The following is a 230,686-nucleotide window of genomic DNA, read 5'->3' as shown; positions in this document are numbered from 1 at the left end:
CGGGCAGCAGCTCGCCGCTCTGCTCGGCGGCCTCGATCATGCGCAGGGCGATCCGGTCCTTGACCGAACCGCCGGGGTTGAAGTACTCGACCTTGGCCAGGACCGTCGCCTGGATGCCGGCCGTGACACTGCGCAGCCTCACCAGCGGGGTATTGCCTACGAGACTGATCATCGAATCGTGGAATTGCACCGTGTACTCCGGGGTCTCCGAGATGGTGCGGCAAGAGTATGCGTACGGGCACGAGATTGGGCGAAGCGATTGAACGACGGTCACTTGGGGGCAGTTAGCTCTGTGTACGGCGGTACGGCAGCACGGCGACGAGGAGGTGGACCGGACTGTGTCGAGGGCGAGGGTGGCACGGCGGATCGCGGCGGGCGCGGCCTACGGCGGTGGCAGCATCGGGCTGCTGGGCGCCGCGGCGGTAGGCGTCCTGCTGGCGGAGGTCCAGCTGGCGAAGCGGCAGGTGGGCGGTGGTGTCGCACCGGTCCCGCCGAGTGCGGACGGGCGGTACGGGGTGGCGTTCGCCGGCCCCGCGGAACCCTTGCGGTTCGGGCTGCTCGGTGACTCCACGGCGGCCGGGCAGGGGGTGCGCCGGGCCGGGCACACCCCGGGGGCGCTGCTCGCCTCGGGGCTCGCGGCGGTGTCGGAGCGGCCGGTGGATCTGCGCAATGTGGCGCAGCCGGGTGCCCGTTCGGACGATCTGGAGCGGCAGGTCTCGCTGCTCCTCGCGGACCCGGCCCGGGTGCCGGACGTCTGCGTGATCATGATCGGGGCGAACGACGTCACGCACCGGATGCCCGCCACCCAGTCGGTGCGCTGTCTGACGACGGCGGTGCGCAGGCTGCGGACGGCGGGGGCCGAGGTCGTCGTGGGCACCTGCCCCGACCTGGGCACGATCGAGCCGGTCTACCAGCCGCTGCGGTGGCTGGCGCGGCGGGTGAGCCGGCAGCTGGCGGCGGCGCAGACGATCGGTTCGGTCGAGCAGGGCGGGCGGACGGTGTCGCTGGGCGATCTGCTGGGCCCGGAGTTCGAGGCGAACCCGCGGGAGCTGTTCGGCCCGGACAACTACCACCCGTCGGCGGAGGGCTACGCGACGGCGGCGATGGCGCTGCTGCCGACGCTCTGCGCGGTGCTCGGGCTGTGGCCGGAGACCGATCATCTGGACGGGGCCCGGCGCGAGGACATGCTGCCGGTGGCCAAGGCGGCGTCCCAGGCGGCCAGGGAGGCCGGTACGGAGGTCACCGGGGCCCGGGCGCCCTGGGCACTCCTCAAGCACCGCAGGCGGCGGCGTCTGCCCTCGGCCACGGAGCCGCATCCCCATCCGCACCCGGAGATGCACGGGGAACCGGGCGGCTCCACCCGGGTGGAGCGCCGGCCGGGCACGGACACGGGCACCTCGCCCCGGCACGCCTGACCGGAGCGGCGGCCGCGTCAGGCCGCCGGGGACTCCGGGGCCCGGCGGCGCCGGCGTGAGGCGACCTCGGCCGGGTCGACCTCGGGGTGCGACCAGCGGGCGGCCAGCTCCGTGCTGGTCGCCCGGCCGCTCGCCACGTGTGCGTGGGCCAGGGCGGCGGCCCGGTCCGCGTCCCGGGCCGCGATGGCCTCGTACAGCACCTCGTGCTCGGCGCACTGCTCGTCCGCGTCGCGCTGCGCGGTCAGCCGGAACAGCCAGTGCGTACGGGCCTCCAGCGGGCCCATGATGCCGCTGAGCAGCGGGTTAGCGGCCAGTTCCACGATGTCGACGTGGAAGCCCGCGTTCGCCTCGGCGATGGCCCGCCAGTCCCCGGACCTGGTCGCCGACCTCGCCTGCTCCAGCCGCTCCGCCAGCCGGGCCAGCCCGGTCCCGTCGTGGCGCTCGGCGGTGAGCCGGGCCGCGAGGGACTCCAGCGACTCGCGTACGTCGAAGAGGTCCCGTACGTCGGCGGGCGTGAACGGCGCCACCAGCGCGCCCCGGTGCGGGACCAGCACGACCAGTCCCTCCGCGGCGAGCAGCCGCAGCCCTTCGCGCAGGGGGATGCGGGAGACCTTCAGCTCGGCGGCGAGGTCCCGTTCCACGAGGCGCCGGCCCGGCGGGAGGTCGACCTCGACGATCCGCCGCCGCAGGGTCTCGTACACCAGGTCCCGCAGCGAGCTGCGCTCCGTCACCGCGGTTCCTCCTCCTGCCGTCCGTCAACCACAGGTTACGCGGGCGGGGCGAGGGCGCCGCCATTGCTAACCGACGCCTAACACGGCCGCAACACGGCGGGCCGACACTGAGCCGCGTAACGGTATACCAGTAACCGGCCCGTGGGCCGCACGTCCTCCTGGAGGCACCCGTGGTGCACCTGCGCAACTCCGTCACGGCCTCGGCACTGGCCGCGGGCCTGCTCCTGCTCACCGCCTGCGGTTCGGACGGGGGCTCATCGGCCGAGGGCTCCGGCGACGCCGTCAGGGTCGGCGTCCTGTTCGCCGGATCGGTCTCCGACCAGGGATTCATGCAGTCCGCGCACCTCGGGTACCTGCGCGCCGGGAAGGCGCACCGGGGCAAGGCGCGGCTCACCATGGTCGAGCAGATCCCGGCCGCCGACTACGAGGCGGCCCTCGTCCGCTTCGCCGGCTCCTCCGACCTGGTGATCTCGCTCGGCGGCCAGACCGACGCCTCCGTCCGCAAGGTCGCCCCGCGCTTCCCGGAGGTGAAGTTCGTCGAGATCGGCGGGCCGGCCGACGGGAAGCCGCTGGCCAACCTCGGCCTGTACGACCCCCAGCAGGCCGAGGCCGCCTTCCTCTCCGGCGCGTCCGCCGCCCTGCTCAGCAAGAAGGGGACCGTCGGATTCGTCGGCGGCGCCGAACTTCCCGCGATCGTCAACGCGGCCGAGGAGTTCGCCAACGGGGCGAAGGCCGCGAAGCCGGGTGTGCGGGTGCTGCCCCCGCAGTACCCGGGCGACTTCAACGACGTCGCCAAGGCCAAGCAGTCCGCACTGGCCGACTTCGGCGCCGGGGCGGACGTGCTGGGCCAGGTCCTGAACCTCGGCCAGAAGGGCCTGGCCCAGGCCGCCTCGCAACGCGGCGGCCGGATCGTCGGCGGCCCGATCCCGGCGGAGTGCGGCAGCGCCCCGGCGTACGCGGGCTATGTGAAGACGGACATCGGCGCCGAGATCGAGTACGCCGTCGCGCACGCGCTCGACGGGACCTGGAAGGCCGAGAACGTGAAGTTCGGCCTCACCACCGACAAGCCCGCCAGCGACCTCCTGGTGTGCGGCGCGGACGCGGCCACCCGGCGCAAGCTCGACGAGCTGAAGCAGCGGATCGCCACCGGGAAGATCACCACCCTGTGAGCGCGCCCGCCGCTCTGGAGATCGCCGGACTGACCAAGTCGTTCGGTGACACCCGCGCCCTGGACGACGTCGCCCTGCGGGTCGAGGCGGGCACCGTCCACTGCGTCCTCGGCGAGAACGGCGCGGGCAAGTCCACGCTCTGCCACCTCGTCGGCGGCGGCCTCACCCCCGACGCGGGGACGATGCGGCTGGACGGACAGGGGTACGCGCCCGCCCGTCCGGCCGACGCGCTGGCCGCCGGGATCGCCACCGTGCACCAGCACTTCTCCCTCGTACCGACCCTGACCGTGGCGGAGAACCTGCTGCTGCCGGCCGCCCGCTCGCTGCGGCTGCCGCGCCGCGAACTCGCCACCAGGCTCGACCGTCTGGAGGAGGCGTACGGACTCGGGGTCGACCCCGCCGCCCGGATCGCCGACCTCCCCGTCGGCATCCGCCAGCGCGTCGAGATCGTCAAGTGCCTGCTGCGCGATCCGCGGCTGCTCCTGCTGGACGAACCGACCGGCGTGCTGGCCCCGGCGGAGGTGGACGCCCTGCTCGACACCTGCCGCCGCATCGCGGCGGACGGCCGGGCCGTCGTCCTGATCACGCACAAGCTCGGCGAGGTGGCCCGGGCCGGTGACGCGGCGACCGTGCTGCGCGGCGGCCGCGTCGCGGGCAGCGCCCCGCTCTCCGAGCTGCCCGCCGAGAAGCTGGTCCCGCTGATGATCGGCCGCGCCCCGGCCGATCTGGCTCCGGAACTCGCGGCCACACTGGGCCTGGAGCCGGAGACGGGTACGCATACGGGCCGGGCACCGGGTGCGGGCGCGGAAGACGCCGTACGGGCCGGGGTCCCCGCCCTGCGCCTGCGCGGGGTCTCGGTCCGGCGCGGCGACGGGTCGTACGCGCTGGAGGACGTCGGACTCGACCTGGCACCCGGCGAGATCCTCGGCATCGCCGGGGTCGAGGGCAACGGCCAGAGCGAACTGATGGCCGTGCTCGGCGGGGCCCTGACCGTCGAGGACGGGCGCGTCGAGGCCGGCGGAACGGACCTGACCCGTGCCTCGCCGCGCACCCGTACCGCCGCCGGCCTGGGGATCGTCCCCGAGGACCGGCACCACGAGGGCTGCGTGCCCGAACTGTCGGTCGCGGAGAACCTGTTCCTCGGACGGCTCGGCGCGTTCCGCCGCTTCGGGGTGCTCCTGGACCGGGCCGCGATGCACCGGGCGGCCGATCGGGTGCTGGCCGAGTACGACGTCCGGGCCGCCGGTCCCGGCGCGCCGATGTCCAGTCTCTCCGGCGGCAACCAGCAGAAGGTCGTCCTCGCCCGGGAGCTGGCCCTCGACCCGCTCGTCTGCCTGGCCGCCGCCCAGCCGACCCGGGGTCTGGACGTCGGAGCGGTAGACGCCGTACTCGGCAGGCTGCGGGAGGCCGCGGCCCGTGGGGCGGGCGTCCTGGTGGTCTCCAGCGAGCTCGACGAACTCCTCGCCCTCTGCGACCGGATCGCGGTCGCCTACCGGGGCCGGCTCCACGGCCCCGTCACCACCGCGGACCCCGGCGCCCGCGCCACCGTCTCCCGTCTGATGCTCGGCGCCGGCACCCCAGAACTGGAAGCGGCCTCATGATCGCGCCCCTCACCCCCTCCTGGCGGCACCCCGCCGTCATCGCCTCGCTGGCCGCCCTCGCGGCCGCCGGCGCCGGACTCCTCCTCGTCATCGGTGCCGGTGCCACCCCGGCCGCTGCGGGCGGCGCCCTGATCGAGGGCATGTTCAGCACCCCTTACGCGATCGGCTCCTCCCTCAACACCGCCGCCGTCCTCGCCCTGATCGCCACCGGGTTCACCGTCGCCCACCGCGCCGGCCTGGTGAACGTCGGCGGCGAGGGCCAGCTCTGCGCCGGCGGGGTCGCGGGCGCGGCGGCCGGCCTCGCACTGCCCGCGGGGACGCCCCCGGTGCTCGGGGTCACGGCCGTGCTGGCCGCGGGCTGCGCGGCGGGCGCCCTGTGGGCCTGGGCGGCCGGCCTGCTGCTGGTGCGGCGCGGCACCAGCGAGGTCATCACCACGCTGCTCCTGAACTTCGTCGGCATCGGGCTCGTCTCGCTCGCCGTGCACGAGGAGGCCCTGCTGCGGCAGCCCGCCACCTCCACCGAGACGCTCCCGCAGTCGGCGCCGCTGCCCGAAGCCGGCCGGCTGCCGCTGCTCGGACCGGCGGACTCGCCCGCCACCGCGATCGTGGCCGTCGCCCTGCTGGCCGCCGTGGTGACCGCGCTCGTCCTGCACCACTCCCCGACCGGACTCCGGCTGCGCGCCGTCGGGCACTCGCGCCCGGCCTCGCTGCGGCTGGGCGCCCCGGTCGACCGGCTGCGGGCCGGCTCACTGGCCGTCGCGGGCGGCTTCGCCGGGCTGGCGGGCGCCGCGCTCATGGCGACCGCGCCCTTCGTGCTGGCCGAACACTTCTCGTCCGGCTACGGCTTCTCCGGGCTGGTGGTCGGCCTGCTGGCCCGGGGCTCGCTCACCGCCGTCGTGGGCGTCTCGCTGCTCTTCGGCTTCCTGACGAACGGCGGCATCAACCTCCAGCTGGCCTCCCAGGTGCCCGCCTCCTCCGTGCAGATCGTGCAGAGCCTGCTGGTGCTGTTCATCGCCGCCTCGATGCTGTGGAAGGAGAAGCGCCCATGAGCACCGAGCAGGTCCTCACCGAACTCGCCTCGGGCGGGGTGCGGCTCGCCGTGCCGCTGCTGCTCGCCTCGTCCGGGGAGCTGGTCAGCGAACGGGCCGGCGTCCTGAACCTGAGCGTCGAGGGCATGATGCTCACCGGCGCCTTCGCGGGCGCGGCCGGCTCGTACACCACGGGCAGCGCGGCCGCCGGGGTGCTGTGCGCGCTGATCGCCGGCCTCCTCTTCGCCGCCGTCCAGGCGCTGCTGAGCGTGACCCTGCGCGCCGACCAGATCGTCACCGGCATCACGGCCAACGCGCTGGCCCTCGGCGCGACCACCTACGGGGCGCGGCTGCTGTTCCCGGAGGGCACCGGGGACTCGGTGGCGGGCTTCGACCCCGTCGCCGTGCCGCTCCTCCACGAGCTGCCGGTCCTCGGTCCTGCCCTGTTCGAGCAGACCGCCCTCGGCTATCTGGCGTTCGCGGTGGCCGGGGCCCTGGCCCTGCTGCTGAGCCGCCGCACCGGCCCGGGGCTGATGGCCGACGCGATCGGCGAGGACGCCACCGCCGCCGACCGCAGCGGCCTGCCGGTGGCGGCGGTCCGGTACGCGGCGGTGCTCCTGACCGGAGTGACCGCCGGGCTCGCCGGGGCGCAGCTCTCGCTGGCCGAGGTGCACGCGTTCAGCGACAACATGACCGGCGGGATCGGCTACCTCGCCGTCATCGCGGTGATCGCGGGCCGCTGGCGGGGCGGTCCGACGATCGTGGCGTGCCTCTTCTTCGGCCTCGCGCAGGCGCTCCAGTTCGTCGCTCCCACGCTGGGTCTGCACCTGCCGTCGCCACTGCTGGTGACGCTGCCGTACGTCATCGCGCTGCTCGCGGTGAGCGGTCTGGTGGGACGCAGCCGGGCCCCGTCGGGCCTGACCGTCCCGTTCGTCCGCGGCGCCCGCTGACCGCCCCCTCCGACCGCTCGCAGAACGGATTCCGTATGACTCTGGTCCTGACCCGCTCCGACATCCTCGCGATGCTCGACCACGAGGAGACCGTGGCGGCGGTGGAGGAGGCGCACACCGATCTCGCCCGGGGGACGGCGGTGCTGCCGGTGCCCCCGGTGATGCGGCTGCCCGGCGGGGAGGGCGGGGCGTTCCTCGCGATGGCCGCCGCCTCCGCCCGGGCGGAGCTGGCGACGGTGAAGCTGCTGGCCGATCTGCCGGCGAACCGGGAACGCGCCCTGCCCGTGCAGCGCTCGGCGATCCTTGCGGTGTCGACGGCGGACGGCGGGTGCGCGGCGCTGCTGGACGGCGGGGCGGTGACCCGTTTCCGTACGGCGGCGGCCTCGGCGGTGGCGACCCGGGCGCTGATGCGGCCGGATGCCCGGGTGCTCGGCCTGATCGGCACCGGCCCGCTCGCGCCGGCCCACGCCCGCGCGCTGCGGACGGTGTGGTCGTACGAGCGGGTGGTCCTCTGGGGACGTACCCGCGACCGGGCGCTGGAGCTGGCCCGGCGGCTCACCGACGAGCTGGGGGTGGCCGTCGAGGTGGCGGCGGGGCCGCGCGAGGTGACCGTGGCCGCCGATGTGCTGTGCACGCTCACTCCGTCCCGGGAGCCGCTGGTGCGGGGGGCGTGGTTCCGGCCGGGTCTGCACGTGAACGCGGTGGGGGCGCCGCCCCGGCCGGACCACCGGGAGATCGACACCGAGGGGATGCGGCGCTCGGTGGTGGTCGTGGACGCGTACGACACGGCGGTGGCCAAGTCAGGCGAGGTGGTGATCGCGCTGGCGGAGGGAGCGCTGCGCGAGCAGGACGTCCGTCGTGAGCTGGGGGACGTGCTGACGGGGGCGTGCGCCGGACGCACCTCCCCCGAGGACATCACCCTGTTCGACTCGGTGGGCATCGGCCTCCAGGACCTGGCCGCCGCACGGCTGCTCATCGACCGTGCGGGGGAACGGGGGCTCGGCACCCGGATCGATCTGACGGCCTGAGCGTCCGCCCCGAGGCCCGGGCGGTCCGACCGCCCGGTCGCGGCCTCCGGGCCGCCCGGCGGACAACGAACTGAGCGGTTGCTTAGAAAAGAGGCCCGCATCACACGCCCCGTCGGGTGACCTCGGCCGTACGTCCGGGTAACTTCCAGAGCAGTCCTGCCCGACAGCCTTCCAGCCCTCATGGAGCCGCGTGATGCCCGAAGCCGTGATCGTCTCTGCTGCCCGTTCGCCCATCGGCCGGGCCTTCAAGGGTTCGCTGAAGGACCTGCGCGCGGACGACCTGACCGCCACGATCATCCAGACCGCCCTCGCCAAGGTGCCCGAGCTGGACCCCCGGGACATCGACGACCTGATGCTCGGCTGCGGCCTCCCCGGCGGCGAGCAGGGCAACAACCTGGGCCGCATCATCGCCGTGCAGATGGGGATGGACCACCTTCCCGGCTGTACGGTCACCCGCTACTGCTCGTCCTCCCTGCAGACCAGCCGCATGGCGCTGCACGCCATCAAGGCCGGCGAGGGCGACGTCTTCATCTCGGCCGGTGTCGAGATGGTGTCCCGCTTCGCCAAGGGCAACTCCGACAGCCTGCCCGACACCCGCAACCCGCTGTTCGCCGACGCCGAGGCGCGCACCGCGGCCCGTGCCGCGGAGTCGGGCGCGAGCTGGCACGACCCGCGCGAGGACGGCCTGGTCCCGGACGCGTACATCGCGATGGGGCAGACGGCGGAGAACCTGGCCCGGATCAAGGGCGTCACCCGTCAGGACATGGACGAGTTCGGCGTCCGCTCGCAGAACCTCGCCGAGGAAGCCCTGAAGAACGGCTTCTGGGAGCGCGAGATCACCCCGGTGACGACCCCGGACGGCACCGTGGTCTCCAAGGACGACGGCCCCCGCGCGGGCGTCTCCCTGGAGGGCGTGCAGGGTCTGAAGCCGGTCTTCCGCCCCGACGGTCTGGTCACCGCGGCCAACTGCTGCCCGCTCAACGACGGCGCCGCGGCGCTCGTGATCATGTCCGACACCAAGGCGCGCGAGCTGGGCCTGACCCCGCTGGCCCGGATCGTCTCCACCGGCGTCTCCGGCCTCTCCCCCGAGATCATGGGCTACGGACCGGTCGAGGCGAGCAAGCAGGCGCTGAAGCGGGCCGGGCTGACGGTCGACGACATCGACCTGGCCGAGATCAACGAGGCGTTCGCCGCCCAGGTGATCCCGTCCTACCGCGACCTGGGCCTGCCGCTGGACAAGGTCAACGTCAACGGCGGCGCCATCGCCGTCGGCCACCCCTTCGGCATGACCGGCGCGCGGATCACCGGCACGCTGATCAACAGCCTGCAGTTCCACGACAAGCAGTTCGGCCTGGAGACCATGTGCGTGGGCGGCGGCCAGGGCATGGCGATGGTCATCGAGCGGCTGAGCTGAACCGAGCCGAACTGAACTGAGAACCGAACTGAACTGAACCGAGCCGGTCCGGGTCCGATCGACCGGAGCGAAGGGCCGGGGCGGCACATCGCCCCGGCCCTTCGCAACTCCCCGGATTTCCGTCACCCTCCGGATGCGCCGGATCACCCGCCTGCGGCGTCCGCCGGGCCCACACCGCGTTCCGGGCTCTCCGGCCGGACGAAGTGGCCGGTTCCGAGCCCCGACCGTGACCGAATCTCCCCCAGGATGTGACCTATCTCCCCTGGAAGAGACATACCCGCAGGTCACACCCGCATCAGGGTTAAACCCCAGGCACAAAGACCTGTCCAATTCGTGACGTAATGCACTGACACAGGGTGCCGGTACAGGACAAGCTGATGTAGGAAGTCGGGGGATCGATTGAAACCGGGAGTATGTCAGTGAGCGCCATGCCTCTTGCCCTGTTGCTGACCACCGCCGCTGCCACGGCCGTGGGCGCTGCTGCTCTGCACGCCGCTCACGGGCTGCGTCACCAGGTAGCCGCCCTGCGAAGGGAGCTGGCCGACGGCCGCGCCCGTACCGCTGCCGTACCGGCCCAGAGCCGCAACGACGCCACCCCTGCCGCCGAAATACGCGCGGCGGTCGCCGAGGCGCTGGCCGAGGAGCGGGAGCGCGAGCTCGCCGAGGCCCGCGCCTTCTGGGCGACTCAGGAGGCGCGCGACGCCGCCGACGCCCCGTCCCTGCTGGGCGGGCTGGCCGGGCTCGGCGAGGACGCCCCCTTCTTCGTGCCGCGCCAGAGCGACTTCGTCGGTCTGGAGTCGATGGACCTGGACGCCACCGAGGCGTTCGAGGAACTGTCGGAGCTGGCCGAGCTGACGGAACTGGCCGACATGGCCGAGCTGCCGGAGACCGCCGAGTTCGCCGAGGACTCCCCCGAGCTCGCCGCGGCCCGCCGCCGGCACCCCTCGCACCCCGACTTCGTGCCGGTGCAGACGCCCGTCGTCACCGACCACGAGCGCACGGTGAACCGCCTGGAGGAGCTGGCCGACAGCCGGACCGAGCTCTCCGACGTGCGCCCCGGCCCGCTCGGCACGCTCGACGTGTACGTCTTCGCCGACGGCACCACGCTCTGTATGACCCCCGGCCACCGCGAGACGGCCGAGCGTCTGGCCACCTCGCTGCGGGACGGCGAGCACCCGGTGCTGCTGGGCGGCTCCGGTGTCTCCGGCGCGTACGCGCTGACGTTCTCGTGCGGCAGGGAGAACGTCTACATACTGGCCGACCGGGTCATCGCGAGCTTCTAGCCCGCGGACCGGTCTCCGGCCCCACCCCCGGTACAGCGGCTCTCGCCGGCCGCTGCCCCAGGACCGCGCGCACGGTGATCCGGCGCGCACCGGCTGCGCGTACCGCCTAGGCGAACGCCCGTACCGCCGCTTCCTCGACGAACTGCACGGCCTCGTCCAGCTCCACGGACGGGGCCATTTCCAGTGCCACGGCCAGATCGCGCCCCGCGACGGCGAGTTGGTCCCCGATCGCGAAGATCCCGGCGTCCGGCATGGTCCGCGGTTCCCGGCCCGGCGCCTCGGCCCGCTGGGCCCGCACCGCCAATTCCCTGGCTGCGGCCAGCCCTTCGGCCGCCGCTCCCCGCTGCAGCCTGCTCTGCGGGGCGGCGCGCAGCCGGTCGGCGAATCGGTCCACGGCGGTGATCAAAGGCGTCGTATCGAGCACTCCGCGACCCTACGCGCCCCTCCCGAGTGGTTGCCAACGAGCCGTTGCTCGGGCACGGTGTCGGGAAGGACCAGCAACGCGCACAACGCGTCGGAGGCGCCGATGTCCCAAGTCTTGTCCGAAGAGACCCACCGCAATCTGCTCTCCAGAATTCCGCACTGCACCGGTCGTGAGATCTCCGACTGGCTCCGCACCGTCGAGGACGGACCCGCTCTCCGCTTCGAGGAGAAGGTCAGCTGGCTGCGGAGTGAACACGACCTCGCCTATGGCCACGCGAAGGCACTCGTCCACGAGTGCGACCTGAGAAGAGCCGCTCGCAAGCTCCTCTAGGGCGTGTTTCGAAAGTCCCGCCCGGCCAGGGCCCCGTCCGCCCGGCCCCGTCCCCGCGTCAACGGAAACGGCCCGCAGGCTCCGTCCGGAGCCTGCGGGCCGTTCACCTGACCGACGGCGGTGACTAGTCGTCGCCGCTGAGGATGGAGAGCAGGCGCAGCATCTCCAGGTAGATCCACACCAGGGTAATGGTGAGGCCGAAGGCCGCCAGCCAGGACTCCTCGCGCGGAGCGCCGTACGCGATGCCGTCCTCGACCTGCTTGAAGTCCAGGGCCAGGAAGCACGCGCCGAGAACGATGCCGATGACACCGAAGAGGATGCCGAGGCCGCCGCTGCGGAAGCCCAGGCCGTCGCCGCCGCCGAACGCCGCGAACAGCAGGTTGACCACCATCAGGAGCATGAAGCCCATGGCGGCGGCCATCACGAAGCCGTAGAAGCGGCGGGTGACGCGGATCCAGCGCATCTTGTACGCGAGCAGCACACCGGCGAAGACACACATGGTGCCCATCACCGCCTGCATCACGACGCCCGGTCCGATGTAGGTGCTGACCGCGCTCGAGATGACCCCGAGGAACACGCCCTCGAAGGCCGCGTACGAGATGATCAGCGCCGGGACGGGCTTGCGCTTGAAGGACTGGACGAGCGACAGCACGAAGGCGATGATCGCGGCGCCGATGGCGATGCCGTACGACTTGCCCAGGTTGGCCTCGTCGACCGGCAGCAGGGCCCAGGCGAGCGCGGCACCGAGCACGACCGTGCCCAGTGTCAGCGCCGTGCGGGTGACGACGTCGTCGATCGTCATCGCCCCGGTGCGCGCCGGCGCCTGCGGGGCGCCGTACTGGGTGTCCTGCTGGGCGTAGGGGTTGGTGGCGTACGGGTTCGGGGCGGTGCCCTGCGCGTACGGGTTGGCACCCGCTGCGGGGGCCCCGGCCTGCGGTGACGCGTTGAAGCCCGCGTAACCGTTGTCGCGGCTGAAGCCCCGTCGCGAGAAGACCGGGTTGCTGCTCCTCATCTCACTCCTCCATGGCCACCCAGCGTGGCCTTGGAACAAGAGTAATGGGTAGGCAAAACAATCTGCCTAGTGCCAGGGGAGGATCTTTCCTCACACTCCGTCCGCCCCGCCCCCGGCTCTCCGCAGCCTCCCGCCCCCTTCAGCCCGCCGCCGCCTCCCGCGCCGCCCGCTCCACCCGGGCCCGGTGGTCCGCCCACCGTGCGGCGTCTCCGGGGGCCATGTTGCGCCCCTTCTCCCGCTGCCCCGTGGCCCCGTCGATCAGCTCCCGCACCACGTCGGCGTGCCCGGCGTGGCGCTGGGTCTCGGCGACCATGTGGACGAGGGCCCGGTGGAGGGTGATCTCCCTGCCCTCTCCGCCGGGGAGCCGGCCCGTCGTGTCGAGGTCCAGCGCCTCGATCGTCTCGTCGGAGTGGGCCCACACCCGGCGGTACTGCGCGACGATCCCGTCCCGGGTCTCGTCGGCCGTCGCCCACAGGTCCGCGTCCGGCTCGGCGTCACCGGCGATCCAGAGCTCCGGCGCGTCGACCGGGCGCCCGAAGACGCCGCCGAAGTAGAACCCCTCGGCTCCGGTGACGTGCTTGACCAGCCCCAGCAGGTTGGTGCCGGTAGGAGTCAGGGGGCGCCGGATGTCGTACTCCGACAGCCCCTCCAGCTTCCACAGGAACACGTCGCGGGCATCCTGCAGGTACAGCCGCAGGTCCTGCTTGTGTTCCGCCCCGTGCGCTGTCCCGTGCACTGCCCTGTGCTCTGTCCCAGCATCTGTTCCGGTCATGGCACCAACGTGCCGGTCGCGCGCTCCGCGATCAACGGCTTATCCACCCGCGGTCGGCCCCCATCAGACCGGAGAGGTACACCAAGTACCGCTGTGGAGCGATGTGTTGGGACCGGCCGGCGGCCTAGCGTCGACTGCGTGAACACCAGACGCCACAGAGCCGCATCGGCCATCCTGCTCGCCCTCGCCCTGTCCGCCCCGCTGCTGGGCGCCGCACCCGCCGCCTCCGCCCACCAGGGCACGCGGGCTTCCTCCCCGGCTCCGCACACGAGCGGGCCGGCGCTGCCGGTCCCCACCGGTCCGTACGCGGTGGGCCGCCACACCCTGCACCTGGTCGACAGGCACCGCACCGACCCGTGGGTGCCTGCGGCGGGGAACCGGGAGCTGATGGTGTCGGTGTTCTACCCGGCGCGCGGGACGAGCGGTTCCCCGGCCGCGTACATGACCGCCGCCGAGGCGGAGCTCCTGCTGGAGGCCAGAGGGGTCGGTGGTGCGGTGCCCGCCGCGACGGTCGCGGGGACGCGTACACATGCCCGGGACGGCGCGCACCCGGCGGCGGGGCGGTTCCCCCTGGTGCTGCTCTCGCCGGGGTTCTCGATGCCGCGCTCCACCCTCACGTCGCTGGCCGTCGAACTCGCCGGTCGCGGCTATGTCGTCGCCGCCGTGGACCACGCGTACGAGTCCGTCGGGACGGTGTTCCCCGGAGGGCGCATGCTGCCCTGCGTGGCCTGCGAGCAGGCCGGCACGAAAGAGGAGCTGGCAGGTGTCGTACGCGGCCGGGCGAAGGACCTGTCCTTCGTGATCGACGAGCTGACGAAGGGCCGGCGGGCGGGGGCGCTGTCGCGCGCGATCGACCCGGGCCGGATCGGAATCGCCGGGCATTCGATCGGGGGCGCGAGCGCCGCGGCGACCATGGCCGCCGATCGCCGGGTACGGGCCGGGGCCGACCTGGACGGTGACTTCTTCGTGGACCCCGCCGCCACGGGGCTCGGCCGGCGCCCGTTCATGATGCTCGGCGCCGAGTCGACGCACGGCCCCGGCAGCGCGGACAGCGACTGGCCCGCGGCATGGCGGCATCTGGACGGCTGGAAGCGCTGGCTGACGGTGACCGGCGCCGAGCACTTCTCGTTCACCGATCTGCCGTGGCTCGCCGCCCGGCTGGGCCTGGAGGATCCCGCCGCACCGCTCTCCGGGGAGCGCAGCTGGTTCCTCACCCGCGACTACGTGGCCGCCTTCTTCGACCTCCACCTGCGGGGCCTGCCTCAGCCGGTACTCGACGGGCCGGCGGCCGCGTATCCAGAGGTCGTGTTCCGGCAGCCGTGAGGCGCTACTCCACCACCGCCGACGCCGCCGTCTCCGAAGCCTCGGCCAGGCGCTCGAACGTCGCGTTCAGCACCTTCCGGCGCTCATCCTTGTATGCCTCGTCCGGCTCCAGGCCGTCGATCGTCCGCTCCCACACCGCCAGGAACGTCTCCTGCCAGGACCGGATCACCCCGGCCGGCGGGAGGGTGACGCCCACCCAGCCCTGCCGGTCCAGGAGGAGCAGCAGTTCCAGGTTGCAGGGGACGGTCACGCCCCAGTACTCGTCCGGTTCCAGCTCGACCGGGTCCCCGGCCATCGCCTCCGTCACCTCGGCGACCAGCCGGGCGGCCAGGTCCCCGAGGTGGTCCGCCGCCGTGTCGCTGTCGAAGTTGCCCGCGCCCCACGTGCCCACTGTTCCGCCTCCGCGCTGTGCGTCGTCGTCGCTTCTCCGCGTCATCACAGCAGGAGGCACTGACAACCGGGCCGGTCCGCCCGGGAATCCGGGCGTCAGCGGAACAGGTTCTCCGGGAAGTCCGTGAGGAACATCAGCAGCACCAGTCCCATCAGCAGCAGGGAGACCGCCCCCTCGGTCAGGGCGGCCCGCGGGCTGCCCGCCAGGGTGGCCGTCCGGTGCGGGTCCGCGGGGTCGTAGCGCACCGTGACCCGCGCGCCCTCGACGAAGCGCTTGTTGCCGCCGTTGCGGAACTCGACCCATTCCCCGCTCTGCGCGGTGAACGCGAAGACGTACCAGGACCGCCGGTCGCCCGAGGAGCCCGTGGCCGTGTCGCGCTCGTGCACCCGGACGCAGCGCGCCGGAGCGGAGACGCCGGAGCGTGTGCCGCGCAGCTGCTGGGCGGTCCGGCCCAGGGATCTGAGCGCCACCAGCCCGACCACACCGGTGATGACGAGCGACGTGTCCATGGAGAACCTTCTAACCGTTGCGCAGCCTGTCGACGAGGAAGCCCACCGCACAGCCAACCACCAGGACCACCAGCTGCACCAGGAACGTGAGCACGGTGAGGTCGCTGCCCTGGGAGAAGAAGATCAGCAGCTGCAGGGCGACGGCCGGGGTGAACGCGGCGATGCAGTGCCGGACCAGGGACTCCCGCGACGCGCCCTGGTGCACGGCCGCCGACGCCCAGGTGGCGAGGGCGATACAGGCGGCCGACGGCAGGTGCAGCAGCAGGATCGTGCGGACCGGTGAGGCCATGGTGGACACGTCGTCGCCGGTGATCACGTCCCAGACGAGTATCGCCAGGGCCAGCTCCGTCATCAGCATCACGACGATGCCCGCCGCCCACGGCAGCATGAAGTTCATCAGCCGCGGCCGGTCCTGGCCGGGCGCGGGGGCGGGGGCGTACCCGCGGGGTGCGTCATATCGGGACATGGGGCTGCCTCTTCGTCGTCGCCCGGCGTACGGGAGCTACTTCACCTGGATGCTGTCGACGATCTTCGTCCGGTCCGCCTCGGTGAGCTTGCCCTCCTGGGCGTCGATGCGGACGGAGTAGATCTTTCCCTCGGAGTCGACGCCCGTGATGACCACGCCGTCGACCGTCGCACCCTTCGGGGGCGACTGCGGCACACCCGTACCGGTGTAGGTGAAGTCGATGCGCCTGGCATCCTCCGCACCCTTGATGTCCGCCTTCTTCGTGCCCTTGACCTCGGTGGTCGCCATCAGGAGCGCCCGGCCGACCGAGGCGGCGTCGTCGCCCGTCGAGGCGTCGGCGAAGCCGCTCTGGATCGACACCTTCACGGTCGGCCGGCCGCCCTCGCTGCGCAGGGCCGAGGCGTCGTTGAGCTTGCCGCGCTCCGCCGCGCTCTGCTCCGTGAGATCGGACGGGTAGGCCAGCGACACCGTGGGCCCGGTGAGCTTCTTCCAGCCGCTGGGCGTGGCGGACTCGGCCTTGTCCGCGCCCTTCTCACCACCGCACGCGGCGAGCATCAGACCGGCGGTGAGAACAGCGGTCGTGACGGCGACAGTCCGCACCGTCCGCCGGACGGAAAGCTTGGTCATGATCACGTCTCCTTGTACCTGTGGATCACTTGGCACAGTAGCTGTACGGGAAGAACGAACGCTGGCCGCCGGAGGGAGCCCCCAGGAACTCGGCCTTCGTCAGGCTCTTCTGCGACTCCGAGCTGGTGTAGGCGCCGTTGATGCCGGCGACCTCCAGGTTGATGTCGAGACCGATCTCCTCGGACGAGGACGAGCCGTCGTACTCCTGCTTGCTGACCTGGCCGTGGTTGAACGCGTAGTGGCCGAACGGGTCGCCGGCGCCGGGGTCCTCGGTCGGTACCGGCGTCCCGGTGAAGAGGTAGTTGAAGGCACTGTTCATGCCCTGGCCGGAGAACATCTGGGCCTTGATGGCATCGGACTCGGCCTTGGACATGTTCTTGTCGTCCAGCGGGACGGTCGTGGTGATGACCTGGGTGGTCGTCCCGCCGCCCTTCTCGTTGCCGTTCACATCGCCCTTGAGACCGGCGCTGGCCTCCGCCTTGCCCTCCAGGGTCCGCGTCATCGTGATGCTCTTCACCTTGCCGGTCTTGCTGTCGACCGTGACGGTGATGGCGCCCGCCGCCGAGCCGGAGGCCTCCGCACCGGCCTTGGCCGGTCCCGCCTCACCCTTCGCGTACGCCCCGCCGGTGGCCTTGGCCTGGTAGGTGTACGCGTCGGTGTTGTTGATGTGGTTCTGCGTGAGCGTGACTTCCTGGGCCTCGGAGATCTTGAGGCCGGCCTCGACGGTGGCGCCGGGCTTGGGGGCCGGGGTGGTCGTGCCGTCCGCGTTGGTGGTGTCCGGGGCGTTCATCCCCGCGCCGAACTGGAAACCGGCCTGGGCGGCGACTTCGAGGCTGACCTTCTGGGTGGTGATGTGCTTGTTGCCGAGCCGGTCCTCGATGTTCTGCTTGAGGCGGCTCTCCTTGGCCTTGGGCCCCTTGCCGAACCAGCTGGCCACCTCGGTGGAACCGCCCACGATCGGGCTCAGGTTGGAGAGCTTGTTCAGCCGGCTGAGCTTCTTGTACTCCTGGAGGTCCTTGCGGAACTGGTCCGCCTCCTCCTGGCTGTCGAAGACCCAGGTGTCGCCCGTGGTGACGGTGAGACCGGCGGCGATCTCCACCTTGTCCTTGCCCACGTCACCGATCTTGATACGGCCCTTGGGCTTCTCCGTGCCCTTGACCGAGCCGGCGTCCGTGAAGGTCAGCGAGACCTGCTCGTCGTTGTCATCGATCTTGCCGTCCTTGTTGACGTCCGTCTTGGCCTTGGACGTCGTCTCCTCGAAACCGAACTCGCCACCGAACTCGATCCCGAGCGTCTCGAACGAGACCCCGAACTTCCCGCCCTGCGTCCCGGACTTCGTCACCGTGGCGCAGGTCAGCGGCTCGAACTCGGCGTTGGGGTCGCCGCCCGCATCGTTCCCGGCGCCGCCGGTGCAGCCCCCGCCGCCCATGACGGACGAGATCGCGCACGAGAACCTCTCGCTGACCTTGCCGCCGAGACCGGTCACCAGCAGGGCACCCACGATGGCCACCGCGACCATGACCATGCCGACGTACTCCAGGGCAGTCCCGCCCCTGTCACCCCATCCACTGCGCGAGGATATGGGCCCCCGATACCTCGTCCGCGGCATGATTGTCGTCCTCCCCGATGGCCTTAGGGGTCGGAGGTTACGAGAGGTGCGCACGTTCCGGCACGGGCCCGTGGGCCCAAATGCAGGGCCTCATTCCGGACGTACGGGCGAACGGCGGTGGGCCCAGTGGGTCCGGGCGGGGCCTGCGGAGATTTCGCGGAGCCGGGCCGCGCGCCGGCGGCCGCTCACTACACTCCCCCGATGAACAACATACGGTGCACCCAGTGCGGTGCGGTGGGGCTGGAACCCGGCTTCGTCGAGGACTCCGGGCAGGGGTCCCGGGGTTACGCACGGTGGATCGCCGGCGCGCTCGAACGCGGCCTGTTCGGCGGCGCGCGAAGGATGGGCCGCCCGCACTGGCAGATCGACGCCTACCGCTGCCCCACCTGCTCGCATCTGGAACTCTTCGCCACCGAGCGCGTCAACTGACGGCGCACCGACGGGGGCCGGTCCTACGGTGCCCGGTGCGGGGCACGGCGTACCGCGAGGACCGCCAGGTCATCCTGTTGCACCCCGGCGGTGAAGTCCCTCACGTCGTCGACCAGTGAACCGATCAGCCGGCCGGCGGTGATGTCGACGCGGCCACCGAGGCGCTCCTCGAGCGGATAGAAGGCGCCGTCGCGCGAACGGGCCTCGGTCAGGCCGTCGGTGCACAGCAGCAGCGTCGCCCCGGCGGGGAAGGCGAACCATGACACCGTGCGTGGTTCGTCGACCAGATTCGCCAGGCCCAGCGGTACGTGCTCCTCCCCCGCGCCGACGGCGGTGGCGACGCCGTCGTGCAGCAGGTAGGGCGGGATGTGGCCGCAGCCGACGACCTGGGTGTCGGTCCCCGCGTCCACCACCAGGACGAGCGCGGTGACGAACCGTTCGGGCTCACCGCGCTGTCCGGCGTAGTCGTTGTGCCGGACGACCGCAGCCTCCAGCGCGTCGACGAGGGCGGTCACCGTCGGCTCACGGTGGGCTGCTTCCCTGAACGCCCCCACCACGTCGATGGCCATCCCGATGGCGGCCAGCCCCTTCCCCTGGACATCACCGATCAGGACCCGGGTGCCCCACGGAGTGGCGACCACGTCGTAGATGTCGCCCCCGACGAGCTTGTCCTCCTGCAGGGGCTCGTACACACCGTCCACCAGGACATCGTCGGTGAGCAGCGGCAACGGCCGCAGGATCTGCCTCTGCATCGCCGCGGCGGTGGACCGCAGCCGCACCAGGGCGCCCTCGCGCGCGATGCGCATCCGGGCACCGTAGACGGCCAGGGTGCCGAAGCCGACGGCGAACAGCGCCAGGATCACCCGGTCGAGGATCCGCTCCCCGGACTGGAGGACGACCGGCGCGATGACGACGAGGCTCACCCAGGCGGAGACCATCGCCGTCTGGCGCGGGCTGCACAGGGCGGCGGCGAACGCCGGCAGGAACACCAGCAGCCCGAGAAGGAGCACCGCGGTCCCGGTCAGCAGACCGAGGACGACCACCGCGGCCGTCGTCACCAAGGTGGCCAGGACTACGTCGCGGGTGGCGGGCGTGCGGATGGCCGTGATGTCGTCGTGGTCCGTCGAACCGTGTGCCGAGGACATCGCCGCACGCAGCGGACGGAACATGCGGGCACCTCCGTCGGCGATGTGGTCGCGCCTGCGCGTGCCGCCCGTGGTGGCGGACCGGGGGCATCGATCATCCACTCCCGTCGGGGGTCCGCAGGGAGGCTGGCCGCCACCCCGCCGAAGTGCGCCCGTACGAGTACGGCACCCGGGTCGTTCCTGCGTCCGCACACGGAAGACCGGGCAGTGCGGTTACCGCACGTCGTAGGCGCGGGTGATGGTCTGCGTGACTGGGTTGTGGCGGGAGTCGGTGAGGCCGCGTGGGAGACCCGTCGGCGAGGAGGCGGCCCAGCGAGAACGGCCGGCCGGAAACGACAGGCGAACCGCCACGGACATGCACTGCAGGGCCGGCCGCCCCCGGCGGATCCGGACGCCTACAGACGGGGCTGTTGCTGCTGATTGCTGCGCGCCGCCATGGCCAGCGCGACGATCCAGCCCACCACGGTCCAGCCCAGGAAGAGATTGATCACGAACACGGATCCCTTGTTCGGCACGCCTCGCGAAAAGGCGACAAAGGCCGGCACGAAATAGGCCAACAGCAGAACTATCAGCCCTAACACTCCGAGCAGAGCACCACCACTCACGAGATCCCCCCAAGCCCCTGGCTGTGAAGGCCCATTCTCCCTGCGGATGAATGGATGTCCACAGGGCGTCGGCCGGGACCGCCGCGCCGCCCGGCCGACGCCCGGCCTGCCGGGCCGCACCACTACCGTCCGTGACGTCGCATCCGTGGCCCTTCGCCCGGCCCCTCCGTCACCGCCGGCCGTCGGCCCCGTTCACCGCGTTCCCGAAGGCCTCGGCAGAGGGCTCGTCCTCGAATGGGGTACCCGGGCGAACCGGTCGATTCGGCCGGTCGGGCCGGTGAGCGCGATGGTGCCCGGAACCGGACTCGAACCGGTACGCCCCCGAGGGGCAGCGAGGTTTAAGCTCGCCGTGTCTGCATTCCACCATCCGGGCTTCGCGCGGCTCCGCGTTGGCACATGACCCTATCCGGGGGCACCCGCCGAGCAGACGGACAGTGGCTCGATGTTGTCTTATTTTATTGATCGCTTGAGGGTCCGTCAGCACACGCAGAAGGCATAGTCACATGCCTGGGCGGGGTGTCGGGCACGGCGGCCGGGTATCCGAATTGACGGAAAGTCGCCGCACCCGCACAGCCGATCCGCCAGGCGCGCGCCACTGATCGCCAGGGGCGCGCCACCCCCGCCGCAACTACCGCGTCGCGACGCCGTCGTTGACGCACCGCAGCACCGGCCGGGAGCCCAGCGCGTCCGGGTCCGGGAGCACCGCCCCTGTGATCATGAACACGGCGCTCTCGCCGGGCAGCAGCGTGACGAGCATCTCGTCCGCCACGGCCGCCGGGTCCAGCCGGTCGGGGAAGAGCGCGAGGTCCCGCAGCAGCGTGCGGGCGGTCACCTCGACGCGGTATCCGGGCGCCTCGCCCTCGCTCTCCGTCACCGTGACGTCGTAGCGGGCCGGCGGCAGCGCGAGACGGGTGTCCTCCTCGTAGAACTCCACCGCCCTGCTGTCGCCGAGGCGTGCGACCAGGACCTCACGGGTGGGGTCGGCCGGTTCGGCCACCGAGCGCGGGAGCGGGACCCGGGTGACCGAGCGCGCGGCCGTGCTCACCGCCACCTCCTCCTCGGCCAGCACCGCCCCGTCCAGGCCGTACCGGGTCAGCCGCAACGTGCCGGCCCAGGGTGCGGGGGCGTCGTTGACGAGGTGCGCGGACCCGTCGCGCACGGCGATCAGATGGTCGGCGTACACGGCCCGCAGGGCGTACCAGAGGGGCTTGCGGCGGCCGTCGCCGTCGACGGCCGCCCAGGAGACGACCGGCCAGCAGTCGTTGAGCTGCCACACGATCGTGCCCATGCAGTACGGGGTGTGGGAGCGGAAGTGGCGGATACCGAAGGCGACGGCCCGGGCCTGGTTGAGCTGGGTGAGCCAGTGCCAGTCGTCGAAGTCCGCGCCCGGCAGCGGCAGGTGGTCGCCCAGGCCGCGGAGCAGTTTCGCGTTGCCGTCCTCGGCCTTCTGGTGGTGGGCCAGGAGCGGGGCGCCGGGGGTGAGCGGGCCGCTGACGGCGCGGCGCAGGGTGGCGTACGCGGGCGGGCCCTGGAAGCCGAACTCGGCGACGAAGCGCGGCACCCGGTCCGCGTAGGCGCGGTAGTCGGCCCGGTTCCACACGTCCCAGATGTGGATGGTGCCGTGGGCCGGGTCCTGCGGGTGGATGTCCTCGGTGCCGGAGTAGGGCGAGCCGGGCCAGTAGGGGCGGGTGGGGTCCGTCTCCGCGACGACGGCGGGGAGCAGCTCGTGGTAGTAGCCGTGGCCCCAGGTGCGGTCGCCCAGCTCCTTCTGCCAGCCCCAGTCGGCGTGGCCCTCCAGGTTCTCGTTGTTGCCGCACCACAGGACGAGGGAGGGGTGCGGGGCGAGGCGGGTGACGTTCTCCCGGGCCTCGGCCGCGACCTCGTCCCACAGCGGCTGCTCCTCCGGGTAGGCGGCACAGGCGAAGGGGAAGTCCTGCCAGACCAGCAGTCCCTTCTCGTCGCACAGTTCGTAGAAGTCGTCGCTCTCGTAGAGGCCGCCGCCCCAGACCCTGATCAGGTTCACTCCGGCCGCGACCGCCTGGTCCAGGCGGTCGGAGATCCGCTGCCGGGTGAGGCGGGCGGGGAAGCAGTCCTCGGGGATCCAGTTCACGCCCCGTACGAAGACGGGTTCGCCGTTCACCGAGATGCGGAACGCCTCGCGTTCCAGGGTGACGGCGCGGAATCCGGTCCTGAGCCTGCGGACGTCGTCGCCCACCCGGACCGTCACGTCGTACAGCGGCTGTTCGCCGTGGCTGTGCGGCCACCAGGGCTCGGCGTCGGGGACGGAGAGGGTGACCGAGACGCGGTGCTCGTCCTGCGTGGCGATGAAGACGGTGCCCGCCCCGACCACCCCGACCTCGCCCGACAGCGCCTTCAGACCGTCGTGTTCGACCTCCAGCTCGGCGGTCAGGCGCGGTACGCCGTCCGCGTCCAGGTCCGGGAGCAGTCTCACGGACGCGATCCGCGGACCGCTCCACGTCTCCAGGGCCACCGGCCGCCAGATGCCGGACGTGACGAGCGTCGGCCCCCAGTCCCAGCCGAAGTTGCACGCCATCTTGCGGATGAAGGCGTACGGCTCCGCATAGGCGCCGGGCCGGTCGCCGAGCCGCTCGCGCAGCTCCTCGGCGTAGGTGTACGGGGCGGTGAAGCGTACGGCGAGGGTGTTGGTGCCCTCGACGAGGAGCGGGCGGACGGGGAAGCGGTGGCTGCGGTGCTGGTTGGCGGTCCGGCCCACCTCGGTGCCGTTGAGCAGGACGGTGGCGACGGTGTCGAGGCCGTCGAAGCACAGGGCGGCGTGGTCGTGCCCGTCCGGCGTCCAGTCGAACGTGGTGCGGTACGTCCAGTCGGTGCGGCCGATCCAGGTCAGCCGGTTCTCGTTGTCGTCCAGGTACGGGTCGTCGATCAGGCCCGCCGCGAGGAGGTCGGTGTGGACGCAGCCGGGCACGGTGGCGGGGACGCCCCCTGGGGGGAGCCCCACGGGCACGGCACCGTCCGCGGTGAGCGTCCAGCCTTCGTGCAGGGGCAGGTGGCGAAGGGTCACGCGGGGGTCCTTCCGCAGTCGGGGAGCTGTGCGCAGGCGACGAAGTGGTCCGGTTCGGTCTCGTACAGGTCGGTGTCCGTGGGACCCGCCTCGTGGAAGGCGCAGTCACGCAGGGGCTCGGGCGGGTCCCACGGGGTGTTGAGCCGGGGCACCGCGGCCAGCAGGGTGCGGGTGTAGGGGTGCAGCGGGTTGCCGAACACCTTCTGGGTGTCGCCCCGTTCGACGACTCTGCCGCGGCGCAGCACCACGGTCTTCTCGGCGAGGTAGGTGCCGAGCGCCAGGTCGTGGGTGATGTAGAGGACGCCGAGGCCGCGTTCCTTGAGGCCGGCCAGGAGGTTGAGGACGTCGATGCGGGTGGAGGCGTCGAGCATGCTGGTGATCTCGTCGGCGACCAGGAAGCTCAGGTCGAGCAGGAGGGCGCGGGCGATGAGGAGGCGTTGCAGCTGGCCGCCGCTGAGCTGGTGCGGGTAGCGGCCGAGCACCTGGCCGGGGTCAAGGCGCACGTCCCGTACCGCCTTCTCGACGCGGTCGGCCCACTCCCTGCCGGGCACGCCCGGGTGGTAGGCGCGGCGGATCAGGTCGAAGACGCGGTCGGCCCGGAAGACCGGGTTGTAGCAGGAGAAGGGGTCCTGGAAGACGCCCTGGACGCGGCGGTAGAAGTCCTTTCCGGGGCGGACCGGCCGGCCGTCCAGGGTGAGGCTGCCGGCGCTGACCCCGGTGAGGCCGAGGATCATCCGGCCGATGGTGGACTTCCCGCTGCCGCTCTCGCCGATGAGGGAGACGACCTCGCCGGGTGCGGCGGTGAAGGACACCCGGTCGACGGCGGTGACGGATCCGCCGCCGAAGGCTCCGGCGCGGTAGGTCTTGGTGACGTGGTCGAGGGTCAGCATCAGGCCTTCCAGCATGCGACGGAGTGACGGGGGGCGATCTCCACGACCGGGGGCTCATCGGCGCACCGCTCGTCCGCGATCGGGCAGCGGTCGCGGAAGCGGCAGCCGGCCGGCGGGTCCAGGAGCGAGGGTGGGGCGCCCGCGATGCCCTTGAGCGGCTTGTCGGCGTACCGCGCGCCGACCTCGGGGAGCGAGCCGAGCAGGAGCTTGGTGTACGGGTGGCGGGGCGCGGTCGTCAGGACCTTCGTGGGCGCTTTCTCGGCGAGCCTGCCCGCGTACATCACCATGATCGAGTCGGCGATGTGCGAGGTGAGGCCGAGGTCGTGCGTCACGAAGATCATGCTGGTGACCAGGCCCTTGTCGCGCAGCCCGGTGAGCGCGCCGACGACGGCCCGCTGGGTGGAGACGTCGAGGGCGGAGGTGACCTCGTCGGCGATGAGGACGGACGGGTCGAGGAGGGTGGAGATCACCATGACGGTGCGCTGCTTCATGCCGCCGGACAGCTCGATCGGGTAGCGGTTCAGGACGTCGTGGTCCAGGCCCACCAGGTCGAGCCTGCGGTGCAGTTCGGCGGTGTCCACGCCGACGCCGCGCGAGGCGAGCAGTTCGCGGATCATGCGTCCGATGCGCCGGGTGGGGTTGAGGGCGCTCATGGAGTACTGCGGGACGAGCGAGATCCGGTGGAAGCGGAAGGCGTTCATCGCCCGGTCGTCGGCCACGGGTACGTCGTCGCCGTCGAGGGTGACGGTGCCGCCCGCGTGCCGCATCCGGCCGTCGAGGCGGATCAGCGACTTGCCGAGCGTCGTCTTGCCGCAGCCGGACTCGCCGGCCAGGCCCAGGATCTCCCCGTCGGCCAGGTCGAAGGAGACGCCGTCCAGGGCCCGGACCTCGCCGCGCAGGGTGCGGTAGTGGACCCGTAGGTCGGTCACGGTCAGGGTCATGTGCGCGGGCCTCCGGGAAGAGCGGTCGGGGTCATGTGCTCAGGCCTCCCGGAGTTTCGGGTTGAAGACCTCGTCGAGGCCGACGTTGGCGACGTACAGCGCGCCGACGATCGCGGTGATCCCGGCGCCCGGCGGGACGAACCACCACCACATGCCGAGTTGGAGCGCGCTCCACTGCTGGGCGCTCTGCAGCATCATCCCGAGCGAGACGCCCTCGGTGGGGCCGAGCCCGATGAAGTCGAGCGAGGAGGCGATCAGGACGGAGCCGCCGAAGAGCAGGATGAACATCATGAAGAGGTACGAGCTCATGTTGGGCGCGATCTCGCGGAAGACGATCCGCCAGGTGCCGCTGCCGCTGAGCCGGGCCAGGTCCACGAACTCCCGGGTGCGCAGCGAGAAGGTCTGGGCCCGGATGGCGCGCGCCGCCCAGGGCCAGGAGGTGAGCCCGATGAACAGGCCCTGCACGGGTACCGAGCGGACGCCGAGGTAGGCGTTGATGATCAGCAGGACGGCCAGGGCGGGCAGCACCAGGACCACGTTGGTGAGCATGTTGAGGATCTCGTCGACGACACCGCCGCGGTAGCCGGCCAGGAATCCGACGAGCATGGCGATGACGGCGGCGATGGCCCCGCCGACGACGCCGACCAGGAAGGTGGCGCGCAGCCCGTGCACGAACTGGGCGTACACGTCCTGCCCGAAGGTGGTGGTGCCCATCCAGTAGGTGCCGTCGGGCGCCGCGGCCTGCGGGCCCACGTATTCGTTCGGGTCGGCGTTGTCGAGCAGCGGCGGTCCCGCGATGCCGACGAGCAGGAGCAGCACGACGACGGTGAACCCGATGATGAGCTTCGGGTTGCGCACGGCGTAGTGGAGGGTCTCCCGGCCGGGGCGGGCGGCGGCGGCCGGTGCCGTCGTGTCGGTGGGGGCGGTGGCCGGTTCGGGCACGGTGCTCATGACTGGCCTCCTGCCATGCCGGTACGGGTCCGGGGGTCGACGACGACGTACACGATGTCGATGAGGAAGTTGGCGATGAGTACGCCGATGACGATGAACAGGAACGCGCCCTGGAGCAGGAAGAAGTCCTGGTTCTGGATCGCGGCCAGGATCAGCGAGCCGAGCCCGGGGTAGGCGAAGACGATCTCGGTGACGAGGGCTCCGGCCACCAGGACGCCGAGTTGCAGGGCGAGTCCGGTGATCTGGGGCAGGACGGCGTTGCGGAAGGCGTAGCGGCGGATGAGCCGCTGCGGTGCGCCGAGGGCCGACAGGTAGGAGGAGTAGTCGGACTCCAGCTCGTAGATGATCATGTTGCGCATGCCGATGGCCCAGCCTCCGAGTGCGACCAGGAACAGCGAGAGGAACGGCAGCACCCAGTGCTGGAGCAGGTCCACGGCGAAGTCCACGGACCAGTTCGGCTGGATGTCGAGGCTGTAGCCGCCGGAGATCGGGAACCAGCCCGCCTTGGAGCCGAGCGCCCAGGCGAGGATGACGGCGATCCACATGTACGGCATCGCGGTGAGCAGGTAGCCGGCGGGCAGCACGGTGTTGTCGAGCACCTTGCGGCGGGCGGCCAGCGCCCCGGCCCAGTTGCCGACGAACCAGCTGAGCAGGACCGCCGGGATCATCAGCCCCAGGGTGTAGGGGAGCGCGTCGAGCAGGACGTCGGCGACGGGCTTCGGGAACACCCAGATGGACAGCCCGAAGTCGCCCTGGAGCAGGGCGCCCCAGAAGTGCAGGTACTGCTGCCAGACGGGTTCGTCGAAGCCGAAGAGGTTGTTGTAGTAGGCGCGCATCGCGTCGACGGCCTCGGGCTGCGAGACGCGGGCCCGGGCCACCATCGCGGCGACCGGGTCGCCGGGCATGAAGCGCGGGATCATCCAGTTCACGGTGACGGCGACGACGAAGGTCAGTGCGTAGATCAGAAGTTTGCGGGCGAAGTAGCGGCGCAAGGGAGCTCCCCGGAGAGAGCCCCGCCGTGCGGGCAGCGGTCAGGGCGCCACGCACGGCGGGGCGGTCATGGAAGGAGAGGGGCCGGCGCGGGGCCGGTCCTTCTCAGAACGGCCGTGTCACTTGGCGGGCTTGAGCTGGGTGAGGGCCTCGAAGCCGCCCATCTCCAGCCAGTTGCGCCACAGCGCGGGGGCGTACTTGGGCGCGCCCGCGGCGTCCGACGGCCAGTTCGTCCAGCTCCCGGTGGTGGACTGGGCCCACAGGCCGTTGTACCAGAGGGGGATGACGGGCATCTCCTTGAGCTGGATCTCCTGGATCCTCGAAATGACCTTCTTCATGCCCTCGGTGTCGTCCGTCCTGACCCCGCCGAGCTCCTGGACGAGTTTCCAGGCCTCCTTGTTCTCGTAGCGGCCGAAGTTGACCGTGTTCTGCTGCTTCTGGACCGGCAGCTGGAACATGTACTCGTAGTACGTCCACGGGGTGTTGGACAGCTGGCGTTCGTTGTTGACGACGAGGTCGAAGTTGCCCTTGCTGCGCTGCTCGTTGAGGGCGTTCGCGTCGGGGAACTCGGTGGTGATGCCGATGCCCGCGGCCTTGGCGGACGAGGCGATGACCTTGGCGGCCTCCATCCAGTCGGTCCAGCCGGTGGGCACGGCCAGCTTCAGGCTGATCTTCGAGCCGTCCTTGTTCTCCACCAGTCCGTCGCCGTCGGTGTCCTTGTACCCGGCGTCGGCGAGGGTCTGCTTGGCCTTCGCGGTGTCGAAGGCGAAGCCCTCACGGGCCACCAGGTCCTGATCGACGAACTGGTTCCACTGCGGGAGCAGACCGGTCGGGTCGGCGGGCTTGACCAGCTCCCCGTACACCCCCTTGACGATCTTCCCGACGTCGACGGAGTCGGCGAGCGCCCTGCGGAACGCCGCGTCGTTCATCGGCTTCCTCGTGGTGTTGGGCACCAGCCAGGCGGTGTTGGCGGAGAGCATGTAGGGCGGCTTGTCGTAGTACGAGACGACCTTCTTGCTCTTGATCAGCGAGGAGGCGCCGGGCAGGAAGTTGTTGCTGAGATCCAGCTGGCCCTGGCCCAGCTGGCCGATGACGACCTCGTTGCTGGGGTTGGACACGTCGACGATGTAGCGCGGTGCGGGCTTCATGGAGAGCGCCTTGACGCCCCACCAGTCGTCGCGGCGCTGCCAGACGACCCGGTCCTGGGTGTGGCTCTTGAGCGTGTACGCGCCGGAGCCGACCGGCTTGTCGTTGACGCCGTCGAGGATCTCCTTCTCGGAGCGCTTGCTCCAGATGTGCTCGGGGACGACCGGCTGCCCGTAGAGGGTGTAGTCCCACTCCTGGTAGCGGGCCTGCTCGAAGGTGAAGCGGACGGTGGTGGCGTCCACCGCCTTCGCGTCCGAGAGCCAGCTCCACAGGGTGTGGAAGGACGAGGCCTCGATCTTGCCGAGCCCGTAGGAGTACGCGACGTCCTTGGCGGTCAGCGGCTTGCCGTCGGACCAGGTGATGCCCGGACGGAGCTTCAGCTCGTACGTCTTGTCGCCGGTCCAGCTGCCCGACTCCGCCAGCCAGGGCGTCAGCTTGCCCTCGTTGGGGTCGAAGTGGAACAGCGTCTCGTAGACCAGCCCCTTGGTGCCGGTGGCGTGGTCCCAGTTGTGCAGCGGGTTGTAGTTCGCCGGCGGTCCCCACTGCGTGCCGGTGGTGTAGAGCGTCTCGTTGCGCGGGAGCGCGCCGCCGCCCTTCCCGCCCGGACCGCCTGCCGAGGAGCCGCCCCCCGTGCACGCGGTGGCGGCGAGTGCGATCACGGCGAGCGTGGCCGCGATCCGTCGTCCCCGGAATCCCGTGCCCATCGTCCCTCCTTCTCCCCGCCGTCCCTGCCGAGCGGAGTTACTGAACCGGGTAAGTGCCGTGAAGTTAAGGCCGCCGGGAAACCGTGTCAAGGGTGCGGGAGCGCTCCCATTCCGTTACTTTCCAACGGAGTTGAGCGATCATGCTTCTTCGGGAGGGGCCGCGTACGAGGGACGTGTCGGCTAGGATTCCCGTGCAACAGGAACCGGTTAAGCGAGGTCACATGCCCAGACACCGCCCCACGATCGCGGACATCGCACGCCGCGCCGGGGTCTCCAAGGTCGCGGTGTCCTACGCGCTGAACGACCGGCCGGGCGTCTCCCCCGCGACCCGCGCCGCCATCAAGGCCATCGCCGAGGAGATCGGCTGGCGGCCCAACAGCGCGGCCCGCGCCCTGACCCGCGCCCGGGCCGACGCGGTCGGCCTCGCCCTGTGCCGGCCCGCCCGGCTGCTCGGCATGGAGCCGTTCTTCATGGAGCTGATCAGCGGCATCGAGAGCGAACTCTCGCCCCGCGGCTGCGCCCTGCTCCTCCAGGTCGTCACCGATCCGGCGCAGGAGCTGGAGGTCTACCGCCGCTGGTGGGGCGAGGGCCGGGTGGACGGCGTGTTCCTCGCCGATCTGCGCGTCCCCGACCCGCGGATCGAGGGCGTCGCCGAACTGGGCCTGCCCGCCGTGGTGATCGGCCACCCCTCGGCGGCCGGCCCGCTGCCCGCCGTGTGGTCCGACGACCACGCGGCGATCCGCGACACCCTCACGTATCTGGCCGCGCTGGGCCACCGGTCGGTCGCCCGGGTCGCGGGCCTGCCCGGCCTCAACCACACCGAGCTGCGCGACCGGGCCCAGCGCGAGATCTGCGCCGGACTCGGCCTCGGCGAACCGGTCATCGTCCACACCGACTACTCCGGCGAGGACGGGGCGCACGCAACCCGGCGGCTGATCAGCTCCCCCGAGCGGCCCACCGCCGTCATCTACGACAACGACATCATGGCCGTCGCCGGACTCTCGGTCGCCCAGGAGATGGGACTCGACGTGCCGGGCGACCTCTCCCTGATCGCCTGGGACGACTCCCAGCTCTCCCGGGTGGTCCGGCCGCCGCTGACCGCGCTGAGCCGCGACATCCCGGCGTACGGGAGCCACGCCGCCCGCACCCTGCTGTCCCTGATCACCGACGGTACGGCGACGGGCTTCGAGGACGCGGCGGCCCGGCTGGTCCCGCGCGGGTCCACGGCCCCGCCGCGGTAGCGGACCGGGGCCTTCGGGTCCACCCCGCTCAGGGTCCATGTCATACCGCAGGAGGACGCCGGGGCCCCCGCGGTGCGACTCAAGAGGGCCCCGGGAACGGGCACCGGGAGTGACGACCGGCGGCGGAACGGCGGAGACGATGGAGCAGTGCCCATCCCCCGGCCGCCGCCCCGGCGGGGCCGGCGGGGAACGGGCCCCCGTCCCGCACCAACCCGACCCTGGAGTCTCCCGTGACCACCATGTCCACCGCTCACCGCGCCACCGCGGTGGCCGCCCGCGCCACGGAACTCTCCAAGGTCTACGGGGAGGGCGAGACCAAGGTGACCGCCCTGGACCGGGTCACCGTCGACTTCCCGCAGGGCGAGTTCACCGCGATCATGGGCCCGTCGGGATCCGGCAAGTCCACGCTGATGCACTGCGTGGCCGGCCTCGACAGTTTCAGCGCCGGCTCGGTGCGCATCGGCGAGACGGAGCTGGGGTCCCTCAAGGACAAGCAGCTCACCCAGCTGCGCCGGGACAAGATCGGCTTCATCTTCCAGGCGTTCAACCTGCTGCCGACCCTGTCGGCACTGGAGAACATCACGCTGCCGATGGACATCGCGGGCCGCAAGCCCGACCAGGACTGGCTGCGCAAGGTCATCGACATGGTGGGCCTCGCCGACCGGCTGAAGCACCGCCCCACCGAGCTCTCCGGCGGCCAGCAGCAGCGCGTCGCCGTCGCCCGCGCCCTGGCCTCGCAGCCCGAGATCATCTTCGGTGACGAGCCGACCGGAAACCTGGACTCCCGCTCCGGCGCCGAGGTCCTCGGCTTCCTCCGCAACTCGGTGCGCGAGCTGGGCCAGACCGTGGTGATGGTGACCCACGACCCGGCCGCCGCCTCCTACGCGGACCGGGTGATCTTCCTCGCGGACGGGGCGATCGTGGACCAGATGATGCACCCCACCGCGGACGGGGTGCTGGACCGGATGAAGGCGTTCGACGCGAAGGGCCGCACCAGCTGAGCCCCGGCTCCTCCCGCGCCCCCCTTCCGGACCCCCTCCCCCAGGACTGACAGACATGTTCCGTACCGCCCTGCGCAATGTGCTCTCGCACAAGGCCAGGCTGCTGATGACCGTCCTCGCCGTGATGCTCGGCGTGGCCTTCGTCTCCGGCACCCTGGTCTTCACCGACACCCTCGGCAACGCCTTCCGCAACCAGTCGGCGAAGAACTACGACGACGTCGCCGTCGCCGTCACCACGCACGCCGACCAGCGCGACCCGAAGTCGCACGGCATCGACGCCGCCACCCTGAAGAAGATCCGGGCTCTGGACGGCGTCGGCACCGCCACCGGCCGGGTCGACGGCTTCGCCGGGGTCGCCGACCCCGACGGCAAGCTGATCGGCAACGGCTGGTCCAACACCGGCGCCAACTTCGCCCCCGGCAAGGACGGCAAGGACCCCCAGTACGCCTTCACCGACGGCACCGGGCCCACCGCGGCCGGCACCGTCGCCCTGGACGAGGACACCGCGAAGAAGGGTGAGTACGAGGTCGGCGACACGGTACGGGTCGCCACCAACGGGCCGGTGAAGGAGTACACCCTGTCCGGGGTCTTCACCACCGAGGACGGTGCGGTCAACGCGGGCGGCAGCCTGGTCCTCTTCAACACCCCCGTCGCCCAGCAGCTCTTCCTGCGCCCCGGCGAGTTCAAGGACGCCTCCGTCACCGCCGCGTCCGGCGCCTCCGACCAGCAGCTGCTGACCGCGGTGAAGCCGCTGCTCCCCGAGGACGCCGAGGCCAGGACCGGCAAGGCACTCGCCGACGAGCAGGCCGAGCAGATCGAGTCCGGACTCGGCAGCCTCAACAAGCTGCTGCTCGCCTTCGCCGGCATCGCCCTGTTCGTCGGCATCTTCCTGATCGCCAACACCTTCACCATGCTGGTCGCCCAGCGCACCAAGGAACTGGCGCTGCTGCGCGCCGTCGGCGCCTCGCGCCGCCAGGTCAAGCGCTCGGTCCTGCTCGAAGCGGCCGTCGTCGGCCTGATCGCGTCCGTCATCGGCTTCGCCCTGGGCCTCGGCCTCGCGACCGGGCTGCGTTCCGCGATGAGCCTGATCGGCGGGAAGATCCCGGCCGGACCGCTCGTGGTCGCACCGCTCACCGTCGTCGCCGCCTTCGGCGTCGGCGTCCTGATCACCGTCCTCGCCGCCTGGCTGCCCGCCCGCCGGGCCGCGAAGATCCCGCCGGTCGCGGCGATGAACAGCCTCTACGCGGTGGCCACGGTCAAGTCCCTGGTGCTGCGCAACTCCGTCGGCGCCGTCATCACCCTGCTCGGCGGGGCCGCCATCGTGTCCGGCGCGGCGCAGGCCGGTTCGGACGGCCAGCTCCTCATCGCGGGCGGCGCCTTCCTGGCGCTGATCGGCGTCATCGTCCTCATCCCGCTGCTGTCCCGCCCGGCGATCGCCCTGGTGCGCCCGATGCTGCGCAGGATGTTCGGGGTCTCCGGCAAGCTGGCCGCGCAGAACGCGGTCCGCAACCCCCGGCGCACCGGCGCGACCGCCTCCGCACTGGCGATCGGCCTCACCCTGGTCACCGGCATCTCGGTGCTCGGCGTCACTCTCGGCCAGGCGGTCGACAAGATGACGACGGACAACATCAAGGCCGACTACATGGTCTCGATGGCCAGCGGGGACGCGCTCGACGAGTCGGCGCTCACCGCCCTGGAGAAGGCCGACGGCGTGACCGCCGTCTCGCCCCAGCAGGCCGTCTGGCTGGACATCGGCAACACCTCGCTCTCGGCCTCCGGTGTCACCCCCGGCGCTGTGCAGAAGGTCCTGACCGTCGACACCGTCGCGGGTTCGATGGACGCCCTGGAGAAGGGCGAGATCGCCGTCTCGGACAAGACCGCGAAGTCGCACGGCTGGAAGACCGGGGACAGCGTCCCGGTCACGTACGACGACGACAAGAAGGGCAGCCTGAAGGTCGGCGCGCTCTACAAGGACAACGAGTTCCTGTCGCCCGTCCTGATCCCCCGCGACGTCGTGGCCCCGCACGAGGGCCGTGCGGACATCCGCGAGATCTGGGTGAAGACGGACGGTGGTGCGAGCAAGGCCAACGAGCAGGCGCTGGTGGACGCGCTGGGCGACAACCCCGGCATGAGCGTCATGGACCGCCAGGACATCCGTGACATGTTCGGCGGCTCCATCAACCTCGCGATGAACATCATGTACGGCCTGCTGGCGATGGCCCTGATCATCGCGGTGCTCGGGGTCGTCAACACCCTGGCCATGTCGGTCTTCGAGCGGCAGCAGGAGATCGGCATGCTGCGGGCGATCGGCCTGGACCGCCGCAAGGTCAAGCGGATGATCCGGCTGGAGGCCGTCGTCATCTCGCTGTTCGGCGCGGTCGTCGGCATCGGGCTCGGACTGTTCCTCGGCTGGGCGATCGGACAGACGGTGGCGTCCCAGATCCCGCAGTACGTCCTGGTCGTGCCGTGGGGCCGGATCGCGGTCTTCCTGCTGCTGGCCGGACTGGTGGGCGTACTGGCCGCGCTGTGGCCGGCCCGCAGCGCCGCGAAGCTGAACATGCTGACGGCGATCAAGACGGAGTAGTACGCCGCCACGACGGCCGAGGGCCGGTACCCGCGTCAGCGGGTACCGGCCCTCCGTCATGTCCGGGTACCGGGCTCAGCCGGTCGCGGACGCCTTCCAGTCCCGGGCGCGCAGCGGCATGCCCGCGCCCCCGCCGTCCGCCGGGCGCACCACCAGGATCTGGTTCACACCGATCTTGTTGTGCTCGAAGGAGAGTGCGGAGGCGGCCATGTAGAGCCGCCAGACTCTCGCCCGGCCGGGAGAGGTCATCCGGACCGCGCTGTCCCAGTCCCGTTCCAGGTTGGCGACCCAGGTGCGCAGGGTCAGGGCGTAGTGCTCGCGGAGCGACTCGACGTCGCGGGCCTCGAAACCGGCTTCCTCCAGAGTGGCGACGGTGCGGCCCACCGGGGCGAGTTCGCCGTCCGGGAAGACGTAGGCGTCGATGAACTCGTCCACGTGGTAAGCGGACTCGTCCCTCTCCGGGCGGCGGGCGATCTGGTGGTTGAGGAGCCGCCCGCCGGGCCTGAGGAGTGCGTAGAGGTCGTCGGCGTACTCGCGGTAGCGGACGGAGCCGACGTGCTCGGCCATGCCGATCGAGGAGATGGCGTCGTACGGGCCGTCCCTGACGTCCCGGTAGTCCTGGACCCGGATCTCGATCCGGTCGGTGAGCCCTTCCTCCGCGATGCGCTTCCTGGCGAAGGCGGCCTGCTCCACGGAGAGGGTCACTCCGGTGACCCGGGCGCCGTACTCGCGGGCGGCGTGGATGGCCATGGAGCCCCAGCCGCAGCCGACGTCCAGGAGGCGGTCACCCTCCTTCAGGGCGAGCTTGCGGCAGACCAGGTCGAGCTTGTCGCGCTGGGCGTCCTCAAGGGTCCCGCCGTCCTCCCAGTAGGCGCAGGAGTAGACCATGGACGGGCCGAGGACCAGTGCGTAGAAGTCATTGCCCACGTCGTAGTGGTGGCTGATGGCCTCCTTGTCGCGGCGCTTGGTGTGCAGGGTGCCGGTGCGGCGCCGTACCTCCTCGGGCGGCGGCGGGGGCGGCGGCCAGGGGCCGGCCAGTTGCACCAGCCCCTTGGCGGCGGCCCGCAGCTTCGGGTCGCGGACGGGGTGGACGCTGTCCTTGGCGTCGGCCCCGCGGTCCCAGATCAGCCCGGCCATCAGGTCCAGGGCCGCGTACAGATCGCCTTCGATGTCGAGCTCGCCGGCCACCCAGGCGCGGGCCAGGCCCAGTTCGCCCGGCTTCCACAGCAGGCGGCGCAGGGCACGGCGGTTCCTGATGACGAGGACGGGGGCACCGGGCGGTCCGGATTCGCTGCCGTCCCAGGCCCGGATGCGGACCGGTAGGGGTTCTCCCAGCAACTCCTGGGCGAGAGCGGTCAGCCGCGACGCGGCGTCTGCCATGGCGCACACCTCCGTGATGGTGTTTCCCGACGTGCCCGGACATGCCCACACATGTCTCGGACCACGCCCCGGCACCCTTGGCGCCAAGGCGAGGTACACCCCCCACAACAGTTTCCGGCGGCCGGGCCATCCCGCTACCGCGCAATGGAACGGCAAAATACTTGTACGGCACATGCATCCGCCGCGGGTCCGGCCCGCGCCCCTTCCCGCCGACCACCGTGCCGACCTGCGCCGATACGCCGAAGGGGCCGTCCGCACCACGGATGGCGGACGGCCCCTTCGGGCGTTGTGCGACGTACCTGAAACGAATCCGGGAGCTAGGAGGCCTTGGCCTTCTCGCCCACGGGCTTGGCGGCGGCGGGGGCCGGGGCGGGCTTGGCGGCCTCGTAGAACTCCTCGCGGGGAGTCTCCATGGCGCCGAGCGAGACGACCTCGCGCTTGAGGAACATCGCCAGGGTCCAGTCGGCGAAGATCCGGATCTTGCGGTTCCAGGTCGGCATCGCCATGCCGTGGTAGCCACGGTGCATGTACCAGGCGAGACGGCCCTTGAGCTTGATCTTCACCTTGCCCATGACGATCATCGCGACGCCCTTGTGCAGGCCGAGACCGGCGACCGCACCCTTGTTGGCGTGGCTGTAGTCGCCCTGCGGGAAGCCGCGCATCCCGGAGATGACGTTGTCACCGAGGACCTTGGCCTGACGCAGCGCGTGCTGGGCGTTCGGCGGGCACCAGGCGTTCGGGTTGCCGGCCTTGCGGCCGACCATGTCCGGAACCTGGGCGTTGTCGCCCGCGGCCCAGATGTAGTCGGTGCCCTGCACCTGGAGCTTCTCGGTGGTGTCGACGTGACCACGCGGACCGAGCGGCAGGCCGAAGCGGGCCAGCGCCGGGTTCGGCTTCACACCGGCCGTCCACACGATGGTGTTGGAGTCGACCTCCAGACCGTTCTTCAGCACCACGTGACCGTCGACGCAGGAGTCCATGGAGGTCGAGAGGAAGACCTCGACACCGCGGGACTCCAGGTGCTCCCGGCCCCAGGTGCCCAGCTTCGGGCCGACCTCGGGAAGGATCTTGTCGGCGGCGTCGACGAGGATGAAGCGCATGTCCTCGCGCTTCACGTTCGTGTAGTACTTCGCCGCGTCGCGGGCCATGTCCTCGACCTCGCCGATGGTCTCCGCGCCGGCGAAGCCGCCGCCCACGAAGACGAACGTCAGCGCCCTGCGGCGGACGTCCTCGTCGGTCGTGGAGTCGGCCTTGTCCAGCTGCTCCAGGACGTGGTTGCGCAGACCGATGGCCTCCTCGATGCCCTTCATGCCGATGCCCTGCTCGGCAAGGCCGGGGATCGGGAAGGTACGGGAGACGGCGCCCATCGCGATGACCAGGTAGTCGAAGGGCAGCTCGTAGGCCTCGCCGACGAGCGGCGCAACCGTGGCGACCTTGCGGTCCTGGTCGATGGTCGTGACTCGGCCGGTGAGGACCTCAGCCTTGGGCAGCACGCGTCGCAGCGGGACGACGACATGCCGAGGCGAGATGCTGCCGGCAGCAGCTTCGGGGAGGAAGGGCTGGTACGTCATGTACGACCGGGGGTCGACGACCGTGACGGTCGCCTCTCCATAGCGCATCTTCTTCAGGATGCGCCGAGCTGCGTACAGGCCTACGTACCCACCGCCTACTACGAGGATCCTGGGACGCTCCGTGGTGCTCATGCCATCGAGTATCCACCCCCCTCGGGGGGCACGCTCGTGAGCCCCTTCACAAGGTATGGCCCACCCTCTGCTACACTTCGCCGCCCACGTGACCCAGGTCATGACCCAGCAGGGGAACCACGACACCCCGGCGAACGTTGTTCACCGCTTGTGAGCTGGCCCTTGAGCCGCCGGGCACGGTGGACCACCACGCGGATTCACATACCCGCAACGCGCCCGGAACCCTCCCGCATCCGGGGCGCGGGACCCCGCACACCCTCCCGCAGGCCCGTTCGGAGCAGAAGTCCGCCCCCAGGGACCGAATTCCTTGTGAAGAAGTTCACGAACTTCGTCGCGCCGCGTCCCCGAAGGCACCCCCCGGGTGGCCCCGGGCCTCTCAAAAGTGCAGGCCGGAGTGCGTATGAGCAAGGCCCCCCGACGCCCCCGAAGGGCCCCTAACGGGCCGCGTAGAAGGCGATGCCGTCCAGAATGTCGTGCTCACTGACCACGACCTCACGGGCCCCGGCCCGCTCCATCAGGGCCAGCAGGATCAGCGCCCCGGAGGTGATCACGTCGACCCGCCCCGGGTGCATCGCGCCGATCGCCGCACGCTCGGCGTGGGTCGAGGCGAGGAGCCGCCCGGTGATCTCCCGGACCTGCTCCAGCGAGATCCGGGAGTGGTGGATCGCCCCGGAGTCGTACGCGTCGAGACCCAGCGCGATGGCGGCCACCGTGGTGACCGTCCCGGCGAGGCCGACGAGCGTGCCCGCCGAACCGAGCGGAACGGTCTCCTCGGCCAGGTCCAGAGCGGCCTCGACGTCCGCCCGGATCGCGTCGGCCTGCGCGGCCGTGGGCGGGTCGACGACCGCACCGTCCCGCACGAGGTGCCGCTCCGTCATCCGGACGCAGCCGATGTCCACGGACCGCGCGGCCCGCACCCGGTCGTCGCCGACGACGAACTCGGTGGAGCCGCCGCCGATGTCCACGACGAGATACGGCTTCGCGAGGTCGTCGCGCCCGGCGAGCTCCTTGGTGGCCCCGTCGAACGAGAACGCGGCCTCCTGGTCACCACTGATCACCTCGGGCTCGACGCCCAGGATGTCCAGCACCCCGCGGACGAAGTCGTCCCTGTTCTCGGCGTCCCGGGAGGCGGAGGTGGCGACGAAACGGATCCGCTCCGCACCGTGCTCCTTGATCACCTCCGCGTACCGCCGGCACGCGGCGAAGGTCCGCTCCAGCGCCTCGGGGGCGAGCCGGCCGGTCCGGTCGACGCCCTGGCCCAGCCGGACGATCTCCATCCGCCGGTCCAGCTCGACGAGCTCCCCCGTACCGGGGTCGGCGTCCGCGACCAGCAGACGGATCGAGTTGGTACCGCAGTCGATGGCAGCTACACGCGTCATGAGAACTCCAGAATCCAGCGAGCGGGGCCCGAGAGCGGAGCCAGGCCCCTCCGGCGATTGAGGAACGGAGGGGCCAGGGGCAGCGCCACCATCCAAGCCCCTCCGGCGATTGAGGAGCGGGGGTCCGGGGGCAGCGCCCCCGGGTACGGACCGTCAGCCCTCGTCCGGCGCGCCGCACGGCGAGACGCACGGCCCCTTGCGCCACCACTCCGGCAGCATCGCGATCGCCTCGTCCCCGAGCGGGTTCACCCCCGGCCCGGCGGCCAGCGAGTGCCCCACGAGCACGTGCAGGCACTTCACCCGGTCCGGCATGCCACCCGCGCTCGGGAAGCCCTCCAGCACCTCGATCGCGTCACGCCGCGCGATGTAGTCCTCGTGCGCGACCCGGTAGGCCGCAGCCAGCTCGGGGTCCGTACCGAGGCGCTCGGTCATCTCCTTCATGACCCCGTTCGCCTCCAGCGTGCCGATCGCGGACGCCGCACGCGGACACGTCAGGTAGAACGTCGTCGGGAACGGCGTGCCGTCCTCCAGCCGGGGCTGCGTCTCGACCACGTCCGGATTGCCGCACGGGCAGCGGTGCGCGATCGCGCGCAGGCCGCGCGGCGGGCGCCCCAGCTGCTGCTGGAACGCGGCGATGTCCGCGTCCGTGGGCGCGGTGGACTCGGTCTGGGGAGGGGGCGTTTCCATGCCTGCCTAGGGTCTGATCGGACTGCTCGAACTGCGGTTCTGCAGATGTACGGAAGGGGACGCGGCTCAGCCGCGGTCGGCGCTGTCGACGCCGTCCCAGAGGTTGGAGTGCCAGGGCCGGTCGGTCTCCTCCGGCTTCCCGTTGCGCTCCTTGACCGAGTCGGGGTCGACCACGGTGTAGCCGGTCTCCCCGGGAAGAAGGTAGTGCAGGTGCTCGCGGGCCAGCCGCTTGACGTAGGCATCGTCCTGGAGCCGCGCCTTCTCGTCGCGCAGCTCCTCGGTTCGGGCCTCGGCCTCCTGCGCCAGCCGCTCCTGGTCGGCGATCTCGTCGCGCTGCGACACGTACTGACGCATCGGGTACGCGAGCGCGACGACCAGTGAGCACACCACCAGGGCCAGGAAGGCCGCCCGGCCGGTGAGCCGGGAGCGGCGTGCCTGGCGGCGGTTCTGGGACCGGTAGACGCGGGCCGCGGTCTGCTCGCCGAGCAGCCGCAGCCGGGTCGCGGTGGAGAACCGGTCCCGGTCCTTCGCGGCCATGTCTCCGCCTCCCCATTACGCACGTCCGTCCCCGCACACGGTACGGGACCGAGTGCGGGGACGGACGGAGGCCGGGGCACTTGACCCCGCCGGGCTTTACCGGGCCTGCTGTGCGGTCAGCCCTTGAAGCGCGGGAACGCCGAGCGGCCGGCGTACACCGCGGCGTCGTCGAGGATCTCCTCGATGCGCAGCAGCTGGTTGTACTTGGCGACACGGTCCGAGCGGGCCGGGGCGCCGGTCTTGATCTGGCCGCAGTTCACGGCGACCGCGAGGTCGGCGATGGTGACGTCCTCGGTCTCGCCGGAGCGGTGCGACATCATGCACTTGAAGCCGTTGCGCTGGGCCAGCTCGACGGCGTCCAGGGTCTCGGTCAGCGAACCGATCTGGTTGACCTTGACGAGCAGGGCGTTGGCGGAGCCCTCCTCGATGCCGCGGGCCAGGCGCTCCGGGTTGGTGACGAAGAGGTCGTCGCCGACGATCTGCACCTTGGCGCCGAGCTTGTCGGTGATGACCTTCCAGCCGGCCCAGTCGTCCTCGTACAGCGGGTCCTCGATGGAGACCAGCGGGTACGCGGAGACGAGCTCCTCGTAGTACTCGGTCATCTCGGCGGCCGAGCGGGACTTGCCCTCGAACTCGTACTTGCCGTCCTTGTAGAACTCCGAGGCGGCGACGTCGAGCGCGAGCGCGATGTCCTTGCCCGGGGCGTAACCGGCCTCCTTGATGGCCTCGACGATGAGGTCGAGGGCCGCGCGGTTCGACTCCAGGTTCGGCGCGAAGCCGCCCTCGTCGCCGAGGCCGGTGGACAGGCCCTTGGTCTTCAGGACCTTCTTCAGCGTGTGGTAGACCTCGGCGCCCCAGCGCAGGGCCTCGGAGAAGGACTCCGCGCCGATCGGCGCGATCATGAACTCCTGGATGTCCACGTTGGAGTCGGCGTGCGACCCACCGTTGAGGATGTTCATCATCGGGACGGGCAGCAGGTGCGCGTTCGGGCCACCGAGGTAGCGGAACAGCGGCAGGTCCGAGGCCTCGGAGGCGGCGTGGGCGACAGCGAGCGAGACGCCGAGGATGGCGTTGGCGCCGAGCGAGCCCTTGTTCTCGGTGGCGTCCAGGTCGAACATCGCCTGGTCGATCAGCCGCTGCTCGGTCGCGTCGTAGCCGACGAGCTCCGGGCCGATCTGCTCGATCACGGCGAGGACGGCCTTCTCGACGCCCTTGCCCTGGTAGCGGTTGGGGTCTCCGTCGCGAAGCTCAATGGCCTCGAACGCACCGGTGGAGGCGCCGGACGGGACGGCAGCACGGCCCGTGCTGCCGTCGTCGAGGCCAACCTCGACCTCGACCGTGGGGTTTCCGCGGGAGTCGAGGATTTCCCGGGCTACGACGACGTCGATGGACGGCACGAGGCATCTCCTTCTGGGATATGACGCTGGTTGTGCAGGGTCACTTTGGCCTTGCGACAAGAGCCTAACCGGCCCGGCCGCCTCAGTCGGCCGACCGCCCGTCCCCTGGGACGAAAAAGGACCCAAGGGCAGGCATAGCAGGGCAAAGCTCCAGAAATTTACTGGCAAGTAACTACAACAGTTGAACGATCAGCGCCGAAACCGGCCGACCCCGGCCCGGCACGCACGGGGGGAAGGTGCGCGCCGGGCCGGGGCGGCCGGAGTGTTCAGCGAGGAGAGATCGCGACTACTTCGTCAGGTGGAGCTGCTGGCCCGGGTAGATCAGGTCGGCGTCCTTGACGATGTCCTTGTTCAGCTCGAAGAGGTGCTTCCAGCCACCCTCGACCTTGTGGTCGGCGGCGATCTCGCTCAGGGAGTCGCCGGTGACGACCTTGTACTCGCCGTCACCCTTCTTGACCTTCTTGCCGGTCGGGGTGGTGACCGTCTTCGACTCGGCCTTGGGGGCGGTCGAACGGTCCGAGCGGTTGGTGGCGGGGGCCTCGGTGCGCTCGGCCTTCTTCGGCTCGGCCTGCTTCGGGGCGGCCTGCTTCGGCGCGGCCTCGGTCTTCGGCGCGGTCTCCGTCTTGGCGGCGGAGGAGCCGGTGTCGACGCCCGGGTCGACACCGTCGTTGCTCAGGTTGCCGGCACCGGCGCAGGACCAGGCGCCCGGGCCCTGCATGTCGAGGAGCTTCTCGGCGACAGCGATCTGCTGCGACTTGGTCGCCAGGTCGGCGCGGGCCGCGTACTGCGTACCGCCGGCGGCCGCCCAGCTGGACTGCGAGAACTGCAGGCCGCCGTAGTAGCCGTTGCCGGTGTTGATGGACCAGTTGCCACCGGACTCGCACTGGGCGACGGCGTCCCACGTGGACACGGAGGCGGCGGAGGCGCCGGTGGCACCCATCAGGGGCACGGCGATGGCGGCACCGGTGACACCGGCGAGCGTGGCGATACGGACGGCCTTGGACGGGCGACGGTGCTTGTTGCCCTTGCTGTTGAGCAGCATCGAGACTTCTCCTCACCGACGCCTACGAGGTGAGCTGTCGGGTTCGGGCCAAGTGAGTTGCCCGGTCGTGCGTCCTAGCGCACGACTTAACCCCTAGCCGTTCCCGATGCGTCGCGTTCGACGACCGGGCCCGGCGCCTACCTGGGTCCCCCGCTCCTGCCTACGGCGCTTTACGCGTCTGTTCCCTTCGACCGACGGCAGGATTCGGCGTGACGGTCGACGGGGCCCGCGGTGCGAGCGGTTCCGACCGTAAACACACGCAACCCCCACATTCAAAGATGGACATACCGGATAAACAGCCCTTACTTGCATCCGAAGAACGGCTGTTTCCGCAGGTGGGAACGGATGCGGGCGGACCTCCCGGACAAGACACGCCAGTTCACGCAAAGAGACCCATGTCTCACTTAGTCGAAAGTGGGACATAGGCCTCTTAACTTCCCCAGTTTTCAGGGTGTTTTCAGCTGATCATCAGACTGCGCTCATTCGGCCTTCACGCCGAGATCGAGGCTCTGGCCAGGCAGGATGAGGTCCGGATCGGACCCCACCTCGGCCTTGTTGGCCTCGTACAGCGCGGCCCAGCCGCCGGACAGCTTCTGTGCATCAGCAATGGCCCACAGGTTGTCGCCGGCGCGGACGGTGTACGTCCCGTCGGCGGCCGGGGCGCCCGTGTCGCGTGCATCACCACTGCCGCGCGAGGCATGCCGCCCCGAGTCCCGGTCACTGCCGCCACCGGTCTGCCGCGTCTCCTCGGGGGCCGGAGCGCCGCGATGCTTGCCGCTCTTCTCCTTCGCCGGGTCCGAGGCGTCGTCCGAGGGCGTGGTGGACGGCGTGGCGGACGGGGACGCCGAGGCGTCCGCCTTCCCGCCGCCGTCCGTCGCGTCGTCGGTCGCGTCGTCCGCCGAGTCCGACGGGTTCATCGCATCACCCGCCGCGTCACCGGACGCGTCGTCCGACGCACCGGTCCCCGCGGACGGGTCCGTGTCCGCGGACGGATCGGTGCTGCCGGACGGCTCCGGGGAGGGCGTGGTGCCCGGGTCCACACCCGGCAGGCCGCTGTCCGCGACGAGACCGGAGATGACCGCACAGCTGGGCCACGCCTTCGGCCCCTGGTCCTCCAGGACCTTCTCCGCCACGGCGATCTGCTGCGAGCGGCTGGCGAGGTCGGCACGCTCGGCGTACGACTCGCCGCCGTACGACTTCCAGACCTCCTGCGAGAACTGCAGGCCGCCGTAGTAGCCGTTGCCGAGGTCGGCGCTCCACATGCCGCCGCTCTCGCACTCGGCCACCCGGTCCCAGGTCGAGGCGTCTGCGGCGTGCGCGCCCGCCGCGCCGAGCAGCGGGATGGCGATGGCGGAACCGGTCACGCCTGCGGCGACGATGATCGCGGGTGCCTGCCGAGGGCGACGGTGTCTGCCGTTCGCGGAGCCCATGGGAATGCCTTCCGTGTGACTGACAAGTGACTGGTGAGTCGAACGGTGAACCTAGCGGGACTCGAACGTGTGTCACAAGTCGATGCAGCAGAGATCACGTGAAAGTCACAGAGTTGACAGAGTGTCACCTTGCCCGCGCGCCGGGCCGGGGGTGAACTCCACCGGCAAGGTGCGCAGTCCACGCATGATGAGCCCGCCACGCCACCGCAAATCGGCAGGTTCCCCCGCAAGTCGCAGATCCGGAAGGCGCTTCAGAAGCGTGGCGAGCGCGGCCTGCCCCTCCAGCCGGGCGAGCGGCGCTCCCAGGCAGTAGTGGATTCCGTGACCGTAACCGAGGTGCTGATTGTCACGCCGCGCAAGGTCCAGCGTGTCCGGCCCGTCGAAGCGTCCGGGGTCCCGGTCGGCGGCGGCGAGCACGACGAGGACGGGGTCGCCCTCGACCGGCTAGGACTGAAGCCTCCGGAATGTTCATGGCGCCCCCCTGCCCTTGGGGGCTTCACTCCGTGCCGACAGCAGGCTGCCACGGAGCTCTCCTGTGACCGTGAGCTGGGGCAGAGTCGGACGCCGATACGCCTCAACGCCCCTGCGGTCCGCACCCAGAACCGCCATGACCTCGGGCCAGGCACCTCTCTTCCACCAGAAGAGCTGACGTTCCCGCATGGGGTCGATGGGCCCCCATGCCTGAGGCATGTCGACCCATGACAGCCCTTGCCGGAGCCGGTGGAGCATGCCGCAGAACTGCGCGCGGATGTCGTACTTCGATGTGAAGTGCTTCTTCGACTTTCCGGACAGGAGCCTGTGAAGCACCGTGAGGACGGCCTCCCACTCCTCGTCCGTCGGGTCGGGAGGCACGAGGGTGGCCGTTTCGTGGTGCCATTGGGTGATCTCGCACTTGACGCCCGGCTTCGCCGTGTTCTCCATCGTCCCGGGCGTGACACGGATGTTGAACATGTCGAAGACTTCCTTGCGCTCCGCCGGCGTCATGATGTCGAAGCGCTCGCGGGGGTTGTTCACGAGGTCGACAAGGTTGCGTGCCTGACGCTCGGACTTCGCGTACGTCTGCAACCACTCTTCAGCGATGCGCTTCTGCTTCCGGTACTCGTCCAGCTCCCGCTGCATCTCTTTCAGCCCCGCCTTGAGCACGAGGGGGTCGATGCCAGCCTTCATGTACGCGGGGACCTGCTGGTGGATGAGGTCCTCCTGCTTCGCGATTCTGTCGCCGAAGTCGGTAACACGCTTCTCGTACTTCCCCTTGTCCCCCGGGAAGCTGCTGACCCACTCGGCCGCCATCACCTGGAGTTGGGATTCTTCCTTGATGAGCTTGGCCATTTCGGCCCAGGCGACACCTTCGATCTCTGCCGCGTTGAAGCACGGCTCTCCGCAGTGCTCCCCCTTCTTCGCCATACCCTTGCAGCGGTCGGCGCGCGCCTTCTCGCGCCGACCGGCGCCGATGTAGACCGAACCGCACAGGCTGTCGATCCGTCCGCTCAAGGGGTAGATCTGGGCGTGGATGCGGCCGTTCTTGAAGCCAATCTTCTTGAGCGTCTCCATAAGACGTCCGGCACGTTCCTGGGGCAGGATGGGCGGCACGCCGATTCTGGCCTGGTCACCGTGGACGGGGGTGCCGTCTTCACGGCACTGGGTGGTGCTCCTGCCGGTGCCTCGGGTGGTCTTTCGGTAGGTGACGTAGCCACTGTGGATGGTTTCGCCGTGGAGGCGGCTGCGGAGGTTCGCAGGCCCCCACGGCACACCGCTTCGGGTGTAGAGCCTGCGCTGGTTGAGCTCGTCGCAGGCCTCGGAGATGTTCATACCGTGGTCGACGATGAGTTCGACAGCGACGAAGAGCACCTTGGATTCGTACTCATCGGTGACCAGCACACTGAACTTCTTCCGGCGGTCGCCCACCACGTAGGTGTCCTGCGCAATCTTGTAGCCGTAGGGGGCTGGGCCGCCGGGCCAGCCCCCGTAACTGATCTTCAGCTCGCGGCCCGCGAAGGTCCGCTCCTTGATGCGACGCCACTCCATCTCGGAGAAGCTGACGTGCTGCATGAACCGGGACCAGCCGGACTCCGTGCTGGTGTCGATGCTCTCGCTGACCGAAATGAAGTGGACGCCGAGGTCCGCCATGTCCCAAGCCCACTGGTACACAGCACGGGCCGTCCGGCCGATGCGGTCCACCTTGGGGACAAGGATGCGGTTGAAGCGTCGTTTACGCGCGTCGAGGACGAGCCGGTCCCTCTCCGGGCGGCTGTCCAGCGCACCGGACACCGCTTCGTCCACGTACGCGTCATAGACGTCGGCCTCCGGATGGCGGGCAAGCCACCCATCGGAGATGGCGTTCTGGTCTTCGAGACCGAATCCGTCGAGCTGGTCGCGGGTGGAAACGCGCGTGTACTTCGCCACCACGATCGTGGCAGATTCAGGCCGGCGCGGGCGTGCCACAATGGGCATGTTCAGTCCTCCGAGACTGTTCCGTCCCCGGGGTGTTGACGCACCGCCGGGAAGGTTCCGGCCTCATAGCGCTCTACCAAGCGTTCTGGGGCCGGTGCCGTTTTTCGGGCAGCCTACCCGTGCCTGATGCCTCAGCGGAGCAGAGTCACCAGGGCCACTGATGTTCGACAGCGAGCCCGCGGGGCACTTCGGAACGGACAGTGTGGAACACCGGCAGCGGCGGCTCACCCGCAGACAGACGCCCGATACCGTCGTCATGTGAACGACACCCCGCCGCCCGAACTCTTCACCTGGGAGTTCGCCACCGACCCGTACCCCGCCTACGCCTGGCTGAGGGAACAGAGCCCCGTACACCGGACGACATTGCCCAGCGGCGTCGAGGCATGGCTGGTTACCCGGTACGCGGAGGCACGACAGGCCCTCGCCGACAGCCGTCTTTCGAAGAACCCGGCGCACCACGCCGAGGACGCCCAGGGAAAGAGCAGGACCGGCATCCCTGGGGAGCGCAGCGCCAACCTCATGACGCACCTGCTGAACATCGACCCGCCCGACCACACACGGCTTCGCCGGCTGGTGTCCAAGGCGTTCACGCCCCGGACGATCGCCGCGTTCGGGCCCCGCGTGCAGGAGCTGGCGGATCGGCTCATCGACGATTTCGCGGAGAAGGGGGAGGCCGACCTCATCCATGAATTCGCCTTCCCGCTGCCCATCTACGCCATCTGTGATCTGCTCGGCGTACCCGAGGAGGACCAGAACGACTTCCGCGACTGGGCGGGCATGATGATCCGGCACGGCGGCGGTCCGCGCGGCGGGGTCGCACGGTCCGTGAAGAAGATCCGCGCCTACCTCGCCGAGCTGATTCACAGGAAGCGGGAGAACCCCGGCGACGACCTGATCTCCGGCCTGATCCGGGCGAGCGACCACGGCGAGCACCTCACCGAGAACGAGGCCGCCGCGATGTGCTTCGTGATCCTCTTCGCGGGTTTCGAGACGACCATCAACCTGATCGGCAACAGCGCCCACGCGTTCTTCCGCAACCCCCCGCAGCGTGCCGTGTTCCAGAGTGCCGTCCAGCGAGGCGACAACCGTCTCCTGGACACGGCCATCGAGGAGCTGCTGCGCTTCGACGGCCCGGTGGAACTGGCCACCTGGCGCTACGCCACGGAACCTCTCGAGATCGGGGGAAAGCTGATCCGCGAAGGCGATCCCGTACTCGTCGTACTCGCAGCGGCCGACCGTGATCCGGACCGATTCGCGGAGCCCGACACACTCGATCTGTCCCGCCGGGACAACCAGCATCTGGGGTACGGGCACGGCATCCACTACTGCCTGGGTGCCCCCCTGGCGCGCCTGGAGGGCCGCACCGCCCTGGAGACCCTGTTCCGCCGCCTGCCGGACCTTCAGCTCGCGGTGGACCCCTCCGACCTGCGGTGGCGGGGCGGACTCATCATGCGCGGTCTGCGCACACTCCCGGTCGAGTTCACACCGCGGTGAGGCCGACCGCTCGTGACGACGACAGCGTGAGCCGGACGGTTCCTCACCCGAGCCTGTCCGCCGCTACCCGACGCCCTCCGCCGCCCTGATGGCGTCCCGGTACGCCCGCCCCGCGGCCCTCAGTGCCGCTTCCGGGTCGATGCCGTCCTCCTGGGCGCGGACGGCGAGGGCGAGAAGGCGGTAGCCGATGTCGCCGTCGTCTCCCTGCGGGAGGGGGACGTCGAGTCCGGCGGTACGGACCCGGCTCGCGAGCTTCGCGGCGAGTGCCAGGCCGGGCTGGCCGAGCGGCACCCCGTCGGTGACGGACTCGCGCTGCTTCTCGATGGCCTTGGTGCGCAGCCAGTGCGCATGGACGTCCTCAGGCGTCTCGGCGGTCTCGTCGCCGAAGACGTGCGGGTGGCGGTGGATCAGCTTCTCGACGAGCGTGGCCGCGACGTCGTCGACGGAGAACGGCTCGGTCTCGTCCTCCTCGGCGATGCGCGCGTGGAAGACGACCTGGAGCAGTACGTCCCCGAGCTCCTCGCGGAGTTCCTCGCGGTTGCCGTCCTCGATCGCCTCGACGAGTTCGTACGCCTCCTCGATGGCGTACTTGGCGAGGCCCTCGTGGGTCTTCTGCGAGGTCCAGGGGCATTCGAGGCGGATCCGGTCCATGACCTGGACGAGGTCGAGGAGCCGGGCGCCGGGGAGGTCGTACGAACCGGGCAGCAGCTCAAGGTTCGGCATCCGGACCCGGCCCGAACCGGCCAGCCTGGCCAGTCCGTCGGTCAGCGGCTGGTTGCCCTCGCCGCCGGTGAGGATCACGACGGTCCGGCCGCCGGCGCAGGCGTCCACGAGGTCCTGCGCGTCGGGGACGCCGGGTGTGACGGTGATGCCGGCCTCGCGCAGATACGGCAGCTGCGGCTGGTCCTGCTCCCCGCAGTGCACCCGCTCGGCGGCGTGCAGGGTCTGCCAGGCGGGCCAGGACAGCAGTCCGGGCGCGACGCGGTGGCTGGCGGTGAGCAGGACGATGCGGCCGGGGTCTTCAGCGTTCACGATGCGAATCTACCGTTCCTATTCAGTGAGCAGGAGTGAGTCTTGGACCCATGCCTGGTCGCTGCGGACATCCCGAACGGTTTTGGGTGTCCTGGTCGCCCGCGTTCTCGCCGCGCCCGGCGGCACGGATCGTGTCCGTGGTCCGGGGATGCGGGGGCGGGGTCCCTCACGCTCTCGTGCACCGTGATCGGCCTGGGCGGTCCGATGCCCCACACGATCACTCCGGTCGTGTGGGGGCGGTGCCGTCCGTCGCCGGATCGGGTGTCCGAGGGCGCGTCGCCCGATCGCGATACCGGCGGCATCGTGACGGGACATCTTCCGCTGCGGGGTCGTCAACGGTTTCTGCCAGTGCTGACCACCCCACATCGAGGTATAGGCCGGATCGACCGCGACAACGGCCAATCCTTGCTCGGCGGCCATGGAGACGAGCCGGGCCTTGAGCTTTCCGGTCGGGATGCCGGAGATCAGCTGCCGGAACCGCTTCCTGCGGCCGTGCTTCTCCCGCGTCTTCTCCGCGCCGAAGTCGAGGTCCTCGATCGCGATCGCGGTGGCGCCGGTCTGTCGGGCCCAGTGCAGGAGTTGGGTGAGGGCGTGGCGGAGTTGCGCGTCGCGGTGGTGGGTGGTGCCGGTCAGGTCGTAGGTGAAGCGGTGAGGTTCGCCGACGGGGTTGCCGTGGGGGTCGAGGTGGTAGGCGGCGAAGTGGTCGGCGTTCGTGTCGACACCGATCACACCCCTGGCCAGGGCTGCTTCCAGCGGGAGGGTTGGCACATTCGGGCGCTGCCAGGACGCGGTCAGGTACCAGCGGTCCCGGGTGGTGTCGTAGTGGATGCGGTAGGCAACCGCACGGTTGTCTACGACGCGGTCGGCCCACTCCGCGCCCCGGTGCGCGAACGTCACGGTGGTGGACGTGAGGGCGTAGCGGCCGTGCTTGGTGTTGGCCAGATGCGCCAAGGGCGCGGGCAGTTTGATGGACACCAGGCCGGTCGGGGTGACGCGGATCGTCTCGTTCCCGTACCGCTTGCCCGACTCACCGTCCGCCGCCAGGAACCACCGCTCAGCCTCCCACCGCTGACGCCACTCACCCTCGGTCAACCCGGCCTCGGCGAGATGATGGCGGGTGTTGAACAGCCGTTTCCCGCCCCGCACGACCCGGACCCGCCCTGTCTGCCAGTCCGCCACCGCGGCAGCGTGCCGAGCCTCCAGAGCCTTAAGGCGGCGGGACTTGCGGAACCACTCGCTCCTGGACCGGTAGCCACCCGGGGCACGTTTCGTACCCTTCGCCCCGACCGGGAGCGACAACCGGTGCCTCAGCGTCTTGATCCCCGCATCGAGGCTCCGAATGTGTGCGGCCTGGCAGCGCCGGGCGAGCGCCCACTGATCATGCGTCGCTTTCGTGACAGCCCCGGCGATCCTGGACGACGACTCCTTCGTCAGCTCCCGCTTACGCCCCGCCCAGGACTCCGCACTGTGACCGGGGCCATCCGCACACCGTGCCTTCAGATCCCGGGAAGCCAGCATGCCCTGATGAGCACCGACCGCCCGCAGAACCTGTTCGTCCTGCGCGGTGAGGTGCTTGAGACGGTCCCGGACCGCCACCCCCGACGGGCCCGGGGCCACGAACACCGCTGCCAACTCCCGTACAGCGCGCACCGCCACACCCCCGCCCCGGAACCGCCGAGCAACCCGTCACCCATGCAACGAACTACCACCACTAAGGTCACCCATTCGGCCCTGAAACGTCCGTTCCCAGCCTCACCCGCCGAACCACCCGACTCACTCGCAGGCACTAAAACTCACTCATACACACTTCAAAGGCAACGGCTCACGACCCCGGCCGTCGGACAGTCCTCAGGCCCCGGCCTCCGCCGCCGCCTGGGCCGGCTTGGTGACCTGGGTGATCCAGGGGGCCTTGAACTCACCGAGCTGGATCTGCTGGTTGTTCCAGGTGCCGAAGCGCGGGTTGACGTCGACCTTCAGCGACTTGGACGCCTTGGTGAGCGCGTCGCCGAGGATCTTCGTGCCGGCCGGGGTCGTCGGGTCGGCGCCGAGTGCCTGGCCGAGCTTGGTCAGCTGGATCTGCTCGCGGAGGAAGGCGTCGATCTGGTCGGGGGCGATCCAGCGCTCCTGGAGGACGGCGGCGCGCAGTCCGGCCTCCCCCTTGTACTGGGCGACGGCCGACTGCCGCATCTGCTGGATCTCGGCGCGGGTGACGGTGACCCCCGCGTCCGCGGACGCCTTGTCCAGGACCCGGTCCAGGATCAGCCCGTGCAGCTTGGCGCGAACGAGCTGGCCGGACTGGTTGGTGATCTGGGCGGCCTGCTTGGAGGTGTCCTGCGCCTGGCGCACGTCCGCGACCTGGCCCTGCACGGTGGCCACCGTGATCCGGTCCCCGCCCACGACGGCCGCGGCGCCCGGGTGGGCCTGGCTGCCGCAGGCGGCGAGGAGCGGCGCTGCGGTGAGCAGGGCGGCGGAGACGGCGAGCGTGGTGCGACGGCGGCGGTGCAAAGGAGCCTCCCGAGGAGATTGTGCGGCGGTGCACAAGGCCTTGCGGTGATCGATGCTAGAGCATCCGGCACTTGGGAGGCGGGTAAAGGAGCGGGCCCGGACCCGCGACGCCGCCTCCCAAGTGCCGGATGCTCTAGGGACAGTGGAGCTGGTGCGGGCCACTGATTCGACCAACGATTCGGGTGGAGTTGGGGATGCGGTCGTCCGTCGGCGCGGCTCAGCCGACGCGTTCGGCTGTTTTCGGCGGGGTGTCCGGGCGCAGCATGATCGTGCGCGAGACGGCGAAGGTGATGGGGATGGCGGCCGCGGCGGCGACGAGCGGGGCGTACCTGCTGCTGAATCCGGCCAGGTCGACCAGGAGGTAGACGCCGCCGGTGGTGATGACGAAGTTGGCCGCGTTGGTGAGCGGGAAGAGGAGGAACTTCCGCCAGGTGGGCCGGGTGCGGTACGTGAAGTAGGAGTTGAGGAAGAACGATCCGGTCATGCTGAGGGCGAAGGCCAGTACGTGCGCGGCGATGTACGGCAGCCGGTGCAGCAGGACGAGGTAGCAGCCGTAGTACGTGCCGGTGTTCACGGCGCCCACGAGGGCGAACCGGGCCATCTGTGCCTTGACCGTCATCGGCGTACGAACTCCAGGGGTTCCGGCTCCTGGGCGGGCCGGTGGATCCGGGTGTTGGTGGCCTTCACCAGGAAGTGGGGGCGGCGCTTCACCTCGTAGTAGATACGGCCGACGTACTCCCCCACCACTCCGACCATCACCATCTGGACTCCGGCGAGGGCGGTGAGCACCACGAGGAGGGTGACGTATCCGGGGGTGTCGACGCCCTTCACCAGGGCGACGCCGACGATCCAGGCGGCGTAGACGAAGGCCACGGACATCAGGAGCATGCCGAGGTAGAGCGCGGCGCGCAGCGGTTTGTTGTTGAAGGAGAGGAGTCCGTCGAGGCCGTAGTTCAGCAGTTTGCCGAAGGTCCAGGCGGAGCGGCCCTGTTCCCGGACGGCGTTCTCGTAGCTGAACGTGGTGGTGGGGAAGCCGACCCAGGCGAAGAGGCCCTTGGAGAAGCGGTTGTACTCGGTGAGTTCGAGTACGGCGTCGGCGGCCCGGCGGGAGAGCAGGCGGAAGTCGCCGACTCCGTCGACGAGTTCCACGTCGACGAGGCGGTTGATGAGCCAGTAGTAGGCGCGGGCGGTGAGGGTGCGGGTGACGCGGTCGCCCTTGCGGGTGCGGCGGGCGATGACCTGGTCGTAGCCGCGGGCGTGTTCCTGGAGCATGCGGCCGACGAGCTCGGGCGGGTGCTGGAGGTCGGCGTCCATGATGACGACGGCGTCGCCCTCGGCGTGCTGGAGGCCGGCGAGCATGGCGGCTTCCTTGCCGAAGTTGCGGCTGAAGGAGACGTAGTGGGCGCGGGGGTCGGCGGCGGCCAGTTCCTGGAGGATCGGCAGGGTCCGGTCCGCGCTTCCGTCGTCCACGTACACGAGCTGGAAGGCATGGCCCAGGCGGGTCATCTCATCCGTCACGCGTTCATGGAAGCGTTCGAGGATGTCTTCCTCGTTGTAGCAGGGCACCACCAGCGAGATCAGCACGAAAGTACATCAGCCGGTCAATGTGTCGGGGGCGGATGGCGGGTGTGGCCTGGGGGCGACGATTGGGTGAACTGGCTCCGGGCGCCGCGGTCTCCGTGCGTGTGGCCACCCCATGGCGGTGCGGTCGTGCGGTGGTGTGCGGGCGATGGGGCGGGGTTGATCGCGGCCTGGCCTGCCGATTGGATGAGGCCCCATGACCCACGACAGACTCTCGCGCCCCAGCCGCCGTTCCCTGCTCGCGTGGAGCGGCGCCGGTGCGCTGACGGCGGCAGGCGTGTCCGCAGGCACCGGGACGGCTTCCGCCGCCGTCCACCCCACGCCGGGTTCGGCGCTTCTGGTGCCCTCGCCGCGGCTCGATCTGAACAGTGCTTCGGACAACTGGATACGTCAGAAGCCGACCCGTGACACGACGATCATCCAGTCCTTCGGCTACGACAACGCCAACGGTCACATCTACCTGGCCCAGGTGACGCAGAGCGGCCTGAAGCTCCCGGGCGAACCGGCCCCGGTGAGCAGTGCCGACCGCAACCGGCACGGCGACCTGACGATCACCAAGTGGGACATGTCCGGCAACACCCTGGGCTACATGTATCTGCGCGGCTTCGGGCACGGCATGAGCATCGGGGTCGAGCCGGTCGGCTCCAAGGCCTATCTGTGGACGGAGACCGACGGGCAGGAAGTGCAGGACCCGGTGCACCCGTCGGACCCGACGAAGGTGACCAGCCGCGGCCGGCGGCTGGCCCGTTTCCCGTTCGTCGACGCGCAGGTGCTCGACTACGGATCGGCCGGGCTCACCACGTATCAGCCGGTCCCGGGCACCTCGACGTACACCGCGTCCGTCGACCCGGTCTACGGCCGGCTCGCCATCCGCTTCCGGGACACTGACGGGGCGATGGTCTTCCAGGTCCACGACCTGGACCTGGCCCGCCTCGGCATCTGGAGCCAGCCGCTGGCGAACGTCCGGGAACCGGACATCACGGCGGTGCCCGGCTGGCCGCTCACCACCTACGGCCGGCCGTTCCTCCAGGGGTACGCGGTCGTGGGCCGGTATCTCTACCTGCTGCACGGCAACAGCTACGGCTCCACGCAGAACATCGGCGGCCAGGACCTGGTGGTCTCGCCGCCCGGTGTCGGCAACACGTTCATCACCTCGGTGAACCTCGCCACCGGCGCCCTCGACCCGGCTCCGCCGTCGCCCTTCAAGGAGACCGTCAACCCCGCTCACACGGCGGCCGCGTACTCGCTGGACTACCGGGAGCCGGAGGGCCTGGGCGTCCTCGTCCCGGACCCGGACCGGCCCGGCGACTTCCGCATCGGCATGGGCTTCGCCTCGGGCGTGGCGGGCGCGCGGGTGGCGACGGTCTACGGCAAGGCGGGGCTCGTTCAGCCGTCGTGAGCCGGTGGCGGCGGGACCGGGAGGACCGTCACCGCGGCGTTGTCCCGGTTCTCAGCCGCCCCTGACCTTCAGCCTGCGCTCCAGCTGGCCGCGCAGCTCGACGGGCAGGGGGTGGTGCGGGCCGTACATGCGCTCGGTGTCGTACAGCAGTGCGCGGAGCTGGCCGAGGGCTCCGGCGTGGTCGCCGAGTGCCATCAGCAGGTGGCTGATGCGGTGGCGGATCTCGTAGGAGCGTGCCGGATCGTTGTTCGTCGCGTACTGGTTCTCGTAGTACGGGAGGACGGCCCGGTACTCGGCGAGTGCGGCGGCGGGTTCGCCGAGCTGTTCCAGGCACTGTGCGGCGTCGTAGCGGTACTGGAGGGTCTGCGGGTCGGCCGGTCCGGTCTCCGCGGCACGGTCGTCGGCCAGCCGGCGCAGTTCGGGCAGGGCGCGGCGGTACTGGCCGTCGTCCATCAGCGTCGCGGCGTACTGCTTGCGCAGGATGCGGACGACCGGGGAGCCCTCGCCGTGCTGTTCGGCGGCGGCCGGGAGGATGCCGCCGAGCATGTCGACGGCCTGGGTGATCCGGCCCTCGCCCAGCAGCCTCTTCACCTCGTCGACGGCGGCCGCGACGTCCGGCCGGGCGGGCATCGGCGCGGGCTGGGCGGGGGGCGGGGTCGTGGCCCGGTCGGGCCACGGGGCGTGCGGGCGCAGGAAGGGGCGGGTCGGGTCGAGGGGGCCCGAGGGCAGGCCGGAGTTGCGGGTGGGCAGCAGCGGGGCGAGGTGTTCGTACACCTCCTGGGCGCTGGAGGGGCGGTGCTGCGGGTCCTTGGCGAGCAGCCGCAGGACGAGTGCTTCGAGGGGTTCGGGGATGTCGGGGCGGATCTGCCGGACGGGCACCGGTGGTTCGTAGAGGTGGCGGTGCAGGACGCCGAGGGCGGTGGAGCCGGCGAACGGCACGTCGCCGCTGAGGAGTTCGTGCAGGAGGACGCCGAGGGCGTACAGGTCGGTGTACGGGCCGACGGCGCCGCCCATGGCCTGTTCGGGGGCCATGTAGGCCGGGGAGCCGATCGGTGAGCCGGTGTGGGTGAGGCGGGTGGTGTCGGTGTCCAGGACGGAGGCGACACCGAGGTCGAGGACGACGACCGTGCCGTCCGGGCGCACCATCAGGTTGCGGGGCTTGAGGTCGCGGTGGACGATCGGCACGGCGTGCACGGCGCTCAGGACGGCGCAGAGCTGGGCGGCGACGGAGACGGACCACTGCCACGGGTACGGGTCGTGTTCGGCGAGGTGGTCGCCTAGGTCGGCGCCCTCGACGTACTGCATGACGAGGAACAGTTCGTCGCCGTCGCTGCCCGCGTCGTGGACGGTGACGAGGCCGGGGTGGTCGACCTGGGCGGTGACCCGGCACTCGCGGACGAAGCGGCGGCGCAGCTCGCCCGCGGCGTCACTGCCGATGGGGCCGGTGACCCGGTCGGGGCGCAGCAGCTTGACCGCGACGCGGCGGTCCAGGCGCTGGTCGTAGGCCGTCCAGACCTGGCCCATGCCGCCCTGGCCGAGGATCGTCGCCAGTTCGTACCGCCCGCCGACGAGGCGACCGCTCACCGGCCCTCCTCCTTGCGGAGGTAGTCGCTCAGTTCGTCGAGCTCGGCGCGGACCTGGTCGAGGCGCTGGGGCTGGGGTGCGGTGTGCGGCTGCCGGTCCGGGGGCGGTGTGGGGTTCGGCCCGGGGTACGGGTGCGGCGGGTAGGGCTGCGGCGCCGGGGCCGGGCCGGGCGTCTGGATCGGCACGGTGGGGGCGTATCCGTAACCGGGGACCGGCGGCACGGGTCCGCCGGGCATGCCGGGCCCGCCCATGGTGTGCTGCCGGGTCAGTTCCGCGTAGTGGCGGATGTCGGCGACCAGGTAGTGCGTGGGGGCCGCCACCATCGCCAGCAGCAGCAGCGGGATGAGGACGTAGTCGACGCCGTGGGCGTCGGTGTCACTGCCGTCCCTGCCGATGACCGGCAGCAGGACGCAGATGAGCACGAACCCGGCCCCGGTCAGCCACCAGTCGGACGTCCTGCGCCGCACGATCGCCAGACGCAGCAGCGGAGCCCACAGGAGCAGGCCGCAGGAGAACACCGAGAGCACGGTGAACAGCACGCGCATCGACACGATCCAGGCCCTCGTGGGGATCCTGCGCGGCGCCGTCGGCGGATAGCCCGGGGCGTTCATGGCTGCTCCTGGATACCTGGTCGGGGGGCGTCCGCGCGCACATGGGCGTACGCGCTGGACCGAGCGTAAAGGGCGACACCGACAAGGGCCCCCGGGTTGTACGGAACTGTTGTGGTTCCGCTCACTCCGGCGTGACCGTACCGTCCGTCAGCCCGTCGTACATCCCCTGGACGAGCCGGCCGCCGAGGCGTCCGGTGAGGCGCAGCGCGTCCTCGAACGCGGCCAGGGCGCGGAAGCGTTCGCCGTACCGCTGCTGCTCGGCCAGTGGCAGCCGGGGCAGTTGGAGGCGGCGGGCGTCGAGCCGGGTGGCGGTGGAGGCGTGGCTGCTGGCCTGGCGGTTGTTGGCGGTGCCGCGCAGGAACCCGGCGAGGAACCAGGGGTCGAGCGCGGCCGGATCGGGGCGCAGCAGCTGGAGGTTGCGGCCGAGCGCGGCTCCCGCGGTGGCGTCGTCGATGACACGGGCGACGGAGCCGCCGCCGAGCACGGGGACGACGACGTCGCCCGGTTCGACGAGCACCGGCTCCTCGTGCGGCCCGGCGGCGGGCAGGTTCCCCGACGGGGCGGCGGCGCCGAGGACGTCGTGCTCGGTGAGCACGGGGCCCGTGCCGGTGCCGGTGCCGCCGGTGCGGAGCAGGAGGGCGCCGGCCCTGGCGAGTTCGCCGACGGTGGTGAGCGGCCAGTGGGCGGGGGCGGAGACGTCCACGGGCGGCGGGATGAGGCCGCCTGCGAGCTCCAGGGTCTGCGTCAGCCGTTCCCGTACGCGGATCAGCTCGGCCGATCCGCCCGCGGCGGCCGGGGACGGCAGGTGGCGGGCGGGGGCCAGATCGACGTCGTCGTCGAGGAGTTCGATGACGGGCACGACGCGGCTGACGCCGGGCCGGGCGTCCGTGCCCGTACCCGCGCCTGCGCCCGTTCCGGTACCCGCGGCCGTGTCCTTGGACGTACGCGTATTCGTGCCCGTTCCGCCGTCCGCGCGGCCCTGATCGCTCTCGTCGCCGAACCGTTGCCAGGCGTCGAGCACCGCGGCGTGCAGGGCCGGCCAGTCGAGGCGGTCGCGGCCGCTCCGGTCGGAGGCGGGTTCGGCGGGCTCGGCGGTGTCGACCAGGAGCAGTTCGGGCGAGGGATGCGGTGCGGTGCCCGGCTTGCGCAGGACCCAGAGGTGGAGGGGGATGCCGTACGGGGGCGCGGCGCCCGCCGGGAGCGCGATGACGGCCCGCAGGGCGCCGCGGCGCAGCAGGTCGGCGCGGATACGGCGGCCTGAGCGGCGGGACGCGGCGGCGGGCGGCATCAGCAGGACGGCGGTGCCGCCCTCGCGCAGCCGGGCCAGCGCGTGCTGCACCCAGGCGAGTTCGGACTCGGTGCGGGCGGGGAAGCCGTACTCCCAGCGCGGGTCGTAGGCGAGCTCGTCGTGGCCCCAGTTGCGCTCGTTGAACGGCGGGTGGCAGAGCACCGCGTCGACGGTGAGGCCGGGGAAGGCGTCGGCGCGCAGGGTGTCGCCGGTCCGGGCCGCGAGGGTGCACTCGGCGGGGTCGGTGTGCAGGGCGAGGCGGAGGGCGGTGAGAGCGGCGAGGTCCGGGTCGCTCTCCTGCGCGTACAGCGCGGCGGGGCGGGTGACCGCGCCGAGCAGCGCTCCGGTGCCGGACGCCGGGTCGAGGACCGTGCGCGGGGAGCGGCCGGCGGTGCCCGCCAGTGCGGCCATCAGCCCGGCGAGGCCGGGCGGGGTGAGGGTGTACTGGCGGGGGTTGGCGTCGAACTGACGGCCGAGCAGGAACTCGAAGGTCTCCCGCACCCCGGCCTCGGCTGCGAGTTCGGCGGCGCCGCGCAGCAGGGGGACGGACGGCAGGAGTTCGGAGCGGTCGGGGCTGTGAACCGCGCGCCCGGTCCCGTCGGCCGGTCCGAACCGGGCGGTGAGCACCTCGTTCAGCGCGAGGGAGAGCACGCCCGCCATCCGCTCGTCGGACACCCCCGTGATCTCCCGCCAGGCGGAGGGCCGCTCCCGCACGAGGAGCAGCGCGCATCCGACGTGGAACAGTGCGGGGACGGCGCCTGCGGGGTGTCCGGCCAGCTGCTGCCAGACGCGCTCGCGGAGGGGGACCTCGGCGAGCTTCCCCTGGTCGCGCAGCCACTGCTCGACTTCGGGCAGGGCGAAGGACGGGCTTGTCTCGGTACCGCCGACGGGCTTGGGGAAGTCGGCGTGCCGGCGGCGCCAGTTGCTGACGGCGGCGCGCCCCACCCCGGCCAGCCGGGCGATCCCCGCGGCGGTCACCTCTGTCGCGTTCTCCGGCACTTGCTGTCTCCCTGGTGCTCGTACCGCTGCTGGCGCGTCCGTGTTCACTGCTGCGTCCGTGTTCACTGCTGTGCCGGCGAGCATACCGACCTGTTCACAGCACACGATTCACAGCGTGCACCACCCAATCAATCGTGAACAGTGTTGACTCGGTTCACAGGAGATGGTGTGATTGACCTGTCGCTGCAAGAGGCGACATGTGGAACCGCTCACCACTCCTCTCCGCACTTGCCGAAGGGCACAGCCATGTCCCAGTTCACGCAGCCGCCCCAGTCCCCTCAGCACCAGCCGCAGCACCCGTCGCAGCACCAGCCCCAGCAGCCGTACGCCCCCGCCCAGACGCCGGGACTGCGGCCCGCGCGCAACGGGCTCGGTGTCGCGGCCCTGATCCTGGGTCTCATCGGCGCGGTGTCCGGTCTGGTCCCGTTCCTCTTCTGGCTGGCGGGTGTCCTCGGCCTGATCGCGCTGATCCTGGGTCTGGTCGGCCGGGGGCGTGCCAAGCGGGGCGAGGCGACGAACAAGAGCATGGCCACGTTCGGCGCCGTGCTCGGCCTGATCGCGCTGATCCTCTCGGTGGTCGGCGCCGTGATCACGTTCAAGGCGGTCGACGACGCGGTGAGCGACCTCAACAAGGCGGTGTCGGACACGACGGCCTCCGCGAAGCCGAAGGCGGGCGGGGACGGAAGCACCGGCAAGAACGCCGGCAAGAACAACGAGAAGGCCACCGACAAGGCCCTGGAGGCCGGGGACTCGGCGGTCTACGACGACGACCTCACGATCACGGTCGGCGAAGCGAGTGCGTACACCCCCGACCCGTACGCCGCCGGGCACACCAAGGGCAACAAGGCCTACCGCGTCGCCGTCGTCATCGAGAACGCGGGCAAGGCCAAGTTCGACGCCGCGCTCGTCACCGTCGGCGCCCGGGCCGGCAAGGACGGTGTCGACGCCGAGCAGATCTTCGACGGCAAGGTCGGCGAGGGCTTCAGCGGCACGGTCCTGCCGGGCAGGAAGGTCACCGTCCTCTACGCCTTCGACGCCCCCGCGGGCGCCAAGGACCTGACCGTCGAGGTCGGCCCCGGCTTCACGTACGACGCGACACTGTGGGACCTGAAGCTCTGACCCGCGCGCAAGCGGCCGCGGAAGTGACCCGCCGACGCGAAGGGGACCCGCCTGGAGGCGGGTCCCCTTCGCGCGTCCGGTCCGCCGGTCAGCCGCCGCACAGCTCCAGCATGACCTTCTTGTCCGCGGTGGTGACCGGGAGTTCGTACTTCAGCGAGACCTGCGCGAACCGCAGCGCGTACGAGCAGCGCACCGGCTTGTACGGCGGCAGCCAGGACGCGGGACCCGAGTCGCGCTTGGCGTTGTTGGCCGGGCCGTCGACCGGGATGAGGTTGAGGGGGTCGTTCGCGATCTGCTGCCGCTTGGCCTCGTTCCAGCGGGCCGCGCCCATCTGCCAGTCGTACGACAGCGGCATGACGTGGTCGATCTGGACCTTGGTGGCCTGCTGCTTGCGCCACTCGATGGTCTCGCCGGTGTAGGGGTCCTTGAGCGTCATGGAGACGACCACGCAGTCCGACCCGGAGCGCAGTGCGACGTCCTTGCCGTCGCGGGCCAGCAGGTCGTTGCGGGTGTCGCAGCCGTTGTGCGAGAGCGGGACGCTGTCGACGGAGTCCTTCCACGCGTAGCCGAACTTGTCCCGTTCGTAGCCGGTCTTGGGGCCGCGGCCCTTGGTCGCCACCTTCTCGATGACCTTCCGGGCCGCCGCCCGGTCCGCATCGGACGTGAGGGGCGCCAGGCCCGGCTTCGTACCGTCGGCGTTGTCCAGCGGGCTGGCGCCGAAACCGGTGGCGGACTGGCCGCCGCCGTTCGAACTGCCGCCGGAGCGGTCCGTACCGGAGGTCACCTGTTCGGGGTCGCAGCCGGTCAGGGCCAGTACGGCCACCACGCCCAGCGCGGGCACGATCATTCGACAATCGCGGGGAGATATCACTCGAAGCCGTCCTGACGGGGAGAAAGCCGAACCAACCCGGGAATCCTACGGACGTGTTCCCCGTCAGGACGCGTTCATGGCCCGCCTTCACCCCGATGCGGCTCGAATCACACCTTCCCGATGCCCAGCGTCGTCTCCGACGGCAGCAGCCCGGAGCCGATCGCCGCCACCCACAACGGGCCGAGCAGTTCCACGAGCCGCTCCCGCTCCGCGTCGCCGAGCACCCGCCACGGGGCGGCCGCCGCCTCGTCGGTCCCGCGCTCGACCTCGGCGCGCAGCGCCCGGCCCGCGTCCGTCGCCGTACCGTCGTCCGCCAACAGCCCGCGCTTCAGCAGCCGTTCGCGGGCGTTCGACCATTCCTCGTCGCCCCATCCCCGGCTCGCGAACACCTCAGGGCGCGCCGCGCCGACGGCGGCGAACGAGACCAGCGCCTCGACCGGGTCGAGCTCCGCGCGGGCGAGCGCCGCGAGATGGCCGTCGCCCCGGTGTTCCCGCAGGACGGTCGCCGCCTGCCAGAGCGCGAGGTGCGGCGCGTCCGGCCAGGGCAGTGCGGCGTTGGCCGCGGCGAGCCGACGGCCCGTCGTGTCGGCCGCCTCCGCGACGCGCCGCAGGAGCGCGGCCGCCTCGGCCGTCCCCGGAGCGGCGACCGCCTCCCCCAGCACGGTCCGGTACGCCCGGTCGACCGCTCGCGTCCGGGCGGCCAGGACCGCCCCCGGCGAGGCGACGGCCCAGCCGGCGGGGACGTACGCACCCACCATCCGCGGGCTGAAGCTGTAGAACGTCTCCGCGACCCGGTCGGCCCCGGCCTCCCCGAGCGGCGCCGCCCGCCAGGCGAAGTAGCTCGGCCACCGCTCGCCGACCTCGTATCCGAGCGCCGCCGCCTCCTCGAAGGCCTCCGGCGCGTAGTAGAGAACAGCGTGCAGGGGCTCCAGCAGGTGCCACATCTGCCGTACGCGACCCAGCTCTTCGGACATGTCTCCGCCTTCCGCAGCGCCTCTATCTAGTCACTGACTAGATATCCCTCGGCCGCCAGAGTGCACCCCACCCCGCGAACTTGTCAATGACTAGATTCTGCGTAGGGTGCTGTTCATGAGCAGCGACCGCACCTACCACCACGGCGATCTGCGGCGGGCCGTCCTCTCCGCCGCGCTCGACGTCATCCGCACCGAGGGCCCCGCCGCGCTCAGCCTGCGCGATCTGGCCCGCCGGGCCGGCGTCTCCCACGCCGCGCCCGCCCACCACTTCAAGGACCGCACGGGTCTGCTCACCGCCATCGCCACCGAGGGCTACGGGCTCTTCGCCGACGCTCTCGCCGACGCGCCGGACCTGCGGGAGCGGGGCGTGCGGTACGTACGGTTCGCCACCGAGCACCCCGCCCACTTCCAGGTGATGTTCCAGCCGGACCTGTACCGCGCCGACGACCCGGAGCTGCTCGCAGCGAAGGACCGGGCGTCGGGGGAACTGCGCGCGGGAGTCGCCCGGCTCCCCGACGCCGGACGCGGCGACGACCCCCGGCTCGCGGGCGTGGCCGCCTGGTCCCTGGCCCACGGCTTCGCCGGTCTGCTGCTCAGCGGCAACCTCAACGAGGCGGTGGGGGGCCGGGATCCGGAGGAGGTGTTCCGGGCCCTCGCCGCGCTGATCTTCACAGCGACCGGGCCCAACTGACGCCCACCCGGCGGGAATAGCCGGGGCATCCGCGTGATTGGCCATGTCGTGCGCACGTGATCCACGGAACAGGCATCCAGGACAACGAGGGTGGGAACCATGAGAACCACGAACGCGACCCGGCGTGCGGGTGTCGCACTGTTATCGGCACTGACACTGGTGGCGCTGCCGGTCGTCGGCGCAGACGTCACCGGCACGCCCGCGCACGCCGCCTCGGCCGGGCACGGCACCGCGCCCGGGACCGGCCACGGGGGCTGGCAGGGCGGCTGGGCGGCCTCGCCGCAGGCACCGACCGAGATCTTCACGCCGAACTGGTCGCGACAGGGCTTCGCGGACCAGACGGTCCGCCAGGTGATCCGGGTCAGCACCGGCGGCACCCGGGCCCGTGTCGAACTGTCCAACCGCTACGGCACCGGCCCGCTGCGGATCACCGGAGCGACGGTGGCCCGCACGGACGCCGGGGCGTCGGTCGAGAAGGGTTCGGTGCGGCAGCTGTCCTTCGGCGGCAGCCGCTCGACGACCGTCCCGGCGGGCGCCGACGCGACCAGTGACGCGCTGGCGTACCGGACCGGGGCCCTGGAGTCGCTGACCGTCACGCTGTATCTCGCCGCGCCGACCGGTCCCGCCACCTTCCACATGATGTCGTCGGCCACGAGCTACCGGGCCCGGGGCGATCACCGGGCCGACCGCGGCGGCGCCGCGTTCACGGAGACCAGCGAGTCCTGGTACTACCTCACCGGCGTCGAGGTCGGCGGCGGCGCCCCGCGCCGGAACGGGGTGGTGGCCTTCGGCGACTCCATCACCGACGGCGTCGGATCCACCCCGGACACCGACAGCCGCTATCCCGACGAACTGGCGGAGCGCTTCGCGGCCACCGGGCATCCGCGCAGCGTCCTCAACCACGGGATCGGCGGCAACCAGGTCACCAACGACACGGACTGGGCCGGGGAGAAGGGCGTGACCCGGTTCGCGAAGGACGTGCTCGACGAGCCGGGCGTGGGCACGGTCATCGTGCTGGAAGGCATCAACGACATCGGGGCGAGCGGCGCGGGCGGCGTCGGCACCCCCACCCCGGAGGTGTCCGTCGCTCAACTGATCGCCGGGCACCGGTCGTTGATCCGTCAGGCCCACGCACGGGGCATCAAGGCGGTAGGTGCGACGCTGACACCCATCAAGGGCTCGTTCTACGACAGCGCCGTCAACGAGGCGAAGCGCGACGCGGTCAACGACTGGATCCGCACCTCCGGCGCGTACGACGCGGTGGTCGACCTGGACCGTGCGGTGGCCGACCCGGGCGACCCGGACAGCATCGCCCCGGCCTACGACTCGGGCGACCGTCTGCACCCGAACGACGCGGGCTACCGGGCGATGGCCCGGGCGCTGGATCTGCGCATTCTCTGATCCGCGCGGGTGCCCCGGACAGCGGCCCGCGGCCGCCCGTCCGGGGCACCCGTCCGCTCATCCGCGTACCGGCCGCTTGCCGTCGTCCGCATCCTCCGCGCCTCCCGCCCTGTCCGCGGTGCCGGCCGGGGCCAGGGAGCGGATGCGGGGCACCGGTGACGGCAGGAGCCACAGCACGGACAGCGCTCCGCCGACCGCGGCGATGAGCAGGGTCCCGCGCAGTCCGAGGAACGTGGCGAGCAGGCCTCCGACGACGGCGCCGGCGGGCCGCATCCCGTAGTTGACCGTGCTGTACGCGCCCGCGACGCGGCTGCGCATGCCGTCCGGGATGACCGACGCCTGGAGCGAGTTGAGGTTGACGTCGAACAGCATGACGCCGAAGCCGGAGAGGAACTCGGCCGCGGCCAGCGCCCCGGCGCGGAGCCAGAGCGGACCGCCCGCGGCGGCGGCGAGCGCGATCGGGGCGGGGAACAGCACGGCGCCCGCCACGATGCTCCGCCCGACACCGAGCCGCCGCGAGAGCGCGGGTGCGCACACCGCGCCGAGCAGGGCGCCGGTAGCACCGGCCCCCAGCGCGGCGCCGATCACCCCCGCGGACAGCCCGAGGCCCCGGCTGGCGAAGAGCACGATCAGCCCGCTGCCCGCGACGAAGGTGAAGAAGTTGACGGTGGCCGCGCAGCCGAGCGTGGCCCGCAGCACCGGGTGGCGTACGACGAAGACCAGGCCCTCCCGGGCACGTCGGGCCAGGGACGGCGCGGCCGGGTCGGCCGTGGCAGCCGTCGGTTCGTCGACCCCGACCCGGCCGATCAGGACCGCTGACACCAGGAAGGTCAGGGCGTCCACCACGACGGCCACCGGTGCGGTGAGGGCCTGGATCAGCGCGCCGCCGATCGCGGGGCCCGCCACCTGGGAGACCGAACGGCTGGCGCTGAGCTTGCTGTTCGCGTCCACGAAGGAGGCGCGCGGCACCAGGCGCACGAAGAACGGCGGATAGGCGGTGTTGAACAGCACTCCGGCGGCGCCCGTCAGGATCGCCACGGCGTACAGATGCGTGAGCGTCACCGTGCCCAGCGCGTAGGCCGCCGGCAGGCTCAGCAGCACGGCGGCGCGCACGAGGTCGGCGATGATCATCAGCCGACGCTTGCGGGGCCGCTGGTCGACCCAGGCTCCCAGCAGGATCGCGAGCAGGTTGGGCGTCCAGACCAGTGCGGTCAGCCAGGCGACTTGGTTGGCCGAGGCGTTCAGCGCGCCGACCGCGATCAGGGGCAGGGCCAGCTCGGTGATCCGGTCGCCGAACTGCGAGACCGAATGGCCCGCCCAGAAGCGGGAGAAGCGCCCGTCCCGCCACAGCGATGCGGCAGGGGGTATGTCGCCCTCCCGGCCGGTCACGAGGACCGCCCCGCCCGCTCCCGCTCCCCGCCCGGCTCCTCGTCCCGTCCGTCCCGCTGCCCCCCGTCGCCCTCCGGCAGGACGTAGCGCATCAGCCGGACGCCGCGGCTGCCGGCGGGGCGGTCGGCCGGGTCCCGGGTGACGTACGGCGCGAGGACGCGCTCGATCCCGTCCTCGATGGCCGCGAGTTCCTCGGCGGAGACCATGACGCGGGTGTGGGCCAGCCCGGCGGACCTGCGCCAGGCCGGGTCGAGCCCGGGTTCGACCTCGGCGGCCCAGTGGGCCGGGGCGTCCGCGTAGCGCAGGAACATCTGCCGCGAGAGCTCCCGCGCGGCCGTCCGGCCCTCCTCGTCCGCCGGGTCCCGCGGCTCCTCGAACCGGAAGCCGCGCGCCACCGCCTCCCACCGCCTGCGGCGGCGGTCCGGTCCGGGCTCGCTGTCCCGGACCAGGCCGAAGCCCGCCAGATGGCGCAGGTGCCAGCTGGTCACCGAGGGCGTCGCCCCCACGTCCGGGGCGAGCTCGGTCGCGGTCGCCGGCCCGTTCCGGCGCAGGTGGTCGAGGATCGCCAGCCGTACGGGATGCGCCAGGGCGCGCATCGCCTGCGGATCGGTGATCTCGATATCGCCCAGGCGATTACTGGAGTCCATGACGTGAGAGCATGCTCTCACAATTCGTGAGAGTCAACTCTCACGTTCCTGGACTCCGCGGCGGCCGTCCGCTCACGACCCGAGGATCGTCGTCAGGAACTCCCCCGTCCAGGACAGCAGTTCGCGTCCCACGACCGGCTTTCCGCCGATCCTGCCGCCGGTGGGCCGGGGCACCAGGATCTGGTGCAGAGCGGGCTTGATGATCGTCTTCGGGTACAGGCGCTTCAGACGCAGCTCCTGCGACTCGCGCAGCTCCACCGGCGCGAAGCGGATGTTCGACCCCTGGAGCACGATGTCGCCGACGCCGCAGGCGCGGGCCAGCATGCGCAGACCGGCCACCAGGAGGAGGTTCTCGACCGGCTCCGGAAGCTTGCCGTAGCGGTCGGTGAGCTCCTCGCGGACCGCCCTGATGTCCTCCTCCGACGAGGCCGAGGCGATGGAGCGGTAGGCCTGGAGGCGCAGCCGCTCGCCGGGGGCGTAGTCGTGCGGGACGTGCGCGTCGACCGGGAGCTCGATCTTGACCTCCAGCGGCGGCTCCTCCTCGACGCCGCCTTCGAGGGAGGCCCGGTAGTCCGCGACCGCCTCGCCGACCATGCGCACGTAGAGGTCGAAGCCGACGCCCGCGATGTGACCGGACTGCTCGCCGCCCAGGAGGTTGCCCGCGCCGCGGATCTCCAGGTCCTTCATGGCGACGTACATGCCGGCGCCCATCTCGGTGTGCTGGGCGATCGTGGCGAGGCGTTCGTGCGCGGTCTCGGTGAGCGGCTTCTCCGGCGGGTAGAGGAAGTAGGCGTAGCCGCGGTCGCGGCCGCGGCCGACGCGGCCGCGCAGCTGGTGGAGCTGGGAGAGGCCGAAGTTGTCGCCGCGCTCCACGATCAGGGTGTTGGCGTTGGAGATGTCGATGCCGGACTCGACGATCGTGGTGGAGACCAGCACGTCGAACTTCTTCTCCCAGAAGTCCACCACGACCTGTTCCAGGGCCTGTTCGGACATCTGGCCGTGGGCGGTCGCGATCCGGGCCTCCGGGACGATCTCGCGCAGGCGGGCGGCGGCGCGGTCGATCGACTCGACGCGGTTGTGGATGTAGAACGCCTGGCCCTCGCGGAGCAGTTCGCGGCGGATGGCCGCGCCGATCTGCTTCTCCTCGTACGGTCCGACGAAGGTGAGGACCGGGTGGCGCTCCTCGGGCGGGGTGGTGATGGTCGACATCTCGCGGATGCCGGTGACCGCCATTTCGAGCGTACGGGGGATGGGCGTCGCGGACATGGTGAGGACGTCCACGTTGGCGCGGAGCTTCTTCAGCTGCTCCTTGTGCTCGACGCCGAAGCGCTGTTCCTCGTCGACGATGACCAGGCCCAGGTCCTTGAACTTCGTCTCGGAGGAGAAGAGGCGGTGGGTGCCGATGACCAGGTCGACGGAGCCCTCGCGCAGGCCCTCGATCGTCGCCTTCGACTCGGACTCGGACTGGAAGCGGCTCAGCGCCCGTACGTTGACGGGGAACTGGGAGTAGCGCTCGGTGAACGTGCCGAAGTGCTGCTGGACGAGGAGCGTCGTGGGGACCAGGACGGCGACCTGCTTGCCGTCCTGGACCGCCTTGAAGGCCGCCCGGACCGCGATCTCCGTCTTGCCGTAGCCGACGTCGCCGCAGATCAGCCGGTCCATGGGGACGGACTTCTCCATGTCCTCCTTGACCTCGGCGATGGTGGTGAGCTGGTCGGGCGTCTCCGCGTACGGGAAGGCGTCCTCCAGTTCGCGCTGCCAGGGGGTGTCCGGGCCGAAGACGTGGCCGGGGGCCGCCATCCGGGCCGAGTAGAGCTTGATCAGGTCGGCGGCGATCTCCTTGACGGCCTTCTTGGCGCGCGCCTTCGTCTTCGTCCAGTCGGCGCCGCCGAGCCGGTGCAGGGTGGGGGCCTCGCCGCCGACGTACTTGGTGACCTGTTCCAGCTGGTCGGTCGGGATGTACAGCCGGTCGCCGGGCTGGCCGCGCTTGGCGGGGGCGTACTCGACGAGGAGGTACTCGCGGGTGGCGCCCTGCACCGTGCGCTGCACCATCTCGATGTAGCGGCCCACGCCGTGCTGCTCGTGGACGATGTAGTCGCCCGTCTCCAGCGTCAGCGGGTCGATGGTCTTCCTGCGGCGGGCCGGCATCCGGCCCAGGTCCTTGGTGGCGGTGCGCTGGCCGGTGAGGTCGGTCTCGGTGAGGACGGCGAGCTTCAGCTCCGCGTCGACGAAGCCGTGGTCGATGGCGCCGCAGGAGACGTGGACGAGGGACGGGGAGATCTCGCCGAGGTCCGCGTCGAGCCGGGCCGGGATGCCTTCACCGCTCAGCACCTCGACGGTGCGGGAGGCGAGCCCCTGGCCCTCGGTGACGTACACCGTGCGCCAGCCGTCGGACAGCCAGCCCTTGGTGTCGGCGAGCGCGCGGGCGGTGTCGCCGCGGTACGCCTCCGGGGCGTGCATCCGGAGCTTGAGGGTGTCGTCGTCGAGCTCCTCGTCCGCGGCGAACGGGGATACCGACCACCACATCATCTCCAGCTCGCGCGCGTGGTCGCGGACGTCCGCGATGCCGCGCAGCGAGGCCGCGCCGACGTCGATCGGGGCCTCGCCGCCGCCTGCGGTGGCCGCCCAGGACGCCTCCAGGAACTCCTGGCTGGTGGCGACCAGGTCGGCGGCCCGGGTACGGACCCGCTCGGGGTCGCAGACCACGGCCATGGACCCCTTGGGCAGGACGTCGATCAGCAGTTCCATGTCGTCGACGAGGACCGGGGCGAGGGACTCCATGCCCTCGACCGCGATGCCCTCGGCGATCTTGTTGAGGAGTTCGCCCAGCTCGGGGTGGGCCTCGGCGAGTGCGGCGGCCCGCTCGCGGACGTCGTCGGTCAGCAGCAGCTCGCGGCAGGGCGGCGCCCACAGCCCGTGCTCGGCGATCTCCAGCGACCGCTGGTCGGCGATCTTGAAGTAGCGGATCTCCTCGACGTCGTCGCCCCAGAACTCCACCCGCAGCGGGTGCTCCTCGGTCGGCGGGAAGACGTCCAGGATGCCGCCGCGGACGGCGAACTCGCCGCGCTTCTCGACCAGTTCGACCCGGGAGTACGCGGCTGCCGCGAGCGCCTCGACGGTCCTGCCGAGGTCCGCGCTCTGCCCGATCCGCAGCGCCACGGGCTCCAGGTCGCCGAGCCCCTTGACCTGCGGCTGAAGCACGGAACGGATCGGCGCGACGACGACGGAGACCGGCCCGGTCTCGGGGTCGTCCTGCCGCGGGTGCGCCAGGCGCCGCAGCACGGCCAGCCGGCGGCCCACGGTGTCGGAGCGGGGCGAGAGCCGCTCGTGCGGCAGCGTCTCCCAGGACGGGAACTCCGCGATCGTGTCCGGTGGCAGCAGGGTGCGCAGCGCGGCGGCCAGGTCCTCGGCCTCGCGCCCGGTCGCGGTGACGGCGAGCACGGTCCGGCCGGCGTCCCGGGCGAGCGCGGCCACGGCGAAGGGCCGGGCGGCGGGCGGACCCACCAGGTCGATGTGCATCCGGTGGCCGTCCCCGGCGGCCTTCACCGCTTCGGACAGCGCCGGGTCATGTACGACGACATCCAGCAGACCGTGCAGGCTCATGAAGGGCTTCCGTCCGGGTAAGGAGGGCGAGGGCTGACAGCCGGCTGCTGCCAGGGGCAACGCGAAGGGCCCGACACGTCAGACGGGCCGGGGGTGTCTCCAGCGTACGACTCCGAGGAGGCGGCCGCGCCCGCAACCGGGGCGCGCGCCGCGCCGCGGCGGGCGCACGAACGAAATCCGGCTCCGGGGCGTTTGGAGGAACGCCCCGGAGCCGGAACCGTCATTCTATGCGGACCGCCCGTCTCACCCGTCCGTGGCGATGGCGTTCAGGACGTTCATCCGTCCTGCCCGGAAGGCCGGGACCAGGGCCGCGAAGAGTCCGACGAAGGCCGAGGCGACGAACACCGTGATGATCGTCGGCCACGGGATCTCCAGGACGCCGAGACCCTCCAGGGCCAGCAGCTTCTGGGCCGAGGTGCCCCAGCCCATGCCCAGGCCGAGGCCGAGCAAAGCGCCGAACAGGGCGATGACCACGGACTCCAGCCGGATCATCCGGCGCAGCTGGCGGCGGGAGAGGCCGATGGCGCGCATCAGGCCGATCTCGCGGGTCCGCTCGACGACCGAGAGAGCCAGGGTGTTCACGACGCCGAGGACGGCGACGATGATCGCCAGCGCGAGCAGGCCGTAGACGATGTTCAGCAGCTGGCCGATCTGGTCCTTCAGCTCCTGCTTGAAGTCGGCCTGATTCTGCACCTTGTACTGCGGGTACGCGTCGAGCGAGCTCTTGAGGGCGGCGTAGGCCTCCTTCTCCTTGCCGTCCTGCGCCTTGGCGAACATGATCATGTTCTTGGGCATCTTGTCGGCGGGGACGTACCGCTCGGCGGTCGAGGTGTTCAGGTACATCGCGCCCTGGTCCACGCTCGTGTCGTCCGAGGTGATCGCGGCGACCTTCAGCTTCGCGGTCTCGCCCGCCTTGAACGCGACGGTGATCGTGTCACCGACCTTGATGCCGTGCGCGGTGGCGTAGTCGCCGCCGACCGACATGGCGTCCTTGCCGTAGGCCGCGGGCAGGTCGCCGGCGACCGTCTTGCGCCGCAGGTCCTGCGGGTAGGTCGGGTCGGCGGCGGTGACGTCCTCGTCCGTCGTCGAGCCGTCGGGGTTGGTGAGCTTCGCGCCGAGGACCTTGTAGTTCGTGACGTGCTCGATGCCGGGTGCCGTCGTCAGCGCCTTCGCGGCCTGCGGCACGATCAGCTGGCCGGTCGACGACTGGACGATGAAGTCCGCGCCCACCGACTTGTCGAGCTCGTCGGTGGCCGAGGCGACCATGGAGGAGCCGACCACCGACAGGCAGGCCACCAGGGCCAGGCCGATCATCAGGGCCGCGCCGGTCGCGCCGGTGCGGCGCGGGTTGCGCAGGGCGTTGCGCTCGGCGAGCCGGCCGACGGGGCCGAAGAACCTGAGGACGACGACGCTGAGCGCCCGGACGACGACGCCGGCGAGCAGCGGGCCGATCACGATGAATCCGACGAGGCTGAGGACCACGCCCAGGCCGAGGAAGAGCGAACCGTCGCTCGCCTCGTCCACCCGCGTCGTCGCCCACAGGGCCACCGCGCCGCCGCCGGTGAGGACCAGGCCGATGCCGGCCCGGATCCAGCCGGACTTGGTGTCCGCCGGGGTTCCGGCGTCGCGCAGGGCGGCCATCGGGGAGACCTTGCCGGCCCGGCGGGCCGGGATGTAGGCGGCCAGGACGGTGACGATGATGCCGAGCGCGAGGCCGATGGCGGGGGTGGTCCAGGCGATGGTGAGGTCGTCGGTGGACAGCTCCATGCCGATGGCGCCCATGATCTTCATCAGCCCGACGGCCAGGCCGACGCCGGCGGCGACGCCGAGGATCGATCCGACGATGCCGAGGAGTACCGCTTCGAGCAGCACCGACCGGTTGACCTGCTTGCGGCTGGAGCCGATGGCCCGCATCAGGCCGATCTCGCGGGTCCGCTGGGCGACCAGCATCGAGAAGGTGTTGACGATCAGGAAGATGCCGACGAGGAAGGCGATGCCGGCGAAGCCGAGCATGGCGTACTTCATCACGTCGAGGAAGGAGCCCATGGAGTCCTTGTTGGACGCCGCCGCCTCCTTCTGGGTCTGCACCTTGTACGCGGCCGGGCCGTCCAGGGCCGTGGTCACGTTCTGCTTCAACTGGGTGTCGCTGACGCCGGTTTCGGCGGTGACGGAGATCTGGGTGAAGACGCCGGGGCTGCCGAGCAGCTTCTGCTGGGCGGTGGCCGTGTCGAGGTAGACGATGGCCGCGCCCGGGTTGGTGACCTTGAAGGCGGCGATGCCGCTGATCCTCGCCCTGATGTCGCCGGTGACGGCGATGGTGCGCAGTTCGTCACCGATCTTCAGGTGGTGCTTGTCCGCGGTGTCGGCGTCGACCATCACCTCGGTCGGGCCGCGCGGGGCGTGGCCGGAGGTGATCTCCATGGAACGCAGGTCGTTCTGCGTCCAGTTGCCCGCGATCGTGGGGGCTCCGGTCTCGGAGCCCATGTTCTTGTTGTGGCTGTCGACGACCGTGACCGCCATGCTGGAGACGGCGCCCTCGGCCTTCTTCACCCCGGCGGCCTTCTCGACCCGGGCGACGACGGAGGCGGGCAGCGATTCGGGCTTGCCGTTCTCGGGGGTGTCGTCGGCCTTGGCCGTCTTCGGGCTGACGGTGACATCGGCCGACGTCGCGGCGAAGAGCTTGTCGAACGTGGTGTTCATCGTGTCGGTGAAGACGAGCGTGCCGCACACGAACGCCACCGACAGCAGGACGGCGACCGCGGAGAGCGCCATGCGTCCCTTGTGCGCGAAGAAGTTGCGCATCGAGGTCTTCCAGACGGTCATGACGTCCGCCCGCGCGCGTCGAAGTCCTTCATGCGGTCCAGCACCTGGTCGGCGGTCGGGTTGAGCATCTCGTCGACGATCCGCCCGTCCGCGAGGTACAGCACACGGTCGGCGTAGGACGCGGCGACCGGGTCGTGGGTGACCATGACGATGGTCTGGCCGAGCTCGTCGACGGACTTGCGCAGGAAGTTCAGCACCTCGGCGCCGGCCCGCGAGTCCAGGTTCCCGGTCGGCTCGTCACCGAAGATGATCTCCGGCTGGGCGGCGAGCGCCCGGGCGACGGCGACGCGCTGCTGCTGGCCGCCGGAGAGCTCGGTCGGCCGGTGCTTGAGGCGCTCGGCGAGACCGACGGTCTCCACGACCTGCCGCAGCCAGGCGGCGTCGGGCTTGCGGCCCGCGATGTCCATCGGCAGCGTGATGTTCTCCAGGGCGTTGAGCGTCGGCAGCAGGTTGAACGCCTGGAAGATGAAGCCGATGCGGTCGCGGCGCAGCTGGGTGAGCTTCTTGTCCTTGAGGCCGGTGATCTCGGTCTCGGCCAGGTGGATCTGACCGGAGGTCACGGTGTCCAGGCCGGCGAGGCAGTGCATCAGCGTCGACTTGCCGGAGCCGGACGGGCCCATGATCGCCGTGAACTGGCCGCGTGCGATGTCGACGTCGACGTGGTCGAGAGCGACGACGCGGGTCTCGCCGACCCCGTACGCCTTGACGACCTGCCGCGCCCGCGCAGCCACGGCCGTACGCCCTCCAGTGCCCCCGTGCCTGGGAATGGTTACAGCCGTTGTCACGGTTTTTCTCCTATGTCGGTCGGCGACGGGTAGTCGCCGTCTGCTGTGAAGTCTGGTCGGTGGAGGGGGTCCGGCGCGCTGGTGCCCAGCGCAGTCTTCGGGTGGGGTTTTCCCCACCCCTCCCCCTGTGGTCCGCCGCAATCGCGGTGCATGACAACGCTACGGAGCGGGCGGGGCCGGGCACGTCCTCCGCCGGGAGGAACGGCCCCTGGCCACAAGTAGGGAGCGCCCCCTAGGGGTCTGGTCCCCCGGGTGGAGGGTCTTCTCGGGGGCTGCGCCCAAGGGTCCACACCCGGGGGTGGAGGACCGGTTCCGGCACATCCGGCGTCCGCGGCGGCTGCCCACCGGGAGCCGCAGGTGAGACAGTGTCCGGCACATACATGCATAGGGAAGGAATCCTGGTGGGCGGCGCGGGCGGCGGCACGGAAGCGATATCGGGGGCCGGGGCGGGCCCCGCCCTCTCCCCCGCGGCGCCCCGCCGGCGCGGTCCCGTCGTCGCGGCGCTGATGCTGTGCATGGCCCTGTCGGCCATCGACGGCACCATCGTGTCCACCGCGGTCCCGCAGATCGTCGGCGATCTGGGCGGGCTCTCGGTCTTCTCCTGGCTCTTCTCCGGCTATCTGCTGGCCGTGACCGTGACCCTGCCGGTGTACGGGAAGCTTTCCGACACCTTCGGCCGCAAGCCGGTCCTGATCGCCGGCGTGATCTTCTTCCTGATCGGTTCGGTGCTGTGCGCCGCCGCGTGGAACATGGCGGCGCTGATCGCCTTCCGGGTCGTCCAGGGCATCGGCGGCGGCGCCCTCCAGGGCACGGTGCAGACCATCGCGGCGGACCTCTACCCGCTGAAGGAACGGCCCAGGATCCAGGCCAGGCTGTCCACCGTCTGGGCCACCTCGGCGGTCGCGGGGCCGGTGGTCGGCGGGCTGTTCGCGGTGTACGCGGACTGGCGCTGGATCTTCCTGGTCAACCTGCCGGTCGGGGCGCTCGCCCTCCTGCTCGTCGTCCGCCATCTCCACGAGCCGTCCCGCACCCGCCGCGCGGCCGGCGCACCCCGTCCCCGTATCGACTGGGCGGGCTCCCTCGCCGTCTTCGCGACCGGCGCCCTGCTGCTGACCGCGCTGGTGCAGGGCGGGGTGGCCTGGCCGTGGCTGTCGGCGCCCTCGCTCGGGCTGCTGGGCGCGACCGCCGTGCTGGCCGCGCTGACCGTGTTCATCGAACGGCGGGCCGCCGAACCGGTCATCCCCGGCTGGGTGTGGCGGCGCCGCACGATCGTCTCGGTCAATCTGGCCCTGGGGGCGATGGGGCTGCTGATGGTCGCGCCGACCGTCTTCCTGCCGACGTACGCGCAGTCGGTGCTGGGTCTCGGGCCGATCGCCGCCGGGTTCGTGCTCTCGGTGATGACGCTGAGCTGGCCGGTGTCGGCGGCGTTCTCCAACCGGGTCTACAACCGCATCGGCTTCCGCCGCACGGCGATCACCGGCATGAGCGGCGCCCTGCTGGTGCTGCTCGCCTTCCCGCTGCTGCCGTATCCGGGCGAGGCCTGGCAGCCCGCCCTGATCATGCTGCTGCTCGGCGCCGCGCTCGGGCTGTTCCAGCTGCCGCTGATCGTGGGCGTCCAGTCGACGGTCGGCTGGTCCGAGCGCGGTACGACGACGGCCTCCGTGCTCTTCTGCCGTCAGCTGGGCCAGAGCATCGGCGCCGCGCTGTTCGGCGCCGTCGCCAACGGGGTGCTGGCGTCCCGCCTCGCCGACGCCCCGGTGGCGGGGCTGCCGGCCGACGTGGACGCGGTCTCGCACGCGCTGGCGGACCCGGGCGCGCTGACGGACGCGGCGACGGACTACCTGCGGCGGGCCGTCGACGCCGCTGTCGACCAGGTCTACATCGGGGCCGCCGCGGCCGCCGCCGTCGCCCTCCTGGTCCTGGTCTTCGTGGCCCCGCGCCGCTTCCCGATCCTCACCGAGGAGCCCGAGAGCGCTCCCGTACCGCCACTCGACTAGACAACTGGCGCGTTACCCGCGGTAGTTCGGTACGCACTCTCCTCAACCGCCATACCCGCGAGTAACGTTCACGCTCCTACAGCGCACCCGCGCTTCTGCCTTGCAGCCCGTCCCCGGGCCCGAGCCATGCAAGGAGCGGCACCGCCATGTCGTACGACCCCCCGCACCCACCGACCCACTTCCACCGGCCTTCCTACGCACCCCCGCAGCAGCCCGACTACCTGCTGCCCTGGCAGAGTTCGGCGCCCGCGCCACCGCCCCGCAGGACCGCCCCGCCCACCACGCCCGTACCCGCTCCCGGGCACCACAGCGATCTGCGCCGGCTGCGCACCGCGTACCGCCTGCTGCGGCGCACCGCCGCCCTCACCGCCCTCGGCTACTTCACCCTCTTCCTGCTGCTGTCCGGCTTCGCCCCGGAGCTCATGGGCCGCACCATCGGCGGCGGCCTCACCACCGGGCTCGCGCTGGGCCTGTGCCAGCTCCCGGTGACCTTCCTCGCGATCGCCCTGTACGAGCGGATCGCGCGGCGGACCGTCGACCCGATCGCCGCGGAACTGCGCCGGACGGGAGCCCGCCGATGAACGGATTCGACGAGTCGGCCCAGACGATGTCCCTCGTCGCCTTCATCGCGGTGGCCACCGTGACGCTGCTGCTCTGCGTCATGACCGGGCCCGACCGCGACGACCTCGACGAGTTCTACACCGGCTACCGCTCGCTCTCACCGGGCCGTGGCGGCCTCGCCATCGCCGGTGACTACCTCTCCGCCGCCACCGTCCTCGGCACCACCGGAGTCATCGCCCTCACCGGCTACGACGGCCTCGTGCTCGCCCTGAGCACCGCGCTCTCGCTCGTCCTGCTGATGTTCCTGCTGGCCGAACCGCTGCGCAACGCGGGCCGGTTCACCATGGGCGACATGCTCACCCGCCGCGCCCCCGGCCGCGCGGTCCGGATCGCCGCCGGCGCGGTGACCCTCGCCGCACTCGTCCCGCTCATGGTCGTCCAGCTCGCCGGCAGCGGCGACCTGCTCGCGTTTATCCTGGGCTTCGACGGCTCGGGGTTCCGTACCGGATGCATCGTCACGCTCGGCATCGTGATGATCGGTTACGCCGCGATCGGCGGGATGAAGGGCACCGCCCTCATCCACATCGTCAAGACCGTGGTCCTCCTCGGCGCCTGCCTCACGGTCGCCGTGCTGGTCATGAACCGGTTCGACTGGGACACCGGCGCCCTGCTGGCCGCGGCCCGGCGCGGCAGCGGCGCCGGGAGCGCCTATCTGCGCTCCGGGCTCCAGTTCGGGGGCAACGGCGCCGACATGGTCAGCTCCGAACTCACCGTCGTACTCGGCGGCGCCTGCCTGCCCCACATAACCATGCGCATGTCCAGCGCGCGCAGCGCACCGGACGTCCGCCGCTCGATGTCCTGGGCCGTCTCGGTCGTCGTCACGCTGTGCCTGCTGCTCACCGTCATCGGGGTCGGCGCGGCCGCACTCGTCGGCCGTGAACTCATCACCGCCGCGGGCCCCCAGGGCAACAGCGCGATCCTCCAGGCCACCGGGGCGGTCGCCGGCGGCGGCGAGGCCGGGGCGCTCGTCGTCACGGCCATGACCACCGCGATCTTCCTGACCCTGCTCGCCTCCGTCGCCGGCATGATCCTGGCCTGCGCCAACTCCCTGGCCCACGACCTGTTCGCCCATGGACTGCACGGCATGCGCGACCCCGGCAAGGCTCCCGTCAGCGCCCGCACCGAGATCGGCACCGCTCAGGCCGGGGCCGTCGGGGTGGGGCTGCTCACCATCGCGCTCGCCGTACCGGCCCGGCACTGGAACCTCCAGGCCCTGGTCGCGCTCTCGTTCTGCATCGGCGCCTCGGCCCTGGCCCCGGCGCTCGTCTACAGCATGTTCTGGCGGCGCTTCACCCGTACCGGACTGCTCTGCACCCTCATCGGCGGCACCGTGTCGGTCCTGGTCCTGATCACCGGCACCGATCTGGTCTCCGGAACGCCCGCCGCCGTCTTCCCCGCCCACGACTTCAACTGGTTCCCGCTCACCACCACCGGCCTCGTCTCCATCCCGGCCGGCTTCCTGGCCGGGTGGCTGGGCACGGTGCTCGGCCGCCGCACCGCCGCCGAGGAACGCCGGATGTACGAGGCGCAGGAGCCGTGGATCCTGGCGGGCGCGCCCCCGGCGCGGCGCGGCTGAGCCCGGACGCGGAACTGCCCGGTTCCGGCCCCCGCAAGGGCCGGAACCGGGCAGTGCCCGTCCGTGGTCCTGCTCAGCCCTTGGCCGCGGCCACCTCCGGCGATGCGGCCGCGTCGGCCTTCTCGCCGCCGGCGGTGGACCCGCGCACGGCCGGGATGAACGCCGAGATCATCACGGCGATGAGGGCGACACCGCAGCCGAACATCAGGCCGGTACGGAACCCGGCCTCGGAGGTGAAGGTGAAGCCGCCCGACTCCGAGGTCATCTGGGCGAGGATCGCGCCGATGACGGCGGCGCCGATCGACGTGCCGAGCGCGCGCATGAGGGTGTTGAACCCGTTGGCGGCGGCCGTCTCGGACACCGGGACCGAGCTCATGATCAGGGCGGGCATCGCCCCGTAGGCGAGGCCGACACCGCTGCTGCTGACCATGAGGAACAGCATCAGCCCCCAGGCGGAGCCCATGAGGACGATGCCGAGGCCGTAGGCGGCGGCGATGACCAGCACACCGCAGATCAGCGTGAACTTCGGGCCGCGGGCGTCGGTGAGCTTCCCGCCGAACGGGGAGACGATCATCATCATGATGCCGCCGGGAGCCATCCACAGGCCCGCCTGGAGCATCGACTGGCCCAGGCCGTAGCCGGTGGCCTCGGGGAACTGCAGCAGCTGCGGCGCGATCAGCATGCCGGCGTACATGCCGAAGCCGACGAAGAGCGACGCGAGGTTGGTGATGAGCACACGGGGGCGGGCCGTGGTGCGCAGGTCGACCAGCGGGTCCCTGGTCCGCAGCTCCCAGAACCCCCAGGCGACGAGCACGACGACGGAGGCCGCGAACAGGCCGACGGTCGTCGTGGAGCCCCAGCCCCACTCGGCGCCCTTGGAGACGGCGAGGAGCAGGCAGACCAGGCCGGCGGCCAGACCGAGTGCGCCGGGCACGTCGAAGCGCTGCCCCTTGGCGGCGGCCGGTACGTCCGGGACGAGGAACCAGATCAGGGCGAAGATGACGGCGGCCAGCGCGGCGGAGCCCCAGAAGAGCACCCGCCAGTTCGCGTACTGGGCGACCGCCGACGCGATCGGCAGGCCGAGCGCGCCGCCGATACCGAGGGAGGCGCTGACGAGCGCGATGGAGGAGCTCAGCTTCTCCTTCGGCACCACGTCCCGCAGCAGGGCGATGCCGAGCGGCACCATCCCCATGCCCATGCCCTGGAGGCCCCGTCCGACGATCATCGGGACGACGGTGGACGAGAGGGCGCACACCACCGAACCCACCATCAGCGGCACCGCGCACACCAGCAGCATCCGGCGCTTGCCCAGCAGGTCACCCAGCCTCCCGGAGACCGGCACGCAGACGGCCGAGACCAGCAGGGTGGCGGTGATCACCCAGGCCGCGTTGGAGGACGTCGTGTCCAGAAGCTGCGGCAGCTCGGCGATGAGCGGCGTGACCAGCGTCTGCATGACCGCCGCCACGGTGCCGGCGAAGGCCAGCGTGGCGACCACACCGCCTGATCTGGCGGTCGGCTGGGGGGCATCCATGAGGAGGAACTCCTTGGGGTCGTGGTCCCGTCCACCGGGACAGCGACGTGCATCGTACATGTCGAATGTGTCATGCATACCATGTGTCCCGTGCACATTGCATGAGAGCATGAGCCGCCGTTTCAGAAACCGATGCGCGACCGACCCCGGCGCGGGAGCAGGAGGCCGCAGACATGGCCAGGCCCACGGAAGAAGTGGAGTACGAGCAGATGCTGCTCGGGCGCCACAGCCTCGCCGACCACCGGGGCGGACGCCACAAGTACGCACTCCTGGACCGCAGCGCCTACATCCTGCTGAGCCGCCTCCGCGTGCAGGGCCCCATGTCCAACGGCGAACTGAGCGACGCCTTCGGCCTCGACGCCTCCACCCTCAACCGCCAGACCGCCGCCGTGACCCGCGCCGGACTCGCCCAGCGCATCGCCGACCCCGACGGCGGCATGGCACGCAAGTTCCGCATCACCGAACAGGGCGCGGGGCTCCTCGACGCGGAACGCGAACGCGTCGTGCGGTCACTGGACCAGGTCATGCACGACTGGCCGGACGACGACATCGCCGCCTTCGCCGGCTACCTCAAACGCTTCAACAGCAGCATCGAGGAACTCTCCAAGCGCCCCTGGCCCCGCCCCTGACACCCGGCACGGACGCCGGCGGCAGGGCGCCGGACCGGTCCTAGTCCTCCGCCGGGGCCACCCGCCCGGTGAGCGCCGCGAGGGAATGGCGTACGTGCGCCATGTGCGCCTGCACGTCCTCGCGGCCCTCCTCGTGCTCCCGCAGGATCCGCTCCGTCTCCCGCACCACACGCTCCTCGCGCACCCGGGCCTCGGCGATCAGCTCCCCGCCCCGCGCCTCGGCGTCCTCCTGCCGGTGCCGCGCGGCCTCCTCCGCCTCCGCCAGCGCGCGCCGCGCGGCCGCCAGCCCGGCCTCCGCCCGCCCGGTCAGCTCCGCGTGCTCCGCCGACTGCGCCGCATCGGCGTCCGCCAGCTCCTGCCCGGCACCCTTCCAGCGCTCGCTGTGCTCCTGCTCCTGATGGGCCAGCACACTCGCGGTACGGCTCCGGGTCGCCGCCATCGCGGCCTCCGCGTCCTCGCGCGCCTGCGCCGCCTCCAGCCGGGCCGCCGCCAGCTCCTCACCGGCCGCACCCTCGGCCTCGGCCAGCACCCGCGCGGCATGTTCCTCGGCGGCCGAACGCATCGCCTCCGCGTCCGTCCGGGCGGACTCCCGCAGCGCCCGCGCCGCCGCGTCCACCTCGTCCCGCAGCGCCTGCGACTCGTCCTGGGCCGCGGACCGGACGGTCTCCGACTCGCCCTCGGCGAGCGCCAGGATCTGCTGCGCCCGCTCCCCCAACGACGCGTAGTCCTGCGGCGCCAGCGCGGCGACGGCCTCGTCCAGCCGGGCCGACTCGGCCACCAGCCGCTCCGCCAGCTCCGTCAGCCGCGCCACCTGCTCGATGGCCCCGTCCCGCTCCGCCGACAGCGCGGCCACCGTGCGGTCCACCTGCTCCGGGCGGTAACCACGGCCGCGCACACCGACGAAGCCGTGCGCGGACACCGGTGCAGAACTCATCCTTGACGCCTCTTTCCGACTCTCCGACCAACGAGCATTACGTCAAGGATGCGGCAATTGGCCAAGAAGTCTGAATCGATTCGCTGCTTTCAGGACGGAAGCGACCGGCATCACAGACCGCACAAGAGGCGTGGCGCCCCTTCCCCCACAGGGAAGGAGCGCCACGCCCCGGAGTACCGCGCCCGACCGGAAGGTCAGATCAGCCCGTCCCACATCTGCTCCAGCAGCACCGACCACCAGCTCTCCGGCGACGCCAGCGCCGCCGGGTCCAGCGCCACCAACTGCGCCTGGAAGTCGACCGTCCAACGGCCCGCCTGCTCAGGATTCAGCCCGAACCGCAGCCGCCACATCCGGCCCAGCAGCGCCATCGACCGGGTGAACTCCGGCAGCCCCGTGTTCACGAACTGCGGCGGCACCGGCTGCCCGCCCGGACCCGCCTCCACCGGCACGGCCACGATGTGCGCCGTCCCGTACTGCACACAGATCGCCCGGCCGAAGTCGGAGCCCATCACGAGGTACGACCCCGCGTCGGAAGCCGGCTGCACCTGGCGCTGCGCGGCCAGCTCCGCCAGCGTCGGCACCACCGGCTGACCCGGCTGCGCCCAGAAGAACGGCCCGAAGTCGGCGGGCAGACCCGCCCACACCAGCGTCCGCGCCACGATCTCCGGCACACCCTGCCGGGACACGGCACGCTGGTCGAAGCGCAACACGCCCTGCGGCCCGAAGGTCTGCAGCATCTCCTCGGCCAGCACCTCCGGCGGCACCGCCATCGCCGGCGGCATCTGCGGCAGCGGGGCACGCACCGGCGCCGGCCGCGCAGGACCGTCCGCGACCTGGTGCAGCTCGCCCTGATGCGTCAGCAGATGCTGCATGCCCTGCTGCCGGCTCGCGTGATCGGTGCCGTACGGAGCGACACTCGTGATCCGCACCTGCGGCCAGGTCTCCCGGATCATCCGGGCACAGTAACCACCCGGCAGCTCGCACGACTCCAGCTCCGTGTGCAGCTCGATGACCTGCTGCGGCGGCACGTTCATCGCCCGCAGCTCGTGCAGCATCTGCCACTCGGGGTGCGGGGTACCGGGCGCCGAGCGGCGGATCAGCTGCTGCTCACTGCCGTCCGGCGCGCGGTAGCGCAGCACCGCCTGGTACCCGGGACCGACGGTCGGCTGACCGGCCGGAGCCTGCGGATACCCGTACGCCGCGGGCGGCGGGGTGTGGCCGGGCGGCGGCACCGGACCGGGCCGACCGCCCATCGGCGCACCGGGCGGACCCGGCGGCCCGGGCGGCTGCGGAGCCGAGGGGCCGGACTGAGCGGGACCCGCGAGCATCGTCGCCGCATGGTGCACACCACCGCCGGGCGGACCGGGAGGCGGCGTCGAACCGGGCGGCGGGGGCGGCTGCGGCGCACCCGGGGCCCCGGGCGGACCGGGCGGCTGCGGAGCTCCGGGAACCCCGGGCGGACCGGGCGGCTGCGGGGCCACCGGCCCGATCGAGCCCGAGTCGGCGAACATCGTCGCCGCATGGTGCACATCGCCACCGGGCGGAGGCGTCGGCGCACCGGGCGGCTGCGGGGCCCCGGGCGGGCCCAGCTGCGACACCAGCTGCGTCGGCACATAGCCGCCCGCCGGAGCACCGGGCGCACCCGGACCCGACGGCGGCGGCAGCGGCGCACCCGGCCGGGCACCCGGCGTACCGGGAGCACCCGGCGGCGGCGGGGTCGTCGAACCGCCACCGCGCGCACCACGCGGCGGCACGACCGCCTTGCTGGTCGCCTCGTCCGAGATGTCACCCGACCCACGGCCACCGGTGCTGTGCTGCGGAGGGCCGTTCGGCCCCGGGACCGGCGCCGGCGCGGACGGCGCGGACGGCGCCGCGTGACCCTGCGGGCGCAGCCCCGGCGCGATCGCCGTCGCGGGCAGCTGGCTGCCCCCGGACATCAGCGCGGTCGGAGCGTCCGCCGCGACCACGCGCGGCGGCTCGCCCTCGTCGTCCGCACCCGAGAGCGGCGGCGCGAACACCGTCGCCGGCAGCCCCACCTCACCCTCGTCGGAACCCGCGTTGGTGTCGGTGCCCGCCCACGGCGTGGCCCCGACGGGCGGCTGCGGCGCGGACGCCGGAACCGCCGCACGGGACGTCGGCTCGTACCCGGCGGGCGGGGCCGGCGGTACGGGAGCGGCCGGCGGAGGCGTCTGCCCGGCCCCCTCCGCACGCCGGTCCGGAATACCGAGCTTGTCCGCCGCCTCCTGGAGCCACTCCGGCGGGCTCAACAGGAACGACGTCTGATTCAGATCGATGCGCTGCGGCGGCTCCGGAGCGGACGGCGCCCCGTCAGGAGCCCCGTACTCCTCCTCGTACCGCCGTATCACCTCACCCACCGGCAGCCCCGGCCACAACGTCGCCTCGCCGCTGTCCCGGGCGATCACCAGCCGCTGCCGGCCACCGTCCGACACCGGGCCCTCGGCACGGTCCTCGGCCCACACCACGAAACCCAGCTCGAACTCACGCACCCGCACCTCCCGGTGCTGGTACGCCGGAACGTCACCGTTGACCCACTCGTCCGCACGCTCCTGCGCCTGCGCAAAGGTCACCATCGCGCTCACCCCTCCACCGGGACGGCACGCGCGAAGCCACCGTCCACCATCAGGTTCGCCACCGTCTCCAGCTCCGGCGGATTGCCCGCAAGACGCTGCAGGAACGCGTCGAAGTCCGCACCGCACGGCAGCAGCAGCCGCTCCACGCGCTCCTGGACACTCCAGCCGTCCCGGTCACGCGCGTCGTCGTACGCGCAGAACCACACCGAACCGATGCCCTCGCCCCGGACCTTCATCGCGAGAATGCCGCCCTGGACGAAACCGACCCCCAGGTAGTCCTTGGTCAGATGGTCCCGCAAGCACTTGTTGACGTACACCAGGTCATTGACCGCGGCCTCTTCACGCACCGTGAAGAACGGCTGGTCGACCAGCAGCCCCAGCTCCGCGTCGAGCGCCGCACCCACCGGGGCCGAACCGCCCGCCGCCTTCAGGAACGCACGGTACGCACCGGGCAGCCGGTAGCCGAGATCCTCCTCGACCCCCTGGATCTGCTGCTCGCTCACCGACACGGCGCCCTTCGGCAGCCGGAAGTGCGCGGGCCGGGTCTCCTGCAGCGGACGCGTACCCCGCTTGTCCTGGTCCACCGCGGTCGTCGCCAGACCACCGTGATGCCGCAGCAGCGCCTTCACCTCGACCGGGACCAGCTCCATCCGCCGGCCGCCCGGCACGTGGTGCCACGTCCAGCCGTGCGGGGTGGCCACCGCCGGAATCGTGTCCCACAGCTCGTGGCCACTGGCCGCCAGCGCCGCGTTCGCCGACACGTAGTCCGTGAGCCGCAGCTCGTCCACACCGAAGCCCTGCGGAGGCTCGGCGATCTCGGCGGCGGCGCGCGCGTACGGCGCGAACTCCGGACAGCCGTTCCCGTCCATACGCACACCTCTGGGGTGGCGGGACGCCCGGACCGGATCCGGGAAGTGCACGAGCTGCCCGGCGTAGGCCGCGTTCGGTGGCGCGGCTTGCTGCCCGAGCCGACCTGTCGTCATGGCGGTTGCCCCCTGCTGCGTCTGGCTGATGAGGACCGACCTGCCCAAGGGGGCGGTCCAGGCACAGCCTATGCGGTGACCCCGGAACGGGTCCCGCCGCTGGCCCCCACAGCCACAACCGTCACCAACCGTCACAACGGAGTGACGGACGAGCGACAACAGGGCCACTGTCGCGCGACACGCAGACACGTTTCACCGACCCAGCTTTCACAGGACCCGACACATTTGGCAGGCTGTCACCCGCATACACGGGGGCGTGCACATTCGGCAGCAGCCGCTGCGGGCACGGGAGGGACACAGCACCATGCACACCGCACACTCTGCACAGACCGTCACCACCGGGGACCCACGACTCAGCTGGAGCAGCACCGAAGCCGGCCACACCCCCCGGCTGACCCACCGCCGCGACGGCATCCTGCCCGCGGTGGCCGCGGCGCTGTCCGTACGCGGCGAAACGCTCACCTGCACCGCCGGCAAGGGCGACCAGCCGCCCGTCCTGCACCACCTCGTCCAGGACTTCCTCGACACCCTCCCCAGCGGTCAGCGCGAACGCTTCACCGGCCGCTGCCCCGAAGCCATACTGCTCTCCCGCCACCTCACCGCCGCCGAATCCGGCCGGTCCAAGCGGGCCCAGCGCAAGCCCCTCACCAACGGCGAGGCCCGGCGGGCCCTCAAGCACGCCCGCCTCACCGCACGCCGCATCCGCGAGGACGGCGACCCGCTGCACGGCAGCTACGCGGCACCCTGCCGCTCCTGCTCCGTCATGCTCGCCCACTTCGGCGTACGTCCCGTCGACCTCACCACGGGCGGAACGACCACCACCGCCGAGAAGGGCTGACCGCCCCCATGCACGACCGCACCGACCTACCCGGACAGGCGGGCCCGGCCGACCGGGACCGCCACGCCACCACCCGCTTCCCCGTCGCCGTCGACGCCGCCCTGCGCACCGCCGGCTGGCAGCCCGGACGCTGGGACATCCGCCAGGCCGAGGAATGGGCCGACGCCCTGCGCTCGCACGCCTCCCCCGCCGGACACCAGCACGCCGTCTTCCCCGCGGCCGTCGAGGCCTGGGCCGAATTCGGCGGCCTCCACATCACCGCCACCGCACCCGGCCGGCAGATCGCACCGGCGGCGGTCCGCATCGACCCCCTCAGCGGCCTCCACCTCGCCCGCACCCTCGGCGACCTGGGCCGCGCCCTGGAAACCGAAGTCGCCCCCCTCGGCGAGGAGGGCGACGGACAGGCGGTGCTCGCCATCGACACCGAAGGACGCGTCTACAGCGTCGACCACACCGGCGACTGGTACCTCGGCCCGGACATCGACAGCGCCCTCGCCACCCTCGTCACCGGCGTCCAGCCGGAACGCCTGGTCTCGGGCTGAGACGTCGAGGCGCTGGGACATCGAGGCGCCAGGACTCCGGGACCGGCCGGGCCCCAACGCCGCGCCGGGGCCCGGCCCAGGCCCGTCACTCCCTACTACGCCGCACCGACGTCGGGCAGCACCGCCGACACCCGGAAACCGCCCGCGTCGGTCGGACCCGACACGAAGACACCCCCCAGACCGAGCACCCGCTCCCGCATGCCGATCAGCCCGTTGCCCCCGCTGGGCAGCCCGGCATCGGCCGTCCCCGCGTCCGAAGGACCGTTCTCCACCTGCATCGCGACCTCGGAGCCCCGGTGCGCGAGACGCACCCACGTCTTCGCGCCCGCCGCGTGCTTGTGCACGTTCGTCAGGGCCTCCTGCACCACCCGGTAGGCGGTCTGCTCGACCTCCGGCGCATACGGACGCGCCTCGCCCTCCACCGAAAGCTCCACCGTCATCCCCGCCGCCCGCGACTCCCCCACGAGCGTCTCCATCTCGTCCAGCCGCGGCCCGTCCTCCGGCTGGACCGGGGCCACCCGGCCCACCGAGGCCAGCGGCACCTTCGTCACCCGGGCCACCATCGGCTCCCCGGTGCGCAGCACACCGAGCATCTCGCGCAGCTCCGTCAGCGCCTGCCGCCCCATGTCCCCGACCAGCGCGGCATTGCGCACCGCCTTCGCCGGATCCTTCGGCGCCACCGCCTGCAGCGCCGCCGCGTGGACCACCATCAGGCTCACCCGGTGCGCCACCACGTCGTGCATCTCCCGCGCGATCCGGGTCCGCTCCTCCGTACGCGCCCACTCGGCCCGCTCCTCGGCCCGGTCCGCGAGCAGCGACAGCTCCCGCTCCAGCGAGTCCGCCCGCTCCCGCAGGCTCTCCATCAGCCGGCGTCTGGCCCCTATGTACAGGCCGAACAGCACCGGCGGCGCGGTGAGCCCGACCGCCATGAAGAGGGACAGCATCGGCACGTACCAGTCGCCGGGACCGAAGTCCGCGTTGGCGTTGACCCCCTGCCGCAGCCGTACGTAGGTGACGATGAACGTCCCCACCAGCGACATGCTCATCAGTACGGCGGTGATCCGGCGCGGCACCTCGGACGCGGCCAGCGTGTACAGACCGACCAGGCCCATCAGGAAGCCCATCTCGGCCGGCGTCGTCGCGATCGACACCAGCACCACGGCGATCGGCCACTTCCGGCGCACCAGCAGCACGGAACCGGCGAACAGCCCGAACACCACCCCCAGCGGCACCGGCAGCCCGGTGTCCCCCGCGAAATCCACCCCTTCCAACGCACACTCCAGCGCCGATACCAGCGCCAGTCCCACATCCAGTGCGACACTCCGTCGCCGTTCCCACCACCAGTAGCCGCGGGTGGTCGGTCCCGCCGCTTCCCGGTCTGCCCCCGTTGCGGTCATGGCATCCAGCGTACGGGCGGGCGCACCTCATTTTCGGGTGACCTGCGCAGCACGTCGGACTGTCGAACGGATTCGAATCATGTGCTCATCACCCGATCCGGTGAGTGCGCACCGATCCCTCGGCGGACGTCCGCATTCCGGACGACGATCACCGTATGACGGATGAACTCATGAAATGCACCGACTTCGAGGCCCTGCGAGAGCAGGCCGTCGCCCTGCGCCGGGACGGCCTCAGCCGCCGCCAGATCCGCGATCGGCTCAAGGTCCACAACAACGTCCTCCTGAACCGCCTACTGGAGGGCGAGCCCGCACCGGAGTGGACGAAGCGCCCCAACGCCAAGGACGAACTGCGAGCCAGGGCGCGGGAGCTGCGGCAGGAGGGGATGACGTACGACCGGATCCAGGTGGAGCTGGGGTGCTCGAAGAGCTCGATCTCACTGTGGGTGCGGGACCTCCCCAGGCCACCGCGGCGCAGCCGGGAGGAAGCCTCCGCCATCGCCCGGCGCGGCTGGGACGCAACACTGCACAGGCGCGAGACCGAGCGCCGACGGACGAGGGAGGCGGCCCGTCAGGAGACCGCCTCCCTGACCGACCGCGAGCTGTTCCTGGCAGGCGTGGCGCTCTATTGGGCGGAGGGGTCCAAATCCAAGCCCCACCGCCGGTCGGAGCGCGTCTCCTTCATCAACAGCGATCCCGATGTGATCGGGGTCTTCCTCGCCTGGCTGCGCCTGCTCGACGTCACGCCCGAGCGGCTCAAGTTCCATGTGAACATCCATGAGACCGCGGACGTCGCCGAAGCCGAACGCTTCTGGGTGGAGCACACGGGCGCCGACCGCTCACGGTTCGGCAAGACGACGCTGAAGAAGCACCGCCCCGCCACCGTCCGGAAGAACATCGGTGAAAACTACCGAGGTTGCCTTGCGATCCATGTACTACAAAGTGCTGATCTTTACCGTCGCATTGAGGGCTGGTGGTACGGCATAGTAGGTGCTGCACTTTCGCCCGAACCGAAAATTCGGACATAAAGACAAAACTATCCCGGGTCGTCTAAAGGCAGGACAAATGGTTTTGGTCCATTGAATGAGGGTTCGATTCCTTCCCCGGGAGCCCTTGTCGCGGGCCCCGACCTCACCGGTCGGGGCCCGCACTCATGTCCGGCTCAGCACCCCCCGGTATCCTGCGGATGTCCACCACCCGAAGCCGAAGGGCATATCCGTGAGCTCCGTACGCCCGGCAGCCGTCGTCGTCCTCGCAGCGGGTGAGGGCACCCGCATGAAGTCGAAGACCCCCAAGGTCCTGCACGAGATCTCCGGGCGTTCGCTCGTCGGACATGTCGTCGCGGCCTCCCGCGAGCTGGAACCGCAGCACCTCGTCGTGGTCGTCGGCCACGCGAGCGAGCACGTCACCGCTCACCTCACCGCCGCGGACGCCCAGGTGCGCACCGCCTACCAGGCCGAGCAGAAGGGCACCGGGAACGCGGTGCGCGTCGCGCTCGACGAGCTGGGCGGGACCGTCGAGGGCACCGTGATCGTCGTCTGCGGCGACACCCCGCTGCTGTCCGGCGAGACGCTGTCCGCGCTCGCCGCCACCCACACCGCCGACGGCAACGCCGTCACCGTGCTGAGCGCCGAGGTCCCCGACTCCACCGGCTACGGCCGGATCGTGCGCGACGCGGCGACCGGCTCGGTCACCGAGATCGTCGAGCACAAGGACGCCACCGACGCGCAGCGCGCGATCCGGGAGATCAACTCCGGGGTGTTCGCGTTCGACGGGCAGCTGCTCACGGACGCGCTCGGCAAGGTCCGCACCGACAACAGCCAGGGCGAGGAGTACCTCACCGATGTGCTGTCGATCCTGCGCGAGGCGGGGCACCGGGTCGGCGCCTCGGTCGCCGGGGACCACCGGGAGATCCTCGGGATCAACAACCGGGTACAGCTGGCCGAGGCCCGCCGGCTGCTGAACCAGCGGCTGCTGGAGCGGGCGATGACCGCCGGGGTGACCGTCGTGGATCCGGCGTCGACGCTGATCGACGTGACCGTGACGTTCGAGCGGGACGCGATCGTGCACCCGGGTACGCAGCTGCTGGGTGCCACGCACCTCGCGGAGGACGCCGAGGTCGGCCCGAACACCCGGCTGACGGACACCGTCGTGCACGCGGGTGCGCGGGTGGACAACGCGGTGGCGTACAGCGCCGAGATCGGCCCGGGCGCCTCGGTCGGCCCGTTCGCGTATCTGCGGCCGGGGACGCGGATGGGCGCGAAGTCCAAGGCCGGTACGTACGTGGAGATGAAGAACGCGACGATCGGCGAGGGCACGAAGGTTCCCCACCTGTCGTACGTCGGCGACGCGACCATCGGCGACCACACCAACATCGGTGCCGCGAGCGTCTTCGTGAACTACGACGGCGTGGCCAAGCACCACACGACGATCGGCTCGCACTGCCGGACCGGTTCGGACAATATGTTTGTGGCGCCCGTCACGGTCGGGGACGGTGTCTACACCGCGGCCGGCTCGGTCATCACCAAGGACGTGCCCTCCGGTTCGCTGGCCGTGGCCCGTGGCCAGCAAAGGAATATCGAGGGTTGGGTGGCCCGGAAGCGTCCGGGCAGCGCGGCCGCGCAGGCGGCTCAGGCCGCGGTGGAGGACACCGCCGGCGAAAGCTGACCGGAAACAGGTGCGTCGCGCACGGCGTACCGTGATAGATGCTCACCCCATTTCGGCTGGCTCGTTGCACATCGGGACATCTGCGTGCAGCGCCAGGAACACGTCTGAGGAGACTGTGCTGTGACCGGGATCAAGACGACCGGCGAGAAGAAACTGATGTTCTTCTCCGGCCGCGCCCACCCCGAGCTGGCCGAGGAGGTTGCGCACCAGCTGGGTGTCGGCCTCGTGCCGACGAAGGCCTTCGATTTCGCCAACGGTGAGATCTACGTCCGCTTCCAGGAGTCCGCCCGCGGCGCCGACTGCTTCCTGATCCAGAGCCACACGGCTCCGATCAACAAGTGGATCATGGAGCAGCTCATCATGCTGGACGCGCTGAAGCGCGCGTCGGCCCGCTCCATCACGGTGATCGTGCCGTTCTACGGCTACGCCCGCCAGGACAAGAAGCACCGCGGTCGCGAGCCGATCTCGGCGCGGCTGATCGCGGACCTGATGAAGACGGCGGGTGCGGACCGCATCCTCACCGTCGACCTGCACACGGACCAGATCCAGGGCTTCTTCGACGGTCCGGTCGACCATCTCTTCGCGCTGCCGATCCTGGCCGACTACGTCGGCGCGAAGGTCGACCGCTCGAAGCTGACGATCGTCTCGCCGGACGCCGGCCGGGTCCGTGTCGCCGACCGCTGGTGCGACCGTCTGGACGCGCCGCTGGCGATCGTGCACAAGCGCCGCGACAAGGACGTCCCGAACCAGGTCAGCGTCCACGAGGTCGTGGGCAACGTCGAGGGCCGGGTCTGTGTCCTGGTCGACGACATGATCGACACGGGTGGCACGATCTGTGCCGCCGCGGACGCCCTGTTCGCGCACGGTGCCGAGGACGTCATAGTGACGGCGACGCACGGTGTGCTCTCGGGTCCGGCCGCGGACCGGCTGAAGAACTCGAAGGTCAGCGAGTTCGTGTTCACGGACACCCTGCCGACCCCGGGCGAGCTGGAGCTCGACAAGATCACGGTGCTGTCGATCGCGCCGACGATCGCGCGTGCGGTGCGCGAGGTCTTCGAGGACGGTTCGGTCACGAGCCTCTTCGAGGAGCAGTAGGCACTTCCCCGTAGGCCTCTCCCCTCCGGGGAAGGTCACGGAAGATCCACTTTGGGCGCGGCCTCCCCGCCGGGTAGACTCAGCGAGTTGCTCGGCGAGGGAGGCCGTACTCATAGGTACGGCGGTCCGTTATCGACGCGCTCTTCGTAGCAGGCCTGTCGTGGGCCGGGTGACCTTCCGCAGTTTTGTCACCTTACGAGGAGTGCAGTCATGGCCGAGATCAAGCTCAACGCCGCGGTCCGTTCGGAGTTCGGCAAGGGCGCTGCCCGTCGTACCCGTCGTGCCAACCTGGTTCCCGCGGTCGTCTACGGCCACGGCGCCGACGCGGTCCACATCACGCTGCCGGCCCACGAGCTGCAGCTCGCGCTCCGTACGGCCAACGTCCTCATCGGTCTCGAGATCGACGGCAAGGACGCCCTGGTCATCCCGAAGGCCGTGCAGCGCAACGCCCTCAAGGGCAACATCGAGCACGTCGACCTGCTGACCGTGAAGCGCGGCGAGAAGGTCGAGGTCGAGATCGCGGTGCACGTCGAGGGCGAGCTGGCCCCGGGCGGCAACCTGCTCGAGTACGTGCAGAACACCCTGCTCGTCGAGGCCGAGGCCACGCACATCCCCGAGTCCGTCACGGTCTCCATCGCGGGCCTGGACGCCGGCGCCTCCATCCTCGCCAAGGACATCCCGCTGCCCAAGGGCTCCGTGCTGGCCGGTGACGAGGACGCCGTCGTGCTCCAGGTCGTCACCGCTCAGGTCGAGGAGCCGACCGCCGAGGCCGCCGAGGCCGAGGGCGCCGACGCCTAGAGGGTTCGTCCCACCTGCTTGACTGACGGGGTGGCGGATCTCCGTACCGGAGGCCGCCGCCCCGTTCTGCTGTCCGCCACCCGCTCGTACCCGAGGAGACCCAGCGCGATGTCCGACGCCAATGACCCCTGGCTGATCGTGGGCCTGGGCAATCCCGGTCCCGAGTACGCGGCGAACCGGCACAACGTCGGTTTCATGGTCGCCGATCTGCTCGCGGAGCGGATCGGGGGGAAGTTCAAGCGGGCGCCGAAGGCGCAGGCGCAGGTGCTGGAGGGCCGGATCGGTCCGCCCGGTCCGTCGAGCCGCCGGGTGGTGGTGGCGAAGCCGATGTCGTACATGAACCTGTCGGGCGGTCCGGTCGCGGGGCTGCGCGATTTCTACAAGGTGCCGCTGGATCATGTCGTGGCCGTCCACGACGAGCTGGACATCGACTACGGGACGCTGCGGCTGAAGCTGGGCGGTGGCGACAACGGTCACAACGGGCTGAAGTCGATGACGAAGTCGATGGGTGCGGACTATCACCGGATCCGGTTCGGGATCGGGCGTCCGCCGGGCCGGATGCAGGTCGCGGACTTCGTGCTGAAGGACTTCTCGTCCACGGAGCGCAAGGAGCTGGCGTTCCTGGTGGACCGGGCGGCGGACTCGGTGGAGTGCCTGCTCGCGGAGGGTCTGGAGCGCGCGCAGGGCGCGTACAACTCCTGACATACGCGTCGGTAACCGGGCTGTTTTCGGCCACGGCTTGACCGACCGCAGGGCCCTGGCCAAGGATCGGCCACCATGAACCGCAGCTCCTCCCACCGTGCCCTGCAGTACGGCCGCAGCGCGGCGCTGGGCTGTGTCGTCCTGCTGCTGCTCGTCGCGGGTGTGCTGTCCTCGTGGGACTCGGCGCAGCACATCGTGCTGGCCAAGGGGCGTGAGCACGGCACGCTGACGGTCACGGGGTGCGGCGACGATGTCTGCACGGGGCCGTTCGCGGCGTCGGAGGATGCGCAGCCGCGGGCCCGGGTGTCGGTCGACAAGTCCGTGGCGGCCCGCAAGGGTGACCGGTTTCCCGTGGTGGTGAAGCCCGGGACGGCCGAGGTGGTGCGGACCGGGACGCCGGGTTTCCTGCATGCGTGGGTGCCGTTGGGCGGGGCGCTGCTGCTGGCCGCGCTGGTGATCGGCGGCGGTCTGCGGCTGACCCGGACCGCCTGGTTCACCGGGATCGCGGGTGGGGTCCTGCTCGTGGCGGCTTTCGTCGCCCTGTGAGCCGGACCCCGCCCGCGTCGGGGTGGGTCAGCCGGTGTTGCGCAGGCCGGCCGCGACACCGTTGACGGTGAGCAGCAGGGCCCGGGCGAGCAGCGGGTCGGCTTCCTCGCCGCGCTCGGCCGCCTGGCGCTGGCGGGCCAGCAGCGAGACCTGGAGGTAGGAGATCGGGTCCAGGTAGGCGTCGCGGATGGCGAAGGTCTGCTGGAGCACCGGGCTGGTGCCGAGCAGTTCGCTGTTGCCGGTGATCCGGAGGACCTCGCTGACGGTCAGCGCGTGCTCGGCCTCGATGACGTCGAAGACGTGCTTCAGCTCGTCGGGGACGAGGGTGTCGACGTAGTGCCGGGCGATGCGCAGGTCGGTCTTGGCGAGGGTCATCTCCACGTTGGAGAGGAAGTTCCGGAAGAAGTGCCAGTGCTCGTGCATCTCGTCGAGGACGGTGTCGAGACCGGCTTCGCGCAGGGCCTTGAGGCCGGAGCCGACGCCGAACCAGCCGGGCACGATCTGCCGGGACTGGGTCCAGCCGAACACCCACGGGATGGCGCGCAGTCCGTCGAGCGAGACGCCCGAGCCGGGGCGGCGGGAGGGCCGCGAGCCCAGGTGCAGGTCGGCGAGCTGGTCCACCGGGGTGGAGGCGAGGAAGTACGTCGGCAGGTCGGGGTCCTCGACCAGCTTGCGGTACGCGGCGTGCGCGGCGTCGGAGACGGTGTCCATGGCCGCGTCCCAGCGGGCCAGGGCCTCGTCCGACTGGCGGGGCGCGGTGTGCAGTGCGGAGGCCTGGAGGGTGGCCGCGACGGTCAGTTCCAGGTTCTCCCGGGCGAGCGCGGGGATGAGGTACTTGTCGGAGATGACCTCGCCCTGCTCGGTCACCTTGATCTCGCCCTCCAGGGTGCCCCAGGGCTGCGCGAGGATCGCGTCGTGCGAGGGGCCGCCGCCGCGGCCGACGGTGCCGCCGCGGCCGTGGAAGAGGCGCAGCCGTACGCCGTAGCGGTGGGCGACGTCGCGGAGCCGGCGCTGGGCGCGGTGGATCTCCCACTGGGAGGTGGTGATGCCGCCGAACTTGGAGGAGTCGGAGTAGCCGAGCATGACCTCCTGGACGTCGCCGCGGAGCGATACGAGGCGGCGGTAGGAGGGGTCGGCGAGCATCTCGTCGAGGATGACGTCGGCGGCCTTGAGCTCGTCGGTGGTCTCCAGGAGCGGGACGATGCCGATCTTGGCCCAGCCGCCGTGCAGGTCGAGGAGGCCTGCCTCGCGGGCGAGGACGGCGGCGGCGAAGACGTCGTCGGCGCCCTGGCACATCGAGATGATGTAGGACTCGATGACTTCGGGGCCGAAGCGCTCGAAGGCCTGGCTGATGGTGTGGAAGACGCCGAGGGTCTTCTCGCCCGCGGCGTCGAGCGGGGCCGGGGTCGGGGCGAGCGGCCGGCGGGAGCGGAGCTCCTTGGCGAGGAGCTTCTGCCGGTAGTCGCGCGGCATGTCGGCGTAGCGCCAGGACTCCTCGCCGAGGCGGTCGAAGAGCTGGCCGAGCGCGTGGTGGTGGGCGTCGGCGTGTTCGCGGACGTCCATGGTGGCGAGCTGGAGGCCGAAGGCGTTCAGCGTGCGGATGGTGCGGTCCATCCGGCCGTCGGCGACGATGCCGGCCTTGTGCTTGCGCAGCGAGGTCTGGATGAGGGCCAGGTCGGCGATGAGCTCGGCGGTGCCGAGGTAGTCGCAGCCGGGGCGGTGCGGGGTGCCGGAGGCGAGGCGCTCGCGGGTGTTGACGAGCTTCTGCCGGATGCAGGTGGCCTTGAGCCGGTAGGGCTCCTCGGCGTTCAGCCGCTTGTAGCGGGGGCTGATCTCGGGGAGCTGTTCCAGATCGGTCTGAAGGGAGGTGAGGAGCTCGTCGGTGGCTCCGGTGTAGCGGATGGAGTTGGAGAGGAGTCCGCGCAGCTGGTCGACGAGTTCGAGGGCGTCGGTGATGCCGTGCTCGTGCTGGAGGATCAGCACCTCCCAGGTGACGGCGGGCGTCACGTTGGGGTTGCCGTCGCGGTCGCCGCCGATCCAGGTGCCGAAGGTGAGCGGGCGGGTGCCGGCGGGCAGTTCGACGCCGACGCGCTCCAGCTCGGCGGCCAGGTCCTCCAGGACGTCGCCCACGGCGTTGGCGTGGAGCTCGTCGAGGTAGTAGATGGCGTTGCGGGCCTCGTCGGCGGGCTCCGGGCGGACCACGCGCAGCTCGTCGGTCTGCCAGATGAGGTCGATGTTCTCGGCGAGCCGGATGTCCTGGCGGCGCCGGTCGGCCTCGATGACCGGGGTCTCCAGGAGTGCGGCGATGCGGCGGAGCTTGTTGAGTACGGAGCGCCGCGCGGCTTCGGTGGGGTGCGCGGTGAAGACGGGCCGTACGTTGAGGTTCTTGACGGTGGCCCGCAGGTGCTCGGGGTCGGCGTCCTTGAGGCGGTCGGCGGTGCGGGCGAGGAGCCCGCCCTCGGCGGCGCGCCGGTCGCGCATCTCGTGGGCGCGGTGCACCTGCTCGGTGACGTTGGCGAGGTGGAAGTAGGTGGAGAAGGCGCGCACGAGCTGTGCGGCGGTCTCCAGGTCCGTGTCGCCGAGGAGTTCGGCGGCGGCCTCGCCGTCGGTGCGGGTCAGGGCGCGGACGCGCTCGACGAGGTCGAGGAGCTCCTGGCCTTCCTGGCGTACCAGGGTCTCGCCCAGCAGGTCACCGAGGCGGCGGATGTCGGCGCGCAGCTCGGGGCTGGCGGCAGGGGTCTGGTCGGCACTGCTCACAGTGTGCGGCTCCTTGCAGTGGTTGAGCACGGGATCCGGGGCCCGCGGCCGGCTGCGGTGCCGACGCGACCCCCCGGGTGGCAGGGTGCGGACCGCGCTGTCCGACCTCTCCAGGATAGGTGTCCGTGCTGTCGGTGCTGTTCGCGCCCCGACGGGTACCCGCTGTTCATGGGGGTACGTGATGGGTGCGCCGTGTGTCCCCCTACCCCGTATGGCGCCCGTCCGTGCCTGCTCCGCCGTCCTCTCGTGTGGCGGGCCTTCGCGCTGCCATACTTACGACGCCGTAGGTTACGGGTGCGTAGCCCCGACTGTCCGCTGCTTTCCTACCCACAGGGGACTCCCCATGAAGTCCAGCCCCGAAGTGATCGAGGCCGCACAGGCGGCCGACGGTCAGGATCTTCCCCTCGCCACGCTCGGCGGGGACAACAAGCGGTCGATCGAGCAGATCGCGCTCCTGCTGTTCATCGTCGTGCCGTTCGTGGCGCTGGTCGCGGCGGTGCCGCTGGCCTGGGGCCGCGGTGTGAGCTGGCTCGATGTGGGTCTGCTGGTGGCGATGTACTTCATCGGCTGCCATGGCATCACGATCGGTTTCCACCGCTACTTCACGCATGGTTCGTTCAAGGCGAAGCGTCCGCTCCGTATCGCCCTGGCCGTGGCGGGTTCGCTGGCCGTGGAGGGCCCGGTGGTCCGCTGGGTCGCCGATCACCGCAAGCATCACCGTTTCTCGGACGCCGAGGGCGACCCGCATTCGCCGTGGCGTTTCGGCGAGACGCTGCCGGCCCTGATGAAGGGCCTCTGGTGGGCGCACATCGCCTGGATGTTCGACGAGGAGAGGACGCCGCAGCAGAAGTACGCCCCCGATCTGATCCGGGACCCGGCGATCCGCTGGATCTCCCGCCACTTCCTCTCCTTCACGATCGTCTCGCTGGCCATTCCGCCGCTGGTGGGCGGTCTGGTCACGATGTCCTGGTGGGGTGCGGCGACCGCGTTCTTCTGGGGCTCGCTGGTGCGGGTGGCCCTGCTGCACCATGTGACCTGGTCGATCAACTCGATCTGTCACGCGGTCGGCAAGCGCCCGTTCAGGTCCCGCGACAAGTCGGGCAACGTGTGGTGGCTGGCGGTCCTGTCGTGCGGTGAGTCCTGGCACAACCTGCACCACGCCGACCCGACGAGTGCGCGGCACGGCGTGATGCGGGGTCAGATCGATTCGAGTGCGCGACTGATCCGCTGGTTCGAGAAGCTGGGCTGGGCGACCGATGTGCGCTGGCCCGACTCCGCGCGTATCGAGTCCCGGCGCCACCCCGCGCGGGCCGACGCGGCATGATTGACGACGTGGCGACCGATGGAAGCACAAGCAGCGAGAACACCCGTGCACCCTCTGCCCGGCGGACCCGCCGGGTGCGGATGACCGGGAAGGAACGCCGCGAGCAGCTGCTGGACATCGGTCGCACGCTCTTCGCCGACAAGGGGTTCGAGGGCACGTCCGTGGAGGAGATCGCGGCGCGTGCCGGGGTCTCCAAGCCGGTGGTGTACGAGCACTTCGGCGGCAAGGAGGGGCTGTACGCGGTGGTGGTGGACCGGGAGATGCGTCAGCTCCTGGAGATGGTGAACACCGCGCTGACCGCCGGCCACCCGCGTGAGCTGCTGGAGCAGGCGGCGTTCGCGCTGCTGGACTACATCGAGACGTATACGGACGGTTTCCGCATCCTGGTCCGTGACTCGCCGGTCGCCCAGTCGACGGGCACGTTCGCCTCGCTGATCAGTGACATCGCCACGCAGGTGGAGGACATCCTGGGTCTGGAGTTCAAGGCCCGGGGCTTCGACGCGAAGCTGGCGCCGCTGTACGCGCAGGCGCTGGTGGGCATGGTGGCGCTGACGGGCCAGTGGTGGGTGAACGCCCGCAAGCCGAAGAAGGCGGAGGTCGCGGCCCATCTGGTGAATCTGGCCTGGCACGGCCTGGAGAACCTGGAGTCGAAGCCGCGACTGATAGGGCATCGCAAGAGCTGAGGGGAAGTGTCCGGATTGCGGCACGGCACATGTCCGACGTGTGTCCGATCCGAGACATCGTTCATCCATAAAGCACTTCAGTCCCGCTGGTCACAGTTGTAGAGTCTGTGACCATCCCGGGAATGCTTCACCCTGCATGTAATGCACCTGTGAAGGCGTTTCTCCCGGTTCCACCACTTACCCCTGGGGGGGCTTTGTCTTCTGTGGAACCCGGCCGTCGTGCCCTGCCCGCGCGCTCGAAGCGCGCGGGGCGGATCGCGGCCTGCACCGCCCTCGTCCTCTCGGCCGGCATGCTGCTGGCCGCCCCGGCCTCGGCCGATGACACCGCACCGCACCGCACCGCGGCCGAGCAGCCCGCACCGGCTCTCGGCTCGCTTCCGTCCCTCGCGCTCCCTGAGCACCCGGCGCACAAGCCGGCCGCCAAGGGTGTCGCCGGCGCGGCGGCCGCGGTGGTGCCCGCCAAGCCGCGTCTCGACGTGGACGGCGACGGTTACAGCGACACCATGTACCGCGCGATCGACGGCAGTGTGTACGTCGAGCCGTCGACCGGCGCGGCCTCGCACGAGTACACGATCAACGGCGACTACGAGGAGCAGTACAAGGACCTCGTCGCCCCCGGCGACCTGGACGGGGGCGGCGGCCCCGAGTTCCTGGCGCTGTCCGCCACCGGCACGCTCTCGCTCTTCCAGAGCTGGGGCGACAGCAGCACCGGTTACGCCACCTGGTCCGGCAAGGGCTGGCAGATCTACAACAAGCTGGTCGGCCCCGGCGACCTGAACGGCGACGGCCGCGGCGACCTGCTGGCCCGTACGCCTTCGGGCGAGCTGTACCTGTACGTCACCAACGGGGCGGTCGACAGCAACCCGTTCAAGTCCCGGATCAAGGTCGGCAGCGGCTGGGGCGCCTATGACCAGCTGGTCGGCGCGAACGACGTGACCGGCGACGGCATCGCGGACCTCTTCACCCGCACGCCCGCCGGTGAGCTCTACTTCTACGCCGGCACCGGCAGCACGGCCAAGCCGTTCGCGGGGCGCGTGAAGGTCGGCAACGGCTGGAACGGCTACAACCAGATCATCGGCGTCGACGACGCCAACGGCGACGGCCTCGGCGACCTCATCGCCCGGACGACGGCCGGCGCGATGTACTACTACGAGTCCACCGGGGCGGGCAGCTTCTTCACCCGTTCCGGCGGCGGCACCGGCTGGAACGTGGCGTCGCTGTTCATCGGGGCGGGCGGAAACCCGGACTTCGGCAAGAACGAGCTCCTCGGTCTCGACACCAAGGGCAGCCTGTACTGGTACTACCCGAAGAACAACGGTCTGTTCGCCGACCGGCAGTTCGTCGCCAAGGACTGGGGCGGGGCCAACATCACGTTCCCGTCGTCCCTCGACAAGGACGGCCGCGCCGAGCTGATGGAGCTGTACGCCGGCACGCTGTACATCGGCGGCTCCCCCATCGGCAACGGCTGGGGCGTCTACAACAGCCTCGTCGGCCCCGGTGACCTGAGCGGCGACGGCAAGGGCGACCTGCTGGCCCGCGACAAGTCCGGCAACCTCTACCTGTACCGGGGCAACGGCACGGGCAGCGCCTTCGCCTCCCGCATCAAGGTGGGCAGCGGCTGGAGCGCGTACAACAAGCTCGTCGGCGCCGGTGACTACAACGGCGACGGTCTCACCGACCTGCTCGCCCGCACCTCCGGCGGCACGCTCTACCTCTACCCGGGCACGGGCGTCGCGTCGAAGCCGTTCAAGTCCCGCGTCAGCATCGGCGGGGGCTGGAACACGTACAAGAAGCTGGCCGCGCCCGGCGACATCAACGGGGACGGCAAGGCCGACCTCGTGGGCGTCGACGGCAAGGGCGACCTCTACCGCTACACCTCGACCGGCACCGGCAAGTTCGGCGCCCGCGCGAGGATCGGCGGCGGCTGGGGCACGTACGCCAACCTGTACTGAGCCATGACCTGGCCGGGAGGCCCCGCCACGTACCTGGTTGCGTGGCGGGGCCTCCCGTCTTCATCACGTACCCCTGGGGGGGGCTATGACTTCCGTGCGCTCCACGCGTGCGCGCCGCATCGCGGCCTGCACGGCACTCGTTCTCTCGGCCGGCATGCTGCTGGCCGCCCCGGCCTCGGCCGATGACACCGCACCGCACCACACCGTGGCCGAGCGGCAGACGTCCTCGGCGGACCTGCGGCCGGCTCTGAACCTGCCGGAGCACACCGCACAACGGCAGGCTGCCGCCGCACCGGCCGCGAAGCCCCGTGCGGACTTCGACGACGACGGCTACTCCGACCTCGTCTACCGGAACTACGCGTCCGACCTCCGCACCTTGCCGAGCAGCTCGGACAAGGAGTACGGCTTCGAGATCCCCGGCAACGTCCCCTCGGCGTTCAAGGACATCATTCCCGTCGGCGACCAGACGGGGGACGGGTTCGCCGACCTCCTGACGCTGTCGCCGTACGGCTCGCTCACCTTCCGCGCGGGCATGTCGGGCGCCGGCACCGGCAACGCCGGCTGGACCGGCAAGGGCTGGCAGATCTACAACAAGGTCCTCTCGCCCGGTGACCTCACCGGCGACGGGCGCGCCGACCTGCTGGCCCGCACGCCCGCGGGCGAGCTGTACCTGTACCCGGCCACCGGCAACACGTCCACGGCGCCCTTCGGCGCCCGGGTCCTGGTCGGCAAGGGCTGGGGCACCTACGACCAGCTCATCGGGGCGAACGACGTCACCGGGGACGGCATCGCCGACCTCTACGGGCGCACCGTCTCCGGCGACCTGTACTTCTACCCGGGCACCGGCTCGGCCAAGGGCCCGTTCGAGGCCGCCACCCGGGTCGGTCACGGCTGGAAGATCTACAACCAGGTGATCGGCGCCGACGACCTGGACGGCGACGGCCGCGGCGACCTGCTCGCCCGCGCACTGAACGGCGACGTCTTCGTCTACCTCTCCACCGGCGACAGCGGCGAGCTCGCGGGCCGCGTCGCGGGCGGCACCGGCCTCAACACGGCCTCGCTCCTCGCCGGTGCGGGCGGCAGCCCGGACTTCGGGAAGAACGACCTGCTCGGACTCGACACCAAGGGCACGCTCTGGGCCTACTGGTCGCTGAACAACGGCAAGCTGGGCGCGCGCGACCAGCTGAGCGATGCCGGCGGATGGAAGGGCGCCAAGCCCTTCTACGCCTCCTCGCTGAACGAGAACGCCCTCGTCGACCTGATGGAGGTGTCCGGCGGCGGGCTCTACAACTACAGCTACGCACCGGGCACCCCGCCCCGCGTCAGCAGCGGCTGGGGCAGCTACAACCTCACGGTCGGCCCCGGCGACCTCACCGGCGACGGCAAGGGCGACCTGCTGACCCGCGACACGGGCGGCACGCTGTACCTCCACCCCGGCAACGGCACGGGCAGCGGCTTCGCCGCCCGGATCCGGATCGGCGGCGGCTGGAACGCGTACAACGTGATCGCCGGCGCCGGTGACTTCACCGGCGACGGCCTCACCGACCTGCTGGCCCGCACGTCCGACGGGGCGCTCAGGATGTACCGGGGCACGGGCGACAAGTACCGGCCGTTCCAGTCCCCGTTCACCGTGGGCCGGGGCTGGAACACGTACCAGAAGCTGGCCGCGCCCGGTGACCTCACCGGGGACGGCAAGGCCGACCTGGTCGGCGTCGACCGCAACGGCAGCCTCTACCTGTACGTCTCGAACGGCTCCGGTCAGTTCGCCGACCCGGTCCGGCTCGGCGGCGGCTGGAACACGTACAGCATCCTGAACTGAGCCACGGCACGCGCCCGGCGGGGCCCCGTCACCGGTCTTCCGGGGACGGGGCCCCGTCCGGTTCCAGGAACTCCAGCCGGTTGCCCACCGGGTCGTGGCTGAAGAAGCGGCGGTGGCCCGGCAGGTCCGCGTCCCAGCGGACCTCGGCGCCGCGTTCCGTCAGCCGGGCCGCGTACGCCTCGATGCCGGTGACGCGCAGGCCGGGGTGGGCCTTGCGGGCCGGGCGGAAGTCCGCCTCGATGCCCAGGTGGAGCTGGACCGGGCCGGCCTGGAACCAGCAGCCGCCGCGGGCGGCCAGGACCGGGGGCTTGGCGATCTCCGTCATGCCGAGGATGTGGACGTAGTACGCGCGCAGCGCCTCCTCCGAGCCCTCGGGGGCGGCCAGCTGGACGTGGTCGACGGTAGCGATCATCACTTCTCCCGGTGGGTGACGGCGAAGATACGGCGGAACGGGAAGACCGTGCCGTGCGGGCCCGCGGGGTAGGCGGTGCGCAGCAGGTCGCGGTAGTCGGCGAGGAAGGCGTTCCGGGCCTCCTCGTCGTCGGCGAGGGCGGTGAGGACCGGGCGCAGTCCGGTGCCCTTCACCCAGTCCAGGACGGCGTCCTCGCCGGGCAGGAGGTGGAGGTAGGTGGTCTCCCAGACGTCGGCCGTGCGGCCGGGGCCGGTGAGGCGGTCCAGGTAGCCGGCGGGGCTCAGCACCGCGTCCGCGTGGCGCAGCAGGCCGCCCAGGCGGGGGCGCCAGCGCGGGGACTCGGCGAGTTCGCGCATCAGGGCGTGGCTGGGCTGGTCGAAGTTGTCCGGGACCTGGAGGGCGAAGGTGCCGCCGGGGGTGAGCGCGTCCAGCCAGTCGGGGAAGCGGTCGGCGTGGCCGGGAACCCACTGGAGCAGGGCGTTGGAGATGATCAGGTCGTGCGGCTGCCCGGGGGTCCAGGTCGCGGCGTCGGCCTCGGCGAAGTCCAGCAGGGCGGTGGCGTGGGCGCGGGCCCGCTCCAGCATCTGCGGGGAGTTGTCGTAGCCGGTGATACGGGCCGTGGGCCAGCGTGCGGCGAGCAGGGCGGTCACGTTGCCCGCGCCGCAGCCCAGGTCGGCGATCCGGGGGGCGGGGTCGCGCGGCGGATCGGGGACGCGGGCCAGCAGGTCGTGGAAGGGGCGGGTGCGATGGTCCGCATGGCGCAGGTACTGCTGCGGATCCCAGGTGGGTGCGGTCATGTGCTCCAGGATCAACCCAGAAGTATCTTGATGTCAAGACACTTGAATTCAAGAGACTTCATGTCGACAGACCCTCTACACTGATCCACATGGAGGACGAGGTCGACCGACTGGTCGCTGCATGGCGCCGCGAGCGCCCCGACCTCGACGTGGAACCACTCGAGGTCCTCAGCCGCGTCTCCCGCCTGGCCCGTCACCTCGACCGGGCCCGCCGGATCGCCTTCGCCGAGCACCATCTGGAGCCGTGGGAGTTCGACGTCCTCACGTCGCTGCGCCGCGCCGGCGACCCGTACCAGCTCTCCCCCGGCCAGCTCCTCACCCAGACGCTGGTCACCTCGGGCACCATGACCAACCGCATCGACCGGCTGACCAAGAAGAACCTCGTCGAGCGGCTCCCCGACCCCAGCGACCGCCGCGGCGTGCTGGTCCGGCTCACCGCCGAGGGCCGCGACAAGGCCGACCAGTCGCTGGCCGGCCTGCTCGCCCAGGAGCGCGCCATCCTGGGCGAACTCTCCCGTCAGCAGCGGGGCGAACTGGCCGGTCTGCTACGCCAGCTGACCGCCCCGTTCGACAACATCCCCGGCTAGCGCCGGTACCTCCAGGTCGACCGGGCCGACGCCCGCCCGCCTCGCCAGCGCGACGGCGGCCAGCGTCGAGTGCACGCCCAGCTTCCCCAGCACGTTCTGCATGTGCGTACGCACCGTGTGCGGGGAGAGGAAGAGCCGCTCCGCGACCGCCTTGCGGCCCAGGCCCGCCACCATGCAGCGCAGCACCTCGCGCTCGCGCGGGGTCAGGGACTCGACGAGTTCCTCGCTCTCGGTGCGGTGCTTGCGGTCCGCCATCAGCTCCCGCAGCACACCGGTGAGCAGCGCGGCCGGCAGGTGCGTCTCGTCGCGCAGCACCCCGCGGATCACCGCGAGCAGCCGTTGCAGCGAGCTGTCCTTGGCGACCCAGCCGCAGGCGCCCGCCTGGAGCGCGAGCGCGGCCCGGCGCGGGTCGTCCTTCTCGGCGAGCACCACCGTGCGCACCGACGGCTGGCCCGAACGGACCCCGGCCACCAGGGAGATGCCGTCGACCAGGCCGTTCTCCCCGGTGTTGGGGGCGGGCACCGGCACCGGGCCCGCGGCCTGGCGGCCGTGCGGGCCCAGGATGCCCAGTTCGGCGTCGACGAGCATCACGTCGTAGCCGCGCCCCTCGGCCGCCGCGCGTTCCAGACAGCGCAGGGCGGCCGGGCCGCTGCCCGCCGCCGCCACGTCGACATCCGGTTCGGCGGCGAGCGCCGCGGCGAGCGACTCGGCGAAGATACGGTGGTCGTCGACCACGAGAACCCGGATACGGACCACAGGCACCCCCATGCTGTGCGTTCTGGGGCGCCCGAAGCGTGCGACCCCCGGCAGGGACGGACCGGCGCGGGTACGACGCCCGGAACGGGGAGTTGAACCGCAGTCCCACGGCCGCCGCCGTGCACCGACTGCCACCCCGGCCGGGCGTCGCACCCGGCTGTCTCGTACCCCTGAATCAGCACCGGCCCCCACCGGTGCTGTGCATCAGCGTACGGGCGGCGGCCGGGAGCGGAAGCCGATTGGCAGAACTGACCGCCAGTCCGGTCCTAGGGTGTTGTTCATGTTCCGTCTTGAGACAGAAGTGGACAAAGAACGACGTCAGCTGCTGAACAGGCGGCTGCGTGACGACAACACGGCGCGCTCGGCGCGGATCCGCGCCCTGCGCGACACCCCCGCCGCACACGAAGTCCCGCTGGAGGTATGGGCGCTGGACGCGGAGGGGAACCTCGCCGCCGGGCTGAGCGGACGCACCTGGGCGTACTGGCTCCATGTGGACGTGCTCTGGGTCGACGCCCGCCACCGCGGCCACGGCCTCGGCTCGCGGCTGCTCGCCGAGGCGGAACGGGTGGCCGGGAGGGACCGGTCCTGCACCCGCTCCCGGGTGGAGACCTGGGACTTCCAGGCCCCGGACTTCTACCGGAAGCAGGGTTACGAGGAGCGGGGGCGGGTCGAGGACTACCCGCCCGGCGTCACCGAGTTCACGTTCACCAAGGAGCTCGGCTGACCGGCTCCCGGCCGGCTCAGACGAGCCGGCGGGCTCCCGCCGACGGCACGGCCGGGAAGACGCCCGGCGCCGCGTGACCCGCCGAGGCGAACGCCTCCTGCACGGCCTTGGTGACCGTGTCCGCCTGCGTCTCCTCCACCAGCACGATCGCCGAGCCGCCGAAGCCGCCGCCGGTCATCCGGGCACCGAGCGCACCGGCCGCGTTCGCCGCCTCGACCACCAGGTCCAACTCCGCGCAGGAGACCCGCAGATCGTCCCGGAGCGAGACATGGCCGGCGTTGAGGACCGGGCCGGCCGCGCGCACGTCGCCGGAGTCGAGCAGCGCGATGACCTGCTCGACGCGCTGGTTGTCGCCGACCACATGGCGTACGTAGCGCACCACGGACTCGTCCGCGCCGGCCTCGGCCAGCGTGTCGAGCGCGGCGCCAAGTCCGGCGTACGGGATCTCGCGCAGGGTGCCTATGCCGAGGAGGCGCGCCCCCTCCTCGCAGCCCGCGCGCCGCTCCGCGTACGCGCCGTCGCCCAGCGCGTGCTTGACGCGGGTGTCGACGACCAGGAGCCGCAGACCGCGGGCGGCCAGGTCGAAGGGGACCTGGCGCTGGGTGAGGTCGCGGGTGTCCAGGTGCAGGGCGTGGCCGTCGGTGCAGCAGGCCGATGCCATCTGGTCCATGACGCCGCAGGGGACGCCGACGAACGCGTTCTCGGCGCGCTGGGCGAGGACCGCCAGCTCGGCGAGGCCGAGACCGAACCCGAACAGGTCGTTCAGCGCGAGCCCGGTCACCACTTCGAGGGCGGCGGACGAGGAGAGCCCGGCGCCGGTGGGGACGGTGGAGGTCAGCTGGATGTCGGCGCCGGTGACCTGGTGGCCCGCCTCGCGCAGCGCCCAGACGACCCCGGCCGGGTAGGCGGCCCAGCCGTGGCCGGAGTGCGGGGCCAGTTCGTCGACGCGGAGCTGGACGACACCGCCCGGAACGTCGGTGGAGTGCAGCCGCAGCACGCCGTCGGTGCGGCGGGAGACGGCGGCCCGTGCGACGTGCGGCAGCGCGAGCGGCATCACGAAGCCGTCGTTGAAGTCGGTGTACTCGCCGATCAGGTTGACCCGGCCGGGGGCGGCCCAGACCCCCTCGGGTGCGGTCCCGTAGAGCTCGGTGAAGGAGGCGGTCAGCTCAGCGTGGTCGGTCATGGTGCGGTGGGCTCCTCTCGGCGGGCGAACGTCCAGGCGTCGGAGACGATTCCGGCCAGGTCGGCGCGGGACGGCTGCCAGCCGAGGCGCTCCCTGGCGGTGGTGGCGGAGGCGACGAGGACGGCCGGGTCGCCGGCGCGGCGCGGGGCCGCGGTCTCGGGGACCGGGTGGCCGGTGACCTCGCGGACCGTCTCGATGACCTCGCGGACCGAGAAGCCGTTGCCGTTGCCGAGGTTGCAGATCAGGTGCTCGCCCGCGGTGGCGGCGTCGAGGGCCAGCAGGTGGGCCTCGGCGAGGTCGGCGACGTGGATGTAGTCGCGGACGCAGGTGCCGTCGGGGGTGGGGTAGTCGTCGCCGTAGACCGAGATCGACTCCCGCTGCCCGAGGGCGACCTGGAGGACCAGCGGGATGAGGTGGGACTCGGGGGTGTGCCGCTCGCCGCAGCTGCCGTGGGCGCCCGCCACGTTGAAGTAGCGCAGCGAGACGGCGGCGAGTCCGTGCGCGGCCGCCTCGCCGGTGATCATGTGGTCGACGGCCAGCTTGGTGGCGCCGTACGGGCTGGTCGGGGCGGTGGGGTCGGTCTCGGTGATGGGGCTGGAGACCGGTTCGCCGTAGGTGGCGGCGGTGGAGGAGAAGACCAGGGTGCGCACCCCGGCGTCGCGCATCGCGGCGAGCAGGGCGGTGGAGCCGCCGACGTTGTTGACCCAGTACTTCTCGGGGTCGGTGACGGACTCGCCGACCTGGGAGTACGCGGCGAAGTGCAGCACTCCGTCGTAGGAGGGGTCCAGCCATTTGGCGGCGTCCTGGATACGGCCCTCGATGAACTCGGCGCCGGCCGGGACGCCCGCGCGGAAGCCGGTGGAGAGGTCGTCGAGGACGGTGACGGCGTGCCCGGCCTCCAGCAGGTGCTGGGCGACGACGCTGCCCACGTATCCCGCGCCGCCGGTCACCAGGTACTTCTTCGGGGACTTGCTCACTCGCTCGCTACCTCTCGCAGTCGCTGGGCCGCGGTCTCCGGCGGCACGTCGTTGATGAACACGCTCATGCCGGATTCGGAACCCGCGAGGAACTTCAGCTTGCCGGAGGTACGTCGAATGGTGAAAAGCTCCAGATGGAGCCCGAAGTCATCCCGTCCCTCGACCCCGAACGGTGCCTGGTGCCAGGCGGAGATGTACGGGGTCGGCGGCTCGCCGGGGCCGAAGATCCGGTCGAATCGCCTCAAGAGTTCCAGATAGACCTGTGGGAACTCACGCCGTGCGGCCTCGTCGAGGTCCCGCAGGTCGGGGACGCGGCGGCGCGGGTGGAGATGGACCTCGTAGGGCCAGTGCGCCGCGTACGGCACGAAGGCGATCCAGTGCTCGGCGGCGAGGACGATCCGCGAGCCGTCGGCCTCCTCGCGGGCCACCACGTCGTCGAAGAGGTTGCCGCCGGTCTCCGCGCGGTGGGCCGCCGCGGAGCGCAGCATCAGCTCGGTGCGGGGGGTGACGAAGGGGTAGCCGTAGATCTGCCCGTGCGGGTGCCCGAGCGTGACGCCGATCTCGGCGCCCCGGTTCTCGAAGCAGAACACCTGCCGGACCTGCGGGAGCTCGGCGAGCTCGGCGGTGCGGTCGGTCCACGCCTCCAGGACGAGGGCGGCCTGCTCCTCGGTGAGGTCGGCGAAGGAGGCGTCGTGGTCGGAGGTGAAGCAGACGACCTCGCAGCGGCCCGAGTCACCGGCCAGGGAGGGGAAGCGGTTCTCGAAGACGGCGACGTCGTAGTCCGGCTCCGGGATCTCGCTCTGCCGGCCGTCCACCGAGGGGCAGAGCGGGCACTCGTCGGCCGGCGGGTGGTAGATGCGGCCCTGGCGGTGCGAGGCGATGGCGACGCTGTCGCCGAGGAGCGGGTCACGGCGGACCTCGGAGGAGGTCGAGACGGGGTCGAGCGGCCGCCGGTCGACGGCCTCGCGGACGATGTCGTCGCGGCTGTCGTAGTAGATCAGCTCCCGGCCGTCGGCGAGCGTCGTAACCGTCTTCTTCACCAGACTCCTCCCAAACAGAACCGCACACAATGAACCACAAATCAACAGACTCGTCAATGAGTCGGAGCCCTCGACGTGACGGGAATCTCGCAGGGCCGAGCAGGGTTGGGGCGGCCGTTTTCGGCAATACGATCACAATCCAACAAAGAACCTCATTGGAACTGTTCAGTTTTTGAACACAAGAGCGTAGTTTCCTTCGGGTTCAGTTCGCGCAACGAAGCGAGTACCCCCACATGCAAAATCTGGCTGCAGGGCTCCGGCTCCCCACGAACGGGCTCGACTACACGATCCTGGCGATCTACTTCGTCGTCGTTCTCGGCATCGGCTTCGCCGCCCGGGCGAGCGTGAAGACGAGCCTCGACTTCTTCCTGTCCGGCCGGTCACTGCCCGCATGGGTGACCGGGCTGGCCTTCGTGGCGGCGAATCTCGGCGCCACCGAGATCCTCGGCATGGCGGCGACCGGCGCGCAGTACGGCGTCGCGGTCGTCCACTGGTACTGGATCGGCGCCATCCCGGCGATGGTCTTCCTGGGCCTCGTGATGATGCCCTTCTACTACCGCTCGAAGGTGCGCTCCGTACCGGAGTTCCTGCTGCACCGCTTCGACAAGTCGGCGCATCTGCTCAGTTCCATACTCTTCGCGTTCTCGGCGGTGCTGATCGCGGGCGTCAACCTGTACGCCCTGTCGATCGTCGTCGAGGCGCTGCTCGGCTGGCCGCAGTGGGTCGCGATCGTCGTCGCGGGCCTCTTCGTCCTGATCTACATCACCATCGGCGGCCTCTCCTCCGCGATCTACAACGAGGTGCTGCAGTTCTTCGTCATCCTCGCCGCGCTGATCCCGCTGACCATCCTGGGCCTCAAGCGCGTCGGCGGCTGGGACGGGCTGAGCGACTCGCTGGAGTCCAGCCACGGGGCGAACTTCATGACCGCCTGGGGCGGCACCGGCATCGGTGACGCCAACCCGCTCGGCGCCAACTGGCTGACGATCATCCTCGGCCTGGGCTTCGTGCTCTCCTTCGGCTACTGGACGACCAACTTCGCCGAGGTGCAGCGCGCCCTGTCCGCGAAGAACCTCTCGGCCGCCCAGCGCACCCCGCTGATCGCCGCGTTCCCGAAGATGTTCATCGTCTTCCTCGTGATGATCCCGGGCCTGGTGGCCGCCGTGGTCGTGCCCAACATCGGCACCGCGGGCTCGGACACGACGTACAACGACGCCATCCCGCTGCTGATGCGGGAGCTGCTGCCCAACGGTGTGCTCGGCATCGCCGTGACCGGTCTGCTGGCCGCGTTCATGGCCGGCATGGCCGCCAACGTCTCCTCGTTCAACACGGTGTTCACCACGGACATCTGGGCGCGGTACGTGAAGAAGGACCAGCCGGACGCGTACTACCTGAGCTTCGGCCGCAAGATCACGGTGCTCGGGGTGCTGGCCTCCATCGGAACGGCGTTCATCGCCTCCAGCTTCTCCAACATCATGAGCTACCTCCAGACGCTGTTCTCCTTCTTCAACGTCCCGCTGTTCGTGGTCTTCATCATCGGCATGTTCTGGAAGCGCGCCTCGATGAAGTCGGGCGTCTGGGGCCTGCTGGCGGGCACCACCGCCGCGATGGTGAACTACTTCGTGATCTACAAGCAGGGTGTCATCGACATCCCCACCGACCAGGGCGCCAACTTCGTCTCCGCGATCGTCGGCTTCGTCGCCGGTGCGGTGGTCATGGTCGTCGTCACGCTGTTCACGGCTCCCAAGCCGGAGGCCGAACTGGCCGGTCTGGTCTACGGAACCGAGTCGCCGGAAGCGCCCGAGGTGCCCGAGGAGGGCGACAGCGCCTGGTACCGCAGGCCCGCGCTGCTGGGCTGGGGCGCGATCGTGCTCGCCGCCCTGTGCTACGTCCCCTACTCGTTCTGAGCGGAGTAACTCACCATGTCCGACCTGCACAAGGAAGTCGCCGACCTGGAGCGGAAGTCCGCCACGGCCGCCCGGCTGTTCGACATCCGGACCATCATCGGCGGTCTCTTCGTGGTCTACGGAGTCATCGTCACCATCGCCGGGATCAACCCGTCCGACACCGACCTGAAGAAGGCCGAGGGCGTCCACATCAACCTGTGGACCGGCCTCGCCATGCTGGCCCTGGGGCTGTTCTTCCTGGTCTGGCTGAAGCTGCGTCCGGCCCAGCCGCCGGCCGTCGCCCCGGACGCCACCGACGCGCCCGGCAACTGAGGCAGCGTCACCACCGGCAGGGGCCGGACACCGTCAGCCGACGGTGTCCGGCCCCTGCCGCGTCACCGGTGCCGCCCGGTCCAGCAGGCCGGTACGGGCGGCGAGCGCCGCCGCCTCCAGCCGGGAGCCGACGCCCAGCTTCATCAGCACCCGCTGCACATGGGTGCGGGCCGTGCTCGGCGCGATCCGCATGCCCGCCGCGATCAGCCGGGTGTCCTCGCCCTCGGCGACCCGGACCAGGACCTCGACCTCGCGCGGCGTGAGCATCTGCAGCAGCCGCCGGCCCTCGTCGTCCGGCTGCGCCGCAGGGTTGAGCAGTTCGGCGAAGGCGCCCTGGAGCAGTTGCGGCGCGATCGCCGCCTCACCGGCCCGCGCCTTGGCCATCGCCCGCTCCACGCCCTCGATGCGCTCGTCGTGCCGGACGTACCCGGCGGCGCCTGCCGCGAAGGCGGCCGCGATGCCGCGCGGGCTGGGCACCGGGCCGAGGACCACCACGGCGATCTGCGGGCGCTCGCGTCTGATCCGGACGATCGGGTCGAAGGTGCCCGGTTCGGCGGGCGCGGCCGTGCCGAACAGACAGACCTCCGGGGCTCTGCTGACGACGAGTTCGGCCGCACCGGAGGTCGGCGCGGCTGCGGCGAGCACCCGGTGCCCGCGCAGTTTCAGGGCCGAGGCGAGCGCCTCGGCGAGCAGTCGGTGGTCATCGATCACCATGAGCCGCACGCCCATCGACCAACCCCCCCATAGCACCGGCAGGCCCCCCGGCCCCCTCTAGACCCGGCAAGTTACACGCTTGTTCGATGCCGCGGGCGTCTTAGCGGCCAGAACGATCGAGATCTCCGACTTCGGGTGCTTTGAGAGCGAGTTGATGGCCCATCATGGCTGAATTCAGGCTGTTGTAATCTGCATGCTGACCATGCCGGATCACATTTCTGGGGGAAACTTGCGTCTCAAAAGGGCTCTGCTCGTATCCGCGGCCACGTGTGCCGTGCTGGCGGGACCGGCGTTCACCGGCACTGCCGCCGCCGCGTCCAACGTCACCACCGAGGACGTCTCGACGTCGTGGGGGTACGCGGAGGTGAAGGCCGCCTGGCGGCTGAACCCGTACAAGCTCGACCCGCTCTACCTGTACGTGAAGGACAAGGCCGCCGACGGTCACTCGGTGGGCGTGCGCCTGATCACCACCGGCGACGCCGGCACGCACTACTTCCCGATGCACCGGGTCTCCACCGGCGCCGGCACCGCGTGGGGTGCGACCAGCTACGCCAACCCCGGTGGCTGGATCAGCACCGCGCGGATCGAGCTGTGCCAGATGGAGGGCAGCACGGTCCTGAAGTGCGTCTCGTCCGGCATCATGTACCCGGCGTTCGACGACAGCACCAACTCCTGACCCGCCACGACGGGCGGGCATGGGTGAGGGGGTGGAGCCGGCCGGCTCCACCCCCTCACCCGTGTCCGGTGGTCAGCTCGCGTGGAACGAGACGACGAGGTACTCCTTGTCGCCCAGCGAACTCTCCCTCGGCGCGCTGATCATCGTCTCCGAGATGTACAGCTTGCCGCTGCCGTAGAGGTACTCGGCGTAGTCCGAGGAGAAGCTGGTCTCCGCGTCCCGGATGGCCTCGTCGCCCGGGTTGTCCATCAGCACGGTCTGCTTGAAGGTGCCGCCGTCGATGGAGACGACCTGGCCGCCCTTGTCGTACGGGGGCTCCTTGTACGCGATGAGGTTGCCGCCGTCCATGCGCAGCGGGAACATCGTGTAGCGGTCGCCCGCGTCGGCCCGGTCGCTGGTGGGCTTGCCGGTGGTCAGGTCGAACGACACGATCTCGTTGGTGTTGCCGTACTCGCCGGTGCCCTCGTGCTCCTCGGTCGGCACGTAGATGCGGTTGTTGCCGACGGCGAGGTGCTGGCAGCTCTCGACCTTGGTGGAGCGGCAGCTCGCCGCGTACTTCTCGCCGTCCACCGCGATCTTGGTGAGCAGCTTGCCGCTGGCCGGGTCGATCGAGAAGAAGTCCGAGATCCCGCTGCCGTCGCCCGCGGTGTCGCCGACGTCGGCGGCGACGACCAGCGGCTTGGTGGAGACGATGCTCGCGTACTCGACGCCGGGCGGCATCTTGAACGAGGAGAGCGGCGCCCCCGTCGTCGGGTTCAGGGCCTGGATGACGAGCTGCGGGTCGTCGTACGAACCGCACTTGCGGACCACGGCGAGGGCCTCGCCGCCGCCGTACCCCTTGTCGTAGCAGCCGTCGGTGCTGGGCTTCGGCCGCCAGAGCTCGGCTCCGTCCGCCAGCTTGAAGGCGGCACCGCCCTCGGTGCCGCCCGCGGCGACGGTGTCGCCGCTCAGGGTGACCTCGTCGAAGCGTGCGGCGTTGTCACTGCTGGTGGTGACGGTGACCGACTTGCTCCACATGAGCTTGCCGGTGGCGAGGTCGAGCGCGCCGATCTGCGTGCAGGCCTGGTACTTCTTGGCGGCGGTCCGCTTGCCCGCCTCGAAGGCGATGGCCGTCTTGAAGTCCTTGGTGAGGTGCTGGGTGGCGGCGCAGACCTGGCCGCCCAGCGGGATCGACCAGAGCTTGGTGCCCTTGACCAGGTCGTAGGCGACGATCTCGTTGACGCCCGTCTTCACGTACGCCTTGTCGGTCATCCAGGAGCCGGCGACCGTGGTGACGTCGGTGACCTTGGGCTGCGGGAGCTGGAAGCCGACCTCGGCCTTGATGTTGGCCGGGGCCTTCTCCTTGCCGCCGCCGAGGCCGGTCTCCGAACCGCCCTTGCCCTCGCCCTTGGTGCCGGAGGAGGTGGACGCCTCGTCCTTCTTCTTGTCGCCGTCGCCCGAGGCGAACCAGACGCCGCCGCCGATGATCAGCGCCACGGCGACCACCGCGGCGACGATGATCCGGGACTGGGTGGAGAACTTCTTCGGCCCGTCACCGCCGGGCTGCTGCGGCTGCTGCATCGGAGTGGTCGGGTAGCCGTAGCCCTGCTGCGGCGGCTGGGGCGGGAACCCGTACCCCGGCTGCGGGGCCTGGCCGGGCGGGAATCCGTGGCCCTGCGGCGCCTGCGGCGGGAACCCGTACCCGGGCTGCTGCGGCGGCTGGCCCTGCGGGTAGCCGTAGCCGGGCTGCTGCTGGGGCGGGCCCGCGGGCGGCGGGGAGCCGTACCCGCCGGGCGGCGGTGCCTGGGGTGCCTGAGGCGCCTGGGGGGCGGCCGGCGGCTTGCCGTACGGGTCGGCGGGCGGCGGTGTCGGGGCGCCGAAGCCTCCGGGCGGCGGGTCCTGCGGGGCGCCGAAACCACCGGGCGGGGGGTCCTGCGGCGCGCCGAACCCGCCCTGGGAGGGGTCGTTGGGCGGCGGCTGGGGCGGCTGCGTCATGGCGTTGCGTACCTCTGGAGAAGGGGAGTCGGTCGGGGGGCCGGAGCCGGTCGCGGACGGATCTGCCGTCGTCCGCGACCGGTGGTGTTCCTGCGGGTGCCGTGCGGTGCCGTTACTTGCCGAAGGCCATCATGGTCTTCGTCTCCAGCTCTTCCTCGTCGTTGGTGGCGCTGACCCGTCCGCTGGCGATGAACGACCGGCCGTTCGCGTACAGGACCCTCTCGCTCCAGAACGAGCTCTCGATCTCGGCCGTCGACGCCGGGTGCTGGAGCAGCATCTTCGGGGTGCCGCCGGCCGGGCCCAGGCTGGCGATGCCGCCGCCCTTGTTGTAGCCCGCGTCCACGTAGACCAGCAGGTTGCCGCCCTCCATGCGCAGCGGCTTCATGGTCTGCTCGGCCGGGGACTTCGCCTTCCACTTCGTCCTGCCGGTGTTCAGGTTGAAGGCGACGACCTGGTTGGTGCGGGCGGTACCACTGGTGTCGTCCTGCGTCCGCAGGTAGAGCGTGTTGGCGTCGGCCGCGACACCGTCGCAGCCGTCGACGGGCTTGCCGAAGATGGCGAAGGCGTTGCCGCAGGCCGTCGCGAACTTGTCACCCTTGTCGCTGACGATCTGGGAGCGGAGCGTGCCGTTCTCGCGGAGCGCGAGGATGCTCCACTTCTTGTCCTTGCTGCTGCTGCCCTTGGTCAGCGACACGACGAGCGGGCTCACCGAGTAGATGTTGTCGACCTCCCAGCCGCGGGCCGGCTTGTAGGTCCACTTCGGCTTGCCGGTGTTCGGGTCGAGCTCCTCGATCTGGTGCTGCGGGTTGTAGGGGTCGTCGGTACGGCAGTTGGTGGCGGCGATCAGCTTGGGTCCGCCCGCGAAGGCGAACGGCTGGCAGATCCCGTCCCGCTTGCCGAACAGGTCCTTGCCGTCGCTGACCCGGTACGCGTTGGAGGAGCCGGAGCGGCCGACCGTCAGGGTGTCGCCGCTGATGGCGAGGGAGAGGTCCGACATCAGGTCGAAGAGCCCGCTCTTCTTGACCTCCTTCTTCCACCCCGCCTTCCCCGTGTTGAGGTCGATCAGCTGGAGCGACGAGCAGTCGGCCTTGTCCGTCGTGCCGTTCTTCACCGCGATGACGATCTTGCCGTCCGCGGTGGCCTGCGACGGGGCGGAGCAGATGTCGGCGGGCAGCTTCAGCGTCCACTTCTGCTTGCCGTCGGCCACCGAGAAACCGGCGACCGTGCGGTACATGCCCCTGACGATGGTGTCGCCGACGATCCACGGGCCGTACACGTCCGCGCCGTTGCGCGGCAGGTCGACGTCGTTCTTCTGGAGCCAGAGGACCTTCGCCTCGCCGGGCTTGCGCCCGCCGTTCAGGTCGTCGCTGCCCTCGCGGCCGGTGCCGTTGCCGTCGCCCTCGTCGACGGAGGGCGAGGTGGTCGGCTTCTGGACCTCACCGCTCTCCTTGGCGACGGGCTTCTTGTCGTCGTCGCCGCCGCTCGCCAGCAGGTAGACACCGCCTCCGACGACCAGGAGCGCGGCGACCGCGGCCGCGATGATCGCCCCGGGCTTGCCCTTGAAGGGGCCACCGCCGCCGGGCGCCGCGGGGACCGGTGCGCCGGGGTACTGCTGCTGCGGATAGCCGTATCCGGGCTGCTGCGGCTGCTGGCCGTAGGGGCCGGACTGCTGGGTGTACGGGCCCGGCTGCTGCTGACCGTAGGGGCCGGGCTGCTGCGGCTGGCCGTAGGGACCGGGCTGCTGGGCGTACGGGCCCGGCTGCTGCGGATAGCCGTAGCCCTCCTGCGGCTGCTGCCCCGGCTGCTGCGGGTAGCCGTAACCGGCTCCGGCGGGCGGCGCCTGGGGCGGCTGGGCGGGCGGCGGCGTCTGCGGCGGGCCCTGGGGCGGCTGCGGAACCCCCTGCGACGGCTCCTGCGGAGCGCCGAAGCCTCCCTGCGGCGGTTGCTGGCTGGGCGGCTGGGTCATCAGCGCGTCCCCCTTCATGCGGTCCGGTGCCCGGTCCGGACTCCCCCGCGATCACGCCGGGGCTCCGAGGGTCGGTCAAGACCCCTGAATCCCCGGCGAAATGGAGCGAATCGGGCATGGATCCCGCAGTGTCACGACAGTCGAGCGGGGCTTCTTTCTACCACCCGGCCCACCACGGGCTCCGGTTCGGTCCACCCCTTGTTCCCAAGGGAGAACCGCCCCGTGATGCCGCCGTTACGCCTAAGGAGCCGTCAGACGTGCCGCTCGCGACAACCCGCGGTCACGGGCCGAACGCCACCATCGACCGCATCTCGATCTCGTCCCCGTCGGTGATGCCGCTGATCCTCGTCTGCATGAGGAGGGTGCGGCCGCCCGTGTAGAGGACGCGTGGATCGAAGAACCCGCGCTCCATGGAGGATCCCGCCGCGGGGTGGCGCTGCACCGTCCGCGGGGTGCCGCCGGTGGCCGGGAGGGAGAGGATGGCGCCGCCCCTGTTCCTGGCCGGCGCCGCGTACATCAGCAGCTTGCCGGCCTCCGTCCGCATCGGCATGACCGGCTGTCCCACGGGGGAGTCGGCCGTCCACCGGGGCTTGCCGGTGGTCAGGTCGAAGGCGACGACCTTGTTGCGGTCCCCCTTCTTGCCCGGGACCACCTTGGTCGGCAGGTAGAACGTGTTCGCGTCGGCGGCGACGCCCATGCAGTTGTCGAGGTTCTTGCCCAGGGTCATCAGGTCGTCGTCGCACTTGGGCCCGTAGTCACCGGGCCCGCCGGAGAGCTGGGTGCGGTAGGTGCCGTCGGAGTTGAGCACGAGGATGGCCCACTTCTCGGGCTGCTTCAGCGAGACGACCAGCGGATCGGCCGAGTAGAACCGGTCGACCTGCCAGCCCTTCTTCACCTTGTACGTCCACCGGACCTTGCCGGTGGCGGGGTCGATCCGCTGCACCTGCTGTTCCTTGTGGTCGTCCGCAGCGGTCTGACAGCTGGTCGCGGCGACCGCGACCGGGCCGCTGGCGAAGCCGAACGGCTGGCAGTTGCCCGGGAGTTTCCCGAACACCACCTTGCCGTCGCTGACCCGGAAGGCATCGGTCCTGCTGGTGCGGCCCACGGTCACGGTGTCCCCGTTGATCGCCATCGCGACGTCGGAGAGCCCGTCCCAGGCGCCCGTGCGGACGAACTCCTTGCGCCAGCCTGCCCTGCCCGTCGTGAGGTCGACCATCTGGACGTTGTCGCAGGACGCGTCGGACGCCGTACTGCCTTCGATACCGAGGACGATCCTGCCGTCGGCGGTCGCCTGCGAGGGGGCCGCGCACACCGTGGCCGGCAGCCGCAGGCTCCACTTCCGGGTGCCGTCGGCGACCGAATAGCCGGACACCGTGCGGTACATCGCCTTGACGACGGTGTCGCCGACGATCCACGGACCGAACACGTCCGAGCCGTTGCGCGGCAGGTCGACGCCGCCCTTCTGGAGCCAGCCGACCTTCGACTCCCCCGGCTTCAGCTGCTCGTTGACGGCTTCCGCCTCGGCGTCGGGGCTGATCCCGGAGTCGCCGTCGGCCGTGCCCTGCTGCCCGCTCCCGGTGGGGGCGGGGGCCGGCGCTGCGGAGCTGTGACCGCCGGCCGCGGGCTTCCCGCTGCCGCCGTCCGGGCCGGTGGCGTACCAGATGCCGCCGCCGGCCAGGAGCACCACCGCGAGCGCGGCACCGACGACCCGGCCGCTCCGGCCGCGGAACCGGCCGCCGGGCCGCGGACCGCCGGGCTGCGGCGGCTGCTGCCCGGTCGGCTGCTGTCCGGGAGGCATGTGGGGCGGGTAGCCGTATCCGTATCCCGGCTGCGGCTGCTGCCCGTAGGGGCCTGGCTGGTGGTACGGACCGGCGGCGGGCGGGTACGCCCCGGGCGGCGGGTCGTAAGGAGCTCCGAACCCGCCCTGCGGCGGCTGCTGTCCGGGCGGCTGGCTCATCGGCCCGTCCCCCTGTTCTGCTGATGTGCTGGTGCGTTGCCGCGTGACGGCCGGTGAGGCGACGCGGTTCGGCTGCCGCGTGGGCAGGGCTACTTTCTACCACCCGCCCCACGGGCCTCACCGGCCGCACCAGTCACATCAGTTGGGCCGGACGGTCAGGCGTCCTCGGCCAGCTCCAGCCAGCGCATCTCCAGCACATCGCGCTCCGAGACCAGTTCGCGCAGTTCGGCGTCGAGCTTCGCGACCTTCTCGAAGTCCGTGGCGTTGTCGGCGATCTGGGCGTGCAGCGTCGTCTCGCGGGTCGACATCTTGTCGAGCTGACGCTCGACCTTCTGCAGCTCCTTCTTCGCCGCGCGCGCCTCCTGCGGCGAGACGGCCGGCACGGCCGGGGTCTCGGCCCGGTTGGAGGCGGCGGGTGCGGCGGGCACGGCGGCGCCGGCCATCTGCAGCCTGCGCTCCAGGTACTCGTCGATGCCGCGCGGCAGCATCCGCAGCGACTTGTCGCCCAGGAGCGCCAGCACCCGGTCCGTGGTCCGCTCGATGAAGAACCGGTCGTGGGAGATCACGATCATCGACCCGGGCCAGCCGTCGAGCAGGTCCTCCAGCTGGGTCAGGGTCTCGATGTCGAGGTCGTTGGTGGGCTCGTCGAGGAAGAGGACGTTCGGCTCGTCCATCAGCAGGCGCAGGATCTGGAGCCGGCGCCGCTCACCACCGGAGAGGTCCCCGACCGGCGTCCACTGCTTCTCCTTGGAGAAGCCGAACTGCTCGCAGAGCTGGCCCGCGGTCATCTCCCGGCCCTTGCCGAGGTCGACCCGGTCGCGCACCTGCTGCACGGCCTCCAGCACCCGGAGGTTCGGGTTGAGCTCCGCGACCTCCTGGGAGAGGTAGGCCAGCTTCACGGTCTTGCCGACGACGATCTTCCCGGCGGCGGGCTGCGCGTCGCCCTGGGTGCGGGCCGCCTGTTCCAGCGCCCGCAGCAGCGAGGTCTTGCCCGCGCCGTTGACCCCGACCAGGCCGATGCGGTCGCCGGGACCGAGCTGCCAGGTGAGGTGGGTGAGCAGCGTCTTGGGGCCGGCCTGGACGGTCACGTCCTCCAGGTCGAAGACGGTCTTGCCGAGCCGGGCGTTGGCGAACTTCATCAGCGCGCTGGTGTCGCGCGGCGGCGGCACATCGGCGATCAGCTCGTTGGCCGCCTCGATGCGGTAGCGCGGCTTGGACGTACGGGCGGGGGCGCCGCGCCGCAGCCAGGCCAGCTCCTTGCGCATCAGGTTCTGCCGCTTGCCCTCCTCGGTGGCGGCGATCCGCTCGCGCTCGGCGCGGGCGAAGACGTAGTCGCTGTAGCCGCCCTCGTACTCGTGGACCGTGCCGCGCTGGACGTCCCACATGCGGGTGCAGACCTGGTCGAGGAACCACCGGTCGTGGGTGACGCAGACCAGGGCGGAGCGGCGGGCGCGCAGATGGCCGGCCAGCCAGGAGATGCCCTCGACGTCGAGGTGGTTGGTCGGCTCGTCGAGGACGATCAGGTCCTGTTCGGCGATGAGCAGCTTGGCGAGCGCGATCCGGCGGCGTTCGCCACCGGAGAGCGGGGCGATGACGGTGTCCAGGCCCTGCTCGAAGCCGGCCAGGTCGAGACCGCCGAAGAGTCCGGTCAGCACATCGCGGATCTTGGCGCTGCCCGCCCACTCGTGGTCGGCGAGATCGCCGATGACCTCGTGCCGGATGGTGGCCTGCGGGTCGAGCGAGTCGTGCTGGGTCAGGACACCGAGGCGCAGTCCGCCGTTGTGGGTGACGCGGCCGGTGTCCGCCTCCTCCAGCTTGGCGAGCATCCGGATGAGGGTCGTCTTGCCGTCTCCGTTACGGCCGACGACACCGATCCGGTCCCCCTCGGACACACCGAGGGACACACCGTCGAGCAGCGCACGGGTGCCGTACACCTTGCTGACCTGCTCGACATTGACGAGGTTGACGGCCACAAACGCTCCAGCTCGAAGGAGAACACTGACCTCCAGCGTAGTCGCCGTGGCGCGGACTCCCGTACGAGCGGCCTCACGGCCGCCGCTGTGCGGTACCTTGCCCGAAATGATCAAGGCCCGGGGGCGGGCCCGAATTCCACCGGGGTGGGGAACTTCATGACAGGTATGGCGGTACGCGGGCTGGCGCCCGTCCTGCTGGCGGCCGTGGCGCTGACCGGCTGTTCGTCGGAGTCCGGCGGCGGTGCGCGGGTGGACACGAAGCCGGGCGGCACGGCGGCGGGGAAGACGGCCGGGGGCTCCGCGGCCAAGGGGGGCACGGTCGGGGGCTCCGGTTCCGGGTGCGAGCTGCCCGTCGTCTTCGATCTGGCGCAGCACTGGAAGGCGAAGGCCGTGGTGGCGGACGAGCCGGGCTCGGAGTTCGCCGCGTTCAGCCGGCAGGGCCCGGTCGCCATGGTCTGCGAGATCGACGCGAAGCCCGCCGGGCACATCGGGTTCCTGCGGGTGTGGCAGGGCGACGGCAAGGCCGGCACCCCGCGCCAGGCGCTGGAGGGCTTCGTGAAGGCCGACGAGAACGCCTCGAAGATCACGTACAAGGAGACGACGGCCGGGAAGCTCGCCGTGACCGAGGTGGGCTACACCGTCTACAGCAAGGTCATGGAGGAGTCGCGCCCGGCCCGGGCCTTCGCCGTCGCCACCCCGGACGGACCGGTCGTGGTGCATCTGGGCGGGCTGGACGCGCAGGAGCACCAGGGGATGCTGCCGGCCTTCGAGCTGGCGGAGCGGAGCGTGCGGCTCGGCTGAGCCGGACCGCACACCCCGCCGCGCTTCCGGTCAGAGGATCGTGGCGCCCGGGGCCGGGGACGCGGCGATCCGGGCGGTGCGGCAGGTCCCGGAGGCGGTCAGCGCGTCGGCGACCTTACGGGCCGACGCCTCGTCCTCGGTGAGGAACGCGGTGGTCGGGCCGGAGCCCGAGACCAGCGCGGCCAGGGCGCCCGCGGTGGTGCCCGCGGCCAGGGTGCCTGCCAGCGAGGGCCGCAGCGACAGGGCCGGGGCCTGGAGGTCGTTGCTCAGCGCCCCGGCCAGGGTGGCGGCGTCACCGGTCCGCAGCGCCTCCAGCAGCGCGGGTGAGGCGGCGGGCACGGGCACCTGCGTGCCGGCCGTGAGCCGGTCGAACTCGCGGTAGACGGCCGGGGTGGAGAGGCCGCCGTCGGCGACCGCGAACACCCAGTGGAAGGTGCCGCCGACCTCGACCGGCGTCAGCCGCTCACCGCGGCCGACCCCGAGGGCCGCCCCGCCGACCAGGCTGAACGGCACGTCGCTGCCCAGCTCGGCGCAGATCGCGAGGAGCTCGTCGCGCGAGGCGCCGGTGGACCAGAGCGCGTCGCAGGCCAGCAGGGCGCCGGCGCCGTCGGCGCTGCCGCCCGCCATGCCGCCCGCGACGGGGATGTCCTTGGCGATGTGGATGTGCACATCGGGCGTGATGCCGTGCCGCCCGGCCAGCGCGGCCGCGGCACGGGCGGCGAGGTTGGTGGCGTCCAGGGGGACCTGGGCGGCGTCGGGCCCCGAGCAGGTGATGCGCAGCCCCTCGGCCGGGGTGACGGTGACCTCGTCGTACAGACCGACGGCGAGGAAGAGGTTGGCCAGGTCGTGGAAGCCGTCGGGGCGCGCGGCACCGACCGCGAGCTGGACGTTGACCTTGGCGGGTACCCGGACGGTGACGCTCACTCGGCACTCCCGGCGGACTCGTTGGCGGCGGGGACGTCCCCGGTGGGCTTGTTCTCGGCGATGGCGGCGAACTCCTCGACCGTCAGTGCCTCGCCGCGGGCCTGCGGCGAGATGCCGGCCGCGACCAGGGCGGCTTCGGCGGCGGGCGCGGAGCCCGCCCAGCCGGCCAGGGCGGCCCGCAGCGTCTTGCGGCGCTGGGCGAAGGCGGCGTCGACGACCGCGAAGACCTCGGCCTTGCTCGCCGTCGTCGCGACGGGCTCGCTCCGGCGCACCAGCGAGACGAGCCCGGAGTCGACGTTCGGCGCGGGCCAGAAGACCTTGCGGCCGATGGAGCCGGCGCGCTTGACGTCGGTGTACCAGTTGGCCTTCACCGACGGCACTCCGTAGACCTTGTTGCCGGGCCTGGCGGCCAGCCGGTCGGCGACCTCGGCCTGCACCATGACGAGGGTCCGCTCGATGCTGGGGAAGCGGTCGAGCATGGTGAGCAGCACGGGCACGGCGACGTTGTACGGAAGGTTGGCGACCAGCGCGGTCGGCGGCGGTCCCGGCAGCTCCCGTACGAGCATCGCGTCGGAGTGGACGAGGGCGAACCGGTCGGCGCGCTCCGGCATCCGGGCCGCGACCGTGGCCGGCAGGGCACTCGCCAGCACGTCGTCGATCTCGACGGCGACGACGCGGTCGGCCGCCTCCAGCAGCGCCAGGGTCAGCGAGCCCAGACCGGGGCCGACCTCGACCACCACGTCATCGGGGCGGACCTCCGCGGTGCGCACGATCCGGCGGACCGTGTTGGCGTCGATGACGAAGTTCTGGCCGCGCTGCTTGGTGGGGCGTACGCCCAGCGTCGCGGCCAGTTCGCGGATGTCTGCGGGGCCCAGGAGGGCGTCGGGCTCTGTGGTGCTCACCCGTCAAGCCTACGGCCGCGCTCCCGGCCGGACGTACAGCTTCCCGGTGGTGCGTGGCCCGGTGCCGGCCTTCACGATCCGGCTGACCGGCTCCCGTACGACCTCGGTGGCCAGCTCCCGGGGTTTCTGCCGGACGCCGTTGACGGTCCGCAGCGCGTACATCACCCGGCGCGAGCCGTCCCGCCCCTCGCGCTCGACCACCTCGGTGCCGGTGGGCAGGCCGTCGTCCCCGGTGCGTTCCACGGCGTACGGCAGCAGTTCCTCGCGCACCACCCGGGCGGTGGTGATCCGCAGCACCGAGACGGTCTGGCCGTCGCGCGGGAAGCTCTCCGGGGCCACCGACGTGGTGTCCTCGCCGTGCAGGGCGACACCGGCCCGGGCGACCGCCTCGCGGACGGTGGCGGCGTTGGTGCGGACGGTGTGCTCGCGGCCGTCGGCCATCACGGTGACGGTGCGCTCGGTGCGTACGTCCAGGGTCAGCCCGGTGCGGCCGATCGGCGCGGCCCGGGAGACGGAGAGGTAGGCGCCGTCGGCCCGCACGCCGAGCCGGCGCAGGGCGGCCCCGACGGTGTGCTCGGAGGTCCAGACCCGGCGCCGCACCCCGTCGAGGGTGAGGGTCACCGGGCGCGGGCCGCCGACGGTGACCACGTCGCCGTCGCCGATCGGGGTGCCGGGGGCCGGGGAGACCTCGGCGGCCGCGGCCGCGTCGACGCCCTGTTCGGCGAGGAGTTCGCCGACGTCGTCCGCGAAGGTGTGCAGGGTGCGGGGCTCCCCGTCGACGTCCAGCGTCACCGCCTTGTCCTCGGCGACGAACGCGGTCGTGCCGCCCGCCAGGAAGGCGACGACGAGGGCCTGCGGGACCAGGCGGCGCAGTTGCTCGGGCCCGACGGAGACCCGTCTGCGCCGTGCGGCCCGCCGGGTCCCGGCCCGCCCGCCGGGCGCCGGTGCCAGGGGTGCGGTGAGCGTGGGGGCCTGCGCGGCGCGGCCGGCGGCGGTGAGGCCGGGTGCCGCCTTCAGGTCGACGACGGTCGCGGTGCGGAGCGGCCACGCGGCGAGCGTCAGTTCCTCGTGCGGGGGTACGGGGGACGGCGCCGGTACCACGACGGTGGCGGGCCCGCGCGTCCCGGCGGCCGCCGTACGCCCCCTGCCGCGTGCTGCACGGTGACTGCCCTGCGAATTGCTCACGACGCTCGCTCCAGAAGATCCGTACCGGCCGGCTCACTCTTGCGCGCCCGGGACGATAGCGGAGGGATGCGTCACTCTCCAAAGCGTTGCGACTACACAGTGTGGCGACATCGGGCCGGCGCTCGCCCGGCAGCCGGTCAGTAGTCGAACGCGCGCGCGGTGTTCTCGGCGATCGCCGCCGCCAGGGTGTCCTCGTCGACTCCCCTGACGGCCGCCATGGCGCGCAGCGTGACCGGAATCAGATACGGCGCGTTAGGCCGTCCGCGGTACGGGGCGGGGGTGAGGAAGGGGGCGTCCGTCTCGACCAGGACCAGTTCGGCGGGGGCGACGGCCAGGGCGTCGCGCAGCGGCTGGGCGTTCTTGAACGTCATGTTGCCGGCGAACGACATGAAGTACCCGGCGTCCGCGCAGATCCGGGCCATGTCGGCGTCGCCGGAGTAGCAGTGGAAGACGGTCCGCTCCGGGGCGCCCGCGTCCGCGAGGATGCGCAGCACATCGGCGTGCGCCTCGCGATCGTGGATGACGAGCGCCTTGCCGTGCCGCTTGGCGATCTCGATGTGGGCCCGGAAGGACTCCTCCTGGGCGGCCATGCCCTCGGGCCCGGTCCGGAAGTAGTCGAGTCCGGTCTCGCCGACGGCGCGTACGTGGTCCAGCGCGGCCAGGGCGTCGATCTCGGCGAGGGCGTCCTGGAGTGCGGCCGCCCCGCCCCCCTCGCGCGCGCCCTGCCGCGACCAGCCGTCCGGATCCCCGTGCACGATGCGCGGCGCCTCGTTGGGATGCAGGGCCACCGCCGCGTGCACGCTGGGGTGCGCGGCCGCGGTCTCGGCGGCCCAGCGCGAGCCCTTCACGTCGCAGCCCACCTGGACCACGGTCGTCACGTTCACCGCGGCGGCCCTGGCCAGGCCCTCCTCGACGGTGCCGTCCTGCATGTCCAGGTGGGTGTGCGAATCGGCGACCGGCACCCGTAGGGGCTCGGGCAGCGGCGGGGCTTCGGTACGGCTCATGGCCACGATCGTACGAGGCCGCGGCCACGGGCCCTTCCGTCACTTGCGGTGGAAGGGATGCAGCAGGTCGGAGAGGTGCCAGTGGTGGTCCCCGGCCGGGGCGGCGGTGGCCGCCACGGGGTCGGCGTTCTCCCCGTCCCGTGCCTCGGCGTCGGCGGGGCGGCGGTTCTGGAGCAGTTGCTGCACCGTCGAGACCCGGCCGGCCCGCATGATCCGTACGACGTGCCCGCCGCAGTTCGTGCAGGTGGGCGTGGACAGTGGGGACGGCACACGCTCGCCGTCCGCCTTGTAGACCACGAATGCGTTGTTGGAGGCGTCGACGTGGTGCTCTATTTCGTAGGCCTGTTCCCAGCCGTGTCCGCACCTCATGCAGGCGAAGGCATACGCCTCGTGCACGGTGGTTGCTGCGATCTCGCTCATGCCTGCTCCTCTTGTCCGCCGGACAAGCACTCCGGAGAATGCGTCCTGGATCCAGTGGACGCCTTTACCGGCGGGAGCGCACCGGGCCCTGTCGAGTGTTGGAGCGGATTTGGCCTTCTCGTGGCAAATGGGGCCGGAACGCGGCTCGCGCTTTGCCTTTCACGATAGTCCTTTGCCGTCCGCTGGGCCGGTCCGAGCCGCATTCTTTGCTGCGACGACCGCGTCGAACACCTCGCGTTTGGGAAGCCCCGCGGCGGCGGCCACGGCGGCGATCGCCTCCTTGCGCCGCTCCCCCGCCTCCTCGCGCACCTGCACCCTGCGCACCAGCTCATCGGCGTCCAGATCCTCGGCCCCGGAGTCGGCCGCGCCCTCGACGACGACGGTGATCTCGCCGCGCACGCCGTCGGCAGCCCAGACCGCCAGTTCGCCCAGCGGGCCGCGCTTCACTTCCTCGTACGTCTTGGTCAGCTCCCGGCACACGGCGGCGCGCCGCTCGGCGCCGAAGACCTCGGCCATCGCGGCGAGGGTGTCGTCGAGCCGGTGCGGGGCCTCGAAGAAGACCATGGTGCGGCGCTCGTCGGCGACCTCGCGGAGCTTGCCGAGCCGCTCACCGGCCTTGCGCGGCAGGAAGCCCTCGAAGCAGAACCGGTCCACCGGCAGCGCGGACAGGGCGAGGGCGGTGAGCACCGCCGAGGGGCCCGGCACCGCGGTGACCTTGATGTCCTTCTCCACGGCCGCGGCGACCAGCCGGTAGCCGGGGTCGGAGACGGACGGCATCCCGGCGTCCGTCACCAGCAGCACGCGGGCGCCGCCGAGCAGCGCCTCGACGAGTTCGGGCGTACGGGCGGACTCGTTGCCCTCGAAGTAGGAGACGACGCGCCCCGAGGTGTGGATGCCCAGCGCCTGGGTCAGCCGGCGCAGCCGGCGGGTGTCCTCGGCGGCGACGACATCGGCCGTCTCCAGTTCGGCGGCGAGGCGTGGCGGGGCGTCCGCCACATCGCCGATGGGGGTCCCTGCGAGTACCAGCGTTCCAGTCGTTCCAGTCACAACGTCCATACTCCCAGCCCGGGCGACGGCGCTCGCACAGATGCGTTCCCTACGATGGCGCGGTGACGAGTACTGCGCCCGAAGCCCGGCAGGGCCAAGACGCCGGGGAAGAGCACGGCCCGGAGCCGACTTCCTGGCAGCAGCGGCTGCGCCGCTTCGGCCATGCCCCGCGCCCCGGAATCGGGCTGCGCGAGCGGCTGGTTCCGCCGTACACCCGCCCGGGGAGCCAGCTGTGGGCGGTGCTCGGGGTGCCCCCGCTGCTCGCGGACCGGCTGCTGCGCTGGTCGGCGTGGGGCGGTCCGCTGCTGGTGGCGGCGGTCGCCGGGGTGCTGCGGTTCTGGAACCTCGGCAGCCCGCACGCGGTGATATTCGACGAGACGTACTACGCGAAGGACTCCTGGGCGCTCATCAACCAGGGGTACGAGGGCTCGTGGCCCAAGGACGTCGACAAGCTGATCCTGAACGATCCGTCGCGGGTGAAGATCCCGGTGGATCCCGGCTATGTGGTGCACCCGCCGGTCGGCAAGTGGATCATCGGGATCGGTGAGCAGATCTTCGGGTTCACACCGTTCGGCTGGCGGTTCATGGTCGCGGTGCTCGGCACGCTGTCGGTGCTGATGCTGTGCCGGATCGGCCGCCGGCTGTTCCGCTCGACGTTCCTGGGCTGTCTGGCGGGCGCGCTGCTCGCGGTGGACGGGCTGCACTTCGTGATGAGCCGCACCGCGCTGCTCGACCTGGTGCTGATGTTCTTCGTGCTGGCCTCGTTCGGCTGTCTGCTGATCGACCGGGACTGGGCGAGGCGGCGGCTCGCGGCCGCGCTGCCGGTCGACGAGGACGGCGTGCTGCGGCCGGACGCCGGGGTGGCGGAGGGGCTGCGGCTCGGCTGGCGCCCGTGGCGGATCGCCGCCGGGATCTCACTGGGACTGGCCTTCGCCACCAAGTGGAACGGGCTGTACATCATGGTCGCGTTCGGCCTGATGACGGTGTTCTGGGACGCGGGCGCGCGCCGGACGGCGGGCGCGGTGCAGCCGTACGTGGCGGTGCTGAAGCGGGATCTGGTGCCGGCGTTCGTCTCCACGGTGCCGGTCGCGGTCCTCACCTACCTCGCCTCGTGGACCGGCTGGATCATCCACGACGACCCGGACCGGCACGGCTACTACCGGGACTGGGCGACGACCGACGGCAAGGGCGGCAACTGGACCTGGCTGCCGGACTGGCTGCGCAGCCTGTGGCACTACGAGAACCAGGTCTACGACTTCCATGTGAACCTGACGTCCGGTCACACCTACCAGTCCAATCCATGGAGCTGGATCGTGCTGGGCAGGCCCGTCTCGTACTTCTACGAGGAGCAGAACGGCTGCACCGAGTCCTCGACCGGCAAGTGCGCGCGCGAGGTGCTGGCGATCGGCACCCCGCTGCTGTGGTGGGCCGCGTGCTTCGCGCTGCTCTACGTGCTGTGGCGCTGGATCTTCCGCCGCGACTGGCGGGCGGGCGCGATCGCCTGCGGGGTGGCGGCGGGCTGGGTGCCGTGGTTCCTCTACCAGGAACGCACCATTTTCCTTTTCTACGCGGTCGTGTTCGTCCCCTTCCTGTGTCTCGCGGTCTCGATGATGATCGGCGCGATGCTGGGCCCGGCGGCGGGCACCGGGACGAAACACGAACTGGGTCTGGCGAAGGGTGATCCCTCGGGTGAACGGCGCCGGACTTTGGGGGCTGTCGCGGCCGGCGTACTGGTCCTGTTGATTGTCTGGAATTTCATCTACTTCTGGCCGCTGTATACCGGAACCGCGATTCCCGAGGATTCCTGGCGGGACCGCATGTGGCTGGATACCTGGATTTGACCGGTCTGTTCACGCCATGACGGATCGCATTCCGATAACAACCGGCTCGGCCGTCACGGCAGTCCCGTAAAGTTCCCCGAACAGCCCCCTTGAACATGTTCAAGGGGGCCTCCTGGGGAGGGGGACTGCAGGGATGCGCAGTGGAGTGAAGGTCGCCGTCATCGGCGGGGTGTTCGCCGTCGTGGTCGGCGGGGTGGGCTACGGGGCGTACAACGTCCTGGACGGGCTCGGCGACAGCGGTGTCGGGGGCGGCACGGACACCAAGGCCACCTCGTCCGAGGTGAAGACGGGTCCGGTCACGAAGGACGAGATAGCCGACACGTCGAAGAAATTCCTCGCGGCGTGGGCGAAGGGCGACTCGCTGGTCGCGTCCGAGCTCACCAACAACAAGGGCGACGCCGAACCCGCGCTGGCCGGCTACAGCGAATCGGCCCACGTCACCAAGGCCGTGATCACTCCCGGCCCGGCGACCGGCTCGAAGGTGCCGTACACGGTCAAGGCGACGGTCTCCTACAAGGGCGCGACGAAGTCCTGGTCGTACGCCTCCGAGCTGACCGTGGTGCGCGGACTGACCACGGGCAAGGCGCTCGTCGACTGGCTGCCCTCCGTCATCCACCCGGACCTCGGCAGGGGCGAGTCGCTGGAGACCGGCGAGTCGAAGACGGCGTCGATCGAGGCGGTCGACCGCAGCGGCAAGGTGCTCACCAAGGACAAGTACCCCTCGCTCGGCGGCATCCTGGACGAGCTGCGCAAGAAGTACGGCCAGAAGGCCGGGGGCACGATCGGCGTCGAGACCTGGATCAACAGCGCGAACGCCGACGGCGCGGACAAGACGCTGCTGACCCTGGTGAAGGGGAAGCCGGGGCGGGTCCCGACCACGCTGGACGCGAACGTGCAGGCGGCGGCGGAGAGTGCGGTGAAGAAGTACGAGAAGTCGTCCGTGGTGGCGGTGGAACCGTCGAGCGGTGCGATCCGGGCCATCGCCAACAACCGGGCGGACGGCTTCGACGCGGCCCGGCTGGCCAAGGTCGCCCCCGGCTCGACGATGAAGATCGTGACGGCCGCGATGATCATCCAGAACGGTCTGGGCAGCGCGAACTCGCCGGTCGCATGCCCTTCAACCGTGCCCTGGGAGGGCGTGACCTTCCACAACCTGGACGACTTCTCGATGACGGACGGCCCCACCCTGAAGCGGGCCTTCGCCAGGTCCTGCAACACGGCCTTCATCAAGCCGATCCTGCCGCTGGGCGGCGCCAAGCGGGACACGGCGCTCGGCAACGAGGCCTCGCAGTACTTCGGGATAGGCCGCGACTGGCAGACCGGCATCCCGACCTGGGACGGCGAGGTGCCCCCGTCACAAGGCGCGGAGACCGCCGCGTCGTTCATCGGCCAGGGCAAGATCCAGATGAACCCGCTGAACATGGCGTCCATCACCGCCACCGCCGTCAACGGCCGTTTCCTTCAGCCCTACATCGTCCCGCAGAGCCTGGACAACCGGACCTTCGCCAAGGCGAGCCCGCTGCCTGGCGGGGTCTCGGCGCAGCTGAAGGAGATGCTGCACTACACCGCGACCAGCGGCGAGGGCACCGCGACCGCCGCCATGGCGAACGTGGGCGAGAACAAGGGCGGCAAGACCGGCTCCGCCGAGATCGACGGACACGCCACCTCCGACAGCTGGTTCACCGGATTCAGCAACGACCTCGCGGCGGCGGCCCTCGTCCAGTCCGGCGGCCACGGCGGGACCGCCGCGGGCCCGGTCGTCGCGGAGGTCCTGCGCGCGGGACCGTGACCGCCGGAACCCGTTCGCGCGACCCGGATCACGGCCGATAGCGTGCAGGCCATGAGCACTTCCGACACCAGCACTCCGGCGGGTTCCGACTCCGCCGCCGCTCACCCCCGGTTCGCCGAAGCGCTGCGCGAGCTCGGCCTCGACGTCGAGATCCGCCGCTTCCCGGACGCCACCCGCACCGCCGCCGAGGCGGCCGCCGCCCTAGGCTGCGCGCTCAGCGAGATCGTCAAGTCGCTGATCTTCGAGGCCGACGGGGTGCCGGTCCTGGTCCTGATGGACGGCTCCTCACGCGTCGACGTGGAGCGCGTACGGCAGGAACTGGGCGCGGCGAAGGTGCGGCGGCCGGGGGCGGACGTGGTCCGGGAGGCCACCGGTTACGCGATCGGGGGTGTGCCTCCCTTCGGCCACCGCACCAGGACCCGGGTGCTCGCGGACCGCGGGCTGCTCGCCCATGACGTGGTGTGGGCGGCGGCGGGCACCCCGTACACCGTCTTCCCGCTCGATCCGGCGACGCTGATCCGGCACGCCGGCGGCACCGTGGTCGACGTGCGTGAGCAGACCGCGTGACACCGCTCGTCGCCATAGCCGTCCTGACGGCCGCCTTCACGCATGCCGGCTGGAACGCCATCGCCCATGCGATCAAGGACCAGTTGCTCTCCTTCACACTGATCTCCGGGGGCGGTCTGCTGATCGGCGCGGCCGCCGCGTGCTTCGTGCCGTTCCCGGCGGCGGAGGCCTGGCCGTACCTGTTCGTCTCCGCCGCGCTGCACGTGGCGTACATGCTGCTGCTGATGCGGTCGTTCACGCTGGGCGACTTCGGCCAGATGTATCCGATCGCGCGCGGCACCGCCCCGCTCGTGGTCACCGTCCTCGCCGCGGTCTTCGTCGGCGAGCGCCCGGACGGGTGGGCGACCACGGGCGTCGCGGTCGCATCGGCGGGCCTGGTCGGGCTGGCCCTCTGGGGCATCCGCGGCGCCGGGAAACGCCCGCAGTGGCCCGCGATCCTGGCCGCGCTCGCCACCGGTCTCGCCATCGCCGGGTACACGACGGTGGACGGCGTCGGAGTGCGCGCCTCGGGCAGTTCGCTCGGGTACATCGCATGGCTGATGATCCTGGAGGGCATCGCCATCCCCCTCTACGCCCTGTACCGCCGCCGCTCCGCGCTCCCCGCCCAGCTCCGCCCGTACGCGGTGCGCGGCCTGATCGGCGCCGCCCTGTCGGTGACGGCGTACGGCCTCGTCCTGTGGGCCCAGACCCGGGCGGCGCTCGCCCCGGTCGCGGCGCTGCGCGAGTCCTCGATCATCGTGGGCGCGGCGATCGGGACGGTGTTCTTCAAGGAGCGGTTCGGTGCACCGCGGATCGCGGCGGCGGGGCTGATGGTGGTCGGCATCGGGCTGATGCTGCACACGAGTTGAGCTCCCGGCCGCGGAGGGCGGGTGAGTCCGCTGACGCTGCCGCGCGGGGGTCGGGCTAGCGGGTCAGGTCGCGCACCATCACCGATCCCCATTCCTGCCGGTCGTGCTCCGTGAACCCGACCTTGAGGTAGAAGGCCCGCGCACCCGGGTTGCCGCCGCCGACCCCCAGGTGCACCCCGCGGACCCCGCGCTCGCGCAGCGCCTCCAGCAGGGTCGTCATCAGCCGGCGGCCCAGGCCGGTGCCCTGGCCGCGCGGGAGGATGTCGATGTGGAGATGCGCGGGGTAGCGTTCGAACAGCGCGTACGGCTCCGGCGGGTCCGGGTGGTGGATGTGTGCCACGCGCCGCCAGTCCTGCGACCCGTCACCCGGGTCGGTGGCCAGCGGGCCGGGGTAGCGGTGCCGCAGCCCCGGCCACCAGTTCTCCTCCAGCCAGGCGTCGAAGGCGGGGGTGTCGGCTGTGGCGACGACATAGCCGAGGAGCCCGTGGGCGTCGTGCGCGACGAAGGTCAGCCCGGGATCGGCCGCCGGGTACGGGCCCGCGTAGACGTGCGGGAGCAGGTCCGGGTCGCGGTAGAGCGCCGTCGCGTCGCGGCCGGAGTCGCCGGTGCGCAGGCACACCCGGTACATGCCGGGCAGGTCGAAGGGGGCGTAGGGCCGGACGTCGATGGTCATCGCGCCGCGGAGCCGGAGGGGCTGAGGCCGGTCACCCGGTGCGGCTGGTCGTCGGCGAGCCGGAGCGGCCGCTCGCGCGGCTCGGGTTCCGGTGCGGGAAGTTCGGCGGTCATCTCGGCAGCGTAGGCGACCGGACAGTTGCCGGCGTTCTCCGGCTGATTCCGCTGACGCCGCCTCACGCCGGAGCCGGTGCCGACGCGCGAGGTGGCGCCGGGCTGCCCGGACACAGGCTCGGCCACCTGCCGAACCGGCCGCCCGGCTCCGCGGAATGCGTGGTCCGTCCCTCCAGAACCATCCGCACTATCCACAACTCGGCGCAGGCCGGACCCGGTTACCGGCGGCAACCCTGCGCGCGCCCACACCTCTGCCCCGTAGGCCCATCGTTCACCAACTATTGACACGCTCTTGTCAGGAGCGGAACACTCCGGAGTTGGGAGAGCGCTCTCCCAAGCAACTCTCCCCACTCCATGCATTCCCCCACGACGCAGCAGGAGGTCTCCATGCCACGGAGGTCGAGAACCCTCACCGGACTGCTCTTGTTCACCTCGCTGACGCTGACCACGGCGGGGATCGCCGGGATCGCGGCGACGGCGAACGCCTCACCCGAAGCGCCGGCCACGGCTGCGGGCACCCACGCCCAGCACGCCGCGTACTCCATGCCGGGCATGCCCGGCATGGCGGCTTCCACCAAGGCGTCGGGCGACGACCCGGACGGCGACGGCTACATCATGGCCGACCCGCCGGTCACCGGGGTCACCCCCTCGACGGAGGTCCCGCCGTCGGCGTACTTCCACGAGTTCCAGGCCAAGTGCGCCCCGACGCACACCGCTCCGGACGACCCGATCGTCTACCCGGGGCAGCCCGGCAAGTCCCACGACCACACGTTCATGGGCAACACCACAACGAACGCGAACACCACCACCGCCTCGCTGGAGACGGGTGACACCACCTGCCTGGCCCCGGGCGACAAGTCCGGCTACTGGATGCCGAGCCTGTACAACGGGGACACGAAGATCCTCCCCGAGGGCGTCCAGACCATCTACTACAAGTCGGGCGTCACCGACTACCGCAGCGTGCGGCCCTTCCCGAGGGGTCTGCGGTACGTGGTCGGCAGCCCGATGCAGACCCAGGACGAGTTCAAGAACCTCAAGGGCACCGTCGAGGGCTGGGAGTGCGGCGAGTCGTTCAAGAACTTCGACTTCCCGGCCAACTGCCCGACCAGCCGGGACACCTACCTCAACCTGCGCCTCCAGGCACCCAGTTGCTGGGACGGCATCCACCTGGACACGCCCGACCACAAGAGCCACATGGCGTACCCGGTGGCAGGCGGGGCGAACTACAACTCCTGCCCGGCCTCCCACCCCGTCGCGCTGCCGATGATCGAGTTCAAGATGGCCTGGCCGGTCAACGGCGACATGTCGCAGGTGAAACTGGCCAGCGGCAAGGGCTTCTCGTTCCACTACGACTTCATGAACGGGTGGGACGCCGCCACCCTCGACGCGATGGTCACCCACTGCGTCAAGGGCGGACTGCAGTGCGACCCGCACGGCTACGACGAGAACCACCCCGACCAGGGTTCCGTGCTCGACGAGAACTACGAACTGCCGTAGCGCACACCTCCACACCCCCCACGGACGCGGGGCCTTTTTTCGGCCCCTGATGGAGAGCGCTCTCCAAGATCACGTACGTCACTCCCTCCCCACCTGCAAGGAGCATGAGATGCACCATCCCCCCACCCGCAGGGCAAGGCGCCTGGTGGCGCCGCTCGCGGCGGCGGCGCTGCTCGGCGGCGGTCTGCTCGCCGTCCAGGCACCCGCCGCCCAGGCGGCCGGCAGCGTCGTGAAGGTCACCGGTTCCCAGGGGAACTGGGCGCTGAGCGTGGACGGTTCGCCGTATACGGTCAAGGGACTCACCTGGGGACCGTCGGTCGCCGACGCGGAGAAGTACATGCCCGACGTGAAGTCGATGGGCGTCAACACCATCCGCACCTGGGGCACCGACGCGACCAGCAAGCCGCTCTTCGACACGGCGGCGGCCAACGGCATCAAGGTGATCGCCGGATTCTGGCTCCAGCCGGGCGGCGGCCCGGGCAGCGGTGGCTGCGTCAACTACCTGACGGACACCCAGTACAAGAACGACATGCTCGCCGAGTTCCCCAAGTGGGTCGACACCTACAAGGACAACCCCGGCGTGCTGATGTGGAACGTCGGCAACGAGTCGACGCTCGGCCTGCAGAACTGCTACAGCGGTGACGAGCTGGAGGCGCAGCGCAACGCGTACACCACCTTCGTCAACGACGTCGCGAAGAAGATCCACGCGGTGGACCCCAACCACCCCGTCACCTCGACCGACGCCTGGACCGGCGCCTGGCCGTACTACAAGAAGAACGCCCCGGACCTCGACCTGTACGCCGTCAACGCCTACAACGCGGTCTGCAACATCAAGTCCGACTGGGAGCAGGGCGGTTACGACAAGCCCTACATCGTCACCGAGACGGGCCCGGCCGGTGAGTGGGAGGTCGACGACGACGCGAACGGCGTCCCGACCGAGCCCACCGACGTCGCCAAGGGCGAGGGCTACGAGAAGGCGTGGGGCTGCATCACCGGGCACACCGGGGTGGCGCTCGGCGCCACGATGTTCCACTACGGCGTCGAGGACGACTTCGGCGGCGTCTGGTTCAACCTGCTGCCCGGCGGCCAGAAGCGGCTCGCGTACTACGCCGTGAAGAAGGCGTACGGCGCGGACACCTCGGGCGACAACACCCCGCCCGTGATCACGGACATGGCGGTGGAAGGTGCCACCTCCGGCGTCCCCACCGGCAGCGATGTGAAGATCAGCACCCACACCACGGACCCGGACGGTGACGCGATCACCTACCAGGTCCTGTTCAGCAGCAACTACATCGACCAGAACAAGGCCCTGGTCCCCGCCGAGACCAAGGACAACGGCGACGGCACGCTGACCGCGAAGGCGCCGAGCAAGACGGGTGTCTACAAGGCCTATGTGAAGGCCACGGACGGCAAGGGCAACGTGGGCATCGAGACCGTGTCCGTCAAGGTGATCCCGCCGAAGGTGGACGGGACGAACGTGTCCCAGGGCAAGACCGCCACGGCGTCCTCCTTCCAGACCGACCCGACGGGCGGCTGCCCGTGCTCCGCGGCCAACGCGGTGGACGGAAAGTTCGACACCCGCTGGGCCAGTGACTGGAGCGACCCGCAGTGGGTCCAGGTCGACCTCGGTGCCTCGACGAGCTTCAAGCACGTCCAGCTCGCCTGGGACCCGGCGTTCGGCAAGGCGTACGACATCCAGACGTCCGAGGACGGACAGAGCTGGACGACGGTGAAGTCGGTGACGGACGGCAACGGCGACATCGACGACATCGACGTCAACGGCACGGGCCGCTACGTGCGGATCAACGGCACGGCCCGCGGCTCCGGCTACGGCTACTCGCTGTACGAGTTCGGCGTCTACAGCTGACAGGAGGCGGGCTCTCATGATGGTCACGCGCCTCGGACGGGCTCAGCCCTACGCGCTCAGCCTGTTCCGGATCGTCGTCGGACTGCTCTTCACCTGCCACGGCATCGCGTCGCTGTTCGGCGTGCTCGGCAGGCCGATGCTCTCCGCGGGCACCTGGCCGGGGTGGTACGCGGCCGTCATCCAACTGGCCGGCGGCACCCTGGTGCTGCTCGGCCTCGGTACGAGAACGGCCGCACTCGTGGGCTCCGGCTCCATGGCGTTCGCGTACTTCGACGTCCACCAGCGGGTGGGGCTGCTGCCGATGCAGAACGGCGGCGAGGCCGCGGCCTTCTTCTGCTGGACGCTGCTGCTGCTCGTCTTCACCGGTCCGGGCGTGCTGGCCGTGGACCGGCTGCCCGTCTTCCGCGGAGCCACCCGGGAGACCGCGCGGGCGCGGCAGGAGCAGCACCTGGGGGTACCCGCCTGAGGGGACGGGTACGTCCGCGCACCGGCCTCCCGGGACTGCCCCCGGGGGGCCGGTGCCGTCTGCGTACGCCCTCGGTCCAGGGCCCGTCCGGCGGATCTTCGTGGGCCCGCGAAGATCCGCCGGACAAGCCCTAAGCCTGGGCGAGCGCCTGCCGGAAGCCCGTGTTCACCGCGGTCAGACCGCCGTCCACGCACAGCGTCGTGCCGGTGATCCAGGCCGCGTCGGGCGAGGCGAGGAAGGCGACGGCGGCCGCGATGTCCTCCGGCTCACCGACCCGTCCGAGCGGATAGAGGTCCCTCACCAGGGCCAGTTCGGCATCCCGGCCCGCCCAGGCGTCGGTGCGGACCGTGCCGGGCGTGACCAGGTTGACCCGGACTCCGCGCGGTCCGGCGTGGCCGGCGAGGGTACGGGTGAGGCTGCCCAGGCCCGCCTTGGCGGCGCTGTAGGCGTGATTGCCGAAGTCCTGCACGCCGTTGACCGAGCCGATGCTGACGATCGCGCCCCGGCCGGACTCCGCGAGATGCGGCAGCGCGGCCCGCGCGCACCGGTAGGCGCCGCCGAGCGTGATGTCCAGGTCGCGCTGCCAGACCTCGTCGGACTCGTCCTCGAAGAGCGGGGCGTCGGGCGCGCACGCGTAGGCGTTGTTGACCAGGACGTCGAGCGTGCCGAACCGCGCGACAGCATGCTCCACCGCCGCCTCCACCGCCGCCCGGTCGGCCACGTCACAGGCCAGGGCCTCGGCCGCGCCGCCGCTCTGCCGGATCTGCGCCGCCACGCGCTCCGCCCGGTCGCCGTCCAGGTCGGTGACCAGGACCCGGGCGCCCTCGGCGGCCAGTCGGCGGGCCGTCGCGGCGCCGATGCCCTGGCCCGCCCCGGTGATGAGTACGCCGTATCCGTCGAAGCGCGCGAGCGCGGCGGGAGCAGGGGCGGGAACTGCGGAGGTCTCAGGAGTCATAGTGCCGAACGTAGTGCGCGCACCAGGGCCTGGGCGCGGGGGTCGGCGGTGACTCCCTTCTGCAGACCGTTCGTCACATAGCCGAAGGCGATGCCGGTCTCGGGGTCGGCGAAGCCGAGCGAGCCGCCCCGGCCGGGGTGTCCGAAGGAGCCCGGGGAGAGCAGCGGGGCCGCCGGTCCGTGCAGCATGTAGCCGAGACCGAAGCGGGTGCCGACGACCAGGACCCGGTCCGGGCCCGCCGACTCCTCGGTGCGGGCCAGGGTGAGGGTGGCCGGGGCGAACAGCCGGTGACCGTCGACCGGGCCGATCATCGCGGCGTAGCAGCGGGCCAGTCCCCGGGCGGTGGCGGTGCCGTTGGACGCGGGGAGTTCGGCGGCCCGGTAGCCGGGGTCGTTCTCGTCGGGGAACGGGTCGATGGCGCCGAAGGCGCGGCGGGTCAGTGAGTCCGGGTCGCGGTAGGCGTCGACGACCGAACGCTTGGGCCGCATCCGCAGCACGCCCGTGCCGTCCCCCGCGGGCGCTTCGACCGGTCCGATGCGGCCGATCCGGTGCGCCTCGTCCGCCGGGATGCCGAACCAGAAGTCCAGGCCGAGCGGGCGGGCGATCTCCTCGGCGACCCAGCGCCCGACGGTCCGGCCGGTGACGCGGCGCACGAGTTCGCCGACGAGCCAGCTGTACGTCTGCGCGTGGTAGCCGTGGTCCGTGCCGGGTTCCCACTGGGGGCGCTGGGCGGCGACGGCCCGCGGCCCGCTCACCCCGTCGGCCGCCTCGGCGGGGGTCAGCGGCCGGTCCAGGGCCGGGACGCCGGCCCGGTGGGCGAGGAGGTGGCGGACGAGGACGCGTTCCTTGCCGTTCGCCTTGAACTCCGGCCAGTACGTGCCGACCGGGGCGTGCAGATCGATCTGGCCGCGCTGGTGCAGCATCAGCGGAACGGCCGCCGCGATGCCCTTGCCCGCCGAGCGGACGATCTGCACGGTGTCGACGGCCCACGGTTCGGCGCCGTCGACATCCCTGGTGCCGGCCCACAGGTCGACGACCTTGTAGCCGTGCCGGTAGACGGTGACCGCTGCCCCGCGGTCACCGCGCTGCTCGAAGTTACGGATGAAAGCATCCCGGACCGGTTCGAATCCGGGCGCCGCCGTGCCCCGTACGTCCACGCCTGTTCCTGCGCTCCCGCTCATCCTCCCATGGTGCATGGCGCCGCAGGTCGGACGAGGGGCGGGTCACCCGATGTTCACCGTCACGGAACGCGGGTCGAATCCGAAGGGGAGCTCCAGCCGGTGGGCGCGCATCAGTTCCTCGTCGCACAGGAGGTCCTGGGTGCGGTCGTCGGCGGCGATGACGCCGTCGCTGAGGATGACCGCGCGGCCGCAGAGCTCCAGCGCGTACGGCAGGTCGTGCGTCACCATCAGCACGGTGACGTCCAAGGACCGCAGGATGTCGGCGAGTTCGCGGCGGGAGGCCGGGTCCAGGTTGGAGGAGGGTTCGTCCAGGACGAGGATCTCCGGCCGCATGGCGAGGACCGTGGCGACGGCGACGCGGCGGCGCTGGCCGAAGGAGAGGTGGTGCGGCGGCCGGGCCGCGAACTCCTCCATGCCGACCTGCTTGAGGGCCTCGGTGACGCGCTCCTCCAGTTCGGCGCCGCGCAGCCCGCCGGAGGCGGGTCCGAAGGCGACGTCCTCGCGGACGGTGGGCATGAAGAGCTGGTCGTCGGGGTCCTGGAAGACGATGCCGACGCGGCGGCGGATCTCGGCGAGGTTGCGCTTCTCGACGGGGAGTCCGGCGACCCGGACGCTGCCGGCGCCCGCGTCGAGGATGCCGTTGAGGTGGAGGACGAGGGTGGTCTTGCCGGCGCCGTTCGGGCCGAGCAGGGCGACGCGCTCGCCGCGCGCGACGGTCAGGTCGACGCCGAAGAGCGCCTGGTGGCCGTCGGGGTAGGCGTAGGCGAGACCGCTGACCTCCAGGGACGGCGGTACGGGAGTGGCGGGGGGCTGGCTCATACGGTCCATCCCAGCAGACACACGACGAGGGCGAGCACGGGGAGTGCCGAGGCGTACGCCCACTGGGTGCGGGAGGCCGTCACCTCGTCGATGACGGGCATGGTGCCGGTGTAGCCGCGGCTGACCATCGCGAGGTGGACGCGTTCGCCGCGTTCGTACGAGCGGATGAAGAGGGCGCCCGCCGACTTGCCGAGGACACCCCACTGCCGTATGCCGCGCGCCTCGAATCCGCGCGAGCGGCGGGCGATGGACATCCGGCGCATCTCGTCGGTGATCACGTCGCCGTACCGGATCATGAAGGAGGCGATCTGGACGAGCAGCGGGGGCAGCTTCAGGCGCTGGAGGCCGAGCAGCAGCGAGCGCAGTTCGGTGGTGGAGGCCAGCAGTACGGATGCGGCGACGCCGAGGGTGCCCTTGGCGAGGACGTTCCAGGCGCCCCAGAGTCCGGGGACGCTGACGGAGAGCCCGAGCACGTGGGTCTGCTCGCCGGGCACGACGAACGGCATGAGCAGGGCGAACGCGACGAACGGCACCTCGATCAGCAGCCGCTTGAGGAGGAAACCGGCCGGGACGCGGGCCACGGCGGCGGCCCCCGCGATCAGCAGCGCGTACAGCCCGAAGGCCCACACCGCCTCGCGCGGGGTGGTGACGACGACCACGACGAACGCGAAGACCGCGGCGAGTTTGCAGTGCGGCGGCAGGTCGTGGACCGGCGAGTGCCCGTGCCGGTAGAGCTTGTGGGCGTGCCCGGCGCCCATCAGACCTTCTCGTCGGTACGGGAGTCGCTGCCCGCGGGCTCGTCGCTCGTACGGCGACGGCGGCTGACCACGTAGAACGCACCGCTGCCGACGACGAGGGTGGCGCCGACGCCGATGATGCCGGCCAGTCCGCCGGAGAGCCGGGCGTCGGAGACGTCCTTGACGCCGTAGTCGGCGAGCGGGGAGTCCTTGGCCGCGTGGTCCTTGGCCTCCTTGTCGATGCCCTGGTCGGTGGCGACCTTCTCCAGGCCGTCCGGGTTGGCGGAGGCGTAGAAGGAGACGAAGCCGGCCAGCACGAGGGCGGTGACCAGGCCGGTCACCCACAGGCCCTTGGTCGGGCGGTGGGCGGCGGCGGGCGCGGCAGCCGGGGCGGGGGCGTCGATGAGTTCGCCGCCGACACGGAGCTTGAGCGGGGCGGTGAGGCCGCGTGCGCCGTGGACGAGGTCGGGGCGGACGGCGATGACGGCGCCGACGGTCAGCGCGGTGATCGCGGCCTCGCCGATGCCGATCAGGACGTGGACCCCGACCATCGCGGTGAAGACCTTGCCGATCGGGATGTCGGTGGTGCCGCCGATCCAGTACATGAGGGTGAACGCGACGGCCGCGGCCGGTACGGAGACCAGCGCGGCGACGAAGGAGGCGGCGGTCGTGGAGCGGCGGGTGCGCGGCAGCACGCCGACCAGGCCGCGGAAGAGCGCGTACGCGACGACGGTGGTCACGACGCCCATGTCGAGGATGTTCACGCCGAGCGCGGTGAGCCCGCCGTCGGCGAAGAGGATGCCCTGCATCAGCAGCACGACCGATATGCACAGGACCCCGGTGTACGGACCGACCAGGATGGCGGCCAGCGCCCCGCCCAGCAGGTGCCCGCTGGTGCCCGCGGCGACGGGGAAGTTCAGCATCTGCACGGCGAAGATGAAGGCGGCGACGAGGCCGGCCAGCGGCGCGGTGCGCTCGTTCAGTTCGCGCCGGGCCCCCTTGAGGCTGACGGCCACGGCACCGGCGGCCACGACACCGGCCACGGCGGAGACGGGTGCATTGATGAATCCGTCGGGTACATGCATGGGGGAGGCTCCGCTTCCTGCGTTCCTGCATTGCTGCGCGGGGTCATGAACCTCTCAATGATAGGGCCTTATTGCGAAGCCTTCGCAAGAGCGCCTTTGTCACAACTGCCCAGGGTTCTCACAGTGCTCTTTACCGAAAATATGGGACATTAGAGGACGAACACCTATAAAAAATGCGTGAACGCAGGAGGAGCCGGCCCATGTCCCCCGTGATCAAAGAACATGCCCGAGCCCGGCTCGTCACCGACGCCCGCGACCTCCCCGTGGTCCCGGTCGAACTCCGCTACGACAGCGCCGACGCCCCCGAGACCATCCGCATCACCTTCCCCGGCGGCGCGGTCTGGGCCGTCGGGCGGGAGCTGCTGGAGCGCGGGCTGCGCGCCCCCGTCGAACACGACAGCTTCCGGATCTGGCCGTGCGGCAGGGTCCAGCTGGTCGTGGAACGCCATACGGCGGACGGCGTCGAGGTGGTGCAGTTCGACAGCGCCCCGCTGATCCGTTTCCTGCGGCGGACGCACCGCGGGATCACGGCCGAGACCGCGCGCGCCTGACCCGCCTCATGGCGAGAGCCCCCGTGCACATGTGCACGGGGGCTCTCGTCGCTCCGGCCCCCCGTCCCCACAGGTAACCGGCGCTTCCGGGGCCGCGCTCCGCTCAGACGCGGCCCCGGAGTCCAGCGGCTCGAAGAGCGGCTCAGACGCGGCTCAGCTCACGCTCGCCGCCGGCGTCCGGGCCCGCGTCGTCCGCGGGGGCGTCGGAGAGCTCCTTGCGCAGCCCCTCACCCTCGACGTCCACGTTGGGCAGTGCCCGGTCCAGCCAGCGCGGCAGCCACCAGGCGCGCTTCCCGAGCAGGGCGAGGACCGCGGGCACGATGGCCATGCGGACGACGAACGCGTCGAAGAAGACGGCGATAGCGAGGGAGAAGCCGATCATCTTGATCATCTGCTCGCTGGAGCCGATGAATCCGGAGAAGACCGCCATCATGATCACGGCCGCGGCCGTGACGACCCTGGCGCCGTGCTTGAAGCCGGTGACGATGGCCTGGCCGGGCTTCTCGCCGTGGACGTACGCCTCGCGCATCCGGGTCACGAGGAAGACCTCGTAGTCCATCGCGAGACCGAAGACGACACCCACCATGAAGATCGGCATCATCGACATGATCGGACCGGTCTGCTCCACCCCGAAGAGCGAGCCGAGCCAGCCCCACTGGAAGACCGCGACGACCGCGCCCAGGGCCGCGACGACCGAGAGCAGGAAGCCGAGCGCCGCCTTCAGCGGCACCAGGATCGACCGGAAGACCACCATCAGCAGCAGGAAGGCGAGGCCGACGACGAGCGCCAGGTACGGCAGCAGCGCGTCGTTCATCTTCTGCGAGAAGTCGATGTTCATCGCGGTGGCACCGGTGACCAGGACCTCGGCGCCGGTGTCGGACTTGATGTCCTTGCCCGCGTCACGGATGGCGTGGACCACGTTCTCCGTGTCGACGGAGCTCGGCCGGTCCTTCGGGACGACGGTGATCATCGCCGCGTCGCCGGCCTTGTTGAAGGTGGCCGGGGTGACCGCGACGACACCCTTCATGCCGGAGATCTCGTCACCGACCTGCTTGGCCGCGGTCTTGCCGTCGGAGCTGTTCGCCGTGTCGACGACGACCAGCAGCGGGCCGTTGAAGCCGGGGCCGAAGCCCTCGGAGAGCAGGTCGTAGGCACGGCGCTGGGTGGTGCTGGTGGGCTGGGAGCCGTCGTCCGGCAGACCCATCTCCAGCGACGCGGCCGGTACGGCGATCGTGCCGAGGCCGATGACACCGACGAGCAGCACCCACACCGGCTTGCGCAGCACGAACCGCGCCCAGCGGGTACCCATGTTCGGCTTGGCGTCGGGCCTGTTCTCGGCCTCCGCGGCCTTGCGCGCCTTGCGCCCCATGACCCGCTTGCCCACGAAGCCCAGCATGGCCGGGACGAGGGTGAGGGCGATGAGGACGGCGATCGCGACCGTGCCGGCCGCGGCGAAGCCCATCTTCGACAGCATCGGGATGTTGACGACCGCGAGGCCGACCAGGGCGATGACGACGGTGAGCCCGGCGAAGACGACCGCGGAACCCGCGGTGCCGACCGCACGGCCCGCCGCCTCCTCGCGTTCCCGGCCCTCGGCCAGTTCGGCGCGGTAGCGGGAGACGATGAAGAGCGCGTAGTCGATGCCGACCGCGAGGCCGATCATCATCGCGAGCGTCGAGGTGGTCGAGCCGAGGTCCAGCACGTTGGCCAGTGCCGTGATCGACGAGACGCCGATGCCGACCCCGATCAGCGCGGTGAGCAGTGGCAGCCCCGCCGCGATGAGCGAACCGAAGGTGATGACGAGCACCACCGCGGCCAGCGCGATACCGATGACCTCGGTGGCCCCGGTCTCCGGCATCACCTGGAGCGCGTCACCGCCGATCTCCACGGTCATCCCGCTCTTCTGCGCCGCCTCGCCCGAGTCCTCCAGGGAGTCCCGGGTGGCGTCGGTCAGCTCCATCGAGTTGACCTTGTACGTCACCGAGATGTACGCGGTCGAGCCGTCCTTGGAGACGGCCTTGCCTGCGTACGGGTCGACGACCGAGGCGATCTGGTCCGAGCCGGACTTCAGCTCGGCGGTGATCTTGTTGACCTCGGCCTTGTTGGCCGGGTCCGACATCTTCTGGCCCTCGGGGGCCTTGAAGACGATGCGCGCGGTCGCGCCGTCGGCGCTGGAGGCGGGGAATCGCTGTTCCAGCAGGTCGAAGGCCTTCTGCGCCTCCGTACCCGGGATCGAGAAGGAGCTGGAGGTGGCGGTGGACGCGGAGGCCGCGCCGAATCCGGCGAGTGCCAGCAGTGCCACCCAGATCAGGGCGACATAGCGGCGGCGCCGGAAGGCGAGCCGTCCGAGCTTGTAAAGGAATGTGGCCACGGAGGCGTACTCCCGGTCAGGTCGTTGAGTGGAAATGGGCGTGAGGAACCAGCCCGACGACGAGAGCGGCGTGTCAGGTGGGGCTTGGGGAGGGGGCCGTACGTGCCGTGGGGACGGCAGGGACGGCTGTCAGACTCCGAGAGCGGGGAGGATCACGGAGTCGAGATAGTCGAAGAGGAACGCCTGGTCCACCGGGCGGTCCTCCACCAGCTGCCGAGCGGCGAACGCGCCGATCAGCATGTGCGGCAGATACTTCAGCGCCGGATTGTCCGGACGCAGCTCTCCCCGGTCCACGGCTCGGCGCAGCAGCAGGTCGAGACCGGTCATCTCCGGTTCGATCAGCAGCTCGCGCAGGGCCTGCAGCAGGTCGGGGTTCTCGTGAACGGCATGGCTCAGACCCCGCATCAGCGCGGAGTCCTTCTCCATCTGGCAGTCGTCGCTCCGGCCCAGGACGGCATGGAAGTCACCGCGCAGCGAGCCGGTGTCGACCTCGCCGAGGGAAACGGGCTTGTTGTGCCGCAGAGCTGTGACGACGAGGGTCGGCTTGCTCCCCCACTGGCGGTAGAGGGTGGCCTTGCTGGAATGGGTACGTGCGGCGACGGCGTCCATCGTGAGGGCGTCGTAGCCGACCTCGCGGAGCAGGTCGAGCACGGCGGCGTACAGCTCGCTCTCACGCTCGGGCGTGAGCCGTGTGCGTGCCATGTGTCGACCTCCTGTTCCCTCGAGCCCGGTCCATCAGTACGTCAGTCCATCGAACGAAACTGTTTCGTACACATCGACGGTACCCCGCCGACCCAGCGAAACGAAATCGTTTCGCTTGTGTTCCGCACCACAAGTTGCCGCGGCCCCCTCACGCGGAAAGCATTGGGGGGTGAGTGACGACGTCTCGTATCTCCGGTTCCCGCACCTCCACGAGGATCTGCTCTGCTTCGCCGCAGAGGACGATCTCTGGGTCGCCCCCCTCGCCCCCGAGGGCGAGGTGCCCGGACGCGCCTGGCGCCTGACCGTCGACCGCACCAGAGTCAGCCATCCGCGCTTCTCCCCCGACGGGACCCGGATCGCCTACACGACCTGGCGCAGCCTCGACCCCGAGATCCATCTGGCACCGGTGGCCGGCGGCCCGGCCCGCCGGCTCACCTACTGGGGCTCGACGGACGCCCGGGTCTGCGGCTGGACCCCCGACCCGGGCGACGCCGCGCAGATCCTCGCCGTGTCCTCGCACAACCAGCCGTTCTCGTACTTCTCCTGGGCCTACAGCGTGCCCACCGACGGCAGCCCCGGCGGCCGGCTGCCGTGGGGCCCGGTCTCCGACATCGCGGTCACCGACGTCGAAGGCGAGCGGCGCACCCTGCTGCTCACCGGCACACCGCCGCACGAACCCGCCGCCTGGAAGCGGTACCGGGGCGGGGCGACGGGACGGCTGTGGCTGCACGGCGAGCGGCTGCTCCCGGACATCGACGGGCACCTCGCATCCCCGATGTTCGTCGGGGGCCGCATCGCCTTCCTCTCCGACCACGAGGGCGTCGGCAACCTCTACTCCTGCCGGCCCGACGGCACCGATCTGCGCCGCCACACGGACCACGACGCGTTCTACGCCCGGCACGCCTCCAGCGACGGGCGGCGGGTCGTCTACCAGTGCGCGGGCGAGGTGTGGCTGGTCGACGACCTGGAGTCGCCCGACGCCGTGCCCCGGAAGCTGGAGGTCCGCCTCGGCGGCCCGCGCGCGGGACGTCGTACGTACCAGGTACCGGCCGCCAGCAACGTCGACTCGCTCTCGGTCGACGAGACCGGCCGCGCCAGCGCCGTGTCCGTCCGCGGCAGCCTCTACTGGCTCACCCACCGCGACGGCCCCGCCCGCACCATCTCGGACACCCCCGGTGTGCGCGTACGGCTGCCGGAGATGCTCGGCAGCAGTGGCCAGGTCGCGTACGTCACCGACGCGGAGGGCGAGGACGCGATCGAGATCGCCTCCCTGCCGCGGGCCAGCGGCGACCGCGCACCGCGCCGGCTCGCCTCCGGCCTGGTCGGCCGGGTCCAGGAGCTGATCGCCGACCCGGACGGCGAACGCCTGGCGATCGCCTCGCACGACGGCCGGCTGCTCCTGCTGGACACCGACGAGGAGACGTCCACCGGCGAACCCACCGAGCTGATCCGCTCCGTCAACGGTCCGGTCCGCGATCTGGCGTTCTCGCCTGACGGCGCCTGGCTGACCTGGTCGCACCCAGGCATCGGGCGCTCGCTGCGCAAGATCAAGCTCGCCCGCATCCAGGGGACCGGCGCCCCGGTCATCGTCGACGTCACCAACGGCCGCTTCGAGGACGAGAACCCCGTCTTCACGGGCGACGGGCGCTATCTGGCCTTCCTCTCCTGGCGCGGCTTCGACCCGGTCTACGACGTGCACACCGGGGACCTCTCCTTCCCCCTGGGCTGCCGCCCGTACCTGGTCCCGCTCTCCTCCGCGACCCCGTCCCCCTTCGCCCTGTCCCCCGACGGACGGCCGGCCGCGGGCGGCCTCGACCCGGTGGACTCCGACGAGGCGGGCACGGCCGAGGGCTCCACGGTCACCGTCGAGTTCGAGGGCCTGGAGAACCGGGTCACCCCCTTCCCGGTCTCCGCCTCCAAGTACTCGGCGCTGTACCCGGTCAGCGGCGGAGGGCTGGTCTGGCTGCGCTGGCCGATCTCCGGCGCGCTCGGCGAGACGTTCGCCAACCCGGCGGACATGTCGGGCCGCCCGACACTGGAGCACTTCAGTATCGCCAAGGCGAAGAAGACCGAACTCGTCGACCACCTCGACTGGTTCGCCGTCAGCGGCGACGCCTCCCGGCTCGTCGTCATGGACGACGGCGAACTGCGCGCCGTCCCCGCGACCGAGCCCGGCGACAACGACTCCACCGTCTACCTGGACCTGCGCCGCATCCTGCACGAGGCGGACCCGCCGGCGGAGTGGCGGCAGGCGTACGGGGAGGCGGGGCGCCTCATCCGCTCCTACTTCTGGGAGCCGGACATGTGCGGCATCGACTGGCCGGCGATCCTGGACCAGTACCGCCCCCTGGTCGAACGGGTCGCCACACCCGACGAGTTCGCCGACCTCCTCCGCGAGGTCCTGGGCGAGCTGGGCACGTCCCACGCCTACGTCTCCCCCGCCCGCCGCAACGAGGGCCCGCCCCACTACCAGCGCGCGATCGGCCTGCTCGGCGCCAACATCGCCTGCCGGGACGGCGACTGGACCCTGACCCGGATCCTGCCGGGCGACTCATCGGACTCCAAGGCCCGCTCGCCACTGGCCGGTACGGGCATCCGCGAGGGCGCGGTCCTCACCCACGTGGACGGCCGCCCGGTCGACCCGGTCACCGGCCCCTACCCCCTGCTCTCCGCCGCGGGCGGCACCACGGTCGAACTGACCTTCCGCCCGGCCGAGGGCGAGGGCCGCTCCCGCCGCGTGGCGATCGTCCCGCTGGTCGACGAACGCCCGCTGCGCTACCAGGACTGGGTGGCCAAGCGCCGCGAGGTCGTCCGCGAACTGAGCGGCGGCCGCTGCGGCTACCTCCACATCCCCGACATGGGCGGCTCCGGCTGGGCCCAGTTCAACCGCGACCTGCGCCTGGAGGTCTCGCGCCCGGCGCTGATCGTCGACGTGCGCGGCAACGCGGGCGGCCACATCAGCGAGTTGGTCATCGAGAAACTCACCCGCACGATCCTCGGCTGGGACCTCACCCGGGACGCCCAGCCCGTCTCGTACGCCTCCAACGCCCCCCGGGGCCCGGTCGTCGCCCTGGCCGACGAGGCGACATCCTCCGACGGCGACATGATCACCGCCGCGTTCCGCCTGCTGAAGCTGGGCCCGGTGGTGGGCCAGCGCACGTGGGGCGGCGTGGTCGGCATGACGGGCCGCCACCGCCTGGGCGACGGCACGGTGATCACGGTCCCGATGAACGCGGCCTGGTTCGACACGTACGGCTGGTCCGTGGAGAACCACGGCGTGGAACCGGACCTGGAGGCGCTGCGCACCCCCCTGGACTGGGCGGAGGGCAGGCACGCGGTACTGGACGACGCGGTCCGGGTCGCCCTGGACCTGCTGGCAGCGCACCCCCCGGCGACACCGCCGACGTACGACACGGCCCCGAACAGGCGGCGGCCGCCGCTGCCGCCGAGGTAGGGGCGACGGGGCGCTTCGGGGCTCGGGGCCCGGGGATCGGAACTCGGGCATCGAGCTCCGAGCCCCGGCCCCCGAGCCCCGGAGGCCCTGTTCACTCTTTCGTGGGTACGTGACGGGGGGCTCGCCCCGAGTCTCGAACGTCGGGATTCGAGCGATGCCTGACAACCGGCAGGTAAAGGAAAGGGGTTGGGGAAACCTCCCCCACCTCCCCGACCCGTAACGGCGAGCAAGTGTGACCGTTTGTGACCGACTTGCGGCGCAGAGTCGCGACTGCTTACGGTGCCTCAACGTAACGACCCCGACGCGGTGTTGAAGCACCGGCCGGGGTCTCACCCCAAGATCGAAAACCAAGGAACACCGATCTCGTGGCTATCCAGAACCTTAGCTCCGCCCTGCCGACACCCGCAGTCCCCGCCTCGCACCCGAAGGCCGGCCCCGGCTACGGCAAACGCTCCGTCCCGGACCAGCGCCCGCCCCGGGCCGACGACTTCACGCTCCTCCCGGAGCGGGAGCGGTACATCGCCGGATACGTCGACCAGCTCCCCGAGGGCGCGGCGATGAACATCAAGTCCCTCGCCAAGTGCCAGCCGCTGTACGGACAGATGGCGGTCGGCAGCGCGCTGCGGGCCCTGGGCGTGGCCGGACACCTGCGCCACGCGCGGTGCGCGGTCGGCGAGGGCGACCAGGTCCGCTGGGTCACCCGCACCTTCTGGTCGCGCACGGCCCGGGACAACGAGTGGTGGAACACATACCTCACCGCCGAGGCGGAACACCGCGCGCCACAACCAGTGGCCGCGCCGCCCACGCCCCCTCCCCCGTGGGTCCCGGCCGAACCCGAACCGCTCGTAGCGGCTGCGCCGGAGCCGCCCGCCCCGGTCGTACCGAAGCAGCGCACCGCCCCGGCGGACGCGTCACCCGCCTACCTCGCCCTGACCCGCCTGGGCCCCGCCGACAAACGCCTGGGCCTCTCCGAGGACGACTGCCGGGAGCTGGAGGAGCTGGCCGCCGAATGGTTCGCACGCGGCGTGAACACCGACTACCTCGTCCACACCGTCACGGCGGGACTGCCCGAGACGGTCGACTCGCCGCTCGGCTTCGTCCGGAAGCGCCTCGTCACCAAGCTCCCGCCCCGCCTGCCCGCCGCCGCGACAACCGCACCGGCGGGCGGCACTCCAGCACCCCGTCTGATGGCCGAGTGCACCGACTGCGGCGCGCCCGGCAAGGCGGAGGCGTTCCGGGACGGCCTGTGCGGACCCTGCCGCCACCCCGCCCGGAACCCCGACGCCGCCGGCCCGGCTTCCGCCGGGGAGCCCGGCATCGAGCGCGACATCCAGGCCCACGTGAAGCGGCTCCGCGAACAGCTGAGACTGCGCTGAGACGTGCAGGACCTTCCGGGCGCGAACGCCTCGTCGCAGCCCCGTCGCGCGATTGGCTCAAAGTTTTTCGCGCCGCACGAAACCTGCCGTTAACAGGAATTTACCTGTCTGAAATGCCACACAGGCAATCGGCGACTCGACGTGGACTCGTTGCATGTATAGGGCAACAGTCGTCTGGGGCAACCCTCTTCGATCGAGTGAATCGAGGTTCTCGCATGTGCGGAATCACCGGCTGGGTCTCCTACCGCCGCGATCTGACGCAACACCAGGACAGCATCGACGCCATGACGCAGACCATGTCGTGCCGTGGTCCCGACGCCACCGGCGTATGGGTGTCGCCCCACGCCGCCCTCGGGCACCGGCGCCTCGCCGTGATCGATCTGCCGGGCGGCGCGCAGCCGATGACGGTGGCGACCCCCGAAGGCCCGGTCTGCATGGTCTACTCCGGCGAGGCGTACAACTTCACCGAGCTGCGCTCGGAACTGCGCCGCGCCGGACAGCGGTTCGACACCGACTCCGACACCGAAGTGGTGCTGCGGGGCTACCTCGTGTGGGGCGAGCAGCTCGTGGACCACCTCAACGGCATGTACGCCTTCGCCATCTGGGACGCGCGGACCGAGCGCCTGGTGATGATCCGCGACCGGATGGGCATCAAGCCGTTCTACTACTACGAGACCGAGGACGGCGTCATCTTCGGCTCGGAGCCCAAGGCGATCCTGGCCAATCCCGCCGTCGCCCCCGTCGTCGGTCTCGACGGCCTGCGGGTGCTCTTCGCCGGGGCCAAGATCCCCGGCGCCGCTGTCTGGGAAGGCATGCACGAGGTGCGGCCCGGCGAGATCATCGTCCTCGACCGCGGCGGAATCCGCCGCCACACGTACTGGCAGCTGCATTCCGAGCCGCACACCGACAGCAAGGACCAGACGGTCGCCCACGTACGCGAGTTGCTCGACGACATCGTTCAGCGCCAGCTCGTCGCCGACGTGCCCCGCTGCACGCTGCTGTCCGGCGGCCTGGACTCCTCCGCGCTCATCGCTCTGTCCCAGATCCATCTCGCACCCCAGGGCGAGACCGTGCGCAGCTTCGCCGTCGACTTCCCGGACCAGGACAAGCACTTCCAGGCCATCGACATCGCGCCCACCCAGGACACCCCCTACGTCCACGCCCTCGCCGAACACGTGGGCTGCGCCCACCAGGACATCGTCCTGGACGGGGCGGCCCTGTCGGCCCCGGAGGTCCGCCGCGCGGCTGTCGGCGCCCGCGACCTGCCGACCGGCATCGGCGACCGCGACAACTCCCTCTACCTGCTCTTCGCCGCGGTCCGCCGCCACTCCACCGTGGCGCTGTCCGGCGAGTCGGCGGACGAGGTGTTCGGCGGCTACCCGTGGTTCCACGACGAGCGGCGGTACGCCGACACCTTCCCCTGGCTGGCGGGCTCGAACTCACTGGTCGATTCGGGCAGCCAGATCAGCGAGGACCTCAGGCCCGCCCTCGGCCTCGCCGACTACGTCGCCGAGAGCTACCGCACAGCCGTCGCGGAGACGCCCCTCCTGGACGGTGAGACCGGCCTCGACCAGCGGATGCGGGTGGTCAGCTACCTCCACCTGACCCACATGGTGCAGGTCCTCCTGGACCGCAAGGACCGGATGAGCATGGCTGTCGGCCTGGAGGTCCGCGTCCCGTTCTGCGACCACCGTCTCGTGCAGTACGTCTTCAACGCCCCCTGGTCCCTCAAGACCTTCGACGGCCGCGAGAAGAGCCTGCTGCGCGCAGCCACCCGGGACGTCCTGCCCGAGTCGGTCGCCAACCGCAAGAAGAGCGGATACCCCGGCACGTTCGACCCCGCCTATGTCGAGGCCATCCAGTCCCAGGGGGCCGGCCTGCTGCGGTCCGGGCACACGGCGACGGACCTGGTCAACCGTGAGCGCCTCACCGAGGCCACCAGCCTCCCGGCCGCCGACCTGAACCAGCAGCAGCGGATGCTCCTGGAACGGACCCTCGACCTGGGGGCGTGGTTCGACCTTCACCACCCGACGGTCAAGGTCTGACCCCGGCGAGGAGTCCGGTACCGGCAGGGGCCCGCGGCTCGCACCACACCGCCTTGCCGTGCGGCCCCTGCACAGAGCAGCGGGTCAGCCGTAGTACGGCTCCATCACCGCCCGTACCTCCTCCAGCAGCTCCGGTCCCTCCTGCGGCACGGGCGGGCGGCCGTTGCCCGGCCTGATGTCCAGGAGCTGTTCGCCGGACAGGGCGAACACCACGCGGCGCAGCCCCGCCTGCTGGATGGCCGCCTCGCACATCGGGCACGGCTGGCAGCTGGTGTACATCGTGGTGGCCGCCGCCGTGGGCGCGTCCAGTTCTCTCGCCGCCCATCGCGCGAGCTTCAGTTCGGGGTGTGCGGTGATGTCCCGGTCGGTGAGCGTCGTGTTGCGGTCCTCCGCGAGGACCGTCCCGTCCGGTCCCGTCAGCAGCGAGCCGAACGGTGGATTGCCGCTGTCGCGCGCCTCGGCCGCGAGGGCGATGGCGCGCCGGAGGAGGGTGTGGTCGTCGGGCGTGGTCATGACTGCTCCTTCAGCTGGAGGTGCGCGGCCACCGTGGCGAGTGCCTGCTGGGCAGGCTCCGGGTTGCTGGTCTCGCGGGGGTCGCCGTTGTACGGGTCGAGGACGACCGTGTCGGCGCCCAGCAGCCGCAGCTGGTCGAGGTCGTCCATGATCTGGTCGATCGTTCCCTCGCCGGCGAGGCGTTGCGGGCCGTCGACCGGGGCCGGGGCGGGACGGAGCACGATCCGGGGAGCGAAGGCGGGCACGGGGAGGCCCTGTTCGTACGCGGTCGACCTCAGCCGGTCCGCGGCTTCCCGCAGCCAGGGCATCGTGCAGCGCAGCGGGTGCCAGGCGTCACCGAGCCGCACGGCCCGGCGGATGCCCGCGTCGCTGTTGCCGCCGACCCACAGCGGGATCTTCCCGCTTCCGTACGCGGTCGTGTCGGACCAGGCGGCGCGCATGTCCCGCAGGGTCGTGTCGGTCAGTCGTCCCCGCTGTTCGAAGGGGATGCCGAGGGCCGCGAACTCCTGCCGCGCCCAGCCCACCCCCACGCCGAGGACCAGCCGGCCGCCGCTGAGCGCGTTCAGGTTGGCCGCCATCCGGGCGGTGAGCAGCGGGTGCCGGTAGGGGGCGATGAGGACCGTCGTGCCGAGCCGGATCCTGGTGGTGAGGCCGGCAAGCCAGGACAGGGTGGTGAAGGGCTCGTAGAAGGGGGCCGGGTACTGCTCGGCGACGTCGGGCGTGATGGCGATGTGGTCGGAGACCATCAGCAGGTCGAAGCCCAGTCCCTCCACGGTCCGGGCCCAGTCGTGCAGGACTCCGGGGTCGGTGCCGGGTCCGAAGTTGAGGACGTTCACTCCGATCTTCACAGGGGCGAGCCTAGCCAGGCCGTACCGGCGGGCAGAAGGGATTCCTGCCTGTCCGGGCGGAGTTCACCCGTGGATCCCCCGGTAATCTGCGCGAATGGCCGAGAATCTTGATGCGACCGACTGGGCGATACTCGACGAGCTCCAGCGGGACGGCAGGATCGCCTTCACGGAGCTGGCCCGGCGGGTGAACCTGAGCGCGTCGGCGACGACGGAGCGGGTGCGGAGGCTGGAGGCGGCCGGGGTCGTCACGGGGTACCGGGCCGAGGTGGATCTGGAGCGGGCCGGATACGTGGCCCTGGCGGTCGTCCGGCTGAAGTACCCGGGGAGCCGGCACGAGCCGCTGCACCGGATGCTCCGGGAGCGGCCGGAGATCCTGGAATGTCTGCGTACCACCGGGGACGACTGCTACGTCCTGAAGGTGGCGGCCACCTCGATGGCGCACCTGGAGGAAATCGTCGACGCGCTGGCCGAGTTCGGGAGCACGACCACCAATCTCGTCTTCAGCCGGACGCTGCCGCCGCGCGGCCCGCGAGAGCCCCGCGCCCGGACTTCGTAGGGCCAACGTTCTTTTGTGCGAGCGCAGTTCGCCGTCCGGCCCGTGCCGCACCGAGCAGCGGCCGGGCACCCGCGCCACGCGGAAGGGCGTACCCGGAACGAACCGGGTACGCCCCTCGACACGCAACGCTCAGCAGCGCGACGTCAACGGTCGAAGCGCTCCCGCACGTCGTCCGCCGCACCCTGGGCGCGGTCGCGACCCTGCTCGGACGCCTGGCGGGCACGGTCGGACACGTCCTGACGACGGTCCTGGCCCTGGTCCTGGCGCTGACCCTGACGCCGGTCTTCGCCCTTGCCGCCCTTCATCTTCTTCTGACCCTGGTCGGCAAGCTCCTGCGCCTTGTCCTTGAACTGGTCGGCGATGCCCATGCTGTTCACTCCTATGTGGGGGTGCGTGGGGATGGCCCCGTGGGGGCCTCGACCAGACTTACACGACCGGACATGCCTCGCATTTCGATCATTCACGCTGCGTGCGCGCCGCACGTTCGTCCTGGTCAGCGGCGCCTCCCGCGCCCACGAGACCGGTGCCGACGCCTTCAAGACGCGACCCGAACCGCTTCATCTCGCGCTGGCCGACCACCCCGATCAGCGACGGCAGGTAGCCGCGTACGGACTGCATGCCGCGCAGCCACCACTGGGCGTAGACGTGCGGCGAGCGGCGCTCGATGCCGGCCACGATGCGGTCGACGGCGGGGCCCAGCGGGTACGTGCGGTTGGACGGCCAGGGCAGCCGCTGGCGCAGCTCCCGCATCACGTCGTCCTCGTCCGCACCGCGCACCATGTCGGTGTCGGTCCAGGAGAGGTAGCCGACGCCGACCTTCACGCCCCGGTAGCCGACCTCGGCGCGCAGGCTGTGCGCGAACGCCTCGACGCCCGACTTGGACGCGCAGTACGCGGTCATCATCGGGGCCGGGGTGATCGCGGCGAGCGAGGCGATCTGGAGGAAGTAGCCCCGGCTCTCCATCAGGACCGGCAGGAACGCCCGGCCGGTCACCGCGCCGCCGATGAGGTTGACCTCGATGACCCGTCGCCAGGCCACCGGGTCGGAGTCGACGAACGGGCCGCCGGAGGCGACGCCCGCGTTGGCGACGACGATGTCGACCTTCCCGAAGCGCTCCTTGACCTCCTGCGCGACCTGCGCCATCGCCTCGTGGTCGGTGACGTCCGCGTGCCAGTGGCCGCTGTCCCCGTGCAGCCGCTCGGAGACCTTCTTCAGTTCGTCCGGCTCCAGGCCGACGAGCGCCAGCGTCGCCCCGCGCGCCGAGAGCTTGCGCGCCAGCAGTTCGCCGACGCCGCGTGCCGCGCCCGTGACGACGACGACCTGTCCTTCGAGACTCCGCCTGCCGCTCATGCGACCTCCTCCTTGCCCTCGGCCTCAGCCGTACCGCGTACCGGGAGGTACGCGGTCACCAGTTCGCGGATCTTCGCCGTGACCGCCTCCGGCGCCTCGACGGGCGTCATGTGGCCCATGCCCGCCAGTTCGGTCAGCCCGAGACAGTCGGGCAGCGCCGCGGCGACGGCCCGGGCGTGGACGGGCGGCGTCAGCCGGTCGTCCGTACCCGCGATCACCGCGGTGGGCACCCGCAGTTCCCGTACGCCCTCGTCGAGGTCGAGGTCCGCGAGGACGTGGCCCCAGGCGACCCGGGCGCGCCTCGGGCAGTCGTGCACGATCCGTGCGCAGGCGTCGACCCGGTCCGGGGCCGAACCCGCCCCCATCGTCCCGTACTTGAGGAGACGGCGGGAGAGCGGAGTGACCGGTCCGAGCGGCGCCCGCGCCCCGAGGATCGCACGCGTCATCCGGGTCCGCACGGCGCCGGGCCGCATCGGCACGACGAGGGATTCGGCGAGCAGTCGCGAGCTGCCGGTGCTGCAGAGCAGGACGGCGGCCGTGTGCTCGCGCAGCCCGGCCCGGCGCGACGCGGACATGATCGTCATGCCGCCCATGGAGTGCCCGGCGAGAACGGCCTTCTCCCCCGGGGCGAGGGTGGCGGCGAGCACCGCTTCGAGGTCGTCGGCCAGCGCCTCGGTGCTGTATCCGTCGCGTCCGGCGACCGGTGAGGTGCCGTGGCCGCGCTGATCGTAGGCGATGACGCGGTGGTCGACGGCGAGGTCCCTGATCTGCGCGTCCCAGAAGCGGGTGTTGCAGGTCCAGCCGTGGGAGAGGACCACGGCCGGGGCGCCGTCCTGGCCGTGCACCTCGACGTGGATGCGGGAGCCGTCGGCGGAGACGGCCATGAGTTCCCGTACGGGCAGCGGCCGGCTCATCCCGCCACCTCCTCGGCGACGGCGGCGGAATTCTTCGTGTCCTTCGCCGCCGTGACGCGTACGACCTCGTACTCCGCGAGGTCGACGTTCCGCGTCGCCTTGCGGAACTCGGCGGTGGTGCCGGGCCAGACCGTGGTGTTGCGTCCGCTCGCGTCCAGGTACCAGCTGGTGCAGCCGCCGGTGTTCCAGACGGTGCGCTTCATCCGCTCCTGGACGCGGTGGTTCCAGGCCCCGACGGCCGAGGGGCGTGCGTCGAGTGCGACCCGGCCGCCCAGCACGTCCAGCTGGCGCAGGTAGTCGGCCATGTAGTTCAGCTGGGACTCGATCATCAGGATCATGGACGAGTTCCCGAGGCCGGTGTTGGGGCCGATGATCGTCATCCAGTTGGGGAAGCCGGCCGCGCTCGCACCGCGCAGGGCCTGCATGCCGCCCTTCCAGGACTCGGCGAGCGTGATGCCGTCGGCGCCCACCACCCGTTCGGCGATCGGCATGTCGGTGACGTGGAAGCCGGTGCCGAAGATGATCGCGTCGGCCTCCGTCTCCGTACCGTCGGACGCCACGAGCGTCGAGCCGCGCACCTCGGCGAGCCCGGAGGCGACCACGTCGACGTTGGGCCGGGCGAGCGCCGGGTAGTAGGCGCTGGAGAGCAGGATGCGCTTGCAGCCGATGCGGTACGAGGGGGTCAGCTTGGCCCGCAGTGCCGGGTCCTTGATCGACCGGGCCATGTTGGACTTGGCTATCCGCTCGATCAGGCCCAGCTGGTCCGGGTGCTTGGTGAAGGCGCTGACCTGCAACTCCCGTATGCCCCACAGCAGTCCGCGGCGCGCGGTGCCGGTGACCGGGACCGCGCGGTGCAGCCAGCGCTCGGCGCCGCTGATGGCGCGGTCCATCCGCGGCATGACCCACGGCGGGGTGCGCTGGAAGAGCGTCAGCTTCCCGGCCTTGGGCTGGATCGCGGGCACGATCTGGATCGCGGAGGCCCCGGTGCCGATCATCGCGACGCGCTTGCCGGTCAGGTCGGCGTCGTGGTCCCAGCGGGCGGAGTGGAAGACCTTGCCGGGGAAGTCGGCGAGCCCCGGGATGTCGGGCGTCTTGGGGTCGGAGAGCGGGCCGGTCGCGGAGACGACGACATCGGCGACGACCGTCGTGCCGTTCGCACTCTCGATGACCCAGTTCAGCGCCTCGTTGTCCCAGCGCATCATCGTCACCTCGTGGTTCAGCCTGAGGTGCGGGCGCAGCCCGAAGGTGTCCGCGACGTGCTCCAGGTAGGCGCGGATGTGCTCCTGCCCGGAGAAGGTGCGCGGCCACTCGGGGTTGGGTGCGAACGAGAACGAGTAGAGGTGGGACGGTACGTCGCATGCGCAGCCCGGGTAGCTGTTGTCGCGCCAGGTGCCACCGACCGACGCGGCCCGTTCCAGGATCAGGAAATCGGTGATGCCTTCGCGGCGCAGCCGGACAGCGGCCCCGAGACCCCCGAATCCTGATCCGATCACCGCCACTCGTACGTGCTCGTGCTGGGCCATGCTGCCGCCTCCCGCGGGTACGTCACACGACTCTGCCAGCAATCACTGGCATTGTTGGGAGAGTAGAGCAGCCGCGTACCGATGGGTAGGGGTCCGGCGGGGGAAAGTTACCGGCGGTACAACTTCGGCCTCCCGCACGGCCCGGGCCGATAGGGTGCGGGGGTGGCAGAAGGACGCGAGCACCGCGAATACCGGATGGAGGAGCTGGCGAAGGAGGCCGGCATCCCGGTCCGTACCCTGCGCTTCTACCGGGAGCGCGGCCTGATCTCGCCGCCCCGCCGCGAGGGCCGCATCGCCTGGTACGACGACCACCACCTGGCCCGCCTGCGCACCATCTCCGGTCTGCTGGAGCGCGGCCACACCCTCACCGGCATCGCCGACCTGGCCCGCACCTTCGAGAGCGGCCGCGATGTCGCCGAGGTGCTGGGCCTGGGCGAACCGACCGAGGAGACCCCGGTCCGGCTCACGCCCGAGCAGCTCGCGGACTACTTCGAGGGCGAGTCCACCCCGGAGAACCTGGCGACCGCCATGGAGCTCGGCTACCTCGGCACGGACGGCGACGAGATCGTGCACATCAGCCGCCGCCTGCTGGAGGTGTCGGCCGAACTGGTGCGGGAGGGCGTCCCGCTCGCCGAGGTGCTCGCCTCCGGCCGCCGGGTCCGCGAGCACGCGGACGCCCTGGCCGACCTCTTCGTCGCCACCCTGCGCGCCCACAGCACGGAGGCCGAACCACCCCAACTGCGGCCGCTGGCCCGCGCGGTGGTGGACGCGGAACTCTCCATGGCGCTGGACCGGCGGCTGCGGCGCGACGCGGAGGCGGCGCAGCCGCCGAAGGCCTCGGAGTAGGCCCTCCTACTGCTCGTACACCACCGTCACCGGCGCGTGGTCGCTCCACCGCTCCCCGTGCGTGGCGGCCCGCTCCACCCACGCCTTCACCGCGCGCGCGGCCAGCCCGGGGGTCGCCACCTGGTAGTCGATACGCCAGCCCGTGTCGTTGTCGAAGGCGCGGCCCCGGTAGGACCACCACGAGTACGGCCCCTCCACATCCGGGTGCAGGGCGCGCACGACGTCGACGTACGCGGCCTCACCGAAGACCCGGGTCAGCCACTGCCGCTCCTCGGGGAGGAACCCGGAGTTCTTCTTGTTGCCCTTCCAGTTCTTGAGGTCGGCCTCCTGGTGGGCGATGTTCCAGTCCCCGCACACCACCACCTCGCGGCCCTCGGCGGCGGCCCGCACCTTCAGGCCGGTGAGGTAGGGCAGGAAGGCCGCCATGAAGCGCTCCTTCTCGTCCTGCTTCTCGGTACCGACCTCGCCGGAGGGCAGGTACAGGCTCGCGACGGTGACACCGGGCAGGTCGATCTCGACGTACCGCCCGCTCGCGTCGAACTCCTCGGCACCCCCGCCGCCCTCGCCCCCGAAGGCGCCGAAGCCGATCTGCACGCGCTCGGGTGCCCGGCGGGAGTAGAGCGAGACCCCGGCCCGGCCCTTGGCTGCGGCCGGCGCGTGGACGGTGTGCCAGCCCTCGGGCTCACGCACCCCCTCGGGCAGCTGCTCCGGCTCGGCCCGTACCTCCTGGAGGCAGATCACATCGGCGTCGGTCTGCGCGAGCCATTCGACGAAGCCCTTTTTCGCGGCGGCGCGGAGACCGTTTACATTCACGGAGGTCACAGTGAGCATCCCGGCACGATACCGACACCACCCGCTCGCATACATGTACCATCATTCGCATGATTATCCAGCCGCGTCCTTACGACCACCCCGACGCCGTCAAACTCAACGACCAGGTGCAGCTCGAATACGCCGAGCGGTACGGGGACGAGGGCGACATCACACCGCTGGACGCCACGATGTTCGACCCGCCGCACGGTCTGTACCTGCTCGCGTACGACACGTCGGACCGCCCGGTGGCCACCGGTGGCTGGCGCTCGCAGGAGCGCAACGACGAGGGCTACTCGGACGGTGACGCCGAGCTCAAGCGGATGTTCGTGATACCCGAGGGGCGCGGCCACGGCCTGGCCCGCCGCATCCTGGCCGCCCTGGAGGACGACGCCCGCGCGGCGGGCCGGGTCCGCATGGTGCTGGAGACCGGCGACCGGCAGCCCGAGGCGATCGCGCTGTACCTCTCCAGCGGCTACACGCCCTGCGAGAAGTTCGGCCACTACCGGACGTACGAGAGCAGCCGCTGCTTCGCCAAGCCGCTCCGGGGCTAGGGCGCCACCTTCCAGCCATGCCCTGGTCCGCGCGCCAGGAACCGCACCAGCGCCTCGTCGAACGCCTCGGGCCGCTCCAGGCCGGGCAGGTGCCCGGCCCCCTCGATCACCACCAGTTCCGCCCCCGGGATCAGTTCGTGCAGGCCCCGGGCATCCGCGACCGGCGTGTAGAAGTCGTCCGCGCCGACGACGACGAGGACCGGCACCCGCGCCCCGGCGAGCGAGTCGCGGTAGTCGGGCCGCTCCGCCCGGCCCCGCAGCGCGGCCGCCGCGCCCTCGGGATCGGTCCCGCGCATCATCCCCAGCACCTGCGCGGCGACGTCCGGCAGCGCGGTGACGTTGTACGGGGCGAGCATCTTGTCGATCACCTCGTCCGCGTACCCGTCCATCCCCTCGGCGAGCAGCCGGTCGGCCAGCCGGTTGCGGAACGCCTTGCCGTCCTCGGTCTCGGCGGCCGGAGAGGTGTCGGACAGCACCAGCGCCGCGACCCGCCCCGGGTACGAGCGGTGGAACTCCATCGCGATCTGCCCGCCCATCGACACCCCGCCGACGACGGCCCGTGCGACGCCCAGGTGGTCCAGCAGCGCGGCGATGTCGCCGGCGAAGTCCGCGAGCAGGGTGCGGCCGGGGACAACGCCGCTCTCCCCGTACCCGCGCAGGTCGGGCACGATCACCCGGCGCCCGGCGGCCACCAGCACGGCGGCCTGCCGCTGCCACATGGTGCGGTTGAACGGATGCCCGTGGACGAGGACGACGGGCGGCAGCGGACCGTCGGCCGGCCCCAGGTCGTCATGGGCGAGCACGGTGCCGTCCGCCGCCGTGAACCGGCCGCTCACCGGACCCGCCCGACGCCCACGTAGAACCCGCTGCGCACGACGACGGGCGCGGGCTCCTCGCGGTACCACTCGGTCGCGGGGACGAGCCCCGGCTCGACGAGGTCGAGCCCCGCGAAGAACTGCGCCACCTCGGCGTGGGTACGCATCCGCAGCGCGATGGCACCCTTCCGGTACGCCGCCTCGGTCTCCTTCCGCAGCTCCGGATGCTGGTCTGCGGTGCCGTGCGAGAGGACCAGATAACTGCCCGGAGGCAAGGCGTCGACCAGGGTGCGGGTGATGCCGTACGGGTCCTGGTCGTCCGGCAGGAAGTGCATCAGCGCGATCAGGGACAGGGCGATGGGCCGGTCGAAGTCCAGCAGGTTCCTGGCCCGTTCGAGGATCGCCTCCGGCTGCCGCACATCGGCGTGGAGGTAGTGCGTGGCCCCCTCCGGCGTACTGACGAGGAGCGTCTCCGCGTGCCGCAGGACGATCGGGTCGTTGTCCGCGTAGACGACCCGGGCCGTCGGCGTGACCGCCTGGACGATCTGGTGGAGGTTGGGCTCGGTGGGGATGCCGGTCCCGATGTCGAGGAACTGGTCGACACCGTCCCGCGCCAGCCAGGCGGAGGCCCGGTGCATGAACGCCCGGTTGCGCGCGGCGTTCCCACGCGTCTCCTTCGGCAGCGTCCGCCCGAACTCCTGGTCGGCCGGGTAGTTCTCCTTGCCGCCCAGGAACCAGTCGTAGACGCGGGCGGGGTGGGGCCTGCTGGTGTCGATCGGGGGCTGGGACTCGGGTATTCCTGCCGTCACTGGTCGCTCCTCGATGCGGAGAACTGCACGGGCGGGTACGGGGTTTCAGCCTAGAGGGTACGTACGCGGGCCCAGGCGATACGTACACAGTCGGCCGCTCCCCCGCCCCCGTTCAGGCCCCCTTCTCGTCGACCTTCCCGGTGAACCGGAGAAGGACGGCCGCGAGTTCCTCGGGCGCCTCCTGTGCGATGAGGTGGCCGACCCGCGCGAGATGCACCGCGGTGACCTCGCCGGCGGACACCTGGCGGAAGGTCGCCTCGGTGATCCCCCGGTGACCGGCGGCCTCGACGGTGAGGACGGGCACGGAGATCGGGTGCGACGCGGCGAGAGCCCTGGTCGCGCCGTCGTCGGAGAAGACGCCGCGGTAGAGCCCCTCCGTGCCGCGCCAGGCGTTCGGGCGCGCATAGGTCCGGACGAACTCGTCGACATCCGCTTCCTCGATGACCCCCTCCGTCCCGCTCATCAACGGGAAGGCCCAGTCGGTCAGGAGCTCGCGCTCATGGCCCGGAAGGAGCATGCCGGGTATCCCCGAGGCGCCGAGGAACCCGACGTGCCAGGAACCGTGGTTGTTCACATCGGCGAGGGCCTCGAAACCGAACCCGGCCAGGGCCGTCTCGACTCCGGTGAAGCTGATGACGTCCTCGGGGTGCGTCGCCGCGAAACGGAATCCCGTGCCGCCGCTGATGTCCTGGCACAGGAGATGAACGGGGCCCTCGCCGATGTGCCCGACGAGATGGTGCAGGTCCTCGGCGGACACGGCCTCGCCGTACTCGGTGTCGGCGTTGCTCGAATCGCCGAACCCGCGGAGGTCGAGGGCGAACACCCGGTGGGTCCGCGCCAGGAGCGGAATCAGCTTCCGGAACGCCCACCACGTCTCCGGCCAGCCGTGCACCAGCAGGATCGGGGAGCCGCCGGTGCCGGCGGAGACGTAGTGCAGTCGCGTGCCGTTGACGTCGGCGAGGTGATGGGTGACGCCGGGAAGGGTCGCACCGGAGGGCGTGGTGATGGTCACGAGCAGCTCCCACATAGGCAACCTGGTTGCTCACCACGATAGGCAACCAGGTTGCCCATGTCAAAGGTGACCGTATGCTGGCCGCATGTCCAGATCAGGCGCCGATCTCGCCCTGCTCCTGCTCGCCGGCTTCCGCACCCTGGCGGACCGAGCCACCACCGAGCTCGCCGAACGCGGGTACGAGGACGTACGGACGGTGCACGATTTCGCCCTCCACTCCATCCTGTCCGGCGCGGACAGCGTCTCCGAGCTCGCCCGCAGGATGTCGGTGACACGGCAGGCGGCCGCGAAGACGATCGCCGTACTGGAGGAACGCGGCTACGTGGCACGCCGCCCCGACCCGGCCGACCGCCGCCGGACGCACCTCCACGTCACCGAGCACGGCCTCGCCCTGCTCGGCCAGGGCGAGGCCGTCTTCGACGAGCTGCGTGAGCGATGGGAGGAGCAGGTGGGCGCGGAGTCCCTCGCCGTACTGGAGGAGGCGCTCCGGTCCCTGGTCGGCGACCGGGCGATCCGCCTCGACTCCCCGGGCTGGATCGCGCGCGACCCCGACGTGCCGTAGACCCGGCGGTGCTCCGGAACGGCGGCTCTCAAGAACAAGGGTGACCCAAGGGGCGGATGTGACGACCCGTCCGGCCGGATCCGCCCGGTGACGCCCTTCCGCCGGGAGACGCCAAAGAGCCCCTACCGGATTTCCCCGGTAGGGGCTCTGAGCTGCGGTGGACCTGTGGGGATTTGAACCCCAGACCCCCTCGATGCGAACGAGGTGCGCTACCAGACTGCGCCACAGGCCCTTGCAACGAGTGAAACTTTAGCACCCTCAACGGGGTGGTCGGAAATCCGTTCCGCGCTGGTCAGCCGAGTCGGTGTCGCAGCGTGCGGGGCGGGTGTCTCACTCGTTGGCGGCGCGCGGGCGGTCGCCGTCCTCGTACTGGTCGAAGAGCGGGGTCCGGCCCCGGTCGCGGGAGCGGCGGGACTGGGCCGAGCGCTGGCGTGGCGCCGGGTCCACCGGGGCGGCCGCCGTCTGCGGGGCGGCCGGCTGGGTGGGCTCGGCGGTGCTGGAGCGGGCCGCGCTCCAGGTCTCCGGGTTGCCGACCTCGATGCCGCCCGTGGCGCGCGGGGCGACCGGGGCGGTGACGTACGTCGGCAGCGGGACCGGGACGGGTTCCCAGCTGTCGCCCTGGACCCGGCCTCGCTCGCGCTGCTGGTCGACCCATTCCGCGTGGTCCGTCTGCTCGACCAGGGCGCGGCGGCCGGCCTCCTGCGGGGAGACGGCGGGCGTGGGCTCGGGGACCGGGTGGCGGGCCTCGGGGTCCTCGTCGGACTCGGCGGGGGCAGTCGTGGCGGGCTGGTGGCGGCGCGGGCGGTTCTCGCGGAGCCGCTGCGCCGCGACCTCCGCCCGGCGGCGGTCCATGGTGAAGGCGAACCTGCGCCGCTCCTGGGCGCGCAGATGCACGATGTACGTGCTCAGCAGCACCGCGGGGACCGCGGGTGCCCAGAGGAAGTGGAGGCCGCCGACCGCCGCGACGACCGCGCCGAGCGTGAAGGCGAAGAAGAGGACCACGGTGGTGCGCCGGCGGCGCGCGAGAACCTGGAGGCGCTGCGCACGCCGGGCGCGTTCCGCGTCGATTCCGCCGGGGCGCGGACGCCGGGCGGAAGCGGGGGCGGAGTCGGAAGGGGACGGGTCGGAGGGGGCCGGTACCGACTGCTCACGGGCCGGGCGCTGCTGCGCCTGACGCTCCGGGGTGGCGCGCTCCGGCGCACGGGCCGGGTCGTGCACCCGGGCCTCGGTGTGCGCCGGGGGCGCGGAAAAGCCCCGGACGTCGACGGAATCCATTCGGTCCGTGACTGCGTCCGGGTCGGCGTCGGGCGCCGCCTCCTCTTCGGTGCGCTCCCGCAGCCCCTTGGCGTACCGGCGCTCCATCGCCGCCCGTCCGGAAAGCAGCCGGATGGCGGTGCTGAAGCGTTCCGTCGGACGGGCTTCGTTGAGCTCGTCCTGCCTGCGGAGCCACATCGGTACCAAGTAGGCGGCCCAGGCCCCGACGATGACTGCGTAGATGAGGCCGCTGCTGCTCACATCTCACACCGTAGAGGGGTTTGCGCGGAGGCATCCGCCAATTGGCGCGGTGTGTCGCACGATCCGGCTGATATCACGGACTTTTTTTGTGATTGTTCGGATCAACACTCGACGTTTGCAGGTTCCTTAGCAGTCACGAGCCGATCAATTTCGAACACACATTTCATTTCGCGCGGTGTTCCGGACGTTCCGGCCGCGTCCGTCGCCACCTCCGGAGCAGCCCGTCGGGCACCTCCTCCGCGGTGAGCGCGTAGATGAGGTGGTCCCGCCAGGCTCCGTCGATGTGCAGATAGCGGGGCCGGATCCCTTCCTCGCGGAATCCGAGTTTCTCGACGACGCGGCGGCTGGGCCCGTTCTCCGGCCGAATGCACACCTCGATACGGTGCAGTCCGACCGTGCGGAAACAATGGTCGACGGCAAGGGCGACCGCGGTCGGCATCACGCCGCGGCCCGCCACCTCCTGATCCACCCAGTAGCCGACATGGCCCGAACACATCGAGCCCCAGGTGATCCCGGCGACGGTCAGCTGACCCACCAGCCGGCCCTCGTACTCGATGGCGAACGGCAGCATCCGGCCCGCACCGGCCTCGGCGCGCAGATGACGGACCATCTGGCGGTAGGTGGGGCGCTGGGCCACCGGACCGCCCGGGGCGGGCGGTGGCACGGTCGCCTCCCAGGGGCGCAGCCAGTCGCGGTTGCGCCGGTTGACCTCGCGCCACATGCGCTGGTCGCGCACTTTTATCGGCCGGAGGGCGACATCGCCTTCCACCAGGATCACCGGCCAGGTCGGGACGTTCAGCTCGGGCTCCCGGGTCGGGGGTGATCGCCGCCGCGGAGCTGGTCGACGGCGTGCACCAGGAGACGGCTCAGGACGGCGAGCCCGTCGCGCACCCCGCCGGTGGAGCCCGGCAGGTTGACGATGAGCGTACGTGCGGCCACACCGGCCACACCGCGCGAGAGCGCGGCCGTGGGGACCTTGTCCCGGCCCTCGGCACGGATCGCCTCGGGGATGCCGGGGATCTCGTAGTCCAGGACGTTGACGGTGGCCTCGGGGGTCTCGTCGGTGGGCGAGATGCCGGTGCCGCCGGTGGTCACGATGACGTCGTACGCGGCGGCCACCCCGTCCCGCAGCGCCCGCTGGACCGGCTCGCCGTCGGGCACGACCCGCGGTCCTTCGACGGTGAAGCCGAGACCGGTCAGCGCCTCGGCGATCAGGGGGCCGCCCTTGTCGGCGTAGACCCCGGCGGCGGCCCGGTTCGAGGCCGTCACCACGAGCGCGCGGTAGCCGGCGGAAGGCTCCGGGGCGCTCACGCGTGCGCTCCGCCGGGCGCGTTGCGCCGGTAGTCGCCGGACTTGCCGCCCGACTTCGCCTCGACCCGGACGTCCGTGATGACCGCGGCCTTGTCGACCGCCTTGATCATGTCGATGACGGTGAGCGCGGCGACCGACACCGCGGTCAGTGCCTCCATCTCCACGCCCGTGCGGTCCGTGGTCTTCACGGTGGCCGTGATCTCCACCGCGTCGTCGGCCACCGCGAGGTCGACCGTGACACCGGAGACGGCGAGGGGGTGGCAGAGCGGGATCAGGTCCGGGGTGCGCTTGGCCCCCATGATCCCGGCGATGCGCGCGGTGGCGAGGGCGTCCCCCTTGGGGACCCCTTCGCCCCGGAGCAGCTCGATGACACGCGGCGAGACGAGGACCCGGCCACTGGCGCGGGCGACGCGCGCGGTGACGTCCTTCGCGGAGACGTCGACCATGCGGGCGGCGCCCGCCTCGTCGATGTGCGTCAGCCTGTTCTGCGTACTCAACTAACTCCGCCTAGCGGTAGGGCGCCGGTTGCCCCTGGGCTGCACCGGGGTGCAGGCCCGGGGTCCGGGGGGTGTCCCCCGGAAGGCACAGCGGCAGACACCGTACCGCCACCGGGCACCGGTCAGCGGAGCAGGATCACCTCGGTGTCCGCGCCGGGCTCCGCCGAAGTGACGTCCTCGGGCAGCACGATCAGCGCGTCCGCCTGGGCCAGAGCGGCGATCAGATGCGATCCCGAGCCTCCGACGGGGGTGACGGTGCCGGCCTCCGCGTCGTACGCCCCGCGCAGGAACTGCCGCCGTCCTTCGGGCGAGGACAGCGTCTTGTCGGTCACCAGAGTGGCCCGGGTGCTCGGGCGGTTCACGTCCGGCAGCCCCATCAGGGTGCGGATCGCGGGCCGTACGAACAGTTCGAAGGAGACGTAGCTGGAGACCGGGTTGCCGGGCAGTGCCAGCAGCGGGGTGTGGTCCGGGCCGATGGAGCCGAAGCCCTGCGGCTTGCCCGGCTGCATGGCGAGCTTGCGGAAGTCGATGCCGCTGCCCGGCTCGTCCTCGTCGCCCACGGAGGACAGCGCCTCCTTGACCACGTCGTACGCGCCCACGCTGACGCCCCCGGTGGTGACGACGATGTCGGCGCGGATCAGCTGGTCCTCGATCGCGGCGCGCAGCGTCTCGGCGTCGTCGGCTACGGCTCCCACCCGGTAGGCGATCGCTCCGGCGTCGCGGGCGGCGGCCGTCAGCGCGAAGCTGTTCGAGTCGTAGATCTGGCCGCCGGTCAGCTCCTCGCCGGGCTGGACCAGTTCGCTGCCGGTGGAGATGACGACGACGCGCGGCCGGGGCCGCACCTTCACCGTGGAACGGCCGATCGCGGCGAGCAGGCCGATCTGCGGCGGTCCGATCACCGAGCCCGCGCGCAGGGCCAGATCGCCCGGCCGGACGTCGCTGCCGCGGTCCCGGACATGGGCCCGGGCCTTTGCCGGGCGGTGGACGCGGACCTCGCCCGCCGCGCCCTCGGGCGCGTCGCTGTGGGCGCGCATCGTGGCGGCCGGGCCCTCGCCCGTACCGCCGTCGGTCCACTCGACCGGGACCACGGCCTCGGCGCCCGCCGGCAGCGGGGCGCCCGTCATGATGCGGGCGGCCTCGCCCGGTCCCACCCGCTGGTCGCCGAGCAGGCCTGCGGCGCCCGCCGCGACGTCCCCGATGACGGTGAGGACCGCGGGGAACTCCTCGGTGGCGCCCTCGACATCGGCGACGCGGACCGCGTAACCGTCCATCGAGCTGTTGTCGAAGGGCGGCAGGGCGATCTCCACCACGACGTCCTCGACCAGGACGCAGCCCTGGGCCTCGGGCAGTTGCAGCTCGATGGGTTCGAGCGGCCTCACCGCGGCGAGGATGTCTTCCAGGTGCTCGTCCACCGACCAGATCGTGCTGCTCAAGGTCTTACATCTCCTCGGTGACATAACTGCGGAGCCAGGTCCGGAACTCCGGGCCCAGATCTTCACGTTCGCACGCGAGTCTGACAATGGCACGGAGGTAATCGCTCCGGTCACCGGTGTCATAGCGGCGGCCCTTGAAGACGACGCCGTGCACCGGGCCGCCGATCTTCTCGTCCGCGGCGAGGAGCTGGAGGGCGTCGGTCAGCTGGATCTCGCCGCCGCGGCCGGGCTCGGTCATGCGCAGTATGCCGAAGACCGCGGGGTCCAGGACGTAGCGGCCGATGATGGCGAGATTGCTGGGCGCCTCGGCCGCTTCGGGCTTCTCGACCAGGCCCGTGATCCGCATCACGTCGCCCTCGGCGGTCGGCTCGACGGCCGCGCAGCCGTACTGGTGGATCAGCGAGGGCGGGACCTCCATGAGCGCGATGACGCTGCCGCCCTCGCGCTCCTGGATCTCCACCATGCGGGCCAGGAGCGGGTCGCGCGGGTCGATCAGGTCGTCCCCGAGGAGGACCGCGAACGGCTGGTCACCGACGTGCGGCGCCGCGCACAGCACCGCGTGGCCGAGCCCCCGCGGGTCGCCCTGGCGGACGTAGTGCATGGTGGCGAGGTCGCTCGACTCCTGCACCCTGCGCAGCCGTTCGGCGTCACCCTTGCGGGTCAGCGCCGACTCCAGCTCGTAATTGCGGTCGAAGTGGTCCTCCAGGGGACGCTTGTTGCGACCGGTGATCATCAGTACGTCGGAGAGCCCTGCGGCGACCGCCTCCTCGACGACGTACTGGATGGCAGGCTTGTCGACGACAGGCAGCATCTCTTTGGGAGTGGCTTTGGTGGCCGGCAGGAAGCGGGTACCGAGCCCCGCCGCCGGGATGACAGCCTTGCTGATCCTGGGGTTCGACTGAGTCATGCGCAGAACCTTAACGGTCGCACATGGGCGGAAGATGAGCCTCCGGTTAACTTTGTACTCAAATATGCCAGTACGAGAGATCCGTGGGTGCCCGTTGAACACCGACATGTCCGCAAAGGCCCTGCTGCGGCGTGAACTGCTCGCCGCACGACGCCTCCTGACCGGCAAGGACGTCGAACGGGCCGCCGCGGTTCTCGCCCGCCGCGCACTCGAACTGCCCGAGCTCGCCGGCGCCCGTACCGTCGCCGCGTACGTGTCCGTGGGGAGCGAACCGGGAACACGCGCCCTGCTGGACGCGCTGCGCGCGCGGGGCGTGCGCGTCCTGCTGCCGGTGCTCCTCGCGGACAACGACCTGGACTGGGCGCCGTACGAGGGCGCGGCGGGCCTGGAGAAGGCCGGCCGTGGGCTGCTGGAGCCCGCCGGTCAGCGGCTCGGCCCCGACGCCGTCCTGGAGGCGGACGCGGTGCTGCTGCCGGGCCTCGCGGTGGACGGGCGCGGGATGCGGCTCGGCCGCGGCGGCGGCAGCTACGACCGGGTGCTGGCGCGCCTGGCGGCGGCCGGGGCGCACCCGGCGCTGATCGTCCTGCTGTACGACGACGAGGTGACCGCGCGGGTCCCGGAGGAACCGCACGACCACCCCGTGGACGCCGTGGTGACACCGGCCGGATCGCGGCGCTTCAGTGACGGCTGAAGGCCCGGCCCCGCGGCGCTTCAGCGACGACTGAAGGCCCGCGGGGCCGTTCCTACGGCTTCAGCGTCAGCGTGTCCGTCGTCGCCCCGGCGACCGCGTTCGTCCCGAAGGACCAGTCGAGCAGTTCGCCGTTGACCCACTTGTCGGTCTGATCGGTGTAGTGCGCGCTGAACGCGTGCCCGGAGGCGCCGGTGAGGTTGATCCAGCGGGACTTGTCCCAGTCCCCCACGTTGACGACCATCCGCATCGACGGGACCCAGACGACCTCGTAGCCGCCCGCCGCGTTCCAGCCGGTGGCGTTCACCGCGGCCTCGCCGCCGCCGAGGTTCCAGGGGCCGCGGTTGAGCGCCCGCTGGAGCAGTCCGGGCCCTTCGGTACCGAGGGTCTGGTTCTTCAGGGTCAGCTGGTGCAGCCGGCCCCAGCTCCAGCTGGTGATGTCCTTGCCCAGCTTGGCCGTCAGCTCCCAGCGGGCGTCCTCCATGGCGCGGGCGAAGAGCTCCTCGCGGTTCTCGGTCGCCTTGTCCTTGCGGTTGGCCGGCGCCTTCCACCAGTCGCTGTCCGGCTTGTCCATGAGGTTCGCGACCACCTGGTACCAGCGGTCGCCGCCGTCCGGCTGCGCCGAGTCGGGGTCGCGCTGACCGCATTCGCGTACCAGCTTGTCCTGCTCGTCGACCGGACCCGAGCTCTTGGCCGGGGGCACGTTGAGGCACTCGCCCTTGACGCGCATCTCCTTGGGCAGCTTGTCGCCGAAGGCCAGCTTGAGGATGTTGCGCCAGACCGCGTTGAAGTACGCGGCGGCCGCCGAGTCGGCCTCCTGGGTGTAGTCCCAGCCCTCCAGCAGCTTCTGCGCCTGGCGGACGTCCTTGTCCGAGATGTTGATCTTCATCAGCTCGGGCACCAGCAGCGCGGCGATCTCGCTGGTGTTGTCCATCTGCATCTTCTGCATGTCTTCGGTCGAGATCTTCCCGCCGCCCTTGGTCTTCGACTCGATGAGGTCGTTGATCCGCTGGCTGCGGCTGCCGTAGCCCCAGTCCTTGGTGAGCAGGGGACGGTACGTGTCCTCGTCGATCACGGCCTGGTTGGCGGTGACGATGTAGCCGCGCTTCGGGTCGTACTCGTAGGGCAGCTCGTCGAACGGGATCGGGTCCTTCTTCCAGCCGTACGACGAGGACCAGCCGGGGCTGGGCATCGTGCCGTCACCGGACTTGCGGACCGGGATCTTGCCGGGCGCCTGGTAGCCGATGTGTCCCTGGGTGTCGGCGTAGATGAGGTTCTGCGAGGGAACCTCGAAGTGCTCGGCCGCCGCCCGGAAGGTGGTGAAGTCCTTGGCCCGGTTGAGCTCGAAGACGGCGTCCATGGAGTGACCCGGCTCCAGCGCGGTCCACTTCAGCGCCACCCCGTAGCCGTCCGCCCGGTCGGGGGCGGCATTGGTCACGGGTGCCTTCTGGCCGACCTTCTCCAGCTCGCTGCTGCGGTCGGAGACCAGCGGTCCGTTGTTGGTCTCGCGGACGGTGATGTGCCGGTCCCTGCCGCCCGCGACCTTGATGGTCTCCTCGCGGGTGGTGAAGGGCCTGGTCCTGCCGTCGTACAGGTAGCCGTCGCCCGAGACCTTCTCCAGGAAGAGGTCGGTGACGTCGGCGCCCAGGTTGGTGAAGCCCCAGGCGATGTTCTGGTTGTGGCCGATGATCACGCCCGGCATGCCGGAGAAGGTGTAGCCGGCGGTGTCGTACTTGCAGGTGGCGGAGACGCTGCGGCAGTGCAGCCCCATCTGGTACCAGAGCGAGGGCAGCTGCGGCGCCAGGTGCGGGTCGTTGGCGAGCAGCGGCTTGCCGGTGGTCGTGTACTTCCCGGAGACGACCCAGGAGTTCGACCCGATGCCGGTGCCGTTGGGGCCGAGCAGCGCGGGGATCTCGTCCAGGGTGTCGGAGAGCGCGCCGAGCTGGGAGGTGAGGCCCTCGGTGGCGCCCTGGGCGGTCGACGAGCCGACACTGTCGGACGGCGTCGCCTCGGGGTCGAACTTCCCGGTGGCCGGGGAGATCGCACCCTCGCCGACGATCGGCTTGTGCTTCTCGTACGGGTACGGCGGGTACAGGTCCTGGATCTGCTTGCCGTCGAGCCGGCTGGTCATCAGCGAGCGGTCGATCTCGTCCTGCATGTTGCCGCGCAGGTCCCAGGCCATGGCCTTCAGCCAGGCGACGGAGTCGACCGGGGTCCACTTCGTCGGCTTGTAGTCGTTGGTGAAGCCGAGGGCCGCGTACTCGACGGAGATGTCCTTGCCGTCGCGTCCCTTGAGGTAGGCGTTCACCCCGTCCGCGTAGGACTGCAGGTTCTTCTTGGTCTCGTCCGACAGGACGTTGTCGTACTCCTCCTGCGCGACCTTGCGCCAGCCCAGCGTGCGCAGGAAGGAGTCGGTCTCGACCTGGCCGGAGCCGAACATCTCGGAGAGCCGTCCCGCCGTCATGTGACGGCGGACGTCCATCTCCCAGAAGCGGTCCTGCGCCTGGACGAAGCCCTGGGCACGGAACAGGTCGGCGTCGGTGTCGGCGTAGATCTGCGGAATCCCGTAGCTGTCGCGCTTCACGTCGACATTGCTGTCGAGGCCGGCGAGCTGGGCGGTGCCGCTGGTCTGGGGGTACGAGGCGCGCACAGTGGATACGGACCAGTACGTTCCGTAACCGATACCCGCGACAAGCGCCAGCACCAGGACGATCACGATCAGGCGGGCGCGTCGCCCCTTCTTCTTGCGCGACCCGCCACCGGCGGTACCGGTGGAGCCGGAAGAGGCGGTTGTGTTGGCGGGCATCGCTGTCCTTCGAGGGGCAGGGTGGTCCTGGGAGTGCAGGAGCAACCATAGGCGCAGCGTCCGGGCCGGTCTGACGCGGTATCGGGATGGTTCGAATTGCGTAGCGATCGTACGAATACTCGAACGCATCAAGAAAACGTTAAAGATTAGGTAAGGTAACGAAGTACCGGCCACCGGAAGACGATCCGGCAGGCGTACGCAGGGAAGGACCGGCCACTGACTGTCCACGCGCTCAACGAACTCCTGCTCGTCTGCTCACTCGTCCTGCTCGTCGCGGTGGCGGCGGTGCGCATCTCGTCGCGCAGCGGGCTCCCCAGCCTGCTCCTGTACCTCGGCATCGGGATCGCCATGGGCCAGGACGGGTTCTTCGACGTCAAGTTCGACAATGCGGAACTGACGCAGGTGATCGGCTACGCGGCCCTGGTCGTGATCCTCGCCGAGGGCGGCCTCGGCACGAAGTGGAAAGAGATCAAACCCGCGCTGCCCGCGGCCGTCGTCCTCTCCCTCGTCGGCGTGGGCGTGAGCGTGGGCGTGACCGCGGCCGGAGCGCACTACCTGGTCGGCCTGGAATGGCGGCAGGCCCTGATCATCGGCGCGGTCGTCTCGTCCACGGACGCCGCCGCGGTCTTCTCCGTCCTGCGCAAGGTGCCCCTGCCCGCCCGGATCACCGGCGTCCTGGAGGCCGAGTCCGGCTTCAACGACGCCCCCGTGGTGATCCTCGTGGTGGCCTTCTCGACCGTCGGTCCGGTGGACCACTGGTACGTACTGGTCGGCGAGATAGCCCTGGAACTGGCCATCGGCGCGGCCATCGGCATCGCCGTCGGCTGGCTGGGCTCGTACGGGCTGCGTCATGTGGCGCTGCCCGCATCCGGCCTCTACCCGATCGCCGTGATGGCGATCGCGGTGTCCGCGTACGCGGCGGGCGCGATGCTGCACGGCAGCGGGTTCCTCGCCGTCTACCTGGCCGCGATGATCCTCGGCAACGCCAAGCTGCCGCACTGGCCCGCCACCCGCGGATTCGCCGACGGGCTCGGCTGGCTGGCCCAGATCGGCATGTTCGTCCTCCTCGGACTGCTGGTCACCCCGCACGACCTGATCGACGACTTCTGGCCCGCCATCGTCGTGGGCCTGGTCCTGACCGTGGTGGCCAGACCGCTGGAGGTCTTCATCTCGCTGGCGCCCTTCCGGCTGCCCTGGCAGGAGAAGGCCCTCATGTCCTGGGCCGGTCTGCGCGGCGCGGTGCCCATCATCCTGGCCACCATCCCCATGGTGTCCGGAATCGACGGCTCCACCCGGGTCTTCAACATCGTCTTCGTGCTCGTCGTCGTCTACACCCTCATCCAGGGACCGACGCTGCCCTGGCTCGCGAAGGCCCTCAAGATCGCCGAGGACCCGTCGGAGGCCGCCGACCTGGGCATCGAATCGGCACCGCTGGAACGGCTCCGCGGACATCTGCTCTCCGTGGCCATCCCGGCGAAGTCGAAGATGCACGGCGTCGAGGTCGGGGAGCTGCGCCTGCCCGCCGGGGCGGCGGTGACGCTGGTCGTGCGGGACGACAACAGCTTCGTGCCCGCGCCCTCGACCGTACTGCGCCGCGGCGACGAACTCCTCGTCGTGGCGACCGACCCGGTGCGCGACGCGGCGGAGGCCAGGCTGCGCGCGATCGGCGAGGGCGGCAAGCTGGCCGGCTGGCTCGGCACCAACGGGAGGGCCGCCGAAGCGGAGCCCCTCACCGGCCCCAACGTGGCCGGCGCGCTCAAGGCCGTGAAGAACCTCGGCAGGACGGACGAGGCCAAGAAGCACGGCAGCAGGGCGCGGGAGGCCAGGCACCACGAGGCCGGGCACCGCGAGACCAAGGATCACGGGTCCAAGGACCAGGGCTCCAAGGACCACGGGACCAAAGACCACGAGGCCAAGGCGCACCACTGAGAACGCGGCGCGTTCACAGGTACCGGGGGTCAGGTCGCACACAATCGCAGGTGCGACCGGCCCCTTGCCTGTAGCATGAAGGAAACCCAGATCGACCTATTTGATCCACCAACTCTGCCTGACGCAGAGCTGGCGCGACCGTATGGCGGTCGTGGCGTCCTCCGCCTCTGCTGCGAGCGCCCGGCATCTACCGCAGTTCCGCGCGAAGAGGACAGCTCTCGGCAGCTCCTGACCGGGCCCGCACCCCTGTGCCGGCCCGCCCTCACGGGAGCACGGCCACCAGGCAGCAGAAAGGCATGGACCGTGGCGTCCACGGTCTCCGACCGCCCCGGATACGGGCAGTTGCTGCGCACCCCGGGTGCGTGGACCTTCCTCCTGCCGGGCTTCGCCGCACGGCAGCCCTTCGCCATGCTGACCATCGGCATCGTCCTGCTGGTTCAGCACACCACCGGCTCCTACGGCAGCGCCGGTGCCGTCGCCGCCGTCACCGGGGTCTCCATGGCCCTGTTCGCCCCGCAGACCGGCAAGCTCGCCGACCGCTTCGGCCAGCGTGCCGTGCTGCTGCCCGGCGTCCTCGTGCACACCGCCTCCGTCTCGGCCCTGGTGGCGCTCGCGCTGGCGGACGCCCCGATGTGGCTGCTGTTCGCCGCGGCCGTGCCGACGGGCGCGTCCGTCCCGCAGATCGGCCCGATGGTGCGCGCCCGCTGGGCGGCCGTGCTCGGGGCGGCGCCCGGCCGTGAGGCCTCGCCGCTGATGTCGACGGCGGCGGCCTTCGAGTCGGTGTCGGACGAGTTCACGTTCGTCATCGGCCCCGTCCTCGCCACCGCGCTGTGCACCGGAGTGCACCCGGCGGCCGGGCTGATCACCGAAGCCGCGCTGACCCTGGCCGGCGGTCTGCTCTTCGCCGCGCAGCGCGCCACCCAGCCGTCGGTGCGCACCCCCTCGGCCAACGGCTCCCCGCGGCACGCCTCCGCGCTGTCCGTTCCCGGCGTACGCGTCCTCGCGGTGGCCTTCGTCGGGATCGGCGCGGTCTTCGGCGGCATGCAGGTCTCCCTGGCCGCCTTCGCCGAGGAGATCGGCAGCCCCGGTGCGAACGGCCTGATGTACGGGATCTTCGCGGCCGGCAACATGCTGGCCGGCATCGCCTGCGGAGCCATCGCCTGGAAGACCGGGCCGCGGCGCCGGCTCATCGCCGGATACACGGCGCTGACGCTGACCGCCTCGGGCCTGTGGGCCGTGCACTCCGTGCCGTTGCTGGCCGGACTCGGACTGCTGGTCGGCCTCTCCATCGCCCCCGCCCTGATCAGCGGCTACACCCTGGTCGAGGCGCTGGTCCCCGACTCCGTGCGGACCGAGGCGTTCACCTGGCTGACGGGCGCGGTCGCGCTCGGCCAGGCGGGCGCCGTCACGGTGGCCGGACAACTCGCGGACGCCCACGGCGCGAGCACCGGATTCCTGGTGCCTCTGGTGGGTACGGTGCTGGCGCTGGTGACCCTGGTGGGCCTGCGTTCCCGGCTGACGCCGAGGGTGCAGGGACGCACCGTGGCACGTGGGATCGGTCACCGCGGACCCGTCACGGTGGACTGATCCAGCGGAATACGTCAGTATGGAGCGTCGTTAGCACTCATTGAGTCAGAGTGCCAGGAGGAACAAGTGCCGACCTATCAGTACCAGTGCACCGAGTGTGGCGAGGGCCTCGAAGCGGTGCAGAAGTTCACCGATGACGCCCTGACGGTGTGCCCGAGCTGCGACGGACGCCTGAAGAAGGTGTTCTCGGCGGTCGGCATTGTCTTCAAGGGATCCGGTTTCTACCGGAACGACAGCCGCGGTTCCTCGTCGAGCAGCACGCCGGCGCCGGCCGCTGCGAAGGCGTCCGGTTCCGGATCGTCGTCCTCGTCCGGGTCGGACGCGAAGTCGTCGGCCTCGTCGTCGACGTCCTCCTCCGGTTCGTCGAGCTCCTCCACGACGTCGTCCTCGTCGTCGTCCTCTTCGTCGTCGAGCGGTTCGTCGGCGGCCTGAGCCGCTCAGCCGTTCTCCGACCGGTGCGTCCGTTCTTCATCCGGCGCGCCCGCAAGGCCTCTTCACCGGGACCCCGCTGATCCACTCGGCGGGGTCCTCGGCGTTTCCCGCCCCCGCTACTGTGATCGCATGGTGAACGCGGAGAGCGGTACGGCAGAGATCGGCGTGATCGGTGGTTCGGGGCTCTACTCCTTCCTGGAGGACGTCACCGAGGTGCGCGTCGAGACCCCTTACGGAGCGCCGAGCGACTCCGTCTTCCTCGGCGAGATCGGCGGCCGCCGGGTCGCCTTCCTCCCCCGCCACGGACGCGGCCACCATGTGCCGCCGCACCGCATCAACTACCGGGCCAACCTCTGGGCGCTGCGCTCGGTCGGCGTACGCCAGGTGCTCGGCCCGTGCGCGGTGGGCGGACTGCGCCCGGAGTACGGGCCGGGGACGCTGCTCGTACCCGACCAGCTGGTCGACCGTACGAAGGCACGCGTCCAGACGTTCTACGACGGGGAGACCCGGGCGGACGGCGTGGTCCCGAACGTGGTGCACCTGGGCTTCGCCGACCCGTACTGCCCCGCGGGGCGCAGGGCCGCCCTCACGGCGGCGCGCGCGAAGGGCTGGGAGGCGGTGGACGGCGGCACGCTGGTGGTCGTCGAGGGCCCCCGCTTCTCCACCCGCGCCGAATCGCGCTGGCACGCGGCGATGGGCTGGTCGGTGGTCGGGATGACGGGACACCCCGAGGCCGTGCTCGCCCGTGAACTGGGGCTCTGCTACACCACGATGACGCTGGTGACGGACCTGGACGCGGGCGCGGAGGCGGGCGAGGGCGTCTCCCACGAAGAGGTGCTCAAGGTGTTCGCGGACAATGTCTCCCGGCTGCGTTCGGTGCTCTTCGAGGCGGTCGCCGAGCTGCCCGCGGAGGCGGACCGCGACTGCGCGTGTGCCCACGCGCTCGACGGGATCGACACGGGGATCGAGCTGCCGTAGGGCGGTCGTGGGGCGGCTCGGGTGGCGGTTGAACCGTCTCCGGGTGACCGTTGCGGTTTCCGGACCGCCCCACAGGGTGAGGGAGTTTTCCCCATCGCCCGAGTCGTCCACAGGGCTCAGCGGGAAACGCGCGGGTGGTGGATCGTGAGTGGTGTCCGGCCGGTCCTCTCCGACCGGACACCACACTTCGGTTCCTCCGATTTCCCCGTTCGCTGAACTCCCTGACCGCAGGCGGTGTTTGCCATGTCCTCGTACGGCTCTCCCTCTCCCTCCCGCTCTTCCTCTCCCTCTCCGGCGTCCGCGTCTCCACCCCCTCCCGCCCCACCGCCGCCCTGCGGGGTGCCGCTCTTCCCTCCGCTGCGGGTGCGCGGGGGCAGTGGGCACCGGCTGCGGAGGGCGGTGTGGCGGCAGCGGCGGGCGATGGCGGCGGGGCTGGCGCTGACGGCTGCCGCGCTGGCCGCCTCGGGGCTCGGCGGGGGCGGGAGCGGGGGCGACGACGGGGCCGGCGGCGGGCACGGGGGTGCGGAGGCGACCGGTGCGGCGGCGGAGCGGGCCTCGCCGCAGGACCGGCTGGTGTCCGCGCCCGTCCGGATCGCCGACGCGGAGACCGTCCGGCTGCTGCGGCCGGGAGACCGGGTCGATGTGGTCGCTGCCGGCACCGCGGGGGCCGACGGCCGGGTGCTCGCCGAGGGGGCACGGGTGGACCGGGTGCCGTCGGCGCCGGCCGGGGCATCGGTGGAGAGCGGGGCGCTGATCGTGCTGTCGGTGCCGCGGTCGACGGCGGCGGCCCTGACCGGGGCGGGAACGTCTGCCGGACTTGCGGTGATCCTGTGTTGATTCGTACTGACGAACCATCACGTCACCTGACATCAGCCGTGAATGGGGTGGATCCCCCTTGTGCTGCCGTAAGTTGCGGAACAGTTTGCTCCCCTTACGGCACACACGAAGGACGGCTCCCGCGTGAGCGAGAAGAAAAAGGTCAGTCTGCTGGACGGCTTCAAGGCCTTCCTGATGCGCGGCAACGTGATCGATCTGGCGATCGCCGTCGTCATCGGCGCCGCGTTCACGAACATCGTGAACGCGATCGTGAAGGGCGTCATCAATCCGCTCGTCGGCGCGTTCGGCAGCAAGGACCTGGAGAGCTACAGCTCCTGCCTCAAGGGCCCCTGTGTGACGGACCCCAAGACGGGCGAGGTGACCGAGGGCATCCGGATCCTGTGGGGTTCGGTGCTCAGCGCCACCCTCAGCTTCCTGATCACCGCCGCCGTCGTCTACTTCCTGATGGTGCTCCCGATGGCGAAGTACCTCGCCAGGCGGGCCGCCATGCAGGCGGCGAAGGAGGGCGTGCAGGAGACGATGGAGGTGAGCGAGCTGGAGGTCCTCAAGGAGATCCGCGACGCACTGGTCGCGCAGCGCTCCGGCGGCAGCGGAACGAGCGGAAGCGGCAGCAGCAGCAACGACGGCCCGTTCGGCGGGGGCCTTGGCGAGGACCCGGGGTCGGCCGGCAGGCAGGACTAGCTGTTCTGTCCACGGAGGTTGGTGACAGGTTTCACGGTGGGGTGATCTTGAACGAGTGAGGGCCTTCCGGGTTCGGTGTGGATTGCGACATCTACACGGAACGATCAGAAGGCCCTCATGCCCCACCGTAATGCACCCCTGACCGAGACCGGACGCCTGCGTCTGGCCCGCTGCGTCGTCGAGAACGGCTGGCCCCCGCGGCGGGCCGCCGGCCGCTTCCAGGTCTCACCCACCACGGCTCAACGGTGGGCCCGCCGCTACCGCGAACTGGGCGAGGCGGGCATGGCCGACCGGTCCTCGCGCCCGCACCGCAGTCCACGCCGGACACCGGCCCGCACCGAGCGCCGGATCATCAAGGTCCGTGTACTGCGCCGATGGGGACCGGCCCGCATCGCCTACCTCCTCGGGCTGAATCCCGCCACCGTCCACCGCGTCCTGATCCGTTACCGCCTCGCCCGCCTGGCCCATCTGGACCGTGGCACGGGCCGTGTCATACGCCGCTACGAACGCGAGAAGCCCGGCGAACTGGTGCACGTGGACATCAAGAAGCTCGGCAACATCCCCGACGGCGGCGGCCACAAGACCCTCGGACGCACGGCCGGCAGCAAGACCCGCTCCGGCGTCGGCTACAGCTACATCCACAACGCCATCGACGACCACTCCCGCCTCGCCTACAGCGAGATCCTCACCGATGAGAAGAAGGAAACCGCCGTCGGCTTCTGGCAACGCGCTCACGCCTTCTTCGCCCGGGCCGGGATCAGCGTCGAACGCGTACTGACCGACAACGGCGCCTGCTACGTCCCACCTCTGGCGCAACACCCTTGTCCAGCAGGCGAAACGAGCCAAACCCAACGACGCCGCAGGCTCGCCCCCTGGACTCTTCGGAAACTTCACCACACAACCCGAAATAGCCCGTAAAGAAGCGTCACACTTAACCGCAGAGAACAACGGGATTACTCCACAAAGCTAGTCGCGCTCCTGCTAAGATTCACTTACAGGTAATCAACCGGGAGGTCACACTTTGCGCACCGCTCTGAAATTCAAAGCAATCGGGGTAAGTGCTCTGGCTGCTACGGCAGCGATTTCCTTCGCTACACCCTCGTTTGCAGGAACAGGGACGAACTGCAGCGCCACTTACAAGACGGGATGCATCAGCCTCTACTATAACAGCGAGTACGCGAATGGGAAATTCTCCGTTTGGGATCAAAACATTCCCGACCTTGCCGGTTATAAGTTTGGAGGCGGAAGCGCCGGTTCAGGCCAAGCCGTAAAGAATAATGCAGCGTCGGCAAAGTTTTTCGGAACTAAAGACACTACCATCGGCTGGAATTACGTCAAGATACACTTCAACAGTAACTACGGCGGTCCGTGTGACATGATGTATCGGAATCACGGCGCACCCAAGCTAATCGCCACGTACAACGAGAACGCTTCAATCGTTTTTGACTACGAAACTAAGTGCCACCTGTTCTAGTCCGCTGCAGAGGGGATGGGCGCTTCGGTGAAAGGAAGCGCCCATCCCCTCTATAGCTTTATGCAGAGATTTTACCAACACGCTTACCGGGTTTCCCCGTGGGACAATATGTGCTTCGCTCGAGAAATTTGCATGACATGCATGTCATGCAATTCGCCGAGCTCCTTCAAATGATTTTTTATCATTCTTTCCTGGATCTTAACCTCCACTGAAAACCAAGTGGCTAGAACATTACCCTTCTTTTTGCATTCCACATCCGCTACAGCCGTAGCGACCTCTAGCTCGTGAGGCTCGCTCCGCATGAACCTCTTATCCTCCAGCGCCTTCAGTGGAGACGTATACAAATAACCCCGGTTCTTCATGCACGTCGACCACGATTTAAAAGAGCCCAGTACCTCATGCGATTTTTCTGATTCTTGAAAACTAGACACATCGACAGCTCGTGCGATCTCGGCGCCACGACTAGCACTAGACGAAAATGGCAGTTCGCGTTCACTCTCCCCCAGGCATCCACCTTGCGGAATTTTCGCTCCGTTCACTTCCCCAACGGGGGAACTATGGACACCTTTCTGAACTTCCCCTGTGAGTGCCATCCCAATTTCTTGACTATAACTTTCCCTCTGCTTCAACCGTTGCGCTGGTAGGTGGTATCCGTACCGTGCGGCCTCAATGGAACTTGAAAGCCCGTATCGTCGATCGGAAATAGTCGACTCGCTAGTGGATTCTGCAGGAATTTCATAATGCAACCCGAGAGACTTCATGCATTCCTGAGTGATCTTCCCCCTGGCTGCCTCCATCAACCTCACTTCAGCAGAAGAGTAACTGTATCGCGAAATAGGGAGAGTAAACGCATATCCTCCGTCATCAGGTTCCGGCGGAGATGCACTCTCCCTAGCGCCGCGGGCACGCTCTCCAGATGAACAGGCAGAGGACGCCAGCACGACGAACAGAGCCAGGGAAGACCCTGCCCATTTAATTCGCCGCTTAATCGGTGGGAATTTACCTATTTCGGTGTTCACCTGAAATGCGGTCCTATCATGTTACCGGAACGATAAATCTGGTGGCAGTCTACGGATCATTCGACCTCTGCGATTCCTCGTTTCTCAGGAGGGGCCATTTTGCATTGAAGCTCTAACTTGCTCACGTACCTCCCTCATCATAGTGCACCTTCAGCGAAAGAGTGATTTATTACTGAAGTTTCCAAGGTGGATTCGGCGATTGACAGATAGGCTCGTAGCGGTGGGACAGTCGACGATGAGACGGGAACTGAATTGCCTCCTGCGTAGCTTGCCGTCGGAGGCGCGGAAGCTACGTTGGCCATTGCTCTGCTGCGCACCAGTGACCAGACGACTTGAACAGCAATGGCGCGTTGACCGCTTGAGTTCGCCCCTCACCACGCCTGCCAAGACTGTCCACAACGGCTGCCAATCCCAGAACCGCGGGGCGCGCAAACCTCGTTGACGCCACGCGCAATCGCTGAGCAGCCCCCGCCGACCAGCAGCCAGCACTTCGTGAGTGGCACCCTGTGACGAGGATGAACCCGAGGTTCCAGCGGCATGTTAGCGACTACCAGCATGCGCATCGCACCAGCACCCACGGTCCACTCTCGCAACTGAAACTCACGCTCAGCGTAATGGTGTGTCCTACCGACGACGCGCGGATTTTTGGCAACAGGTTCAGTGACCATTCGCCCTTGAGTACTATGACCTGTTCGCACCCAATCCAGCGAGTGCTGCCTCGTCGCAGTGCCAGAACTCAGATGTGGTGCGGGGGCTTCTCGTCGAGGAACCGGGCCAGGTCGGCGGCGCTGCCGCCGGACGGGGCCCGCTCTCCCCATCCCCGGTCCGTGTCGTCCGCGGACTGCCGGTCCAGCGGATCGTCGAAGATCAGTGCCGGCTTGGGCTGCTCGGGCCGGTCCGGCGGGTTCGGCTTCGCGTCACGCGGGCCGGAGGCGGGGGCGGTACTCATAGCTCCAGGGTACGGCTGCTCCGGGGAGACCGGGGGCGCCCCGGAGCGCGGCCCCGCTCAGCGGTCCTTCGGGTCGAGCCACCAGAGTCCGAGGACGACGAGGAACGACAGGCAGAGGAAGCCGGCCCCCCACCAGGCGGTGCCGGAGTGGCCCTCCATCCATGCGTCGATGACGACCGTGAGCCCCCAGAGCTGCCCGATCACGACGGTCATGGCCAGGACCAGCCGTGCCGTGAGCTTCGAGGACCGCTCGGGTTCCTGGTCGGTCCCGGCTCCCGGTCCCGGTCCGGTGTGACGGACACGGGGGTCGCCGTAGCCGCTGGTGGACCTGATCTGCGGGTAGCGCTCGTGGACGGGCCGGTTGAGTTCGGGCCGTGCGCTGCCCGGGTGGTACTCCGGGTAGTGCGGGCCGGTGGGCTGCTGGGCGTCGCTCATGTCCGCCTGCCGGAGGTCTCGGGCTCGTTGGCCCGGGTACGGGAGGTGCCGGCGGCCTCGGGGGCCTCGGCTCCGCCGCGGACTCCGGGGCAGCCGATCCTGGCGGCGAGGTCCGGGCGGTCGTCGCCGAGCTGGCGGCACAACCCGTGTTCGACGCTCTCGCCGGAACGGGTGGTGCCGACCGCCCAGACGCTGCCGTCCGTCTGCTCGGTGAGGACCACCTTCGGCAGGCCGCGGGGCGGCGGTCCGGCGGTGACCTCGCCGGTGCGGGCGTCGAAGACACCCTCGTGGCAGGGGCAGTACAGCTCGCCCTCGGAGCCCCGGTCCTTCCGCCAGAGGACGGCACAGGCCAGGTGGGTGCAGATCGCCGAGTAGCCGACGAGGGTGCCGTCGTCGAGCCGGACGGCGACCGCCTTGTCCTCCTCCTCCGGGTAGCTGAAGGCGATCGACTCGCCGGGCAGGAGCTGGGAGCTGACCCTCTTCGGTGCGGGCGCCTTGTCGTCCTCCGGGTCCCCGTGGCGCGGAAGCATGCCGGCCGCGACGCCGAGTCCGCCGACGGCGAGGCCGCCGGAGACGGTGGCGACGATCCGGAGGTAGTCGCGGCGGGTGGTGAGGGAGTCCGCGGCGATCCGGTCGTGGAGGGCCTCGCGCGGGTCCCCGGAGGGTGGCTGTCCCGGGTCCCCGGGGGACGGCTGTTCGGTGACGGTCATCGGCGGACGTCCTTCCCGTTGATCTCCACGACGGGCAGCCCGCCGGGCACCGGCCACTGGACGCGGTCGGCGGGGACGACCATGGCGACGCCGGTGCGGACCTCGGTCTCGCCGAAGACGAAGGTGTCGGCGACCTGGACTCCGGGGCGCTCCGCCTGGAGCTCCTCGACGGTTCCGTAGAACAGCGCCCCGGTCGGGCAGACGGTGGCGCACATGGGGGCGAGGCCGTAGGCGGTGCGGTCGTAGCAGAGGTTGCACTTCATCTGCAGCTTCGCCTGGAGGTCGATCTTCGGGACGCCGAAGGGGCAGGCGTTGACGCAGTTGGCGCAGCCGATGCAGCGGGTGGTGTCGGCCTGCTGCACCACGCCGTCCGCGGTCACCAGGATCGCGTCGGCGGGACAGACCTCGGCACAGGGTGCGACGGGGTCCTCGCAGTGCATGCAGACCGTGGGAAGGGAGGCGACGGACTGGCCCTCGTCGGTGTAGTCGAGGTGGATCATCGACTTGCCCCGGTGCGAGTCGCATTCGCGGCAGGCGGAGACACAGGCCTGGCAGCCGATGCAGCGCCCCGGGTCGATAAAGATCGTTCTGCCCATCATGCGGGCATCAGCTCCTCTCCGAGGTGCCACGGCCCTGCGGGGACGTGGGGGGCAGCGGGTCGGTGCGGGAGACCTGGGTCTCCGGGTAGGCGACATGGCCGGGCGCGACCGGGGGCGCGGGGACCTCGTCGATCCTCTCGGCGTGCTCGATGCGGCAGGCGCACACCTTGTACTCGGGGATCTTGGAGCGCGGGTCCAGGGCGTCGATGGTCAGCGCGTTGGCCGCGGTGGGGACCGGCCAGTGGTACGGGATGAAGACGGTGTCGGGGCGGATCGCCTCGGTGACCAGGGCGGGGAAGACCTCGCTGCCGCGTCGGGTGACGACGCGGACCGGTTCGCCGTTGCGGAAGCCGTGGGAGGGGTGGATCTCGGCCCAGGGACGCGGGGTCTGTTCGACGAGGGCGCCCAGACGGCGGGTCTGGTTGCCGGAGAGGAAGTGCGCGACGGTGCGACCGGTGGTGAGGGACATGGGGTGGTCGTCGTCGTACGGGTCCATCGGCAGGTGCCAGTCGACGACCTGCATATGGATCTTGCCGTCGGGGTGGTAGGTCCGGCCGTCCTCGAAGAGGCGGGGGGTGCCGGGGTGGTCGGTGGAGGGGCAGGGCCAGGCGATGCCGCCGGTCTCCTCCAGCCGTTCGTAGGTGATGCCGTAGTAGTCGTTGACGGTGCCGGCGGAGGCGATCCGCAGCTCGTCGAAGACCTCGCGGGAGTCGGCGAAGGCGAATTTGTCGCCCGCGCCGAGCCGCTTGGCGAGTTCGCACATCACCCAGGTGTCGGTCCGGACGCCGGGGGGCGGGTCCTGGGCCTTGTTGTGCTTGACCACCCGGGCTTCGGCGTTGGCCATCACCCCTTCGTCCTCGGCCCAGGTGGTGACGGGGAAGACGACGTGGGCGTTGGCAGCGGTCTCGGAAAGAAAGAAGTCGAATTGCGCGTGGAACTCCGTGGCGTCGTATCCCTCCTTGACCACCTTGTAGTTGGGCAGGGAGACGAAGGGGTTGTTGCAGATGCCGATCAGTCCGCGGATCTCGCGGCGCTGCATCTGCCAGACCATTTCCATCATCGAGGTTCCGGCGGGCGGGAGTTCGGACTCCTCGATGCCCCAGATCTCGCAGATCTGCCGGCGGTGCTCCTCGTTCATGATCGAGCGGCCGCCGGGCAGCAGGTCGGACTTCTGGCCGTGCTCGCGGCCGCCCTGTCCGTTGCCCTGGCCGGTGATGGTTCCGTAGCCGGCACCGGGCTTGCCGATGTGTCCGGTGGCGGTGCAGAGGTTGATCACGGTGAGGCAGTTCTCGACGCCCTGCGAGTGGTGCTCGATGCCGCGGGCGTGCCAGGCCATGGCCTTGGGGGCGCGGGCGAAGGTGCGGGCGACCTGCACGACCTGTTCGGCGGGGATCCCGCAGATCTCGGCGGCCCGGGCCGGCGGGTACTCGGCGGCCTTGGCCTTCACCTCCGCCCAGCCGGTGGCGTGTTCGGCGAGGTAGGCCTCGTCGGTGAGGCCCTCCTCGATGACCACGTGGAGGACGGAGTTGAAGAACGCCGAGTCGGTGCCGGGCTTGAGGGCGACATGGATGTCGGCGGTCCGGGCGATGGCGGTCTCGCGCGGGTCGATGACGATCAGGCTGGCGCCGCGGTCCCGGGCGCCCCACACGTACTGGGTCATCACGGGGAAGCACTCGCCGACGTTGGAGCCGGCGATCAGCAGGCAGTCGGTGAGGAGGATGTCGGAGAAGGGGTTGCCGGCCCGGTCGATGCCGAAGGCGAGTTTGTTGGCGCCCGCCGCGCTGACCATGCAGAGCCGGCCGTTGTAGTCGACGTGCCGGGACTTGAGGGCGACCCGGGCGAATTTGCCGACCAGATAGGTCTTCTCGGAGAACAGGCTCGCCCCGCCGAGGAGCCCGAAGGCGTCGTTCCCGTAGGTCTGCTGGATGCGCTTGACCTCGGCGACGGTGAAGTCGAGCGCCTCGTCCCAGGAGACCTCCCGGAACTCCTCGTCACGGGAGCGGCGCATGAGCGGGGCGGTGAGCCGGTCGGGGTGGTTGACCTGCTGGTAGGCGTTGATGCCCTTGGGGCACAGGCGCATCCGGTTGATGTCGTGGTTGCGGGGTTCGACGCCGAAGACCTTGCCGCCGCGGTCGACGCGCAGATACATCCCGCACTGGACGCCGCAGAAGCAGCAGTGGGTGGGGACGAGCGTCTCCCCGTTCTGGTCGGCGTGCCACTGGTCGGCGGGGATGCCCCCGGCGTCGCGGAAGGCGCGGGTGCCAGGCGGGGCGAGGGAGGGGTCGAGGGGGACGACCGCACGGGTGTCGGCCGCTCGCGGATCCGCGGTCACTTGAAGCCCTTCTTCACCTGGGAGAGATAGGCGCTGCCGCGCAGCACCCGCTTGCAGCGCGGGCAGTACTCGGCCCATTCGTCGAAGCCGAGGCTGAGGTCGCGCATGGTTCCGCGGAGGTTCTCGACGTACGGGGCGGTGTCGATGGGTTCCTCGCAGCGGCGGCAGCTGAAGACCTCCTGGTCCTGCCGCCCGGTGTACTTGAACAGCTGCATGCCGACGGCGGCCGGGCGCTGGACGATGTGGAAGAACTTCCCGAACGGGATGTAGATGAGGGTGAAGACCACCGAGACCATGTGGAGGATCGCCAGGAACTCGTATCCGCCGCCGTGCAGGAAGATCGACGAGAAGGTCAGGAGGAGCCCGGTCACGGAGATGACGATCAGCGCGATCAGCGGCACCAGGTCGTAGCCGAAGCGCTGGCCGGTGATCGCGCCGCGGTCCTTCATCCGGCGCCACAGGAAGTAGGAGGCGCCCGGGATGACGAGGACGGCGGCGATGTCCAGGCCGTGGAACATCAGCCAGCCGAGGATGTCCAGCGAGTCGAAGCCGATGATCTTGAAGCCCCAGATGCGCATCTCGTAGCCGGGACCCGAGCCGCTGCCGGAGGTGAAGGTGAACCAGCCCCAGGTGAGCGGGAAGGTGATCAGGGACGCGAGGATGCAGCCCCAGAAGATCAGCTGGTGGGCGGCCCAGCGGGCGTGGGAGCGGGCGCCGAGGAACTTCTGGAAGCCGAGATAGGTGGCGATCATCTTCGGCAGGGCGGTGGGGGCCTTGCGGAAGTTGGCGGCCGAGAAGAGGCTCCCCCAGCCCTTCCTGAACAACCGGCGGGCGCCCGGTGCGGAGACCCAGACCGTGTAGCGGTACGCGACGCCGAACGCGAGGAAGACCGTGGCCACGGCGTACGGAAGGAGTGCGGAGTCGAAGTTCTCCAGGAATCTGCTGCCCAGCACGATGGCCACGATCAGCAGGAGGGAGACGATCACGCCGGCAGCGGTCGCGCGGGCGGTGACGGACCGGGGGACGGCGGCCCCGACGCGCGCGGACCCGTCGGCGGGCGGCGGGTCGACGGCCGCGCCGGTGGAGCCGGTGCTGGCACCGGGGTCGGACTGCGCGGCTGAAGCGGAGGCTTCTGGTGGCTCGGTCACCCCGTCACCGTAGGGCCGTATGGGGATATTAGTCCTGTTTTATGGCCCTACGGGGTGAGCGCGTCGCGGCCCGGCGGCATCCGGGCGAACGGCTGGACGCACGGCCGGACGAAGGGCCGGGCGAACGGCCGGACGAAGGGCCGGGCGAAGGGCCGGGCGAAGGGCCGGAGGAACGGCTCACACCGCGTGCAGTCCGTGCGCGGTGAAGACCTCCCGGGCGGCGGCCACCTGCCCGGGGGTGCGCGACGGGGTGTCGTGCAGGGTGAACGGCTTGCCCAGTGCCTGCCACTTCGCCTCGCCCAGCTTGCGGAACGGCAGGACGTCGACGCGCGAGACATTGCCGAGGGAGGCGGCGAAGGCGGCGACCCCGTCGACGTTGGCCGGGTCGTCGGTCAGTCCGGGCACCAGCACGAAGCGGACGTGCACCTCCTTGCCGAGTCCGGCGAGGCGGTGGGCGAAGTCCAGGGTGGGCTGCAACGGCCAGCCGGTGACCTCGCGGTACGTGGCACGGTCCCAGGACTTGACGTCGAGCAGGACCAGGTCGACATCGCGCAGCGTCGCGTCGTCAGGACCTTTGGTCCCGCCGGTCCCCGGTGCCGGCCGGGCATACCCCGTCCGAGCTGGCCGTTCCGCCGGAACCTTGGACCATCGTTCGCTTGTGAACGCATCCACAATATGTCGTCCCGCCCGGCTCGCCCGCTGCCCGGCGGGTACGTTCACCGTGCACGGCCCCGCAGCGCCATGCCCCCCGGGCCTGCGGCCCCGCAGTCGGCCCCCGCACCACGAGGAGCACCGGATGACCGGCCAGGACACCACGGCACCCACGCAGCAGGCACCGGGCCGACGGGACGCGCTGACCGATGTCCCCGGCCTGCGCGTCGGGCACGCCCGGGTCGCGGGCGACGGCGCCCTCAGCGGCACCACCGTGGTCCTCGCCCCCGAGGGCGGCGCGGTCGCGGCCGTCGACGTGCGCGGCGGCGGGCCCGGCACCCGGGAGACGGACGCCCTCGATCCGCGCAATCTGGTGGAGCGCATCGACGCCGTGGTCCTCACCGGAGGCAGCGCGTTCGGCCTGGACGCGGCGTCCGGGGTGATGGCCTGGCTGGAGGAGCAGGGACGCGGTGTGCGGGTGGGCCCCGATCCGGCCCAGGTGGTTCCGGTGGTCCCGGCGGCGTGCCTGTTCGACCTGGGGCGGGGCGGCGACTGGCGGGCGCGGCCCGACGCCACGACCGGCCGGGCCGCGGTGGAGGACGCGGCGCGGACGGAGCCGGGTGCGGCGGTCACCGAAGGGTGCGTCGGCGCGGGCACGGGCGCGGTGGCCGGGCAGCTGAAGGGCGGGGTGGGCACGGCGAGCGTCCTGCTGCCGTCCGGGATCACCGTCGCGGCGCTGGCCGTGGTGAACGCGGCGGGCTCGGTGCTCGATCCGCGCACCGGAGTGCTGTACGGGGAGTACGGCGGCGCCGAACCGGCCGTCGCCCCCGCACCGGAGATCCACGAGACGGCGCAACGGCGCCTGGCACAGGCGCGCGACGCCGACACGCGCCCCCCGCTCAACACCACGCTCGCCGTCGTCGCGACGGACGCCGCACTCGGCCGCGCACAGGCGCAGAAGCTCGCGGGGACGGCGCACGACGGACTGGCGCGCGCCATCCGGCCCGTGCACCTGCTCACCGACGGGGACACCGTCTTCGCCCTGTCCACCGGGGGGCGGACCCTGGACCCGGCGAACCCGATCGCGCTCAACGACCTGCTGGCGGCGGGTGCGGAGGCCGTGACCCGCGCCATCGTGAAGGCCGTCCGGGCCGCCACGGGCGTCAACGGCCGCGGGGGCGGCGGCACATATCCCGCGTACGGCGACCTCTACGGCGCACCGCAGCCGCCGGACAGCGCGCCGGACGGCGGCGACCGGGATGCCGACTCGCCGTCCGCGTAAGGAAGTTCGGACAAACGGCGGGAACCTTCTGCGTGCGCCGTACGTTTTTCCCAACCCCGGTCACGATGTCAGACCCAGGGACTACGTTGAGCACGCATCAAGTAACACGCGGCGACGGCCTGGAGACAGCACCTTGAGCGATCCGTACGAGACAACCGAGCAGCACCTCGAGCGACTCCTGCGACGGGCTCTCAACTCGTTCGACCTGCCCGACAGCACGGTCGAGCGGCTCGGCACCGCGCTCGCCCACAGCAGTTCCCTGCACTCCTCGCACCACAGTTCCTCCCTGCACCGCGAGACCTACCGGCACACCTACCTGCTGGCCGACGGCAGCCCGCTCACCCTCTGGGAGCTGGTGCACTGCGGCCCGCGTGACACCGCGCCCCCCGGGCTCGGCGAGCAGCCGGACCACCGGCAGCACGAGTTGTACGACGAAGAGGCCGACGTCCACATCGCCGCGGCCCGGCTGGCCGGCGGCTTCTGCGAGGCCCCGGTCTTCGGGGACGACGGGCCGCAGGCCGACCTGGAGATCCTCACCGCCCTGATGGCGGCGCCCCCGGCCCCGCTGCCCCGGATGTACGCCCCGGACAACTCCGCGGACCACGCCCGCCGGGTGCTGCGCCGCGCGGAGAACCGGGACGTGCCGGGCGAGGAGACGGCGCACCTGCTGCGGGCGGCCTTCGCCCACCACATCACCCAGATCTTCGGCCGCCAGTGCCAGGTGGACGGACGGGACGCGGGGTTCACGCTGTACGAGCACGCCTTCCTGCTCCTCGACGGCAGCGAGACGAGCCTGTGGGAGGTCGAGCACACGGCGACGCCCGACGGCCGCCACATGTGCGAGGTGTACGGCGACGAGGACGCGGCACGCGGGGCGATGGAGAGCCGCACGCGGATCTGCTGACGGCGCGGGCCCGGCCCCGTACGAGCCACGCGACCGCGCCCGTACGCACGACGACCGTACGCACGACGACCGTACGCACGACGACCGTACGCACGACGACCGTACGCACGACGACCGTACGCACGACGACCGTGCCCGCACCCCCGTCGGGGGTGCGGGCACGGTCGGGTCATCCGGCTTCCGCTGCCGTCTGCCGCCGGCTCAGGGCGTCAGCACCGGCTCCGCCGCGGGCGCCTCGAAGCCGTCGGGACCGGCGCTCCCCTCCGCGCTCTCGTCAGCGGCCTCGTCGCCGCCCTCCACGTGCTGCTTCGGCCGGGCCGGCAGCGCGAACATCAGCAGGAAGATCACCGCGAGCACGCCCGCCACCCACCACAGCGACTGCTCGAAGGCGTCGGCGAACGCCGGGCCGATCTGCGGCGGCGTCAGGTGGTCGCCCATCGCGCCGATGAAGATGACCGAGACGAGGGCGAGTCCCAGCGCGTTGCCCATCTGCTGCACGGTGTTGAACAGCCCGGACGCCGATCCGGAGTGCTCCTTGGGCACCTCGGACAGCACCGCGTCGGCCAGCGGGGCCACGATCAGGCCCATGCCGAGGCCCATCACGACCAGCGGCAGCGCCATCTGCCAGGACGAGATGCCCATGCCGTAGCGGTCGGACTCCCAGATGTAGAGCAGCAGACCGGCGATCATGAGCAGCGCCCCCGCCTGGAGCACCTTGCGGCCGAACCGCGGCACCAGCTTCTGCACGGAGATGCCGGCGGCGAAGGAGACGGCGACCGAGAACGGGATGCCCGTCGTACCGGCGCGCAGTGCGCTCCAACCGAGGCCCTCCTGCATGTACAGCGTCCAGACCAGGAAGAAGATGCCGAGGCCGATGCCGAAGGTCAGCTGCACGGCGATGCCCGCGGCGAAGCTCTTCACCCGGAACAGCGAGAGCTCGACCAGGGGCGAACCGTCGCGGCGCGCCTTGGCCCGCTCGAACAGCACGAGGACGGCGAAGACGACGATGCTGCCGGCCATCGACAGGTAGCCCCAGAGCGGCCAGCCCAGCTCCTCGCCGCGGGTCAGCGGGTAGATGAGCATGAGCATCGCCAGCGTCACCAGCACCACGCCGACCATGTCGAGGCGGAGCGCCTTCGGCGCCTTGGACTCGGAGATGAACTTGCGGCCCAGGATCAGGCCCGCGATGCCGACCGGCAGGTTGATCAGGAAGATCGGACGCCATTCGAGACCGGCGATGTTCCACTCGGTGAGCAGCGCGCCCAGCAGCGGGCCGGACACGGCGCCGAGGCCGACGATCGCGCCGAAGAGGCCGAAGACCTTGCCGCGCTCGTGGGCCGGGAAGGTGGCGTGCACGATCGACAGCACCTGCGGGACCATCAGCGCGGCCGTGCCGCCCTGGAGGATGCGGGAGGCGACCAGCATCTCCGGGTTGGCGGCGAATCCGCAGAGCGCGGAGGCGACGGTGAAGCCGCCGATGCCGATGAGGAAGAGCCGCTTGCGGCCGTAGATGTCACCGAGCCGGCCGCCGGTGATCAGACCGGCGGCGAAGGCCAGGGCGTACCCGGCGGTGATCCACTGGATCGAGCTGAAGGAGGCTCCGGTGTCCTCCTTGATGCTCGGGATGGCGATGTTGACGATCGTGACGTCGACCAGGTCCATGAAGGCGGCGGTCATCACGATGGCCAGGGCGAACCACCGGCGGCGGTCCGACGGGGCCGGTGGCACCGCGGGGGCGGCCGCCGACGACGGCAGGGATGCGGAAGAAGTCATACGAGGAAGTTAAACGCCGATTAGGTCAGGTCATGACCCAATGGGCGGGCATCCTGAGTGACATGACCGACACCCCGGCACGACTGCTGAATCTGCTGTCACTGCTCCAGACACCGCGCGAGTGGCCGGGCAGTGAACTGGCCGACCGGCTCGACGTCAGCCCGCGCACCATCCGCCGCGACATCGACCGCCTCCGTGACCTGGGCTATCCCGTCGAGGCGTCGCGCGGCTCGGTCGGCGGCTACCGGCTCGTGGCCGGTACGGCGATGCCGCCGCTGCTGCTGGACGACGAGGAGGCGGTCGCCATCGCGGTGGGTCTGCGGGCCGGGGCGGGCCATGCCATCGAGGGCGTGGACGAGGCGTCCGTACGGGCGCTGGCCAAGCTGGAGCAGGTGCTGCCCTCGCGGCTGCGCCACCGGGTCTCCACCCTGCAGAACGCCACGATGCCGCTGGCCCGCGGGGACGGTTCGACGATCGATCCGCAGACGCTGACCGTGATGGCGTCGGCGGTCACCGGCCGGGAGCGGCTGCGGTTCGCGTACCGCGCGGGCGACGGTGCCGAGACACGGCGGCAGGTGGAGCCGTACCGCCTGGTGAGCACCGGGTGGCGCTGGTATCTCGTCGCGTACGACCTGGAGCGGGCGGACTGGCGGACCTTCCGGGTCGACCGGGTGAGTGACCCGTTCGCGACGGGCGCCCGTTTCGCGCCCCGGGAGCTGCCGACCGGGGACGCGGCGGAGTTCCTGACCAGTTCCATGGCGCGCCGGCAGCCGGAGCTGGCGGTCGATGTGAGCTTCGCGGCCCCCGCCGAGTTCGTCGCCTCCCGCCTGCCCGCGTCGATCGGCCCGCTGGAGCGGACCGGTGAGGGAAGCTGCCGGCTGCGCGCGGTGCTGACGGACTCGCTGGAGTGGGTGGCGCTGCGGCTGGCCCTGGTGGACTGCGAATTCACCGCGCACCGGCCGGAGCAGCTGGTGACGTATCTCAGCGACCTGGGCGCCCGCCTCAGCCGTGCGGCCGCCCCCTCGCAGGCGCCGGCCACCCACGACTGAAAGGCCCGGCCCCGTGGAACCGCCCCGTGAAACCGAGGGAGCCCGGCCGGAAAAAGGATGAGCCCCGGCGCCAGGGGGGGGTGGGCGCCGGGACTCAGCTCAGGGGGCCACCGATGTGAAGCGGCCCAATTCGGAGGTTACTGGACGCGGGCTCATGCCGCAGCGTCAAAGCCCGTGTCGTGAGCCATTCGCTTCAGTTCGAGCAGTGCGTGCTTCTCGATCTGGCGGATCCGCTCGCGGGTGAGCCCGTGCTGCTTGCCCACCTCGGTCAGGGTCCGCTCACGGCCGTCCTCGATGCCGTACCTCATCCGGATGATCGATGCGGTGCGGTGGTCGAGCTTGCCGATCAGCTCCTCCAGCTCCTCACTGCGCAGCAGCGTCATCACGGACTGCTCGGGCGACACCGCGGAGGTGTCCTCCAGCAGGTCGCCGAACTGTGTGTCGCCGTCGTCGTCGACCGACATGTTGAGACTGACCGGGTCACGGGCCCAGTCCAGGACGTCGCCCACCCGGGAGGTCGTTGAGTCCAGCTCGGCGGCGATCTCCGCGTGCTCCGGGTCGCGCCCGTGCTCACGGTTGAACTCGCGCTGCACCCGGCGGATCCGGCCGAGCTCCTCCACCAGGTGGACGGGGAGCCGGATCGTGCGCGACTGGTCGGCTATGGAACGGGTGATGGCCTGCCGGATCCACCACGTCGCATACGTGGAGAACTTGAAGCCCTTGGCGTAGTCGAACTTCTCGACCGCGCGCACCAGGCCCGCGTTGCCCTCCTGGATCAGGTCGAGCAGGGGCAGCCCGGCCCGCGGATAGCGGCGGGCGACGGCGACGACGAGCCTGAGGTTGGAACGGATGAATATGTCCTTGGCGCGCTCGCCCTCGGCGACCAGCGCCTCCAGCTCCTCGCGCGAGGCCCCGCCGGCTTCGCTCTCCGCCGCCCCGTCGAGGATCTGCCGCGCGAAAACGCCCGCTTCGACGATCTGCGACAGCTCGACCTCCTTGGCGGCATCGAGCAGCGGTGTGCGCGCGATCTCGTCCAGGTACATGCCGACCAGGTCGCGATCGGCGATCTCCCCGCCCACGGCGCGAACACTGCTTGCCCGGTTGGTCCCGCCGGTGGCGGACGAACGACGGGCGACGGCACGGGTTGCCATGCGTGCTCCCTTACTCAGTAGGTCGCGACACCCTTTCGGGTGCCCTGCATCCGATGGAAACAACGACTGGAATCCGGACAGAATTCCCACGACCGGCATTCATTTTCGCGATCATGCAGTACCCTGTCGCGCCACCAGGGGAGGTCACATGACAGTGCCGGGCACGGACGTGCAGGTCAGGGCGGGGATCGAGAGCGATCTGGAGGCTCTTACGGACATCTACAACCATTACGTCCGTGAGACCGCCCTCACATTCGACACAGTCCCCTTCACTCCCGCCCAACGCCTCCCGTGGCTGCGTTCCCATCCCGAAGACGGCCCCCACCGGCTCCTGGTTGCTCAGGATGTCCGCAATGCGGGTGAAACGAGCGGGACGGGCCCCCGGTTCCTGGGGTACGCCACCAGTAGTCCTTTCCGCCCCAAGGCGGCGTACTCCACCTCCGTCGAGGTCAGCGTCTACTGCTCCCCCGACGCCACGGGCCGCGGCGTCGGCACGCTCCTGTACACGGCGCTCTTCGAGGCACTCGCCGGCCAGGACGTGCATCGCGCGTACGCGGGCATCGCCCAGCCCAACGCCTCCTCGGTCCGGCTGCACGAGCGCTTCGGCTTCCGGCACATCGGGACGTACGAGGAGGTCGGCCGGAAGTTCGACCGCTACTGGGACGTCTCCTGGTACGAGAAGCGGCTGGGAACGCCCTAGTCCCGCACCCGGCCGCATACGGGACCGCAGACCTAGTCCCGCGACGGCCGCGCACGGGACCGCAGCCCGTTACCGGACGCCGTCGCGGTGCCTAGCGTGGCTCCGTATGGACCTCACGGCAGCCACCGCGCCCGACACCTCAGGAACCCTCGACGAAGCACTGGAACGACTGCACGCCTTCGGCCCCGAGCGGGGCGGCTGGCTGAGCAATCACGCCCCGATGGCCGTGGAGGCGCTGGTGCGCCACGGCCAGGCACCCGGGGTGCACCGCTGGCTCGACCACTACCGGGCGAAGCTGGAGGACATGCCGGACCGGGTCGCCGAGGTGACCCCTTCGAGCTGGCCGGAGGCGCTGGGCGACCCGCGGCGCATGGCCGACTGGACGGCCTACTTCGTGCGCGAGACGGCCGGCCGGCCCTGGCGCGAGGTGCTCGCCGAGTGGTGGCCGCGGCTGCTGCCCGGCATCGCGGCGGGCGCCACGCACCCGGTGATCCGTGTCGGCCACAGCGTGCGCACCCTGCTGGACGCCGAGGAGAACGCGCCCCGCGTCACCGAACTGGCCCATGCGCTCGGCTACTGGGCGGCCCGCCATCAGCCGCTGCCGTCGCTGTCCGCACTCGCCCCGGCGGCCGACGCCGCGGCCGCCCTGGACGCCGTGGTGCCCGTGCCCGAGCAGAGCGGCGGCATCCGGGACCGGCTGGGACAGCTGACCGCGTTCCCGGCGTGGCCGGAACAGCCCGTGGCCGGCCCCGAGGCCGCCCGCGCCCGGCTGACGGAGCTGGTTCGGGCCGCCACCCATCGTTACGCGACGTACGGATACGGCGAGCCGATCATGCTGGTGCACGCCGCCACCGCGCCCAACGCCGTGCTGCGCACGCTGCCCGCGCTCCCGCGCGAGCTGTGGGCGCCGAGCCTGGACGCGGCCTGGGCGGCGAGCGCGGCGGTCACCGCCGCCTACTCACCGGCACGGCCCGCCGATCCCGCGCCCGTGCCCGCCGGGCTGTCCCCCGAGGAGGTCTTCGCGCGGGCTGCCGCCCATGGCGACGACCACACCATCAAGTTCACCGACACCGCGCTGGACATCGGCGACGCGACCGCGCTGGCCGCCGCGCTCCGCTCGGTCGAGCTGAACCCGCCGGCTCTCTGACCGCCCCGCACCGCCCCGCCCCTCTCCTGCCTCAGCCGAACTGCACCGAGCGCTTGGCCAGCCCCATCCAGAACCCGTCGATCACGCTGCGCCCCTGCCCCAGCTCCTGCTCCGCGGCGCCGAGCGTGACGAAGAGGGGGGCGAAGTGCTCGGTGCGGGGGTGGGCGAGCCGGCCGGCCGGGGACTTGTGCTCGAAGTCCAGCAGCGCGTCGATGTCCTGCGCCTGGAGTGCGCGGTGCCCCCAGTCGTCGAACTCCGCCGACCAGCCGGGCACGCCGCCGCCCGTATGCCGCAGCGCGGCCAGGTTGTGCGTGAAGAAGCCGCTGCCGACGATCAGGACGCCCTCGTCGCGCAGCGGCGCGAGCTTGCGCCCGATGTCCATCAGCTTCTGCGGGTCGAGCGTCGGCATGGAGATCTGCAGCACCGGGATGTCGGCCTCGGGGAACATCTCCACCAGCGGGACGTACGCCCCGTGGTCGAGGCCCCGGTCGGGGATGTCCTGGACCGGCGTACCGGCGCCGCGCAGCAGCTTGCGGACGCTGTCGGCCAGCTGCGGGGCCCCGGGGGCGCCGTACCGCACCTGGTAGTAGTGCTCGGGGAAGCCCCAGAAGTCGTAGACCAGCGGGATCGTCTCGGTGGCGCCGAGCGCGAGCGGCGCCTCCTCCCAGTGGGCGGACACCATGAGGACGGCGGTGGGGCGCGGGAGACCGGCGGACCAGGCCGCGAGCTCACCCGGCCAGACCGGATCGTCGGCCAGCGGCGGTGCGCCGTGGGAGAGATAGAGGGCGGGCATGCGCTCCGCGGTGACTGTCATGACACTCCCCATCCACTGCTGATCGAGGTAAGTCTTCTACCGGGACCTTCAGAAGGAACAGTTCTTTAATCTTCAAGTTCCTACGTTCGGAGACCTTAGCTCTATCTTGTTCAACTTTCAAGAAAAGGTCGTACAGTGGAGTACATGACCACGGCATCCACAAGTGAGCAGACGCGTTGGCTCACCGACGAAGAACAGCGCGTCTGGCGTGCGTACCTCCACGCCACCACGCTGCTGGAGGATCATCTCGACCGCCAGTTGCAACGCGATGCCGGTATGCCGCACATCTACTACGGACTGCTCGTCCAGCTCTCCCAGGCACCCCGCCGTCAGAAGCGGATGACCGAACTGGCCAAGGACGCCAAGATCACCCGCTCCCGGCTCTCGCACGCCGTCGCCCGGCTGGAGAAGAGCGGCTGGGTGCGGCGCGAGGACTGCCCGTCCGACAAGCGCGGCCAGAACGCGGTCCTCACGGACGAGGGGTACGCGATGCTCCGCCGCTCGGCCCCGGGCCACGTCAGTGCCGTACGCCAGGCGATGTTCGACCGGCTCACCGCCGAGCAGGTGCACTCGCTCGGCGAGATCATGCAGGTCATGGCGGCCGGACTGCAGCCGGAGGGCACGGACGCGGACCTCCCCTGGCTCCGCTGACACCACCGCACCACGGCCTCCGCCCCCTGCCCGAACGCGCCTCTGCCCCGGTTCAGTCGAACGGAACCGGGGCAGAGTTCGCTTCGCACCGCGTCACGGCACGCCGCGCGCGCGAGGGGGTCAGTGCGCGACGACAGGCACCTTGAACTCGTCCTCGACGGCGTCGGCGGAACCGGTGCCCCCGGACGCCGTGGTCGTCGACGACGGACGGCCGGCGTTGATGAAGGTCCCCGCGATCGCGGCGGCCACCACCAGGATGCCGACGGCCCACCAGATGGCGCCGGTGAAGCCGTGCACCATCGACTGGAGCTTCAGCAGCTCCGGGTCGGTGGCACCGAGCGCGGCGTGCGAGGTGGCGTACGCCGTGGCGGCGGAGGCGGCGATGGTGTTGAGCAGCGCCGTGCCGATCGCACCGCCGACCTGCTGCGAGGTGTTGACCATCGCGGAGGCGACACCGGCGTCACGCGGCTCGATGCCGTGCGTGGCCAGCGACATGGCGGGCATGAACGCCGTGCCCATACCCAGACCCAGCAGCAGCTGACCGGGCAGGATGACCGCCGCGTAGGACGAGTCGATCTCCAGCTGCGTGAGCAGCAGCATGCCGACACCCGCGGTCAGGAAGCCGGGCGCCATCAGCATGCGGGCCGGGACCCGCGTCATCAGCCGGGCGCCGATCTGCGTCGAGCCGGTGATCATGCCGACGATCATCGGCATGAAGGCGAAGCCCGTCTTGATCGGCGAGTAGCCCTTGACGACCTGGAGGTAGTACGTGAGGAAGAGGAACAGGCCGAACATCGCGATGATGGCCAGACCCAGGGAGAGGTAGACGCCACCGCGGTTGCGGTCCATCACGACGCGCAGCGGGAGCAGCGGCGACTTGACCTTGGCCTCGACCAGGACGAACGCCAGCAGCAGGACGGCGGAGGCGACGAACGTACCGATGGTCAGCGCGTCCGACCAGCCGCTGGACTCGGCGCGGGTGAATCCGTACACCAGCGAGACCAGACCCAGCGCGGACAGGACGACGCCCGGGATGTCGAGCGACGAACGGTTGCGGCTGCCGGCCGGCTCACGGATGACGAAGTACGCACCGGCGGCGGCGACGATCGCGAACGGGATGTTGACGAAGAACGTCCAGCGCCAGTTCAGCGTCTGGGTGAGCAGACCGCCGAGGATCAGACCGACGGCGCCACCGCCACCGGCGATCGCACCGTAGATGCCGAACGCCTTGGCGCGCTCCTTGGCATCGGTGAACATCACCGCGAGCAGCGACAGGGCCGCCGGGGCGAGCAGCGCGCCGAACACGCCCTGGAGAGCGCGGGAGCCGAACAGCATGCCCTGGTTCTGCGCCGCGCCGCCGAGTGCGGAGGCCAGCGCGAAGCCGATCAGGCCGACGACGAAGGTGCGCTTGCGGCCCCAGAGGTCGGCGATCCGGCCTCCGAAGAGCAGCAGTCCGCCGAAGGCGAGGGCGTAGGCGGTGATGACCCACTGCTTGTTGGCATCGGTGATGCCGAGGTCGGTCTGCGCGTGCGGGAGCGCGATGTTCACGATGGTGGCGTCGAGCACGACCATCAACTGGGCGAGGGCGATGAACGCCAGCGCCTTCCAGCGACTGGGGTCCGGGAGTCGGATATCAGCTGTTTTTGACATGGGAGTAGCCACCTAAGGACGCGCGAGGGCGCGCGGGGTCGTGAACCGTGAATTCGGTGAAGGCCGGACGGAAGCGGGGGGTCGGGCTCCGACGGGAGGTCAGAGGCCGGAGATGAGAGGTCGCAGGGGCATGGAGGCAGAAGGAGGGAGTGGCCGAGGCGTGACGGACACGCGGCCGGGCGCCGTTCGGGAACCCGGCGCGGTGGTCAGCTCCGGCGCCGCAGATCCTCCAAGGTCGCCGCCGTTCCGGGCAGGACGGACCGGGCCGGGGCCTCCAGTCCGTCCAGGAACAGCTGGATGTGGCGATGGGTGAACCGGTCGATGTTCGGGCAGGCGATGCCGGGCAGCGGCCGGGTGAGCTGGGAGAGGACGACCAGTACGTCACCGACGGCGATGTCGGTACGCAGGCGCCCCGCGGACATGGCGCGCCCGACGAGCCCTTCGACGGCCTCTTCGAGGCGCCGGCGCTCGGCGAGCAGTTCGGGATGGTCCTTGTCGAAGCCGCCGGACAGCATGGGGCACAGGGCCCCGATCCGTTCGTCGGCCGCCGCGTGCACGAAGCGGCTGAGCGCGACGAAGGGGTCGGACTCCTCCGTCGCGGCCTCCTCGGCGCGGTCGGTGGTGCGGGAGGTGACCGCGAGGACGACCTCATGGGTCAGGGCGGCCCGGTCCGGGAAGTTCCGGTAGAGGGTGGCGTTGCCGACACCTGCGCGGCGGGCGACCTCGTCGAGCGGCACATCGGGCCCGAACTCGACGAACATCTCGCGCGCGGCCGTCACGATCCGCTCCCGGTTGCGCAGCGCGTCGGCCCTCGGCCGGGGCGTACGCGGCTGCGCGGTGCCGGTTGCGGTACGGGTGACGGTGTCCACGGCGGCGCTCCTTCTTCTCCTGCGTCAGTAAGTGCGGCACCCCTTCGACGTAACCGGGGACCGCTTCCCCGTTTCGCGGGGACACCGGTGCAAACGGGGAAATGATCCCCGCTTATTTCCCGCCTCAATGTGACCTGAGTCACACCCCTGGAAATCCGCCGAAAACCCACCGATCGGCGCACCCAACGCGCGGGTCCGCACCGCCCGGCCGAGGCTGATCGACAGAGCGCAGTCAGGGTCGGCCGACTGCCGCGGACCCGAAGGCGCCTCTATGCAGCAGCCCCGCCACCGGATACGCAAGCACCGTCGTCCGGTAGCCCTCGGCGCGGCAACAGCCCTGGTCATCGCAGCTCTGGCCTCGGCCAGCAGCACCCTCCCCCTGCCGAGCCGGGCCTCCGCAGGACCGATGACCACCGCCCGGTCGGCCGGTCTCGCCCCGTGCCGGATATCGGCGACCATGGGGGTGCAGATGTCGGAGGGCATGCCCACCCAGCCCGGCTACGCCCGTTCCACCGGTCAGGTCCACGCGCTGAACCTGATGATCGACTTCCCGGACGCGCCGGGGAAGGAACCGGCGATGGACCGGCTCGCGGAGTTCTTCCCGCAGACCACGGACTGGTTCCGCACCAGTTCCTACGGCCGGCTCACCTATGTGCCGGAGGCCCCGGTGAAGACGTGGCTGCGGATGCCGTTGCCGTTCTCGGAGTACGGGATCGAGCGCGGATCACCGTACGAACCCGGCTACCGCCACCTCGTCCAGGACATCGTCGCCGCCGCCGACCCGAAGGTGGACTTCAGCGCGTACGACCTGGTGAACATCCTGGTCACCCCGAACGCCGGCCCCTCGGCCCTGGACACCGTGCTGTCCGTGACGTTCTCGGGCAACGACGACGCCCCCTACGCGGACGGGGTGCCGCTCTCCAACACCTCGTTCGTCTACAGCCGCCAGGACGACGGCTCGGGCTCGTACGCCCAGACCGGCTACCGCGTCCTGCCGCACGAGAACGGCCACGTCTTCGGCCTCCCCGACCTCTACACGATGGAGGGCGGCGGCTCCGTCGGGCACTGGGACATCATGTCGGAGGACTGGGGCGCCAACAACGACCTGCTGGGCTGGCACAAGTGGAAGCTCGGCTGGCTCGACAACAGCCAGATCAGCTGCGCCGCGCAGTCCGGCACCAGCGACCACGTACTGGAACCGCTGGCCACCCACGGCGGCACCAAGCTGGCGTTCGTCCCGCTGACGGCGGAGTCCGGCTACGCGGTCGAGGTGCGGACCCAGGCCGGCAACGACCAGGAGGTCTGCCGGCCCGGCGTGCTGATCTACAAGGTGAGCTCGGACGTCGACACCGGCCAGGGGCCCGTGTCGGTCACGGACAGCACCAAGGACAGCAGCGGCTGCACCCGGCTGCCCAACGTGCACGCCGAGCTCTCCGACGCCCCGTTCCAGCCCGGCCAGACCTATGACGACCGGGCCAACGGCATCAGCATCTCGGTGGTCGACAAGGACGCCAAGGGGAACTACCGGGTACGGATCACCCGCCCCTGATCACCCGCCCCCGGCCGCTCCCAGCTCGCGCTCCACCGGCCCGCGCAGCTCGCGCTTGAGGATCTTCCCGGTGGCGTTGCGGGGCAGCGGCCGGTCGGACAGCAGCACATGGGCGGGCACCTTGAACGCGGCCAGGCTGCGCCCCACGTGCTGCCGCAGCTCCTCGGCCGTGGCACCGGCGCCGGGGCGGAGCCGGACGACCGCGGCGACCTCCTCGCCGAGCACCGGATGGGCCACCCCCAGCACGGCCGCGTCCTCCACGTCCGGATGGTCGTGCAGCACGGACTCGACCTCGACGCAGTACACGTTCTCGCCGCCGCGGATGACCATGTCCTTGATCCGGTCGACGACACTGACCCGCCCGTCCCGGACCACCGCCAGGTCTCCGGTACGGAACCAGCCGCCGCTGAACGCCTGCGCGGTGGCCTCCTCGTCCCGCCAGTAGCCGCGGACCAGCGCCTGGCCGCGCAGCCACAGCTCCCCGACCTCTCCCTCGGGCAGCGCCTCCCCCGCCGGACCGGAGATCCGCACCTCGGTGCTCGGCGTCGGGCGGCCGACACTGCCCGGATGGGTCCGGTACTCGGCGCCGAAGTTCGCCAGGACGCCGCCACTGGTCTCGGTCAGCCCGTAGCCGTTGCGCGGCTCGATCCGCTCCCCGAACCGGGCGGTCAGCCGGCCGACCAGGTCGGCCGGTGCGGCCGCCCCGCCGGTGTTGAGCATCTGGAGGCTCTCCAGCCCGTCCCCCGCGCCGGCGGCCGCGGTGAGCAGCTGGAGCGCGGTCGCCGGCACCCCGGCGTAGTGGGTGACGCGGTGTTCCCGGATCAGCCGCAGCGCCTCGTCCGCGTCCCACTTCCGCATCAGGACCAGGGCGCCGCCCGCGGACATCGCGGCATAGAGGCCGGTGAACGCGGCGACGTGGAAGAACGGAAACGTCAGCAGGGTGACGGGAGCGGGCCCCTGCCCCGGAATGACCCCCCGGGCCAGCGCGGAGGCCGCCGCGTGGAACCGCGGATTGCGCGCGGCGCCCGCCTGGGCGAGCTGCGTGGCGACGGCCCCCTTGGGCCGGCCGGTGGTGCCGGAGGTGTAGATGATCGTCGCGTCGTCCTCGGGCCTGATCTCCACCTCGGGCGGCGCGGCGTACGGATCGGGCTCGGGCAGATCCTCGTACCACTCGACGCCCGCACCGGGCTCCCGGCCGTCCGCCTCCGCGCCGGAGGGCTGCCGGAGGTCCCCGCCATGGAAGACGACCACCCGCGCCCCGGCGCTCCGGGCCCAGCCGACGACCCTCGGCAGCCGTTCCCCGTCTACGAGGAGCACCCGCGGCCCGGAGTCGTCGAGCGCGTACGTGAACTCGTCCTCGGTCCACCAGGCGTTGAGCGGGACGGCGACCAGCCCGGCCAGCTGGGCGGCCCAGAACGCGATCTGCCACTCGGGATGGTTGCGCATCGCGATCACGGCCCGGTCGCCCGGGCGGAGCCCGTGCACCTCGCTCAGCCGGCACGCGAGGGCGGAGGCGGCGGCGAAGAACTCCCCGTACGTGTAGCTGCGCTCCTCCGCGACCAGGAACGGCTGGTCCCCGAACGCCCAGGTGGTCTCCACGAACTCCCGGAGGGTCCGGGGCCCGTCCGCGTACACGAGCTGCCCCGCCTCCGGCCCGTCCTCGGCCCGCACGACAGCGAACGGACCGCCGGGCCCGGTCAGCACGGAGGGGACGGGTGCGGGCGGTGCGGACGTGGGTGGAGTGGACGTGGGCGGAGTGGACGTGGGCGGAGTGGACGTGGGCAGAGTGGACGTGGGCAGAGTGGACGGGGGTGGAGTGGACGGGGTCGGATCGGTGTGCGGCACGAGCGACCTCTCTAAGCGCTTGCTCAGGGCTTTCGCGACGCTATGCCCGCACCCGCCCCCCGTCAAGGGATCACCGAGCCACCCGGCCCGTTTCCACGTACGACGGGATCCGGGAGAAACTGGCCACGGGGTGCCGGTGGCCGCGTGACGCGCAACGGAGCGCGTGTCCAGGTGTCAGCAGACGTCCGAGGGGCGTGGAGTCACGTCCCCCGTTGCCGAGCGACACCCTGGAGAACGCATGCCCCAACCCCCCGAGCCCACCTCTCCGCCTCCCCCTTCCTCCTCCCCCGCCCCCACCCTGATCGGCTCCGTACAACGAGCCCTGCGCCTGATGGAAGCGGCGGCGGACCACCCGCAGGGCGCCACGGCGAAACAGCTGGCCCGCCGCGCCGATCTGCCGCTGAGCACGACGTACCACCTGCTGCGCACCCTGGTGCACGAGCACTATCTGCGCCGCGATCAGGGCCTGTACGTGCCGGGGGACGCCGCCTGCACACTCACCCGCACCAGCGCCCGGGCCGCCGCCGACCTCCCGCACTGGCTGACCGAGGTGGCGCGGGACCTGGACGCCGCGGCCTACTACGCGCTCTATCTGGACGGTGAGGTCCGGCTCACGCACGCCGTGGACGGCCCGTCGCACTCGGGCGTCGAGGAGTGGGCCCCCTTCGGCGCGTCCGCCCACGCGCACGCCATCGGCCTGTGCCTGCTGGCACAGCTCGACGACGCCCCCCGCCGGGACCACCTGGACCGCCATCCACCGCTGCCGCTGACCCGGAACACGGTGACGGACCGGGACCTCGTGCTCAGTCGGCTGGCCCGTATCCGGAGGGCGGATCCGGTGCTGGAGACGGAGGAGTACGCCCTGGGTACGGTCTGTGCCGCCGTGCCCATCACGATCGGCGCGGTGCCCTCGGCCATCGCGATCTCGCTCCCACTGAGCGAGGCGCACCGCCTGCACGCCACCGCGCAGCGGCTCAAGGCACGGAGCGAACGGACGCTGACGTCGTTCTCGTTCACGGTGAACGCAGACCCGGCCCCAGCCCCGGCCCCGGCCCCGGACTCACCGGCCTGACCCCCACGCCCCCGCTCACACTCCCCCGCCCTCTCCCTCTCACCCTCCCTCTCCCCCTGACCTGCGGCGACCGAACCGGTCAGGAATCGAGAAGCACCCGCACCCGCCCCGTCACTAGCGTGAAGCGCATGAACTCCATCGAATCCCTCACCCTCGAGGTGGCCGACACGACGGCCGCCAACCGCTTCTACACCGCCTTCGGCCTGAGCACCCAGGTACTCCTGCGCGCCTCGGACGCACCCACCACCGGATTCCGCGGCTTCTCGCTGTCCCTCACGGTGTCCCAGCCGGCCGACGTCCGCGGCTTCGTCGACGCCGCAGTGGCCGCCGGCGCCACAGCGCTGAAGCCCGTCTCGAAGTCCTTCTGGGGCTACGGCGGCGTCGTCCAGGCCCCGGACGGCACGATCTGGAAGATCGCGACGTCGACGAAGAAGGACACCGCCCCGGCCACCGGCCACATCGACCAGCTGGTGCTCCTGCTGGGAGTCTCGAACATGACCGCCACCAAGCGGTTCTACGTCGACCGCGGCTTCACGGTGGCGAAGAGCTTCGGCAGCAAGTACGTCGAGTTCGACACCGGGGACAGCCCCGTCAAGCTGGCCCTCTACGGCCGCCGCGCCCTCGCCAAGGACGTCGGCGTCCCCATCGACGGCACCGGCTCGCACCGCCTCGCGATCACCTGCGCCACCGACGCCTTCACGGACCCGGACGGCTTCGGCTGGGAGGCCGCGTCCCTGGCATCCACCTCCTGACCGGGAACCCGTCTCCGCAGGTCACCCGGCCTGCGGAGCCCGCCGACCCGGCCATGCGCCTTATGGGGGCGCACCCTCGAAGCGCGATCCGCTAGGCTGTCAGCGCCCAGTTGCCTTCGTAGCTCAGGGGATAGAGCACCGCTCTCCTAAAGCGGGTGTCGCAGGTTCGAATCCTGCCGGGGGCACAAGCGAAAAGACCCCGGACCGATCATGGTCCGGGGTCTTTGACATCTACAGCTGACCTCAACGGCGGCGGTCACTCACGACCGGGCCGCCTCTTGAGCAGTCTGTCCATGTGGCTGATTGCCTCGCGCCGGGTGTCCTGGACAACGTGCGTGTACACGTCCATCGTGATGCCGATCTGGCTGTGGCCGAGGATCTCCGTCACGACACGAGGAGCCACCCCGGCCGCAGTCAGGATCGTGGCACAGCCGTGCCGGGCATCGTGCAGGCGGATAACCCGGAGGCCGGCGGATTCGGCAACGCGAGTGAACGAGCGGTAGACGTTCCGCGGCTCCCCCATGGGCTGCCGGACTCGCAGGAAGCTCAATGGGCCATGATCACTCGCCCCACGGAAGATGCCCTCCAATGCCCTGGAGTCGACCTCGTGACCACGAGTATCAGCCTGTTCCAACGGCTCCCGGGCGCCTACCCTCAGAGGGTGATAGCAGGGATTCGAGGGGGAGGTAAGTGACGGGCTTTCTGTTCTGGGTCATAGGTAGCTTCTTCTTCTTGCTGGGGTTGTTCTGCCTCTTCGTCGCCGTCCTGATGTTCTCAAGTTGGCGGCAAGGCATAAAACGTGCGCCAGCCTGGAAGTTCCTGCTGTGGACGTTCGCAGGGATCGGCTCCGAAGGGCTCATGGTGGTCTTCTACACATGCAAGCCGTGCGGTGCTGTCCGCGCCGGGCAGTGACTCAGCCCGCGTGGTCGCCACCGACGTGCCAGAGGGCGTTGTGACGGGAGCCGAGGTGGAGGCGTCTCCACCTCTGGCGGTGAAGCGAGGTCACAGGTTCCGATGTGGCGCGAGGGGCTGGCCGGGACGGCACTGTCGGTGGACTACCAGCGCATCCTGGCCGCGATCGATGATCGGATCCGTCTCGGTCAAGGGCCGCTGACCTGTCAGGAGATGGCCACCGCGTTCGGCCTGGACGTGCTGCCTGCCAAGGTGGAGGGGCTGCGGTCGAAGGCGAAACGCCTGGTCTCGCGGGACTGGCTGGCCGAGGGTGTCGACCACCAGTTCCGCATCCCGCCCGGCACCGGCAGCGGCCGGACCACAGAGCACTCCGCATCCGTCATGTCCGAGGGATACCGCCGAACACGCTCCGGGTGGCCGGCCGCATTCCCGAACCGGTGACCGACACAATCACACGACAGAGCAGCCGAGTTGAACCCCACCGGCGCGAGCACGCACAAATGCGGCAACAGGGTCTCCCGGATCTCGGCCGGCTTCGCAACCCCGAGCTACCAAGAGGCCCTGCCTTCACGCCCACAGCCGACCGCGATCACCCGAACGAGACTCCCGTTCGACGCCCACCCCTCACGATCGGAACGACAACAGCTACTTGGCCGCCTGGTCGGTCAGTGGGACGGAGATGCCGTCGCGCCCGGCGGTCCGATCGGCATCGGTCTGTTCATCCTCATCGAAGGTGGCGGTTTCGGGTTCTCGGCGAGTAAGTCCGAGCCCGCGCCTGAGCCGCGATGCGTGTGCATCGCCACGATCGTTCCGTTTACAGAACGTTCTGTTTATGGAACGCTAGTCGGTGCACGCGGTGCTGAGGGACCGTGTGCAGAACGCGGCTGCGGAGTCGGAGGTGTATCGCATCCGCATCCAGAGCGGGGCGGTGCAGTGCTCGGCTCATGTGCCGTGCGCGGAGGAGCACTTGCTGGTCTTCAGCGGCACGGCGCGGGTCGGTCCCGCCTCCGCCCCGTTCGAGGTGAGCCCGGGCAGCCACGCACGGTGGGCGGCGGATGTACCGCATCAGTACGAGGCGGTGGGGAGTGATGTGGAGGGGGTGTTGGTGGTGCGCTACCCGGTGGAATGAGACCCCTACGCCACACCACCCGACGCCAGGCCACGACCACCGGCGATCGGTCGTGGGTTCCACCGCCGCGGCAGGAGATCGACAGTACCCAGTCGGGCAGGCCCCGATCCGGTGGTCGATTCGGCAAGGACAGGAGCAGCCGGGCGTGCCGGTGCCGGGTGGCGATTCCATGCAAAGCCAGCTACGTCATCGAGAGACAGGATGATCCCAGTACATGCATATACGTATAGCGCGCCCAGACGAACTACCTTCCCTCGTCGAGCACTCCGGCCAGCCCGAGCGCAACGCCGGGACGGCCGCCTACCTCACCGACCTCCTGGCCAAGAAGTGCACCCGGCCAGAGTGGTGTCTGGTCGCGGAGGACGAAGCCGGTCGGCTCACCGCGGCCACCGCACTATGGACCCTTCCCGGGAACGACATCCCGATGGCCCTGGTGCTCCTTGAGACACCGTGGGACGAGCCCGGCCTGGCCACCGGCCTGGCACTGCTGGCGGAGGCCGCCGCCTTGGCCGACTCGCTCGGCGCCACGGAGCTGGAGCACGTCACGGACTCGCCGACGCAGCCGCCGCAGTACCAGGCGGAGCCGGAACGGCGCACCGAGCTTCTCCGTCTGGCGGGCTTCGAGCACGCCCGTGACGGTCGCCGCTTCCGCCGTCGCACCGGGGCTGAACTCACCTCGCATGATGACCGATTGACCTGGCATTCGCTGCCCAGTCTGGGCCGTGAGCCGTTCATCGCTCTCCTCGCCGAGGCGATTCCGACCAGTGCCGACGCCCAACTCGCCGCCAGGGTCGCCCGGCATGGCGCCCGGCGTGCCGCGGAGAGCCTCTTCGCGGACATGGAGGAGTTCTCCCACGATCCCTCCTGGTGGGAACTCGGCTACGCTCCGGACGGCACGCCGGCCGCTCTCAGCCTCCCCGCCCGAAACCCCTCGATCGCGGTGATCGGCCTGGTGGCTGTATCTCCCGCCTGCCGCGGCAACGGCTACGCGACGGCGGTGGTGGCCCGCGGCACGCGGCTGTTGGTCGAAGCGGGCGCAGAGGAGATCCGCGGCGACTGCGACGCGGCCAACACGGCGATGATCATGGCTTTCGAACGGGCGGGCTACGAGAACTTCGCCGACCGCCAGGAGTTCACCCGCCGGTTGTGAGCGGGGGCTGCTCCCGCGCCGTAACGCATGCTGAGTGGCACCTCCCCACCCCAGTTGGTAGGGCTGGACGAGGGTGCTCTGGTGCCCGGCCCCGCCGACATGGTCAGGGCGCCAATAGTGTCGCGGAACTCATGCCCCCCGCGCGCCCCGTGTTCCTCGGTCTCGCGGGCCGTCCGGAGCTCCGGGAGATCGCCGGAGGATGGGCGCACCGCGAGGACATCCATACCGCCGGCACGGACAACCGGCCGGCCGACGTCATCCTGATCCGCGCGGATGCCCATATCGCCTGGGCCTGCACCCGTTGGTGCATCCTGCGACACGCTCTTGCCCGAGCTGCCGCAGACCCCGCTCGCCAGGTTCGGGTTCCCTGCGACCGACGAGGAACTGAGGCACCAGAGCCTGCCACCGACCGCGTACCCACAACGCCCACACGATGAGGAAGCCCGCCATGCCCGTACCTGCTGACCCCACCGTCGTGCATCCGATGCCCGGCCAGCCACGGGTCGTCCAGCTCAGACCGCTGGTGAAGTCCCCGCTGATCGAGGTGGGGGAGTACTCCTACTACGACGACCCCGATGACGCGACCGCGTTCGAGACCCGCAACGTGCTGTACCACTACGGTCCGGAGAAGCTGGTCATCGGCAGGTTCTGCGCGCTGGGCACCGGGGTGCGGTTCATCATGAACGGCGCCAACCACCGCATGGACGGCCCCTCCACCTTCCCCTTCCCCACCCTCGGCGGCTCCTGGTCGGACCACTTCGATCTGCTCACCGGACTGCCGAACCGGGGCGACACCGTCGTCGGCCACGACGTCTGGTTCGGGCACGGCGCCACCGTGATGCCCGGGGTACGGATCGGCAACGGCGCGATCATCGGTGCCGGCTCGGTGGTCACCAAGGACGTGCCCGACTACGGGATCGTCGGAGGCAACCCGGCCCGCCTCATCCGCACCCGGTACGACGACCGGGACATCGCCCGGCTGCTCGCCCTGGCCTGGTGGAACTGGCCCCCGGAGCACATCAGCGAGCACATACGGACGCTGATGTCCGGCAGCGTCGACGAGCTGCAGGACGCGGCACCCCGCCTCCCGCACCCGTAGGCCGGCGCCACGCGCTCATCACCTCCTCTCCGAAAAGAGCCGCCACCGTGCCCACCACCACTGATCGGCCGACCTTTGCCGGCTGGCTCAAAGGCCATGCCACCCCACTCATGCACCTCGACCCGACAGCACCCCTGGACGACCTGGAACCGCTGGGCGACCTCCTGGACAGTGCCCGCGTGGTCGGCCTCGGTGAACACTCACACTTCATCGACGAGTTCGCCGTGATGCGCCAACGCGTCCTGCGGTTCCTCGTTGAACGCTGCGGCTTCACCGTCCTGGCCTTCGAGTACGGCTTCTGCGAAGCCCTACCCCTCGATGCCTGGACCCGCGGCTCGGGAACGGACGACGGCCTCTCCGCGCTCCTGGCGAACGCGGTCCCCATCGGGCTCCAGGATCCGCTGCGCTTTCTCCGCCGCCACAACCGCACCGTCGCAGAGCCGGTGCGGTTCGCAGGAATCGATATCCCGGCGGCTGGCGGATCGCTGCTTCCCGCCCTCACACCGGTCACCGACTACCTTCGCCACATCGATCCGGAGACCCTGCCGGCGCTCCAGAGCGTGACCACGATCGCCGCCTCCTTCGCCGGTGACTCCGCGGCAGTGGCCGCACCCGCATGGGCGCGTCTGACCACCAACGAACAGGACACCCTCAGCGCACTTCTTGCGCGACTGCTCATCCGGTTTCGCGCCCTGAAGCCGCTGTATCTCTCCCGCGGAGACCGGCACAGCTACGACACCTCCCTGCGCTGCCTGGAGGCCGCCTGCCACGGCGACTACACCTTCCGTGCGATGGCGGGCCTCTTCGCCGGAGACGGGCTCACCGCCGACACCTCTGCCCGCGACTTGTACATGGCGGAATCGCTTTTGTGGCACCTCGACCGGCTCAAGCCCACAGACCGCGTCGTACTGATGGCCCACAACGCCCACCTCCAGAGGACGCCTATCGCTTTCGACGGCCACCTCACGGGACTTCCCATGGGTCAGCACCTGCACCACGCCCTCGGTGACGCGTACTTCGCCCTTGGCCTGACCAGCATCACCGGCCACACCGCCGACATGCGTCGCGACGAGACAGCTCCCTTCGGATTCACCGTCCACGACACCCCGCTGGAGCCACCCGCGCCGGGAAGCGTCGAATCGGCCTTCGCCGAGGCCGGCCTTGGCCACGCCGTCGCCGGTCTTCGTCAGGCCCGGGCTGAGCAGCTCAACGGCCCCGACCGCATTCGGATGCAGAACATCTACCAGCACACCCCGGTCGTCGACGCGTTCGACGGCATCCTCAGCACACCCGCCTCCACTACCACCAACCTGGAGAAGCCATGACCAGCAGGTTCACCGAACTCATCGTCCCTTGACACGACCCGCACCGGCTCGCGGCCTTCTCGTGCCAAGCCCTGGAGTACACCGTGATCACCCTGGTGGGTGGCAGGGTTTCCCGCCGCGGCTACGGCCAGGAACCCGTTCCCCACCGGCGGCGAGGGCCTGCGGTGCCGCTGGAATGTCGTTCGGCTCAACCCCGCAGATCGCCGCCGCCCCGATGACGAGCAGCGCCAGGGCGACGGTGCCGAGGCCCCAGCCGCCCACAAGGGACAAGCTCGCACCCGCGGTCAATAGCTGGGGCATTTCAGCCCCCATTTGCGATACCTGGGTTTCCGCTTGGACCGTTCCACCACCTCAAGGGACGGAATGCCCTGCTGCACTGCCTGATCCACCACCGCGACACCGCGACAGCGTACTGAGCAAACGTCAGATCCTCGGGTTGGGGTACCGGTTGTCGAACTGAACGCCGGGACGGATTTTCGATCATTGCCGGATGCGCTGTTCAACTGCGGCCGTCGACGTCCCGGAGCCGGCCGGTTACCGTAGCGAATCGCCGATCCGTCGGAAAAGCTGGTTTCCACTGGTGGACGGCACTTCTGAAGGTTCACTGTCGTGCGAGGGGGCACCAATGAGAATCCGCAATTCCATTTCCACAGCGGTCGTCGTGGCGACCGCTACCGTGGGCATGATCGCCGCAACCGGCAGTCCGGCCCAGGCCGACTGGGTACCACCGTTCAGGAAATGCACGTCATTCGATCAGAACGGATTCAAGGGCGACGTCTGCGTCGACCGGATCGGCCTCGGACCACAAGAATTCCTCGGCCTGGGCCACATCCAGGAATTCCCCAGCAACTGCGCCAAATTCCGGGTCGACGTCGTTGACCCCGATGGCACGGCGGTGCGTTCCGTGAACAACATCCCCTGCGCCACCGCCGCGGTTGGTACTGCTCGATATCTCGCCGAGCTGCACGTGAACGGCAGGGCGTATGCCCGCCTGGTCAGCTTCGACAGCGCGGGAAACACACTGCTGTCGGTCAACTCCGAGATCATCGTCTCCCCGTTCGACCACCATTGAGGGGCTGGGTACATCGGCCCACAGGGTTGTTCGCTCCGAGTACCAGGTAGGAGGCCCTGTCGTCCCAACGGGCGGCAGGGCTTTCGGCCTGATGAGGTCCGCCCGTCCCGTGCGTCTCAGACCCCACGCCGGTGGTCACCCACCAGCCCGGTCTCGTAGGCGACGATCACGAGCTGGGCGCGGTCACGCGCACGCAGCTTGGCGAGCAGCCGCCCGATGTGGGTCTTGACTGTGGCCGGGCTCAGATGGAGGTGCTCCGCCATCTCCGTGTTGGACAACCCCCGTGCGATCAGACCGAGTACCTCCAACTCCCGGTCGGTGATCCCGTCCAGCGTGCGACTGGGTGGGCGCGCAGGCTCGGGACGGCGGGCGAACTCCGCGATCAGGCGACGGGTCACCGAGGGGGCGAGCAGGGCCTCTCCCGCGGCGACGACTCCGATGGCGGTGAGGACCTCGGTCGGCGGGGTGTCCTTGAGCAGAAAGCCCGCGGCTCCGGCGCGCAGGGCGGCGTAGACGTACTCGTCCAGGTCGAAGGTGGTGAGGATGAGGACGCGGACGCCCGGCAGGGCCGGGTCCGAGCAGATCTTCCGGGTCGCCCCGATGCCATCGAGGTCAGGCATGCGTACGTCCATCAGCACGACGTCCGGCCTTTCACGGCGGGCGAGTTCGACGGCCTCCGCCCCGTTCGCGGCCTCGCCCACGGCCGTCATGCCGGGCGTGTGGTCGACGAGGACCCGGAAGCTGCCGCGCACCATCGCCTGGTCGTCGGCGATCAGTACCCGGACCGGGGGCACGTCGGTCATGGTCATCTGTTCCCTTCGGCCGGCAGGCGGACGGACACCGCGAAGCCGCCTTCCGGCCGGGGCCCCGCCTCGCAGCTGCCGCCGTACATCATCGCCCGCTCCCGCATACCCAAGAGGCCATGCCCGCGAGACGGTTCGCGGGCGGCCTGCCCACGTGCAGAGGGTGGCCCCTCGTCCGCGATGTCGATGCGGATCTCTCGCGCACCCGCCTCGACCGTGACCTGGCAGCGGGTCGGGGCGGCGTGCCGGACCGCGTTGGTGAGGGCCTCCTGGACGATCCGGTAGATGGTCAGCCGCGTCCCCTCGGCCAGGCCCTCCGTGGCGTGCACCGTCAGGTCGACGTCCACCCCGGCCCGGTGTGCCTGCGCGGCGAGCGAGCCGAGGCCGTCGAGATCCGGAACGGGTCCCAGAGGCGCGCCCTCGATACGCAGCACGCCGAGCGTGCGCCGCATCTCGGCCAGTGCGGAACGGCTTGTCTCCTCGATGACCTTGAGGGCGGCCCGCGCCTCCCGCGGGTCCGCCTCCGCCACATGCCCGGCGACGCCCGCCTTGACGGCGATCAGGCTCAGGTTGTGCGAGACGATGTCGTGCAGCTCACGGGCGATCCGCAGACGCTCCTCGTCCAGTGCACGCTCCGACCGACGCCGCTGTTCCCGGGCAGCCTCGGCCCGGCGGCCGCGCACGGTGAACCCCGCGCCCCAGGCCCCGCCGATCACCAGGAGCACGAGCCCTGCCACCCCGACGGCACCCCGCCAGTCCTCGGCGGGAGTCACCACCGCCTCGCCGAGGTACACGGCTCCGCACGCCACCGGCAGCGTGACCGCGAGCGCGGGCACGGACCTGCGGGCCGGCTCGGCCAGTCCGACCAGGTAGGCAGCGAGCCCGGCGGCGACGTACGGCTCACGGGGGATGTCGAGGAGCGATGCCGCGGCCAGAGCGGCCAGCACGGCCGCCAGGACCGCGAGCGGCCAACGGCGGCGTACAGCGATCGGCAGGCCGACCGTGGCGGCGATCAGCCAGCCGAGCCAGACCGGTCCCGTGTAGGCGGGTTGCCCGTCTTCGGCGGTCAGCCCGGTGAAGCCGACGTACACGGCAGTCAGGGCCAGGGCCGCGCCGAGGTCAAGGGCATAGAGATGGCCCTGCCCCTTGAGCTTCATGACCCGACCGTATCTGTACGCGCCCACTCAACCGGCCTGTCCCAGCAGCATCATCAGCCCGAGCGTCACCAGGGTCAGCGGCACCCAGCGCAGCACCGCCGCCCGACTGGGACGGGGCGCTTCACGCAGCAGCGCCACACCCAGCGGCACCAGTGCTGCGCACAGTCCGGTCAGGGCCACCAGCGACACAGGGGTGGTTCCCTTCAGCACCCCGAGGGGCAGTGCTGAGGTGAGGGCGAGTGCGGCAGCGCGGACCGGGCCGAGCACCCGGGTGCGCCAGGCGCCCAGTGCGAGGACCAGCCACCCGGCGAGGATGGCGAGGTTCAGCGTGGCGAAGACATGAAAGGCGCCGTAGCCGGCGTCGACCGATTCGGTGGCGGGCCCGACTCCCTGCGAACGCACGAGCTGAAAGGCCAGATGGTCCACCCCCGCGTGGAAGGCGCGGGCGAACAGCCCGAACATGACCAGCACTCCGCCCCACAGCCCCCATCCGGCACCGCGGGCCCCGATCCGTGCGGCCACCACGGCCACGGCGGGCCAGAGCAGCAGACTGCCCGCGGCAAAGAGGCCGTATGCGGTGGCCATCAGGGTGGGATGCCGCTCGTAAGCCGCGAGTTGATCGGGGTAGAAGAAGGGGAAGCGGGCCCGCAACAACGCGCCGGTCAGCATCAGGAGCGGGCCGAACACCATGGCGGTGCCGCCCACCCAACGCCCGGGAAAGCCGGTCCCCTCGAACCGCTCCACAGGCAGTGCGGCACGCAGTCGGACGCCGATCGTCGAGACCGCGGTGGCCTTGGATGTCGTCGGGTTCGTCATGCTGACGACGATGCCTGCGGCGTCCCCGCGGGGCGTCGGACCAGGAGCTGAACTGCGGGGTCAGACCTGGGTATGACCCGTCGGGCCGCCTGAACAGGCACGGCTTCCGGCCCGCTGCTTGAGCAAGAGGCGCGTTGCCGCCTCATCAAGGCACCCGGCTCTGGCCGCTCCCGCACCCTGCCCGCCGGGGTGAGTGGTGGGCAGGAAGGCGCCAGCCAGAACGTCGCTTCTACGCATGCCCGTTGAGCTCGATGGTCTACGCCGAGCTTCCGCATTCGGGTAGTTGCGGGCCCGGAGCCCTCGTACATTGGGCTGTATGGAATGGCTGACCCTGGTCGGTACCTTGAGCGGTGGCGTATTGGGCGTGGGCTCCACGCTACTCGTGGAATCGGCGCGAGCAAGACGTGAACGCGGAACCCGGCTTGAGCAGGCTCAACGTGAGACGTATCTGAGATTTCTGACGGCTCTTACTGAGACGGAAGCTTCGCTACTGACCGTCAGCCAGCCCGCAAGCGGCGCTGACGTCATAGCTGCCTACCGCGCTCACCAGATACTGCCGGCGTACTACGAGCTTCTTCTCGCCGCTCCTCCGGCAGTCTGCGATGCTGCACGCGGCGCATATGGCGGACTGCGGACCATACGTGATGCCATTGCTTCAACTGGGCTCGCAGCCGGCTCCTCGGCGGAGTGGCAGGCGGTCCATATCCCCTACGACTCCGCGGTCCGCGAGTTGCGGAACGTGATGCGCCAGTCGGTGCTGGAGGGTTCGTAGGGGACGTTGAGTTGGCGCGGCCGCGCCAATAGCCCGCATCGGTTCATCCGTGCCACAGGCGTGGCAGGAGTAGCGGAGATGGATTCGTCGGCCTCACGGACTTCAGTGCCCACGTGGTCTCGGAAGCGGTCGGTCTCGCGATGCCCGACAGAACGCCGGTAGGGCCCTGGGCTGAGCGCTGTGATACGAACTGGCGCATGCCCGGAATGAGTATTGACGTGGTGGTTGCCGACGATCAGGAGCTGGTGCGTGCCGGTTTCCGCATGATCCTGGATGCACAGCCGGGCATCGAGGTGGTCGGGGAGGCGGCAGACGGCGTGGAGTGCGTGGAGTTGGCGCGCCGGCTGCGCCCGCAGGTGGTGCTCGCCGACATCCGGATGCCTCGGCTGGACGGGTTGGAGGTGACCCGGCAGTTGGCCGGTCCGGGGGTCGCTGATCCGTTGAACGTCGTGGTGATCACGACGTTCGACCAGGACGACTACGTGCGTACCGCGCTGCGTAACGGCGCGTGCGGGTTCCTGCTGAAGGACGCGACGCCCGCCCTGCTGGTGGAGGCGGTGCGCGCCGCCGCCCGGGGGGATGCGCTGGTGTCCCCGGCGGTGACGGTGCGGCTGCTGAAGCGGCTGGAGCAGGCCGAGCTGGGTACGGCACCGGCCGGGGTGGAGGCGTTCGGGCTGAGCGTGCGGGAGCTGGACATCGTGCGGCTGATCGCGGTGGGCCGCACCAATCAGGAGATCTGCGACGAGCTGTTCCTGTCGTTGTCGAGCGTCAAGACGTATCTGGGCCGGATCCAGGCCAAGGTCGAGGCCCGCAACCGGGTGGAGATCGCTGCGTGGGCGTGGGAGCACGGCGCGGTGCGGCCGGCCGGATGAGCTGCCCGGACGGTCAGGCCGCGGGCGGAGGGCCGGCGGGTGCGGCCGTGTCCTGGGCCGGGGACGGGGCACGTAGCCGGAAGGTGGCTCTCACTTCCCAACCGCCGTTGGGCAGAGGGCCGGTGTGGAGCGCTCCGTCGAGCGCTTCGACCCGTTCGCGCAGGCCGATGAGGCCGAAGCCGCCCTGGCCGCCGGCCGGCGCAGCGGTGCGTTGGGGTCCTCCGGTGTCCGTGATGCTGAGCTGCAGCCAGGTGCTGTCGGCGTCGAGGCGGACGTCGACCCGGGCGCCGGGGGCGTGCCTGCGCACATTGGTGAGTGCTTCCTGGGCCACGCGGTGGGCGGAGATCTCCACTTCGGGGCTGATGTGGGCGGTACGCGCGGCGGCGGTGGCCTCGAGGCGCGCAGTGGCGGGTGCGAGGCCGGCGGCTGCGGGCGTCGAGTAGCTCGCGGTCAGCTCGGCGAGCTCGCTGAGCAGGTCGCCCGGGCGCACCGCGGTGTGGTTGTCCTCCCTCAGCACGCGGACCAGGCGGCGCATGGATTCCAGTGTCTCGGTGCCGGCCTGCGCGATGTTCCGCAGGATCGGCTCGACCTTGTCGGGTGCGGTGGGGTAGACGGCTGTTGCCGCGTGCGCCTGGACGATGATTCCGGTCATGTGATGGGCGATCAGGTCGTGCAGATCGCGGGCGAGCGCGAGGCGTTCCGCCTGGCGTACGTCGCTGATGGCCCGGCGGCGTCTCGCCTCCATGGCGCGGATGGCGCAGCCGAGTGTGATGACGATGGCGAGGATCACGGTCAGGACGTAGACGCCCGCCACGATGCTCGGCCACGAGCCGGTACGGAAGGGCACGACCAGGACGGTCAGGCTCAGGGCGGCGGCGGATGCGGCGGCCGCCTTCGGGCGCGCGGTGCGTGCGGCGGTGCGGAGAAGCAGACCCAGCAGTCCCGCGATTTCCAGTGCGCCCACGGAGGACCCGGTCTGGGGGACCGCGACGCAGATGCCGCTCAACGTCAGTGACATCGCCACCGCCATCCAGATGCGCGGCAGCAACGGGGGCGAGAAGCGTGTGTCGCCGACGGCGAGGATCAGGAGCGGGCCCGTCACCAGGACGGGCAGCCAGTTCGTCGCGGGGTGCCACGGATCGGGCGCCATGGACAGCAGAGCGACGTCCGCGAACCCCGTCAGGGCGAGCGCGAGCAGCGCGCACACGGTGATGAGGCGTTTGACCGCAGGAGTAAACGGAAGGTCCAGGTCCACGCTGGTCAGCGTAGGTGTACGGATCCCGGTAGCCGTGTCGGCCGAATGACCGACAGGCCCGCGCCGGAACAGTACCTACGGCCGACATCGCGGGGCGCCTTCGCAGGAAACCATGGAAATCACCGGCGGCCGGTCCTTCCCCCGAGGCCGGCCGCCGGTATCAGCGCCGTCAGTGCCGACGGCGTACATGGCCGGCGGCGCTGCGGCCGGTCAGGTCAGGTGGCCGCACCGCGCCGCTGGGGTCCGGGACCGTCTCACGCGGTGATGTGACCGGACGGCGTGCCGCGCCCTGTGGGGACGGCGGCCGGTACGCACCGCAGCGCCCGCGGACCATGCGGGCGCTGCGGCACCCCTCGACCCCGGCCCCAGGAACGGAAGTGCTGAGCGAGGAGCGACGCACCGTTCAAGCCGCGTATGTCCGCCCACCGAGCACCTTCCTTCCCTACGGAGTCACACCCTCATGGCAACTTTCCTGCACAGGATCGGCCGGTTCGCCTTCCGGCGGCGCTGGCTGGTCGTCCTCCTGTGGGCCGTCGTCCTGGGCGCCGTCGGCGCCGGCGCGGCCGGCACCTCGGGCTCGGCCGATTCGAGCTTCACCCTGCCCGGTACGGAGTCCCAGCGCGCCTTCGACCTCCTCGGGGAGAAGTTCCCGGCCGCCAACGCCGAAGGCGCGTCCGCTCGCGTCGTGCTGCGGGCCCCCGACGGCGAGAGGATCAGCAGTGCCGAGAACAAGGCGGCGGCCGAAGCGGCCCTGACGGACCTCAGGAACTCCTCGTCCCGCATCGGCCGGGTCAGTGATCCCTTCGCCACGAAGGCGGTGAGCGCGGACGGCACCACCGCCTACGCCCAGGTCAACTACACCGCTGCCGCGGCGGACCTGACCGACGCCGACCACACCGGCATCGACGACGCACTGGACGCGGGCCGCGACGAAGGGCTGACGGTCGAGGCGTCCGGTGACGCGCTCGCGGCCCCGGAGGGAGGCCACTCCGCGGAGGCCATCGGCTTCGCCCTGGCCGCCGTCATCATGGTCATGACCTTCGGGTCCCTCATCGCCGCCGGTCTCCCGCTGATCACCGCCCTCGTGGGCGTCGGTGTCAGCACCACGGCCATCACGGCGGTGAGCGCGATCTTCGATCTCAACAGCAACACCTCGGCGCTCGCGTCGATGCTCGGTATCGCCGTGGGAATCGACTACGCGCTGTTCATCGTCTCCCGCTACCGCTCGGAACGGGCGGACGGGTACGACGCGAAGGAGGCCGCGGCCCGGGCCAACGGCACCGCCGGTTCAGCCGTCGTCTTCGCCGGCGTGACCGTCGTCATCGCCCTCGCCGGCCTGGCCGTGGTCAACCTGCCCATGCTCACCGCCATGGGCCTGGCCGCCGCCGGAGCTGTCGTCGTCTCCGTGCTCGTGGCCGTCACCCTGGTACCGGCGCTGCTGGGATTCGCCGGGGAGCGGGTCCTGGGCAAAGCCCGTAGGAAGTCCGCACGCACTCCGGCCCCGGCCGCGGCTCCCCGGGTGACGGCCGGCAACCGCTGGATCGCCTTCGTCCTGCGCAGGCCGGTCAAGGTCCTCGTGTTCGCGGTCGTCGCGCTCGGCGTCGTCGCCCTGCCCGCCACGCAGCTCAAGCTCGGGCTGCCGGACGACGGCTCCAAGCCCGCGTCCTCCACCCAGCGCAAGGCGTACGACATCCTGGCCGACTCCTTCGGCCCCGGCTTCAACGGCCCGCTGACCCTGACCGTCGACGACCGGAGCCCCGGCACCGCCCGCAGCACCGCCGCCGGCATGAGCAAGGCCGTCGCCGGTCTCCCGGACGTGGCGTCCGTGTCCCCCGCCGCCTTCAACGAGGCCGGCGACACCGCGATCATCACGGTGATCCCCAGGAGCGGGCCGAGCAGCGACGCCACCAAGGAGCTCGTCGGCGAGATCCGTTCGCTGGCCGCCGACACCGGGTCGTCCACCGGCGCCCGGTCGATGGTGACCGGTTCCACCGCGCTGAACATCGACGTCTCCGACAAGTTCAGCGCGGCGATCCTTCCCTACCTGGCGCTCGTCGTCGGCCTGGCGGTCCTCGTGCTGATCCTGGTCTTCCGCTCCGTCATGGTCCCCGTGAAGGCGGCGCTAGGCTTCCTCCTGTCGGTCCTGGCCGCGCTCGGCGCGCTCGTCGCCGTCTTCCAGTGGGGCTGGCTCAAGGACCTGGTCGGCCTCGAACAGACCGGCCCGATCATGAGCCTCATGCCGATCCTCATGGTGGGCATCGTGTTCGGCCTCGCGATGGACTACCAGGTGTTCCTGGTGACGCGCATGCGTGAGGCGTACGTCCACGGGGCCGACGCCCGCACCGCGATCGAGACCGGCTTCAAGCACAGCTCGAAGGTCGTCACGGCAGCGGCCCTCATCATGATCTCCGTGTTCGCCGGCTTCGTCGGAGGCGACGACGCCATGATCAAGTCGCTCGGCTTCGGCCTCGCGATCGCCGTGGCCTTCGACGCCTTCGTCGTCCGCATGACGATCGTGCCCGCCGCCCTGGCGCTCCTCGGCCGGCGCGCGTGGTCGCTGCCCGGCTGGATCGACCGCATCCTGCCCAACGTCGACATCGAGGGCGAGAAGCTCGCCCGGCGCGCACCGGACGAAGAACATCAGATCAGGGACACGACGCCGCGGTACACGACCAGCCAGTACTGACCCCCGCCTCGGGTTCGCAGAACCGAGTACGCAGCCGCGTGATCTGACCAGGCAGGTCAGCACCACGCGGCTTCGTGCTCGGGCATCGTGCGGCAAGGATTCGGTCCACTCCGGGCCGTTCGAACTGTGGTGGGCTCAGGCGGGGTTCTCGTCGAGCACCAGCATGATGTGCTCGTTCTCGCCGTACCGGACCGTCTCGGCCCGCCGGAAGCCGAGCTTCTCCAGCAGTCGCACCGAGCCGGTGTTCCCGACGTACGGATCGGCGTGCAGGGGACGGGCCTGCTCCCGCTCCAGGAACAGCGCCAGTGCCTGTGTGCCGATCCCCCGGCCCCAGTACTGTCTGCCGAGCCAGTACCCGATGAAGCGCCGCCCCTCGTCCCACCAGGCCACCGCGTTGCCCGCGAGTTCTCCGTCGACGGTGATGGCCTGCACGAAGTTGGTGGGATCCCCGAGAACCTTCGTCGCCCAGTGGGTCATGAAGGCCTCCCGCTCCCGGGGCGGGAACCTGGACCGCTGCACGGCCTCGGGATCGTGCTCCTGCGCGAAGAACTCCTCCAGATCGTCCGGTTCAACGTCTCTCAGACTCACCTGATCGCTCATGCCGACCGAGTCTGCCACCAGGCACTGACACCGCTATCGAACGGAGCCGGCCCTCGATGTCACGGAGGCGATCACGGCGGAGGCGATGCCGGTCACGACGAGGCTCCCCACCATGACCAGCACCACGCCGACCATGAACAGACCGCTGGAGTCGTCCGACCAGTCGTAGTACGCGGCAACGGTCAGGCCGCCCGTGACGCCGAGCACGGCGCCTGCGATGTAGCGCCTGGACGCCGCCCAGTACACCGGCGCCAGCAGCGACAGCACCAGCCCGATCACCTGCCACGCCTCGTACGGGCCGGTCTCCGAACCATCAGGTTGCACGTCACGGTGCTGGTCCCAGCCCAGCCAGGCAGCCCACAGCGCCAGCGTCATGACGGCCAGCACGAGGATCGCCGTCAGCTGGGGAACGAGTTTCAGAGGTCGTTGCGACATGGCTCAATCGTTCCTGCTCACGCCGCAGCCGACCTGAGTCCACGTACTCACCTCCGCTTGAGTAACCCGGGGGCTCCGCCTCGCCCCTGTACCGGGCTCAGCCCGGGAGTTCCGGGGCCACGGTCTTGTTCCTGGCCTCGATCGGAGGGCGCTTGACGACCAGCACGGCGATGAGGACGACCTGGAGCAGGATGATGAGGACCAGTCCCGGGTACGTCTGGGGTTCGTCGCCCACCAGGCTGGAGAGCAGGCTGACGTCCCAGAGGCCGTGGACGAGCATCGGCAGCAGGATGACGCCGCCGACGCGGAGGCACAGGTAGAAGAAGTAGCCCGAGGTGGAGACGATGACCGCCTGGATGAGGGCTTGTGCTCCCTGGCCGAAGGCGTTGCTGACGTGCACGAGGCCGAAGACGATCGAGGAGTAGAGCGCGACCTTGCCCTCGGTGAATCCGGCACGGCGGAACACGTGGACGCCGATGCCGCGGAACATGAGCTCCTCGCCGACGCCGACGAACAGCCCGAGCAGGATCAGGCAGGCCACGAGGGAGGGGCTCTGATCGGCGAGGTGGCCGTAGTTCAGGGCGATCAGGGCGACCGCGATCATCGAGACCGGTACCCAGCGCACCCACCGCCGCACCGGCGCGCGGTAGCGCAGGACCTCGCCCCACCAGCCGAGCCAGGTCACGACGGCCGCCCCGAACACGATCGACGCCCCGATCGGTATCAGCGCGTTGCGCACCAGGGACTCGGCGGTGGGGAACTCGCTGTCGGAGTAGTCGGTGTCCACGCCGATCAGCTGTCCCAGGCCCTGGATGATGCCCGCGTAGACGATCACCACCACCAGGAACCACGGCCATGCCAGCCTGCGCCCCGGCAGGCCCTGCTGTGTCGAGTCCGCCCTGTCCGGCAACGGGTCCGCCTTTCGTCCATCGGCGAGGGTCCCCGCCTGCCCGGCGCGGCCGCACCTCGCCGCAGCCTCCACAGAAGAATCTCACAGAGAATAGAACAAACGTTACGAACCCCCCGGACCGGCGGAACAAGCGGAGCCGGCGGCGCCATGGGCGTGGAGTGCGCCGGCAGCGAGTCCGGCGGGCGCAGCCGGGAGGACTACATCCCCCGGGCGAAGGACGGTCATTCGTAGTTCCCGCGACGGACCCCCCGGTTCGCCATCGCAGGTGACGACCCCAACAGGCGTGCCGCCTAGCGTGATTCAGGTGATCGGGACCGTCCGGCGACTGCCGGTGTTCCGGTGGTCCCCTTCGCCTCGGCCGGAGAGTTTGTCATGCCCAGAACATCTGAATGGTGCGGACGGACCGGGTTATCCGCCGTCGGTCCGGCGGCCCTCAGCCTCCTGCTCGGCCTGTGGGGCATCACCCGCGACAACAGCATGTGGCGCGACGAAGCGGCCACATGGCAGGCCTCGCACCGGACCGTCCCCGAGATCTGGCACCTGCTGGACCGGATCGACGTCGTCCACGGCCTCTACTACCTGTTCATGCACGAGGTCTTCGCCGTCGCCGGGGACAGCCTCGTCGTCCTGCGGCTGCCGTCCGTCCTGGCCATGGCCGGCGCCGCCGCCCTCATCACCCTGCTCGGTGCCCGGCTGGCGGGGCGGTGCGCGGGGCTGGGCGCCGGGCTCGCGTTCACTCTGATTCCCGCCGTCCAGCAGTACGCGCAGGAGGGTCGGCCCTATGCCCTGGTGACGGCCTGCGCGGCGCTGGCCTGCCTGTTGCTGGTCGCGGGCGTGGAGCGGCCGGGCGCGGGCCGCTGGGCGGCGTACGGCGCGACGGCACTGATCGCCGCCCTGCTCAACTGGTTCTCGCTGCTGATGCTGTGCGCCCACGCGGTCACGATCGTCCTCGCCCGGCCACCCCGCGCGACCGTGCTGCGCTGGGCAGCCGCCGCGGCCTGCGCGGTGGCCGGTGCGCTCCCCCTCGTCGTCGCGAGCAGCGCGCAGTCGCAACAGGTCGCCTGGATCCGCCCCGTCACCGCCGGAACACTGACCGGCCTCCTGCTGACGCTGGCCGCCGGAACCCTCTGCGCATGGGCGGTACGGTCGGCAGCAGCCCGACCCACGGCCCAGGCCCAGCTTCCTCCACCGCCTCATTCACCGTCCCGCTCCACGCCCTCCCCCGCCCGGCTCACGCTCGCCGCAGTCGGGCTGCCCCTGCTGGCCGTTCCCCCGCTCGTGCTGCTCGCCGTCTCTCTGTTCCGGCCCGTCTACCTCACCCGCTACGTCCTGTTCAGCCACCTCGGGCTCGCCCTGCTCATCGGCGGGGCCTGCCACGCGCTCGCGCTCCGGCTGCGCACACCGCCCCGTCGCACGGTCGCCGGGGTCATGACGCTCGCCTTCCTCGGGCTGCTTCCCGTCCAGCTGTCGCTGCGCGACGCCACCGGCCGGATCGACGACGTGCTGGCCACGGCCGCGAGCGTCGCCGCCGCCCGGGAGGACGGGGACGGGGTGCTGTACATACCGGCGGCCCGCCGTGACACCGCCCTCGTCTCGCCCGTCGAGTTCACCGGGATCAGAGACCTGGCCCTGGTCCGGGAACCGCCGGGATCCGGCACCATGAACGGCGTCGAGGGCAGCCCGGACCGGATAGCGCACGCCATGCTCGCCGCACGCCGCATCCTGGTCGTCAGTGACGTGGGAGCGCCGCCCGCCACCACGGATCGCGACCGGGCCAAACAGCGCGTCCTGAAAGCCCACTTCGTCCGCTGCTCCGAAACCGTCACCGGAGGCCGCCAGGTCACCGTGTACGAGCGCCGCAGCGAGGAGCCCGCCCCCGGCCGCCACCACGCCGGGGGCCGCCGCTCAGGTCAACGCCCCTGATTCCTGGGGTGGTTGCGGGCCATGCGTTCGTTGCCGAACTTGTACGCGCCCGTCCAGCGGGCCATCACCGCCTGGGCGTCCCCGGCCTCCACCTCGGCCACGAACTTCGCCGCCCGGTCACCCCGCAGCGTCGTCGCCTTCCGCTCGCGATGGGTGATGACGACGGTGCCGTCGTTGCGCGACTCGTAACTGAAGCCGGAGGGTGCCGGCATGGTGCGACCTGCCTTGTCTCTCATGCCGGTCCGGGGTACGGACGCAAGCGGTGGTGGGAGGTGGTTCCGGGGCGCCGGGCTTCAGCCCTCGCGCAGGTCGTCGATCCTGACCGTCAGGTGCGGCCAGGCCGCCCCAGCCCGCCGCAGCAGTTCGTCCGGGTCCAGGCCCTGGCCCGCACGCAGGGACTCCCCCGGGCGGAAGCTGACCAGCGTCCCCGTCGTGCCGTCGTCGTCGACCGGGTCCAGGCCGGTCACCGGAACCCCTTGCTCGTAGCGCTGGGTCCAGGAGCCGTTGCGACGGCGGTTGGTGTGGACGAGGTGGTCGCTGAGCGCCGCGACGACGGACATGCCCCGCCGGGGATGGCCGTCCGGAAGCGTCTGCGCGCCGGGGAGGTCGAAGAACCGCAGGTCCTTCGTTGCCATGACGGGCTTCTTCACCGCCCGGCCCTGCTCGTCGCGGCGGGTGTCCGTGCCCCGCCCGTCGTCCGCGACCGATACCGATCCGTCGGGGTGCAGCGTGATGACGGCGTGCCCGCCGTCGGTGCACTCCGCCTCGTCGGCGGCGTACGCGACGACCTCCAGGACCAGGTGCCCGGCGCCCCCGGGGGCGAACGCGGCGGGGTCCCGCCGGATGCCCTCCAGATGACCGGGGTCCACGGCGGCGGCCCAGTCGTGTGTCGTGTTGCGCCAGGCTGCCCGCGAGGTGTCGGTGTCCATCGGGGAAGTATCCACCCCGGCCGGCCCGGCCACCCCACCGGCAGCCGATGGCTTATGGGCGATGGCTGAGGGCCGGTGGCCGGCTCAGCGGCAGGAGACCTTGAGCTGCGCCGCCGCGTGGTGTGCGCCCAGCAGTTCCGTGCTGCCCCAGTCCCGGCCCCGGTCGATCAGCTGCACCGCGAAGGTGTCGCCCTTGACCGGGTAGCTGTTCACATCGACCGCGCTGCCCCGGTGCACGGTCTGGCGTACGGCGAAGCCCGTGTACGCCGAGTCCGCGTCCCCCGGGTCGGAGAGCACCCGGTAGACGGTGGGGTTCCCCGCCACGTCCCGGTCGCGGTCCGAGCGCGGGACGAAGACCGTCAGCGCGCACTCCCGGTACCCCGAACCCAGGTGCCAGGACCAGGTGGCGGTGCTGCCCCGGTCCTCGTCCGGACTGCCCGACATCGGTACGGCACTGAAGCGGCCGTCGCACGAGCCGTCGCGGAAGCCGCCCGAACCGACCGTGTACCAGCCCGCGTCACCGTTCTCGAAGCGCCCGTACTCGCGGTACTCACCCGTCGAGCAGCCGGGGCCCGCCCACGCCGTGTAGCGGTAGGGGGCCGGGGTCGGGGGCGGTGAGGACGCCGGGCCGGTGGAGGCCGGGGCCGCGGCCGAGGGGCTGATCCGGGTGGGAGCGCCGCCCACCCGGTCACCGGCGCCCCCGCCGCCCGTGCCCGCACGCCCGACGGCCCCGGTCCGGGTCTCGCCGCCCGCCGACGCGATGAACGCCACGGCCGTCACCAGGGAACCGGTCAGCACCACGACCCCCGCCGCCAGCCAGGCCTTACGGCTTCCCGGCAGCGTGGAGATCCGGCCCGCGAGCGTCTCCCGGGCGATCCACGCACCGTCGCCGCTGCCCGCTCGCGTCACGGATGCGCAGTCGGGACAGCTCATACCGGGGAGCGCACCGCGTCGTTCGCCGCCGCACTGTTGGCACCTCATGGCAGCACACCATGCCAGTGCCTCGTCCCCGCAGGGAGCGATCGTACGGAATTGGTCCGGCCGGTCCCCGTACCGCAGCACGGGAACCGGCCAGGGGGCTCAGCGCAGTTCGTCCGGGCAGGGTGTGCCGGGCGACAGCTGGTAGGGCGCGCCCAGCCGGTACACGCCGGGGCGCGGGGCGAGCAGTTCCGTCCACTCGTCGCCGTGCTCGTCCTCGTCCAGCTTGATCAGGCAGCCGTTGGTGTTCACGAACGACTTCGGGGAGTCCTTGTCCGCGCGCTGCTTGGACGCCTCGGTCTCCTCGGGCCGGTCCAGGCTCTTGCCGTCCTCGTCGACCACCGCGAGCCAGCGCGAGTACGGGATGCGGATCAGCACCCGGCCCGCCTCCTTCACGTGGATGGTCAGCTCCCCGGCGCCCGCCTCGTCGACCGTCGCCGGCGGATCGGCCATCGGCACCGGGCTGTCGACCGCGAAGAGCCGCCAGTTGCTGTCGGACCAGATCGCCTTGAGGTAGGGCTGCCCCTTGCCGACCAGCTCCGCCTCCTGCACCGCGCCGCTGGAGTCCGGATCGCCCTTCGGCAGCACCACGTAGTGCACCGCCCAGCGGTCGAGCCACTGCCGGTAGTTGACCGGGTTCAGGGTGTCGTCGTAGAAGAGCGGGTTGCGCTCCATGTCGGCCTGCCGGTTCCAGCCGCGGGCCAGGTTGACGTACGGCAGCATCGCCGCGGCCTCCCGGTGGCTGCTCGGCGGAACCACCTCGACCCGGCCCCGGTCGGCCCCCACCTTCTGGAGCTGGTCGACCAGCGGCGCCAGCTCGCGCGCCCACGACGCGGTGGGCGCGGTCCGGACGATGTCGTCGACGCCCTTGAACCCGATCCAGAAGTTCAGCCCGGCGAACGCGACGATCAGCGCGTACCACTTCCGGGAGCGCGGCACGGAGAACGGCAGCGCGGCCAGCAGTGCCACCCCGGCGAACAGCATCGCCATGCGCGAGACGTTCGAGCCGATCTGCGAGTCCACCACATACGTCAGCAGCGTCCCGATGCCGTAGACGGCGGCGGCCGTGCGCACCGTCTTCCAGTCGCCCGGTACCAGGAAGAAGACGAGCGCGGCGAAGACGAACGGCAGCGACAGCGTCGCGATCGACATCGGCTGGGTGCCGGAGAACGGGAACAGCCACGCGGACAGCGCCACCACGGCCACCGGCGCCAGCCCCAGGGCGTACGCGCCGGGCCGCCGCTTGTTCAGGAACAGCGCGGCCGCGACCACCCCGAGGAAGAGCCCCGCCACCGGACTGCCCGCCGTCGCCAGCGCGGCGAGCGGTGCGGCGACAGCCGCCTTCGCCCAGCGCTTGTACCGCCAGCGGTACGGCCAGCAGAACACCGCCGCCACCGCGCCGACCGCGAACATCATGCCGAGCCCGAACGTCACCCGGCCCGACAGCGCGTTGCACAGATACGCGAAAACGCCCGCCATCGAGCAGGCCAGCGGGTTACGGACCGCCTTCACCCGGTACAGGATCAGCGAGGTCAGCCCCGCCGACACCGTCCCGGCGACCATCATCGTCGTACGGACGCCGAGCACGGACATGAGATACGGCGAGACGACGCTGTACGAGACGGGGTGCATGCCCCCGTACCAGGCCAGGTTGTACGCGGTTCCGGGGTGCCGGCCGACGAACTCGGCCCAGGCGTCCTGGGCCGCGATGTCGCCGCCGCTGTTGGCGAAGAAGAAGAACCAGAGGAGGTGGACGGCCGCCGCCACGGCGGTCGTCAGCAGCACCGGGTGCCGCAGGCAGCGCTCCTTGAGGTCGTCGAGACCGCCGGCGAGACGGCCGGCCGGACCACCCGCCGGGCGACGGTCGGCGAGGGGACGCGTGCCGTCCTGTGCACCGGCTGCGCCCGGTCCGCCCGTACCTTCCGGGCTCCCCGTGGCGCCTGTGGTAGCCGTGCTGCGCTTCGCCCGTGTCGGCTCGGCAGTGGTCACTGCGACTCTCCCCGTCCCTCCCCGGACGCGTTGGAACCGCCGGCTTTCCTGCTCGGGTCTCATAGGCGGGAAGACGCGTTCCAGGGTCCACGCGTTGCCCCCGGGACGCTAGCACGCAGACTCTCGCCACCGCCCCGGAAGGGCCCGTGAGGTGGCTCGCACCGCGGTGCGCCGCCGTCCCGTCGTACGACCGCGGTGGCTGGATACCGGCTCCGGCAACGGCTCCGGTTCCGGTATCCAGCCCGCCGTGGTGTCAGCTGATCCGCGTCAGCTTCTGGCCGAAGGCGGGATCCTTCAGATCCTCCTGGAGGGCGACGGGGGCACTGACCCTGCCGGGACCCGTCCCCACGGTCACCACACCCACCTTGGTGCCCGCCTTCATGCTGCGCGAGATCTCCGTGCCGTTGTCCTTCACGGAGAGCTCCACCTTCAGGCCCTGCCAGCCCTTCGCCTTGAGGTCACCGGTCGCGACGAGCGGCGTCTTGCCGCCGAACCCGTCGTCGACGTAACCGACGACATCGCCTTTCTTCACGACGGTGGCGGACGTCACGGCCTTCTGCGCGTCCTTGATCAGCGCGAGGCTGTTGTTCAGCGACATCACCAGGCTGTCGTACGGCTGCCCGGTGCCCGCCTGCTGCCCCATGACCGCGCCGTAGATCCAGAGCTTCTTGCCGTCCACGACCGTGTTGGCGGACCAGACGAGGTTGCCGCCGGCCGGGGTGGAGGACCCCGTCTTGATGCCGCTCACGCCCGGCTGCAGCAGGATCGTGTTGTTGTTGTAGATCGTCTGGTCGATGCCCTCGATCTTGATCTCCGGGGTGTCGACGATCTCCCGGAGGACCTCGTTCTGCATCACGGCCCTGGCCAGCTTCAGCTGGTCGGTGGCGGTGGAGACCGTCGTCTTCTTCAGACCGCTCGGGTCCGTGTACGTGGTGCCGGTCATGCCGAGGTCCTTGGCCGCCGCGTTCATCTTCGCGACGAACTCGGTCTCGGACGAGTCCCAGCGGGCGAAGAGGCGTGCCGCGTTGTTCCCGGACGGGATCATCAGCAGCTGGAGCAGCTGCTTCTCCGTGAACACCTGCCCCTTGGAGATCGGCGCGGTGGACTCGTCGCCGAGCTTGGACTCGTCCTCCGCCTGCTGGTCGACGGTGATCTTGTCGCCCTGCTCCTTGCCGGTGAGCGGGTGCTCCTTGAGGACCACGTACGCCGTCATGATCTTGGCGACACTGGCGATGGGCGCAGGCTTCTGCGCCCCCGCCGAACCGAGCGAGCCGACACCGTCCACGGTGACCGCCGACTGCCCCTGCGCCGGCCAGGAGAGCTTCAGGTCGCCGCCCTTGAAGGTGTACGACGACTCCGCCGTCATCGTGAGCACCGGGTCCGGCAGCGGGCGCACCATCTGCACGATTGCAAACGCGATCAGCAGGAGCAGGACCAGCGGGGTCCAGATCTTGACCCGGCGCACGGCCGTGCGGACCGGGGTCTCCGGCGGCGGCGGGGTGTTCGTCAGCTCGGCCAGCAGGTCGAGCGGCGGCCTGGGCGGCATCGGCTGCTGCCGGGTCCGCTCGGCACCGCTGAGCGATGCGTCGGGCGGCTGCGGCGACTGCTGCTGCGGCTGCCTGCCGAAGCCGGCGCCGGGTGCGGGTGCCTCCGGCGCGCGGGGTGCAGGGGCCGGACGTACGTCGTCCGCACGCAGCGGTACGAACTTGCTGGTCCGCTCGGCGGGGGACTCCGGCGCCGCGGGGGGCTTCGTGATCTTCAGCGCGGTCGTCGGCTGGTCGACCCGGGGCAGCTTGGGCGCCTTGAAGACGGCCGTTGCCTGATCGATTCCGCGCTTGTCCCCGGCGGGCTCTGCTTCCTCGCGGGACTCCTCGCGGGACTCCTCCCGGACCTCGTCGCCGGACTCCTCGCGGGTCCGGGGGACGCGCGCCTGGGGGGCGTCTTCCGCGGTGGTCCCGCCGGCGTCAGCCTCATCGGCGTCGGCGCCGGAGTCGCTGTCTGCATCGGCTTCGGCTTCGGCTTCGGCTTCGGCACCAGCTGCGCTGTCTTCGTCAGCGTCGCCATCCGCTTCGGTTTCGGCATCGGGAGCAGCTTCGGCATCGGGAGCTTCGCTCTCCGCCCCGGGCGCCGGCTCCTCCGCGTCGCCCTCGGTGCTCTCGTCCCCGCCCTTGGACACCCACGCGGCGACGGCCGCACGCAGCCGCGCATCGCCCTCCTCGGGCTCGGCGGCCTTCTCCGACTCGGCGGCCTCGGCAGCCCCGGCGCCCTCCACGGGCTCCACAGCGCCCTCGGGCTCCTCGATCGCCTCCGGAGCGCCCGAACCGGCCGCAGAGGCGTCCGCAGGGCCCTCAGGGCTCTCCGCGCCCCCCTCGGCGCTCTCGGCCTCGGCTACGGATTCCGCATCGGCCTCATCGGCATCGGCTGCCGCCTCGGGCCCGGCTTCGCCGTCGCCGTCGCCGTCAGCGTCGACATCCGCACCGGCATCCGCATCCGCACCGGACCCGGAATCGACCGCGGCCGCCACCGACGACTCCGAGGAATCCGAGGGCTCCGAGGACTCGGCGGCCTCCGCCGGCTCCACGGTCTCCGCACCCGTCTCCGGATCCGCCTCGACCCGCGGCGTACGGAAAACCGCCGTCGCCGTGTCCGCCGAGCCTCCGGACTCCTCCGGAGAGGCCGGTTCACGGAAGACGGCAAGGCGCGGATCGGCCTCGCTCCGAGTCGTTCCCGACGACTTCTGCTGCTCCGACTTGTCGGGGGACTCGCCCGCCACCGATGCCTCCTCCATGCGGCGCGGGGACATCCCCGCGCTGTCCGAACCGTCTACCAGTGTCCCGTGTGAACCCCTGCCCGAACTGCTAGACGGGAACGACATACCTACTGGTTCCCATACAAAGCACCCAGGCACCCTCGACAGACAGATGTGAGAGGGGTCACCCTGTCATTCATCCACGCGGGGAGGCATGGATGGGCAGGAGCCGCAGAACAATTCCGGAGGAGCTTCTGCTGCTCGCTCTGGACCCGACCACGGGTACCACAGCGCAGCCGCAGTCGCTCGACCTCGGCCTCGCCGGAGCACAGCTAGTAGAGCTGGCTCTGGCAGGACGGATAGCCCCTGATGGGGATCGTATCGCCGTGGTGATGCCACGGCCGACAGGAGATCCGACTCTGGACTCCGCACTGGAACTGCTGCGCAGACGCGGCAGCCCGGTCCGGGCCGTCCACTGGATCGGCGGACCCCGGCTGGGGCTCCGCCAGATTTACCTCGCTCATCTGGAGCGGTGCGGCATGGTGCATGCCGTGGCGGGCCAGATGTGCGGAGTGCTGCCGACGACTCGCTACCAGGCGACGGACACGGCAATCAGCCGGGACATCAGAGCCAGGCTGGACAGTGCGATCCGCACCGGCGTACCGCCGGACCCGCGGACCGCGGCGCTCGCCGCACTGGCCCACGCGGTCGGACTCGGCAAGCACCTGTACCCCGGGAACGAGGGGCGCTCCTCGCGCTCCCGGCTCCGGGACCTGATCAGACACGACCCGATGGGCGGTCTCGTGGCGCACGCCGTCATGGATGTCCAGAACGGGGCGGTCGCACAGCCGCGCCGCAACCAGGCGGCCGGTGTTCCGTTGCAACCGCAAGCGCAGTCGCAGTCACGTCGCGACAGCATGGCGCACACCGCGGTCCACTAGGGCCGCACGGGCGTCGACGCAGCACCCGCACCACCCGCACACCGCACCACCGCAACAACCGAAAACCGCCGCACCGACGTCCCCAAGACCCGGTTCGGGAGCCGCACCAAGCGCGGGGCAGCCGGTATCACCGGCTGCCCCGCGCCGCTGCGTGTGGCCGTTTTCCAGCGCGGCCGGGGGCACGGGTGGCAATCTGCTGAGCAGTAGATACGCACAGCTACATAGCCGGAGGTGCCGTTTCCGTGCCGTCCAACGTCAATCCCACCGTCAGGCGACGCCGGTTGGGTCAGGAATTGCGCCGACTGCGCGAGATCAAGGGCATGACGGCCGAGGAGGTCGCGGAGCGGCTGCTGGTCTCGCAGTCCAAGATCAGCCGCCTGGAGAACGGCCGCCGCTCCATCAGCCAGCGCGACGTGCGCGATCTCTGCGGGGTGTACGAGGTCGACGACGTCCGCATCGTCGACTCGCTCATGCAGATGGCCAAGGACTCCCGCCAGCAGGGCTGGTGGCATGCCTTCGGCGACATCCCGTACAGCGTCTACATCGGTCTGGAGACCGATGCCGAGTCGCTGCGGGTCTACGAACCCCAGGTGGTGCCCGGCCTGTTGCAGACCCGGCAGTACGCCGAGGCGCTGATCAACGGCGCGCTGCCGGAAGCCCCGCAGGCCGACATCGACAAGCGCGTCAGCGTCCGCTCGCGCCGCCAGGACCGGATCACCGCCCCTGAGCACCCGTTGCGGCTGTGGGCGGTCATCGACGAGTCGGCGCTGCGCCGGCTGGTCGGCGGCAAGCAGGTGATGATCGAGCAGCTGGAGCGTCTCGTGGAGCTGTCGCACCTGCCGCACGTGACGGTCCAGGTGCTGCCGTTCGACATGGGTGCGCACCCGGGAATCAACGGGCAGTACGCCATTCTGGAATTCCCGGATGCCGCGGATTCCAGCGTGGTCTATATCGAGGGCGTCACCAGCGACCTCTATCTGGAGAAGGCGAATGACGTGCAGCGGTACAGCGTCATGTACGAGCATCTGCGGGCACAGGCACTGAATGTGGAGCAGACCCGGCATTTCATCGACGGGATCGCGAAGGACTACACCCGCCTGAACGCGGGGTGAACTCCAGCAGGGCGGGCGCGTAAACCAGCCAGCCCCTAAAGTCGCGTTTGCGAGAAATAGAGCGATGTTACGAGTGAGGCGACGGCACGGTACACCGTCGCCACCTCACACCGGAAGACCTGCATGGTACAT

198 protein-coding genes, 4 tRNA genes, 6 pseudogenes and 1 riboswitch (1 of these 209 only partly in view) are annotated in these 230,686 nt (G+C 70.9%); of the genes and pseudogenes, 89 read left to right on the top strand and 119 right to left on the bottom strand.

Features of this window, described 5'->3' with window-relative positions; translation table 11 throughout:
• A protein-coding gene (locus OG521_24040; protein ID WUW23677.1) for a cystathionine beta-synthase crosses the window boundary here: on the bottom strand, nucleotides 1-190 show its 5' portion. It extends 1,223 nt beyond the left edge of the window; 190 of the gene's 1,413 nt are visible here — the first part of the coding sequence; its start codon is at nucleotides 188-190; its stop codon lies off the left edge, out of view.
• 163 nt (nucleotides 191-353) lie between these two features.
• Between OG521_24040 and OG521_24035 the strand changes: the two genes are divergently transcribed.
• Nucleotides 354-1,415 (top strand): SGNH/GDSL hydrolase family protein, encoded by a 1,062-nt coding sequence (locus OG521_24035; GenBank protein ID WUW26779.1) that lies wholly within the window; start codon nucleotides 354-356, stop codon nucleotides 1,413-1,415.
• A gap of 17 nt (nucleotides 1,416-1,432) precedes the next feature.
• Here OG521_24035 and OG521_24030 read toward each other — a convergent pair whose 3' ends face one another.
• Nucleotides 1,433-2,146: a GntR family transcriptional regulator gene (locus OG521_24030; GenBank protein WUW23676.1), complete on the bottom strand. Its 714-nt coding sequence runs from the start codon at nucleotides 2,144-2,146 to the stop codon at nucleotides 1,433-1,435.
• 170 nt (nucleotides 2,147-2,316) lie between these two features.
• On the opposite strand from OG521_24030, the gene OG521_24025 reads away from it, so the two are divergent.
• The 7 genes from OG521_24025 to OG521_23995 all read left to right on the top strand — a co-directional run bounded on the left by OG521_24025 (nucleotide 2,317) and on the right by OG521_23995 (nucleotide 10,619).
• Nucleotides 2,317-3,315, top strand: coding sequence for a BMP family protein (locus OG521_24025; GenBank protein ID WUW23675.1), 999 nt, complete (start codon nucleotides 2,317-2,319; stop codon nucleotides 3,313-3,315).
• Nucleotides 3,312-4,916: an ABC transporter ATP-binding protein gene (locus OG521_24020; GenBank protein ID WUW23674.1), complete on the top strand. Its 1,605-nt coding sequence runs from the start codon at nucleotides 3,312-3,314 to the stop codon at nucleotides 4,914-4,916. Before OG521_24025 ends, OG521_24020 begins: the two co-directional genes overlap by 4 nt.
• Nucleotides 4,913-5,965 carry an ABC transporter permease gene (locus OG521_24015; protein ID WUW23673.1) on the top strand — a complete coding sequence of 351 codons (1,053 nt, stop codon included), beginning with the start codon at nucleotides 4,913-4,915 and terminating at the stop codon, nucleotides 5,963-5,965. Before OG521_24020 ends, OG521_24015 begins: the two co-directional genes overlap by 4 nt.
• On the top strand, nucleotides 5,962-6,894 hold the full coding sequence (locus OG521_24010) for an ABC transporter permease (protein WUW23672.1): 933 nt from the start codon (nucleotides 5,962-5,964) through the stop codon (nucleotides 6,892-6,894). Before OG521_24015 ends, OG521_24010 begins: the two co-directional genes overlap by 4 nt.
• 35 nt (nucleotides 6,895-6,929) lie before the next feature.
• Nucleotides 6,930-7,922: an ornithine cyclodeaminase family protein gene (locus OG521_24005; GenBank protein ID WUW23671.1), complete on the top strand. Its 993-nt coding sequence runs from the start codon at nucleotides 6,930-6,932 to the stop codon at nucleotides 7,920-7,922.
• A gap of 193 nt (nucleotides 7,923-8,115) precedes the next feature.
• Nucleotides 8,116-9,336, top strand: coding sequence for an acetyl-CoA C-acetyltransferase (locus tag OG521_24000; GenBank protein WUW23670.1), 1,221 nt, complete (start codon nucleotides 8,116-8,118; stop codon nucleotides 9,334-9,336).
• 413 nt (nucleotides 9,337-9,749) lie between these two features.
• Entirely contained in the window at nucleotides 9,750-10,619 is an 870-nt protein-coding gene (locus OG521_23995) for a hypothetical protein (protein WUW23669.1), read from the top strand.
• A gap of 106 nt (nucleotides 10,620-10,725) precedes the next feature.
• Here the strand turns inward: OG521_23995 and OG521_23990 are convergent, their stop codons facing one another.
• The gene (locus tag OG521_23990; GenBank protein WUW23668.1) at nucleotides 10,726-11,043 is read right to left on the bottom strand and encodes a hypothetical protein; all 318 of its coding nucleotides are present in this window, start codon (nucleotides 11,041-11,043) and stop codon (nucleotides 10,726-10,728) included.
• A gap of 102 nt (nucleotides 11,044-11,145) precedes the next feature.
• Here OG521_23990 and OG521_23985 point away from each other — a divergent pair, with 102 nt between their 5' ends.
• Nucleotides 11,146-11,373 carry a DUF4287 domain-containing protein gene (locus OG521_23985; protein ID WUW23667.1) on the top strand — a complete coding sequence of 76 codons (228 nt, stop codon included), beginning with the start codon at nucleotides 11,146-11,148 and terminating at the stop codon, nucleotides 11,371-11,373.
• Nucleotides 11,374-11,497: 124 nt separating this feature from the next.
• On the opposite strand, the gene OG521_23980 is transcribed toward OG521_23985, so the two are convergent.
• Together OG521_23980 and OG521_23975 are read right to left on the bottom strand one after the other, a co-directional pair.
• Entirely contained in the window at nucleotides 11,498-12,385 is an 888-nt protein-coding gene (locus OG521_23980; GenBank protein ID WUW23666.1) for a Bax inhibitor-1/YccA family protein, read from the bottom strand.
• A gap of 139 nt (nucleotides 12,386-12,524) precedes the next feature.
• The gene (locus tag OG521_23975; GenBank protein ID WUW23665.1) at nucleotides 12,525-13,121 is read right to left on the bottom strand and encodes a DinB family protein; all 597 of its coding nucleotides are present in this window, start codon (nucleotides 13,119-13,121) and stop codon (nucleotides 12,525-12,527) included.
• A gap of 174 nt (nucleotides 13,122-13,295) precedes the next feature.
• On the opposite strand from OG521_23975, the gene OG521_23970 reads away from it, so the two are divergent.
• Entirely contained in the window at nucleotides 13,296-14,480 is a 1,185-nt protein-coding gene (locus OG521_23970; protein WUW23664.1) for an alpha/beta hydrolase, read from the top strand.
• Between the two features lie 4 nt (nucleotides 14,481-14,484).
• Here the strand turns inward: OG521_23970 and OG521_23965 are convergent, their stop codons facing one another.
• The 5 genes from OG521_23965 to OG521_23945 form a co-directional block, all read right to left on the bottom strand.
• Nucleotides 14,485-14,871, bottom strand: a complete 387-nt coding sequence (locus OG521_23965; protein ID WUW26778.1) for a DUF4259 domain-containing protein — start codon at nucleotides 14,869-14,871, stop codon at nucleotides 14,485-14,487.
• A gap of 95 nt (nucleotides 14,872-14,966) precedes the next feature.
• Entirely contained in the window at nucleotides 14,967-15,380 is a 414-nt protein-coding gene (locus OG521_23960) for a DUF3592 domain-containing protein (protein WUW23663.1), read from the bottom strand.
• A gap of 10 nt (nucleotides 15,381-15,390) precedes the next feature.
• Nucleotides 15,391-15,846 (bottom strand): hypothetical protein, encoded by a 456-nt coding sequence (locus OG521_23955; protein WUW23662.1) that lies wholly within the window; start codon nucleotides 15,844-15,846, stop codon nucleotides 15,391-15,393.
• Nucleotides 15,847-15,882: 36 nt separating this feature from the next.
• Nucleotides 15,883-16,473, bottom strand: coding sequence for a hypothetical protein (locus OG521_23950; GenBank protein ID WUW23661.1), 591 nt, complete (start codon nucleotides 16,471-16,473; stop codon nucleotides 15,883-15,885).
• 25 nt (nucleotides 16,474-16,498) lie between these two features.
• Nucleotides 16,499-17,998, bottom strand: coding sequence for a hypothetical protein (locus tag OG521_23945; GenBank protein ID WUW23660.1), 1,500 nt, complete (start codon nucleotides 17,996-17,998; stop codon nucleotides 16,499-16,501).
• A gap of 285 nt (nucleotides 17,999-18,283) precedes the next feature.
• Between OG521_23945 and OG521_23940 the strand changes: the two genes are divergently transcribed.
• Nucleotides 18,284-18,511, top strand: a complete 228-nt coding sequence (locus OG521_23940; GenBank protein ID WUW23659.1) for a hypothetical protein — start codon at nucleotides 18,284-18,286, stop codon at nucleotides 18,509-18,511.
• A gap of 23 nt (nucleotides 18,512-18,534) precedes the next feature.
• On the opposite strand, the gene OG521_23935 is transcribed toward OG521_23940, so the two are convergent.
• From OG521_23935 to OG521_23895, 9 genes are all read right to left on the bottom strand, one after another.
• Complete coding sequence (locus OG521_23935) at nucleotides 18,535-19,680, bottom strand: serine/threonine-protein phosphatase (GenBank protein WUW23658.1); 1,146 nt, start codon at nucleotides 19,678-19,680, stop codon at nucleotides 18,535-18,537.
• A 371-nt stretch (nucleotides 19,681-20,051) separates the two neighbouring features.
• A complete protein-coding gene (locus tag OG521_23930) occupies nucleotides 20,052-20,213 on the bottom strand; it encodes a superinfection immunity protein (GenBank protein ID WUW23657.1) in 162 nt (53 codons plus the stop codon).
• Between the two features lie 335 nt (nucleotides 20,214-20,548).
• Nucleotides 20,549-20,634: transfer RNA gene (locus OG521_23925), tRNA-Leu, on the bottom strand.
• A 255-nt stretch (nucleotides 20,635-20,889) separates the two neighbouring features.
• On the bottom strand, nucleotides 20,890-23,301 hold the full coding sequence (locus OG521_23920) for a glycoside hydrolase family 2 protein (GenBank protein WUW23656.1): 2,412 nt from the start codon (nucleotides 23,299-23,301) through the stop codon (nucleotides 20,890-20,892).
• On the bottom strand, nucleotides 23,298-24,206 hold the full coding sequence (locus OG521_23915) for an ATP-binding cassette domain-containing protein (GenBank protein ID WUW23655.1): 909 nt from the start codon (nucleotides 24,204-24,206) through the stop codon (nucleotides 23,298-23,300). The genes OG521_23920 and OG521_23915 overlap by 4 nt, the downstream gene beginning before the upstream one ends.
• A complete protein-coding gene (locus OG521_23910; GenBank protein ID WUW23654.1) occupies nucleotides 24,191-25,132 on the bottom strand; it encodes an ABC transporter ATP-binding protein in 942 nt (313 codons plus the stop codon). The genes OG521_23915 and OG521_23910 overlap by 16 nt, the downstream gene beginning before the upstream one ends.
• Nucleotides 25,133-25,171: 39 nt before the next feature.
• Nucleotides 25,172-26,083, bottom strand: a complete 912-nt coding sequence (locus OG521_23905) for an ABC transporter permease (protein ID WUW23653.1) — start codon at nucleotides 26,081-26,083, stop codon at nucleotides 25,172-25,174.
• Nucleotides 26,080-27,075 carry an ABC transporter permease gene (locus tag OG521_23900; GenBank protein WUW23652.1) on the bottom strand — a complete coding sequence of 332 codons (996 nt, stop codon included), beginning with the start codon at nucleotides 27,073-27,075 and terminating at the stop codon, nucleotides 26,080-26,082. Before OG521_23900 ends, OG521_23905 begins: the two co-directional genes overlap by 4 nt.
• A 117-nt stretch (nucleotides 27,076-27,192) precedes the next feature.
• Nucleotides 27,193-28,923, bottom strand: coding sequence for an ABC transporter substrate-binding protein (locus OG521_23895; GenBank protein WUW23651.1), 1,731 nt, complete (start codon nucleotides 28,921-28,923; stop codon nucleotides 27,193-27,195).
• Nucleotides 28,924-29,144: 221 nt separating this feature from the next.
• Here OG521_23895 and OG521_23890 point away from each other — a divergent pair, with 221 nt between their 5' ends.
• The 3 genes from OG521_23890 to OG521_23880 all read left to right on the top strand — a co-directional run bounded on the left by OG521_23890 (nucleotide 29,145) and on the right by OG521_23880 (nucleotide 33,749).
• Entirely contained in the window at nucleotides 29,145-30,164 is a 1,020-nt protein-coding gene (locus OG521_23890) for a LacI family transcriptional regulator (protein WUW23650.1), read from the top strand.
• A 230-nt stretch (nucleotides 30,165-30,394) separates the two neighbouring features.
• Nucleotides 30,395-31,165, top strand: a complete 771-nt coding sequence (locus tag OG521_23885; protein ID WUW23649.1) for an ABC transporter ATP-binding protein — start codon at nucleotides 30,395-30,397, stop codon at nucleotides 31,163-31,165.
• 55 nt (nucleotides 31,166-31,220) lie between these two features.
• Nucleotides 31,221-33,749, top strand: coding sequence for an FtsX-like permease family protein (locus OG521_23880; GenBank protein WUW23648.1), 2,529 nt, complete (start codon nucleotides 31,221-31,223; stop codon nucleotides 33,747-33,749).
• A gap of 75 nt (nucleotides 33,750-33,824) precedes the next feature.
• On the opposite strand, the gene OG521_23875 is transcribed toward OG521_23880, so the two are convergent.
• The 10 genes and pseudogenes from OG521_23875 to OG521_23830 all read right to left on the bottom strand — a co-directional run bounded on the left by OG521_23875 (nucleotide 33,825) and on the right by OG521_23830 (nucleotide 45,755).
• Complete coding sequence (locus OG521_23875) at nucleotides 33,825-35,129, bottom strand: cyclopropane-fatty-acyl-phospholipid synthase family protein (protein WUW23647.1); 1,305 nt, start codon at nucleotides 35,127-35,129, stop codon at nucleotides 33,825-33,827.
• Nucleotides 35,130-35,446: 317 nt separating this feature from the next.
• Nucleotides 35,447-36,832, bottom strand: a complete 1,386-nt coding sequence (locus OG521_23870) for an NAD(P)/FAD-dependent oxidoreductase (protein WUW23646.1) — start codon at nucleotides 36,830-36,832, stop codon at nucleotides 35,447-35,449.
• A gap of 434 nt (nucleotides 36,833-37,266) precedes the next feature.
• Nucleotides 37,267-38,211 carry a Ppx/GppA family phosphatase gene (locus OG521_23865; GenBank protein WUW23645.1) on the bottom strand — a complete coding sequence of 315 codons (945 nt, stop codon included), beginning with the start codon at nucleotides 38,209-38,211 and terminating at the stop codon, nucleotides 37,267-37,269.
• Between the two features lie 153 nt (nucleotides 38,212-38,364).
• The gene (locus OG521_23860) at nucleotides 38,365-38,898 is read right to left on the bottom strand and encodes a DUF501 domain-containing protein (GenBank protein WUW23644.1); all 534 of its coding nucleotides are present in this window, start codon (nucleotides 38,896-38,898) and stop codon (nucleotides 38,365-38,367) included.
• A gap of 66 nt (nucleotides 38,899-38,964) precedes the next feature.
• A complete protein-coding gene (locus OG521_23855; protein ID WUW23643.1) occupies nucleotides 38,965-39,435 on the bottom strand; it encodes a septum formation initiator family protein in 471 nt (156 codons plus the stop codon).
• Nucleotides 39,436-39,551: 116 nt separating this feature from the next.
• Entirely contained in the window at nucleotides 39,552-40,832 is a 1,281-nt protein-coding gene (eno, locus tag OG521_23850) for a phosphopyruvate hydratase (GenBank protein ID WUW23642.1), read from the bottom strand.
• A gap of 286 nt (nucleotides 40,833-41,118) precedes the next feature.
• Entirely contained in the window at nucleotides 41,119-41,874 is a 756-nt protein-coding gene (locus OG521_23845) for a transglycosylase family protein (GenBank protein ID WUW23641.1), read from the bottom strand.
• A gap of 4 nt (nucleotides 41,875-41,878) precedes the next feature.
• Nucleotides 41,879-42,052, bottom strand: a riboswitch (cyclic di-AMP (ydaO/yuaA leader).
• Between the two features lie 301 nt (nucleotides 42,053-42,353).
• Nucleotides 42,354-43,304, bottom strand: a complete 951-nt coding sequence (locus OG521_23840) for a transglycosylase family protein (protein ID WUW23640.1) — start codon at nucleotides 43,302-43,304, stop codon at nucleotides 42,354-42,356.
• A 105-nt stretch (nucleotides 43,305-43,409) separates the two neighbouring features.
• A pseudogene (locus OG521_23835) lies at nucleotides 43,410-43,739 on the bottom strand (cytochrome P450).
• A 33-nt stretch (nucleotides 43,740-43,772) separates the two neighbouring features.
• Nucleotides 43,773-45,755: a recombinase family protein gene (locus tag OG521_23830; protein ID WUW23639.1), complete on the bottom strand. Its 1,983-nt coding sequence runs from the start codon at nucleotides 45,753-45,755 to the stop codon at nucleotides 43,773-43,775.
• A 258-nt stretch (nucleotides 45,756-46,013) separates the two neighbouring features.
• On the opposite strand from OG521_23830, the gene OG521_23825 reads away from it, so the two are divergent.
• Nucleotides 46,014-47,249, top strand: coding sequence for a cytochrome P450 (locus tag OG521_23825; protein WUW23638.1), 1,236 nt, complete (start codon nucleotides 46,014-46,016; stop codon nucleotides 47,247-47,249).
• Between the two features lie 63 nt (nucleotides 47,250-47,312).
• Here OG521_23825 and OG521_23820 read toward each other — a convergent pair whose 3' ends face one another.
• The 5 genes from OG521_23820 to OG521_23800 all read right to left on the bottom strand — a co-directional run bounded on the left by OG521_23820 (nucleotide 47,313) and on the right by OG521_23800 (nucleotide 52,370).
• On the bottom strand, nucleotides 47,313-48,281 hold the full coding sequence (locus OG521_23820; protein WUW23637.1) for a nucleoside triphosphate pyrophosphohydrolase: 969 nt from the start codon (nucleotides 48,279-48,281) through the stop codon (nucleotides 47,313-47,315).
• 18 nt (nucleotides 48,282-48,299) lie between these two features.
• Nucleotides 48,300-49,931: an IS200/IS605 family accessory protein TnpB-related protein gene (locus tag OG521_23815; protein WUW23636.1), complete on the bottom strand. Its 1,632-nt coding sequence runs from the start codon at nucleotides 49,929-49,931 to the stop codon at nucleotides 48,300-48,302.
• Between the two features lie 198 nt (nucleotides 49,932-50,129).
• Nucleotides 50,130-50,786: a SurA N-terminal domain-containing protein gene (locus OG521_23810; protein WUW23635.1), complete on the bottom strand. Its 657-nt coding sequence runs from the start codon at nucleotides 50,784-50,786 to the stop codon at nucleotides 50,130-50,132.
• Nucleotides 50,787-51,003: 217 nt separating this feature from the next.
• Nucleotides 51,004-51,405: a GtrA family protein gene (locus tag OG521_23805; protein ID WUW23634.1), complete on the bottom strand. Its 402-nt coding sequence runs from the start codon at nucleotides 51,403-51,405 to the stop codon at nucleotides 51,004-51,006.
• Nucleotides 51,402-52,370: a glycosyltransferase family 2 protein gene (locus tag OG521_23800; GenBank protein WUW23633.1), complete on the bottom strand. Its 969-nt coding sequence runs from the start codon at nucleotides 52,368-52,370 to the stop codon at nucleotides 51,402-51,404. The genes OG521_23805 and OG521_23800 overlap by 4 nt, the downstream gene beginning before the upstream one ends.
• 193 nt (nucleotides 52,371-52,563) lie before the next feature.
• Here OG521_23800 and OG521_23795 point away from each other — a divergent pair, with 193 nt between their 5' ends.
• Complete coding sequence (locus tag OG521_23795; GenBank protein ID WUW23632.1) at nucleotides 52,564-53,766, top strand: teichoic acid biosynthesis protein C; 1,203 nt, start codon at nucleotides 52,564-52,566, stop codon at nucleotides 53,764-53,766.
• 51 nt (nucleotides 53,767-53,817) lie between these two features.
• Here the strand turns inward: OG521_23795 and OG521_23790 are convergent, their stop codons facing one another.
• From OG521_23790 to OG521_23780, 3 genes are all read right to left on the bottom strand, one after another.
• Nucleotides 53,818-55,350 carry a protein kinase gene (locus tag OG521_23790; protein ID WUW23631.1) on the bottom strand — a complete coding sequence of 511 codons (1,533 nt, stop codon included), beginning with the start codon at nucleotides 55,348-55,350 and terminating at the stop codon, nucleotides 53,818-53,820.
• Complete coding sequence (locus OG521_23785; protein WUW23630.1) at nucleotides 55,347-55,961, bottom strand: hypothetical protein; 615 nt, start codon at nucleotides 55,959-55,961, stop codon at nucleotides 55,347-55,349. Before OG521_23785 ends, OG521_23790 begins: the two co-directional genes overlap by 4 nt.
• 121 nt (nucleotides 55,962-56,082) lie before the next feature.
• Nucleotides 56,083-58,248, bottom strand: a complete 2,166-nt coding sequence (locus OG521_23780) for an N-6 DNA methylase (protein ID WUW23629.1) — start codon at nucleotides 58,246-58,248, stop codon at nucleotides 56,083-56,085.
• A 246-nt stretch (nucleotides 58,249-58,494) separates the two neighbouring features.
• Between OG521_23780 and OG521_23775 the strand changes: the two genes are divergently transcribed.
• On the top strand, nucleotides 58,495-59,367 hold the full coding sequence (locus OG521_23775; protein WUW23628.1) for a DUF4352 domain-containing protein: 873 nt from the start codon (nucleotides 58,495-58,497) through the stop codon (nucleotides 59,365-59,367).
• An 88-nt stretch (nucleotides 59,368-59,455) separates the two neighbouring features.
• Here the strand turns inward: OG521_23775 and OG521_23770 are convergent, their stop codons facing one another.
• Nucleotides 59,456-60,214: an HNH endonuclease family protein gene (locus OG521_23770; protein ID WUW23627.1), complete on the bottom strand. Its 759-nt coding sequence runs from the start codon at nucleotides 60,212-60,214 to the stop codon at nucleotides 59,456-59,458.
• A gap of 131 nt (nucleotides 60,215-60,345) precedes the next feature.
• Nucleotides 60,346-61,212 carry a hypothetical protein gene (locus OG521_23765; protein WUW23626.1) on the bottom strand — a complete coding sequence of 289 codons (867 nt, stop codon included), beginning with the start codon at nucleotides 61,210-61,212 and terminating at the stop codon, nucleotides 60,346-60,348.
• A 115-nt stretch (nucleotides 61,213-61,327) separates the two neighbouring features.
• Between OG521_23765 and OG521_23760 the strand changes: the two genes are divergently transcribed.
• Both OG521_23760 and OG521_23755 read left to right on the top strand, forming a co-directional pair.
• Nucleotides 61,328-61,903, top strand: a complete 576-nt coding sequence (locus tag OG521_23760; GenBank protein ID WUW23625.1) for a TetR/AcrR family transcriptional regulator — start codon at nucleotides 61,328-61,330, stop codon at nucleotides 61,901-61,903.
• A 99-nt stretch (nucleotides 61,904-62,002) separates the two neighbouring features.
• Nucleotides 62,003-63,304 carry an SGNH/GDSL hydrolase family protein gene (locus OG521_23755; GenBank protein ID WUW23624.1) on the top strand — a complete coding sequence of 434 codons (1,302 nt, stop codon included), beginning with the start codon at nucleotides 62,003-62,005 and terminating at the stop codon, nucleotides 63,302-63,304.
• Nucleotides 63,305-63,361: 57 nt separating this feature from the next.
• Here OG521_23755 and OG521_23750 read toward each other — a convergent pair whose 3' ends face one another.
• From OG521_23750 to OG521_23730, 5 genes are all read right to left on the bottom strand, one after another.
• Nucleotides 63,362-64,693 (bottom strand): MFS transporter, encoded by a 1,332-nt coding sequence (locus OG521_23750; protein ID WUW23623.1) that lies wholly within the window; start codon nucleotides 64,691-64,693, stop codon nucleotides 63,362-63,364.
• A complete protein-coding gene (locus OG521_23745) occupies nucleotides 64,690-65,340 on the bottom strand; it encodes a helix-turn-helix domain-containing protein (protein ID WUW23622.1) in 651 nt (216 codons plus the stop codon). The genes OG521_23750 and OG521_23745 overlap by 4 nt, the downstream gene beginning before the upstream one ends.
• Before the next feature lie 72 nt (nucleotides 65,341-65,412).
• Entirely contained in the window at nucleotides 65,413-68,943 is a 3,531-nt protein-coding gene (gene mfd, locus OG521_23740) for a transcription-repair coupling factor (protein ID WUW23621.1), read from the bottom strand.
• A 243-nt stretch (nucleotides 68,944-69,186) separates the two neighbouring features.
• Nucleotides 69,187-71,766, bottom strand: coding sequence for an FtsX-like permease family protein (locus OG521_23735; protein ID WUW23620.1), 2,580 nt, complete (start codon nucleotides 71,764-71,766; stop codon nucleotides 69,187-69,189).
• Nucleotides 71,763-72,551 (bottom strand): ABC transporter ATP-binding protein, encoded by a 789-nt coding sequence (locus OG521_23730; protein WUW23619.1) that lies wholly within the window; start codon nucleotides 72,549-72,551, stop codon nucleotides 71,763-71,765. The genes OG521_23735 and OG521_23730 overlap by 4 nt, the downstream gene beginning before the upstream one ends.
• Nucleotides 72,552-72,931: 380 nt before the next feature.
• Here OG521_23730 and OG521_23725 point away from each other — a divergent pair, with 380 nt between their 5' ends.
• The 3 genes from OG521_23725 (at nucleotide 72,932) to OG521_23715 (ending at nucleotide 76,745) form a co-directional block, all read left to right on the top strand.
• On the top strand, nucleotides 72,932-74,548 hold the full coding sequence (locus tag OG521_23725) for an MFS transporter (GenBank protein ID WUW23618.1): 1,617 nt from the start codon (nucleotides 72,932-72,934) through the stop codon (nucleotides 74,546-74,548).
• A 146-nt stretch (nucleotides 74,549-74,694) separates the two neighbouring features.
• Nucleotides 74,695-75,129: a DUF485 domain-containing protein gene (locus tag OG521_23720; GenBank protein ID WUW23617.1), complete on the top strand. Its 435-nt coding sequence runs from the start codon at nucleotides 74,695-74,697 to the stop codon at nucleotides 75,127-75,129.
• Entirely contained in the window at nucleotides 75,126-76,745 is a 1,620-nt protein-coding gene (locus OG521_23715; protein WUW23616.1) for a cation acetate symporter, read from the top strand. The genes OG521_23720 and OG521_23715 overlap by 4 nt, the downstream gene beginning before the upstream one ends.
• 73 nt (nucleotides 76,746-76,818) lie before the next feature.
• Here the strand turns inward: OG521_23715 and OG521_23710 are convergent, their stop codons facing one another.
• A complete protein-coding gene (locus OG521_23710) occupies nucleotides 76,819-78,276 on the bottom strand; it encodes an MFS transporter (protein ID WUW23615.1) in 1,458 nt (485 codons plus the stop codon).
• A 173-nt stretch (nucleotides 78,277-78,449) separates the two neighbouring features.
• Here OG521_23710 and OG521_23705 point away from each other — a divergent pair, with 173 nt between their 5' ends.
• Nucleotides 78,450-78,905, top strand: a complete 456-nt coding sequence (locus tag OG521_23705) for a MarR family transcriptional regulator (GenBank protein ID WUW23614.1) — start codon at nucleotides 78,450-78,452, stop codon at nucleotides 78,903-78,905.
• A gap of 40 nt (nucleotides 78,906-78,945) precedes the next feature.
• Here OG521_23705 and OG521_23700 read toward each other — a convergent pair whose 3' ends face one another.
• The 3 genes from OG521_23700 to OG521_23690 form a co-directional block, all read right to left on the bottom strand.
• Nucleotides 78,946-79,839: a DivIVA domain-containing protein gene (locus OG521_23700; GenBank protein ID WUW23613.1), complete on the bottom strand. Its 894-nt coding sequence runs from the start codon at nucleotides 79,837-79,839 to the stop codon at nucleotides 78,946-78,948.
• Nucleotides 79,840-80,033: 194 nt separating this feature from the next.
• Nucleotides 80,034-82,430, bottom strand: a complete 2,397-nt coding sequence (locus OG521_23695) for an SUKH-4 family immunity protein (GenBank protein WUW23612.1) — start codon at nucleotides 82,428-82,430, stop codon at nucleotides 80,034-80,036.
• 5 nt (nucleotides 82,431-82,435) lie between these two features.
• Nucleotides 82,436-83,413, bottom strand: coding sequence for an SMI1/KNR4 family protein (locus tag OG521_23690; GenBank protein ID WUW23611.1), 978 nt, complete (start codon nucleotides 83,411-83,413; stop codon nucleotides 82,436-82,438).
• Nucleotides 83,414-83,717: 304 nt separating this feature from the next.
• Between OG521_23690 and OG521_23685 the strand changes: the two genes are divergently transcribed.
• Nucleotides 83,718-84,251, top strand: coding sequence for a YwqJ-related putative deaminase (locus OG521_23685; GenBank protein ID WUW23610.1), 534 nt, complete (start codon nucleotides 83,718-83,720; stop codon nucleotides 84,249-84,251).
• Nucleotides 84,252-84,259: 8 nt separating this feature from the next.
• Entirely contained in the window at nucleotides 84,260-84,793 is a 534-nt protein-coding gene (locus OG521_23680; GenBank protein WUW23609.1) for an SUKH-3 domain-containing protein, read from the top strand.
• A gap of 95 nt (nucleotides 84,794-84,888) precedes the next feature.
• Here OG521_23680 and OG521_23675 read toward each other — a convergent pair whose 3' ends face one another.
• The gene (locus tag OG521_23675) at nucleotides 84,889-86,190 is read right to left on the bottom strand and encodes a histidine kinase (protein ID WUW23608.1); all 1,302 of its coding nucleotides are present in this window, start codon (nucleotides 86,188-86,190) and stop codon (nucleotides 84,889-84,891) included.
• A gap of 155 nt (nucleotides 86,191-86,345) precedes the next feature.
• Here OG521_23675 and OG521_23670 point away from each other — a divergent pair, with 155 nt between their 5' ends.
• From OG521_23670 to OG521_23640, 7 genes are all read left to right on the top strand, one after another.
• The gene (locus OG521_23670) at nucleotides 86,346-87,215 is read left to right on the top strand and encodes a hypothetical protein (GenBank protein WUW23607.1); all 870 of its coding nucleotides are present in this window, start codon (nucleotides 86,346-86,348) and stop codon (nucleotides 87,213-87,215) included.
• Between the two features lie 11 nt (nucleotides 87,216-87,226).
• A tRNA-Gln gene (locus OG521_23665) sits at nucleotides 87,227-87,297 on the top strand.
• Nucleotides 87,298-87,405: 108 nt separating this feature from the next.
• Nucleotides 87,406-88,854 carry a bifunctional UDP-N-acetylglucosamine diphosphorylase/glucosamine-1-phosphate N-acetyltransferase GlmU gene (gene glmU, locus OG521_23660; protein ID WUW23606.1) on the top strand — a complete coding sequence of 483 codons (1,449 nt, stop codon included), beginning with the start codon at nucleotides 87,406-87,408 and terminating at the stop codon, nucleotides 88,852-88,854.
• 120 nt (nucleotides 88,855-88,974) lie between these two features.
• A complete protein-coding gene (locus OG521_23655) occupies nucleotides 88,975-89,949 on the top strand; it encodes a ribose-phosphate diphosphokinase (GenBank protein WUW23605.1) in 975 nt (324 codons plus the stop codon).
• 210 nt (nucleotides 89,950-90,159) lie between these two features.
• Entirely contained in the window at nucleotides 90,160-90,747 is a 588-nt protein-coding gene (locus OG521_23650; GenBank protein WUW23604.1) for a 50S ribosomal protein L25/general stress protein Ctc, read from the top strand.
• Nucleotides 90,748-90,855: 108 nt separating this feature from the next.
• Complete coding sequence (pth, locus tag OG521_23645) at nucleotides 90,856-91,449, top strand: aminoacyl-tRNA hydrolase (GenBank protein ID WUW23603.1); 594 nt, start codon at nucleotides 90,856-90,858, stop codon at nucleotides 91,447-91,449.
• A gap of 75 nt (nucleotides 91,450-91,524) precedes the next feature.
• The gene (locus tag OG521_23640) at nucleotides 91,525-91,995 is read left to right on the top strand and encodes a hypothetical protein (protein ID WUW23602.1); all 471 of its coding nucleotides are present in this window, start codon (nucleotides 91,525-91,527) and stop codon (nucleotides 91,993-91,995) included.
• Between the two features lie 27 nt (nucleotides 91,996-92,022).
• On the opposite strand, the gene ppc is transcribed toward OG521_23640, so the two are convergent.
• Nucleotides 92,023-94,752, bottom strand: coding sequence for a phosphoenolpyruvate carboxylase (gene ppc / locus OG521_23635; protein ID WUW23601.1), 2,730 nt, complete (start codon nucleotides 94,750-94,752; stop codon nucleotides 92,023-92,025).
• A gap of 343 nt (nucleotides 94,753-95,095) precedes the next feature.
• Here ppc and OG521_23630 point away from each other — a divergent pair, with 343 nt between their 5' ends.
• From OG521_23630 to OG521_23615, 4 genes are all read left to right on the top strand, one after another.
• Entirely contained in the window at nucleotides 95,096-96,076 is a 981-nt protein-coding gene (locus OG521_23630) for a fatty acid desaturase (protein ID WUW23600.1), read from the top strand.
• Complete coding sequence (locus OG521_23625; GenBank protein ID WUW23599.1) at nucleotides 96,073-96,759, top strand: TetR/AcrR family transcriptional regulator; 687 nt, start codon at nucleotides 96,073-96,075, stop codon at nucleotides 96,757-96,759. The genes OG521_23630 and OG521_23625 overlap by 4 nt, the downstream gene beginning before the upstream one ends.
• A gap of 290 nt (nucleotides 96,760-97,049) precedes the next feature.
• Nucleotides 97,050-98,711: a VCBS repeat-containing protein gene (locus tag OG521_23620; protein ID WUW26777.1), complete on the top strand. Its 1,662-nt coding sequence runs from the start codon at nucleotides 97,050-97,052 to the stop codon at nucleotides 98,709-98,711.
• Nucleotides 98,712-98,796: 85 nt separating this feature from the next.
• Nucleotides 98,797-100,530, top strand: a complete 1,734-nt coding sequence (locus tag OG521_23615; GenBank protein ID WUW23598.1) for a VCBS repeat-containing protein — start codon at nucleotides 98,797-98,799, stop codon at nucleotides 100,528-100,530.
• A gap of 28 nt (nucleotides 100,531-100,558) precedes the next feature.
• Here the strand turns inward: OG521_23615 and OG521_23610 are convergent, their stop codons facing one another.
• Both OG521_23610 and OG521_23605 read right to left on the bottom strand, forming a co-directional pair.
• Nucleotides 100,559-100,942, bottom strand: a complete 384-nt coding sequence (locus tag OG521_23610) for a glyoxalase (protein WUW23597.1) — start codon at nucleotides 100,940-100,942, stop codon at nucleotides 100,559-100,561.
• Complete coding sequence (locus OG521_23605; GenBank protein ID WUW23596.1) at nucleotides 100,942-101,739, bottom strand: trans-aconitate 2-methyltransferase; 798 nt, start codon at nucleotides 101,737-101,739, stop codon at nucleotides 100,942-100,944. Before OG521_23605 ends, OG521_23610 begins: the two co-directional genes overlap by 1 nt.
• 89 nt (nucleotides 101,740-101,828) lie before the next feature.
• Here OG521_23605 and OG521_23600 point away from each other — a divergent pair, with 89 nt between their 5' ends.
• Complete coding sequence (locus OG521_23600) at nucleotides 101,829-102,326, top strand: MarR family transcriptional regulator (protein WUW23595.1); 498 nt, start codon at nucleotides 101,829-101,831, stop codon at nucleotides 102,324-102,326.
• Here OG521_23600 and OG521_23595 read toward each other — a convergent pair.
• Nucleotides 102,285-103,082, bottom strand: a complete 798-nt coding sequence (locus tag OG521_23595; protein WUW26776.1) for a response regulator transcription factor — start codon at nucleotides 103,080-103,082, stop codon at nucleotides 102,285-102,287. The two genes, OG521_23600 and OG521_23595, sit on opposite strands and share 42 nt — an antisense overlap.
• A gap of 280 nt (nucleotides 103,083-103,362) precedes the next feature.
• Here OG521_23595 and OG521_23590 point away from each other — a divergent pair, with 280 nt between their 5' ends.
• Complete coding sequence (locus tag OG521_23590; protein ID WUW23594.1) at nucleotides 103,363-103,806, top strand: GNAT family N-acetyltransferase; 444 nt, start codon at nucleotides 103,363-103,365, stop codon at nucleotides 103,804-103,806.
• 16 nt (nucleotides 103,807-103,822) lie between these two features.
• On the opposite strand, the gene galK is transcribed toward OG521_23590, so the two are convergent.
• From galK to galT, 3 genes are read right to left on the bottom strand one after another with little or no spacing between them, the layout of a single operon-like run.
• Nucleotides 103,823-104,989, bottom strand: coding sequence for a galactokinase (galK, locus tag OG521_23585; GenBank protein ID WUW23593.1), 1,167 nt, complete (start codon nucleotides 104,987-104,989; stop codon nucleotides 103,823-103,825).
• Entirely contained in the window at nucleotides 104,986-105,966 is a 981-nt protein-coding gene (galE, locus tag OG521_23580; GenBank protein ID WUW23592.1) for a UDP-glucose 4-epimerase GalE, read from the bottom strand. The genes galK and galE overlap by 4 nt, the downstream gene beginning before the upstream one ends.
• Nucleotides 105,963-107,006, bottom strand: coding sequence for a galactose-1-phosphate uridylyltransferase (galT, locus tag OG521_23575; GenBank protein WUW23591.1), 1,044 nt, complete (start codon nucleotides 107,004-107,006; stop codon nucleotides 105,963-105,965). Before galT ends, galE begins: the two co-directional genes overlap by 4 nt.
• A 233-nt stretch (nucleotides 107,007-107,239) precedes the next feature.
• On the opposite strand from galT, the gene OG521_23570 reads away from it, so the two are divergent.
• Nucleotides 107,240-108,910, top strand: a complete 1,671-nt coding sequence (locus tag OG521_23570; GenBank protein WUW23590.1) for a sodium:solute symporter family protein — start codon at nucleotides 107,240-107,242, stop codon at nucleotides 108,908-108,910.
• Between the two features lie 15 nt (nucleotides 108,911-108,925).
• Entirely contained in the window at nucleotides 108,926-109,222 is a 297-nt protein-coding gene (locus OG521_23565; GenBank protein WUW23589.1) for a hypothetical protein, read from the top strand.
• A gap of 33 nt (nucleotides 109,223-109,255) precedes the next feature.
• On the opposite strand, the gene OG521_23560 is transcribed toward OG521_23565, so the two are convergent.
• Nucleotides 109,256-109,951: a LuxR C-terminal-related transcriptional regulator gene (locus tag OG521_23560; GenBank protein ID WUW23588.1), complete on the bottom strand. Its 696-nt coding sequence runs from the start codon at nucleotides 109,949-109,951 to the stop codon at nucleotides 109,256-109,258.
• A 214-nt stretch (nucleotides 109,952-110,165) separates the two neighbouring features.
• On the opposite strand from OG521_23560, the gene OG521_23555 reads away from it, so the two are divergent.
• The gene (locus OG521_23555; protein ID WUW23587.1) at nucleotides 110,166-110,612 is read left to right on the top strand and encodes a hypothetical protein; all 447 of its coding nucleotides are present in this window, start codon (nucleotides 110,166-110,168) and stop codon (nucleotides 110,610-110,612) included.
• Between the two features lie 72 nt (nucleotides 110,613-110,684).
• Here the strand turns inward: OG521_23555 and OG521_23550 are convergent, their stop codons facing one another.
• From OG521_23550 to OG521_23535, 4 genes are all read right to left on the bottom strand, one after another.
• A complete protein-coding gene (locus OG521_23550; protein WUW23586.1) occupies nucleotides 110,685-112,586 on the bottom strand; it encodes a PQQ-binding-like beta-propeller repeat protein in 1,902 nt (633 codons plus the stop codon).
• 112 nt (nucleotides 112,587-112,698) lie between these two features.
• Nucleotides 112,699-114,552, bottom strand: coding sequence for a PQQ-like beta-propeller repeat protein (locus OG521_23545; GenBank protein ID WUW23585.1), 1,854 nt, complete (start codon nucleotides 114,550-114,552; stop codon nucleotides 112,699-112,701).
• Between the two features lie 280 nt (nucleotides 114,553-114,832).
• Nucleotides 114,833-116,509, bottom strand: coding sequence for a PQQ-like beta-propeller repeat protein (locus OG521_23540; protein WUW23584.1), 1,677 nt, complete (start codon nucleotides 116,507-116,509; stop codon nucleotides 114,833-114,835).
• 155 nt (nucleotides 116,510-116,664) lie between these two features.
• Nucleotides 116,665-118,482: an ABC-F family ATP-binding cassette domain-containing protein gene (locus OG521_23535; protein WUW23583.1), complete on the bottom strand. Its 1,818-nt coding sequence runs from the start codon at nucleotides 118,480-118,482 to the stop codon at nucleotides 116,665-116,667.
• A gap of 156 nt (nucleotides 118,483-118,638) precedes the next feature.
• On the opposite strand from OG521_23535, the gene OG521_23530 reads away from it, so the two are divergent.
• Nucleotides 118,639-119,283 carry a lipoprotein gene (locus OG521_23530; protein ID WUW23582.1) on the top strand — a complete coding sequence of 215 codons (645 nt, stop codon included), beginning with the start codon at nucleotides 118,639-118,641 and terminating at the stop codon, nucleotides 119,281-119,283.
• Between the two features lie 30 nt (nucleotides 119,284-119,313).
• Here the strand turns inward: OG521_23530 and OG521_23525 are convergent, their stop codons facing one another.
• The 6 genes and pseudogenes from OG521_23525 to rsmI form a co-directional block, all read right to left on the bottom strand.
• Nucleotides 119,314-120,207, bottom strand: coding sequence for a 4-(cytidine 5'-diphospho)-2-C-methyl-D-erythritol kinase (locus tag OG521_23525; GenBank protein ID WUW23581.1), 894 nt, complete (start codon nucleotides 120,205-120,207; stop codon nucleotides 119,314-119,316).
• The gene (gene rsmA, locus OG521_23520) at nucleotides 120,204-121,109 is read right to left on the bottom strand and encodes a 16S rRNA (adenine(1518)-N(6)/adenine(1519)-N(6))-dimethyltransferase RsmA (GenBank protein ID WUW23580.1); all 906 of its coding nucleotides are present in this window, start codon (nucleotides 121,107-121,109) and stop codon (nucleotides 120,204-120,206) included. Before rsmA ends, OG521_23525 begins: the two co-directional genes overlap by 4 nt.
• Nucleotides 121,110-121,160: 51 nt before the next feature.
• Nucleotides 121,161-121,982: pseudogene (locus OG521_23515) on the bottom strand (ubiquitin-like domain-containing protein).
• A gap of 449 nt (nucleotides 121,983-122,431) precedes the next feature.
• The gene (locus tag OG521_23510) at nucleotides 122,432-123,298 is read right to left on the bottom strand and encodes a TatD family hydrolase (protein ID WUW23579.1); all 867 of its coding nucleotides are present in this window, start codon (nucleotides 123,296-123,298) and stop codon (nucleotides 122,432-122,434) included.
• Between the two features lie 39 nt (nucleotides 123,299-123,337).
• Nucleotides 123,338-123,718, bottom strand: coding sequence for a hypothetical protein (locus tag OG521_23505; protein ID WUW23578.1), 381 nt, complete (start codon nucleotides 123,716-123,718; stop codon nucleotides 123,338-123,340).
• A gap of 159 nt (nucleotides 123,719-123,877) precedes the next feature.
• Nucleotides 123,878-124,774, bottom strand: coding sequence for a 16S rRNA (cytidine(1402)-2'-O)-methyltransferase (gene rsmI / locus OG521_23500; GenBank protein ID WUW23577.1), 897 nt, complete (start codon nucleotides 124,772-124,774; stop codon nucleotides 123,878-123,880).
• Nucleotides 124,775-124,827: 53 nt separating this feature from the next.
• Between rsmI and OG521_23495 the strand changes: the two genes are divergently transcribed.
• The 4 genes from OG521_23495 (at nucleotide 124,828) to OG521_23480 (ending at nucleotide 129,810) form a co-directional block, all read left to right on the top strand.
• Entirely contained in the window at nucleotides 124,828-126,606 is a 1,779-nt protein-coding gene (locus tag OG521_23495; GenBank protein ID WUW23576.1) for a phospholipid carrier-dependent glycosyltransferase, read from the top strand.
• A 133-nt stretch (nucleotides 126,607-126,739) separates the two neighbouring features.
• Nucleotides 126,740-128,395, top strand: coding sequence for a penicillin-binding transpeptidase domain-containing protein (locus OG521_23490; GenBank protein ID WUW23575.1), 1,656 nt, complete (start codon nucleotides 126,740-126,742; stop codon nucleotides 128,393-128,395).
• Between the two features lie 51 nt (nucleotides 128,396-128,446).
• On the top strand, nucleotides 128,447-128,962 hold the full coding sequence (locus OG521_23485; protein ID WUW23574.1) for a YbaK/EbsC family protein: 516 nt from the start codon (nucleotides 128,447-128,449) through the stop codon (nucleotides 128,960-128,962).
• Nucleotides 128,959-129,810: an EamA family transporter gene (locus OG521_23480; GenBank protein WUW23573.1), complete on the top strand. Its 852-nt coding sequence runs from the start codon at nucleotides 128,959-128,961 to the stop codon at nucleotides 129,808-129,810. Before OG521_23485 ends, OG521_23480 begins: the two co-directional genes overlap by 4 nt.
• 55 nt (nucleotides 129,811-129,865) lie before the next feature.
• On the opposite strand, the gene OG521_23475 is transcribed toward OG521_23480, so the two are convergent.
• Nucleotides 129,866-130,483: a GNAT family N-acetyltransferase gene (locus OG521_23475; GenBank protein WUW23572.1), complete on the bottom strand. Its 618-nt coding sequence runs from the start codon at nucleotides 130,481-130,483 to the stop codon at nucleotides 129,866-129,868.
• A 500-nt stretch (nucleotides 130,484-130,983) separates the two neighbouring features.
• Between OG521_23475 and OG521_23470 the strand changes: the two genes are divergently transcribed.
• From OG521_23470 to OG521_23460, 3 genes are all read left to right on the top strand, one after another.
• On the top strand, nucleotides 130,984-132,093 hold the full coding sequence (locus OG521_23470) for a DUF1996 domain-containing protein (GenBank protein WUW23571.1): 1,110 nt from the start codon (nucleotides 130,984-130,986) through the stop codon (nucleotides 132,091-132,093).
• A gap of 109 nt (nucleotides 132,094-132,202) precedes the next feature.
• Entirely contained in the window at nucleotides 132,203-133,960 is a 1,758-nt protein-coding gene (locus tag OG521_23465; GenBank protein ID WUW23570.1) for a discoidin domain-containing protein, read from the top strand.
• Nucleotides 133,961-133,979: 19 nt separating this feature from the next.
• A complete protein-coding gene (locus tag OG521_23460) occupies nucleotides 133,980-134,426 on the top strand; it encodes a DoxX family protein (GenBank protein WUW26775.1) in 447 nt (148 codons plus the stop codon).
• Nucleotides 134,427-134,556: 130 nt separating this feature from the next.
• Here the strand turns inward: OG521_23460 and OG521_23455 are convergent, their stop codons facing one another.
• From OG521_23455 to OG521_23435, 5 genes are all read right to left on the bottom strand, one after another.
• Nucleotides 134,557-135,381 (bottom strand): SDR family oxidoreductase, encoded by an 825-nt coding sequence (locus OG521_23455; protein WUW23569.1) that lies wholly within the window; start codon nucleotides 135,379-135,381, stop codon nucleotides 134,557-134,559.
• Nucleotides 135,378-136,538: a beta-lactamase family protein gene (locus OG521_23450; GenBank protein WUW26774.1), complete on the bottom strand. Its 1,161-nt coding sequence runs from the start codon at nucleotides 136,536-136,538 to the stop codon at nucleotides 135,378-135,380. The genes OG521_23455 and OG521_23450 overlap by 4 nt, the downstream gene beginning before the upstream one ends.
• Nucleotides 136,539-136,604: 66 nt before the next feature.
• Complete coding sequence (locus OG521_23445; GenBank protein ID WUW23568.1) at nucleotides 136,605-137,381, bottom strand: energy-coupling factor ABC transporter ATP-binding protein; 777 nt, start codon at nucleotides 137,379-137,381, stop codon at nucleotides 136,605-136,607.
• On the bottom strand, nucleotides 137,378-138,139 hold the full coding sequence (cbiQ, locus tag OG521_23440) for a cobalt ECF transporter T component CbiQ (GenBank protein WUW23567.1): 762 nt from the start codon (nucleotides 138,137-138,139) through the stop codon (nucleotides 137,378-137,380). The genes OG521_23445 and cbiQ overlap by 4 nt, the downstream gene beginning before the upstream one ends.
• Nucleotides 138,139-139,203, bottom strand: coding sequence for an energy-coupling factor ABC transporter permease (locus OG521_23435; protein ID WUW23566.1), 1,065 nt, complete (start codon nucleotides 139,201-139,203; stop codon nucleotides 138,139-138,141). Before OG521_23435 ends, cbiQ begins: the two co-directional genes overlap by 1 nt.
• 200 nt (nucleotides 139,204-139,403) lie before the next feature.
• Here OG521_23435 and OG521_23430 point away from each other — a divergent pair, with 200 nt between their 5' ends.
• Entirely contained in the window at nucleotides 139,404-139,754 is a 351-nt protein-coding gene (locus OG521_23430; protein ID WUW23565.1) for an SsgA family sporulation/cell division regulator, read from the top strand.
• A gap of 142 nt (nucleotides 139,755-139,896) precedes the next feature.
• Here the strand turns inward: OG521_23430 and OG521_23425 are convergent, their stop codons facing one another.
• Together OG521_23425 and OG521_23420 are read right to left on the bottom strand one after the other, a co-directional pair.
• Nucleotides 139,897-142,125 (bottom strand): MMPL family transporter, encoded by a 2,229-nt coding sequence (locus OG521_23425; GenBank protein WUW23564.1) that lies wholly within the window; start codon nucleotides 142,123-142,125, stop codon nucleotides 139,897-139,899.
• Nucleotides 142,126-142,254: 129 nt separating this feature from the next.
• Nucleotides 142,255-142,827 carry a TetR/AcrR family transcriptional regulator gene (locus OG521_23420; protein ID WUW23563.1) on the bottom strand — a complete coding sequence of 191 codons (573 nt, stop codon included), beginning with the start codon at nucleotides 142,825-142,827 and terminating at the stop codon, nucleotides 142,255-142,257.
• 169 nt (nucleotides 142,828-142,996) lie between these two features.
• Between OG521_23420 and OG521_23415 the strand changes: the two genes are divergently transcribed.
• The 3 genes from OG521_23415 to asnB all read left to right on the top strand — a co-directional run bounded on the left by OG521_23415 (nucleotide 142,997) and on the right by asnB (nucleotide 149,702).
• Nucleotides 142,997-146,281, top strand: coding sequence for a PDZ domain-containing protein (locus tag OG521_23415; GenBank protein WUW23562.1), 3,285 nt, complete (start codon nucleotides 142,997-142,999; stop codon nucleotides 146,279-146,281).
• Nucleotides 146,282-146,646: 365 nt separating this feature from the next.
• The gene (locus OG521_23410; GenBank protein ID WUW23561.1) at nucleotides 146,647-147,657 is read left to right on the top strand and encodes a MarR family transcriptional regulator; all 1,011 of its coding nucleotides are present in this window, start codon (nucleotides 146,647-146,649) and stop codon (nucleotides 147,655-147,657) included.
• Between the two features lie 215 nt (nucleotides 147,658-147,872).
• On the top strand, nucleotides 147,873-149,702 hold the full coding sequence (asnB, locus tag OG521_23405; GenBank protein WUW23560.1) for an asparagine synthase (glutamine-hydrolyzing): 1,830 nt from the start codon (nucleotides 147,873-147,875) through the stop codon (nucleotides 149,700-149,702).
• Nucleotides 149,703-149,786: 84 nt separating this feature from the next.
• On the opposite strand, the gene OG521_23400 is transcribed toward asnB, so the two are convergent.
• Together OG521_23400 and OG521_23395 are read right to left on the bottom strand one after the other, a co-directional pair.
• The gene (locus OG521_23400) at nucleotides 149,787-150,215 is read right to left on the bottom strand and encodes a nucleoside deaminase (protein WUW23559.1); all 429 of its coding nucleotides are present in this window, start codon (nucleotides 150,213-150,215) and stop codon (nucleotides 149,787-149,789) included.
• On the bottom strand, nucleotides 150,212-151,063 hold the full coding sequence (locus OG521_23395) for an LLM class flavin-dependent oxidoreductase (GenBank protein ID WUW23558.1): 852 nt from the start codon (nucleotides 151,061-151,063) through the stop codon (nucleotides 150,212-150,214). Before OG521_23395 ends, OG521_23400 begins: the two co-directional genes overlap by 4 nt.
• Before the next feature lie 94 nt (nucleotides 151,064-151,157).
• Here OG521_23395 and OG521_23390 point away from each other — a divergent pair, with 94 nt between their 5' ends.
• Complete coding sequence (locus tag OG521_23390; protein ID WUW23557.1) at nucleotides 151,158-151,619, top strand: Lrp/AsnC family transcriptional regulator; 462 nt, start codon at nucleotides 151,158-151,160, stop codon at nucleotides 151,617-151,619.
• Nucleotides 151,620-151,762: 143 nt separating this feature from the next.
• Here the strand turns inward: OG521_23390 and OG521_23385 are convergent, their stop codons facing one another.
• The 4 genes from OG521_23385 to OG521_23370 form a co-directional block, all read right to left on the bottom strand.
• On the bottom strand, nucleotides 151,763-151,987 hold the full coding sequence (locus tag OG521_23385; GenBank protein ID WUW23556.1) for a hypothetical protein: 225 nt from the start codon (nucleotides 151,985-151,987) through the stop codon (nucleotides 151,763-151,765).
• A gap of 88 nt (nucleotides 151,988-152,075) precedes the next feature.
• Entirely contained in the window at nucleotides 152,076-152,969 is an 894-nt protein-coding gene (locus tag OG521_23380) for an SDR family oxidoreductase (GenBank protein WUW23555.1), read from the bottom strand.
• On the bottom strand, nucleotides 152,966-153,883 hold the full coding sequence (locus OG521_23375; protein ID WUW23554.1) for an alpha/beta hydrolase: 918 nt from the start codon (nucleotides 153,881-153,883) through the stop codon (nucleotides 152,966-152,968). The genes OG521_23380 and OG521_23375 overlap by 4 nt, the downstream gene beginning before the upstream one ends.
• A complete protein-coding gene (locus OG521_23370; GenBank protein WUW23553.1) occupies nucleotides 153,880-155,406 on the bottom strand; it encodes an NAD(P)/FAD-dependent oxidoreductase in 1,527 nt (508 codons plus the stop codon). The genes OG521_23375 and OG521_23370 overlap by 4 nt, the downstream gene beginning before the upstream one ends.
• Before the next feature lie 195 nt (nucleotides 155,407-155,601).
• Between OG521_23370 and OG521_23365 the strand changes: the two genes are divergently transcribed.
• Nucleotides 155,602-156,252, top strand: a complete 651-nt coding sequence (locus OG521_23365; GenBank protein WUW26773.1) for a MerR family transcriptional regulator — start codon at nucleotides 155,602-155,604, stop codon at nucleotides 156,250-156,252.
• Nucleotides 156,253-156,258: 6 nt separating this feature from the next.
• Here the strand turns inward: OG521_23365 and OG521_23360 are convergent, their stop codons facing one another.
• A complete protein-coding gene (locus OG521_23360) occupies nucleotides 156,259-157,083 on the bottom strand; it encodes an exodeoxyribonuclease III (GenBank protein ID WUW23552.1) in 825 nt (274 codons plus the stop codon).
• A 50-nt stretch (nucleotides 157,084-157,133) separates the two neighbouring features.
• Between OG521_23360 and OG521_23355 the strand changes: the two genes are divergently transcribed.
• Nucleotides 157,134-157,616: a GNAT family N-acetyltransferase gene (locus tag OG521_23355; protein WUW23551.1), complete on the top strand. Its 483-nt coding sequence runs from the start codon at nucleotides 157,134-157,136 to the stop codon at nucleotides 157,614-157,616.
• Here OG521_23355 and OG521_23350 read toward each other — a convergent pair.
• From OG521_23350 to OG521_23340, 3 genes are all read right to left on the bottom strand, one after another.
• Nucleotides 157,613-158,452, bottom strand: a complete 840-nt coding sequence (locus OG521_23350; protein ID WUW23550.1) for an alpha/beta hydrolase — start codon at nucleotides 158,450-158,452, stop codon at nucleotides 157,613-157,615. The two genes, OG521_23355 and OG521_23350, sit on opposite strands and share 4 nt — an antisense overlap.
• Entirely contained in the window at nucleotides 158,449-159,240 is a 792-nt protein-coding gene (locus tag OG521_23345; protein ID WUW23549.1) for an SAM-dependent methyltransferase, read from the bottom strand. The genes OG521_23350 and OG521_23345 overlap by 4 nt, the downstream gene beginning before the upstream one ends.
• Before the next feature lie 112 nt (nucleotides 159,241-159,352).
• Nucleotides 159,353-160,252 carry an alpha/beta hydrolase gene (locus OG521_23340; protein ID WUW23548.1) on the bottom strand — a complete coding sequence of 300 codons (900 nt, stop codon included), beginning with the start codon at nucleotides 160,250-160,252 and terminating at the stop codon, nucleotides 159,353-159,355.
• Between the two features lie 85 nt (nucleotides 160,253-160,337).
• Between OG521_23340 and OG521_23335 the strand changes: the two genes are divergently transcribed.
• Nucleotides 160,338-160,814 carry a MarR family winged helix-turn-helix transcriptional regulator gene (locus OG521_23335; GenBank protein WUW23547.1) on the top strand — a complete coding sequence of 159 codons (477 nt, stop codon included), beginning with the start codon at nucleotides 160,338-160,340 and terminating at the stop codon, nucleotides 160,812-160,814.
• A gap of 158 nt (nucleotides 160,815-160,972) precedes the next feature.
• Here OG521_23335 and OG521_23330 read toward each other — a convergent pair.
• The 7 genes from OG521_23330 to galU form a co-directional block, all read right to left on the bottom strand.
• A tRNA-Ala gene (locus OG521_23330) sits at nucleotides 160,973-161,046 on the bottom strand.
• Between the two features lie 98 nt (nucleotides 161,047-161,144).
• Nucleotides 161,145-162,329, bottom strand: coding sequence for a hypothetical protein (locus OG521_23325; protein WUW23546.1), 1,185 nt, complete (start codon nucleotides 162,327-162,329; stop codon nucleotides 161,145-161,147).
• Nucleotides 162,330-162,492: 163 nt separating this feature from the next.
• Entirely contained in the window at nucleotides 162,493-163,107 is a 615-nt protein-coding gene (locus OG521_23320) for a GNAT family N-acetyltransferase (protein ID WUW23545.1), read from the bottom strand.
• Between the two features lie 17 nt (nucleotides 163,108-163,124).
• The gene (locus OG521_23315) at nucleotides 163,125-163,640 is read right to left on the bottom strand and encodes a MogA/MoaB family molybdenum cofactor biosynthesis protein (GenBank protein WUW23544.1); all 516 of its coding nucleotides are present in this window, start codon (nucleotides 163,638-163,640) and stop codon (nucleotides 163,125-163,127) included.
• Entirely contained in the window at nucleotides 163,637-164,137 is a 501-nt protein-coding gene (moaC, locus tag OG521_23310; GenBank protein WUW23543.1) for a cyclic pyranopterin monophosphate synthase MoaC, read from the bottom strand. The genes OG521_23315 and moaC overlap by 4 nt, the downstream gene beginning before the upstream one ends.
• 122 nt (nucleotides 164,138-164,259) lie before the next feature.
• Nucleotides 164,260-165,570 (bottom strand): molybdopterin molybdotransferase MoeA, encoded by a 1,311-nt coding sequence (locus tag OG521_23305; GenBank protein ID WUW23542.1) that lies wholly within the window; start codon nucleotides 165,568-165,570, stop codon nucleotides 164,260-164,262.
• Nucleotides 165,571-165,574: 4 nt separating this feature from the next.
• On the bottom strand, nucleotides 165,575-166,477 hold the full coding sequence (gene galU, locus OG521_23300) for a UTP--glucose-1-phosphate uridylyltransferase GalU (protein WUW23541.1): 903 nt from the start codon (nucleotides 166,475-166,477) through the stop codon (nucleotides 165,575-165,577).
• A 106-nt stretch (nucleotides 166,478-166,583) separates the two neighbouring features.
• Between galU and OG521_23295 the strand changes: the two genes are divergently transcribed.
• A complete protein-coding gene (locus tag OG521_23295) occupies nucleotides 166,584-167,168 on the top strand; it encodes a 5-formyltetrahydrofolate cyclo-ligase (GenBank protein WUW23540.1) in 585 nt (194 codons plus the stop codon).
• 52 nt (nucleotides 167,169-167,220) lie between these two features.
• Here the strand turns inward: OG521_23295 and OG521_23290 are convergent, their stop codons facing one another.
• Nucleotides 167,221-169,971: a penicillin acylase family protein gene (locus tag OG521_23290; GenBank protein WUW23539.1), complete on the bottom strand. Its 2,751-nt coding sequence runs from the start codon at nucleotides 169,969-169,971 to the stop codon at nucleotides 167,221-167,223.
• Between the two features lie 276 nt (nucleotides 169,972-170,247).
• Here OG521_23290 and OG521_23285 point away from each other — a divergent pair, with 276 nt between their 5' ends.
• The 8 genes and pseudogenes from OG521_23285 to OG521_23250 all read left to right on the top strand — a co-directional run bounded on the left by OG521_23285 (nucleotide 170,248) and on the right by OG521_23250 (nucleotide 177,889).
• On the top strand, nucleotides 170,248-171,900 hold the full coding sequence (locus OG521_23285) for a potassium/proton antiporter (GenBank protein WUW23538.1): 1,653 nt from the start codon (nucleotides 170,248-170,250) through the stop codon (nucleotides 171,898-171,900).
• Nucleotides 171,901-172,203: 303 nt separating this feature from the next.
• Nucleotides 172,204-173,487: an MFS transporter gene (locus tag OG521_23280; protein WUW23537.1), complete on the top strand. Its 1,284-nt coding sequence runs from the start codon at nucleotides 172,204-172,206 to the stop codon at nucleotides 173,485-173,487.
• Between the two features lie 66 nt (nucleotides 173,488-173,553).
• Nucleotides 173,554-173,919 (top strand): FmdB family transcriptional regulator, encoded by a 366-nt coding sequence (locus tag OG521_23275; GenBank protein WUW23536.1) that lies wholly within the window; start codon nucleotides 173,554-173,556, stop codon nucleotides 173,917-173,919.
• A 129-nt stretch (nucleotides 173,920-174,048) separates the two neighbouring features.
• Nucleotides 174,049-174,897: an S-methyl-5'-thioadenosine phosphorylase gene (locus OG521_23270; GenBank protein WUW23535.1), complete on the top strand. Its 849-nt coding sequence runs from the start codon at nucleotides 174,049-174,051 to the stop codon at nucleotides 174,895-174,897.
• Between the two features lie 243 nt (nucleotides 174,898-175,140).
• The gene (locus OG521_23265) at nucleotides 175,141-175,734 is read left to right on the top strand and encodes a hypothetical protein (GenBank protein ID WUW23534.1); all 594 of its coding nucleotides are present in this window, start codon (nucleotides 175,141-175,143) and stop codon (nucleotides 175,732-175,734) included.
• Between the two features lie 123 nt (nucleotides 175,735-175,857).
• Nucleotides 175,858-176,415: an MscL family protein gene (locus OG521_23260; protein ID WUW23533.1), complete on the top strand. Its 558-nt coding sequence runs from the start codon at nucleotides 175,858-175,860 to the stop codon at nucleotides 176,413-176,415.
• A gap of 117 nt (nucleotides 176,416-176,532) precedes the next feature.
• Nucleotides 176,533-177,213: pseudogene (locus OG521_23255) on the top strand (IS481 family transposase).
• Between the two features lie 223 nt (nucleotides 177,214-177,436).
• The gene (locus OG521_23250) at nucleotides 177,437-177,889 is read left to right on the top strand and encodes a peptidase M23 (GenBank protein ID WUW23532.1); all 453 of its coding nucleotides are present in this window, start codon (nucleotides 177,437-177,439) and stop codon (nucleotides 177,887-177,889) included.
• Nucleotides 177,890-179,644: 1,755 nt separating this feature from the next.
• On the opposite strand, the gene OG521_23245 is transcribed toward OG521_23250, so the two are convergent.
• The 7 genes and pseudogenes from OG521_23245 to OG521_23215 form a co-directional block, all read right to left on the bottom strand.
• Nucleotides 179,645-179,857: a hypothetical protein gene (locus OG521_23245; protein ID WUW23531.1), complete on the bottom strand. Its 213-nt coding sequence runs from the start codon at nucleotides 179,855-179,857 to the stop codon at nucleotides 179,645-179,647.
• 57 nt (nucleotides 179,858-179,914) lie between these two features.
• The gene (locus OG521_23240; protein WUW23530.1) at nucleotides 179,915-180,292 is read right to left on the bottom strand and encodes a hypothetical protein; all 378 of its coding nucleotides are present in this window, start codon (nucleotides 180,290-180,292) and stop codon (nucleotides 179,915-179,917) included.
• Nucleotides 180,289-181,002, bottom strand: a complete 714-nt coding sequence (locus OG521_23235) for a Rieske (2Fe-2S) protein (GenBank protein WUW23529.1) — start codon at nucleotides 181,000-181,002, stop codon at nucleotides 180,289-180,291. The genes OG521_23240 and OG521_23235 overlap by 4 nt, the downstream gene beginning before the upstream one ends.
• Entirely contained in the window at nucleotides 180,999-181,601 is a 603-nt protein-coding gene (locus OG521_23230) for a 4Fe-4S binding protein (protein ID WUW23528.1), read from the bottom strand. The genes OG521_23235 and OG521_23230 overlap by 4 nt, the downstream gene beginning before the upstream one ends.
• 7 nt (nucleotides 181,602-181,608) lie before the next feature.
• Nucleotides 181,609-183,933, bottom strand: coding sequence for a molybdopterin oxidoreductase family protein (locus OG521_23225; GenBank protein ID WUW23527.1), 2,325 nt, complete (start codon nucleotides 183,931-183,933; stop codon nucleotides 181,609-181,611).
• A complete protein-coding gene (locus tag OG521_23220) occupies nucleotides 183,930-185,081 on the bottom strand; it encodes an MFS transporter (protein ID WUW23526.1) in 1,152 nt (383 codons plus the stop codon). The genes OG521_23225 and OG521_23220 overlap by 4 nt, the downstream gene beginning before the upstream one ends.
• A gap of 177 nt (nucleotides 185,082-185,258) precedes the next feature.
• Nucleotides 185,259-185,645 (bottom strand): annotated as a pseudogene (locus OG521_23215) (pyruvate formate-lyase 1-activating enzyme).
• Nucleotides 185,646-185,877: 232 nt separating this feature from the next.
• On the opposite strand from OG521_23215, the gene OG521_23210 reads away from it, so the two are divergent.
• Both OG521_23210 and OG521_23205 read left to right on the top strand, forming a co-directional pair.
• Nucleotides 185,878-187,014 carry a P1 family peptidase gene (locus OG521_23210; GenBank protein ID WUW23525.1) on the top strand — a complete coding sequence of 379 codons (1,137 nt, stop codon included), beginning with the start codon at nucleotides 185,878-185,880 and terminating at the stop codon, nucleotides 187,012-187,014.
• A gap of 133 nt (nucleotides 187,015-187,147) precedes the next feature.
• Entirely contained in the window at nucleotides 187,148-187,918 is a 771-nt protein-coding gene (locus OG521_23205) for a DUF6227 family protein (GenBank protein WUW23524.1), read from the top strand.
• A 201-nt stretch (nucleotides 187,919-188,119) separates the two neighbouring features.
• Here the strand turns inward: OG521_23205 and OG521_23200 are convergent, their stop codons facing one another.
• A complete protein-coding gene (locus OG521_23200) occupies nucleotides 188,120-189,691 on the bottom strand; it encodes an MFS transporter (GenBank protein ID WUW23523.1) in 1,572 nt (523 codons plus the stop codon).
• Between the two features lie 62 nt (nucleotides 189,692-189,753).
• Between OG521_23200 and OG521_23195 the strand changes: the two genes are divergently transcribed.
• A complete protein-coding gene (locus OG521_23195; GenBank protein ID WUW23522.1) occupies nucleotides 189,754-190,740 on the top strand; it encodes a transcriptional regulator in 987 nt (328 codons plus the stop codon).
• A 152-nt stretch (nucleotides 190,741-190,892) separates the two neighbouring features.
• On the opposite strand, the gene OG521_23190 is transcribed toward OG521_23195, so the two are convergent.
• On the bottom strand, nucleotides 190,893-191,891 hold the full coding sequence (locus OG521_23190; protein WUW23521.1) for a sigma-70 family RNA polymerase sigma factor: 999 nt from the start codon (nucleotides 191,889-191,891) through the stop codon (nucleotides 190,893-190,895).
• A gap of 148 nt (nucleotides 191,892-192,039) precedes the next feature.
• Here OG521_23190 and OG521_23185 point away from each other — a divergent pair, with 148 nt between their 5' ends.
• Together OG521_23185 and OG521_23180 are read left to right on the top strand one after the other, a co-directional pair.
• Nucleotides 192,040-192,591: a GNAT family N-acetyltransferase gene (locus OG521_23185; protein WUW23520.1), complete on the top strand. Its 552-nt coding sequence runs from the start codon at nucleotides 192,040-192,042 to the stop codon at nucleotides 192,589-192,591.
• Nucleotides 192,592-192,697: 106 nt separating this feature from the next.
• A complete protein-coding gene (locus OG521_23180; protein WUW23519.1) occupies nucleotides 192,698-193,738 on the top strand; it encodes a questin oxidase family protein in 1,041 nt (346 codons plus the stop codon).
• 31 nt (nucleotides 193,739-193,769) lie between these two features.
• On the opposite strand, the gene OG521_23175 is transcribed toward OG521_23180, so the two are convergent.
• Nucleotides 193,770-194,552, bottom strand: a complete 783-nt coding sequence (locus OG521_23175) for a dioxygenase (GenBank protein WUW23518.1) — start codon at nucleotides 194,550-194,552, stop codon at nucleotides 193,770-193,772.
• A gap of 135 nt (nucleotides 194,553-194,687) precedes the next feature.
• Here OG521_23175 and OG521_23170 point away from each other — a divergent pair, with 135 nt between their 5' ends.
• Complete coding sequence (locus OG521_23170; protein ID WUW23517.1) at nucleotides 194,688-195,203, top strand: MarR family transcriptional regulator; 516 nt, start codon at nucleotides 194,688-194,690, stop codon at nucleotides 195,201-195,203.
• A gap of 120 nt (nucleotides 195,204-195,323) precedes the next feature.
• On the opposite strand, the gene OG521_23165 is transcribed toward OG521_23170, so the two are convergent.
• Both OG521_23165 and OG521_23160 read right to left on the bottom strand, forming a co-directional pair.
• Nucleotides 195,324-196,853 (bottom strand): MFS transporter, encoded by a 1,530-nt coding sequence (locus OG521_23165; GenBank protein WUW23516.1) that lies wholly within the window; start codon nucleotides 196,851-196,853, stop codon nucleotides 195,324-195,326.
• A 206-nt stretch (nucleotides 196,854-197,059) separates the two neighbouring features.
• The gene (locus OG521_23160) at nucleotides 197,060-197,722 is read right to left on the bottom strand and encodes a TetR/AcrR family transcriptional regulator (protein ID WUW23515.1); all 663 of its coding nucleotides are present in this window, start codon (nucleotides 197,720-197,722) and stop codon (nucleotides 197,060-197,062) included.
• 271 nt (nucleotides 197,723-197,993) lie between these two features.
• Between OG521_23160 and OG521_23155 the strand changes: the two genes are divergently transcribed.
• Nucleotides 197,994-199,271, top strand: coding sequence for a M6 family metalloprotease domain-containing protein (locus tag OG521_23155; protein WUW23514.1), 1,278 nt, complete (start codon nucleotides 197,994-197,996; stop codon nucleotides 199,269-199,271).
• On the opposite strand, the gene OG521_23150 is transcribed toward OG521_23155, so the two are convergent.
• A complete protein-coding gene (locus OG521_23150) occupies nucleotides 199,272-200,975 on the bottom strand; it encodes an acyl--CoA ligase (protein ID WUW23513.1) in 1,704 nt (567 codons plus the stop codon).
• Between the two features lie 379 nt (nucleotides 200,976-201,354).
• On the opposite strand from OG521_23150, the gene OG521_23145 reads away from it, so the two are divergent.
• The 3 genes from OG521_23145 (at nucleotide 201,355) to OG521_23135 (ending at nucleotide 203,125) form a co-directional block, all read left to right on the top strand.
• A complete protein-coding gene (locus tag OG521_23145) occupies nucleotides 201,355-202,188 on the top strand; it encodes a helix-turn-helix domain-containing protein (protein ID WUW23512.1) in 834 nt (277 codons plus the stop codon).
• Nucleotides 202,189-202,316: 128 nt separating this feature from the next.
• The gene (locus tag OG521_23140) at nucleotides 202,317-202,940 is read left to right on the top strand and encodes a glyoxalase (GenBank protein ID WUW23511.1); all 624 of its coding nucleotides are present in this window, start codon (nucleotides 202,317-202,319) and stop codon (nucleotides 202,938-202,940) included.
• A 112-nt stretch (nucleotides 202,941-203,052) separates the two neighbouring features.
• Nucleotides 203,053-203,125: transfer RNA gene (locus tag OG521_23135), tRNA-Arg, on the top strand.
• 71 nt (nucleotides 203,126-203,196) lie between these two features.
• Here the strand turns inward: OG521_23135 and OG521_23130 are convergent.
• Nucleotides 203,197-203,457, bottom strand: a pseudogene (locus tag OG521_23130) (tyrosine-type recombinase/integrase).
• A 173-nt stretch (nucleotides 203,458-203,630) separates the two neighbouring features.
• On the opposite strand from OG521_23130, the gene OG521_23125 reads away from it, so the two are divergent.
• From OG521_23125 to OG521_23095, 7 genes and pseudogenes are all read left to right on the top strand, one after another.
• The gene (locus tag OG521_23125; GenBank protein ID WUW23510.1) at nucleotides 203,631-203,852 is read left to right on the top strand and encodes a hypothetical protein; all 222 of its coding nucleotides are present in this window, start codon (nucleotides 203,631-203,633) and stop codon (nucleotides 203,850-203,852) included.
• Nucleotides 203,853-203,933: 81 nt separating this feature from the next.
• A pseudogene (locus tag OG521_23120) lies at nucleotides 203,934-204,161 on the top strand (hypothetical protein).
• A 538-nt stretch (nucleotides 204,162-204,699) separates the two neighbouring features.
• On the top strand, nucleotides 204,700-204,981 hold the full coding sequence (locus tag OG521_23115; protein WUW23509.1) for a hypothetical protein: 282 nt from the start codon (nucleotides 204,700-204,702) through the stop codon (nucleotides 204,979-204,981).
• A 214-nt stretch (nucleotides 204,982-205,195) separates the two neighbouring features.
• Nucleotides 205,196-206,131: a GNAT family N-acetyltransferase gene (locus OG521_23110; GenBank protein WUW23508.1), complete on the top strand. Its 936-nt coding sequence runs from the start codon at nucleotides 205,196-205,198 to the stop codon at nucleotides 206,129-206,131.
• Nucleotides 206,132-206,579: 448 nt separating this feature from the next.
• A complete protein-coding gene (locus OG521_23105; GenBank protein ID WUW23507.1) occupies nucleotides 206,580-207,230 on the top strand; it encodes a CatB-related O-acetyltransferase in 651 nt (216 codons plus the stop codon).
• A 47-nt stretch (nucleotides 207,231-207,277) separates the two neighbouring features.
• The gene (locus OG521_23100) at nucleotides 207,278-208,555 is read left to right on the top strand and encodes an erythromycin esterase family protein (protein WUW23506.1); all 1,278 of its coding nucleotides are present in this window, start codon (nucleotides 207,278-207,280) and stop codon (nucleotides 208,553-208,555) included.
• A 625-nt stretch (nucleotides 208,556-209,180) separates the two neighbouring features.
• Nucleotides 209,181-209,627, top strand: a complete 447-nt coding sequence (locus tag OG521_23095) for a hypothetical protein (protein WUW23505.1) — start codon at nucleotides 209,181-209,183, stop codon at nucleotides 209,625-209,627.
• A 116-nt stretch (nucleotides 209,628-209,743) separates the two neighbouring features.
• Here the strand turns inward: OG521_23095 and OG521_23090 are convergent, their stop codons facing one another.
• From OG521_23090 to OG521_23080, 3 genes are read right to left on the bottom strand one after another with little or no spacing between them, the layout of a single operon-like run.
• Complete coding sequence (locus OG521_23090; GenBank protein WUW23504.1) at nucleotides 209,744-210,436, bottom strand: response regulator transcription factor; 693 nt, start codon at nucleotides 210,434-210,436, stop codon at nucleotides 209,744-209,746.
• Nucleotides 210,433-211,587 (bottom strand): sensor histidine kinase, encoded by a 1,155-nt coding sequence (locus tag OG521_23085; GenBank protein WUW23503.1) that lies wholly within the window; start codon nucleotides 211,585-211,587, stop codon nucleotides 210,433-210,435. Before OG521_23085 ends, OG521_23090 begins: the two co-directional genes overlap by 4 nt.
• A 27-nt stretch (nucleotides 211,588-211,614) precedes the next feature.
• Nucleotides 211,615-212,403, bottom strand: coding sequence for a hypothetical protein (locus tag OG521_23080; protein ID WUW23502.1), 789 nt, complete (start codon nucleotides 212,401-212,403; stop codon nucleotides 211,615-211,617).
• 316 nt (nucleotides 212,404-212,719) lie between these two features.
• Here OG521_23080 and OG521_23075 point away from each other — a divergent pair, with 316 nt between their 5' ends.
• Nucleotides 212,720-213,175, top strand: a complete 456-nt coding sequence (locus OG521_23075) for a hypothetical protein (GenBank protein WUW23501.1) — start codon at nucleotides 212,720-212,722, stop codon at nucleotides 213,173-213,175.
• 197 nt (nucleotides 213,176-213,372) lie between these two features.
• On the top strand, nucleotides 213,373-214,047 hold the full coding sequence (locus OG521_23070; protein ID WUW23500.1) for a response regulator transcription factor: 675 nt from the start codon (nucleotides 213,373-213,375) through the stop codon (nucleotides 214,045-214,047).
• A gap of 13 nt (nucleotides 214,048-214,060) precedes the next feature.
• Here OG521_23070 and OG521_23065 read toward each other — a convergent pair whose 3' ends face one another.
• Nucleotides 214,061-215,302: a histidine kinase gene (locus OG521_23065; protein WUW23499.1), complete on the bottom strand. Its 1,242-nt coding sequence runs from the start codon at nucleotides 215,300-215,302 to the stop codon at nucleotides 214,061-214,063.
• Between the two features lie 460 nt (nucleotides 215,303-215,762).
• Between OG521_23065 and OG521_23060 the strand changes: the two genes are divergently transcribed.
• Nucleotides 215,763-217,988, top strand: a complete 2,226-nt coding sequence (locus OG521_23060; protein ID WUW23498.1) for an MMPL family transporter — start codon at nucleotides 215,763-215,765, stop codon at nucleotides 217,986-217,988.
• 135 nt (nucleotides 217,989-218,123) lie between these two features.
• Here OG521_23060 and OG521_23055 read toward each other — a convergent pair whose 3' ends face one another.
• The 3 genes from OG521_23055 to OG521_23045 form a co-directional block, all read right to left on the bottom strand.
• Nucleotides 218,124-218,588 carry a GNAT family N-acetyltransferase gene (locus OG521_23055; GenBank protein WUW23497.1) on the bottom strand — a complete coding sequence of 155 codons (465 nt, stop codon included), beginning with the start codon at nucleotides 218,586-218,588 and terminating at the stop codon, nucleotides 218,124-218,126.
• 33 nt (nucleotides 218,589-218,621) lie between these two features.
• The gene (locus OG521_23050; GenBank protein WUW23496.1) at nucleotides 218,622-219,023 is read right to left on the bottom strand and encodes a hypothetical protein; all 402 of its coding nucleotides are present in this window, start codon (nucleotides 219,021-219,023) and stop codon (nucleotides 218,622-218,624) included.
• A 97-nt stretch (nucleotides 219,024-219,120) separates the two neighbouring features.
• A complete protein-coding gene (locus OG521_23045; protein WUW23495.1) occupies nucleotides 219,121-219,933 on the bottom strand; it encodes a CPBP family intramembrane metalloprotease in 813 nt (270 codons plus the stop codon).
• A 372-nt stretch (nucleotides 219,934-220,305) separates the two neighbouring features.
• On the opposite strand from OG521_23045, the gene OG521_23040 reads away from it, so the two are divergent.
• The gene (locus OG521_23040; protein WUW23494.1) at nucleotides 220,306-221,856 is read left to right on the top strand and encodes a glycosyltransferase family 39 protein; all 1,551 of its coding nucleotides are present in this window, start codon (nucleotides 220,306-220,308) and stop codon (nucleotides 221,854-221,856) included.
• Here OG521_23040 and OG521_23035 read toward each other — a convergent pair.
• The 5 genes from OG521_23035 to OG521_23015 form a co-directional block, all read right to left on the bottom strand.
• Nucleotides 221,844-222,068 (bottom strand): hypothetical protein, encoded by a 225-nt coding sequence (locus OG521_23035; protein WUW23493.1) that lies wholly within the window; start codon nucleotides 222,066-222,068, stop codon nucleotides 221,844-221,846. The genes OG521_23040 and OG521_23035 overlap by 13 nt on opposite strands.
• Before the next feature lie 81 nt (nucleotides 222,069-222,149).
• Nucleotides 222,150-222,785 (bottom strand): ATP-binding protein, encoded by a 636-nt coding sequence (locus OG521_23030; protein ID WUW23492.1) that lies wholly within the window; start codon nucleotides 222,783-222,785, stop codon nucleotides 222,150-222,152.
• Between the two features lie 84 nt (nucleotides 222,786-222,869).
• Nucleotides 222,870-223,718 (bottom strand): adhesin, encoded by an 849-nt coding sequence (locus OG521_23025; GenBank protein WUW23491.1) that lies wholly within the window; start codon nucleotides 223,716-223,718, stop codon nucleotides 222,870-222,872.
• A 147-nt stretch (nucleotides 223,719-223,865) separates the two neighbouring features.
• On the bottom strand, nucleotides 223,866-225,752 hold the full coding sequence (locus tag OG521_23020; protein WUW23490.1) for an MFS transporter: 1,887 nt from the start codon (nucleotides 225,750-225,752) through the stop codon (nucleotides 223,866-223,868).
• 253 nt (nucleotides 225,753-226,005) lie between these two features.
• Nucleotides 226,006-228,525 (bottom strand): serine hydrolase, encoded by a 2,520-nt coding sequence (locus OG521_23015; GenBank protein WUW26772.1) that lies wholly within the window; start codon nucleotides 228,523-228,525, stop codon nucleotides 226,006-226,008.
• A 194-nt stretch (nucleotides 228,526-228,719) separates the two neighbouring features.
• Here OG521_23015 and OG521_23010 point away from each other — a divergent pair, with 194 nt between their 5' ends.
• Nucleotides 228,720-229,442, top strand: a complete 723-nt coding sequence (locus OG521_23010; protein WUW23489.1) for a GPP34 family phosphoprotein — start codon at nucleotides 228,720-228,722, stop codon at nucleotides 229,440-229,442.
• Between the two features lie 242 nt (nucleotides 229,443-229,684).
• Nucleotides 229,685-230,554, top strand: coding sequence for a helix-turn-helix domain-containing protein (locus OG521_23005; GenBank protein WUW23488.1), 870 nt, complete (start codon nucleotides 229,685-229,687; stop codon nucleotides 230,552-230,554).
• Nucleotides 230,555-230,686: the final 132 nt, after the last annotated feature.

Origin of the sequence: Streptomyces sp. NBC_01463, assembly GCA_036227345.1 — a bacterium.
Lineage (GTDB): Bacteria > Actinomycetota > Actinomycetes > Streptomycetales > Streptomycetaceae > Streptomyces.
This window is presented reverse-complemented; position numbering and strand designations above follow the sequence as displayed.

Excerpts from the sequence above, each read along its gene's own strand:
- OG521_24000 (WUW23670.1), top strand. The coding sequence starts at position 8,116 with ATGCCCGAAGCCGTGATCGTCTCTGCTGCCCGTTCGCCCATCGGCCGG.
- OG521_23695 (WUW23612.1), bottom strand. The coding sequence starts at position 82,430 with ATGGTGACCTTTGCGCAGGCGCAGGAGCGTGCGGACGAGTGGGTCAAC.
- OG521_23145 (WUW23512.1), top strand. The coding sequence starts at position 201,355 with ATGCCCCAACCCCCCGAGCCCACCTCTCCGCCTCCCCCTTCCTCCTCC.
- OG521_23840 (WUW23640.1), bottom strand. The coding sequence starts at position 43,304 with ATGGGCTCCGCGAACGGCAGACACCGTCGCCCTCGGCAGGCACCCGCG.
- OG521_24005 (WUW23671.1), top strand. The coding sequence starts at position 6,930 with ATGACTCTGGTCCTGACCCGCTCCGACATCCTCGCGATGCTCGACCAC.
- OG521_23570 (WUW23590.1), top strand. The coding sequence starts at position 107,240 with ATGCAAAATCTGGCTGCAGGGCTCCGGCTCCCCACGAACGGGCTCGAC.
- OG521_23590 (WUW23594.1), top strand. The coding sequence starts at position 103,363 with ATGTTCCGTCTTGAGACAGAAGTGGACAAAGAACGACGTCAGCTGCTG.
- OG521_23620 (WUW26777.1), top strand. The coding sequence starts at position 97,050 with ATGCTGCTGGCCGCCCCGGCCTCGGCCGATGACACCGCACCGCACCGC.
- OG521_23185 (WUW23520.1), top strand. The coding sequence starts at position 192,040 with ATGACAGTGCCGGGCACGGACGTGCAGGTCAGGGCGGGGATCGAGAGC.
- OG521_23670 (WUW23607.1), top strand. The coding sequence starts at position 86,346 with ATGACGGATGAACTCATGAAATGCACCGACTTCGAGGCCCTGCGAGAG.
- OG521_23210 (WUW23525.1), top strand. The coding sequence starts at position 185,878 with ATGACCGGCCAGGACACCACGGCACCCACGCAGCAGGCACCGGGCCGA.
- OG521_23710 (WUW23615.1), bottom strand. The coding sequence starts at position 78,276 with ATGGATGCCCCCCAGCCGACCGCCAGATCAGGCGGTGTGGTCGCCACG.
- galU (WUW23541.1), bottom strand. The coding sequence starts at position 166,477 with ATGACTCAGTCGAACCCCAGGATCAGCAAGGCTGTCATCCCGGCGGCG.
- OG521_23390 (WUW23557.1), top strand. The coding sequence starts at position 151,158 with ATGGCCGAGAATCTTGATGCGACCGACTGGGCGATACTCGACGAGCTC.
- OG521_23935 (WUW23658.1), bottom strand. The coding sequence starts at position 19,680 with ATGTTCCGTCCGCTGCGTGCGGCGATGTCCTCGGCACACGGTTCGACG.
- OG521_23600 (WUW23595.1), top strand. The coding sequence starts at position 101,829 with ATGGAGGACGAGGTCGACCGACTGGTCGCTGCATGGCGCCGCGAGCGC.
- asnB (WUW23560.1), top strand. The coding sequence starts at position 147,873 with ATGTGCGGAATCACCGGCTGGGTCTCCTACCGCCGCGATCTGACGCAA.
- OG521_23995 (WUW23669.1), top strand. The coding sequence starts at position 9,750 with ATGTCAGTGAGCGCCATGCCTCTTGCCCTGTTGCTGACCACCGCCGCT.
- OG521_23385 (WUW23556.1), bottom strand. The coding sequence starts at position 151,987 with ATGGGCATCGCCGACCAGTTCAAGGACAAGGCGCAGGAGCTTGCCGAC.
- OG521_23235 (WUW23529.1), bottom strand. The coding sequence starts at position 181,002 with ATGACCGTCACCGAACAGCCGTCCCCCGGGGACCCGGGACAGCCACCC.
- OG521_23870 (WUW23646.1), bottom strand. The coding sequence starts at position 36,832 with ATGAGCACCACGGAGCGTCCCAGGATCCTCGTAGTAGGCGGTGGGTAC.
- OG521_23875 (WUW23647.1), bottom strand. The coding sequence starts at position 35,129 with ATGGCAGACGCCGCGTCGCGGCTGACCGCTCTCGCCCAGGAGTTGCTG.
- OG521_23380 (WUW23555.1), bottom strand. The coding sequence starts at position 152,969 with ATGAGCGGCAGGCGGAGTCTCGAAGGACAGGTCGTCGTCGTCACGGGC.
- OG521_23945 (WUW23660.1), bottom strand. The coding sequence starts at position 17,998 with ATGGTCATGGTCGCGGTGGCCATCGTGGGTGCCCTGCTGGTGACCGGT.
- OG521_23165 (WUW23516.1), bottom strand. The coding sequence starts at position 196,853 with ATGTCAAAAACAGCTGATATCCGACTCCCGGACCCCAGTCGCTGGAAG.
- OG521_23910 (WUW23654.1), bottom strand. The coding sequence starts at position 25,132 with ATGACCCTGACCGTGACCGACCTACGGGTCCACTACCGCACCCTGCGC.
- OG521_23070 (WUW23500.1), top strand. The coding sequence starts at position 213,373 with ATGCCCGGAATGAGTATTGACGTGGTGGTTGCCGACGATCAGGAGCTG.
- OG521_23190 (WUW23521.1), bottom strand. The coding sequence starts at position 191,891 with ATGGCAACCCGTGCCGTCGCCCGTCGTTCGTCCGCCACCGGCGGGACC.
- OG521_23845 (WUW23641.1), bottom strand. The coding sequence starts at position 41,874 with ATGCTGCTCAACAGCAAGGGCAACAAGCACCGTCGCCCGTCCAAGGCC.
- OG521_23605 (WUW23596.1), bottom strand. The coding sequence starts at position 101,739 with ATGACCGCACCCACCTGGGATCCGCAGCAGTACCTGCGCCATGCGGAC.
- OG521_23650 (WUW23604.1), top strand. The coding sequence starts at position 90,160 with ATGGCCGAGATCAAGCTCAACGCCGCGGTCCGTTCGGAGTTCGGCAAG.
- OG521_23685 (WUW23610.1), top strand. The coding sequence starts at position 83,718 with ATGCACACCGCACACTCTGCACAGACCGTCACCACCGGGGACCCACGA.
- OG521_23230 (WUW23528.1), bottom strand. The coding sequence starts at position 181,601 with ATGATGGGCAGAACGATCTTTATCGACCCGGGGCGCTGCATCGGCTGC.
- OG521_23860 (WUW23644.1), bottom strand. The coding sequence starts at position 38,898 with ATGGAAACGCCCCCTCCCCAGACCGAGTCCACCGCGCCCACGGACGCG.
- OG521_23025 (WUW23491.1), bottom strand. The coding sequence starts at position 223,718 with ATGAGCTGTCCCGACTGCGCATCCGTGACGCGAGCGGGCAGCGGCGAC.
- OG521_23745 (WUW23622.1), bottom strand. The coding sequence starts at position 65,340 with ATGGACTCCAGTAATCGCCTGGGCGATATCGAGATCACCGATCCGCAG.
- mfd (WUW23621.1), bottom strand. The coding sequence starts at position 68,943 with ATGAGCCTGCACGGTCTGCTGGATGTCGTCGTACATGACCCGGCGCTG.
- OG521_23715 (WUW23616.1), top strand. The coding sequence starts at position 75,126 with ATGAACGGATTCGACGAGTCGGCCCAGACGATGTCCCTCGTCGCCTTC.
- OG521_23720 (WUW23617.1), top strand. The coding sequence starts at position 74,695 with ATGTCGTACGACCCCCCGCACCCACCGACCCACTTCCACCGGCCTTCC.
- OG521_23775 (WUW23628.1), top strand. The coding sequence starts at position 58,495 with ATGTCCCAGTTCACGCAGCCGCCCCAGTCCCCTCAGCACCAGCCGCAG.
- OG521_23690 (WUW23611.1), bottom strand. The coding sequence starts at position 83,413 with ATGACGACAGGTCGGCTCGGGCAGCAAGCCGCGCCACCGAACGCGGCC.
- OG521_23485 (WUW23574.1), top strand. The coding sequence starts at position 128,447 with ATGAGCACTTCCGACACCAGCACTCCGGCGGGTTCCGACTCCGCCGCC.
- OG521_23615 (WUW23598.1), top strand. The coding sequence starts at position 98,797 with ATGACTTCCGTGCGCTCCACGCGTGCGCGCCGCATCGCGGCCTGCACG.
- OG521_23445 (WUW23568.1), bottom strand. The coding sequence starts at position 137,381 with ATGAGCCAGCCCCCCGCCACTCCCGTACCGCCGTCCCTGGAGGTCAGC.
- OG521_23245 (WUW23531.1), bottom strand. The coding sequence starts at position 179,857 with ATGAGTACCGCCCCCGCCTCCGGCCCGCGTGACGCGAAGCCGAACCCG.
- OG521_23630 (WUW23600.1), top strand. The coding sequence starts at position 95,096 with ATGAAGTCCAGCCCCGAAGTGATCGAGGCCGCACAGGCGGCCGACGGT.
- OG521_23295 (WUW23540.1), top strand. The coding sequence starts at position 166,584 with ATGTCCGCAAAGGCCCTGCTGCGGCGTGAACTGCTCGCCGCACGACGC.
- OG521_23040 (WUW23494.1), top strand. The coding sequence starts at position 220,306 with ATGCCCAGAACATCTGAATGGTGCGGACGGACCGGGTTATCCGCCGTC.
- OG521_23355 (WUW23551.1), top strand. The coding sequence starts at position 157,134 with ATGATTATCCAGCCGCGTCCTTACGACCACCCCGACGCCGTCAAACTC.
- OG521_23505 (WUW23578.1), bottom strand. The coding sequence starts at position 123,718 with ATGAGCGAGATCGCAGCAACCACCGTGCACGAGGCGTATGCCTTCGCC.
- OG521_23565 (WUW23589.1), top strand. The coding sequence starts at position 108,926 with ATGTCCGACCTGCACAAGGAAGTCGCCGACCTGGAGCGGAAGTCCGCC.
- OG521_23705 (WUW23614.1), top strand. The coding sequence starts at position 78,450 with ATGGCCAGGCCCACGGAAGAAGTGGAGTACGAGCAGATGCTGCTCGGG.
- OG521_23240 (WUW23530.1), bottom strand. The coding sequence starts at position 180,292 with ATGAGCGACGCCCAGCAGCCCACCGGCCCGCACTACCCGGAGTACCAC.
- OG521_23400 (WUW23559.1), bottom strand. The coding sequence starts at position 150,215 with ATGACCACGCCCGACGACCACACCCTCCTCCGGCGCGCCATCGCCCTC.
- OG521_23905 (WUW23653.1), bottom strand. The coding sequence starts at position 26,083 with ATGAGCACCGTGCCCGAACCGGCCACCGCCCCCACCGACACGACGGCA.
- OG521_23545 (WUW23585.1), bottom strand. The coding sequence starts at position 114,552 with ATGACCCAGCCGCCCAGCCAGCAACCGCCGCAGGGAGGCTTCGGCGCT.
- cbiQ (WUW23567.1), bottom strand. The coding sequence starts at position 138,139 with ATGGGCGCCGGGCACGCCCACAAGCTCTACCGGCACGGGCACTCGCCG.
- OG521_23725 (WUW23618.1), top strand. The coding sequence starts at position 72,932 with ATGCATAGGGAAGGAATCCTGGTGGGCGGCGCGGGCGGCGGCACGGAA.
- OG521_23370 (WUW23553.1), bottom strand. The coding sequence starts at position 155,406 with ATGGCCCAGCACGAGCACGTACGAGTGGCGGTGATCGGATCAGGATTC.
- OG521_23770 (WUW23627.1), bottom strand. The coding sequence starts at position 60,214 with ATGATCGTGCCCGCGCTGGGCGTGGTGGCCGTACTGGCCCTGACCGGC.
- OG521_23940 (WUW23659.1), top strand. The coding sequence starts at position 18,284 with ATGAACAACATACGGTGCACCCAGTGCGGTGCGGTGGGGCTGGAACCC.
- OG521_23880 (WUW23648.1), top strand. The coding sequence starts at position 31,221 with ATGTTCCGTACCGCCCTGCGCAATGTGCTCTCGCACAAGGCCAGGCTG.
- OG521_23375 (WUW23554.1), bottom strand. The coding sequence starts at position 153,883 with ATGAGCCGGCCGCTGCCCGTACGGGAACTCATGGCCGTCTCCGCCGAC.
- OG521_23155 (WUW23514.1), top strand. The coding sequence starts at position 197,994 with ATGCAGCAGCCCCGCCACCGGATACGCAAGCACCGTCGTCCGGTAGCC.
- OG521_23610 (WUW23597.1), bottom strand. The coding sequence starts at position 100,942 with ATGATCGCTACCGTCGACCACGTCCAGCTGGCCGCCCCCGAGGGCTCG.
- pth (WUW23603.1), top strand. The coding sequence starts at position 90,856 with ATGTCCGACGCCAATGACCCCTGGCTGATCGTGGGCCTGGGCAATCCC.
- OG521_23265 (WUW23534.1), top strand. The coding sequence starts at position 175,141 with ATGTCCTCGTACGGCTCTCCCTCTCCCTCCCGCTCTTCCTCTCCCTCT.
- OG521_23010 (WUW23489.1), top strand. The coding sequence starts at position 228,720 with ATGGGCAGGAGCCGCAGAACAATTCCGGAGGAGCTTCTGCTGCTCGCT.
- OG521_23420 (WUW23563.1), bottom strand. The coding sequence starts at position 142,827 with ATGGCACGCACACGGCTCACGCCCGAGCGTGAGAGCGAGCTGTACGCC.
- OG521_23460 (WUW26775.1), top strand. The coding sequence starts at position 133,980 with ATGGTCACGCGCCTCGGACGGGCTCAGCCCTACGCGCTCAGCCTGTTC.
- OG521_23075 (WUW23501.1), top strand. The coding sequence starts at position 212,720 with ATGGAATGGCTGACCCTGGTCGGTACCTTGAGCGGTGGCGTATTGGGC.
- OG521_23050 (WUW23496.1), bottom strand. The coding sequence starts at position 219,023 with ATGTCGCAACGACCTCTGAAACTCGTTCCCCAGCTGACGGCGATCCTC.
- OG521_24010 (WUW23672.1), top strand. The coding sequence starts at position 5,962 with ATGAGCACCGAGCAGGTCCTCACCGAACTCGCCTCGGGCGGGGTGCGG.
- OG521_23085 (WUW23503.1), bottom strand. The coding sequence starts at position 211,587 with ATGAAGCTCAAGGGGCAGGGCCATCTCTATGCCCTTGACCTCGGCGCG.
- OG521_23915 (WUW23655.1), bottom strand. The coding sequence starts at position 24,206 with ATGCTGGAAGGCCTGATGCTGACCCTCGACCACGTCACCAAGACCTAC.
- OG521_23270 (WUW23535.1), top strand. The coding sequence starts at position 174,049 with ATGGTGAACGCGGAGAGCGGTACGGCAGAGATCGGCGTGATCGGTGGT.
- OG521_23795 (WUW23632.1), top strand. The coding sequence starts at position 52,564 with ATGACCCACGACAGACTCTCGCGCCCCAGCCGCCGTTCCCTGCTCGCG.
- OG521_23540 (WUW23584.1), bottom strand. The coding sequence starts at position 116,509 with ATGAGCCAGCCGCCCGGACAGCAGCCGCCGCAGGGCGGGTTCGGAGCT.
- OG521_23680 (WUW23609.1), top strand. The coding sequence starts at position 84,260 with ATGCACGACCGCACCGACCTACCCGGACAGGCGGGCCCGGCCGACCGG.
- OG521_23550 (WUW23586.1), bottom strand. The coding sequence starts at position 112,586 with ATGACGCAGCCGCCCCAGCCGCCGCCCAACGACCCCTCCCAGGGCGGG.
- OG521_23490 (WUW23575.1), top strand. The coding sequence starts at position 126,740 with ATGCGCAGTGGAGTGAAGGTCGCCGTCATCGGCGGGGTGTTCGCCGTC.
- OG521_23105 (WUW23507.1), top strand. The coding sequence starts at position 206,580 with ATGCCCGTACCTGCTGACCCCACCGTCGTGCATCCGATGCCCGGCCAG.
- OG521_23560 (WUW23588.1), bottom strand. The coding sequence starts at position 109,951 with ATGGGCGTGCGGCTCATGGTGATCGATGACCACCGACTGCTCGCCGAG.
- OG521_23365 (WUW26773.1), top strand. The coding sequence starts at position 155,602 with ATGGAGGAGCTGGCGAAGGAGGCCGGCATCCCGGTCCGTACCCTGCGC.
- OG521_23140 (WUW23511.1), top strand. The coding sequence starts at position 202,317 with ATGAACTCCATCGAATCCCTCACCCTCGAGGTGGCCGACACGACGGCC.
- OG521_23175 (WUW23518.1), bottom strand. The coding sequence starts at position 194,552 with ATGACAGTCACCGCGGAGCGCATGCCCGCCCTCTATCTCTCCCACGGC.
- OG521_23455 (WUW23569.1), bottom strand. The coding sequence starts at position 135,381 with ATGACTCCTGAGACCTCCGCAGTTCCCGCCCCTGCTCCCGCCGCGCTC.
- OG521_23180 (WUW23519.1), top strand. The coding sequence starts at position 192,698 with ATGGACCTCACGGCAGCCACCGCGCCCGACACCTCAGGAACCCTCGAC.
- OG521_23470 (WUW23571.1), top strand. The coding sequence starts at position 130,984 with ATGCCACGGAGGTCGAGAACCCTCACCGGACTGCTCTTGTTCACCTCG.
- OG521_23980 (WUW23666.1), bottom strand. The coding sequence starts at position 12,385 with ATGAGGAGCAGCAACCCGGTCTTCTCGCGACGGGGCTTCAGCCGCGAC.
- OG521_23640 (WUW23602.1), top strand. The coding sequence starts at position 91,525 with ATGAACCGCAGCTCCTCCCACCGTGCCCTGCAGTACGGCCGCAGCGCG.
- OG521_23035 (WUW23493.1), bottom strand. The coding sequence starts at position 222,068 with ATGCCGGCACCCTCCGGCTTCAGTTACGAGTCGCGCAACGACGGCACC.
- OG521_23335 (WUW23547.1), top strand. The coding sequence starts at position 160,338 with ATGTCCAGATCAGGCGCCGATCTCGCCCTGCTCCTGCTCGCCGGCTTC.
- OG521_23675 (WUW23608.1), bottom strand. The coding sequence starts at position 86,190 with ATGACCGCAACGGGGGCAGACCGGGAAGCGGCGGGACCGACCACCCGC.
- OG521_23765 (WUW23626.1), bottom strand. The coding sequence starts at position 61,212 with ATGTCCGAAGAGCTGGGTCGCGTACGGCAGATGTGGCACCTGCTGGAG.
- OG521_23475 (WUW23572.1), bottom strand. The coding sequence starts at position 130,483 with ATGACCATCGACGTCCGGCCCTACGCCCCCTTCGACCTGCCCGGCATG.
- OG521_23700 (WUW23613.1), bottom strand. The coding sequence starts at position 79,839 with ATGAGTTCTGCACCGGTGTCCGCGCACGGCTTCGTCGGTGTGCGCGGC.
- OG521_23895 (WUW23651.1), bottom strand. The coding sequence starts at position 28,923 with ATGGGCACGGGATTCCGGGGACGACGGATCGCGGCCACGCTCGCCGTG.
- rsmI (WUW23577.1), bottom strand. The coding sequence starts at position 124,774 with ATGGACGTTGTGACTGGAACGACTGGAACGCTGGTACTCGCAGGGACC.
- OG521_23195 (WUW23522.1), top strand. The coding sequence starts at position 189,754 with ATGACCGACACCCCGGCACGACTGCTGAATCTGCTGTCACTGCTCCAG.
- OG521_23985 (WUW23667.1), top strand. The coding sequence starts at position 11,146 with ATGTCCCAAGTCTTGTCCGAAGAGACCCACCGCAATCTGCTCTCCAGA.
- OG521_23755 (WUW23624.1), top strand. The coding sequence starts at position 62,003 with ATGAGAACCACGAACGCGACCCGGCGTGCGGGTGTCGCACTGTTATCG.
- OG521_23955 (WUW23662.1), bottom strand. The coding sequence starts at position 15,846 with ATGTCCCGATATGACGCACCCCGCGGGTACGCCCCCGCCCCCGCGCCC.
- OG521_23290 (WUW23539.1), bottom strand. The coding sequence starts at position 169,971 with ATGCCCGCCAACACAACCGCCTCTTCCGGCTCCACCGGTACCGCCGGT.
- OG521_23510 (WUW23579.1), bottom strand. The coding sequence starts at position 123,298 with ATGAGCCGTACCGAAGCCCCGCCGCTGCCCGAGCCCCTACGGGTGCCG.
- OG521_23200 (WUW23523.1), bottom strand. The coding sequence starts at position 189,691 with ATGACTTCTTCCGCATCCCTGCCGTCGTCGGCGGCCGCCCCCGCGGTG.
- OG521_23055 (WUW23497.1), bottom strand. The coding sequence starts at position 218,588 with ATGAGCGATCAGGTGAGTCTGAGAGACGTTGAACCGGACGATCTGGAG.
- OG521_23785 (WUW23630.1), bottom strand. The coding sequence starts at position 55,961 with ATGAACGCCCCGGGCTATCCGCCGACGGCGCCGCGCAGGATCCCCACG.
- OG521_23960 (WUW23663.1), bottom strand. The coding sequence starts at position 15,380 with ATGGACACGTCGCTCGTCATCACCGGTGTGGTCGGGCTGGTGGCGCTC.
- OG521_23435 (WUW23566.1), bottom strand. The coding sequence starts at position 139,203 with ATGCATGTACCCGACGGATTCATCAATGCACCCGTCTCCGCCGTGGCC.
- OG521_23030 (WUW23492.1), bottom strand. The coding sequence starts at position 222,785 with ATGGACACCGACACCTCGCGGGCAGCCTGGCGCAACACGACACACGAC.
- OG521_23430 (WUW23565.1), top strand. The coding sequence starts at position 139,404 with ATGTCCCCCGTGATCAAAGAACATGCCCGAGCCCGGCTCGTCACCGAC.
- OG521_23950 (WUW23661.1), bottom strand. The coding sequence starts at position 16,473 with ATGACCAAGCTTTCCGTCCGGCGGACGGTGCGGACTGTCGCCGTCACG.
- OG521_23865 (WUW23645.1), bottom strand. The coding sequence starts at position 38,211 with ATGACGCGTGTAGCTGCCATCGACTGCGGTACCAACTCGATCCGTCTG.
- OG521_23625 (WUW23599.1), top strand. The coding sequence starts at position 96,073 with ATGATTGACGACGTGGCGACCGATGGAAGCACAAGCAGCGAGAACACC.
- OG521_23890 (WUW23650.1), top strand. The coding sequence starts at position 29,145 with ATGCCCAGACACCGCCCCACGATCGCGGACATCGCACGCCGCGCCGGG.
- OG521_23060 (WUW23498.1), top strand. The coding sequence starts at position 215,763 with ATGGCAACTTTCCTGCACAGGATCGGCCGGTTCGCCTTCCGGCGGCGC.
- OG521_23360 (WUW23552.1), bottom strand. The coding sequence starts at position 157,083 with ATGCTCACTGTGACCTCCGTGAATGTAAACGGTCTCCGCGCCGCCGCG.
- galK (WUW23593.1), bottom strand. The coding sequence starts at position 104,989 with ATGACCGACCACGCTGAGCTGACCGCCTCCTTCACCGAGCTCTACGGG.
- OG521_23735 (WUW23620.1), bottom strand. The coding sequence starts at position 71,766 with ATGACCGTCTGGAAGACCTCGATGCGCAACTTCTTCGCGCACAAGGGA.
- OG521_23530 (WUW23582.1), top strand. The coding sequence starts at position 118,639 with ATGACAGGTATGGCGGTACGCGGGCTGGCGCCCGTCCTGCTGGCGGCC.
- OG521_23090 (WUW23504.1), bottom strand. The coding sequence starts at position 210,436 with ATGACCATGACCGACGTGCCCCCGGTCCGGGTACTGATCGCCGACGAC.
- OG521_24015 (WUW23673.1), top strand. The coding sequence starts at position 4,913 with ATGATCGCGCCCCTCACCCCCTCCTGGCGGCACCCCGCCGTCATCGCC.
- OG521_23855 (WUW23643.1), bottom strand. The coding sequence starts at position 39,435 with ATGGCCGCGAAGGACCGGGACCGGTTCTCCACCGCGACCCGGCTGCGG.
- OG521_23465 (WUW23570.1), top strand. The coding sequence starts at position 132,203 with ATGCACCATCCCCCCACCCGCAGGGCAAGGCGCCTGGTGGCGCCGCTC.
- OG521_23830 (WUW23639.1), bottom strand. The coding sequence starts at position 45,755 with ATGCCCATTGTGGCACGCCCGCGCCGGCCTGAATCTGCCACGATCGTG.
- OG521_23805 (WUW23634.1), bottom strand. The coding sequence starts at position 51,405 with ATGACGGTCAAGGCACAGATGGCCCGGTTCGCCCTCGTGGGCGCCGTG.
- OG521_23095 (WUW23505.1), top strand. The coding sequence starts at position 209,181 with ATGAGAATCCGCAATTCCATTTCCACAGCGGTCGTCGTGGCGACCGCT.
- OG521_23080 (WUW23502.1), bottom strand. The coding sequence starts at position 212,403 with ATGACGAACCCGACGACATCCAAGGCCACCGCGGTCTCGACGATCGGC.
- OG521_23110 (WUW23508.1), top strand. The coding sequence starts at position 205,196 with ATGCATATACGTATAGCGCGCCCAGACGAACTACCTTCCCTCGTCGAG.
- OG521_23760 (WUW23625.1), top strand. The coding sequence starts at position 61,328 with ATGAGCAGCGACCGCACCTACCACCACGGCGATCTGCGGCGGGCCGTC.